The sequence below is a fragment of the Paenarthrobacter sp. CAP02 genome, assembly GCF_040137855.1.
Classification (GTDB): domain Bacteria; phylum Actinomycetota; class Actinomycetes; order Actinomycetales; family Micrococcaceae; genus Arthrobacter.
In genome coordinates this window covers 409217-591404 of the sequence record NZ_JBEEII010000002.1, presented here as the reverse complement: position 1 = coordinate 591404, position 182188 = coordinate 409217, and the positions used below count along the sequence as shown (strand labels likewise).

Below are 182188 nucleotides of genomic sequence, written 5' to 3'. Positions count from 1 at the left end.
AGGCAAACCCGGCGTGTCAGGCCAACCCCGGATCCACCGTTATTCCGACAGTCCCTCCTCACGTCCTAGGTGTGGGGCAGCGTCGGGCTGAAGGGGGTGGGTTGTGAGTGAGGGTTGGTGGGAAGGGGGTGGGGTGTGAGTGAGGGTTGGTGGGATGGGGGTGGGTTGTGAGTGAGGGTTGGGTTGTTGGGGGTGGGTTGTGAGTGAGGGTTGGGTTGATGGGGGTGGGTTGTGAGTGAGGGTTGGGTTGAAGGGGGTGGGATGTGATGGAGCGTCGGAAGGGAGGGACTAGCCCAGCTCCAGGAAATCGCGGAGCGACGTCAGGGTAGCCGAGTTCACTGCAGCCAAGGCCCGCTGTATGTTCGCATCACGGGCCAAGAGGTCAAGGTCCGCGTCCCCACCCGGTGCCTCATTGGTGCCCGATGCCAACGACGGTATCCCGGCCTCGTCCGGCGGGGCTTTCAACAGCTCGATATTCCGGGCAGCGGCAAGGTCAATTCCTGCCAACAATGCCGTCAATCCCCGGCAGTGATCGTCAAGGAGCTCGGGCCACAGTCCAGGGGGCGCCAGCGAAATAAGGGAGGGAAGGGTGGATTGATCCGGGGCTTTCCATTCGGCTGCCAGGGCCGAGGCCTCCACCCCGCGTGCGAGGGATTCGAAACGCAGATTTTCCAGGACTTTTTCGAGTTCGGCCGCAGTGAAGTTCAACCGGTGCCAGTTGCCTGCCCGGAGGTGCAGGAGCTGTGTTTCGAGGAGGAAAAGCAGGAAATCCAGCTGCCTCCGTTCGCGCCACAGCGTTGCCGATAGCTCGTCCGCCCCCACGGTTCCCCAATTCATTTTATGGCCCGCCAAAATCACAATTTGGCAGGGTTTATCTTTACTTCTGTCGAGCGTACACGCAGGGAGCTTTTGAGGTGGTATGTTCACTGAATACGTACCTGATTGAACGCTCAACAACGATGCTCTGATTGGTCTCTGGACATCGGCGAAACGGCAAAGAAGTCGGGTTTGCAACTCAATAATCCGGTCTCATGGGGGGACTCACTTTTGAATCGCGAACAGCGCAACGAGCTGGTGTTGCAGCACCTTCCGCTCGTTGGTTACCTGGTCTCTGACCTTTGCGCGCGCGCGTCGCATTTATCGCGCGATGATTTTGCTTCTGTCGGTGCCGTTGCCCTGATAACGTCTGCTGATTCCTTCGATCCGGACCTCGGTGTTCCGTTCGGTGCTTTCGCGCGCCGCCGGATCGTAGGTGCCTTCGCGGACGAGATGCGAGCCGGAGATTGGGCTACGCGGTCGGCCCGCAAGCGGATCAAGGAAACCTTGGGCGTCCAGGAGACCTTGACCAGCATGCTGGGACGGGGTCCCAGCGTCGCCGAGATGGCTTCGGCCCTGGGTGTCGAGCGCAGCCATGTTGAAGCTGCCCTGGTGGACGCATCCCGGACGCTGACGTCACTGGATGAGGTGGTGGCGGACACGGTTGCGTCCCCCACCGAATCCCCGGAACACTCTGTCCTGGCCGATGAGCGGATCAAGTACCTCCGTGCCGCCGTCGATGCCCTCCCGGAAAAAATGCGCTTCGTGGTCCAGGAAATCTATCTCGCGGGACGGTCCGTGAAGGAGCTTGCCGAGGAGCTGGGTTCCACGCACGCCGCCGTCTCGCAGCAGCGTGCCGAGGGGATCCGTCTCATGCGCGACGGCTTGGCTGCCCATTACGCCGATTCGCCCGACCAGGTTTTCGAACCGGAATCGCGCATCACAGCCCGCCGCCGCAATGACTATCTTTCATCCCTTGCCGCGGCAACCACGGGTGGAATCACCCGCGGCTTTGGCCTGGGAACCTCACTCAACAGCGCCGTTTAGACACTGACGCGAAGGAGGCCGGGCCGCTCAGCGACCCGGCCTCCTTGCGTAGCCTCGGCTAGTGCGCCTTGGGGACACGCCGGAGTACGACGGCGGCAAGGGCTGCCGCTCCGGCCATGAGTACCAGCCCAATCGCCGCAGTGATGTGGACGCCGGAGTCGAAGGCGACGCGTGCCGAGGCCGTCAATGCTTCAGCCAAGGGCGCTGGGAGCGTGGAAGCAACGTCAACGGCACCGGCCAGGGTTTCCCCGGACTTTTCGGCGGCGTGGCCGGATACGCCGTCCGGTATGACCAGGTTGTGCTGGTAGGAGGCGGTGAGGATGGAACCAAGGACAGCCGTTCCCAACAGCGAACCCAACTCGTAACCGGTCTCCGAGATGGCTGATGCTGCCCCGGATTTGTCAGCCGGTACGGAGGCCAGGATGAGGTCGTTGGAGATGGTCTCCGCCGCACCCACCCCAACAGCAAGAACTGTGAGAGCCGACAGGAGGAACACGGGGCCGCTGCCGTGGTCGCCCACCACCGCCACGAAGTAGCCAACGGCACTGAGCGTCAACCCTCCGGCCACCACAAAACCGGGCCGGACCTTTTTGACCAGGGGCACCACCAGCAGTCCGGCGATGACTGTTGCCAGCAGGGCCGGGATCATTGCGATACCCGCCTCCATGGGGGACTGGCCTTCAACCAATTGCAGGTGCTGGGCGAAGAAGTAGATGAAGCCGGTCATGGAGAAGAGGGAAAGTACGTTGGCAACGATTGCCGTACTGAATACCTTGTTCTTGAACAGGCTGACATCCAGCATCGGGCTGTCGATCCTCTGCTGGCGTCGGACGAAGAGGACACCCATCACCAGGCCGAAAAGCATGAACGCCGCGGCTGATGCCCCAAAGCCGTGCACTGCGAATTCTTTGATGCCGTAGACAAACGGAGCCATGGTCAAGATGGACAAAGCGATGCTGGGGACATCCACCCGGCCCGGGTTCGCGTCTTTGGACTCAGGGATGAGCACCCTACCGAAGGCAAGCAGCGGCAGCAGCAGGAAGGCTGCCACCAGGAAGACGGCGCCCCACCAGAAGTGTTCCACCAGCCAACCGCCGAAGATCGGCCCGAGGGCAGCACCGCCTGAGAACCCGGCCGCCCACACGGCAATTGCGAGCCGGCGGCGGTTGGGGTCGGTAAAGATGTTGCGGATCAGGGAAAGCGTCGAGGGCATCAGCATGGCGCCGAAAACGCCAAGGGCGGCGCGTCCGGCAATCAGCCATTCCGCGGAAGGCGCGAACGCCGTAGCAGCCGAAACCGCAGCAAAGCCTGTGCTGCCGATCAGAAGCAGCCGCCGTCGTCCGATCCTGTCGCCGAGGTTGCCCATGGAGACCAGCAGCGCGGCCAGGACCAAGGGGTAGGCGTCGACGATCCAGAGCAGTTGCACACCACCGACATCGAGGGATCGGGCGATCTCGGGCAGGGCAAAGGTGAGCGCGGTGTTGTCGACGGCCACCAGCAGTACCGGGAACATCAGGAGTGCCAGGGCCGTCCAGTCGCGCCACGGTGCAGGGCCCATGACGGGACGAGCTGAACGGGGAGCTTGGGTGGAGGACGGCGAGAACATGTCCTTACTGTACCGTCCAGACGGTATAGTTTCAAATTAATCCTCAGCAAACCTTTAGGGAATGATGTACTCATGCCACGAAAACCAGTTGCCCGGGACGCCGTCCTGGATGCCTACGAAGCCCTCCTTATAGAGGTAGGGGAGCGGGCCGCCACGCTCGATGCAGTTGCCAAGCGTGCGGGCGTCTCGAAGGGCGGTTTGCTGTACCACTTTCCGAACAAGGAGTCGCTGATTAGTGCCCTCCTGGAACGCCTGGACCAACTGGCAGTACAGGACATTGAGCAGATGAGGGCCGCGCCGGACGGCGCCGCTGCCTACTTCATCCGGACGTCGTTGTGGGCCGGGACGCCGATGGACCGCGCTTTCGTCGCTGCTACGCGGCTGGCTGAGGTTGCCCACGAAGAAACGCGCCGCAGGTTTGCCGGAATCCAAAAGCAGTGGCTCGATGTGCTGGCCAAGGATGTGGGACCCGAGGTAGCGAAGGCCGTTAGCTACATGGGCGACGGACTGTATTTCAACGCAATGTTCGAGGGCGGACAGGAGGCCGGCGACGACGGCCGGGAAGCCGACATCAAGATCCTGCTCGGAGTGCTGGAGCGGCTGCGGAAATAGCGCATCATCCCATTTGCGGCGACGCGCCGCACGTAGGACAATTAACCCTTGTGGCCTGCCTTGATCCGGGGTCGCGCTACAACTGAACATGCCTATGATCTGCGGCGGGAGAGTCCTGCAAGCACGTGATGCAGGCGCCGTAGGAGCAAACCCTCCCCAGGAATCTCTCAGGCCCACGCACCGCCGCGGCAAGGCAACTCTGGAAAGCAGCAGGCGCTCTGACCACCGAAGGGTGAATAGAGTGCTGTGCTCACCGACGGTGCAAGCGATGTTGTTCCAACAACGCGGAAACTCTCAGGTCCAATACAGAGCGGGGAGGAACCCAACCGCTGTGGCGTACCCAAACGCCGCCCAAGTAATGGAGTTCCTTCGTGACGGTTAGTTCTGCCTCCACCACCTTCGTTGATCGGCATATTGGCGCCCGCCGCCAGGCCGACATAGAGACCATGCTCAAGTCCGTGGGCTACGACACCGTTGACGCGTTGGTCGACACCGCCGTCCCCAACGACATCCGCCAGGACGTCGCCCTCACCCTGCAGAACGCCCTGAGCGAAGTCGAAGTCCTTGCTGAGCTGCGCAAGCTTGCCTCGAAGAACAAGACCGCCGTGCAGATGATCGGCCAGGGCTACTACGACACCGTCACGCCGCCGGTGATCCGCCGCAACATCCTCGAATCCCCGGCCTGGTACACCGCCTACACCCCGTACCAGCCGGAAATCTCGCAAGGCCGCCTCGAGGCACTCCTGAACTTCCAGACCATGGTCCAGGACCTGGTGGGCCTGCCCATCGCCAACGCTTCCCTTCTGGATGAAGCAACGGCTGTGGCCGAAGCCGTGCTGATGATGCGCCGCGCCAACAAGAACAAGTCCGCCCAGGACGGCAAGACCGTCCTCGACGCCGACTGCCTGCCGCAGACCATTGCGATCGTAAAGGGCCGCGCGGAAGCGCTCGGCTTCGAAGTTGAGGTCGCTGACCTGAGCGCCGGTCTTCCGGAAGGTGCCATCAACGGCGTCGTCCTCCAGCAGCCCGGCGTTTCCGGCCGTGTGTTCGATCATTCCGCCGTCATTGCAGAAGCCAAAGAGCGCGGCGCGCTGGTCACGGTCGCCGCCGACCTCCTGTCCCTCACGCTCATCACCCCTCCGGGTGAGCAGGGTGCCGACATCGCCGTCGGCTCCGCCCAGCGCCTGGGCGTTCCGCTGTTCTTCGGCGGCCCGCACGCCGCGTACATGGCCGTCCAGAAGGGCTTGGAGCGCTCCATGCCCGGCCGTCTGGTAGGCGTTTCCAAGGACGACGCCGGTGTCCCCGCCTACCGCTTGGCGCTGCAGACCCGCGAGCAGCACATCCGCCGCGAGAAGGCTACGTCCAACATCTGTACCGCCCAGGCATTGCTGGCCATCGTGGCCTCGATGTACGCCGTCTACCACGGCCCGGAAGGCCTGAAGGCGATCGCGGAGACCGCCCACAACCACGCCCGGACCCTGGCCGCATCCCTGAAGGCTGCCGGCGTCGAGGTCCTCCACGGCTCGTTCTTCGATACCATCACGGTCCGCGTTCCGGGTAAGGCTGCCGAGCTGGTGGCCGCAGCTGAGGCCAAGGGCATCAACCTGCGCGGCGTCGACGCCGACACGGTTGGCATCTCGGTGGATGAAACAACGACGACGGCGATTGTCGCCGACGTCGCAAGCGTCTTCGGCGCTTCGGTCACTGAAGCCGTTGAAGGCTTCGCGCTGGAGTCCTCCGTTGAGCGCACCAGCGGCTTCATGCAGCACCCGGTGTTCAACACCCACCGCTCGGAAACCCAGCTCCTGCGTTACATCCGCAAGCTCTCTGACCGCGACCTCGCGCTGGACCGCACCATGATCCCGCTGGGTTCGTGCACCATGAAGCTCAACGCCACGGCTGAAATGGAAGCTATCTCCTGGCCGGAGTTCGCTTCCATCCACCCGTTCGCGCCGGACTCCCAGACAGAGGGTTGGCGTGAGCTCATCACCGACCTCGAGGCGCAGCTGACCGAGATCACCGGTTACGACCAGGTCTCCATCCAGCCGAACGCCGGTTCCCAGGGTGAACTCGCCGGGCTCCTCGCGATCCGCGGCTACCACCTCTCCAACGGTGACGAGCAGCGCAACGTCTGCCTCATCCCGGCTTCCGCCCACGGCACCAACGCTGCCTCTGCAGTCCTTGCGGGCATGAAGGTAGTGGTCGTTGCCACCGCGCCGGATGGCACCATCGACCATGTTGACCTCAAGGCCAAGATCGAGGCCAACCGCGACGCCCTCTCGGCAATCATGATCACCTACCCGTCCACGCACGGTGTCTACGATGCCGACGTCCGCGAAGTGTGCGACGCCATCCACGAAGCCGGCGGCCAGGTCTACATCGACGGTGCCAACCTCAACGCCCTTGTTGGCCTTGCCCAGCCGGGCAAGTTCGGTGGCGACGTCTCGCACCTGAACCTGCACAAGACCTTCTGCATCCCGCACGGCGGTGGCGGACCGGGCGTTGGTCCGGTTGCTGCCAAGGCACACCTGGCACCCTTCATGCCGGGCGATGCGGCTTCCTGGACCGAAGGCAACGACGTTCCGATTTCCGCATCCCGCTTTGGTTCCGCCGGTGTCCTGCCGATCTCCTGGGCATATGTGAAGCTCATGGGTGGCCAGGGCCTCACCGAAGCAACCAAGTCCGCACTGCTCGCTGCGAACTACATCGCGTCCCGCCTCAACGACCACTTCCCGGTGCTCTACACCGGCGAAGGCGGACTCGTGGCACACGAGTGCATCCTGGACCTGCGGGAACTGACGGCCAAGACCGGCGTCACCGCTGAAGATGTGGCCAAGCGCCTCATTGACTTCGGCTTCCACGCCCCCACGCTCGCCTTCCCGGTTGCAGGGACCTTGATGGTGGAGCCCACCGAGTCCGAAGACCTCGTGGAGATCGATCGCTTCATCGAAGCCATGATCACCATCCGCAAGGAAATCGACCAGGTCGCTGCCGGTGACTTCTCCGTGCAGGACTCCCCGCTTCGCCGCGCGCCCCACACGGCAGCCGCCGTCGTAAGTTCCGACTGGGACCGCGCCTACCCGCGTGAGCAGGCTGCCTTCCCGGTCCACCACCTCAAGCAGGACAAGTACTTCCCGCCCGTTGGCCGCATCGACGGCGCAGCCGGAGACCGCAACCTGGTCTGCTCCTGCCCGCCGATCGAAGACTTCGAGAACTAGGGGGTTCCGGAAAATGACTGAGAACTACACGGCCCTCTACGAAGAGCACAAGAAACTCGGCGCCTCCTTCACCGACTTCGGTGGCTGGCAAATGCCGCTCAAGTACTCCTCGGAGCTGGCTGAGCACCACGCCGTCCGCAAATCCGCAGGCCTGTTCGACCTCTCCCACATGGGGGAGGTGTGGGTCAGCGGCCCTCAGGCTGCCGAGTTTCTCGACTACGCCTTGGTAGGCAAAATCTCGGCCATGGCCGACGGCAAGGCCAAGTACTCGCTGATCTGCCAGGAAGACGGCGGCATCATCGATGACCTCATCACCTACCGTCGCGGTGAGGACAAGTTCCTTGTAGTCCCCAACGCGGGCAACGCGAAGGTAGTGGCTGACGCCCTTGCCGAACGGGCCGCCGGATTCGACGTCGTGGTTCAGGACGCCTCCGCCGAAACCTCACTCATCGCCGTCCAGGGTCCCCTTGCGGAATCGATCCTGCTGCGGCTCGTGCCTGCCGAGCAGCACTCCCTGGTCACGGAACTGAAGTATTACGCCGCCGTCGAGGTCACGTTCCTGGTGGCCGGCAGCGGCCAGGACCTGCTTCTGGCACGCACCGGCTACACGGGCGAGGACGGCTTCGAGATCTTCGTGCCCAACGAATCCGCGGCAGCCCTGTGGCAGGCCATTGCCGCAGTCGCGGATGACGGCGAGCTCATCCCCGCCGGCCTCGCATCCCGCGACTCCCTCCGGCTCGAAGCGGGCATGCCCCTCTACGGCAACGAACTTTCCCGTGAGGGCAACCCCTTCGCCGCAGGACTTGGGCCCGTGGTTGCGCTGTCCAAGGAAGGCGACTTCGTGGGCAAGGAAGCCCTGGCTGCCCTGAAGGCGGACGGGGCCGGGTCCACCACCGGCCGCAAGCTCGTTGGCCTCAAGGGCCTGGGGCGCCGTGCCGGACGCAGCCACTACCCGGTCCTGAAGGACGGAGCGGTTGTTGGCGAAGTGACCTCCGGCCAGCCCAGCCCGACGCTCGGCTACCCGGTAGCGTTGGCGTATGTCGACGTCGAGTTCGCCGAAGTTGGAACTGCGCTGGACGTCGACCTGCGCGGCAAGGCCGAGCCTTTCGAGGTCGTTGCCCTGCCGTTCTACAAGCGCCAAAAGTAGCCAGTTTTTCATTCACCACACGTTAGGAAACAGAATGCCCAAAGTAGCGCCCGAACTTCAGTACTCCGACGAACACGAGTGGGTTTCCCGCGGCGAAGGGAACTCGGTGTCTGTTGGTATCTCCGAGGTTGCCACCGACGCCCTGGGCGACATTGTCTACGTTGACCTCCCCGAGGTCGGTTCAACCGTGACCGCAGGCGAGACCTGTGGCGAAGTCGAGTCCACCAAGTCGGTCTCCGACCTGTACTCGCCCGTCACCGGCGAGGTCACCGAAATCAACGACGCAGTTGTTTCCGACCCCGCACTGATCAACAACGATCCCTACGGTGCAGGCTGGCTGTTCAAGGTGGCCGCCGAGTCCGACGGTCCGCTGCTTTCCGCCGAGGAATACGCCTCCAAGAATGGCGGAGACCTGTCCTAGGTATCCCGCCACGCGAGCTCCATGGGCGTAGCGTGGTAATTAGTAACTGAAAAATTGCGACGCCGGGTTGCCGCCTTTGGGGGCCATCCGGCGTCGTGCTTCGGTTGACTTCCGCCACAAGCGGTAGCGGCCATCCGGCAGGACCATCTGCCGGGACATCTCAAGTTTTTATGAAGGAATCACGGCTATGGCTGTTGGTGTTTTCGATTTGTTCTCCGTGGGCATTGGCCCGTCGAGTTCGCATACGGTGGGCCCGATGCGTGCCGGGGCGGTGTTTGCGCAGGAGTTGAAGGACGCTGGTGTCCTTGATTCGGTGGCGTCCTTGCGGGTGGACCTGTACGGTTCGTTGGCGGCGACGGGTCGTGGGCATGGGACGTTCACTGCGACCCTGTTGGGCTTGGAGGGCTACGAGCCGGAGTTGATCCTTCCCGATGAGGTGGAGGAGCGGTTGGCGTCGATTGCGGAGACGGGGAAGCTGAACCTGGCCGGCGAAGTGCTGCTGGATTATGCGGTGGAGGACATGGTTTTGCATCCGTTGACGGTGTTGCCGCGGCATACGAACGGGATGAAGTTCGCTGTCTCCGATGCCGAGGGGAATGTTCTCAAAGAGGCGACGTTCTTCTCGGTCGGTGGCGGGTTCATTGTCCGGGAGGGTGAGGAGTCCGCGGCGCAGGCGGAGTTGGAGGAGTCGAAGAAGGAGTTGCCGTTGCCGTTCCGGACGGCGGCGGAGTTGTTGGGCCGGTGCGCGTCCAAGGGTTTGGGGATCAGCGACATCATGTTCATCAATGAGCGGGCGTCCCGGTCCGAGGAGGAGATCCGGGAGGGTCTGCTGCATATTTGGGCTGTGATGGAGGCTTGTGTTGAAACCAGTTTGCAGCGTGAGGGTGTGTTGCCGGGTGGGTTGAAGGTCCGTCGTCGTGCGCCGGATTGGTTGGAGCGGCTCCTGAAGGAGGACAAGGACCGGAACGATCCGAAGTACTGGCAGGAGTGGGTGAACCTGATCGCGTTGGCGGTGAATGAGGAGAACGCCTCTGGTGGGCGGGTGGTGACGGCTCCGACCAATGGTGCTGCGGGGATCATTCCGGCGGTGTTGTATTACGCGTTGAATTACGCCCCGGGCATGGATAAAGCGACCCAGGCTGATAAGGACGATGTGGTGGTGAAGTTCCTGCTCGCTGCCGGTGCGGTGGGTGTGTTGTACAAGGAGCAGGCGTCCATTTCGGGTGCTGAGGTGGGTTGTCAGGGTGAGGTCGGGTCGGCGTCGTCGATGGCGGCTGCGGGGTTGGCTGAGGTGATGGGTGGTTCCCCGGGTCAGGTGGAGAATGCTGCGGAGATCGCGATGGAACATAACCTGGGGTTGACGTGTGATCCGATTGGCGGGTTGGTGCAGATTCCGTGTATCGAGCGGAATGCGATTGCTGCGGCGAAGGCGATCAACGCGGCGAAGATGGCGTTGTGGGGTGACGGGACGCACCGGGTCTCGTTGGACGAGGTGATCGTGACCATGCGTGAAACGGGTAAGGACATGTCCCACAAATACAAAGAAACAGCGATGGGCGGCCTCGCCGTCAACGTCGTCGAATGCTGAGTCTGTTTACTGTCGGTGCCTAGTGCCATGCTGTATCCATGAGCGGGGGATACGACAGGGATTTTTTGCGGGCACGCCTTGAGCTGCCCAGTCCGTCGGCGACGACGACACTTTTGGACTACATCCACTTCTCCGTGCGTTTCCGGGTTTCCCGGAAGCTCGCGGCGATCGTGGGGGTCAACATTAACGGCAAGGAACTGAACCCGCTGGCCCGGGAAGGTACCTGGCACTTCGATGACCGGATTCCCCGGGAGCAACAGGCCGGTCCGGACGTCTACAAGAACAACGCGTTTGACCGCGGGCATCTGGTGCGGCGTCTGGACCCGGTGTGGGGAGATCCTGCCACCGCCAAAAAGGCCAACCAGGACACCTTCGTGTTCACCAATGCTGCGCCGCAGGTTGATGACTTCAACCAAGGCAAGGAACTGTGGGTGGGGCTGGAGGACCATGTCCTGGAACACGCTGACGCCTACGATGCCAAGCTCAGCGTCTTCACGGGGCCGGTTCTACTCGACGACGACCCCCCGTACAGGGGCGTGCAGGTTCCACGGAAATTCTGGAAGATCGCTGCGTGGACCAGTGATGCCAAACTGGCGGCCGCGGGATTCGTCCTGGACCAGTCGCCGCTCCTGGGCAAAGTAGAGCTGAAACGGGCCATCGACCAGCGGCTCCTGGAAGGCGAACCGCCGCCATTGGGGCCGTTCCGGACGTTCCAGGTGCCTATCGGGGAGATTGCGGATCTGACAGGGCTCAGCCTGAGCCGGTTGGTCAGCGCGGACCGTCTGTCCAGCAGCCAGCGGGAGCTCGGAAAAGCGCCGAAGGCCATTAGGTTGGAAAGCACGGATCAGATCAGGCTTTAGGACGAACCAGAGGATTTTTCCCGGCCCGATAGACTTGGGGCTGCATGTCCGCATGCCTTTGAACACTGCACCAAAACCCTGAGATTGGACACGGCCACCTTGCGAGAATTTACTGCCCGCTTTGCCACCGCCGAGGAAACCGATAACTGGGACAAGCACGTCACGGCCAATCCGAACGGCGGCAACATGCTGCAGTCGGACGCCTACGCCGCAGTCAAGGACGGCAACGGCTGGCTGGTCCGCCGCGTAGTGGTGGAAACCGCCGAGTACGCCAGCTACAACTTGCTGCTGGAGAAGAAGTTCCCCGTTCTCGGCCGGCTCTGGTACCTGATCAAGGGACCGGATGCTGCCTCGGCGGATGACATCGAGCCCATGCTCAGGGCGGTAGCTGCGTTGGCACGGGAACAGAAGCTGAACGTCTTCAGCATCAAGATCGAGCCCGACGTCGTGGAGTCACCTGAGGTGGTCGCGAAGCTGAAGGCGTCTGGCCTGGTCAAGGCTCCGAATATCCAGTCCAACGATTCCACGGCGTTGTTGGACATCTCCGCCCCGGCGAACGAAGTCCTGCGGAGTATTTCGTCCCGGGCCCGCAATGCGGTCCGAAGGGCGGAGCGCGAAGGCTGCGAAGTTGTGGAAGCAGAGCCGGGCCAGGACAGCTACAAGAAGCTCTACGCCCTGATGCAGAACACCATGAACGCCAAGGGCGCCATGCCGCTGCGAAGCTACGAGTACTACGCCACCTTCTGGGAGCAGTTTTGCAGTCGGGGCCAGGGACACTTCTTCTTCGTCTACGAGGACGGTGCCCCGAGCGTTGGCGCTTTCGTCATCAACTACGGTTCCAAGGCAACCTACAAGGACGGCGGTTCCACGCAGAACCGTAAACAGTATGGCGACTCGCACTTGGTCCAATGGGCAGCCATCCAGCGCATGCAGGAGCTCGGCTGCGTGGAATACGACTTCTGCGGCACACCCCCCGCTGCCAGGATCAAGGACAAGAGCCACCCGCTCTACGGCCTGGGATCGTTCAAGACGAGCTTCACCAAGACCGTTACGGACTTTGTGGGCTGCTACGACCTCGTGCTGGGCCCTGTCCGGTACAAGCTGTGGCTCAAGGGCGCAGAGAAGGTGTTCAGAAGGCTCGAAACCATGCGCACCGGCGGTCAGTTCTACTGACGGACACCCAAGCCAGCAAGCCAACCCACAGGCCCGCCCCGGCCACCAACGGGCGCAAATCTAATCTAGGTGAGGTAATTTCTTTGACTCCGATCGAGGCTGGAACCGACATGGAATTCGTGATTCTCAGTGACGCTGATTTCGAGACGTTCGCCAAGGGACACCCACAGGGGAGCTTCATCCAGTCCATGGACCTGACGCGCTTCCAACGCGCCCGTGGCCAGGAGGTGGAGCTCTTTGGCGTAACCCGCGCCGGCAGCCTCATTGCCGCGGGAAAGCTCGTCTACACGTCCAACCGTTTTGGCTACAAAACCGCGGACTGTGCCAAGGGACCACTGATGGACTACAGCGACCCCGCAGTGGTTCGCTTCGTCGTCGAGCAGTTGAAGAAGCATGCCGCCTCCAAGAAGGCGGCGGAACTGCGCATTTCGCCGAACGTCCGTTACATCGCCCGTGACGAGGACGGCGCCGAGCACCCGGAGATCGAAGACAACCGGCCGCTGTTGAAGGAACTCGAGGGCCTCGGTTTCAAGCACCAGGGCTTCGACATGAACTTCGCCAATATCAACTGGATGTTCATCAAGCAGCTCGACGGGTTTGCGGACTCCGAAGAGCTCATCATGGGCATGAACTACCGCACCCGCAAGGCGATCCGGAAGGCCGAGAAGAACGGCGTCTACCTGGAACAGGCCACGCTGGAGACCCTCGATGACTTCTACAACGCGCTGAGCACCGCAGGCGACGAGAAGGGCTTCACGTACCGCGAGCGGGAGTACTACGAGCAGCTGCTCCGGAACACCTCCGATGAGTTCACCAAGCTCATGATGGCCAAGATCAACATCCCCGAGTACCGCGCGTCCATCACGGAGCGGCTCGAAGCCGAGTCCAAGACGCTGGCCGAACTGAAACGTGAAGTCGAGGAGACCGGCAGCAAGAAGAAGGCCAACCGCGTCAAGGTGGTCCAGGACCTCGTGGACAGCTACGAGCGCAGCCTCAAGGACATCGAGCGCTTCCCCGATTCCGTGGGAGTGGCCACGGTGGCGGCCATCCACTTCGCGTGCTCCGGCGACGAACTGACCTGCGTTATCGGTGGCACCGTGCAGGACTACATCTACTTCAACGGCGCCACGTCCCTGTACTGGGGCATGATGCTCCACGCCCTGAACAACGGATACTCGCGGTACAACTTCTACGGCACATTCGGCATCCAAGGCCAGGACGACACCGGCCACGGCGGTTATGAATTCAAGAAGGGGTTTGGCGGCGAGGTGGTCCAGCTGATAGGCGACTTCGTGGCTCCGGTGAACCCGCTCACGTTCAACGCCTACCGCGTGGCCAGAAAGCTTGCAGGCGCCGCCCAGACAGTATTGGGACGATTGCCACTTGAGAAATTGCCGGTTGTAGGAAAGCTCCGGAGGAACCACTAATCACACAAGCGCACGGGAGGATCACCGCGTGACTGAACGCCCCGAGGGGTCAGCGAGCAGGCCGCACACGGACGGCTTGCCCAAGACCCAGCCGCTTCGGCCCTCGCAGGTCCGGCAGAACGTCAACGCCAAACGCATGCTGATGCGCCTGGTGCAAGGCGACAGCCCACCTACGGCTCCCATGAACATCGTGGACCGGCTGGCGGGCAGCCCCTACGCCAACCCCACCATCCAGGTAGTGGGCGTGGATGCATCCGCCCGCAAGACCATCGACTTTGCCTTGCACCTGGCTGAGGTCATGTTCCGATACGGTGCCGGCGCGTTGGAGGTCGAGACGAGCATGATCGCCGTCACGGCTGCCTTGGGCCTGAAGAACGTTGAAGTGGATATCACCAACCAGTCGGTGGCCATCAACTACGCGCCCAAGGACCAGACGCCCATCACGCTCCTCCGCGTGGTGCGCTCCTGGACCAACAACTACGCCGGCCTTGCGCAGGTGCACCAACTGGTCACCGACATTGTGGCCGGGGGAGTGGGCCGCGACGAAGCCGTGCGCCGGTTGAACGAGGTCATCCGCAGCGCCAAGCCCTTCCCGCGCTGGATGGTGACCATAGCGTTCGGTATCTTCGCGGCGGTCTTCGTGGGCGTTCTGGGGGGCGGGCTCGGCGCATCAGCGGTGGCCTTCGGCTCCAACATCCTGATCAGCCTGCTTTCCCGCCAACTGGCCAGATGGAGGACTGCGGACTTCTTCAACACCATGGCTTGCGCGTTCCTGGTCACCTTCATCGCTTTGATGCTCCGCTGGGCAGGTGTGGACATCGCTCCCTCCATAGTGGTGGCGGGCGGAATCCTGCTGCTGCTCCCAACGGGCAGGCTCGTGTCGTCGGTACAGGATGCGATCAACGGCTTCCCGGTCACTGCCGCGGGCCGGTTCCTCTCCACGCTGCTCACCTTCGGGGCGATCGTGGCAGGGATTGGTGTGGCTGTCGTGGTGGGCACCCTCATGGGCAGCGCTGTCCTGGATGTCACGCAAACATTCCCCGACGCGTATCCGTTGTGGGGCCGCGCCATCCTCATCGCCGTCGCTGTGGTTGCCATCGGCGTCACGGAACAAACCCAGATGCGGTTGCTGATTCCGACGGCGGCAGTCGGCATAGTGGGCTTCTTCGTTTTGTGGGGGGTCGGCCAAGCCGGTCTCGGCGATCGTTTGTCGCCCGCTGTCGCGGCGGTGGTCATCGGTTTGCTGGCCCGTGTGGTTGCCCTGAAGCTGGGTGCTCCCCAGCTGGTTGTCGCTGTGCCCGCGGCTTTGATCCTGCTGCCCGGCCTGACGATCTTCCGTTCGATGTATGCCCTCACCGTTGAAGGGGGCGACTTCCTGGCCGGTGCCGGCGGGATGCTTAACGCCGGAGCGATTGTCCTGGGAGTGGCCGCGGGTATCGTGCTCGGCGACAACCTGGCCAGGCCGCTGACGAAGGGCCTGTCCAGCAACGAACGCCGCAGGGTGCGTCGGCGCTAGCCTCTGAGGGGCGCTGGAGCTTGCTAGATCTTCCCTACGGGGAGCTTCTTCTCGGCTTGGAAGACCTCTTCGACGCGCCCTTGTGCCCAGTATCCGGACAGGGAAACCTGCGAACGTTCCAAGCCCCGCTGGACGAAGAAGATCTCCCGAAGACCCTTCATGTAGCCCCGCTCGCCGTGGGCGAAGACGTCCACTTTGCCGGGCAGCCACTCGGTGGTCCTTAAGGCTTCGAGCAGGAGGTCACTGGAGCCGGCAGGCACGCCGCCGCGCAGCAGCCAGCGCAGTTCCAGGCCGGCAGGTGCCGCGATAGGCAAGATGTCCGCCTCACTGTCCACCTCCAGGTAAGCAACGCCGCGTGCGTCAGGAGCCAGTGCCTCCACGCAAGCGGCAACCGCTGGGATGGCGGCGTCGTCGCCGGCGAAAAGGTACCAGTCGGCGTCGGGGTCGGGATTGTAGCCACCGCCGGGGCCCGTAAAGACCAGCGTTTCACCTGGTTCGGCTGCTGCAGCCCACGGCCCGGCAAGTCCCTCGTCACCATGGACAACAAAGTCGATCGCCAGCTCCTGCGCAGCCACGTCCACCCAGCGGATGGTGTAGGTCCGGGTGTGCGGCCATTGCTCGCGCGGCATGGTCTCGCGGATGGTCCAGAGGTCCAGCGGGAAGTCGTAGTCGACGCCCGGCTGGGGAAAAACGATTTTGACGTAGCGGTCCACGTAGTCGTTGTTTGCGTAATCGCTGAACCCCGGCCCACCGGCCACAATCCGCACCATGTGCGGGGAAAGGAGTTCTTTCCTGAGCACGGTCAGGGAGACCTGTGGGCGGGTATTGCGGGTAGCGGACGAGGTGACGGGGAGAGCAGCCATATAGGCAAGCCTAAGCTAGTGCGCTGGACGTCTGCTGGATAGGGCCGAACGTTACACACCCTCGCTCACGTTCCGTCCGCTTCGCGCGGACGCTCGCTCACGTTCCGTCCGCTTCGCGCGGACGCTCGCTCACGTTCCGTCCGCTTCGCGCGGACCCTCGCTCACGTTCCGTCCGCTTCGCGGCCTTCGGTGGAGGAGCGCTAGAGGACCGGCAACTCCCAGTCGATCGGCCCGGCGCCCTGCTGGACCAGAAGCTCGTTAGCCCGGCTGAACGGCTTGGAGCCAAAGAAGCCCCGTGACGCCGACAACGGACTGGGATGGGCCGACACGAGCGACGGCGCTCCCTTGAGCAGCGGCACGACACCCTCAGCGTCCTTCCCCCACAGGATGGCGACGAGTGGCTGTTGCTGCCCGGTACTGGTTCGGTCGGCGACGGCGGTGACAGCCGCCGTCGTAATGTCCTCCCAGCCTTTGCCGCGGTGCGATCCGGCTTTTCCCGCCTCGACGCTGAGGACACGATTCAGCAGGAGCACGCCCTGGCGGGTCCATTCGCTCAAGTCGCCATGGACCCGAGGTGGCAGGCCGAGGTCGTCCTGAAGTTCGCGGTAGATATTGGCGAGGCTCCGCGGGATGGGTCGCGTACTCCCTGAAACAGCGAAGGAAAGGCCGACGGCGTGTCCCGGGGTTGGGTAGGGGTCCTGGCCGAGGATGAGTACTTTGACGTCAGCCAGCGGCTGTTTGAACGCGCGCAGGAGATTGTCGGCTGCCGGCAGGACCTGGCGCCCCTTGGCGGCCTGGCCGGCAACGAACGCGAGGGCGGCGCGGAGTTGGTCTTCCACGGGCAACAAGGCGTCCGCCCAGTCGGGCGCCATCAGCTCTTCCAGCGGACGATCGATCAGTTCCGCGAAGTCGCTATCCGCCACGCCTGCCGGTTCAAGTTCAAACAGTGCATCCTCGCCAGTCATCACGCCATTGTCCCCCGCGCCTGCCAGGCGGGGCGAATGACAGCGTTGTTATTCACCCGTAACATAGGGGTAGGACAATTTCCCATCAAGCGTCGAAGGAGTATGCCGTGGCGGAACCAGCACCGGAACCGATGGCGCAGCAGTCGACAGGTTTTACCCTCGAGGACCTCGCGGCTGAAACCCGCAGCGAATCGCCCCTGAGTGAACGCGACCAGCAAATGCTGGCACTTGAACGGCAGTGGTGGAAGTACGCAGGCGCCAAGGAACAGGCTATCCGTGAGCTGTTCGATCTCTCCGCGACGCATTACTACCAGATCCTGAACGCGCTGATCGATACCGAGGACGCGTTGGCCCACGATCCCATGCTCGTCAAGAGATTGCGTAGACTACGTACGTCCCGCCAACGTGCGCGGACGGCACGTCGCTTGGGGTCCGACGCGTAAATCGCCAGGCTGATCTGTCAGCAGCAACCAGCAAGGACAACGCTTCACCATGACCAAATTTGCCAGGGATGAATTCGACCAGGTTCCGCAAAACACCAATCGCCAGGGCGTCCACCGCGACGCCCAGGAGACTGCCCGACCTGCCTTGTGGCCGGTTCTCACAGTCGGAGCTGTCGCTCTGGTGCTTGGCCTGGTGGCCTTCCTGATCCTTCCGAACCTCGGCGTGGTGGGTCCCAGCGCCTCCTCGAACGTCTCGACGCCGGCACCCCAGCAGACTGATGCCTCGCCTTCCGCGGCGCCCAGCGAACCGGCCCCCACGGCTTCGGGTGAACCGAGCTCCGAGGCGTCACCGTCCAACGTTCCGTCCGCTACTCCGTCCTCGGCTCCGGTAGACAAGTCCATCCCCGTGGCTGTCTACAACGGTGCTGGCACGGCTGGCCTGGCAGGCCGGGTGGCCGGCCTGGTACAGGGCGATGGCTGGACGCTGAGCACAGTTGGGAACTGGGGCGGCCTGCCGCAGCAGACCTCCGTGATCTTCTACAACAGTCCTGCGCAGAAGGCCAACGCTGAGGCGTTGGGAACCCTGCTGCGCATTCAGTCGATCGTTGAGTCCCCGGAAATCCAGCAGCCCCTGGTGGTTGTTGCCGGTCCCGGATACCAGTAGCGGACCGCTGTAGGAGCACCTGTGAGCCCCAACTCGGTTAAGCATCAATAACAAAACCGAAGCACTGCCGCTCACCGGCAGCGCCGCAGGAGTGACTGTGGTTACAGTGGATTGATTCCGGTACGGAGATCCCGGCAACCGGTCTTGGCTACTGCGAAAGTGTGGGCATCATGGCATTGGGAACCGTCAAATGGTTCAACGCCGAAAAGGGCTACGGATTCATCACTGTGGATGAGTCCGGCGACGACGTTTTTGTGCACTGGTCCGCCATCCAGATGGATGGCTTCCGGGCCCTCGAGGAGGGTCAGCGGGTGGAGTTCGAATTGGGGGAAGGCCAGAAGGGGCCGCAGGCAGAAGGCGTGCGCGTCGCCTAGCCCTGGAGCAGGCCAACGCCTGACCGGCTCAGCTCATGGCTGAAACCCTTGGTTTTCTGTCGCATTGACGCTTTCCTGCTTGCACTCTCCCCGGTCGAGTGCTAATTATTGATTTAGCACTCCTACGGTTCGACTGCTAAGTGCGGATCGGTTGACGCCGGTCCCGGATGGCTGGCGTGCCGCTGGAGGATCAAGAACAACCTTGGTGTGGTGAGGTTTGGAGCGCGGGGCGTACATAGGCCGCAAGCAAAGAACCGTCCGTCGCGGGCACCGCATCTGACAGGTACCTTCTTATCGACTGTCCCGAAAGGACTACCGCCGTTATGGCCAAGATCATTGCATTTGATGAAGAGGCACGCCGCGGCCTCGAGCGGGGCCTGAACACCCTCGCTGACGCCGTCAAGGTCACCCTCGGCCCGCGTGGACGCAACGTCGTCCTCGAAAAGAAGTGGGGCGCCCCCACGATCACCAACGATGGTGTTTCCATCGCCAAGGAGATCGAGCTGGACGACCCTTACGAGAAGATCGGTGCAGAACTGGTCAAGGAAGTTGCCAAGAAGACGGATGACGTCGCTGGCGACGGTACCACCACTGCAACCGTCCTCGCCCAGGCGCTGGTGAAGGAAGGCCTGCGCAACGTTGCCGCCGGCGCCGACCCGCTGTCCCTCAAGCGCGGCATCGAGAAGGCTGTTGAAGCAGTCATCAACGAACTGCTGGCTTCCGCCAAGGAAATCGAAACCAAGGAAGAGATCGCAGCCACGGCTTCCATCTCCGCCGGTGACCAGGAAATCGGCGGCCTGATCGCCGAAGCCCTAGACAAGGTGGGCAAGGAAGGCGTCATCACGGTCGAGGAATCCAACACCTTCGGCCTGGAGCTCGAGCTCACCGAGGGCATGCGCTTCGACAAGGGCTACATCTCCGCTTACTTCGTCACCGACGCAGAGCGCCAGGAAACGGTCCTCGAAGACCCGTACATCCTGATCGTCAACTCCAAGATCTCCAACGTGAAGGAACTCGTCACGGTTCTGGAGAAGGTCATGCAGTCCAACAAGCCGCTGCTGATCATCGCCGAAGACATCGAGGGCGAGGCCCTGGCCACCCTGATCGTCAACAAGATCCGTGGCACCTTCAAGTCCGTCGCCGTCAAGGCCCCGGGCTTCGGTGACCGCCGCAAGGCCCAGCTGGCCGACATCGCCATCCTCACCGGCGGCCAGGTCATCTCCGAAGAAGTTGGCCTCAAGCTCGAAAACGCTGGCCTGGAACTCCTCGGCACCGCCCGCAAGGTTGTTGTCACCAAGGACGAGACCACCATCGTTGAAGGTGCCGGCGACGCCGAGCAGATCGCAGGCCGCGTGGCCCAGATCCGTGCCGAGATCGAAAACTCCGACTCCGACTACGACCGCGAGAAGCTGCAGGAGCGCCTGGCCAAGCTGGCCGGTGGCGTTGCAGTCATCAAGGCCGGTGCCGCAACCGAAGTTGAGCTCAAGGAACGCAAGCACCGCATTGAGGACGCAGTCCGCAACGCCAAGGCTGCTGTTGAAGAAGGCATCGTTGCCGGTGGTGGCGTAGCCCTCATCCAGGCAGGCGCCAAGGCATTCGCCAACCTCACCCTGCAGGGTGACGAGGCAACCGGTGCCAACATCGTCAAGGTTGCCATCGACGCTCCGCTGAAGCAGATCGCGTTCAACGCTGGCCTCGAGCCGGGCGTTGTCGTCGACAAGGTTCGCGGCCTGCCTTCCGGCCACGGCCTGAACGCTGCCACGGGCGTCTACGAAGACCTCCTGGCTGCCGGCGTCAACGACCCCGTAAAGGTCACCCGCTCGGCTCTCCAGAACGCTGCTTCCATCGCTGGTCTGTTCCTGACCACTGAGGCTGTAGTGGCTGACAAGCCCGAGAAGAACGCTCCGGCTCCGGGCGGCGACGACATGGGCGGCATGGGCGGCTTCTAAGCCCCCTCGCTGAACATTTCGTTTCAGAGCTAACGACGGCGGTCCCCACCAACTGGAGGGGGCCGCCGTTTTGCTGCCTACCACGGTTTTAGTGTCCGTGGGTTCTGGCAGGATTAACGGTATGACGATTATTGCTGCCGCCGACGGGTCCGCCCTCGGTAATCCTGGGCCGGCCGGTTGGGCCTGGTACGTTGACGACTCCTGTTGGCATGCAGGAGGTTGGCCACATGGCACCAACAACCAGGGCGAACTGATGGCAGTCCTGGATCTTTTCCGCTCCACGGCCCATGTTGCCCACGAGGAACTGCTGATCCTGTGCGATAGCCAGTACGTCATCAACTGCATCACCAAATGGATGCCGGGCTGGAAGCGCAAAGGATGGCGTAAGGCGGACGGCAAGGCGGTGCTCAACGTCGATCTCCTCAAGGACATCGATCAGGCGATCGTTGGCCGGAAATACACTTTCGAATGGGTCAAGGGCCACGCAGGACACGATCTGAACGAAGCCGCGGATGAGCGTGCCCGGGCTGTCGCCGTGGCGTATCAACAGGGCGTCGCACCGCGGGTTGGACCAGGTTTCCCGGGCGCCAAGCATGACTCCGTAGCCGAGGGTTCCGGGATCTCCGAAGCCTCCTCGATGGGGACAGCTGCGAGCTCTGCGACGGTCACCGCCGGCAGGGCCGCCACCGCGACGGTTTCCGCGGCAACCACTGCTGCCGCGCCGCCCAGGAGTTCCCGGCCGCACTTTGAGCCGACGCTCTTCGGCGAGTCAGGCATCTTCGGCCAAGCGGACCTTTTCAGTGAACTGGAAGGTGATGCAGCGGCCCCGGAGCTCTCGCCGGAAGACACGGTCCTTGCCTTGGAACGGGAACTGCTGAGGCCCGATGTGAGGGCGGACATTGGCAGGATTGGAGTGCTGCTCCACCCGGACTTCGCGGAGATTGGCAGTTCCGGCCGGTTTTGGACGCGAGACGCCATGATGATGGCGCTGGAAGAGGACCCGGGCGAACCGGGAGAGCTGGAGCTCCTGAGCGCCGACCGCCTCAATGAAACCACCATTTTGCTGAACTACCGCAGTTACGCCCACGCGGGCTCTGCCCTTCGCAGCTCGATCTGGATGTTGGACCGCGGCCAATGGCGGCTGAGGTTCCACCAGGGCACCTTGGAGCCATAGAGACAGCGACGCCAACCCAGGACAAACAGGTGCGGCGTGACCTGCGGGGCCGGATAGTTCAGGGGAAGACATCCGGCCCCGCAGGAGTGCGCGGGACTGTGCAGGCGGGCTGGCGGTTCCTAGTAGGTGAACCGCTGGGTGTTGCCCTGCTCGACTTCGGCGTAGTTTGAGGCCGCAGTGGACAACGCCACGGTGATGGAAGCCAACGATGCCTCCACCTTGCTTTGCGTCAGGGACCATTCCAGGACCAGGGAATGAAAGTTCGCGGCCGCAGTTCCTTTCCATGTTGCCTGAAGTTCCTCAAGCCCGCGCTTCATGGTGTGAACGTCCGAACTGATGCGGTCAATAGTTCCCCGGACATTGTCGGACTTGAGCTGGAGCATCTCGGTATCGACGGAGATGACGGACATGGTTGTGCCTTTCGACGAAGGTGTTCCGCATGGTGCGGCGGTAAGTGTGGGCCACACCATCGAGCCTAGGCAGCAGGCCTCAACCGCGGAACGAACGTCTGCCGCTATGTGGAAAACGGCGTCAAAAGTGCGGTACTACGTAGAGAGAAGCTCGGCGGGTTCCTCGTGGAAAGGGAGGCTGACCACCAGAGTGGCGCCGCCGCCGTCGGTCTCTGAAACACGGACGCTTCCGCCGTGCGAGCCCACGATGGCAGCCACAATCGCCAGGCCAAGGCCGCTGCCACCCGTCTCGCGGGTGCGCGAGGTGTCAGCGCGGTAGAAGCGTTCGAAGATCTTGTTGGTCTCGTCTTCCGGAATTCCCGGTCCATGATCACGGATCTCGATGACCGACTCGGCGCCAGCGGGCGTGTTCCGGACACCAACGGCAAGCTCGATCGGGCTGCCTTCCGGCGTATATCGCAGGGCATTGCCCACCAGGTTCCCAATGACCTGCCGGAGCTTGGCCTCGTCACCTTGCACGGGGGCAGGGGCGGGGGAGCCGCCGTCGAGTCCTGTCAGGGTGATGGTCCGGTCGCCCGAGGAAGCTTTGGTGTCCACCATGGCGTCGTGGGCCAGGAGGTGCAGGTCCACGGGCTTGAGCTGCAGCGGCCGCTGCTCGTCCAGCCTGGCCAGCAGCAACAGGTCTTCGACCATGGAGCCCATCCGTTTGGCTTCGCTTTCGATCCGGCCCATGGCCATGGCCACATCTTCTTCCGTGGTCAGGGCGCCATGCCTGTAGAGCTCCGAGAAGCCCCGGATGGTGACCAAGGGCGTGCGGAGTTCGTGGGAGGCGTCGGCCGCAAAGCGCCGCATCCGCCCCTCAGAAGCAGCCCGGGCTGCGAACGACGCCTCAATGTGCGCCAGCATGGCGTTCAGTGATCCGCCGAGGCGGCCCACTTCTGTATGTGGATTATCGATTTCAACACGGCGGGACAGGTCGCCGGCCGCGATGGCCGCAGCCGTCTTTTCCACTTTGGCCAGGGGCCTGAAGGACCGGGCCACGGTCCACGTGGCAATGAAGAAGGCCAGTACCAGCGTCAAAAGGCCGACGCCGACCACCACAAGGACGGCGTGCTCCATCACTTTGTCCACCGGGGTCAGCGGCAGGCCGATGATCATGACGCCGTTGCGGCCATCGGAGGTGTTGACTGCTATCGCCACCACCCGCCAGTTGCTGCCTGCAGTGCCCTTGACCTGATAGGGCGTGTTGCCGCGAAGCTTGGCTTCAGCGGGGGTGATGTTAGCGATCGCGGGGCGGTCGCTTTGGCTGCCGCCGAAGGGATACGGTTCCAGGCCAGGTATGTACAACGTCAGCGAGTAGTCCGTGGGAACGGCGGCGTCAGTAGGGGTCGCCGTGTTGGGCTGTGCCAGCTTGTTGAAGCCCTCCTGCTCCTGCGCCAAGGCAACTGCAGCCTTGAGCTTGTCGTCCACCTGGCCCTGCAGGTAGCTCTTGACCAGGGTCAGGGTTCCCGCGCCCGTCGCTGCCAGGGCCAGCAGGAGCAGACCCATGATGATGGCGACGAGCTGCGACCTCAGTGAGGCCGACTTCCAGCGTTGCAGCAAGGTCAGCGCTTCTCAGCCGTCCGCAGCACGTAGCCCACGCCGCGCTTGGTCTGGATGAGGGCGGCGGCGTCGGGATCGATGTCCACCTTGCGGCGCAGGTACGAAATGTACGACTCAACAATTGAGGCATCGCCGTTGAAGTCGTACTCCCACACGTGGTCCAGGATCTGCGCCTTGGAAAGGACCCGGTTGGGATTGAGCATGAGGTAGCGCAGGAGCTTGAACTCCGTGGGGGACAGCTCGATGACGGTTCCGCCGCGACGGACCTCGTGGGCGTCGTCGTCGAGTTCGAGGTCGTCGACGCGGATGACGGCGTCGTCGTCTTCGAGCGGCTGGGTACGGCGGAGGACGGCCCGGATACGGGCCACTACCTCGTCGAGGCTGAAAGGCTTGGTGACATAGTCATCGCCGCCCACAGTGAGGCCCGTGACTTTGTCCTCGGTGTCGTCCTTCGCTGTGAGGAACAGGACGGGGAAATGCTTGCCGGCGGCGCGGAGGCGCCGGGTCACGGTAAATCCGTCCATATCCGGCAGCATGACGTCCAGGACGGCGAGGTCCGGCGCGTGGAGATCGGCCGCAGCAAGGGCTTCGCGACCGTTGGAAGCAGCCACTACCTCAAACCCTGCGAAACGCAGCGACGTGGACAGCAGCTCACGAATGTTGGGTTCGTCATCAACCACAAGAAGCTTGGCTTCGGGACCGTTCTTTTTCATGCCATCCATGATCCTCCCAGTAACTGGGAGTTTTCTGAATGCTGCATGTGAGCAAACTGCGCGGGAAGTCCACGGACGGCATCATGCACCGAGGACCAGGCCCGCTCCCAATGCCACCATGGTCACGGCGATGCCGCCGTCCAGGATCCGCCAGGAGCGGGGCCTCGAAAAGAAGCCACGAAGGTACCGCGCACCGAATCCCAGCGAGCAGAACCAAAGAATGCTGCCCAGCATTGCCCCGGCGCCGAACCACCATTGCAGGGGAGTTCCTTGCGCGCTGGCCAGGGAGCCGATCAAGGCAATATCCAGATAGACGTGCGGGTTGAGCCAGGTCAGGGCCAGGACGGTGGCGACGGCGCCCGCCAGGCCGCGCCTCGCGCCGCCGTCGTCCGGGCCATCGCTGGTCAGCGACTGGGGGCGGAAGGCCCGCCGTGCGGCCATCAGGCCATAGGTCACCAGGAACGCTGCGCCCACATAGCGGAGGACGACGACGGCGGCCGGTGCGGCAGTGACCAGGGCGCCGATGCCCAGAACGCCGGCAGCGATAAGGACGGCGTCGGAGAGGGCGCATACCGCGACGATCGGACCTATGTGTTCGCCACGGATCCCCTGACGAAGCACGAACGCATTCTGTGCCCCGATCGCGACGATGAGGGCCAGGCCTGTGGCGAGCCCAAGGCCCGCGGAGTGGGAGATGTCAGTAATAGTCACGCTTCGAAATTACGGATGCGCCAAGCATTAGACCAGCTAAGTATTTTGATGCGGCGTAAGCTGTTCTAATGTTCCAGTTTCCATCCGAACAGCTGCTCACATTCGCCACCGTCCTCTCGGAGGGAACGCTGGACGCGGCCGCGCGCCAACTACATGTCACGCCGTCGGCAGTGTCCCAGCGGCTCAAGGCGCTCGAGCAGGCGGCGGGCCGGGTGCTGCTAAGGAGAAGCAACCCCGTGCAGGCAACGGAAGCTGGAGAGGTGGTCTTGCGGCTGGCACGCCAGGTGGCGCAGCTCGAGGCCGACGCGGGCAGGGAACTTGGCTTGGGCTCGGAGGGAGCGGAACTCGCCGTGCCGATCGTCGTCAACGCGGATTCGCTGGCCGTGTGGTTTCTGCAGGCGCTGGTGAAGGTTCCGCAGGAGCTGAACGTGACGTTCGACCTCCATCGGGATGACGAACAGCATTCAACGGCGCTGTTGCGGTCCGGGACAGTCATGGCGGCAGTCACGGCCACCCCTGAACCAGTGCAAGGATGCCGCGTCGAGAGCCTTGGGGTCATGCGATACCTTCCCGTTGCTGCGCCGCAGTATCTGGCGCGATGGTTCCCTGATTTCCCGAAGGGCATCAACGGGGTGTCGCTGAACGCTGCCCCCACGGTCGACTTTGATCGCAAGGACACCTATCAGTGGGCTTTCGTCCAGTCGTGGGCTGAGGCCGGGAGCGTGCCGGAGCGCCGGGGTCCCCGCCATTTCGTTCCGGCCTCGCACGATTTTGGGGACGCCATCCGCCTGGGCCTTGGCTGGGGGCTGATCCCCGAAGTGCAATGCGGGCCGGACATAGCGGACGGCCGGCTGGTTGAGCTGGCACCGGACAGGCCGTTCGATGTTCCGCTTTACTGGCAGCGGTGGCGCACGGCATCCAGGGTCCTGGACGTCCTCAGCGAGACGGTGCGGGACGTTTCGGCACAGTATTTGAGGAGGCCGTAAATGTCCCTGAAACCGGACACGCCAGCCGATGCTTCCAATAATGTCAGTGCCCCGTTCCACACTTAAAACATGGCAAACACAGCAGCTCCCACCACAGCAGCTTCCAACACTGTCCACCAGCTCCGCGACAGGGACGACGTCGAGTTCCATGTGACATACCTGGACACCGACACCGGCCATGTCCGCCGCGAGGATTTCCAGGACCTCGCCGCAGCCGAACGCTTCGCCAGTGCGCAGCTCCGCGATGAAGAGTGCTGGGCCGTGGTGGACCACGTCAGCATCTCGGCCACCAGCCGCATGGTCGCCTGACCCACTTCACTCCGGCCTGTTGTGGGCGTGGCCCCCGTGCATGAAAGGCGATGACACCCCCTGATACTTCAGGAGCATCATCATCCCTTCCGCCGCGTGATCCAGGTTGTGGCAGTGGTCCATCCAGATGCCCGGGTTGTCGGCGTGCAGCAGCAGTTCCCAGACTTCGCCAGGCTGAACGTCCACGGTGTCCAGCAGCAGCGGCGAGCCCGTGGGGGCCACGCCGTTCCGGCTCAGGACCTGCACATGGTGCCCGTGCGGATGCATGGGATGTGGTTCGGCGGTGCGGTTCACCACCGTCACCTTCACGGTGTCGCCGAGAGACACGTCAATGGAGGGGACCAAGGGGTAGGCTGCGCCGTTGACGGTGAAGGCAAAACGCGGAATTCCATCGACAAAACGGAATTGCCGGTCCAGGACCATTACTTCTTCCCGGGTAATCGTCGGCTGCGCCGAACCGGAACCGGCTACGGGTTTGCCATAGGCCAGGAGATCCAGCGCAGGAACGGTGGCGAAGATGCCCGTCGGCGCTTTGTCCGGGGCCGCACTCAAAGCAGCGGCCGAAGCTTCAGCCAGGGCTGCGGAACCGGGTGGGGCAATGATGACGGCGGCTCCTGCTGCGGAGTCCGAACGCACGGTTACCGGTGACGCCGGCATGGTGAAAGCGACGTCCATCCTGCCTCCGGCACCAAGCCTGAGGAGTTTGCCGGTCACTTCCCCCGGCTGGTTCACCTCCGTTCCGTCCACGGCGACTACCCGGAACGGGGCGCCGTCCACCCAGTAACGCTGCGGCAGGGAATCAGTGTTGACCAGCCTCACCCGCACCGCGAAGCCGGGTGTGGCGGGGTGGGCACTGATGCGGTCTGAGGAGCCCAGCAACCCCAGACCGCCGAGGTCGTGCGCAGCCACCACAAGGTCCGTCCCGGCACGGGGCGTTGCGGGGTTGTGCACGACGAATGTGCCGTAGAGGCCCTTACGGACTCCCTCGGCTGAATCCTGGTGCGTGTGGTACCAGTACGTGCCGACCTGTTTGGCCTGGAAGCGGTATGTCGTGGAATGTCCCGGCATGACGGCGTCCTGGGTGGCCCCGGCTACTCCGTCCATGGCATTGGGAACGTCGTAGCCGTGCCAATGCAGGGTCACGCCCGCGGCGATGTCACGGTTCTTGAGTTCCACCTCCATGACCTCGCCCAGCTGGGCTTCCAGCGATGGCCCCGGGACGCTCCCGAAGGTCCAGGCTTCCACCTTCTGGCCCGAGGGCAGCGTCACCTGTTCCACGCGTGCTGTCAGCTCATAATGCCGGACCACGGCGTCCGCCGGCACGGTGCCCAGCAGATCCGTCACTTGGGTGGGTTTTGCCTCCACGTACCTGTCCGGTGTGCCGTGATGTCCGACGGCGGCAACGATCGCTGCGCCGTCGGCGGACCGGCTCCCCAGCCAGGCAAAAGCTCCCGAGCCCAAAGCGGTACAGGCCATGAGGGCGGCAACTGCTGCAGCCGCCGTCGGACGCTTGCGGGCGCGCCGGACCGTTCCTGGGAAACTGCGCCCGGGACGGCCAGCTTCCCGGAGCGCAAGCCTGGCGAGAACCACCGTGCCGCCCACCATGAACAGGAGGACAATCACAGTCCATGGGGCCGGGAACGGACCCACTACGAGCGACAAGGCCAGCGATGCCACGGACGCCGCGGCCGCAGCCACCACGGCCAGGACAACTCCTTCACGGGACCGCGAACAGCCGGGCCTCCGGGAAGTGGTGGAGCCGGTGTTCCGCTTCCTCAGCAAATACGGAACACCGGCCATCGCGGCCCAAGCCGCGGGGATGGCGGTCAGGGGCAAGCTGATGGTTATGCGCTCACTGGCAAACCACCAACTGCCGGCCACCAAAGCGGGTAGCAAGGCATAGCGGGCCACCGTCGCAGCGGCGGCCACGCCCAGGAGCAAGAGGGCCAGATCGGTCGCGTGGGGTGGTGCTTGCTTCCGATCAGTGGTCGCGGCACCTGTCATCCACGCGGCGGCGACCCAGGCGCCGGCCGCGAGGATGGACAACACCAGGTCCACGGCCAGCAGCTGCGAAGTGTTCACAGCTGCCGCTGGTCAGGCAGTGCTGGGAGAGGCTGAAGCATCCGGGGCTGCAGCCTTGGGCGGAAGCGGCTGGGGGTTCAAGGCCACCGCGCGGGCACGCCTGAAGAGCCAGTACGACATGAAAATTATCAGGACGCCGGTCAATGGGTGGATGGCGGCCACCCACGAGCCGGCCGGGGTGATGAAATCTTCGGACGAACCAGTCAGCATGCCGCCGATGATGAAGATGAACAACTGTACCCAGCTGAGCAGGAAGATCCCTGCGGCCAGCCAGATGGTCCGGGATCCGGCCCGGGCGATGGCGGCGACGATGGCGGCCAGGAGCGCGCCGTAACGCAGCACGTATTGGCCGTTCATCACGTGGTAGACGCCCGCTTCATGCTGGGCTTCGATGGTGTTTTGAAAATGGAAGTAACCGGCGAACAGTAACTGTGCGAGTGCTGACAGCAGGACGATCGCGGAAAGGACCAAGAGGGCTTTACGCATGGGGAATCCTCTGGATGAAAATGCTCAGATTTTTCTAGGCCTTCGAACCGCCGGCTCCCTGGCTGCGGGATTACCCCCACTGCCGACGGCTGGCCGCCGGATTGCCTGGACCAGGGGCAAACCTTAAGGGCGGAGAGCTTCACTAGGAATCGTAAAGTTGCTGGACATTAACCGCAAGGGCCCTGACCTTAAAAAGTACCTGCGGCCGCCCTACTGTTCCTGGCCGACGTCCTTGCCGATGTCCTTGGCGTCCATGATGCGGTAGGCGTAGCCCTGCTCGGCCAGGAACCGTTGGCGCTTGGCTGCGAAGTCCTGGTCCAGGGTGTCGCGGGCCACCAGGGAGTAGAACCTGGCGGCGCGGCCGTCCTGCTTGGGGCGCAGGAGGCGTCCCAGCCGTTGAGCTTCTTCCTGGCGCGAGCCGAACGAGCCCGACACCTGGATGGCTACCGAAGCTTCGGGAAGGTCGATCGAGAAGTTCGCCACTTTGGACACCACCAGGGTGTGGATTTCGCCCTTGCGGAAGGCGTCGAAGAGCTTTTGCCTCGCCTTGACGCTGGTTTCGCCCTTGATCAAAGGGGCATCCAACCGTTCGGAAATCTCATCCAGCTGGTCGATGTACTGGCCGATCACCAGCAACTGCTCACCCTTGTGGACCTCCACCAGTTGCTCCACCAGCTGGGTCTTGGTTTCCGACGTCGCGCATAGCCGGTACTTATCGGCGTCGTCAGCCATGGCATAAGCCACGCGCTCGTCGCGGGGGAGGTCCACCCGGACTTCCACACAGTCCGCAGGAGCGATGTAGCCTTGGGCTTCAATGTCCTTCCATGGAGCGTCGTAGCGCTTGGGACCGATCAGGCTGAAGACCTCGCCTTCCCGTCCGTCCTCCCGTACCAGGGTTGCCGTCAGGCCCAGCCGGCGCCGGGCCTGCAGGTCCGCGGTCATCCGGAAGATCGGAGCGGGAAGCAGGTGGACTTCGTCGTAGATGATGAGTCCCCAGTCGTGTCCGTCCACCAATTCCAGGTGGGGATACAGCCCCCCACGTTTGGTGGTCAGGACCTGGTACGTGGCAATGGTGACCGGCCGGACTTCCTTCACCGCGCCCGAGTACTCGCCAATCTCGTCTTCGGTCAGGGACGTCCGTTTGAGGAGCTCGTCCTTCCACTGCCGGGCGGAAACCGTGTTGGTGACAAGGATGAGGGTGGTGGTGGAAGACGTCGCCATGGCTGCCGCTCCCACCAGCGTCTTACCGGCACCACAGGGAAGCACGACGACGCCGCTGCCGCCGGCCCAGAAGTTCTCCGTGGCCAGCTTCTGGTACGGCCGGAGCTGCCAGCCGCTCTCGTCCAGCATGATCAGGTGCGGCTGCCCGTCCACGTAGCCGGCAAGATCCTCTGCGGGCCAACCCAACTTGAGGAGCAGCTGCTTCAACTGGCCGCGCTGGGATGAATGGACTACCACCGTTTCGCCATCAATCCGCGGCCCCAGCAGGGGAGCGATCTTCTTGGCCCGAATGACTTCTTCCAGCACGGGGTAGTCATCGGTCCGCATCACCAGGCCGTGCTGGGCGTCCTTTTCCAACCGCAGCCTGCCATAGCGCGACATGGTCTCTTCGATGTCGATCAGCAAAGCGTGCGGCACGGGAAAGCGCGAGTACTTCAGCAAGGTATCGAGCACCTGCTCCGCGTCCAACCCCGCAGCACGGGCATTCCAAAGACCCAAGGGCGTCAGCCGGTAGCTGTGCATATGTTCCGGGGCGCGTTCCAGTTCAGCGAACGCGGCGATGGCATGCCGGGCCTCGGTGGCGAGTTCGTGGTCGACTTCCAGCAGGATGGTTTTGTCGCTTTGAACGATCAGCGGACCGTCGGTCACTGTTGAATCCTCACTTGCGCAGCTTCACGGCGCGGTTTTCACAAACTGTGCGTTTCACGAACGCAATTCCTTGGCGGGTTCCACGTCGATGATCCGGTGGATGGACAACACCCGCTCGGTTTCCTTGGCGGGATCGAACACCCTGACGCGTCCGCCGGAGACGGATACAGGAACAACCGTTTCGGTGTTGGCATTCCCCAGGCTGTCCACCACATTCATGATGACTGCCTGCTTCAGCCGGATAGCCGTCTGCAGGGTCTCCAGACCGAGTTGCGTAGACGCCTCGCCGGCCGTCTCTGCCGGAACTCCGCGGTGCTGGCGCAGCACCGAAAGCTGGGCCTCGACATCCTCGTCCGGCGGAGCCGTTCGGGGCGCCGTGTAGACGGGGCGCGCGCTCCCGGGTACCGCTGTTGTCCGTTTGAAACGCACGACGGCGGGTTCGGCCTCCTGCACTGCAGGCGACAGTCCCAGTTCGCGCAGCACACGTGCCGTTTCCCGCGGACTCGCGGACGACGTCAGAACGGTCGGTGCGATGCGTACCAGGCTCAACACGGACGTTCTTGCCTCTTGGAGGAGATCGGTGATGGCGGTTTCGTCGTCGCTCTGGATAAAGCTGGCGCTGGAACCAATCCGCAACCGGCCATGCCGGGACGCGGTGTCCTGGACCAAATAGGCCAAGGGCTGGGGCACGTCGGTTGCAGAATGCTCACGAAGGAACGCCAACAGCGATTCCGCATCTTGTCCGGCGTCGAGCGCCCTGCGGATGGTGGCGGCAGAAAACCGGTAGATCGACGCCGGACCCTGGCCCTCGGCGTCGGCCATCAACAGCAGGGTTTCGCTGAGTTCCGGCGCGAGGTAACCGGGCGCGACAGCCGTCAGGTCGGCCTGCAGCAGGATGTGGTTCACGGCGGCGGGCAAATGCTCGCCAAGGATGGTCATGGCTTGTTCCGGTTGCCCTTCCGCGATAGCCGATCCCAGCTGGGTCAGGGCGCCCGAACCCATCAGGCCCAGGAGCGTTGCCTCCTCCAGGATGCCGCGGACCAGTGAACTGAAACGCCTCGACATCCGCGGCTGTGCCCACTCGGCCCGCTGCAGGACGGCCCGGGCATCGAGGACAGGCGCTTTGCCGTCCGGCGCCGCTGCTTCCACTGTCAGTTCATTCAGGATTTCCAGGACCCGCCGCCGGACAACAGGAGCATCGGGCCGTTGAGCCTCCGCGGACAAGGCGTTGATGGTGGTGCCTGCAGCGCCCTGGTGCGTGGGAGAGGATGCCGAACCCGTGAGCGGCTGTCCCACCAGTGATGGCGCGCGCTCGCTGGCCAACCAGGCATTGACCAGCCAGAGCCATTGCTCCTGGCGGGGCAGGTTCAGCCACTCCAACGACGGCGGCTGCACCCAGGTGGAGCTGTCCACGTCCAGGCGCAGAAGTCCCGCCAACGCAGCCAGTTCCAGGAGGATCGCAGTCTCGTGCACCCCGTTCCGGACGGACTCGGCCAGGCGCCGGAGTTCGCGTACGCCCACGCCGCCGCTCCGGAGTGTGGCCAGCGGTTGCTCGCGGACGGCAAACAACAGCTCACCGGTCAGCCGCAGGGTCTCGGCGATGGCACCCATGGCGGCATTACGGCGGAGGGCGGCACTCGTGTGGCCAAGCTCGGGAACCGGCGGGGCCAGCGTGAAGTCATCCACGATCGCGCCGCCCCGCAGTGCAAGCCCCACGCTGTGGGGGAGCTCCACGTGGCCGGCGTCCAGGGGGACCAGCAATCCGCGCGCCAGCAGCCAGTCGATGGGCCCGACGTCGCGGCTTTCATGGGTGACCGACGCCCGCCGCTGGGCCTGAGGTACAGCACCCATGGCCCAGCTCCCGAATTTCTCCAGGAGGGCCACCGTGCGTTCCGGAGCTGTGGCCAGGATGGCCCGCAGTTCCGCGGGACTGGAGGTCCAACGCTGAAGAGCAAGGGCCGCGTCCATGGGCGTGCTCGCTGGATGGATGCCGAGCCCGCTTTGGTGCAGTTCGGCCACCAACTGGACTGCCCGTTGGGCAAAGGCGGGTTGGAGCCGGACCAGCTCGGTGTAGCTTCGTCCCAGTCCTGCCGGGTAGATGCCGATGACGTCCTTGAGGCTGCCCACCGGGAGGTAGAAGCGCTGCCGTGAAGTGGTCGCAGGGGAACCGGCGGGTGGATCCGCCCGATGGATCAAGGCCAGTTCCTGCAGGTTGGCGAGGATGGGATCCAGGGCAGAGAGAGTGGAACCGGCAATGACTTTTTTCAATCCGGCCGCCGAAACACTGTGCCCGGTATCGGTATTGGTACAGAGATGGAGGGTTTCGAGCACCTGCATCTCCGGCTTGTTCAAGCGTTCCAAGGCCCGCTGGACACTCACGCGGGCACTCGCCCTGGCTGCCAAGGCGGCGAAGTCCGGTGCCATGGGGGAGATAAGGTCCGGCCGCGCGGCAAACAAAGCCCGCAGCGAATCGTCGCTGCGCGCTTCCAGTTCCTTGCTGAGCGCGCGAATAAGGGACATCAATCCAACGGTACCGCCCTTGGGCCGCTCATGCCCGCCGGAGCGAGGGACCGGTTACTGGCGGCGACGAAGACGGATGGCGTCCACCACCAGGACAGCCGCCAGCATGAACGCCGCGGGCAGCCCGTAAAGGGCCGTGGAAGTGATCCACACGGGGGCTGCGCTGCCCGTGGAAGCGATGGCGATGACGGCGGCGACGGCCGCCAGTGACACCACGGCAATGACGGCGGCAGCAATCACGAGGGGGCGGCGGTAACCCGGGGAATTCATGCCATCAACGCTAGCAGGAGCAGTCCGCCGTGACCGTTGCTGCACGTCATGGGCCCCGCGGGCATGCACGCGGGCGTCCCAAAGCGGGATTAGGGGGTCCGGCAGGATAACCTTGAAGGAACAGACCAACACGGACCGGGCTGTCACCCTCGATCCCGCAGGACCCTGCGGATGCGGTAACGGCCCGACGTGTCTCCCAGAGCAAGAAAACGAAGAAGGTTGATTACGTGCCTACCGGCAAGGTCAAATGGTATGACAAGGAAAAAGGCTTCGGATTCCTCGCGGCAGAAGACGGCCAGGAAGTATTCCTGCCCAAGACGTCCCTGCCCGCGGGCGTAACGGAACTCAAAGCCGGCACGCGCGTGGAATTCGGTGTGGCCGACGGTCGCCGCGGCGCACAGGCACTGGGACTTCGTGTCCTGGAGAAGACGCCTTCCATTGCCAAGGCCAAGCGCATGAACGCCAAGGACCTTGCACCGATGGTGCAGGACCTCGTGACGGTGCTGGACAACCTCTCCGGCTCCCTCTCGTCCGGCAAGTACCCGGACGGCAACAAGGCCAAGGCCATCAGCATGGCGCTCCGCAAGGTTGCCGACGAGCTGGAAGCCTAGGCCCATGGCATCGGAATCCGCACAGGACACGAAGGGCGGAAAGGGCGCGCAGGGAAGCCCTGATTCAGCCCCCGACGATGCCCAGGCTCCTGGAAACGGGGAAGCCCCCGCGCGGAAGCCTGCGGCGGAGAAGCCGCGGGCCGGTTTGCCTGTGTGGCGAACCGGCAAGCCTGACGCCTTCCTGGCTGCCGCCGTCGATACTGCACGTGAGGCAGTTCAGGGCATAGCCAACCCGGGCGAAGTGGGTGCGCACCTCGGTGCAAAGTCGGAGGGCGACCGCGTGGTCACCCACTTGTTCGAATCCAAGCTCGCGGGTTACGGCGGCTGGCAGTGGTACGCCGTGGTGACGCGTAACTCGCGTTCCAAGATCGTGACCGTCAGCGAGCTCGGCCTGCTGCCCTCCGAGGATTCCATCCTAGCCCCGGAATGGGTTCCGTGGGCCAAACGGGTCCGCCCCGAGGACGAGACTCCGCTGGTGGAGGAGACGGTCGGCGATGTCACGGAGGAATCCGTCCAGGCCGACGAGGACGACGCTACAGGACCCGCCGATGCGGATGACACCGAAGCGGACGACGACGAGGCTGACGACGCCGAAGACGACGAAGCCGGGGCTGAATAAGCATTGCGGAAACCCGGGGTGAACCAAGCGATGGTGGACACTGATGTCCACCTTTAAGTCGCTGGGGATTCCCAACTACCGCATCTGGTTCTTCGGTGCCCTGATCTCCAATATCGGCACCTGGATGCAGCGCACTGCGCAGGACTGGCTGGTGTTCGACCACCTGACCGCGCACGATGCCGGCGCCATGGGCATCACCCTGGCCCTCCAACTGGGTCCGCAACTTTTCCTTGCCCCGTGGGCCGGCCTGCTTGCCGACCGCTACAGCAGGCGGAAGCTGCTCCTCCTCACCCTGGTGGCAATGGCCCTGCTCAGCACGGGACTGGGCATCCTGGTGTTGTTGGGAGTCGCGGAGCTGTGGCACGTGTACATCTTTGCCCTGCTGCTGGGCATCGTGACGGCGTTGGACGCTCCGGTCCGCCAAACGTTCGTCTCGGAACTCGTCACCGATGATTACCTCCCCAACGCGGTGGCACTGAACAGCGCATCCTTCAACGTAGCCCGGATGATCGGTCCGGCAGTATCCGGTGTCCTGACTGTGGTGGTGGGGCCGGGATGGGTCTTCCTCATCAACACGGTGTCCTTCGCCGCGATGCTCTGGGCGCTCAAACTGATTCCGGCGTCGTCACTGCGGGCACAACCACGTGCGGCTCCAGGTAAAGGGCGCATCCGCGAAGGCCTGCGGTACGTCCGGGGAAGGCCTGATATCCAAGTGGTCCTGGTGGCCATCTTCATCGTGGGCACCTTCGGACTCAACTTTCCGCTGTTCATCGCCGCGATGGTAGGCACCCAGTTCGGCATGGACGCCGGCGCCTTTGGGGCCCTGAGTTCCATCATGGCCATCGGCTCAGTAACGGGGGCATTGCTCGCCGCCCGACGCGGCCGGCCCCGCCTCAGGCTGATCTTCCTGGCGGCCGGAGGCTTCGGGGTCTCCAGCACGCTCGCTGCCCTGGCGCCCAACGCAACCCTTTTCGGTCTCGCGCTGGTTCCCTGTGGCCTGTTCGCGCTGACCCTCATCACCAGTGCCAACGGATACGTGCAATCGACCACGGAGGCCGTTATGCGGGGCAGGGTCATGTCGTTGTACATGGCGATCTTCATGGGCGGGACACCCATTGGTGCCCCGCTGGTGGGTTGGGTGGCCAACATCGGCGGTCCGCGCTGGGCGGTGGGCGTAGCCGCGATAGCCGGCATCAGCACCGCCGTCGTGGGTTTGGTCTGGATCATCCGGGCCAAACAGCTGAGGCTCCGCTTTGACCGGCGGGCGCGTGGCCTGAAACATTTCCGGGTGGAGTCGCTGCTTGCCCCTCCGGGTACGGAAGAGGGCGACGGCGGCACCGCCCGTTAAGCGGCGACGGCGCCGTCCGGGCTGACCGAACGACGCCGACCCTCGGGTCCGGCTGGCTACCCGCCGAGGGTTACTTCTTCAGTTCACCCACGACGTAGTCGATGCTGGCAAGGAGCGCTGAGACATCGTCCGGCTCAATGGCGACGAACGTGGCAATACGCAACTGGTTGCGGCCCAGCTTGCGGTACGGCTCCGTGTCCACCACACCGTTGGCGCGGAGGACCTTGGCGATCGCGGGCGCGTCGATCGAGTCGTCGAAGTCGATGGTGGCAATGACGTTGGAGCGGTCCTCAGCCTTGGCCACAAACGGGGTGGCGTACTCGGAGGCTTCGGCCCAGGAGTAGATCCGGTTGGCGGAGTCCGCCGTGCGCTTGCTGGCAAAGTCCAGGCCGCCGTTGCTGTTCAACCACTGAACCTGGGCGTCCAGGGTCACCAGGGTGGACAACGACGGCGTGTTGTACGTCTGGTTGAGCTTGGAGTTGTCGATGGCAGTCTGCAGGTCCAGGAAATCCGGGATCCAGCGGCCGGATGCCTTGATACGGGCAGCGCGTTCCAAGGCTGCGGGGGAGAAGAGGCCGAGCCACAGCCCGCCATCTGATGCGAAGTTCTTCTGCGGGGCGAAGTAGTAAACGTCGGACTCCGAGACGTCGACGTCCAGGCCGCCGGCAGCGGAGGTGGCGTCCACCAGGATCAGTGATCCTTCGTCGGCGCGCTGGACCCGCTTGACGGGAGCTGCAACACCCGTGGACGTCTCGTTCTGGGGCCACGCGTAGACATCGACGCCGGCTTCGGCTTGTGCCACGGGGCGGGTGCCGGGCTCGGACTTGATGATGGAGGAAGCATCAAGGAACGGGGCTTTGTTGGTGGCGGCGGCGAACTTCGAACCGAACTCGCCAAAGGACAGGTGCTGGGCCTTCTTCTCCACCAGGCCGAATGCGGCGACGTCCCAGAAGGCGGTTGATCCGCCGACGCCAAGGACAACCTCGTATCCCTCGGGTGCGCGGAAGAACTGGCTGAGTCCTTCCCGTACCGATCCAACGAGGTTCTTGACCGGGGCCTGCCGGTGGGAGGTACCCAGGATGGTGGCCGATGCGGCAGACAACGCCTCGATCTGTTCCGGGCGGACCTTGGACGGTCCTGCGCCGAAGCGTCCGTCCTTGGGCAGCAGATCGGCGGGAATGGTGATGCTGTTGTCGCTCACGTGTGGCTCCAATGGGTATCGGCTAGAGATGGGTCGTGGCAGGTGGCATCCGCTGCCCCTTCGACTCCCCAATTCTGCCTGACTCGGCCCGGGGGCTGTAACCTGCATCCGTCATAGTCCGCCACGTGGAATGCGAAGCAACAGGATGCGACCGGAATTATCCAGAGTAATTCCAAATAAGCTAGGCTGGGTGTCGGCGTTCAAGGGCCAGCGGTAAACACCGGCTGCCCTGGCCAAGGACGCGGTACGGTGGAGATTACGCAAGGAAACTGCGTTCGAGGAGAGCTGAGCTGGATGACGGATCTGATCGATACCACTGAGATGTATCTTCGGACCATTTTGGAGCTGGAAGAAGAAAACATTGTGGCGCTCAGGGCCCGCATCGCCGAGCGCCTGCGGCACTCCGGCCCCACGGTTTCACAAACCATCGGCCGCATGGAGCGCGATGGCCTGGTGATCGTATCCAACGACCGTCACCTTGAACTGACCCAGATGGGCCGCAAGCGCGCCACCGAGGTCATGCGAAAGCACCGTCTCGCGGAGCGGCTCCTTGCCGATGTCATTGGCCTCGACTGGGCGTACGTCCATGACGAAGCGTGCCGTTGGGAACACGTGATGAGTGAGCGGGTTGAACGCCGGCTCTACGAACTCCTTGAACACCCCACCGAGTCGCCCTACGGCAATCCGATTCCAGGACTCGAAGCCCTGGGCGGTCTGCCGACGCAGACCATTCCGCGGCTCGACATCAACCTGCTGCAGGCCATGGATGGCTACGCCGCCGATTCCCGCGTGGTGGTCAGCCGGCTTGCCGAGCCCATCCAGGTGGAGCCCGAACTCCTCACCCAGCTGGACGAGGGCGGAATCCGTCCCGGGGCAGCGGTGTCATTGGAACGCGTCGGCGAGTACATTTCTGTCCGGGTTCCCGGCATCGAGGGAGCGCTTGAGCTTCCGCCTGAAGTTGCGGCCCACGTGTTCGTCTCCCTGGGCTGACCTCCCTTCGGGGCGCCGCCTCCTCGGGGATGCCGTGTCAAACCTCACTTTTGTGCCCTGCGGGACAATGTGACCTGCGGTTTTTCGGGATTGATGATATGGGAGTGCGTCGTCCTGTTGATAACGAATTTATTACTGCAGGCTTTAATCGCCTATAGTTATCTACTAGCGCCGATACCAAAGCGTTACCTGATCCGGAGCCGAGCTCTGCCAGCGGATCAGGTGTGCCATCCACCACTGGCAGAGGCGGGGGAACCACAAGCGGCTGTCTAAAGAAGCAGCCTTGGGGTGAAGTCCGCAGCAGAAGTGCCCATTTACGCAAGTCCCTCCTTGGATACCTGTGTGCCATGAGCGCTTCGTGCGGACCGGGTCTTTGAACTCTCTGACCCGAATCCGACAGCTAACTTCGCAGGCTTTCCAGAGAGGAACAGAGTTTGACATCGCAGAACGTCAGGGGTCGTCGCCGCGCGACCGGCCCCGCTGTTGAGCTGCGGCCAGCCCGCGCAACAATGGAGGTCCGGCCCCGTGACACTGAGCGCCAAGTCCGCCGCCGTAAGAGCCCATTGCGCCAGGTTGCCGATTTCGCCGCAGCCAGTGGTGTCGGCCAGAAAGCCGGAGTAGCCCTCGCTGCCACCGGTTTGGCGCTGACTGTCGGACTGCCGGCCACAAGCCCAGTGATGGCAACGTCGGAGTCGGGCCAGACCGAGTCCGCCCTCGCCGTTTCCGGCGGCAGCCAGCCAGAGGTTTCCGCAGCCGCATCGGCAAAAATCGACTTCAGCCGCGCCGCCGTCGCAACCGCAGCTGACCCCGACGGCAAGCTGAAGCAATTGCTCAGCGCCCAGTCGGTCGGCAGCATCCAGCGCGCCTCGTCCGTAGGCACGCTTGCCAGCCCCTTGGACAGCCTGGTCACGGCCTCGCCGTTCGGCTACCGGGTCAGCCCCCTCACGGGCGGCACGGGCGACTTCCACCGCGGCCAGGACTTCGTTGCCCAGTGCGGCACCGCAGTGCATGCGGCTGCCACGGGCAAAGTCACTTTCGCCGGATGGCACGAGTATGGCGGAGGCAACCGCGTGGTAGTGGACCACGGCAACGGCCTCGAGACCACCTATAACCACCTGTCGTCTTTCAACGTCAAGGTCGGCCAGACCGTCACCCGTGGCGATACTGTCGCGTTGAGCGGCACCACGGGCGCTTCCACGGGCTGCCACCTCCACTTCGAGGTCCAGGTCAACGGAGAAGTTGTCGACCCCATGGGCTGGCTCTAAGCCAGTTGATGGTCGCCTCTCGCATTTTGCGACACCCCGTGACCTGAATGTGACATTCGCGTTCAACTGTTGTACCGTACAAAGCGCATCGGCTTTTTAGGGGGCCGGTGCACTTGAGTGGATTGCCTAGCTCTGCCACCACTCAAGGTCCGTTCGCATAAATCGTCTGGCAGGGGCGGGGGAACCACTTTTGGTCTTCGATAGAAGGCCTTGGGGTTAAGTCGCAAAAGCTTCCTTGAAGCAACGCGGCCGGATGACTCCCATCCGAATCCGACAGCTCACCTCGCAGGCATTGGGAGAGGCTACCTACGTGTCATCACGCACTACCCCTGCGCGCCACCGCGCTGAAACGGTTCGTACGAACCCCTTGAACACTCTTTCCAAGGCTGTTTCGTCCAACGCCGGTTCGGTTGGCCGTCAGGCCGTCGTCCTGGCAGCAGCTTCGGGCCTTGTCCTTACCGCCGGTCTTCCGGCTACGGCAGCTGATACGGACATCTCCAAGTCGGAAGCCTCCAGCACCCAGCAGATGGTGGCAACCGCCGTCGTCACTGCAGAGCCAACCGCCACCGTGGCCTTCGAGAGCCCGGTCGTGGCCACCAAGGAAGCCCCCAAGGTTGTCCAGCGTGCATCGCAGGTCACCCAGCGCGCCGCTGGTAGCCAGGACGCCGCAGCTGCGGTCACCGCAAAGTCCTCCGAGGTTACGGACGGTGCTGCAAGCGCTGCTGCTTCGGGCCTCGCCGCCATTGCCTACACCGGTATCGGTCACCCCTACGTATGGGGCGGCACCACCCCCAACGGCTGGGACTGCTCCGGCTTCACCCAGTGGGTCTACGCGCAGGCCGGCATCAGCATCCCCCGCGTCAACGCCTGGACGGCCATGAAGCCCACCAGCAACCCCCAGCCCGGTGACCTCGTCATGCAGAACGGCGGAGCCCACGTCGGCATCTACGTCGGCAACGGCATGATGATCAGCGCACTGAACCCGAGCCAGGGCACCCTCCTGCACTCGGCAGCCTCCACGGGCACCTCTTCCTTCTTCACCCTTCGCTAGAAAACATCCGGTTCGTGGCCGGCCAGCATGCCCCCAAGTGCTGGCCGCCCATTACCCGCGTGTAACCCCACTGCACGCGGATACGAAAAGAGAAAATCATGACCAGTGCAAACAAGGTTGCACGGCATCGCGCTGAGGCCCCCAAGACCAGCTCGCTTGCCATCATCGCCAAGGCTGTCGGCGGCAACGCCGGTACTGTGGGCCGCCAGGCCGCCGTCATCGCAGCGGCTTCCGGTCTGGTCCTGACCAGCGGTGTCGCGGCCAACGCCGCCGAAACCAACGTTGACCGTGAATCCACCGCGACGTCCACCCTCGATGTCCAGGCAGTGGTCCAGTCGACCATCGCTGCGGACTCCACGGTAGCCATCTCCTACGAACGGCCCGTCGTCACCACGGTTGAAGCTCCGGCTCCCGTGGAGAAGAAGGCTCCCGCCAAGGCAGAAGCCAAGGCCACGGAGAGCGCCAACACGGCTGCTTCCACCGGCAACGCGACGCTTGCCGTCAACAGCTCGGCTACGGCTGCCAAGGCTCCGGCAGCTTCCAGCGGCCTCGGTGCAGCTATCGCCGCCGCAGCGTACGCCCAGCTCGGCGTGACCCAGGACTGCACCATGCTGGTGACCAACTCCCTGGCAGCCGTGGGCATCCACTTCCATGACTGGCCGGCCGGGTACCTCTCCTTGGGCCGTACGGTCAGTGCTGCAGAAGCCCAGCCGGGCGACCTCGCCTACTACGCCAACGGCGGTTTGGCCGGACAGGCCCACATCGCTGTCTACGTCGGCAACGGCATGGCAGTGCACGGTGGATGGAACGGATCCACCACAGCATTGTTCAGCGTAAACGTTGGCTCCGGCCCGGTTTTCATCCGCGTCAACGGCTAATAACGTACCTTTTGGAACACCCCGCAGGCTCCGGCCGGCGGGGTGTTCCGCTTTAACCACGCATGAACATTTGCCGACACCGCACGGGAAACGACAGAAAGATTCGTTGATACGGCATATAAGTGCTTACCCTTATCTTGTCGATCCACAGCCCGTACATGCAGAGGGCAGCCGGCCCTCGTGCCCCTGACGGGTGCGGCCGTGAAGAGGTACGTGCATGCGCACACTCGTTCTGAATGCTGGATATGAACCGCTGGCGGTAATAACATTCCGCCGGGCGCTGGTCCTTGTGCTGACTGGGAAAGCGAGCGTAGTGGCCGAAGGCGACGAGCCTGTCGTCGGGCCACAGGAGATTCTCGGACGACCATCCGTGATCCTCCTCAACCGCTACATCCGTCCCAAGTACAACAGGATCACCGCCGTGAGCCGCCGGGGCGTCCTTCGCCGCGACGGCCACCGCTGCGCCTACTGCGGGAAGACAGCGCACACCATAGACCACGTCCACCCCAAATCCAGGGGCGGCGCGGATTCCTGGGAAAACCTGGTTGCGGCGTGCTTGAAATGCAACAACGCCAAGAGTGACCACACGCTGGCTGAGATGGGTTGGAAACTTCGTTTCAAACCCGGCGTGCCCCAGGGAACCATGTGGCAGATCAAGGAACTCGAGAAACCTGCGCCGGACTGGGACCCGTTCCTGTTGCCGGAATCCGCTGCCTGATCGATTTCTGACGACTCCGCCCGCCCCGGGTAATCTGGGCGGATGGAGTTCAACGCCGTCGTCCTGGCGGGTGGCAGGGCCACCCGCCTTGGTGGCGTGCCCAAGCCGTCCTTAACGTACGACGGCGCCACCCTCCTTTCGCATGCCCTGCAGGCATCGGGCGGTGCAGCCGCCGTCGTTGTTGTAGGCCCTGAGGTCCGGGGCGACGACGCGGCCCTGCACGAAGGCATCCTGAAGGCGCGGGAAGAGCCGCCGTTTGCGGGCCCTGCTGCTGCCATCGCTGCCGGGCTGGCGGCGCTGAGGACCCGGGCCCTGCCGTGTCCGTGGACGCTGGTTTTGGCGTGCGACATGCCCCACGCTGCCCGCGGAGTCGATGCCCTCTGGAACGCGCTCAGGAGTCATCCGGACGTGGACGGTGCCATGGCAGTGTCTGCTGACGGTCGTAAGCAGCCGCTGCTGGGTGTTTACAGCACGGCGGCCCTGGAACGGAAAGTGGCGGAATCCGGGGACGGTTCCGGCTTAACGGACTCTTCGGTGTTCCGGCTGCTTGCTAGGCTGAACCTGCTGGATGTCGCCGTCCCCGCCGGTGCCACGGATGATGTGGATACCTGGGATGACGCCACGGCGTTGGGCATTGACTACGACTTGGAGGCCGACGTGAAGAGCCAGGAAGAGACGCTCGAGGAATGGTGCCGCACACTGCTGCAGGCCTTCGAGCTGGAAGGCGTCGAAGTGGACGTCAATGAGGTCCTTGCCGTCGCCGGAGTAGCTGCGCATTCGGTGGTGCGTCCCGCGGCTCCCTTGACCACGTTCATCGCCGGGTACGCCGCCGGCATGGCCCGCGGAATCGGCCAGGCCAGCGACGATGCCGCCATGAATGCGGCTTTGGACCTGGCACGCAAGGTGGCCAAGGAGTACGCGGAGACCGGGACAGACGCCGAATGACCGAGGCCCCCAGGGAGGGCCATCACGCGGCACACACGTGGCAGGAGGCCCGCAGCCGGGCATTCGAGGTTGCTGCGCCCATCCCGCCCGGTCCGGTCCCGATCAGTTCCGCCATTGGCCGCACATTGGCCTCGGATGTCCTGGCCGTACAGGACATGCCCCACTACGCGTCGTCGGCCATGGACGGATGGGCCGTCAATGGCAGTGGTCCGTGGATCCTCAGCGAGCCCGGGCAGCGGCTGGCACCACACCAGGCGAGCCCCATTGTCACTGGTGGCCTGATTCCGCCCGGCGCCAAAGCTGTGTTGCGCAGCGAGAGCGGCGAGATCACGACGGACGACGACGGTCTGCCGATCCTTGCGCTTGGCGGCACAGCGAAACCGGGGGAGCCACGCAACGGCCAACATATCCGTAAAGCCGCCGAAGAAGCCGTGGAGGGGGAGGTCCTGCTCAAAGCGGGGACGGTACTGAACCCGGCGCACATAGCTTTGGCGGCGCTGGCCGGACTGGACCATCTGAACGTTCAGGGCAAGCCTTTGGTCCGCTTCCTCCTGACAGGCTCGGAGGTAGTAGTGCAGGGGGTTCCAGGTCCGGGGCAGGTCCGGGACACGTTCGGTCCGCAGTTGGGTTCTGTCGTGGAACTTTTGGGCGGCATCGCCGGTGAGCAGCTCAGGGTTGGTGACAGCTATGAAGAGTGGCTGGCCGCCCTCCAGGATACTGAGCCGCTGCTTGGCGGACCTGACGTGGACGCCGAACCGCCGGCCGACGTCGTTATTACCACCGGGGGCACCGGGCTCTCGGGGACGGACCACTTCCGGAAGGCGGTGGCCGAGCTCGGAGGCGAGTTGCTGATTGATGGCATCGCCATGCGTCCGGGCCATCCCGCGGTGCTGGCCGAGCTTCCCGACGGCCGGTTCGTGCTGGGCCTGCCCGGGAATCCGCTCGCGGCGATGATGGCCCTGTTTACGGTGGGTGGGCCCCTGTTGGCGGCCTTGGGACACGGCAAACTTGAAGACGTCGCCGAGGTGCCCTGCGGCGCGATGATTGACGCGGATCCCGGCCGTACCCGCCTGATGCCCTTCAGGCTGATGTATGGCCTGGCGTCGCCGGCCCAGCATGCGGCTCCCGGGATGATGCGCGGCCTCGCAGCTGCGGATGGGGTCATGGTGGTCCCGCCGCATGGAGTGCAGATGGGGGAATTGGTCCCTGCGTTCGCCCTGCCTTGGGGCAAGCCGCTGCCCGCACCCAAGCCGGCAGATGACAAGCCCCACAAGGCGCCGGGCAGGCAGGCGAAGAAGGCTCCGGCCGGCCCGGTGGACTGGAGTGCCCTGGACGCTTGAGCGGTGCGCTCGCCTTGGACGGACAGTCCGGCCAAGATGCAATGATGGACTCATGAACAGGCATGCTCCCGAACAGGACATCAACGAAGATGACCTGCAGATCCACCCGCCCAAACGAGCCGCAGCAGGCGTCAAAGCCGTCACGGTGGCGCTTGAACGCGGCTATTCGCAAGCGGGGGTCACCCGTACGGTCCGCTCCATGCTGCGGGTCAACCAACACGGCGGGTTCGACTGCCCGGGATGTGCGTGGCCCGAATCGATCACCGGCCGGCGAAGCCCGGCAGAGTTTTGCGAGAACGGCGCCAAGGCAATCGCCGAAGAAAGCACCACCAGGACGGTGGGCGCGCCTTTCTGGGCCGAGCACTCCATCAAGGACCTCGAAGGCAAGACCGAGTACTGGCTGGGGAGCCAGGGCCGGATTTCCGAGCCTGTGGTCATCAGGCCCGGTGACACCCACTATTCGCCCATCAGCTGGACGGACGCTTTCGCTCTCATCGGGGAGCACATCAACGCCACCACGCCGGACAAATGCGTGTTCTACACCTCCGGCCGCACGGCCAACGAGACCGCCTTCATGTACCAGTTGTTCGCTCGAAGCCTCGGCACCAACAACCTCCCGGACTGTTCGAACATGTGCCATGAATCCTCCGGCAGCGCACTGAACCCCACCATCGGAATCGGAAAGGGCACGGTGTCCCTGGAGGACATCCACCATGCGGAGCTGGTGCTGGTGGTCGGCCAGAACCCCGGAACCAACCATCCCCGGATGCTCTCAGCACTGCGGGACTGCAAGAACAACGGTGGAAAAGTCGTTGCCGTGAACCCGCTTCCCGAGGCGGGCCTGTTGAACTTCAAGGACCCGCAGTCCCTTAACGGAGTGATCGGTGGCGGCACCACCATCGCCGATGAGTTCCTGCAGATCAAGGTCGGCGGAGACCTTGCCTTGTTCCAGGCCCTCGGCCACCTGCTCCTGGAGGAGGAGAAGCTCAACCCGGGGACCGTCGTCGACCATTCCTTTATTTCGCAGCAGACCGACGGCTTCGCCGCCTACGCGGAGGCCCGGTCTACGGTGGACTGGGATGAAACAGAGCGCGCCACCGGCCTGGGCCGTGCGGAGATCACCAAGGTGGCGAAAATGATGGCTGCCTCCAAGGCCACCATCATTTGCTGGGCGCTGGGATTGACCCAGCAGCCCCACTCGGTGGATACCTTGCGCGAAATCATCAACCTCCTGCTGCTCCAAGGGAACTTCGGCAAGCGGGGAGCGGGAGCCTGCCCGGTCCGCGGCCACTCCAACGTGCAGGGTGACCGCACCATGGGTATTTGGGAGAAGCCCAAGGAGTCGTTCCTGGCAGCCTTGGACAAGGAGTTCGGCTTCCGGATGCCGCGCGACCATGGCTACGACTCCGTGGAAACCCAGCACGCCCTCGAGAAGGGTGAGGTGGATGTCTTCGTGTCCATGGGCGGCAACTTCGCCGCGGCGGGTTCGGACACGTCAGCACTGGAAGAAGGCCTGAAACGTGCAGGGCTGACGGTCCACATTTCCACCAAGCCCAACCGGGCCCATGTGGTCCATGGCAAGACATCCCTGATCCTGCCCACGCTGGGCCGGACAGACACCGATGACAAACACCCCAAGGGCAAGCAGTTCCTTTCCGTGGAGGACTCCATGTCGGTCATCCACAAAACGCAGGGACGGCTGGAACCGGTCTCCGAACACCTGCTCAGCGAACCGGTGATCGTAGCCCGTATGGCGCAGGCGACCCTTGGCGATGACCACGGCGTGGACTGGCGGGCCATGGCTGAGGACTACGACGTGATCCGCGACCATATCTCCCGTGTCATCCCCGGATTCGAAGACTTCAACGCCCGGGTCCGTACCAAGAATGGTTTCGTGCTGCCCAACCCGCCCCGCGATACCCGTACCTTTGCCACGGATATCGGGAAGGGTCGCTTCAGCGTGCGCCCCTTGGAGTACCTCGAAGCCCCCGCAGGCCACCTGATCCTGCAGACCGTGCGAAGCCACGATCAGTACAACACCACCTTCTATGGGCTGGATGACCGTTACCGTGGAGTCTCGGAGGGCCGCCGCGTGATTCTCGTCCACTCCGCCGACCTGGAGGAACTTGGCTTCCAGGACCGTGATTTGGTGGACGTCATCTCGACATTTGCCGGATCGGAGAGGCGGGCCAACAAGTTCCGCCTGGTGGATTACCCCACGGCGAAGGGCTGCGCTGCCGCCTACTTCCCGGAAGCCAATGCACTGGTACATCGCGAGTTGGTGGCCAGGGAGTCCAACACGCCCGGTTACAAGGCCATGACGGTGCGCTTCGTCCGGCATGAAAGTGAGGTGGCTTAGCGTGGGACGCGTAACCCAGCGCCGCAAGGTGCATAAGTTCGTCCTGGATGGCTCTCCCCAGGCACTGGAGCACCCAGTCCGGTTCAAGGAGGATGTCCTTGCCGTGGAGGAGCCCCTGGAGATCAGGCTTGGCGAGATGTCTTTCTCGGTGACCATGCGTACCCCGGGTGACGACTTCGACCTCGTTGCCGGCTTCCTGGTGTCCGAGGGCATCATCTGGGAGCCTTCGCAGTTGATCTCCGAGCGGTTCTGCTCGGGGGAGGACGAGAACGGCGTGCAGACCTTCAACGTTGTGGACGCCCAGTTGCGCCCCGACGTGGAACGCCCGGACACCGGACGCAATGTGTACACCTCAAGCTCGTGCGGCATCTGTGGCACGGACTCCATTGAGGCAGTCCGCAAATCCTCGCACCACACGCCGCACGAGGACGACGTCACCGTCCCCGTGAGCGTCCTTGCGGCCCTCCCGGACCGTCTCCGCGAGGCACAGGCGGTTTTCGATAAGACAGGCGGCGTCCATGCCGCCGGGCTGTTCAGGATTCACGACGACGGCACTTCCGAGCTGCTCTGCCTCCGGGAGGATGTGGGGCGCCACAACGCGGTGGACAAGGTGGTGGGCTGGGCTTTGCGCGCCGGAATGCTCCCGTTGCGGGGGACGGTGCTGCAGGTTTCCGGCAGGGCGTCTTTCGAGCTCGTCCAGAAGGCTGCAATGGCGGGCATACCCGTTCTTGCCGCAGTCAGTGCTCCGTCCAGCCTTGCCGTGGAGCTGGCCGTGGAATCGGGCATCACACTGGCGGGCTTCAGCCGGGGTTCCAGCCTCAATGTGTACGCTGGTCGGGACAGGATCACGGGAGAGCAGGGCTCATAGGGACACCCCGGTGGTGGCCCCGTCACTTGGCTATTGGGCTGGAACAACGTAGATTTTATCCATCGAATGGAACCGCGGGTATCAGGAACAGGCGTTGAAAAACAGCCTGTGGGGAACCTGCCATCACGCTGTCCTTAACCCGACGCCCAAAGGGGAATTAATTGCACGACGACCGCCGGATCACTGAACAGCGTCTCGATCGATTTGTTCGGGAACGCATTCTTCCGGCCATTTATGGCAGGGCCTTACCGCTGGAGCTCAGCAGCTGGGATGCTCCCGGTGAGCCGGTGCCCGCCGCCGAGGCCATGCGCCAGCTCTTCACCCCACAGGAGCCGGGCGCTGCATGGGGCAAGGCCTGGAGCACAAAATGGTTGCGCCTGCAGGGCGAGGTGCCCCAGGACTGGGGCATGGCGGATTCCACTGGGGTGGAGATCATCGTGGACCTTGGGTTCAACAGTGACGTCCCCGGTTTCCAGTGCGAAGGCACCGCCTGGCGTGCGGACGGCAGCATCATCAAGGCAATCTCGCCCAGGAACTACCACGTACCTCTGAAACTTCTTGGCGGCGGACACTCCGTGGACTTCTACGTGGAGGCCGCGGCCAACCCTGACGTTGCACAAGGCTGGTCCTTTGCGCCCACTCCGCTGGGGGACAAGGCGACCTCCGGTGATGAACCCCGGTACCGCTTTGGCCGGATTGTCATGGCAGAGCTGAATGAAACTGTGTGGGAACTCAACCAGGACATCTGGACCCTCAGTGGCCTGATGTATGAGCTGCCCATCGAATTGCCCCGGCGCAACGAGATCCTGCGGGCGCTGGAACGCATGCTGGACATCATGGACCCCGACGACGTCGCCGGCACGGCAGCCGCCGGCCGTGAAGCGCTCAGGGAGGTCCTGAGCAGGCCGGCGTATGCGTCCGCGCACGAACTCCTGGCCACGGGCCACGCACATATCGACTCGGCGTGGCTGTGGCCGGTCCGGGAGACCATCCGCAAATGTGCACGGACTTTCTCCAACGTGGTGGCCCTGATGGACGAGGACCCGGACTTCGTCTTCTCCTGTTCCTCCGCCCAGCAGATGGCATGGATGAAGGAGTACTTCCCTGAGCTGTTCGTCCGGATCAGGGAAAAGGTCAAAGCCGGACAGTTCGTTCCCGTGGGCGGCATGTGGGTGGAGTCCGACACGAACATGCCCGGCGGGGAGGCCATGGCCCGCCAGTTCGTGGAGGGCAAGAGCTTCTTCCTGAAAGAGTTTGACGTCGAATGCCAGGAAGCATGGCTGCCCGACTCCTTTGGGTACTCCGGGGCCATCCCCCAGATCGTCAAGGCTGCGGGATCGCGTTGGTTCCTCACCCAGAAGATTTCCTGGAACAAGGTCAACAGGATGCCGCACCACACGTTTTCCTGGGAAGGGATTGACGGGACCCGGCTGTTTACGCACTTCCCTCCCGTTGACACCTACAACGCGGAGCTGCACGGCCGGGAGTTGGCGCATGCCGAGCGCAACTACCGCGACCACGGCCGTGGCACCATGTCGCTGGTGCCGTTCGGCTATGGCGACGGCGGTGGCGGACCAACGCGCGAAATGGTTGCTGCCGCGCACCGCACCGCAGACCTTGAGGGATCGCCAAAGGTCCGAATGGGAACCGCCCGGGACTTCTTCACCAAGGCTGAGGCCGAGTACGGGAATCTTCCGGTGTGGGTGGGGGAGATGTACCTGGAGATGCACCGCGGAACGTACACGAGCCAGGCCAAGACCAAGCGCGGAAACCGCCGCAGCGAGCACCTCCTCCGCGAAGCAGAGCTCTGGTGCTCCACGGCTGCGGTGCGACTCGGCGCGGATTACGAGTACCCCTACGAGGAACTTAAGCGCCTCTGGCAGCTGGTCCTGCTGCAGCAGTTCCACGACATCCTGCCCGGCAGCTCCATCGCGTGGGTCCACCAGGATGCCGAACGCAATTACGAGGCCATCGCACGCGACCTCGAAGCAATCATCAGTGCCGCCGCGACGGCCCTGGTGGGACCAGGCGGCAACGAGTACCTGCTCAACGCCGCCCCGCACATGCGTGCCGGAGTGCCCGCCCTAGGCGCCGGCGCAACCAACACCCCCGGTTCTGCCGTTGATGTCCAGGAGGACGCCGGCGGCTACGTCCTGGACAACGGGGTCATCCGTGCGGTCCTGAACGCTGATGGTCTCCTGAGCTCGCTTGTGGACCACGCCAGCGGCCGTGAGGCGATCGCTCCGGGCCAGGCAGGAAATCTGCTGGAGCTCTTCAGGGACACCCCGAACGAGTGGGATGCCTGGGACATTGAGGAGTTCTATCGTCGGAACGTCACTCCGCTGACCCGTGCGGACAGCTGCGACCTCGAGCGCACCGCAGCGGGCGCGGTCGTGGTGGTCAAACGCAAGGTGAACGCCTCCACCATTACGCAACGCATCACGCTCGACGCCGGCGCGAAGTCCCTGGGCATCGCCACCACCGTGGACTGGCAGGAACGCGAAAAGATGCTGAAGATTGCGTTCCCGCTGGACGTCCGAGCTGACCGCTCGGCCTCCGAAACACAGTTTGGCCACGTCTTCCGGGCCACCCATACCAACACGTCCTGGGAAACCGCTAAGTTCGAAATCTGCGCGCACCGCTGGATCCACGTGGCCGAACCCGGATACGGGGTGGCGGTCAGCAACTCCTCCAGCTACGGCCATGACGTCACCAGGGCGGTCCGCGGGGACGGCGGAACCACGACGACGGTGCGCACCTCGCTGCTGCGCTCCGCCCGTTTCCCGGACCCGGAGGCGGACCGGGGCGAACACACCCTGGGACTGTCCATCAGGCCTGGCGCGGCGATAGCCGACGCCGTGGAAGAGGGCTACCGCACCAACCTCGCACCGCGGTACGTTACCGGCGGGCACGCCGTGGAGCCGCTGGTTTCAGTGACCAATCCTGCGATCGTAGTGGAGGCCGTCAAGCTGGCCGAGGACGGATCGGGCGATGTTGTGGTCCGGCTTTACGAATCCTTGGGGGAGCGCTCAACCGGCAAGGTAGTACCCGGATTCCAGGCCCAGGGTGTCGCGGCCACGGACCTGTTGGAACGGCCCGTCGATGCCCCCGGTGTTGCTGTGGGGGAGGACTCCGTGGTGGACCTGGTGCTCCGTCCGTTCCAGTTGGTGACGTTGCGCTTCAGCCGGGGCTAGAGATCGTGCTGTAGCCGTTTCACGAAGAGCTTGGTCCGTTCCTGCCGGGGTGCGCGCAGCACCTCGGCAGCAGGGCCCCGCTCCACCACGACGCCGCCATCCATGAAGATGACTTCGTCCGCCACGTGCTGCGCGAAGGCCAGCTCATGGGTGACGATCACCATGGTCCAGCCCTCTTCGGCGAGTTCCTTGATGACGCCCAGAACGTCGCCTACGAGCTCGGGATCGAGGGCGGAGGTGGGTTCGTCGAACAGGAGTAGCTGGGGTTTCAGGGCCAGGGCGCGCACGATGCCGACGCGCTGTTGCTGGCCGCCGGAAAGCTCAAAGGGATAGGCGTCGCGCTTGTCGGCCAAGCCCACGCGTTCCAGGAGCCGTTCGGCTTCGGCAATGGCCTCGGCCTTGGGACGCTTCTGGACCTGCACCGGCCCCTCAATGATGTTCTTCAGCACGGTCATGTGCGGGAACAGGTTGTAGTGCTGGAAGACCATGGCGCTGCGGTCGCGGAGGGCGGCTACTTCCTTCTTGCCCACCTTGGCCCCAAAATCGATGGCCAGCTCACCTGAGGCATCACCGCGGCCGAAGGTAACGGTGCCGCCGTCGGGAATTTCCAGTCCGTTGAGCGAGCGCAGGACCGTGGTCTTACCGGAGCCCGAGGGCCCGATCAGGGCCACTACCTGGCCACGGCGGATATCGATGTCGATGTCGCGCAGCACCTTGTTGCTGCCAAAGGCCTTGGCGAGGTTCCTGGCCTCCAGTACCGGGGCGACCCGCGGTTCCGGGGTATCAGTGGGCGACATAGCGGTCCAATCTCCTCTCCACGGCGGACTGCGCGGTGGAAAGGACCAGGCAAATGACCCAGTAGACCAGGGCAGCCTGCAGGTACAGGGCCATGAACTCCTGGCTGAAGGCAGCAATCTGCTGGGCATTGCGGAACAGTTCGGTGACCAGGATCAAGGATGCGAGGGACGTGTCCTTGACCAGGGAGATGAAGGTGTTGGACAACGGTGGGACGGATACCCGGGCCGCTTGCGGCAGGATGATGCGCAGCAGGGTCTGCGGCCGGGACATGCCGATGGTGTGGCCGGCTTCCCACTGGCCCTTCGGCACGGACAGGATGGCGGCACGGATGATCTCAGCCGCGTAGCCGCCAACGTTAAGGGAGAAGGCGATGATCGCGCTCGGCCAGGGGTCCAGCTTCACACCGATGCTGGGCAGCCCGTAGAAGATCACGAAGAGCTGCACCAGCAACGGAGTGCCGCGAATGACTGAAACGTAGAAACGGCCGATCCCCGAAAGGACCACGTTGGGGCTCAGCCGCAGCAGGGCAACCAGCAGCGCCAGCACCAGGCCAAATGCGAAGGACGCAAGCGTCAGGGGAATGGTCCCCGTCACGGCCCCCGTAATCAGGGGGCCGAAGGAGCTCCAGATGAGGTCCCAGTTCATCTATTTGGTGACGTCCGCGCCGAAGTACTTGGTGGAGATCTTCGCCAGCGTTCCGTCGGACTGGAGATCGGCGAGGGCTTTACTGACGGCCTTGCTGAGTTCCGTGGATCCCTTGCGGAAAACGAACGCACTCTCGGTCTTGTCCGGCGCCTCAGCTGCAACCTTCAAACCCGAGTCGGGGGTGGTCTTCGCGTAGTCGAGGTAGGTGAGCTTGTCGTTGACGGTGGCATCGACGCGTCCTTGCTGGACCAGGGTGGCGGACTGGGCCCACCCCTCCACAGCCTGGACGTTTGCGCCGGCTTCGACAGCCATCTTGTAGAAGTTGCTGGTCAGCGACTGGGCAGTGGTTTTGCCCTTGAGGTCGGCGAAGCTGTTGATGCTGTTGTTATCGGTCTTGGTGACCACAACGCCCGTGGAGACGGTGTAGGGCGTGGAGAACTCGTACTTGGCTTTGCGTTCGTCATTGATGGAGATCTGGTTCGCGATGGTGTCGAAACGCTTGGCTTCCAGGCCCGCGAAGATGCCATCGAACTGGGTCTCCTGGAAAGTTGCCTTCACGCCAAGCTTGTCTGCCACTGCCCGTGCAATCTCGACGTCGTACCCTGTCAGGTCGCCGGCGCCCTCAGCATGGAAGGTGAAGGGGCGGTAGGTTCCTTCGGTGGCAATGACCAGTTCGCCTTTGGACTTCACATCGGAAAGGGACGTATCCGCGCCGGACTGGGCAGGAGCGGAGCCGCCGCCGCAGGCAGCAAGCGCAAGGGCGGCCGAGGCCAGGGTGGCAGCGAGGATTGAGCGTCGGGTGCGAAGGCTGTTCATGGAGCCATCTTAGTCACGGTGTGTGCGCCGCATTTGCTCCTGCCCGGCGAGGAAACAATTTTGCAGTTAAAAAGGCTGAGTGGGGGCGGTCCCCAACAGCCCGCCACCACTCATCCCCCCAATTGTGATCCGGTGGGCGCCACATCCACCGGAAACCCGTTCTCTGATTCCGGTGTCAGGCTGCAGCCGCTTTCACACATTCATGATTGTGCCATGATCTAATGCTTTTGTGAAAGTCTTACGCCAAGAGTCGTCGCTTTCGACGGGCGTAGGTCTTGGAAAACCAGATTCCGGCCAATCCGATGCACGTGGACATGGCAGCTGAGTAGTTGATGAGCACCCGCAGCCAGGCCTCTGAAAAAGGGATCAACGGGAAGAACTGGGAGAGCAGCAACAAGCAAAGGCCCAGGAGCAGGAACCCCGAAGCCACGCGCAGCAGCACGGGAGCCGTGCTGGCCACGGTCCGCCAGATCGCAGGAACCAGGCAGGCGGCAACAAACCCGGGATACAGCCGGCCCATGGCCGCATAGCCGTCCAGGGAGGGCCCCCAGGTGAGGCCGCTCATTCCGGCCGAGGAACCCCGCGTGTCCGTGATGGCGAAGAAGTAGATGGTCAAGGCGCCCACCAGTACAGCCGCGGTGATACCGATGGGTCCGCGGATTGCACGTACGGCCGATTCTGATCCGAACGCCATGGCGATCTTGACGCCCATGAAGTAGAACGTGGCATACAGGAGGAACCGCAGCACCAGGTTGCCGATGTTCATCCCGCCAAGCCAGCCGTCAATGACCAGATACGGCGCTTCGATGCTGATGAAAATGCTCAGGGTGATCAGCGAGAAGATGTAGAAGACATCCCGGTTCTCGCCGCGCAGGGCGCTGGGGATTCGTGCGAGGGTAATCGCGAGGCAAACAACCAGCGTGACCCAGGGCAGGACAGCCGTCATCCGAGGTTCTCCCAAATTCTTTCAGTACGTTCGTGGTCTTGTTCTTGTCGGCGCAGTGTCTTACCGAGTGCCAGCAGCCGGTCGCCGGCCAGGGTCACCAGTGAACTCTGGGTCATGGCGTCCAAGGCTTTCCGCCGGGCATCCGGTGGCCACCCGGCCTCCGCTTCGGTGATGAGTCCGCCGGCCACCAGTCCTCCCGCGGGCCCCACCCCGGCAGCGCGGGAGGTTGCGACAGCGAGTTCGGGCGGAAGCCTGTTGGCTGTCAGGTGCGCCGAAAAGTTCTGGGGAGCTATCCCGGTGGCGACACTGACGCGGTGCCGCAACTCGCCGTCGTCGATCGCGTCCACCCAGTTCCGCACGGACGTGGGGTGCGGTGGCTCCGAAAGGTGCGGGGCGGGGGCGGAACCTGGCTCGCTTCGCTCCACCACGGCCCGCAACAAGTCGATGGTGGCCACCTGGCTCACCAGTTCGCAGGGCGTCGGTGGGACGGGGTCGCCACGAAGATCGGAGTAGAGGTCGAAAGTCGAGAGCGCCTGTACCGGGTTGATATGGAAACCGCGACTGATGCTGACCAAGGTGGATTCGGCCACCTTGCCGCGAACCAGCTGCTGGGCAAGGGTGGTCCTCTTGATGCCGGCGATCCTGCAGACGTCAGCCGTGCTGGCATCGGGCGCAACGCCGTGAAGCCAGCGCTGGAACGCCTTGGACTGTAATGGCATGTGGAACTTTCAGGAATGTGTCGCAGGGGCGGCCCGGTTTCGCTCAGCGGGAAACCGGAAGTGGGAGTACGAAACGATTTTACGCTGACGCCACATTGAATTATGCTTGATGATTGAACCCGTTGGTCCGTACACCCCCCCAAGTCCGGACCAACGGGTTTTTCCATGCCTGCGGGAATCGCAGCCTGATTCCCTGCGTTCCCTTGCTGGAGGATAGACACAATGACTGCAACCTTGGTAGCCAAGGATCTTGCCGGTGGTCACGGCCACCGCACACTTTTTTCGAAGCTTTCCCTCACCGTGGCGCCAGGCGACGTCGTTGGTGTGGTGGGCGCGAACGGCGCAGGTAAATCGACGCTGCTGCGTATCCTGGCCGGGGTCGACCAGCCGCAGGAGGGGACCGTCAGCCTCGCGCCGTCGGACGCTTTCGTGGGCTGGCTGCCGCAGGAACATGAACGTACGGAAGGCGAAACCGTCGCCGCGTACATTGCCCGCAGGACAGGCTGCGCCAAGGCCACAACCGAGATGGAATCCACCGCCGAAGCGCTCGGATCCGGTGCTCCCGGGGCCGACGACGCCTACTCCCTTGCGTTCGACCGGTGGATGGCATCCGGTGCCGCTGACCTTGAAGACCGCATCCCGGCAGTCCTGGCCGACCTCGGCCTGGAACTGGGCACCGACGCGCTCATGACGGGGCTCTCCGGCGGGCAGGCGGCCCGCGTGGCATTGGCCGCGCTGCTGCTCAGCCGTTTCGATGTGGTCTTGCTGGACGAACCCACCAACGACCTTGACCTGGACGGCCTGGCCCGGCTTGAGTCATTTGTCCAAGGCCTGCGCGGCGGCGTGGTGCTGGTCTCGCACGACCGCGAGTTCCTGGCCCGGTGCGTCACCGCCGTCGTGGAACTGGACCTCGCCCAGAACTCAGTTGCCGTATACGACGGCGGTTACGAGTCTTTTCTTGAAGAACGTGCCATCGCCAAACGCCACGCCCGCGAACGCTACGAGGATTACGCCAACACCAAGGCGGACCTCGTCTCCCGTGCCCGCACACAGCGTGAATGGAGCTCCCAGGGCGTACGGAACGCCATGAAGAAGAACCCGGACAACGACAAGATCCGTCGTGCCGCCAGCACCGAATCCTCCGAGAAGCAGGCCCAAAAAGTCCGCCAGATGGAGTCCCGGATCGCCCGCCTCACCGAGGTGGAAGAGCCCCGCAAGGAATGGCAGCTGCAGTTCAGCATCGGCCAGGCGCCCCACTCAAGTGCCGTCGTCGCCACCCTGCGCAACGTCGTCGCGCGCCAAGGCGACTTCACGCTCGGGCCGGTGAGCCTCCAGCTCAACGGCGGTGAGCGGATCGGCATCACCGGCCCCAACGGTGCCGGTAAGTCCACTCTGCTCCGGCTGCTGCTGGGGACACAGGAACCGGACGACGGCGACGCTTCCATGGGGGCGTCGGTGGCCGTTGGCGAGATTGACCAGGCCCGCGGACTGCTCGACGGCGGCAGCAACCTTGGCGACGCGGTTGAAGCCGTGCTGGTGGATTGGACTGCCGCGGACGTCCGGACGCTGTTGGCCAAGTTCGGCCTGAAGGCGGATCACACGTCCCGGACTGTGGATTCCTTGTCACCGGGGGAGCGGACCCGTGCCGCGCTCGCATTGCTGCAGGCCCGCGGAGTAAACCTGCTGGTCCTGGACGAGCCCACCAACCATTTGGACCTTCCTGCGATCGAACAGCTTGAAGAGGCACTGGAAAACTACGAAGGTGCCCTCCTGCTGGTCACCCACGACCGCCGCTTGCTCGAAAACGTACGGCTCGATTCGCGTTGGCACGTGCACAATGGCCACGTCCAGGAGCTCCATCACACCCCAAGCCAGGAGAAATAACCATGAGCATGGACCGCGTGGCCTGGAGCTCGCTGTACAACATCACCACTGCCAAGTCCGGCTCCAAGCCGTTCTCGAAGGAAACACTGAAGCGGGTGATGGCTTTTGCCGCCCCGCATAAGGGCAAGCTCATTGCCTTCGTCATCGCTTCTATCGCCGGAGCGTTCCTGGCTGTCGCTACCCCGGTCCTTGCCGGCCAGGTGGTTGACGCGATCATCGCCAACGCCGGTGTGGGAACCGTCATCTGGTTGGCTGTCCTGATTGCGATCGTGGCCGTTGGCGAAGCAGGCGTAGGTCTTTTGACGCGCTGGTTGTCGTCGATCATTGGCGAGGGCGTCATCGTGGACCTGCGCACCCGGGTCTTTGACCACGTACAGCGGATGCCCATCGCATTCTTCACCCGGACCCGGACGGGTGCGCTGGTGAGCCGCCTGAACAACGACGTCATCGGGGCCCAGTCTGCCTTTGCGGGCACCTTGTCCGGCGTGGTCAGCAACGTGGTGGCGTTGGCCCTGACATTGGCGGTCATGCTCAACACCTCCTGGCTGGTCACTGTGCTGGCCATGGTGCTGCTGCCGATCTTCCTGATTCCCGCACGCCGGATGGGCTCCAGGCTGGCGGATCTCCGCCGTGAAGCTGCCGCCCACAACGCCGCCATGGGAACCCAGATGACGGAGAGGTTCTCCGCGCCCGGAGCCACTTTGGTGAAGCTCTTTGGCCGCCCGGATGAAGAGTCCCGTGAGTTCGCCGCACGTGCCGGACGCGTCCGGGACATCGGTATCCGCACCGCGATGCTGCAGTTCACGTTCGTCACAGCTCTGACGTTGGTCTCGGCGTTGGCCCTGGCCTTGGTCTATGGCCTGGGCGGCTGGCTGGCGTTGGGAGGCCAGTTGGCTCCAGGCGATGTTGTGGTCCTGGCGCTCCTGCTGACCCGGCTGTACGCTCCGCTGACGGCCTTGTCCAATGCTCGCGTGGAAATCATGAGTGCTTTGGTTAGCTTTGAACGCGTCTTCGAAATCCTGGACCTGAAGCCCCTTATCACCGAGAAGCCGGACGCGGTTTCCGTGCCGGCCGGTCCGGTTGCGGTGGAGTTCGACAACGTCCGCTTCTCCTACCCGTCCGCAGACAAAGTCTCCCTGGCCTCGCTCGAAGAGGTTTCCACGTTGGACACCCGCGGTGGCGAGGAAGTCCTGCACGGTGTCAGTTTCCGTGTCGAGCCCGGCCAGACGGTGGCGTTGGTGGGTTCCTCAGGCGCAGGCAAGTCCACGGTGGCACAGTTGTTGTCCCGGTTGTACGACGTCGATTCCGGTGCTGTTCGGCTTGGCGGCCAGGCTCCCGGGACAGGCGTGGACGTCCGTGACATCCGCTTCGATTCACTGCGTGACACGCTGGGCATGGTCACCCAGGACGGTCACCTGTTCCACGAAACCATTGCATCCAACCTTCGCCTTGCCCGTCCCGACGCCACCGAAGAGGACATGTGGGATGTGCTCAGGCGGGCCCGCCTGGAACCGATGATCCGATCACTGCCCGACGGCTTGGAAACAGTGGTAGGGGAGCGGGGCTACCGGCTCTCCGGCGGCGAACGGCAGCGGCTCACGATTGCCCGGCTGCTCATCAAGCAGCCGCGCGTCGTCATCCTCGATGAGGCAACGGCTGCGCTGGACTCCACCAACGAAGCCGCCGTTCAGGCGGCCTTGGGGGAGGCGCTCGAGGGGCGTACCGCCGTCGTTATTGCGCACCGTCTGTCCACCATCCGGGCAGCCGACGCCATCTTGGTGGTGGAGGACGGCAGGATCGTGGAGCGTGGCACGCATGCCGAGTTGCTGGCCGCCGATGGCCGCTACGCCGAGCTCTACCAGACCCAGTTCGCCGAAGCCACGGCCGTGGCGCAGGAAGCCGTCCCGGAGTTGTAACGCCTCCCGCGCCTTGCTTAGCTGCGACCTGCTTAGCTGCGACCTGCTTGGGCTGCGGCAAGGGCGGGGAGCACATGGTCGGTCAGGAGCGGGGCAAGGTCCCCGGGCAGTGGGGCGTGGAGGTCCAGCCAGCGGACCTCGGCGATCTCCGCTGAGGGGTGGGCATGCCAGGTTCCGGGTGCCGTGAAGACGGTGGCTTGGATGTTGGTCGCTGCCTCGTTGGCGGCCGCAGCGAGCCAGGCGCCCATGGGTTGGAGCTCTTCGGCCGGCACGTCGATGCCGACTTCCTCCATCAGCTCGCGGGAAGCGGCCTGGGCCGCGGTTTCGCCGGGCTCGGGCTTGCCGCCGGGGTGCATGAACTTGTCCGTTCCGCGCTTCCGGACGGTAAGGAGGTGCCCGTCTTCGTTGTAGACGCAGACGGCGCTGACAATGATCAGGTTCATTTTTGCCTCGTTACATGTGATTCAAGCAGCAGGTCCTTTGCGGGGCCGTGGACATCCCAGGCGAAACTGAACGAATCCGGCCCCTCGTAGCTGTAACTGACGCGGTAGTCGTCGGGATCGCACCAGTGCTCGTCCTCATGGCCCTGCTCGGAGAAGCTCATGGTGTGGAAGGGCCTGCCGTCCGGGAAAAAGACATCCATCCGCTCGGGCGAGGTGCCAGGCTTCAGGAGGTATTCGCGGAATGCCGCGCCCGAATGGGTGGGCCAATGCATGGTTCCGTCTTCACGGTAGTCCAGGCCGCCGTCGGGGTTCTCCGTGTAACGCACGACGCCGGTAAAGGTACCGCGGGTGCCGGAGGCCCGGTCCAGGAGGGTCCGCTCCACGTGCCAGCTGCCGGCCAGGTAGGCCCGCAGGTCCGGGGTGGGCTGCTGGTGGTTCAAGTGCCCTCGATTGGAATCGAACCAACGACACCGGCTTTAGGAGAGCCGTGCTCTATCCACTGAGCTACGAGGGCCTGCGTCCATGGCATGAAACCCATTGCTGGAGCTCAGGGCCCGGACACGACTACAAGCATACAAGCTGCCGGGGCAGTGCCTGAACACGGCTAGGCTGGCGACCATGAAAGGGCACCTGACCACGGCGGCTCCAGCCGGATCGTTCCTACCCGATGTGCGAAGCGTCCGCGCGACCATTGGAGGCTGGGCGCAGCTGAGCGTCGTGCAGTACTTCGTGGCGGAGGCCGCGGTGATCCAGGCCTGGGCTGGTCCGGAGCCCTACAGCAGGGCAACCGGGTACATCAGCGACCTCGGGGCGGTGTCCTGCGGTGTCTACGCGGACAGGGCGGTGTGCTCGCCGTTGCATCTGCTGATGAACGCATCCTTTGTGGTTCAAGGCCTGGGGCTGATCCTTGGTGCACTGTTCCTGACTGCCGGGCTCCTGTACGTCGCTGCGCGTCCGGGCATGCCTGCCCGGCGATTCCGGGACGCACCGAACACCCCGGCTCCCGTCCGCGTGCTGACTGTCCCGTGGCTGTTATCGGTCGCGGTCCGGGTCCTGGACAGGGGTGGCCGGAGTGGGAACGGTGGTTGTCGGCCTGGTACCCGAGGACCTGGGTTCTCCGTGGCATTTCGCGGGGGCACTGATGTTCTTCATCGGTGGCGGGTTCACCCTGCTCCTGCTTGCCGTCCTGTGGTTCCGGCAGACCCCGGTGAGTTGGTTCCTCGGCGCCTGCGGGCTGGTCTGCCTGGGGGCGCTCATTGTTGGCGGGATCACCGGTATGCACGTGCCCCAGCCCGGAACCCTGGAGCGGCTGATGGGCTATCCCGTCACCATTGGGTTGGCGGCGGCGGGCCTGGTAATCGCCCAGCGCGTGCGGCGGCACCGAAGGGAGCTCAAGACGCGAGGTGTGCTGGGCTCCGGGCCTCGCATCCTTTCCCGCTGATCGCACCCGTTGCTTCTGGTGCGCGTGGCGGGTAGTGGTGCGCCGCTGGCGAACAGGTGGTGCGCTGGGCGGGCAGTGGTGCGCCGCAGGGTGGGGTGTCCTGGGCTCGAGGCTTCGCACCCTTTTCCGCCGATCGCACCCGTCATCCGTGGCGCGCGTGGCGGGTAGTGGTGCGCCTCTGGTGAACACCTGGTGCGCTGGGCGGGTAGAGGTGCGCCGCTGGCGAACACGTGGTGCGCTGGGCAGGTAGTGCTGCGCCGCCGGCGAACAGGTGGTGCGCTGGGCGGGCTGGAGTGCGGAGAGTCAGGCGGGCTTGGCGTTCTTTCGGCCGAGGAACACCGCAGCCACGCCGCAGACGAGGCTCACCAGGAAAAGCACCCACGACGCGACCGTCACTGCGGAAGCCAAAGCCACCGCACCGGCGTCGGGCGTTTCGGTGGCAAGCACGGAATCGATGGCCACGTTCGACCACAGGTGGGCCACCGCGAACAGCAGCGGAGCGGCCCACATGGCCCAGCGCCAGGACTTGCGGGCCACGTTGGTACCGATCAGCAACAGCCAGCTGAAGCCGAAAATCAGCGGAAACAGCGTGCCGGCGGTCTTGTGGACATAGTTCAACTGGCCCCGCGCGGAGTCGTCCATCGCGGCGCGAAGCTGCGACACGTAGTCCTGCGAGAACCCGCCGATCAGCGAATCCGGCATCGCCAGGCCGCCGGAGAGCTGCGTCATCTGGTTCAGGGTCAGCAGGTGCAGGTACCAGAACAGGAACAGGCTGGCCACGACGCCTGCGATCACAATGAGCTTGGAGTTGCTCTGGGCCTTCTGCGGGGTGCGCTGGGTGGTGGTGTTGATCACTGGCGGCAAGGAGTGGTCCGGGACCGCCGCCTTTGCTCCGTGCTTCCTGATGCGCTGCGCTGGTGTCTTGGCCATGTCATTCATTATCCCGCCACATAAGCTGGACCCATGACCACCGGCAGGCACACCGCAACTGAACTCGATCCCGCACTCGACGATTACCAACTGGCCAGCGCCCTGGTCCGCGAAGCAGGCCAACTGGCGCTGCTCATGCGGATGGGCGGCCTGCAGGGCGAACGGAAGACGTCGGTGTCCGACGTCGTCACGGCAGCAGACCACGCGGCCGAGGCCTACGTCCTGGAACAGTTGCGGCGCTGCCGCCCGGATGACGGCATCCTCGGCGAGGAAGGCGCGTCAGTGGCCGGCACCAGCGGCCGCACCTGGGTGATCGACCCCGTGGACGGAACGTACAACTTCCTGCACGGCTCCACCTACTGGTGCTCGGCGATTGCGTTGAAGCGCGACTCGGACGAAACCTCCGTGGATCCCGAGGTCCTGTTGGGCGCCATCTTCCAGCCGGAACTGGACAAGCTCTGGGTGGGTGGCCAGGAACACCCGGCAACCCTGAACGGGGAGCCGATTTCCGGTTCCGGGGACCGCCTTGTCGGCGAGATCTGCGCGGCAACCTACATCCACCCCACCTGGCTGGCAGACCCCCGCACGGCCATGCCCTGGCACGCCGCCGCCATCACCGCCGCGTCCCTGCGCATGTTCGGTTCCGGTTCGTGCGATCTCGGCCGTGTCGCGGATGGCGAACTCGGATGCTGGTTCCAGCACAGCTGCCCGGAATGGGACTGGCTCCCCGGCAAGGCGATCGTCCGTGCGGCCGGCGGGGACACCGCCGTCGTGAAGGTTAACGGAATGAACTGGTTCGTCGCGGGAGGCCCGACGGCGGTCCGCGACTTAAGCGCGGCCCTCACCTCAGTTCCCCAGTTTGCCTAGGAGCCCTATAGGGCGTTAACCCCTTCGGGTACCCCTGCGAACCGCCACCGTTTGCCCTTGTTACTTTGCACCCGGGGGGCGACTGCCCCCACGGTCTCAGCTGCAGAACAGCCCTGTCCTGCAGCGTTCGCAAGGGGGAAGTACTTGAACAGCAAGAGCAAGCTGTGGCCCACAGCCGTCGGCGTTACTGCCGTCTCGGCTTTGGCCATCGGCCTCGTCGCCGCACCCGCGGCAAATGCAGCACCCACTGACGTGATTTCGCTCGGCAGTGGACAGATCATCGATGGTTCCGTCCTGGCCATCCCGAACTTCGCCAACCTTGCCGCCAACGGCGCCGCAACCGCCCAGCAGGTAGGCACTCCGCCTACCGGTCCTGCGGTCATCGAAGCCACCGACCCGCTGGACCTCAGCGCCGTCTTCGGCGTCGTCAACGTCGGTGCGGGCAACATTCCGCTGCTGCAGAACAACGGCATCATCCAGGTTGGTGCGGTCAGCCAGTACGGCAAGGCCGTCAACGATGGCTCCTCGGAAGCTTTCTCCGGCACCGTCAGTGGTGCTCCGGGACTGGTCACGCTTCCTGCGGGCCTTCCGACCTCCGGTGACCCGGCCATCCCGGCAGCCCGCATCACAGCCGGAACTGCCGCCATCCTCGGTGGCACCAACCTGGTGGACCTCACTTTGGACATCTCCACCCTTGCCGCAGCAGCCAAGAAGGACCAGGGCGCTGCACCGCAGGGCGCCTACGCCGTCGCGGGCGTTTCGGCCAACGTTGGCGGCACGCTGGTGGGGGGCGTCTCCACAGCACTCACTCCGTTGCTGAACACCGCCAACGTGGCTTTGTCCGCTGTTGGCCTGCCCATCACCAACCCGCTCGCCAGCGGCGTCATCCAGATCACCGAGGCTGACCTGTTGGCCGCGGCGGGTGTCGCAGACCTGAACTCGCTGCCGGCCGGTACCGATCTGGTCTCCTTCCTGCCCGCGGCAGTGTCCACCAAGATCCAGAGCATCCTGGCAACTACCTTGTCCAGCACCCGCGCGGCTGTTCAGGCACTGCCCGACACTCTTCCGCCGCTTGGATTGCCGAACGTCGCCAAGACCACTGCCTTGCTGGCAGTCACCACCCTGGAAACGGCAGTCAACGGGTTGGTAGGTGGCCTGAGCACCAGTCTGGTTACTCCGTTGGGCGACGCGTTGACGGCCTTGGTTTCGGCCAAGGTCAACATCCAGGAAACAGCACCCTCGGGCGCCTTCACCCAGCGCGCCTTGCAGGTCGGTGTTGCCGGTGGCTCCATCGCCACTGTAAACCTCGCCAGCGCCACAGTTGGTCCGAACCTGGACGCGGCGGCCATCCCGCTGGTCAACACCGACACCATGGCCATCAGCGGTGGCGTGGCACTCCTGGCACTGCTCACCTGGCTGTTCGTTCGCTCGCGCCGCCAGACTGCGGTAGCTGCTGCCTGATCGCCGTGAGCGCATCAAGCACCAGCGAAAGGAGAACGCCTTATGTACGGCCATAACTGGACTGCAGGCGGCACGGCAGCCGGGGGCACCGCCCTCGCTGCTACCGGTGCCCCAACCCTCGGCTGGGTCATCCTGGTGGGTGTCGCACTGCTGATTACCGGCTTCGTGGTCCTGCGTAACAGCAGGCTCAAGGCTGCGAAGCGGGATACGGGCCCCAACCCGTAGCACTACCGGCGGGACGGCTCCTGCAAGGGCCGTCCCGCCACCCTTACCTCCCATCCCGGCCGATCGGCCAAGCCCTAAGCATCGGAAATACATGTCGGTACTCGAATCCGCCCAAGCATTGGCTTTTGTGCTGCTGGTGGTTTTTCTGTCGTACATCCTGGTGATCCTGGTCCCGTTCCTGCGGCGAAAGCCTGATCCCGAAGGCGATCCCGGCACCTTCTCCTGGCACGTCTTCATTCCTTGCCGTGACGAGGAAGTGGTGATCGGCAAGACCCTTGAACTGCTCAGGGCGCAATTCCCGCAAGCCCACGTCTGGGTTGTCGACGACGACAGCGACGACGCGACCGCGGAACTCGTCAGCGCGGCGTCCCGCCACGACGACATGATCCACCTGGTCCGCCGCCGGCGTCCGCTCGCCCGCACCGGCAAGGGCGACGCCCTCAACGCCGCATACCGCACCCTGGATTCCTGGCTGCCCGCCGGCGTCGACCGTTCTTCGGTGATCGTCCTGGTGGTCGACGCCGATGGCCACCTTGCTGACAACGCCTTCCGGCAGGCGGCCGGTCCGCTTGCGTTCGGCGACCCCGAAGTAGGTGCCGCACAGACAGCGGTCTGGATGTCCAACCTGGACGATCCCGATCGTCAGGGCGGCGCAGGCCGGGAACGGATCAAGCGCTCGTTCGGCCGCTACCTGGTCCTGATGCAGGACATGGAATTCAGGACCACCATCGCGGCCATGCAGTCCCTGAGGCGGCACACGCTGACGGTCGGCCTGGGTGGCAACGGCCAATTCACCCGGCTGTCTGCTCTCGACGCGATCGCCAGGACCTCGGGCCAACCGTGGCATGGGGCATTGCTGGAGGACTACGAACTGGCCATCCACATCATGCTGGGCGGCTACAAGACGGTCTACATGCACGACACGCATGTTGCCCAGGAAGCTTTGCCGGACCTGCGCCGGCTCCTGACGCAACGGACGCGCTGGTGCCACGGCGGCATGCAGTGCAGCACCTACCTGAAACGGATCTTCGAGTCGCCGTACTTCAGTAACGTTGGCGCCATCGAATCCAGCTACTTCCTCATTCAGCCCTTCATCCAGATCATCGGGCTGGTGCTCTGGCCCACGCTGTTCGTCACCATGGTGGCGCAGGGCGCCCTGACCATGGGCAGCTTCGTTGCGTGGATCTCGGCCGCGTGGTTCATCATTCCCTTGATCATCGCGACGGGCGTCCTGCCTTTCGCCCTCTGGGGGCTCGTGTACAGGCGGCACGTCGCTCCGGAGAAGAACTTCATGACGGGTATCGCGTGGGGCCTTGGCTATTGGCTTTACATGTACCAGAACTACGTCACCGTGCTGAGGGCCACGTACCGCCTCATCACCGGCCGCCAAGGGTGGGCGAAAACACGCCGCAACCATGAAGCCGACGTCAAACTACTAGCGAAGGAAGCCTAGTGGCTGCGAGCGCCAACCTCAGCGACATCAACGTTCCCCGGGGGCCGCGGGCCATCCCCGTGCAGAAGGCCCGCGGCGGAGGCGTGCTCGGGTTGCTGTTCCTGGCCGCCGCCACGGTGGCCATGCTGCAGCAGGACCACATCAGGGCAGCGGAAGCATGGCTGATGGCTGCGGTTTTCGATGGGATCCTGGGCGGGGCGTCCTACAGCGTGGACGACATCATCTTCCACAACGTGGGGGCAGGCCAGCCCTACGCCCTCATGGTCACCGGACTGTGCTCCAGCGCGGTCCTCCTCACACCTATCGCCGCGTTGGCGGGGGTCCTGTTCCTGATGGGGCGGATTCCTGTGTCGCGGCTCATGCCTGCCGCCCTGATCGCCCTGGCTATCGTCTGCCTGAGCAACGCAACCCGGTATTTCATGATTGCCGCAGCCCAACAGAGCTGGGGACAGCAGGGCTTTGACCTCATGCACCACTTCCTGGGTTCGTTCGTGGTGATTTTCGGCTTCGTGGCCGCCATCATCGTCCTGGTGCGCGCCGCCGTCGTCCGCAAGGACCGCTCCGTTGCCAAGAGGAGGGGCCGGCGTGCGTCATGAACTGCCGCCCGTGCTCCCGGCGCTCGCCATCGCTGTGGCTTTGATCGTGACCGGCTGCGGTGCTGGTCCCGCTACCGATGCGGAGGTTGGTGCGGTCTCCGGGGACAACGCAGTCCGCGTGGGCCAGTGCTACCTCATTTCCACACCGGAAGAGTATGGTGCCAGCAGCCATACGGGTCCGGCGGTTGCCTGTTCCGAGCCGCACACCACCCAGACATTCCTGGTGGCTACGGTGCCTCAGCCGCTGTCCGGACAAGCGGAGCGTCCGCTCCACGAGCAACTCCAGAACCTCACTGCCCGTTTATGCCCGGCCACGGAACTGCGCCGGTACCTTGGCGGCGCCGAGCGCGACGCCACCACCGGGATGGCCATCACCGGGTACTATCCCACCCGCGCTGCCTGGTCGGCCGGGAGCCGGACCGTCCGCTGCGACGTCCTGACCACCACCGCTGACCTGGCGCCCAGGGAGACCAAGGCCGATCTCAAGGACGCCCTGGCTGGGCCGGAATCCGCCCCGATCCGGCTTTGCTACACCCAGGAAATCACAGACGGCGTGCTGGGTTCCGAAGGTACTGACACCCCCTGTTCCGAGCCGCACACTACCGAGGATGTCAGTGCTTGGTTCGGGCAGGACGCTTCGCTGGTGCCTTTGGCGGCGCAGCAGGAACGCTGCCTTCCCTTTGTGCTCGATTTCCTGAACGTGGATGTTCTCCCCGCAGATGTGGAAGTTCGGCCGATAGTGCGCGTCGACGGCGGTGCGCGGGCTGTCCGTTGCGGCGTGGCACCGCGGCAGTCAGCGGGTCCGGAACGCTGGACCGGGACCCTTGCACCCGTTGCCGGCTCTGTGAGTGCGGAGGCAGCGAATGGTTGAGACGACGGTTGGGAAATCAGCCACGACCGAGGACGCTGGGGAGTTCGCTCCTGTTCCCGTGCGGTCCGGCGGGGGACCACGGCAGGGTGCCCTGCGTCTGGCAGGTAGGTTCCTCGCGCGGACGTTCGGTCCTGGAGAATTGACCCTGGGGGGAGTCCGTACCCCTGCCCTCGTTGCTGGGCTGGTGTCCGCCATTGCGATGCTGGTGCGGCTGTTTGTGCCGGGTCCGGTGGGGGTGGCCGACCAAGGAGATGGCAATGGCCTGGTCTGTTCCCTGGGCGTAAGCAACGTCCGGCCCTGGGACTACGCAGATTTCACGCGGTTCATCTACCCCAGCTGGACACCCCACCCGCTGGTGGGTGAGGCGTGCGGTGCCGCCGGATCCGGTGAGCCGGTGTACTCGTCCCAGCTTGCCTTCCTGTGGTTGGGGAAGCTGCTTACCCCGCTCTTTGGTTGGGGTGGCGGTCTGGATATGCGCGCAGCGGGCATCGTCTGCTGCCTGGTTTTCGGCCTGTTGATCGCCGCGCTGGTTGCTGTGCTCCCGGGCCGTGCCAGCTTCCGGGTCCTCATCGCCGCCTTGGTGACCGTGGTGATGGCCGACGGCGTTTTTGCTGATTTTTTCATCTCTCCCTACCCCGAACCCGCGGCTTTCCTGGGAACGCTGGGGTTGTTGGTGGCCCTGTTGAACTACTGGAACGGTGCCCGGAGCCGGTGGGTGACCATCCTGCCGGTGGTCGGTGCCGGCGTATTCACCATCGCGGCCAAACCCGAGATGGTGTCGTGGCTGCCTGTGCTGGCGTTGGCATTGTTGTGGTTGCCGCAGGGGAGCACGCGGCGTTCAGGCCGCCGCGCGCCGGAAGGAAGCCGATGGCGTCGGTTCGCGATGCCGCTGTTGGCGATCATGGCCATTGCAGCCTTCACCGTGGCCTTCATGGCGGTGCAACCGAAGCGCACCGCAGACCTGAACATCTACAACGCGGTCTTCGCTGAACTGCTGCCCCACAGCCCCACCCCGGAGGAGGACCTGAAGTGGTTGGGCCTTGATCCGGGATTTGTTGCCGCGAGTGGCACTACCGTGGCGTCGTCGAGGTCGGCTGCCTTGAACCCGAAATTCCACGAGTTCCAGGAAGAGATGGGCGCCGGCAAACTTGCAGCTTTCTACCTCACCCACCCTGAACGGCTGATTGGGATGGGCGAACGCGGGATTACCGCCATGCTGACGCCTGAACTGGGCTACGTCGGTTCGTTCATGGAGGGACAGGGCCACGAGCCGTTCGCGAAGGACCACCGCTTCCCGGTTGTCTTGGGCCTGTTGACGGCACTGAAGGCGGCGCCCGTTGCTTTGGTGGCAATGCAGCTGCTGACGCTGCTCCTTGGACTCGCCGTGGCCTTCCGCAAGAAGGCCGCCGTAGGACGCCTGGCGGTGGTGGTGGTCGTGGCAGGGTGGCTGCAGTTCTGGGTGGTGGTGCTGTGGTCCGGGCAGCCCGAGATCTATCGGCAGCTACTGCTCTCAGGTTTCCACGCGGCTTTGTGTGTCCCGTTGCTGGTTGCACTGATCAGCATCCTCGCATCCGGGCCGGAGCGGGGACAGCAGCAAACGGCTTCCCAGGCCACGCCCGGATTACGTGATCCAGCCGTCAGCGCTTAGCTGATTCCGCAGGCTGATCACGTTGCTGAGCCTGATCCCGGCGGCCGCATACCGCTGCCTGATCCGATGCAGGTGGGCCTTGACGGTTTGTTCGCTGATGCCCATGGCATCAGCCACCCCACGCACAGGCAAGGCGTCGCTGCCCAGGTAAAGTTCGGCGAGGCGTTGTTCACGAAGCGACAGCTTGATCCGTTCCGGTGCCGTGTCCACCATGACCGCCGCGACTTCCGGGGGCACATAAAGCTTCCCGGCGGCCACGGCACGGATGGCGTGCTCTATATGCTGGGGCCCCGCGGCCTTTGGGACATACCCAAGGGCCCCAGCGGTACAGGCCGCCCCCGCGTCCCATCCGTCCAGCACAGTGGCAAGGACGACGACGCGAAGGCCCGCCCGTACCAAATGGCGCACGGCCGGTAGCAGGTCCTCCTGGCTGTCCAAGGTGCCCAGCACAGCAACCTCGATCTCTTCCGCGGCCCAGCCACTGCCCTGCTCGCTGGGCAGAAGGGCGGTGGAACTTGCCTTGATCATCAAGTCCGGCGCGTTGCAACGAAGCCAGGCATCCAGTGTGTCGATCATCATTTGGTGGCGGTCCACCACCAGTACCCGCGTCACCACAGCCGGGGCGCTTTCATGTGGACAAGGATGCTGGCACCGCCAGGATCCCTTTGGACTCGGGTGTCTCCCAGGGTTTCCAATTCGCTCCACAGAGCCGGGGTGCAGCGGCTGGGATTGAGGTTGCGCACCCTCCACGTGATGAGGATGCGGTCTTCCATGTCGGGTTCAAGAAAGACCTGGAGCTTGCCAGCGCCGTCCGCGCCCGCTGCCGGGGTGCCACCGCCATCCGCGCCCCCGACCGGGGTAGCCAGGAGCATGGTCACTGCCAGGACCGCCGAACGCTGCGCGTGGGGGATGCGCTCCGCAAGGTCCGGCTGGGCCGCCACAGCCACCGTGGATTCCATCCGGGCCAGGCGCAACGCGGCGACGAGCCACGTGCCCGATTGCAGCAGCATCAACTGCCCCCTGAGTTGTGAGGCCAAAGCCTGCGCTTCTTCGGCCACTGTTGGATCCAGGGCAAGCTGTTGGTTCCTGGCCACCTTGGCGAACAGCTCCTGGATTTGGTGGTGCGTCTGTGCCAGCAGATCGGACGGCGAGAACAGATCGGACGGCGAGTCGCCGATCGGATCAGCGCGTGGTTCCTGCGGAGCTGGTAATGCGTCGCCTTGCCGGGACACGGCCAGTTCCATCCGGCTTTGGATACCGATGACCGCCAAGGCTCCCAGAAGGCCCGGAATGAGGGTGATAAAGAAGATGAGGAGCCCTTCACCGGACCCAAAACGGGGCGTCGTAGCGTAATAGACGGCGCTGAGGACCGCGTTGACTCCCACCAGGAACAGGAAACCCATCAGGTCCCATCGCATGCTCAACAGAAAAACCAGGGCCGCCCCCATGAGGACGTTGAACGCCAACGCGGCGTAGCCGGAGTCCGCGGTGACCGTACTCGCCGTGGCAAGACCGGAGGCGATGGACGTGCCGAGCCAGCCTAAGCGCAGCCAGGGCAAACGCGATGCCCTGGTCTTTGGATCCGAAGCGAACATCGCAAGAGTGAATCCCAGCAGGTCGAAGGCTTGTGCGCCTAGTCTCATGATGTCCCGGTTGCTTCCGTCCAGGGAGTTGGCGGAGGTGATAAAGGAGATCGACCAAACGGTCAGAGTCCCGGCCAAGAGGATGCTGCGGGACAGGAACAAAGGACCGGCTTTGCCCGAAATGTACGGATGTTCCGCCTTCATGCCGGGTCCGCGTTTCATGGTGCGTCCACGTCCAGGACCACGGTGGTGCCGCGGCCGGCGGCGGACAACACCCTGGCATGTCCGCCGACGTCGTTCATGCGCTGCAGCACCGACTGCCGTAGGCCGAAACGCTCCGCCGGCACGGCTTCTGCGTTGAAGCCGGAGCCCGCGTCGCTGATCAGTACCGACACCGATGAACCGGACCGGGAGACGAGGACATCGACGTGGTCGGTGCCGGCATGCCGGGCAGCGTTGACCATGCACTCTTCTGCCGCGTCAACGAGAGCGCTCTGCAGGTTCTCCGGCAACGCGCCAGCCTCGCCATAGACCTCGACCGTGAAAAGCTTGCCGCTTTGGCGGGCGGCCCGGTCCCTCAGCACCTCGGCCAGTTCGGGAACCCCGGAAGGTTCGACGACGGCCATCCCCGCCTGGGTGCGCGGCCCGCCGTCGCCCCGCACTGCTGGGGCGACTGCGGCGTTAGGTGGGGTTGGCCCGGCAACCGGCCCGCCGGCGTCGTGCGTGGCGGAGGCCAGCAGGGCACGTAACTCGTCAGGATCGGCCCCGGCCCCGCCGCGGGCGAGCACTGTCAGCGTCCTCAGGGTCGTGTCGTGGAGGAGCCTGGCCTGGGCCATGGCGGCGTCGGCCGCATCCCGTGCCTGGGCCTGGGCCGTGGCGGATTCCTGCCGGATCGCCTGGTCATCGCAGTGGATGGCCACTGCCTTTGGTGCTGAATGGCGGATGACGAGCATGACGAACCAGGCGCCCAGGACCGTCAACGCGGTGGTGGGGCCCAAGCGGTGGATCACGGACACAGCGTAGCTGTGCCCGAATACCAACAGACCGAGGAACGCGGTAAACAGAACGGAGCGCCACGTGTTCCGTAACGCCAGGACCAGGACAGAGCTTGTAGCCAGAAGAACCGAATGTGCCAGGAGCAGGGAGTCGGAGTCCTGCCGGAACGTGACCCCGGTCAGAAGCTCGGACAAAGTGATCAGGGCCAGGACGGTGACAAGCCGGACGGGCCACGCATCGGTGCGGAGCATCGCAGCAAGGCAGGCGACGAGGACAACCACAACAGCGGTGGTGGCGGGGCTTCGCCAAGCGGGCCCGTCGCTGACCGGCCCGGCGTAGATCCATGCGGCCGCGACGAAAACGAAGCTGACCACGGCCCCGCCGCGGGCCAATAAATCCGAACTACCCAGAGCCTCCCGGCTGGCCACCGGTCGGTCGATCCATGCCCCCATGAATGTCTCCCCCGAAACGTGTCACCTAATATGGTGACGACTTAGGCAGAATCATATGTGGGGAGGTCTGAAATGCTGCGCTACCCACTATCCCGACCCACCATCGAAGTGGACATCGTCGAAGACCACGCGGTCCTGCGGGAGGGCCTCGCCCAGTGGATCCAAGCCAATGCCCCAGGGATCCGGGTTGTGGGAAAGTTCGCTTCCTGGGCCGAAGCTGCCGCCCACATCGGAGCCCTCTCGGATGTCGTGGTCCTGGACGTCCTGCTGGGCGACCATGTGCCGCTGCGCGCAAAAATCCAGGCAATCCTGTCCGCCGGACCCCAAGTGGTGGTCTGCAGCTCAGTCCTGGATCCAGCTGTCATGAGGCAGGCCATAGCGGCGGGCGCCCTGGCGTACATTCCCAAGACCGTGGCGGCCGGGGTGGTGGAAAGTGCGATCCGCAACGCAGCGCTGGGAGAGCCTTACATTACGGCGGAAGTCGCGGCGGCACTGGATTCCGAACGGTCCGGGCCGGTGTTGTCGGCCCGGGAACACCAGGTGGTGTCCCTCTATCTGGGCGGAACCGCGGGAACCCTTGCCGAGACGGCCAACGTCCTGGGGATCTCCGTCGATGGGGTGAAGAAGCACCTGGCTTCGGTGCGACGCAAGTTCCAGGACGGTCCCGAACCACTGACCAGGCTCGCACTCAGGGACAGGCTGGTTGCAGGAGGCTGGCTGGTGGAGGACCCGGACCACTAGTGTTCGAAGGCCTGGAACCAGGGTGTGTGGACAACGCGCGGCTGACTGTCAGGGGCACCGCCTAGACTGGTAGGCACCATGGATATGTTGTTCGACCCCTACGCAGATGGCCCCTTCAAAGCAGGCACCAAAGCCGCAGCCAAGGCTGCCCCGGAGCTTTCCGGCTCCGGTGGAGGCCTGGGTGGCGCCCGACTGCAGGAGGGCAACGGCGGCTCATCGGGCTCTTCCGACGGGCCTGCCTCGGGAGGGTGGAGCAACAGCGGTGCGTCCGGCCTGCCGTCCGCGAATGCGCTCCTTCAAGGGTTGAACCCGCAGCAGGAAGAAGCGGTCAAGCACGCCGGGAGCCCCTTGCTGATCGTCGCCGGCGCCGGTTCGGGCAAGACCCGCGTCCTGAGTAACCGCATCGCCTACCTCATCGCCACTAAGCGCGCCCACCACGGCGAGATCCTGGCCATCACGTTCACCAACAAAGCCGCAGCAGAAATGCGGGAACGCATCGAGGCATTGGTAGGTGCCCGTGCCAAGGCCATGTGGATCTCCACGTTCCACTCCTCCTGCGTGCGCATCCTGCGCAGGGAAGCCGCGAACGTCGGCCTCAACTCGAACTTCTCCATCTACGACTCCGCGGATTCGCTGCGCCTGATCACACTGGTGTCCAAGAACCTGGACCTGGATCCCAAGAAGTTCCCGCCAAAAGCCATCCAACACAAGATCTCGGCCCTGAAAAATGAGCTGATCGACGCCGACTCCTTCATTTCCTCGGCCAACCACAACGACCCCTTTGAGCAGGCCGTGGCAGAGGTCTTCAAGGGCTACGCCCAAAGGCTGCGCCAGGCCAACGCCATGGACTTCGACGACCTCATTGCCGAGACCGTCTACATGTTCCGGGCCTTCCCGGCGCTCGCAGAGTCCTACCGGCGGCGTTTCCGGCACGTACTGGTGGACGAGTACCAGGACACCAACCACGCCCAGTACGCGCTGGTCCGGGAGATTGTGGGCCTGGGAAGCGATAGCGGGGTTGAACCGAGCGAACTGACTGTAGTGGGCGATTCCGATCAGTCCATCTACGCCTTCCGTGGCGCGGACATCCGCAACATCGTGGAATTCGAAGCGGACTACCCCAATGCCCGGACCATCAAGCTTGAACAGAACTACCGCTCCACCCAGAACATCCTCAGCGCCGCCAACTCGGTGATCTCACGCAACCCCAACCGCCAGGAGAAGCGCTTGTGGACTGCGGAGGGCGACGGCGAAAAGATCGTTGGCTACGTGGGCGAGAACGAGCACGACGAAGCCCAGTTCATAGCCAAGGAAATCGACCGCCTGCAGGACGAGGACGGGCTGCGCCCGGGCGACGTCGCCATCTTCTACCGGACCAACGCACAGTCACGGTCCATCGAAGACGTCCTGGTCAGAGTGGGCCTGCCGTACAAGGTTGTGGGCGGCACGCGCTTCTATGAGCGCAAGGAAATCAAGGACGCCCTGGCTTACCTGCGCGTCCTGGTGAACCCGGACGACGACGTCAACCTCCGCCGCGTACTGAACGAACCCAAGCGGGGGATCGGTGACCGTGCGGAGGGCGCTGTTGCGGCTTTGGCGGAGCGGGAACGGACGTCCTTCATGGCGGCCGCACGCCGGGCGGACCAAGCTCCGGGAATGGCCACGCGCTCGGTGAACGCGGTGCTCGGATTCGTGAAACTGCTGGATGACCTCGCCGAAGTTGCCTCGGGCTCGGGTGCTGCGGCAGCCCTGGAAGCGGTGCTGGAACAGACCGGTTACCTCGCCGGCCTGCGAGCAAGCAACGACCCCCAGGATGAGTCCCGGGTGGAAAACCTTGCTGAGCTGGTGGCCGTGGTCCGTGAATACGAACGCGACAACCCCGAAGGCACACTCGGCGAGTTCCTCGAACAGGTCTCCCTGGTGGCCGATGCCGACCAGATCCCGGATGCCCCGGGCGCAGACATCGACGCCGCAGTGGCAGAGGCCAAGCGCATGGGCGTGGTGACGCTGATGACGTTGCATACGGCCAAGGGACTGGAATTCCCGGTGGTGTTCCTGACAGGCATGGAACACGGGATCTTCCCGCACCAGCGCTCGGCCACCGATCCCAAGGAACTGGCCGAAGAACGCCGCCTGGCATACGTCGGACTGACGCGTGCCCGCAAGCGGCTCTACGTCACGCGCTCCGAGGTCCGGAGCATGTGGGGCCAGAGCCAGTACAACCCTGCCAGCCAGTTCCTCGAGGAGATTCCCTCCGAGCTGGTGGAGTGGAAGCGTGAAGGGATGAGCCGCCAGGCCGGTGGCTGGGGAAGCGCCCCTATCGGCTCCAACCGTTACGGTGGTTCGTTCTGGGGCGCGGGCACTTCCCGGGGAGCCGCAGCCAGCCCCACCGCAGGTTTCGACGCCGACGTCCCTGCCGCCGTCGCCCGCAACCGGGTGCAGCCACAGAAGGAAGTCATTTCCGTGGTGGTGGGGGACAAGGTCAACCACACAAGCTTCGGCAACGGCGTGGTTCTCGGTGTTGAGGGCGCGGGGGACAAGACCGTTGCCAAGGTGAAGTTCGACGTCGGCGAGAAGCGCCTGCTGTTGCGTTACGCGCCCCTGACCAAAATCGACGCCTAGGGCCTGCACGGCATAATAGGTGGCATGCGACGGACTGTATGGGGGATTCTTGCCGCTTTGATGGTGGTTCTGGCCTCGGGCTGTTCCTTTGCCACCAAGGACCCGGACTACGTTCCGCCGGCTCCGTTGCCGCCGCTGGAGCAGCTCCAGCAGGTCCCGGTCACGGAGCAGACCACCTTGTCCGCGGGCGAGGACGTGACCGCCTTCGTCACCGCTGACCGGAACATCGTCTGTGCCATGACATCCTCCCGCGGCGGGCACCTCAACCTGCCCTATGAGCCCAATACCTACTCGGACGCGGCGAACAACAAGTTCGCCGTAGTCCCGGTGGTGCATTGTGAGTTGGCCAAATACGGCAAGCCTGATGTTGCGGACATCGCCGACGACTGCGCCGGGACCGGCCTGGGCTACCTTGGCGGGACAGTGCTGCTGTCCCCGGACAAGGCGGTCTATGGCGCGTGCCGTTCCGGCGTAACACAAATGGAGTCCGAGTTCGGTCCCAAAGGAAGCCGCAACGGACCCATTTCCAAGCTGCGCGAACTGGCTGACGGGCAAAATATCGAGCGCAACGGTCTTCGGTGCTCGGCCTACAACAGCGGGGTCGCCTGCGGAAACGTCTCCGGGGGCGTGGCGTTCTTCGTAACCAGGGATGGGTACCAGCTGATTTCCGACGGCGGCAAAACGGTCCGCGGGACCCTGAAACACACGCCGTAGCTGGCCCCAGCCAGCCCAAAAACCGCTACTTTATGCGGTTTTTCTACATCCGATAGAAGTGTAAGGTTACTCACTTAACGGGTAGTGTGTAGCTGGCGGGACTCCCTAAAGGGCTAAAGTTCCGAGAGGACCTTACGCAATGTGACCGGCTTCAATCCGGTTGTTGACCGCGTACTCTCCGCAGCTGGCTATCGCGGTCATCGCGGTTCCCGGCTGAACAGAAAACTACTTCGACGTAGAAGGACACTAAACCGTGGACCTGTTTGAATATCAGGCGCGCGATATGTTCGAAGCGCACGGTGTACCCGTGCTCGCCGGCATCGTGGCGCACACTCCTGAAGAAGCAAAGGCAGCTGCCGAGAAGATCGGCGGCGTAACTGTCGTCAAGGCACAGGTTAAGGTTGGTGGCCGCGGCAAGGCTGGCGGCGTCAAGGTTGCCAAGACTGCCGAAGAGGCGCTTGAGCACGCCACCAACATCCTGGGCATGGACATCAAGGGCCACACCGTCAACAAGGTGATGATCGCGCAGGGTGCTGACATCGCCGAGGAATTCTACTTCTCGGTCCTCCTGGACCGGGCCAACCGCAACTACCTGGCCATGTGCTCGGTTGAGGGCGGCATGGAAATCGAGCAGCTTGCTGTCGAGCGTCCCGAGGCACTTGCCAAGATCGCGATCGACCCTGCTGTAGGCATCGACCAGGCAAAGGCCGACGAAATCGTCGCCGAAGCAGGTTTCGCTGAAGAACTGCGCGGCAAAGTGGCCGATGTCATTCTGAAGCTCTGGGACGTCTTCAAGAAGGAAGACGCAACCCTGGTTGAGGTCAACCCGTTGGTCCGTACCGGCGCTGGCGACATCGTTGCCCTTGACGGCAAGGTCTCCTTGGACGAGAACGCTGGCTTCCGCCACGTGCACCACGCCACGCTGGAAGACAAGGACGCAGCTGACCCGCTGGAGGCCAAGGCAAAGGCGCAGGACCTCAACTACGTCAAGCTCGACGGCGAAGTAGGCATCATCGGCAACGGCGCCGGTCTTGTGATGTCCACCCTGGACGTCGTTGCTTACGCAGGCGAAAACCACGGCAACGTGAAGCCGGCAAACTTCCTGGACATCGGCGGTGGAGCTTCTGCCGAGGTCATGGCCAATGGCCTGGACGTCATCCTGGGCGACTCCCAGGTCAAGAGCGTGTTCGTGAACGTCTTCGGCGGCATCACCGCTTGTGACGCTGTTGCCAAGGGCATCGTTGGTGCACTGGCCGAGCTCGGTACCTCCGCGAACAAGCCGCTGGTAGTTCGCCTCGACGGCAACAACGTCGAGGAAGGCCGCCGCATCCTGACCGAGGCCAACCACCCGCTGGTTACCCTGGCCGCCACCATGGACGAGGGCGCCGACAAGGCCGCCGAGCTCGCCAACGCAGCTAAGTAAGGGACCCGAGAATGTCTATCTACCTCAACAAAGACTCCAAGGTCATCGTTCAGGGCATCACCGGCGGCGAGGGCACCAAGCACACCGCACTGATGCTCAAAGCCGGCACCAACATTGTTGGTGGCGTCAACGCCCGCAAGGCCGGCACCACGGTCCTGCACGGCGACAAGGAAATCAACGTCTTCGGCACCGTCAAGGAAGCCATGGCTGAAACCGGCGCGGACGTTTCCATCGTCTTCGTACCGCCGGCATTCACCAAGGACGCAGTGGTTGAAGCCATCGAAGCCGGCATCGGCCTCGTTGTTGTCATCACCGAAGGTGTTCCGGTCCAGGACTCCGCCGAATTCTGGGCCCTGGCCCAGTCCAAGGTGGACGCTGACGGCAAGCAGGTTACCCGCATCATCGGACCGAACTGCCCCGGCATCATCACCCCCGGTGAAGCACTGGTTGGCATCACCCCGGCGAACATCACGGGCAAGGGCCCTATCGGCCTGGTCTCCAAGTCCGGTACCTTGACCTACCAGATGATGTACGAACTCCGCGACCTCGGCTTCTCCACCGCTATCGGCATCGGTGGCGACCCCATCATCGGCACCACGCACATCGACGCCCTGGCTGCGTTCGAGGCTGACCCCGAGACCAAGGCAATCGTCATGATCGGTGAAATCGGCGGCGACGCTGAAGAGCGCGCAGCCGACTTCATCAAGGCCAACGTCACCAAGCCGGTTGTCGGCTACGTGGCTGGCTTCACGGCTCCTGAGGGCAAGACCATGGGCCACGCAGGCGCCATCGTTTCCGGCTCTGCAGGCACCGCCCAGGCAAAGAAGGAAGCCCTCGAAGCTGCTGGCGTGAAGGTCGGCAAGACGCCGTCCGAGACCGCCAAGCTGCTGCGCGAAGTTTTCGCCACGCTCTAGCCTTCACGACTGACTGACGACGGCGGCCCGTCACCTTCCGGATGGAAAGGTGACGGGCCGCCGTCGTACTTTAAGCGCCCGTTGTGGGGCCTGTTGAGCGCGCTTTTCGGGTGTTCTGAGGCGCAGAGTGGGCCTCGCAAAGTGGGTGCGCCCGTTGTGGGGCCCGTTGAGCATCCCCACCGCCCCCTAACCTCGCAAGCTCGGCCAGGGAACCCTGGCGTTGTGGGCCCTGCTGAGGATTTCTGGCGCAGAGTGGGCCTCGCAATGTGGATTGGCCTGTTGTGGGGCCTGTTGAGCGCGCAATTCGGTTGTTTTGAGGCGCAGAGTGGGCCTCGCAATGTGGGTGCGCCCGTTGTGGGGCCCGTTGAGCGCGCTTTTCGGGTGTTTTGAGGCGCAGAGTGGGCCTCGCAGAGTGGGGCAGGGGTCCGTCCGAATGTACCCGGGCGGGCCTTTGCTGTATCCAGGCTCGAAGTAGTTTGTTAGTATGTTAGGACAAACTATTCGAAGGGAATGCAATGCCACTTGTGCGAATCGACGTGAACCAGGGCCGCTCCGCGGAGGAGTTGACAGCTCTCAGCCGAGCCATCCACGACGCAATTCTGGGTGAGTACGGAATTCCGGAGCGCGACTACTTCCACATCCTCACTGAGCATCCGCAGGGGCAGATCGTGGCGCAGGATGCAGGGCTTGGCTTTGAGCGGACTGCTGGTGTGGTGATGATCCAGATCTTTACCCAGGAAGGTCGGAGCCAGATGGCCAAGAGCTCCCTCTTTGAAGCCATTGCGGGCCGCTTGGCGGCAGTGGGGGTCCGTGGCGAGGACGTCTTTGTGGGCTACGTCGAAAACACTGCGGGGGACTGGTCCTTCGGCTTCGGGCGCAGCCAGTATGTCACCGGAGAACTGGCCGTTCCGCGCAAGTAAAAGCAGTCTGTGTCATGTTGTAAATATGTCAGTACAAACCTTTGACAGGACATGAAATCTGGTGCAAAGTAGTCATGTGGCCCCGCTCACTGAGGGGTGGCAAGGCATCGGGGCCCAGCGCTCAGAGGTTCAGAGTTCACAAGAGAAAGGTCAACGATCATCGTGACCCACGAACTGCTCACAATCGGGCGCATCAGCGTTGATATCTACCCGAACGACATCGGAGTGGACCTGGAGGACGTGACGTCCTTCGGCAAGTACCTCGGAGGTTCGCCCTCCAACGTGGCTGTGGCGGCTGCCCGGCACGGACGTCGCACTGGCGTGATCACGCGGACCGGCGACGACGCATTCGGCACATACCTCCACCGGGAACTGCGCAAATTCAACGTGGATGACTCGTTCGTTTCACCCGTGACCCAATACCCCACGGCGGTGACGTTCTGCGCCATCAAGCCCGCAACAGACGAATTCCCGCTCTACTTCTACGGCCGCTTTCCCACGGCCCCGGACCTGCAGATCCAGGCCGAAGAGCTCGACCTGGACGCGATCCGCGAAGCCAGGATTTTCTGGTCCACGGTGACCGGCCTGTGCCAGGAGCCCAGCCGCAGTGCACACCTCGCAGCACACCAGGCCCGCCCCCGGACCAGCCTGAAGGAAGGCCAGTTCACCATCCTGGACCTGGACTACCGGCCGATGTTCTGGAACTCCGAGGAAGAGGCGCGTGGAGAGGTCGCGAAGATCCTCCCGTACGCCACGGTGGCAATCGGCAACGACAAGGAATGTGCCGTAGCCGTTGGCGAGGGGACGCCCGACGAGCAGGCGGACCGTCTGTTGGCAGCCGGTGTCGAGATCGCCGTCGTGAAGCTTGGCGCTGAAGGCGTGATGGCCAAGACCCGCAGCGAGCGTGTGGTCTCAGCGCCGGTCCCGGTGGAAACCGTCAACGGCCTGGGTGCCGGCGACTCCTTCGGGGGCGCGTTCTGCCACGGCCTGCTGTCCGGCTGGCCCTTGTCCGAAGTCCTGGACTACGCAAACGCCTCGGGCGCGATCGTCGCCTCCCGCGTTTCGTGCGCGGATGCGATGCCGACGCCGGACGAGGTCACCTCGCTGCTCGCCGAACGCGGCCGCCCCATTCCGGGTGCCACCCTTACCGAAGGAGCCGTGCGTTGAGCCCCAACGATGATCCCCGCCGCTATGAGCACCTGAGCCGGATCCGGCTCGAAGATCCGGACGCCGTCGCCCGCGCAGCTGCCACCCGCCGTCGGCATCCGGGCTTGAAGTACGGCCAGCAGAGCTTCATCGTCGCAGCGGACCACCCTGCCCGGGGAGCCCTGTCAGTAGGTTCCGAGCCGATGGCCATGGCTGACCGGCGCGACCTGCTTGACCGCTTGCAGATCGCCCTGGCCAACCCGGCCGTGGACGGGATCCTCGCGTCACCGGACATCATGGATGACCTCCTTCTCCTGGGTGCCCTGGAAGGCAAGCTGGTGTTCGGTTCCATGAATCGCGGCGGCCTGGCCGGCCTGGTCAACGAGTTCGACGACCGCTTCACCGGCCACACGGCAGCTGCCTTGGAGGCGCTGGGCGCTGACGGCGGCAAGATGCTCACCCGCATCTGCCTGGGCGACCCGGATACGGTTGCCACCCTTGAGGCCACCGCCAAAGCCATTGATTCGCTGGCCGAGCGCAAACTCATCGCCATGGTGGAGCCGTTCCTTTCCATCCGCGACGCCAACGGCAAGGTCCGCAACGACCTCCGCGCGGACGCCGTGATCAAGTCGGTAGGCATCGCCGAAGGTCTCGGATCCACCAGCGCCTACACCTGGATGAAGCTTCCGGTGGTGAAGGACATGGAGCGCGTCATGGCCTCCACCACCTTGCCCACCGTTCTTTTGGGCGGGGACCCGGACGGCAGCCAGGATGAAGTTTTCGCTTCCTGGCAGGCGGCCCTTGCACTGCCCGGAGTCCAGGGCCTCACTGTGGGGCGCACGCTGTTGTACCCGCACGACGGCGACGTGGCAGGTGCCGTAGCCACGGCCGCCTCGCTGCTGAACGCCCCGGCGCCCGCTGCCGCCGCCAACGCAAACGGCCATGCCTCCTCAGACCGCATTCCAGTGAAAGTATCGGAGTAAGACCAGTGGGAACAGCAACCCGTCGGATGACCGTGGCGCAAGCCGTGGTGGAGTTCCTGTCCAAGCAGTACACCGTTGACTCTGTTGATGGTGTTCAGTTCCGTGAGCGCTTGATTCCGGGGACGTTCGGGATCTTCGGCCACGGCAATGTCGCCGGCGTGGGCCAGGCCCTGAAGCAGTACCAGGCCGCGGATCCCGCGATCATGCCCTACTACCAGGGCCGCAACGAGCAGGCCCAGGTCCACCAGGCCGTGGGCTACGCCCGTCACGCCCGTCGTCGCCAGACGTTCGCGATCAGCACCTCCATTGGTCCTGGCTCATCGAACCTGCTGACCGGCGCGGCGCTGGCCACCACCAACCGTTTGCCTGTGCTGTTGCTGCCCAGCGACACCTTTGCAACACGGGCTGCGGACCCCGTCCTGCAGCAGTTGGAGTTGCCGTACGCCTACGACATCACGGTGAACGACGCGTTCCGGCCGTTGTCGAAGTTCTTTGACCGGGTCTCCCGGCCGGAGCAGCTGTTCTCCGCGTTCCACCACGGCCTCCGGGTCCTGACTGATCCGGCCGAAACGGGCGCGGTGACGATTTCCCTGCCGCAGGACGTCCAGGCCGAAGCTTTCGATGTTCCCGAAGAGTTCCTGTCCGAACGTGAGTGGCGGATCCGCCGTCCCGAGGCGGAGGACGATCACATCCGCCGTGCCGTGGAGGCCATCCGCGCCGCGAAACGCCCACTGATCATTGCCGGCGGCGGTGTCCTGTACGCCTACGCAAATGACGAACTTTCCAAGTTCGCTGAGCTGACGGGAATCCCGGTGGGCAACACCCAGGCCGGCGTCGGCGTCCTGCCCTGGGACCACAAGTTCTCCCTCGGTGCCATCGGCTCAACCGGTACGACGGCGGCCAACGCCATCGCTGCCGAAGCGGACCTGATCATCGGGATCGGCACGCGCTACGAGGACTTCACCACCGCATCCCGTACGGCGTTCCAGAACCCGGACGTAAAGTTCGTGAACATCAACGTCGCGCCGATCGATGCCTACAAGCACGGCACGACGCTGCCGATCGTCGCCGATGCCCGCAAGGCGCTGGTGAAGCTCAACCAGGCCTTGGGCGGTTACCGCGTGGGTGCGGACTTGGAAGAGAAGGTTGCGGCGGAGAAGAAACGCTGGAACGCGATCGTGGACGAAGCCTTCGAAACCCGCTACACGCCGTTGCCTGCCCAGAACGAAATCATCGGCGCCACCAACAAGGCCATGGACGACCACGACGTTGTCATCTGTGCCGCGGGGTCGCTGCCCGGTGACCTGCATAAGATGTGGCGCGTCCGGGACCCGTTCGGCTACCACGTGGAATACGCGTACTCCTGCATGGGCTACGAAATCCCCGGCGGCCTCGGCGTCAAACGAGCAGCGCTGGCCGAAGCGGCAGCCGGTGGCCCCGACAGGGATGTGGTGGTCATGGTGGGGGACGGCTCCTACCTGATGATGCACACCGAACTGGTTACCGCCGTCGCCGAACGCATCAAACTGATCGTGGTCCTCATCCAGAACCACGGCTACGCGTCCATCGGTTCGCTGTCCGAGTCCCTCGGTTCCCAGCGCTTTGGTACCCAGTACCGGGTTCTGGACAAGGAGCAGCACAGCTTCGACGCCGGGGAGCACCTGCCCATCGACCTCGCCACGAACGCCGAGTCACTGGGCGCGAAAGTCATCCGCATCGAACCGGGCGACAACGTCATCGAAGCCCTCGGTGCGGCGATCAAGGAAGCCAAGGCAGCTCCGGAGACCGGTCCGATCGTGATCCACGTCGAGTCCGATCCCTTGTTGGACGCCCCGAGCTCCGAGTCCTGGTGGGACGTCCCCGTCTCGGCAGTCTCCGAGCTGGAATCCACCCAGCAGGCCTACAAGACGTACACAGACCACAAGAGCCGCCAGCGCAAGCTGCTCGGCTGAATCCCAGACACACAGATCCCACAGACCACAAGGAAGTCCGCACATGTCGACGACGACCACACTGACCACCATCCACCACTTCATCAACGGCGCTGAAACCACGGGCGAGGGCGACCGTACCCAGCCGGTGTACAACCCGGCCACCGGCCAGGTCACCGCTGAATTGCGCCTGGCCAACGAGGCGGACCTGAACACCACGGTCGCAGCGGCCCGCAAGGCAGCCGATACCTGGGGTGACATTTCCCTGGCCAAGCGCACCGCCGTCTTGTTCAAGTTCCGTGAACTCGTCGCAGCCCACGTGGACGAGCTGGCAGAGCTCATCACTGCCGAGCACGGCAAGGTGCTTTCCGATGCCAAGGGCGAAATCGGCCGCGGGCTCGAAGTCATCGAGTTCGCCTGCGGTATCCCCACCCTGCTCAAGGGTGACTACTCGGACCAGGTGTCCACCGGGATCGACGTCTTCTCTTTCCGCGAACCCCTGGGCGTAGTTGCCGGCATCACGCCGTTCAACTTCCCGGTCATGGTTCCGTTGTGGATGGCGCCGATGGCCATCGCCACCGGCAACGCCTTTATCCTCAAGCCGTCCGAGCGCGACCCGTCCGCTTCGATGCTCCTGGCCAAGCTCTGGAAGCAGGCCGGCCTGCCCGATGGCGTGTTCCAGGTCCTGCACGGTGGCAAGGAGACCGTCGACGGCCTGTTGACGCACCCGGACGTGGATGGCATCAGCTTCGTTGGTTCCACCCCGATCGCCCAGTACGTCCACGAAACCGCCACCAAGCACGGCAAACGCGTCCAGGCATTGGGTGGGGCAAAGAACCACGCAATCGTGCTCCCGGACGCTGACCTGGACAACGCCGCCGACCACCTCGCCGCCGCCGCGTTCGGCTCCGCAGGGGAACGTTGCATGGCCATCTCGGTGGCCGTCGCCGTTGGGGACGCCGCGGACCTGATCGTGAAAAAGGTCGAAGAACGGGCTCTGGCCGTGAAGGTCAACAACGGCACCGAGCCCGACGCTGAAATGGGTCCGGTCATCACCCCGGCCTCCAAGGAACGCATCGTCAAGATCGTCACCGAAGCCGAGCAGGCCGGTGCAGCGATGGTAGTGGACGGCCGCGACCTCGTGGTCCCGGGCCACGAAGACGGCTTCTGGGTAGGTCCCACCGTGATCGACCACGTCAAAACCGAGATGACCGCCTATACCGAGGAAATCTTCGGACCCGTCCTGGTGGTAGTACGCGTCGATACCCTCGAGGACGGCATCAACCTGATCAACTCCAACCCGTACGGCAACGGCACCGCCATCTTCACCTCCAACGGCGCAGCAGCGCGGAAGTTCCAGCGCTCCGTCACCGTGGGCATGGTTGGTATCAACGTCCCGTTGCCCGTGCCGGTGGCCTACCACTCCTTCGGCGGCTGGAAGAATTCCCTCTTCGGCGACAAGCACATCTACGGCCCCGAAGGCGTCTCCTTCTACACCCGCGGCAAGGTCATCACGTCCCGCTGGCCCGAACCCACCCACGCCTCCGGCGCTTCCTACAACTTCCCCTCCAACTAAGTCCCCACCGCCGCAAAGGAAGACAACGCTGTCATGACCGACGTCGAGAACAAGCTCATCATTGGCACCGCACCGGACTCCTGGGGAGTCTGGTTTGCGGATGACCCCCAGCAGACCCCCTGGGAACGATTCCTGGATGAGGTTGCCGAATCCGGCTACAAGTGGATCGAACTTGGCCCGTACGGCTACCTGCCGAACGACCCCACACGCTTGGCTGAAGAACTCAAGCAGCGCGACCTCCAGGTCACCGCAGGAACCGTCTTCACGGCCTTCCACCGCGGTGCCGGCCAGTACGATGAAGCGTGGGAGCCGGCCCGCAAGGTCGCGGAACTGACCGCAGCCATGGGTGGAGAACACATCGTGGTCATCCCCGCCATGTGGCGCGACGACGTCACCGGCGAAGCTGTGGAGAACGGCGAACTCACGGACGAGCAGTGGGCGGACCTCTTCGCCGGCCACAACCGGATGGGCAAAGTCCTCCTGGAGGACTTCGGCCTGCACCAGCAGTTCCACTCCCACGCGGATTCACATGTGGGCGCGCAAAAGGACATCGAAACCCTGCTGGCCGCCACGGATCCGCAGTACTTGAACCTCTGCCTGGACACAGGACACGCGGAATACTGCGGAGCTTCCAGCCTGGAACTAATCAAGAACTACCCGGACCGCATCGGCTACCTGCACCTCAAGCAGATCAACCCTCAGGTCCTGGCCGAAGTCAACGAGAAGAACATGACCTGGGCGGCTGCCAACCTGGCCGGCGTCATGACCGAGCCGCCGAACGGCCTCCCGGACCTGCGCGCAGTCATCGAAGCAGTCGAAGCGCTCAACCGGCCCATCTTCGGCATCGTGGAGCAGGACATGTACCCGGTAGCGTTCGATGTGCCGATGCCCATCGCCAAGCGCACCCGCAACTACCTGCTTTCCTGCGGTTCCCGTACCCGCGTCCAGTAGCACCCCAGAAGAACTTCACGAAGGACAGATACAGTGACAAAGACTCTCCGCGTTGCCGTCATCGGCGCAGGCCGCATGGGTGCGGACCACATCAAGCGCCTCAGCACCCGCATCCACGGCGCTGAAGTGGCCGCCGTCGTCGACGTCGACCTCGCCAGGGCCCAGGCCGCCATCGAGGGTATCGACGGCGCCGTGGCACTCGCCAGCGCAGACGAAGCGCTCAACAATGGCGACGTGAATGCCGTGCTGATCGCCACTCCGGGCTTCCTCCACGAGGAAATCCTGTACAAGGCATTGGAGAAGGATTTCCCGATCCTATGCGAGAAGCCGCTGACCCCCGACGCCGAAAGCGCCTGGAAAGTTGTCCAGGCTGAGCAGGCTCTGGGCCACAAGCGCATCCAAGTGGGCTTCATGCGCCGCTTCGACGCCGAGTACTCGGCACTGGGCGCCATCATCCGCAACAGCGAATTGGGGGAGTTGTTGATGCTGCACCACCAGCACCGCAACCCCACCACGCCTGAGGGCTTCACCAACGAGATGCTGATCAACGACTCCGTCGTGCATGAGTTCGACGCCATCCGCTACTTCACCGGTGAGGAAATCACCTCCGTCCAGGTCCGTCTGGGCAAACCGACCCGCAGCGCACCCAACGGCCAGCACGACCCCCAGCATGTTCTGCTCGAAACCGAATCCGGTGTGCTGGCCGACGTCGAAATCTACGTCAACGCCAAGTTCGGCTACCAGGTGGCCACGCAGGCGTCCTTCGAGGATGGCATCGTGAGCATCGGCGGGGACAACGGCCCCTACGTCCAGGCAGCCGGTAAGTGGGGCGGCAATGTCACCCCAGGCTTTGAGGAACGATTCGGAGCAGCGTACGACGTCGAGGTGCAGGCTTGGGCGGACGCCGCCCTCCGCGGCGAAATCGGCGGACCTACCGCTTGGGACGGCTATGCCACGGCAGCATGCTGCGAGGCTGGTGTCGAAGCGCAGAAGTCGGGCGAAAAGGTCAAGGTCCAGTTGAACACCAAGCCGGACCTGTACAAGTAGGGGACTGAGCATGAAAATCGCCCTTGACCCCACACCGTTCCACCACAGCCACGGCCTGCTCGAATTCCCCCGGGTAGCGGCAGACCTTGGTTACAAATACCTGCAGATGACCCCGCATGCGGACCTCATCCCGTTCTACAACCATCCCAAGGCCGACGACGAGCTGGTAGGCAAGCTGAAAGCTGCGTGCAAGGATGCCGGCGTAGAGATCGCCTCTGTCCTGCCTGTCCTCCGCTGGTCCGGCCCGGATGAAGACGCACGCGAGGCAGCCGTCCGGTACTGGAAGCGGGCTATCCAGATCGCAGTGGACCTCGGCGTTCAGACCATGAACACAGAGTTCAGCGGCCGCCCGGAGAAGGCAGAAGAGTCCGAGCGTGCGTTCTACCGTTCCATGGAGGAACTGCTGCCGATCATCGAGCGCGAGGGCATGGACGTCCTGATAGATCCGCACCCGGACGACTTCGTGGAGGACGGCCTCGCCGCCCTGCGCGTCATCCGCGGCATCAACTCGCCCAACATCGGCATGGTGTACGTGGCATCGCACACCTTCCACATGGGCAACAAGCCGCTGGAAATCATGCGGGCCGCAGGCGACAAGCTGCGGCTGGTCCACGTCTCCGACACCATGAACCATCACGCGTCCCACGGCTTGCGGTACATCACCAATCCGCCGGGCAACGCGGTTCGCGTCCACCAGCACCTGAAGATTGGCGACGGGGACGTGAACTGGGATGAGTTCTTTGGCGGGCTGAAGGAAATCGGGTTCCTGGACAAGGAAAACACCGTCATGGTCTCTTCCGTGTTCGCGGAGGACGAGAATGCCGAGGACGTCTCCCGGTACCAGCTCAAGACAATGATCGACTACGTCGCCAGGACAAAATGACGGTTGGTACGCTCCCCGTAACCCCAAAGAAAACCGGCAAGCCGGCCAACCCCAAAAAGTTCCTTCGCAAGGTGGCGCTGTTCTCCACGTTCGGCGGACTGCTGTTCGGCTATGACACCGGTGTGATCAATGGTGCCTTGCCGTTCATGCAGAAAGACCTTGGCTTGACGCCGTTGACCGAGGGCCTCGTCACTTCGATGTTGCTCTTCGGTGCGGCGTTCGGTGCCATCAGCGCCGGACGTTTGTCCGACCGCTTTGGCCGCCGCAGGACCATCATGGGCCTGGCCGTCATCTTCGCCGTGGCCACCGTCGCCTGCTCCCTTGCGCCAACCACGGAGCTGCTGGTGCTGGCCAGGACTGTCCTGGGTCTCGCCGTCGGCGGTGCCTCGGTGATCGTGCCGGTCTACCTGGCCGAAATGTCACCTGCGGCTCAAAGAGGCAGGATCGTCACCCAAAACGAACTCATGATTGTGACGGGCCAGTTCCTGGCTTTCACGTTCAACGCGGTGCTCGGGAACCTGTTCCCTGAAGAGATGCACGTGTGGCGCTGGATGCTGGTCATCGCTACCTTGCCCGCCGTCATCCTGTGGATGGGGATGCTCGTACTGCCTGAGAGTCCCCGCTGGCTGGCGTCGTCGGGCCGGTTCAGCGAGGTGATGGACGTCCTGCGGCGGACCCGCGCCGCCGGTGACGTATCGGCTGAGTTCGACGACGTCCAGCGCGCCGCGCGCGAGGACTACCAGTCCCGGATGGGCACCTTCAAGGACCTGACCGTGCCGTGGATCCGCAGGATCTTCGTGGTGGGACTGGGCCTTGCCATCATCAACCAGATCAGCGGCGTCAACGCCATCATGTACTACGGCACGTCCATCCTGTCGTCCTCCGGTTTCGGCGACCAGGGCGCGCTCCTGGCAAATGTGGTCAACGGTGTGACTTCCGTGGTTGCCGTGATCGTGGGTATGTCGTTGATGACCAGGCTTCCCCGGAAGGCGATGCTCATTGCCGGGCTATCCGGTACCGCGGTGTCGCTCACAGCCATTTCGATCATCTCCGTCGCGGTTCCGGAGGGAACCCTGCGCGGGTACCTTGTCCTGCTGTTCATGGTGACCTTCCTGGCCTCCATGCAGTCGTGCATTGGTACGGTCACCTGGTTGACCCTGGCAGAGATCTTCCCGCTGCACGTGCGTGGGGTGGGAATGGGTATCTGCGTCTTCGTGCTCTGGATGTTCAACTTCCTGGTGGGCTTCTTTTTCCCGCAAATGGTTGCCTGGATGGGCGTCTCGGCGACGTTCCTGGTGTTCGTTGCGCTCCAACTGGTGGCCATCGGCTGGGTGAAACGCGCCATGCCCGAAACCAAGGGGAAGAGCCTTGAGGAACTGGAAGAGTTCTTCAAGGCCGGTTCGCGACCCTAGCGCAAGGCTTCAGAAGCATACAGCGAAGGCCGCCTGGAACATCCAGGCGGCCTTCTTTGTGTGGGTTACGCGCCGAACGGGAGCCGCGGATCGGTGTCCTGGCCTTCCCACGTTTGGCGGATCCAGCCGTGGTGGGGGTCGTCGCTGATGAGCCAGTCACGTACGCGGCCGGGGCCCGCCATGACGTTCAGGTAATACAGGTCGTAGCCTGGGGCGGCCATGGCCGGTCCGTGCCAACCATACGGGACCAGCACGACGTCGCCGGTGCGCACCTCGGCAGAGACGTCGATGGGACGCTCGTCGGAGGCGTAGACGCGCGCGTAGCCGATCGGATCCGTGTCCTCTGGTACAGGGGACCCCGGGGCAACGCGGGTCTCAAAGTAGTAGATCTCCTCAAGGCTGGTCTCGCCGTCCTTCTCCTCATCGTGCTTGTGGGGAGGGTAGGAGGACCAGTTACCGGCGGGGGTGATGACCTCGCACACGATGAACCGATCGGCTTCCAGCGCAGCCGGCGTGCCAAAGTTGTGGACCTGGCGTGAGCAGTTTCCTGCTCCGCGGAGCTCCACCGGGGTTTCCTTGGCCGTGATCAGGCGGGTGGGATAGCCGGCTTTGGCGGGCGCCGTCGCAATGGCCACCCTGCCGCCGTCGTTCGAGCTGATGCTGACGGCCTTGTCGATCCCCGTGTACAGGACGTCACTTGGCCCGTGGAAAACCGACTGCCGTCCCGCGAGGCTGTACTCGCCGTCGTCGACCGTTACGGTGAAGGATCCGCTCAGCGGCACCACGATGCGCTCCTCCGGAGCCGCGGGAAGCTCGACGGCGGCACCTGCGGCGAGCGTCGCGACCTTCAGTCCCGTGTGGGCCCAGCCGTCTACGGCCAGGGTGGAGTCAGAGGTTCCCAGGGAGATGTCCCATTTACCGTCAGTGGCTGTTCCCAGCGGGTATACCCAGTTGGTCATGTGTGTGTCCTTGTTTAGCGCTGTACGAGTGTCATTTCAAAGCTGTAGGAGTCTGCGCGGTAGACGTGATGGCCGGTTTCCACCATGCGTCCGGTGTCATCCACCGCGGTGCGTTCCATGGTGACCAGCGCCGATCCCACCTCGGCTTCGAGGAGGGGAGCCTGGTAGTCGTTGGCGATCATCGCGCCGATCCGTTGCGAGGCCAGCCGGAAGTTGACCCCGCCGCGGCGCAGGATCGCGTAGAGGCCTTCCTTGGCAAGCTGTGCCTCGTCCATGCTGGTGATGTCGTCGCGGACCCAGTTCTCCATGAGCGCCAGGGGCTTGCCACCTACTTTGCGCAGGCGGGTGAAGTGGTAGACCTTGGAACCGGCCGGCAGTTGCAGGGCGGTCAGCGTTGCCGCGTCGGCTTCGATGTGCGAGAAGCTCAGGACGTCCGTGGTGGGCTTTTTGCCGTTGTTGCTGAGGTCGTCATAGAGGCTGGAGAGTTCCAGGGGCCGGCGGACCTGGCTTGAAACCACCTGCGTTCCTACGCCACGCTTCCGGACCAGGAGCCCGGCCCGGACCAGTTCATCCATGGCTTTGCGCATGGTGGGGCGGGATAGGTTCAGCTGTGCCGCGAGGTCGATTTCGTTGTCCAAGCGGCTTCCGGGTTCCAGGATGCCGCTGTGGATGGCGGCCTCGATTCCTTGGACCACCTGATGGTAAAGCGGTACGGGGGACGAACGATCGATGCTGAGACTGAGTTGGTTCGCCACTGGATTCTCCTAGACGCCTGCTGAAGGCCGGCCGGGGGAGCGGGTCTGCGGCTCCTCTGCCGGATGGTAGCGTATGTCCGCTCATGTTCTCTTGATAGGACATACTGCCTTTTTCTGATGATAGCAGCCGCGGTAGGGCCGTCAAGGAAGGGGCCGGGTCGGCCTTCACGACAGCCATATTACGTTAAAACATCCTAATGTCAGGACAAACTATTGACAAAGTGTGAGGTCAGTCACCATGATCTGAGTAGCAGGTGTTCCGGATACGAGTCCTGCAAACCTGAAGCTGACATCAAAGGAGATAACGGTGGCAAAATTCTCATGGCGCAAAGCGGCGGTCGTCGCAGCAGTGGTTCCCCTGGTGGCACTGAGCGCCTGTTCAAGCCAGGGCGGCAAGCCGGCCGATAACGGCGGCGCCGCAGCCGCTGGCCAGGTGGCATCCACTGACCGGATCAAGGTAGCGCTGATTACGCACGCCGCTGCCGGCGACACGTTCTGGGACATCGTCCGCAAGGGTGCCGAGGAAGCATCGGCGAAAGACAACGTTGAACTCCTCTACACCAGCGACCCTGAGGCCGGTCGCCAGGCGCAGCTGGTCCAGCAGGCCATTGACCAGAAGGTGGATGGCATCGCCGTCACCCTGGCAACCCCGGACGCGCTGAAGGATGTCCTCAAGAAGGCCACCGACGCGGGCATCCCGGTGGTCAGCCTCAACGCCGGCGAATCAGTCTCCAAGCAGTTGGGTGCCTTCACCCACTTCGGTTCCAACGAGCAACTTGCCGGCGAAGCAGTCGGCACCAGGCTCGCCTCCGAGGGGTACAAGCACCCCGTCTGCGTGATCCAGCAGCAGGGCCACGTCGGCCTTGAAGCCCGTTGCGCCGGTGTGAAGGCCAAGGTGCCCGCAACCGAAATCCTGTACGTGGACGGCAAGGACATGACTGCGGTCCAGTCCACCGCCACGGCAAAGCTCCAGGCCGCCAAGGACGCCGACGTCATCATCGGCCTCGGCGCTCCGATCACCCTGACCCTGCTGAAGTCCGTCACTGACGCCGGCAGCTCGTCGAAGGTTGCCAGCTTTGACCTCAACGCCGACCTTGCCCAGAAGATCGTGGACGGCGCCGTGATCTTCACGGTCGATCAGCAGCCGTGGCTCCAGGGCTACATGTCCGTTGACTCCCTGTGGCAGGCCAAGCGCGGTGGCTTCAAGATCGGTGGCGGCCAGCCCGTCCTCACCGGCCCAACCATCGTGGACAAGACCAACGCATCCGATGTCCTCAAGTTCGCCCAGCAGGGCGTCCGCTAGATCCAGGAACCAGGCTGCGCGGCGGCTCCCTGCCGCGCAGCCTGACCAACAAGGAGTCCTCCCCTATGGCAAACACAGCAACCCTGCCGCCGGCGCCGGCTACGGCCCCCGGCGATGAACGGATCGGGCGGCGCAGCCCCCTCCAGAAGTTCCTCGCAAGGCCCGAAGTTGGAGCGTTGGTGGGCGCGGTGGTCCTCTTCATTTTCTTCGCGTCCGTTTCGCAGACGTTCACCCAACCCAACGCACTTGCTACCGTGCTCTACGGCTCATCGACCATCGGAATCATGGCGGTAGGCGTGTCCCTGCTGATGATCGGTGGGGAGTTCGACCTCTCCACAGGTGTTGCCGTGATCTCCTCCGCACTCACTGCGTCGCTGTTCAGCTGGAACTTCTCCCTGAACGCCTGGGTCGGCGTGGGGCTGGCCTTGGTGGTCTCCCTGGGCATCGGTTTCATCAACGGCTGGATCCTCGTCAAAACCAAACTGCCCAGCTTCATCGTCACCCTGGCCACATTCCTGATGCTTACCGGCCTCAACCTGGCACTCACCCGCCTCATCGGCGGCAGCGTATCCTCGCCGTCGATCTCCAAGCTGGACGGCTTCGAATCAGCACGTGCGGTCTTCGCGTCCTCCGTCAGCATCGGCGGGGTGGAGGTCAAGATCACGGTCTTCTTCTGGATCGTCCTGGTTGCCGTGGCCTCGTGGATCCTGCTGCGCACCCGGATCGGGAACTGGATCTTCGCCGTAGGCGGCGATGCAAACGCCGCCCGCGCCGTGGGTGTTCCGGTAACAAAGACCAAGATCGGCCTCTTCATGGCCGTGGGCTTCTGCGGCTGGATTCTGGGTATGCACAACCTGTTCGCCTTCGACGCCGTACAGTCCGGCGAAGGAGTGGGCAACGAATTCCTTTACATCATCGCGGCCGTCATCGGTGGCTGCCTCCTGACCGGCGGCTACGGCTCGGCAGTGGGTGGTGCTATCGGCGCCTTTATCTTTGGCATGGCCAACAAGGGCATCGTGTACGCACAATGGAATCCGGACTGGTTCAAGTTCTTCCTGGGCTTGATGCTGCTGCTGGCCACCATCGTCAACCTCATCGTCAAGCGCCGGGCAGAGCTCAAGTAAGGGGCCGGAACAATGAACGCACAACAGATCGATCAGCAAACCCTGCTGAAAGGCGAGAAGGATCCCTTGACACACACACCGGTCCACCTGCTGTCCCTCGATGGAGTGGGCAAGCACTACGGCAACATCATCGCGCTGCGGGATGTCACCATGGCCGTGGACAACGGCCGTGTCACCTGTGTCCTGGGTGACAACGGTGCAGGCAAGTCAACCCTGATCAAGATCATCGCCGGCCTGCACCAGCACGACGAAGGCACCCTGCACGTGATGGGCGATGCCAGAAAGTTCAACTCACCAAGGGACGCGCTCGACGCCGGTATTGCCACGGTGTACCAGGACCTGGCAGTTGTTCCGCTGATGCCCATCTGGCGCAACTTCTTCCTCGGCTCTGAACTGACCAAGGGATTTGGACCGTTCAAGAGCATGGATGTCCAGAAAATGAAGGAGATCACGCTCAGCGAACTGGCCCATATGGGCATCGACTTGCGCGATGTGGAGCAGCCCATTGGTCAACTGTCCGGCGGTGAGCGCCAGTGCGTGGCGATCGCCCGGGCCGTGTACTTCGGGGCCAAGGTCCTGATCCTTGACGAGCCCACTGCGGCACTTGGCGTGAAGCAGTCCGGCGTGGTGCTCCGCTACATCCTGCAGGCCCGCGACCGTGGCCTGGGCGTCATCTTCATCACCCACAACCCGCACCACGCTTTCCCCGTGGGCGACCGGTTCCTGTTGCTCAAGCGGGGCAAGTCGATTGGGTATTACGACAAGAAGGACATCACCCTGGATGAGCTGACGGCCCAGATGGCCGGCGGTGCAGAACTCGCAGAGCTGGCCCACGAGTTGGAGCAGCTCGGTGGCCACTCCGACGCCCTTGAGGAAGTCAAAGCCGAGGTGGCCGGTGTGGAGGAATCCGTTCCGGAAAACGCCACTAAGCGGCACTGACGCGATAGCTGCTGAAAGTCCTGCCCGGAGCGCATGTTGGCTCCGGGCAGGACTGTTTCCGGCAAGGAGCCAACCCTAGCGAGGTGGCGCTGTGGTGCCGCGCCGCGCCAGTTTCGGCTCAATGAGCTTGCGCTCCGGTGCCAGTGTCGGATCCGCTATGCGGGCCAGTAGCCTGCGGGCGGAGTCCGCCCCAACAATGTCGCTGCGGTTGTCGATGGACGTCAGGTCCAGGAAACGCGACTTGGCCAAGGGGGAGTTGTCGTAGCCGATCACCGAAACGTCGGCAGGTACTGACAGGCCGCGTGCTTTGATGGCTGCGAAGGCGCCCAGGGCCATGGAGTCGTTCGCTGCGAAGATCGCAGTGGTGTCCGGATGGCGCTCCAGGAGCCGGCTTGCTGTCTCGTAGCCGTCTTCCTCCGACGTTCCGGTGGACTCGCTGATGACAGGCTCGACGCCGGCAGCTTCCACGGCGCGACGGTAACCGGCGCGCCGGTGTGCGGAGGCGCCGTCGGACCCTGAGACGTGGCCGATGCGGACGTGGCCCAAACCCAACAGGTGGTTGGCTGCCATGCTTCCGCCGCCGTCGTCATCGTTGGTGATGAGGTCGGCGCCGTTCGGCACGCCTTTGCGCCAGCCGGCCACCACGGTGGGTACCCAGGTTTTGGCGAGCATGGCCTCGCTCGGTTCAGCGGCCAGCACCAATGCATCGACATGCATGGCAAGCAGACCGTCTGTGGCTTCCTTGATCCGGTTTTCTCCCGGTCGGGAATCGGCAAGCATCACCTGGTATCCGAGGTTCGAAAGGACGGATTCCATTCCACGGAGCAGGTCAACGAACCAGGGGTTCCGGTAGTCATCGATGACCAGGCCGATGCTTTTGGTGCGGCTGCTCGCCAAGGTGGTGGCGGCACGGCTGGGCCGGTATCCCAGTTCCGTGATGGCGTCCCGCACGGCATTGCGGCGCTTTTCGCTGATTCTTTCGGGGGCTTTGAGGAACAGCGAAACCAACGACGGCGAAACGCCGGCTTGGGTGGCGACGTCGTAGAGCGTGGGGCGTCGGTTGTTGTTCAACGTATTTGGCTGCCTTTCGTGTCCTCCCCCGAGGATAGTCCGTTAAGGATTGACAGGACATATAGACATGGTTACGCTCAAGTCCAGCGTAAAAATTGTAGCGCTACAAAATGCCGGACGATCCTCATGCGACGGCAGAATTTCGAAGGAGAAATCAATGGCTGAAAGCCTCGGCGTAGCCGTCATCGGAGCAGGCATGGCAGGCAAGGCCCACGCCGCCGCGTACCGCACGGCATCTGCCCTTTATAGCCCCGTGCTTCCCCAGATCCGCCTCGTCTCCATTGGCGACGTCAATGCTGAGTTCGGTTCGCTGGCTGCACGCCGATTCGGCTACGAACGCAACGACACGTCATGGCAGGCCATTGCCGAAGCCGATGACATCGACGTCGTCAGCGTGGTGATCGCCAACTCCCTGCACCGCGAGGTGGTAGAAGGCCTGCTCGCCGCCGGGAAGAACGTCCTCTGCGAAAAGCCGCTCAGTGACACCCTGGACGACGCCCGTGCCATGGCGGAAGCGGCACGCACCGCCGAGGCCCGCGGAAACCTGGCACGCATCGGCTTCACCTTCCGCCGGACACCTGGCATCGCCTACATCCGCGACCTGATCCGGAACGGCGTGCTGGGGAACGTCCTGCACTTCAGTGGCCGATACTGGACGGACTATGGTTTCAGCCCTTCGGCTCCGATGAGCTGGCGTTACAAGGGCGGACCCGGCTCCGGTGCGCTGGCCGACGTCGGAAGCCACCTGACCTATGTGTCGGAATTCCTGTGCGGCGACATCAAGTCGATCAGCGGTGGAAGGCTGTCCACCGCAATTGCCAAGCGCCCGTTGCCACTGACCGCCGTGATGGGCCACGACCACGTTGCCGTCAGCGACACGTTCGAAGCCGTGGAGAACGATGACTACGCCGCCTTCAACGCCGAGTTCACCAACGGTGCCGGCAGCTTCGAAGTGTCCCGCGTTGCAGCAGGACACGCCAACAGCCTCCAATTCGAGGTCTTCTGCGAGAACGGCGGAGCCAAGTTCGACCAGCGCCGCCCCAACGAAATCCAGCTCTTCCTCAACGATGGCTCCGGCCTGCAAGGCGGGTACCGCCAAGTGATCCTGGGCCCAGGACACCCCTACATTGCTGGCGGCCTGGCCATGGACGCCCCGGAAGTCGGCTTCGGCCAGAACGATGCCTTCGGATACCAGGCACGGGCCTTCCTCGAAGAGGTCGCGGGCTTGGCCGAAGCGGACTCCCTTCCCCGTTGCGCGACGTTCGACGAAGGTGTCCGCAACATGGAACTCCTCGGCGCGGTCACTGAGTCCGCCCTGGACAACGGAAAGAAGATCACGCTATGAAGCTCGGGGTCTACAACGCGATCCTCCACGACCGTCCGCTTCCTGAAGCGCTCAAAGTCATCGCCGACCTTGGCCTGACTGGCATCGAGATCAACACCGGCGGATTCCTTCCCGCCGTGCATGTCCCCACGTTCGACCAGATCCTGGAAAGCGACGCCGCCCGCGACGACTACCTCGGGATCTTTGAGGGCACCGGGGTTTCAATCGCTGGCCTGAATTGCAATGGAAACCCCCTGCATCCCAAGCGGGAAATTGGCGAAAAGCACGCCGAGGACATCCGTCGTTCCATCCGCTTGGCCAACCGGCTGGGTCAGGACCGCGTGGTGACCATGTCCGGGCTGCCCGGGGGAGAGCCGGGCGCCACAACGGTGAACTGGGTGGTCAACGCCTGGAACTCCGCGGCGCTGGACGTCCTGGACTACCAGTGGGGAGTGGCAACAGCCTTCTGGAAGGAAACCGACCGGCTCGCCGCAGACCACGGCGTTAAGGTGGCCTTGGAACTGCACCCGCAGAACATTGTTTTCAATACTGCCGATGTCTACAAGCTTGTTGAGCTTACGGGAGCAACCCATGTGGGCGTTGAACTGGACGCATCCCACTTGTTCTGGCAGCAGATGGATCCCGTGGCGGTGGTCCGCGAACTTGGGCCGCTGGTCCTCCAGGCTGCGGCCAAGGACGTCCGGGTGAACAAGGACAACGCTGCGCTCTATGGCGTGCTGGACAACAGCTTCCGGCGCCTTTCCGCAGACGAGGACCGGACCAACCTTGGCGGCGATGAATGGGCCAACGAATGGCCCAAGAACTCTGCCTGGGACTTCGTGGCCCTGGGCCGTGGTCACGACACCGCGTTCTGGACCGAGTTCCTCCGGGCCCTGCACGAGGTCGATCCGAACATGCTGGTCAATATCGAGCACGAGGACGTCTCGCTGGGTCGGATCGAGGGGCTCGAGGTCGCGGCACAGGTGCTTCGCGATGCCGACGCAGCCCTTGAGGCATCGTTCAACGTCCCTGCCTAAGAGTCCCGTGCTGCGTCCGGGGCGGCGGCTACGGCCCCCGCCCCGGACGCGCCGTTCACCGTTCCGTGTGCTGCACGCTGATGCTAGGCCTGGACCTTGACGGGGACGCCGGTCTCCAGGGATAGCTGTGCTGCGTCGGCTACCTTTGATGCAGCCACGGCGTCTTCAGGAGTGCAAGGATTCTTACGTTTGCCGAGCACAACCTCTACGAAGGCCGCCATCTCGGCCCGGTAGGCCTGGTCAAACCGCTCGGCGAACGTGGTGTGCGCAGTGCCATTCGGGAAGGTCACTGCGGGCTCGGCCGACCTCATCGCCATCTGCTGGTCCATTCCCACCAGCACTGATTGCTCGGAGCCTTGAAGTTCCAAGCGGACGTCATGCCCGGCTCCGTTGTAGCGGCTGGCCGAGACGGTACCTACCGTGCCGTCGTCGAACGTCACCAAAGCCAGGGCAGTGTCGACGTCGCCCACCTCACCGATGGCCGGGTCGCCGTTGTTGGAACCCTTGGCGTAAACTTCCACGATTTCCTTGCCGGTGAGCCAGCGAAGGATGTCGAAGTCGTGGACTGAACAGTCGCGGAACAAACCGCCCGACGTTTCCAGGAACTCAACCGGTGGCGGGGTCATGTCGCAGGTGACAGCCCGAAGTGAGTGAATCCACCCGAGTTCCCCGGCATCGTAGGCCCGCTTGGCCTCCAGGTACCCGGCGTCGAAGCGGCGCTGGTGCCCGATCTGGACGATGCCCGACTTCTCGCTGATGTAGTCGAGGACGGGTTGTGACTCCGGAACATTTACGGCCACGGGCTTTTCGCAGAAGACCGGGATGCCTGCGTCCACCCCTGCGCGGATGAGTCCAGGGTGAGTGGCTGTGCCTGTCGCAATGACCAGGCCGTCCACGCCGGACGTGATGAGCTCCTCCACCGATCCCAGGAATTCGGCGCCCACGCTGGTCGCCACTGCGCGGGCATGGTCCTCTGCCACATCCGTCAGTTTCAGGCTCACGTGGATGCCGTCCGGGTTGAGGGTCTCGTTGAGGGCGCTGATGTTCTTGGCATGCATCACGCCGATCCGGCCTACGCCCACGAGGCCGAGGGTTACGTTCTTCATCATTTTCTGTCTCCGTCGGTGCAGCAGAGGGTCATCTCCAGAGAGAGATTCCTGAAGCGAGACTAGAGGTTGTCAGATTGTCCTGTCAAACATATGTGGGGATGTGAGTGAGCGTCTGGCTGAAGGGGTGGGGATGTGAGTGAGGGTTCGGTTGAAGGGGTTGGGATGCGGGAGAGGGTGTGGACATGGCTGACGCGGGCCGAAGAGTCTGGGGGAAAACTCCGACCCGCGCCAGGTTCATGGGGCCGGTCAGGCGATGATCTTCATCGCCTGCCAACCGGTACCGAGGCTGGTGGGCGGAACGTTGATGAACGTTCCACTGCCCGAGCCCGGATACAGCCACAGGGTGTCTCCGATGCGGCCGAGAACGTCATTCTTGGCGTCGCCGTCCAGGTCCCGGGGCCCTGCCATCGATGTTCTGTTGTCCCAGCCCGTGGAGATCTGCTTCCACGGCAACCAATCGCTGGCTCCATCGCCGGGATAGAGCCAGAGTGCGCCGGTATCCGTGCGCCGGGCCAGCACGTCTGCTTTACCATCGCCATTAAAGTCCCCTGTGCTGAAGATTGCATTCATGACATTCCAGCCCGTTCCCACCGTGGTGGGCGCCCTGAGCCCGCCGCTGCCGTTCCCTGCGTAGAGGCGCAGGTCGCCGGTGCTGCGCCGGGCCATGATGTCGGGAATGCCGTCGCCGCTGAAGTCCCCGGGGGAGAACAGCTGGGTCATGGCACTCCAGCCGGTACTGATCTGCGAGCGCGCACCGAAGCCCCCGGCCCCGTCACCCGGATACAGCCACAGGACATCGCCTGCGCGGGCTACGACGTCGGCCTTGCCGTCCCCGTTGAAGTCACCGGGGGTGATGGCATCAGTAACGGTGGACCAGTCCGAGGCTGGTATGGCAAGCTTCCTGGCCTGCAGGCCGCCAGCGCCGTCACCCGGGTACAGGTACAGGTTTCCGGTCGCATCGGAGGCCAGGACGTCGGCTTTGCCGTCACCGTCGAAATCATGGGCCGACGGCGGCCCGGCCGCTGGAACGCTGTACGTCTGGGTACCGACGGCGGAGGTGTTGCCGGCGGTGTCCACTCCGATGTATTTGAGCACCAGTGGCGAGTTGCCCATCACGATTGGAGTCGCGTACTTGAAGTTCGTGGCGCTCTCCGTTGCCGTCGGCGTGCTGCCATCGGTGGTGTAGTAGATGGTTGTCCCAGCCTCATTGGCAGACAGCGAAATGGTGGCTCCACTGGCCAACGGACGGCTGGTGGGATTGGCCGTCACTGTGGGAGCCGTGGTGTCTGCCGGGACCGTGTAGGTCTGCGAGGCCACATCGGAGGCATTGCCGGCAGGGTCGGTAGCGAAGTACTTCAGCGTCATCGGGCCGGTACCCGGGAACGTGATCGGAGCGGAGTACACCAGCCCGGCCGTCACCGGATCCGTGCCGTCCGTGGTGTATTTGATCACCGAATTCGTTTCATTGGCCGTCAAAGTGATCGACGTACCGGCAGCGTACGCACCTCCCGCCGGGTTGGCGGTCACGACTGGTTTGGTGGTGTCCGGTCCCGTGGAGTAGGTCTGCGTGGCCACTGCGGACGCGTTGTTGGAGCTGTCCACTGCGAAGTACTTCAGGGTCAGCGGGCCGTCAATGGTGATGCTTGCCGTGTTCGGGTAGCTCACCTTCGTTGGAGTCGACGTCGTGGGCGTGGACCCATCGGTGGTGTAGTAGATGGTCCCGGGCTCATTGGTTGAGAGGGTGACCTTCTGCCCAATGTCATAGGTTCCGCCTCCAGGTGTGGCTGTGACTATGGGGGCGACGGTGTCAGCGGTGATGTACGCCTCGAATTCGGCCAGGCCCACGTTGGTGGTGGAACTGCTGACGGCGGTGATGTTGAACCGCAGGGAGCTTACCGTCCGGGCCGGAAAGTTGACGGTCAGGCCCGAGCCGTTGTTGGGCAGTGCCGGAACCGGGACGGTGCTGCCGTCAGAGAACTGCAGGTTGCCGCCCGTCACCTGGTCGCTGGCTACCGGCCTGTCGAAGAGCGTCACGGCGTTGATGGTGCGTGCCGGGGAGAAGTTGTATTGGATCCAGCTTCCGGCCTTCCCACCGTTGGTTACCCATTCCCGGCTTGCGTCCATCGGGGATCCCCAGGCGTAGCCGTCGCGCGCCTTCTCCGGGCTCTGTGCCGAGGCTTTCTGCGAGGACGCAGACACGGTGGTGCCGGGGGACTTGGCTGCGTTGCCGGTCCACTCGATGGCGGTGATGTACTGCCGTTTGAGCCAATCGCTGTAAGGCGGGGCAGGGCATGGCGTATCGCAGAGGTATTTGTCGAAGTCGGCGAAACGGACAAACGCGTTCACCTTCGCCGTGAGCTCGGCACCGGTCACGTTCTGCGCGTACTCGTCGATGACGTAGGCGTCGTAGGCGGAGGAAGTATGCGGCCCCGTGTACGAGCGGGTTGCCAGCTGGGCGAACTTCGCTGTTGCCCAGTGGTCGCTGTGGTCATAGGGATCGTTGAAGTTCCCGGTCCAATCCTGGGTACGGAAGGTGGTGGGCCGGAAATTCTTGACCAGCGTGTTCAGCGTGGTTTGAAACTGCTCTTTGGTGTAAGTGGCAGAGCCATCCACGGGACGGATGGAGGACAACCGGCCGTCCCACAGTTTAAGGATGCTTTGGCCCCCGTACCGTGAGCTTCCTTTACCGTTGGGAAAGCCGTCAGGGAGCCGCAGGTACACCACGGAAATGGTGGGGGCATCCCTGAGGGTATAGACGCTGATGGCGCGGCCGGGAACGCCGGCGTCGGAGGTCGTCCACGAATTGGCCACCCCCGCCATCATTGCGTACGTTGCCCGGATGCCGTCTTCCAGGCTGTTCCAGTAAGCAGGCCCCTCGCCCGCTTCCCCGGCGGTTGTGTAGACGGTCTGGACGCAACGCTTGGCTTGGATATCGCGCATGAAGTCCGGGCTGATGAAGATCAGGTCGTCGTCAGTATGGGCCACGATCTGCATGGCGCCACCGGTACCCGGGCAGGGCGGAACGGCCGCAGAAGCCGGCGCGGTGACGCCAAGCATCAGGCCTGAAACGGCAACGGAAAAAGCGGCAAGCCATGTCAGTAATCGATGGCTTGCGGAAAAGAGTGGGGCCATGACGCGGAAACGGGGACGGCGAAAGTGTTTTGGACGGTCCACAACCATGCTCCTTCGAGCAGATGTTGGGCCCCCCAGCCGGCGAACTTTACGACGCCCCCAGAGCGTCATCTGAATGAAGTTATGTACTCGGCCCGCTGGCCAGAGAGCCGTGGGCGTCGTAATGCGAGTTACTGTACTCCTTCGGTCCGGGCATGGGTAGGGTTCAGGCCACTACGCTGAAACCATGAATCGCACCGGAGCTTTGAACCCGAGTCCGCGGACACTCGACGTCGAAAGTGTGGTCCACTTCGACCGGCTGGTGGCCGCAGGGGCCGGGTCGATGCACGGTTGGCACGCGCAGTCTTTGGACCTCCGTGGACATTCGCGTGAGCTTAAGGCCCTGGACCCCCAGGGCGCGATCTTCCTTGGCTGCACTTTCGACGACGGCGTGGAAGAGAGCCTCCGACGCCGCGGGGCGCTCATCTTTCCCAAGATGCAGGGAATCCCGTTCGACCCCTACCGGGGGAGCCTCTACTCGGCCGACGAGCTCTACCATGACATTCCCGCCACAGAGTACGAGGCCACCCTGGATGCCAGGATTTACCAGTGGAGCATCCTGCCCGGGCAGCGGAAGAGCCTGGATGCCACCCTTGCTGCCGCCCTGCACGACCATGCGATCGGTGATGCCCTGGACGAACTGTTGGATCAAGGCGCCCTGTCAGACCGCAAACTGGTGGGAGTCATGGGTGGGCATGCCGCCCAGCGCGGGACCCGCGAATTCGCCGACGCTGCCCGGTTGGGACGGCTCCTGGCCAAAGCGGGCTTCGCCGTCGCCACCGGCGGTGGTCCCGGTGCCATGGAAGCGGCCAACATGGGCGCCTACTTGAGCGGACTGCCCGACGCCGATACCGCAGCCGCGCTTGACACGCTCGCCCAGGTACCCGGGTTCAGGCCGTCCGTGACAGCGTGGGCGCGCCAGGCGGCAGCCGTCGTTCAACAGCATCCGCGAGGCACTCCGACGCTTGGCATCCCCACGTGGTTCTACGGACACGAACCTCCCAACCTGTTCGCCACCCACATCGCCAAATACTTCGCCAACGCCGTCCGCGAAGCCATCCTGCTGGAACTGTGCAATGGCGGGATCGTCTTCCTGCCGGGGGCGGCCGGAACTGTGCAGGAGATCTTCCAGGATGCGTGCGAAAACTACTATGGCGCGCCCGAAACCATCACGCCCATGGTGCTGGTGGGACGCGACCACTGGGAGCGGACCTTCCCGGCCTGGCCAATGCTTCAAAGCCTGGCCGCCGGAAAGCCCATGGAAGGCCGGATCTTCCTGGTGGACAGCGTGGAGGAAGCGCTCGCGGTTGTGACCGGGCACTGAGGAAGCTGCTCAGAAGTCCTTGCTGCAGGCGCCTGAGCCAAGTTGGGCCAGCCCGGTAAGGTCGCCGGCTGCGTACTCCCGAACCCAGGATGCTTCGTCGAACATGAGTTGGCGCGGGTCGCTGACGTGGTCCAGTCCCACAAGATGCCCCAGTTCGTGCATGATGACAGCCACGCCTATTTCCTGGCCGTGGGGAGTGTCGATGATCCCGGCGAACTGGGGAGCGTCCAGGGAGAGCGTGCCGGTGACGTACGCCTTGTAGCCGTTGCTCAGGCCAATGGAGGAGCTTCCGCCAAGGCCCACGGTCTGTCCGGCCAGGCGGGGGACCTGCTCCGGTGTGCTCCACGCGATCAGCACCGGCGCCCAACGGTCTCCGTACCTCGCGGGCTGGTACCCGGACCTGTTGGTGGAAGGAACCTCGGAGCTGGGACCGTCGTAGATAAATTTCAGTCCGGTAGCGAGGCTCACCTGCCGGATGGCTTCCTCCACCATGGCCTGCCAGGAAGCCGGCGCAAGATCGGAGTTGACCACGTAGTGGATGGGCCGGCAGGGCGAATAGGCCAGCGGGGTCCCGTCCTCCTTGACGGCCAGGAACTTGTACGAGGAGCTGGTCTTCTTCAACGGCGCAGGTTTGCCAAGGGGTGCGTCGGCTTCCTCGAGTCCGGGTGGAGGATCCTGGCGCTGCCCAAAGGGGACCACCCCGGGCCGTGGTGGTTGGCCTTGGACAAGGGGCGAGCCGGTGACGAGTTGTTGGAGTTCGCCGCTGAAGTAGGCGCCTGCGCAGACGAGTCCGAGGATGCCGAAGAAGAACAGGATGGCGGCGATGCTGCTGTGCTTGATGGGCGGCCTGACAGGCGGATCTTCGGGCGGACGCGCAACCACTGGGAGGAAATTGGGCCGGGGAGGATCGTGGTCTGGCCACTTGGACGACCCAAAAGGTTCCATGGAACCCCCTGACGTGGCGGCTGCGACGGGTGGTGGGGCGCCGCCGTCGGCCGTAACCGTCAGCATAAGTCCGGCGACGCCGCGAGTCCATGGCGCGACTGCTGGAAAGCGAAGCTTGTCAGATGTCCTTGCGGCAGGGTGCCGATGCCAGCAGGTGCAAGCCGTTCAGGTCGCCGGCGGCAAGCCCGTCCGGTGCCCCGATTTCCGGGTACATGAGTTGGATGGGATCGTCCACGTGGTCCAAGCCCATGACATGCCCCAGCTCGTGTTGCATGACCGCCAGCACGTAGTCCGCGCCTCCGCTGGACATCAGCTCTGTCACCTGTGGGGTGTCCAGCTCCAAGCTGCCGGTGATGTAGCTTTTGGGGCCGTTGTTGAGGGAGTACATGGTGCTGCCGCCAGTACCGATCACTTTGTCGGCCAGGGCCGGTGCGACCTCCGGCGTCGTCCAGGAAATCAGGAGCGGAGCCCACCGGTCTCCGTATTTGGCGGGTTGGTAGGGTTCGCGGCGCTCAACCGGCAGCTCGTCGGTGGTGCCGTCGTTGACGAACTGGATGCCGGACGCAGCAGAAATGTTCGCGATGGCGGTGGTCAGCAGCGCGTCGGATCCTTCCGGTGCGGTTGCGTTGTTGACGACGTAATGCAGCGGCCGGCAGGGCGAGTACCCTACGGGAGTGCCGTCGTCGTTGGTCGCCAGGAACTTGTAGGAATCGTTGGTGGTTCCGGGCGCCGGCGGTGAGGCCAGCGGGGCGTCTGCTTCCTCAAGCCCCGGCGGCGGTGCGTCAACGGGGCGGGCGGCTTTCCCTTGCCCCTGGCTCCCTTGCTGCGGCGTGCCGGGCACACCCGCCCCGGGAAAGAGCGCTGTAATGCGGGGGTCGCCGTGCAGGTAACCGCTGACCAGGACGGCAATGACGGCCGCGACGACGGCCAGGAGGACACCGCGGAGAACACGCAAAGCAGTTCCCGTGCGCCGGTGCCTGGGCACACGCATTTCTTCCCGCTCCGGGTCCACGGCTCTCCATTCCTCACGCCCTGGTCACGCGGGGCAGCGCGGAGGACGAACCAACAGTACGGGCTGCGGCCGGAGCCGTCCAACTCAGACGATCGCTGCGCCGAAGAGCAATCCCAGTCCGTACGTGGCGGCTGCCGCTCCCAGGCCGATCGCAAGCTGCCGCAGGCCGCGGCTGAGGGGCGATGTACCGGACAGAAGGCCGACGACGGCGCCGGTCGCCAACAGCGCGATGCCCACCAGGACACCGGCCACCATGAGGGCCGCGACACCGGTCATGCCGAACAGGAACGGCAGGATGGGGATGATGGCGCCCGAGGCGAAGAAGCAGAAGCTGGACAACGCTGCGCCCCAGGCTGAGCCCACGGATTCGTGCTCGTCCTCGGCCGGCTTCTCGGGCTGCAGGGAAAGGCTGGGATCGCAATCGCAGCTGAACAATCCCATGCGTTCGGCGGCCCGGTGCTCGGCCGCTTCCTGGGTCATGCCGCGGGCCAGATACACCAGAACCAGTTCGTTGTGCTCAATGTCCAGGGACGGCGCAGCGGTAAGCGTGGCCTGCGTGGGGAGGGTGGCGTTGAGCAGTTCCCGTTGCGAGCGCACGGAGACGTATTCTCCTGCGCCCATGGAAAGGGCTCCGGCCAGCAAACCCGCCACGCCGCTCATCAACACCACCGGGCTGGGCACTCCGGTGGCGGCCATACCCATGACCAGGGAAAGGTTGCTGACCAGGCCGTCGTTCGCGCCAAAGACTGCGGCGCGGAAGGTGCCGGACAACCTGTTCCGGCCACGGGTTGCGAGCCCGCGGACCACTTCTTCATGGATCTGCTCATCGGCTACCATGGCTGGCGTTGCGGCCGGCTCGGTGCCGTAGGGGGAGCGGCCTTCGGCCCGCTGCGCCAAAGCGAGCACGAACACCGATCCGAAGTTGCGGGCCAGGAAGCCCAGGAACTGGCTGCGGCCGGACGCCGCCTTGGGCATTCCTGCGTGCTCCCCGAGGAGCTTGAGCCAGTGGGCTTCGTGCCTGCCTTCGGCCTCGGCCAAGGCCAGGAGGATCTGGCGTTCTTCGCCGTCCCGGCGTTGGGCGAGTTCCCGGTATACGGCGGCTTCGGCCCGCTCGTCCGCCAGGTACTGACGCCAACGCCTGATGTCCGAGGACGTCGGCGCGGTTTGTGGTGCTTCGGCCTCTTGCGGGGCTTCGGTTTCGTTGATGGGGTCCGGAACGGGGCTCGACGGACCGTGGGATTCCTGGTGCTGTTGCACTTTTTCTCCTGTGCTGGGTGGGGTAGTTGCGGCCCCATTGCACGCCCCACACTACCGGTTATTCTCGGGGATTTTTGGCTGGTATTCCTCAACCGGAATGTTCGGTGCACCGTAATTTCGGCCCCTTGACCGGTCCGTGGGCCGGTGCTCAGATGGAATGACAGGGGCGGGGTCTCCCGCGCAAGGTCATCGGGTCGTTCGCGGCCCAAGGGACGGAGGTTGCATCATGAACACCACCGAATCACACGCCAATTACCCGGAGCGGGCAACTGTGGAGTCCGACCCGGCCTACGACTACGCGGAGGACCAGGAAGTGGACGAGCCCTGGGTGGAGGAAGTGGACGCACCGGAGGATGACGAACGGGTGGTCCCGATCGATGAAACAGACGACTTCCGGGAGGAAGACGAAGAGGATTAGGCAGCTTGCTCCGGGAAGGTAAAGTGCCTCGGCAGCCCCATGGGCTTCCCGACGGCGGCAACGGTCACCGTCAGCGTCCCTGACGCAGCGCACCATTGGGTGGGGCGGACGGCCTGCGCAAGCGCCCGGGCGATTAACCGCGGATCGGGGTGCCGGAGCGTCACGCTCTTGGCCCCGGTCACTATGGTGACGGTCCCCAGGAAGAGGTCGACGGCGGGGATCACCGAAACCTTGCTGGCTGCGGGTTCGGCGGGGGTGCCGGTTTTTTGCGAGTCGGGTTTCTTCGCGCCGGTAGTTTGGGCGCCGGGTGCCGGCGACGTGGGGGCTTGGCTGCTGTCGGCGTGGTACGGCAAGGTACTTCTCCTTGGGGGAGTGCTCTTGCCCGCTCGGTTGTCTTGGGTCCGGGGCGGGCCGCTTCCTCATCCGAACCACCCGTGAACATGGGGTTGGTGTGTGGCCAGTCGGAGCTTGGCACCACATCTCTTGAAGCTGGCACAACACTACCGCACGCGGCGCTCTCGTTGTGGGGCCCGCTCTCTTTCTGGGGCGCTCTCTCGTTGTGGGGCCCGCTCTGCAGCGTTGGATGGAGTTAGAGCCCGCAGAGCAGGCCCCACAACGAGTACTTTCTGGGGGTACAGCAAAACGGCGACGCTGCCCCGTGAGGGGAGCGCCGCCGTCGGGCGTTGCTTTGTATCGTGTGTCCTGCGTGTTCGGGTCAGTAGGCCTTATTGGAGCTGACCGGGTGTGCTTCGACCGGCAGTTCCTCGGAGATCGCACCTGCCACGCGCTTGTCCCAGGCGGCCCGGACTGCGGGGTCGGTGGGCGGCGTCAGGAGCGAGATGACGACGTAAACGAGGAATGAGGCCGCCAGGCCGTAGTAGATGGGTTCGTTCGCGTAGACGCCGTCTTCGCTGGGGATGACTCCCACGGCGAACATGATCAGCAAGGCCAGGGTCAGCACCGAGCCGACTGCCATGGACCATGCAGCCGCGATGCCTGTACCGCGCTTCCACACCAGGCCGCCGAGGATCGCTACCAGGAGTCCGCCTACCAGGATGTCGTAGGCGATGGTGAGGGCCACCACCACGTCCTGCGCGGCCATGGAGATCAGGACCGCCACGATGCCCAGGCCAAGGACCCAGTAACGGTTGGCCTTGACGTCGTGCTCGGGGTTTTCGGTGTCGTCAGTGTTGATGGTCTTGCCGAACCAGCTGGCCACGAACGGGACGACGTCGGCGCGCGCAACCGTTGCGGCGGCGATCAGGGCGCCGGAGGCGGTGGACATCATGGCGGCGACAGCCGCTGCCATGACCAAGCCACCGATGCCCACGGGGAGGATGTGGGTTGCTACCTCTGCGTACACCACGTCCTTGCCGAGGTTTGCGACGTCGATATCCGGCAAGGCCACGCGGGCTGCCAGGCCGATCAACGCACCTGCGATGCCGTAGAGGATGCAGTAGACACCGGCCGTGGCGCCGCCCCAGCGGGCAACGGAGGGGGTCTTGGCGGTGAAGACGCGCTGCCAGATGTCCTGGCCGATCAGGAGGCCCAGCGTGTAAACGACGAAGTACGTGATGATCGTCTGGGTACCGATGCCGTCAATCTGGAAGAAGCTGTCCTTGAGGCGCCCACGGATGCCGTCCATGCCGCCGGCAGCGTTCATGACGAACGGGAGCATCAGGAAGAAGATGCCCACGGTCTTGATGATGAACTGCACCTGGTCAGCCAGGGTGATGGACCACATGCCGCCAATGGTTGAGTAGACCAGCACGATTGCCCCGCCAACGGCGATTGCCAGCCAGCGTTCCCAATCGAAGAGCACCACGAAGATGGTGGCGTAGGCGCCAGTGGACGTGGCGCACAGCATCAGGGTGTACGCGAGCATCACGATTCCGGATGTCTGCGTGGCCTTGCTGCCGTAGCGGAGGCTGAGCATCTGGGAGACGGTGTAGATCTTCAGGCGCTGGATGGTGCCGGCGAAGAGCAGGCTCAGCAGCAGCACACCGGCGCCGATGGCCACCACGAGCCACATACCGGAAATGCCGAACTTGTAGCCCAGGCCGACGCCGCCGACGGTGGATGCGCCACCGAGGACCACCGCGGCCATGGTGCCTGTGTAGAGGAAGGGGCCAAGGCGGCGGCCGGCCACCAGGAAGTCGCTGTTGTTCTTGGTGCGGGACTTGCCCCACCAGCCGAACGCCAGCATGGCGAGCAGGTACACCACCACGATTGCGATGTTTATAGCCGAAGATTCCATGAACGGTCCTTGGAGCTGATGCACGGAGGTTGGGGATTTCGACGATACTCCTGCGAAGGGTCGAAGTCTCCGTGCTGACGATTGGAGATTGGGGAGGGTGTTGTATGCCTCACAGACAACACTTGTTGCCTCAGAGGATATGTTGTGATGGGAGTAACAGTCAAGATGCTTAAGTCATGCTTCGGCCGTTTCTGGTCCTCCTTTTGCGCGCTCCGGCTACTATTGCTCCAATGACAGGGCCACATGACAGGCCTGAAAGGTTCGTGAATGAAGGCTCTCCCCGTTGAACCAAGCAACGTTCCAGTTGCCATCGGTTCCAGAATCCGCGCAGCCCGGCAGGCGCAACGACTCACCATCGAGCAGGTGGCAGACGCTACCGGTCTGACCAAAGGGTTCCTCAGCCGCGTGGAACGGGACCTGACATCGCCGTCGGTCGCGTCGCTTGTCACCCTGTGCCAGGTTCTGTCCGTTTCCGTGGGGGACTTGTTCGCCGCGCCGGAAACCCACCTGACCAAGCGCGACGACGGCCCCCGCATCTCCCTGGGTGGCCAAGGGATCGTGGAACGCCTGCTGACCGCGCGCTCCGAGCGTCGCCTGCAGATCCTGCAGGCCACCATCGAACCCCGCGGCCGCGGAGAGAACGAACTGTACGCGGTGGATTGCGACGTGGATGTCCTGCATGTGGTCAAGGGCCGGATCAAGCTCATCCTGACCAACGAGGAATACGACCTCGCAGAAGGCGATACCCTTTCCTTCCCTGGCCGGGAGCCTCACACCTGGATCAACCCCACGGACGAAACCGTCGAAGTGCTCTGGGTCCTGGTGCCCGCTGCGAGCCGGTAGTTCTTTCCTCTTCGCGCGGAGCCTCTGTGCTCCTTCCCGGTTGCCTCGCTTCCGGGAGCTTCTCGGTGATCCTTAGCCCTGTAATTCCGGGGTTTGCTTGGACTTACTTGCTGACCAACCGGGGAGGAGCGTTGCGCCGCCGTTCCAGCACTGCCCGGATTTCCGCTATGACCCGGCCCGGTTCGTGCCAGATGGCCTCCGGCGGGTAGCGGAGGACGGAGAATCCCTTAAGTGTGGACGCGTTGTTGCGGAACAGATCCCGACGCAGAGCTGACCGGTCCGCATGGAAAGCGAAGCCATCGACCTCGACAATGAGCACTCCTTCGATCAGGAAATCCACGCGCCCGATGCCCGGGAGTTGCACTTGGGCATCGTAGGCAATGCCATGGCTTTTCAGGAGGTGTTGGGTATCGACTTCAACAATGGACTCGGCCCGTAGGTCGAGTTCTTGAAGTATCAGCAGTGATGGGCGGGATTTGTGGGCGCTGAGTTCGCCCCTCAGCAAGGCCAAAGGGACTCCGCGGAGCCGGACAGCTGAAACTGCCATCGCTGCTGCCGCATTGGGTTGGAGGCACCCCAGTGAGTGAATCACCGCATCCTCGACGCTTGCGAGCGGAAGTGATGGATCGGCGTCGAACCTTATGGTCCGGTGCCGCACGAAACCTGAGCCGTGGCCGTGATCGCAAGCCAAATGGTGTTGTTCGGGCGGGTTCCTGAGCCACAGGCCGTAATAGCTGGCTGCGCTGGCGCACGTAACTTTGGCGTTGTTCCGGATTGCCGTGGCAAATTCCGGTTTGCAACCCTTGAGCATGAAGACGCCGCGCCGAGGTTGCTTGGCTCCCTGTTCTGGCAGCCGGGAAATTTCCGTGCGTGAGTAGCCTGCGGCCAGAAGTTGCTTGGTGCGGGCAACCCCTCCGATTGTCTTCAAGTACTGGATGGCGTCCATCCAGCCAGTCCAATGGGCTCGAGGGGCATTGGGAATGCGGGAATCGCCGCATGTGGGAAACGTTGGCGGCTGTCCGGATGGTTGTGCCGGCGTTCCTCCCCGTTTGGACCAATCCGCAGCGGCGTTCCTCCCCGTTTGCTTTGACCCAGGAGGCCCAAGGCCCCAGGGCGGGCGCGGAAACCCGGGATCCATGCGTGCCCTTCCCGCCGGCAACTGGGGAGGAGCGAGGCGGAGGCGGCGGCCAACTGGGGAGGAGCGCGGCGGTTGAGGAGCTAGCCCACGTGGACCCAGGGTCGGCGGGTGATGTCCGGCTCCGCTTCCCGCAACACTTCGCGCGTTACGGGCGCGATTTCGCCCTCGCCGAAGAACAGGAACTTGCTGAGGTTGGAGATCGGGTTGCCCTCGGTCCAGCGGAAGTAGATGTGCGGCATCAGGCCGGTGACATCGCGAATGTGCAGCAAGACGGCGGCCAGGGTATTGGGCACGTTGTTGCTGTGCACTTCCAGGATCTTGAAGCCGTGCCTCTCCTTGCCCACCACCTGCAGTTCCTGCTCAAAGTCGGAGCTGTCGTCCACGATGATCTCGATGAACACTGCGTCGCAGTCGACGGGAAGGTGGTTTGCCTGTTGGGCGTGCTGGAGCTTTTCCCGGTAACGGTCCGCGCTCACGTGCTTGGGTTCGTGGGCGATGATCCGGACCGGCCCCTCGGCATGGTTGGCCGTGAACTCCAGCGCTTTCTCGTCCAGCTTGATATGCGTAGCCCGCAGTTCGAACGCCCGGCGCATGCGGGAGATGAAACTGACCACCATGATGCCGACGATGAAGAGGGCCGCGATCTTCAGGCCATCCGGGCGTTCGATGGAGTTGACCACCGTGGTGTAGACGAAAACCAGGGAGATGATGCCGAAGCCGATGAACTGTGCCCGCTGCTTCTTGCGCCGCGCGGACAGGGTCACCGCGATGGAAGCGGAGGTGATCAGGACAAGTACGCCGGTGGCATAGGCGCCGCCCTGAGCGTTGACGTCGGCCTGGAAAATGATGGTCACGATGAAGGCGATGACCGTGAAGACCAGGACCAGTGGGCGCAGGGCGCGGGCCCAGGCGGGAGCCATCCCGTAGCGGGGAAGATAGCGCGGCACGAGGTTGAGCAAACCTGCCATGGCTGATGCGCCGGCGAACCAGAGAATCGCGATGGTGCTGACGTCGTAGACCGTTCCGAAGCCGTCACCCAGGAACCTGTGGGCGAGGTAGGCAAGCGCGCGGCCTTCGGCTTTGCCCCCGGATTCGAATTCGGCCGCCGGAATAAGCATCACCGTGGTGAAACTGGAGGTGATGAGGAACGAGCTCATGATGATGGCTGCAGTTGTTAGGAGCCGATGGGCGCCCTTGATGCGTCCCACCGGGTTGGCTTCAGTGTCGGACGGGTAGCCCTTGATCTGCGGCATGACGGCCACGCCGGTCTCGAATCCGGACAGGCCCAGGGCAAGCCGGGGGAAGACCAGGAGCGCCAGGGCGACCATCATGATGGGGTCGCCGTGCGAGGTTGTCAGTGCTGTCCACCAGTTGGTGACGACGTGTGCTTCGGTGAAGAGATGCCCAATGGAAACCGAAATCACCACCAGGTTCAAGGCCAGGAACGCAGCCACCAGGACGACGGCCACATTGATGGCCTCCTTAAAACCGCGAAGGAAGACCACGCCCAGACCAGCAATCAGCGCCAGGGTGATGACGACGTGCTGCCCTTCAAGGAAGTCTGGTGCGAAGGGGTTCTCGATGAGGTGGGCGGTGGCGTCTGCGGCCGACAGGGTGATGGTGATCATGAAGTCGGTGGCAGCGAAGCCCAGGAGCGCCAGGACGAAAAGCTTGCCGCTCCAGCGGGGGAGGAGGCGCTCCAGCATGGCAATGGAGCCTTCGCCTCGGGGGCTTTCCCTGGCCACCCTGCGGTATACCGGCAACGCGCCGGCCAGGGTTGCCACCACCAGGAGCAATGTTGCCAGGGGGGAGAGCAGGCCCGCTGCCAACGCCGCGATGGCGGGCTGGTAGCCGAGCGTGGAGAAGTAGTCCAGGCCGGTGAGGCACATGACCTTCCACCACGCCTGCGGCTTGTGCGACTCCGAGGGCTGGCCGTGGGGGCCTTGCCGTTTGCCTGATGTGTCCGGCATTCCTTCCAGCAGCCAGGGCTTGAGCTTGAAGGAGTCTTTTTGCCGGTTGGCCGGATCGGCCGGAGGCCTCGACAGGGTGGTCACGGTGTCCTTTCGCGCAGCACGATGCTGCTCCCGGTCGAGCGTAGGACCGCCTTCGACGCCGAAGCCCCGGTTTTTATGGAATCTTTACGCCTGCTGTGATGGGCGTCTCAAGCTGAGGCAAAGTTGTAAACAGATGATGCTTATTAGGCAACTTCGAGTGTATGATGGGTGTCACAGTCACAGATTCACCCCCGATCCACTAAGGAGTGGCGCATTTTGGAAGAGCTCCGTATTGAGGCCAACGGCAACCTTGGTCCCATCGATTCGTCCCGCATCCCGCGCTATGCCGGTGCCGCCACCTACGCCCGCCTGCCCCGCCTTGACCAGGTAGCAAAGGCTGACGTCACAGTTGTTGGCGTTCCGTTCGACTCAGGCGTCTCGTACCGCCCGGGCGCGCGCTTCGGCGCCAACCATGTGCGTGAGGCCAGCCGCCTGCTGCGCCCGTACAACCCCGCCTGGGATGTCAGCCCCTTTGAAAACATCCAGGTTGCCGACGCAGGCGACATGGCTGTGAACCCCTTTAACATCAACGAGGCCATCGAGACCATCCAGCAGAACGCCCTGGACCTCACCGCCAACGGCAGCAAGCTGGTCACCCTCGGTGGCGACCACACCATCGCCCTGCCTTTGCTCCGTGCCGCGGCCGAGCGCGCCGGCGAACCCATCGCCATGCTCCACTTCGACGCGCACCTGGACACCTGGGACACCTACTTCGGTGCCGAGTACACCCACGGCACCCCGTTCCGCCGTGCCGTGGAAGAAGGCATCCTGGACACCGAAGCCATTAGCCACGTTGGAACCCGCGGTCCGCTGTACGGCAAGAAGGACCTCGACGACGACCACCGCTTCGGGTTCGGAATCGTCACCTCCGCGGACGTCTACTACCAGGGCGTCCTGGAGACGGTTGCCAAGATCCGGGACCGAATCGGTAACCGCCCGCTGTACATCTCCGTGGACATCGACGTCCTGGACCCGGCGCACGCACCCGGCACCGGCACCCCCGAGGCCGGCGGCATCAGCAGCCGTGAACTCCTTGAAATCATTCGCGGTTTCCGTGGGATGAACCTCGTTGGCGCGGATATCGTCGAGGTTGCTCCCGCCTACGACCACGCGGAAATCACGGGCGTGGCCGGCAGCCACGTTGCGTACGAACTGGTGACCCTGATGGCAGATAACGCCGTCGAGGGCGATCGGCTGGGTGCCCCCAACGGCTACGCCCAGCAGGCCCTGGGTGCCCGCATCGAGGAGCTCGCGAAGGCCTCGGGAGAGCAGCGATGATCGATTTCGATCCGGGTACAGCAGCCCCCACCAAGGGCACCAACCAGCGCAATGGCGGGGACCTCGTCGTCGAGACCCTGGAAGCGTTGGGTGCGAAGACCGTTTTCGGTATCCCGGGCCAGCACGCCCTGGGCCTCTTTGACGCCATGGGCCGCGGCAACCTGCATTTCGTATCCTCCCGGGTGGAGAACAACTCGGCGTTCGCCGCTGACGGCTATTCCCGGGCCACGGGCGAGGTTGGCGTGCTGTTCCTGTCGACGGGTCCCGGCGCGCTGACTTCCCTCGCCGGCCTGCAGGAGGCCTACGCTACGGGTGTCCCCATGGTTGTTGTCGCCAGCCAGATCCCGCTCGACGGCCTGGGCGCCCGCCGTAAAGGCATGCTGCACCAGCTTGATGACCAGAAGGCCTCCGCGGCCAATGTCACCAAGAGCCAGCGCCTGATCCAGCACGCTTCAGGCATTCCGTCGGCCATCCAGGACGCGTGGACCGAGGCGATTTCCTCGCCGCAGGGTCCTGTGTGGATCGAGATCCCGCAGAACGTCCTGCTGGACCCGATCATGGTCCCGCCGGTGGAAGACGCATTGGCCGAGGCCTTCGACAATCCGCCCCGCGTTGAGCTCGTGCGGGAGGCCGTGAAATGGCTTTCGACGGCGGAACGTCCGGCGATTATCGCCGGCGGCGGTACCCGCCGTGGCCGGGCCGAGAAGTCTCTGCTCTCCATCGCCGAGCAGCTCCGTGCGCCCGTGATCTGCACACCCGGCGGCAATGGTGCATTCCCGTGGAACCACGAACTGTCCTTGCAGTCCTGGATTGAGGACCGGTACATGACCGACGTCCTCGAAGACGCTGATGTGCTGATCGTGATCGGCTCATCCCTGGGCGAAGTGACGTCCAACTACTTCACCTTCGAACCGCGAGGCCGGATCATCCAGATCGACGCCGAACCACGCGTCCTCGAGTCCAACCGTCCCGGCCTGGGCATCCGCGCCGACGCCGGACAGGCACTCGCGGCCCTGGACGAAGCGCTCTCAGAGGCAGGCGCCGGAACAGCGAACAAGAGGGACTGGCACGGAAGCAGCCCAGAGGACGTGGTCAAGGAGTCCTTGGCCAAGGTCAAGGCACGGCTGGAATCCCAGGACCTGGCCAAGGAACTGAAGTTCATGTCGGACATCCGCGAGGCTGTTCCGGCGGACATGCAGACGTTTTGGGACATGACCATCTCCGCGTACTGGGGCTGGAGCTGCTGGGACGCCCGGCAGGGCCAGTTCCACTCAGCCCAGGGCGCAGGCGGCCTCGGTTACGGGTTCCCTGCCGCCATCGGCGGGGCAGTGGGCCTGGAAACCACCGGCAAACCCAGCCGCGTGCTCGCTGTCTCAGGTGACGGTTCTTCCATGTACTCCATCTCCGAGCTCGCCACCGCGAAGCAGCACAACGTACCGGTCACCTGGTTGATCGTGGACGACGGCGGCTACGGCATCCTCCGCGAATACATGGTGGGTGCCTTTGGGCAGGCCACGGCCACCGAACTTGCCCGTCCGGACTTCGTGAAGCTGGCCGAGTCCTTCGGCGTCCCGGCCCATCGGGTAGCCCCCGAGGAAGTGGGGGACGCGCTTAGGGCGTCCTTCGAAGCGGACGGACCCAACGTCGTCGTGGTTGAAACGCTGCTGAAGATGTTCGGCCCCACCCACCTGGACGATTAAAAACGCCAAACAGTCAGCCCCCGCACGGTCATCCGTGCGGGGGCTGCCTTCGTCATAACACTTAGTCGAGGTCGCGCTCGGTGCCTTCCGGAGTGAGTTTCACCGCAACAACCGCCGCAAGCATCGCTGCGATCCAGAACACCGCGATGAGCCATAGTCCACCGCCGGCCGCCAGGCTCAGCCCGGCGACGATCATGGGCGTAAAACCGGCACCAATCATCGAAGCACCTTGGTATGCCAGCGAGGCGCCAGTGTAGCGGTTGCGGGTGGGGAACTGTTCTGCAACGTACGCGGCGATGGGCCCGTAGAGGAAACCTTGCACCAGGCCATTGCCCAGCACGATGGCGAGGGCAAAAGCCCACAGTTCGCCGTTGTTGATGAGCACCAGGATGGGGTAGGCCAGGACAGCGCCCAGCAGCGACGCGCCGATTAGGACCCGGCGTCGTCCGATCCTGTCGCTGAGGCGAGCCGAGTAGAAGCAGATGATCAGCGTGAGCAGTGCCGCGAAGGCCTTGATGTTCAGGACACCGTTCTTATCGGCACCATTCTCAACGGCAACCGATACGCCCCAGACGGTGGTCATCGACTGGCACACATAGAACGCCGTGGTTGCGAGCAAACCGAGCACCACGGCCCGGCGGTTGTTCTTGAGGACGTCGAGCAGGGGAACCCGCCGTTTGGCACCTTCTGCCTCAAGTTTTTGGAAGGCGGGGGTTTCGGAAACCTTGAGGCGGATGACCATGCCCACGGCGATCAGCGCGGCACTGAGCAGGAAAGGAATGCGCCAGCCCCAGGCCAGGAAGTCGTTGCCGGAGAGTGCAGCGAACAATGACAATGCCAGCGTGCCCAGGATGGCCCCGGCTGGACCGCCGGCATTGGCGAAAGCTGCCGCGAATCCACGGTGCTTCTTTGGTGCGTGTTCTATAGCCATCAGTGCAGCGCCACCCCACTCGCCGCCCACGGCGATGCCCTGAACCAGGCGGAGTACAACCAGTGCAATGGGTGCAGCAATGCCGATCTGGGCCGTGGTGGGCAACAATCCGATCATGGTGGTTCCGAAGCCCATGATGAGCATGGACAGGACCAGCATCTTCTTCCGGCCCACCCTGTCGCCGAAGTGGCCGAAAATGAGGCCGCCCAGAGGACGGGCAACATAGCCGACCGCGAGCGTGGCAAAGGATGCGAAGAGCGCGAATCCCGGGCCCAGGTTCGCGAAGAAGACTTTGTTGAATACCAAGCTGGCCGCGGTGGCGTAGAGCATGAAGTCGTAATACTCGATGGCACTGCCGATGAAGCTGGAGGCAAGGATGCGGCGCATGTCCTTGGACTTCATGGAGTTTTCCGGCGAGCCCGCTAATGTTCCGGGCAGGACGTCCTGCGATGATGCAGAGCTCATGTGATTCCTCACGTTTAGGGTTCGCGTGTCAGCGCTGACGGGCGAACGGGATGACGTCGAGATCGTTGGGGACGGTGAAGGTTCCCCCGAAGTGTTCTTCGGCTTCGCGCCAAACGGAGGTGGAGGCCGAGCCGGGGACCAGGTGATGCAGGGCGAGGTGCCTGGCTCCGGCGGCTTCGGCCAGTTTCGCTGCCTCGCGGACGCTGGTGTGGGATTTGTAGTGGTGGTCCCGGGCGGCCCGGCTGCCGTCGTCGGTCTTGTCCGCGTACAGCGATTCCACCCAGGCGAAGTCGATGGCTTCATGCAGCAACAGGTCCGTGTCCCGGGCCAGCGTGATCATGTTTTGTGTGTAGGCAGTATCACCGGAAATGGTCACGGAGCCTTCTGCGGTTTCAAATCGGAAGGCGAACGCCGGAGCTACCGGTGGATGTTCCACCAGGATGGCGGTCACAGTGACGAGCTCATCGCGGTAGACCTCGAACGGTTCCATATCCGGCGTCGGATTGTCGTTGGGGTGCCACCCGGACCCGGCCGGTACCTGGATGTCTTCGGCTCGGAAGATGTCGAGCGGGCTGGGCTTGAGGCTGTCCAGGATGCGGTCATTGAGGTCCGTAGCGTGGGCGGCCATCAATTGTTCAAACATCTGCCTGGTACCTGGCGTCGGATTCTCCGGCGCCAGCGGGAGAGGTTCGACGACGGCGCGTGGCGACACCGGGGGAAGCTCACCGCGGTTGCCTGGTCCAATGATTCTGACGGGGTTGTCGGTGCGATCGGCGAGGGCATACAGCCCAAAAATGCCCAAGCCGACGAGATCGTACACATGGTCCGAGTGCAGATGAGTGATGAAGATGGCCCGTAGTTCCTTGAGCTCGAGCCCGGACTGGCTGAGGCGGCGCCCCGCGCCTTGGCCGAAATCGACCAGATAGAAGGCATCTCCCACCACCACGGCCGTGGCAATTCCGGTGCGCTCGCCGGAGTCCGCCGCAGCCCACCAGCGGGGGCCGCCGGCCGTGCCCAGCGTGATCACGTGTGGTTTCAGGGATGACGTCGGCGTCATTATTTCTCCTTGCGGTTCGTGGCTTTCTTCAAGTGTGGTGGGGCTCACGTGGCTTGTATAATCAATCAATTCTAAGAAGTTCATAAGGAGAACTGATGGGTGAAGTGACGCTGCGCCAGCTCGAATACTTTGTGGCGGTGCTTGATCACGGTTCCCTGACCAAAGCGGCCAGCGAAAGCAACATCTCGCAGGCGGCTGCCTCCATGGCGATAGCCCAGCTGGAGAAGAGCCTCGGCCTGGACCTCTTGATCCGGACCCGCGCCAAGCGGGTGGAGCCAACCCCGGCAGGCGTCGAGCTTGGCGTGAGGGCGCGGCGGATCCTGCGGGAAGCCACCGATCTTCAAGGCGCTTTACTGGGGTCCCATGAAGAGATGCGTGGCCGCGTGGCCATCGGGTGCATGATCGCCATCTCGCCCCGGCTGATGCCGGCACTCATTGGCCATTTTGCGGAGAAGTGGCCGGAAGTGGAGTTGGATTTCGTGGAAGGTACCGCCGAGGAACTCCAGCGGGCAGTGGGGGAGGGCGAGCTTGATCTCGCGTTCGTCTATTCACTCCAGGTTGTGCCCGGCGTCGATGTGGTGAGGGTGGTTGAATCCCGACCGCAGTTCATGTTGGCGGCCAGCCACCCCCTGGCCGCCAGGAAAGCGCTGCGGTTTGCTGATGTGGCGGCCGAGGATGTGGTCCTCTTCAACGTCCCTCCCAGCGCCGACCGCGTGACGGCCATGTTCCATTCGGCCGGTATTGAGCCGAGGGTGCGTTGGAAGAGCGTTGTTGCCCAGACGATACGTGGGATAGTGGCGAGCGGCCTGGCCATCTCCGTAACCCACGCCTGGCCCGGTGTCGCTTCCGTTTACGCCGATGCCAAGGTTGCCCTGGTGCCGATCGAGGATGAGCTTCCGGAGAGCTGGCTTGTTGCGGCCGTGCCTCCAGGCGTCGAGCGTCCCCGGCGGGTGGAGGAGGTCATCGCCGCGGCCCGGGTCTTGGCGCTCTAGCACCCATGAACCCCATCATTAGTTTCCCAAAGCAATCAATATGAGTTATAGTTGCTTTAGGCAAACAAAAAAGGGGTGTGTCTCCATGTCCGTCGGTTCTGCCACCGCAACCGATCTTGTTCATCAAATCTTCGATCTCCAACGAACTCTGCGTTGCGTGGTGACTGCCCACATGGCCCGCGTTCCCGACGTCGGAATGGCGCTCCAAGGTGTCATGCGGTTCATCGGCGAGGGGGACGCCCGCGCGACGCAGCTCGCTTCGCGCCTGGGTGTCAGCGCCCCGGTCCTGAGCCGGCACATTGCGGAGCTCGAAGAGCTCGGCTTCGTAGTCCGGCGGCCCGATCCGGCAGACGGCAGGGCGCAATTGCTCGCCCTCACTGAAAAAGGTGCGGCGAAACTGCACGAATTCGAAGAACAACGCAGCGTGAGACTGCGGGATTACCTGGCGGATTGGAGCGAGGCTGACGCCCTCGAGGCCTCCCAGGTGCTCAACAAACTCACAGAGTCCCTCAAGGACTCAATCCGGGCAACGGCGGCCGGCTCCATCACAACAAACCAGACAGCTTAGGAGCCCGGAATGGCTAAACCAACACAAACCCCGACGGCGGTGGGCGCACCAGCAACTGCTGCCGCGCCCATGACGCACCGGCAGATCATGGAAGCCTTGACCGGCCTCCTCGCGGCATTCTTCACGGCGATCCTCTCCAGCACCATCGTCGCCAACGCACTGCCCACCATCATGTCCGAGCTCAAGGGCACCCAAACGGACTTCGCATGGGTCATTACGGCCGCGCTCCTGGCGAACGCCGCCACCACGCCCATCTGGGGCAAACTTGCTGACCTCTTCGACAAGAAGCTCCTGGTCCAGCTGAGCATCATCATCTTCGTGGCGGGCTCGGTCATGGCCGGCCTGTCCGAGACCATCCCGCTGCTGCTGACCGCACGCGTTATCCAGGGCATCGCCATGGGTGGCCTGACCGCCCTGGCGCAGGCGATCATCGGCTCCATGATCCCGCCGCGCGACCGCGGAAAATACTCCGGTTACATGGGCGCCGTCATGGCGGTCGGCACCGCCGGCGGCCCGCTGCTGGGTGGCTTCATTGTTGACAGCCCGCTCGGCTGGCGCTGGACGTTCTTCGTTTGTGTTCCGTTGGCTGTTGTGGCGCTGATCCTTCTCCAGATAACCCTCAAGATTGAGCACATCAAGCGCCCCGCCAAGATCGACTGGCTTGGTTCCATCCTCCTGACCTCGGGCGTCAGCCTGCTGCTGATCTGGGTTTCGTTCGCAGGCAACCCTGACTACTATGACTGGTTCTCCTGGCAGTCCGCGCTCATGGTCGGAGGCGGCGTCGCGTTGCTTGCCCTCCTGGTGTTCGTGGAAACCAAGGTTGCCCAGCCGATCATCCCCTTGAAGATCATCTCCGAGCGCACCACTGCACTGGCCATCGTTGCTTCGATCGCCGTCGGTATCGCCATGTTCGGTTCCTCCACCTTCCTGGGCCAGTACTTCCAGGTGGCCCGTGGCGCTACGCCTACCGAGGCCGGCCTGCTGACGCTGCCCATGATTGCCGGCAACCTCATTGGTTCCGTGGCATCGGGTGTGCTGATCAGCCGCTTTGGTAAGTGGAAGAGGTTCCTGATCGCAGGTTCGGTGCTGCTCATCGGTGGCCTGGCCTTCGCCGGCACCATGGACCACACCACGGAACTCTGGATCGTTGCCATCTACACCGGTGTGTTCGGCCTCGGCCTGGGCATGCTGATGCAGAACCTGGTGCTGGCCGTACAGAACACCGTCCAGGCCAAGGACATCGGAACGGCAAGTGCCTCGGTGGCATTCTTCCGGTCGGTGGGCGGCGCGATCGGTGTCTCCGTCCTCGGTGCCATCATGTCCAACCACGTGAAGGACCTGGCCGTGGAAGGAATGGCCGCTGCGGGCATTCCGGTCCAGGGTGGCGGCTCCGGGGCCAGCATGGACCTGGCCGACATGCCTGCGCCCATCGCCGAGATCATGCGGGCTGCATACGGTGACGCAACTGCACAGATCTTCCTTATTTCCGCCATCATCAGCGTGGTTGCCCTCCTGGCCGTTCTGTTCATCAAGGAACGTCCACTGCGCCGCACGGTTGATGCCGCTCCCGAAAAGGAACTGATTGCCACGGCCTCCGGCGATGCCGGAATGTCCCTGGACACGTCGTCCCTGGACGCCGTAAAGGCCGACGACGGCGACAACGGCCTGGGTGCCGAACGCCCGGCAGGGGGAACGGACCGCCGGGTTCCCAAGCAGGATTCCGGATCCGACCTGGACCTGGAATTTGCCCGGATCCTCACCCAGGAACGTCCCCACGCCACGGGTGACGTCAAGGAAGTCCAGGAGCAGCTGTCCCGGACGCAGTACGTCCTGGCCGAACAGCAACTGCAGCTCAGCCGAGCCAATGTTGAACTGCAGGCACGCCTGCGGGAGCAGCAGGCCATCGCAGAGCAGCAGGCCGCCACTGCCGAAGAGTTGGCAGCCATCCGCAAGGAGCTCAAGCGCGAACGCAGGCAACAGGAGCGTATGGCACTTCTGCTTCTTCAGGGCGCCGAAGCCCGTGCCGACCACGGTAAGCACGCCGGCTAATCCGACCACGGATCCCGTCCTAGTGTGAAACACCCGGCGTAGTACGTGGGCCGTGACGAACAAGGGCGGGACAGCAAGCGCCGGCTGGGTGACCAGCTGGCGCTTTGCTGCGTTCCAACCTGCCTGTCGCTGGGCCAGATGCACCGGCGGGAGCACCCGGGACACGGGAGATACTCCGCTGGGATGATCTTTTCCCTGGGTCGTTTCGCCACAGCAAAGTATTTCGTACAGTGGGGAGGCTAATACTGTCAGCCCCTGCTGCCAAACTTCTTCCTGTCTCATTCACGCACTCTTTCTAAGGACCCGTGGGCATGCTTGTCACCCTTATACGGCGCTATTCCAAGCCGTATTTGCCGCAGATAGCGGCCGTGCTGTTCTTTCAGCTGGCCTCTACCATTGCCACGCTCTACCTCCCCAGCCTCAACGCCAAGATCATCGATGAGGGTGTCTCCCGCGGGGACACCGACTTCATCTGGCAGACCGGTGCCCTCATGCTCGCGGTGGCCCTGGGACAAGTGCTCTCCGCCATCATCGCCGTCTACTTCGGGGCCCGGGTGGCCATGGCCATCGGCCGCGATCTTCGGCGCAGCGTTTACCGCCAGGTCAGCGGTTTCTCGGCGCAGGATGTCAACCGGTTCGGTGCCCCCACGTTGATCACCCGCGGCACCAACGACGTCCAGCAGGTCCAGATGCTGGTGCTGATGGGCCTGAACTTCATGGTTTCGACACCCATCATGTGTGTCGGTGGCATCATCATGGCACTCCGCGAGGACCTCAGCCTCTCCTGGCTTGTCTGGGTCTCGGTCCCGGTCCTCGTCGCAGTGGTGGGTTACCTCGTGGTCCGCTTGATGCCCTTGTTCCGCTCCATGCAGACCAAGATCGACGCCATCAACGGCGTCCTCCGCGAACAGATCATCGGCATCCGCGTGGTTCGTGCGTTCGTGCGTGAGCCCCACGAAGCCAAACGCTTCGGTGATGCCAATGACGAGCTGACCGCGGTGTCCGTGAAGATCGGTAACCTGTTCGTCCTGATGTTCCCGGCCATCGGGATGATCCTGCACCTCTCCACCGCGGCTGTGCTGTGGTTCGGCGGCCAGCGCGTGGACTCCGGCGACATGCAGGTTGGCGCGCTCACGGCGTTCCTGCAGTACCTGCTCCAGATCCTTATGGCCGTCATGATGGGTACGTTCATGGCCATGATGATTCCGCGTGCCTCCGTCTGCGCCGACCGTATTGGCGAGGTGCTCGACGTCGAGCCTTCCATCCATAACCCAACCTCGCCGGTGGTGCCCGCTGAGAAGAAGGGACGTGTCGAATTCCGCGACGTCACGTTCAAGTACCCCGGTGCCGAGGCACCCGTACTGAGCAACATCTCCTTCACGGCAGAGCCGGGCAAGACCCTGGCCATCATCGGTTCAACGGGTGCCGGCAAGACCACCTTGGTTTCGCTGCTGCCGCGACTCTACGACGTCGCTTCTGGTGATGTACTGCTCGACGGCGTACCCGTCACCAAGATGGACGCCTCGGAGATCACCAGCCGCGTCTCGGCTGTTCCGCAGAAACCGTATCTGTTCTCCGGCACGATCGAGCACAACCTTCGTTTCGGGAAGCCGGATGCAACTGACGAGGAACTGTGGGATGCGCTGGAAACGGCGCAGGCCAAGGGCTTTGTGGAGGAGAAGTCGTCCGGCTTGAACCGACGCATCGCCCAGGGCGGAACCAACGTCTCCGGCGGGCAGCGCCAGCGTCTGTCCATTGCCAGGGCCCTGGTCACCAAACCCAACGTCTACCTGTTCGACGATTCCTTCTCGGCCTTGGACGTTGCCACCGATGCCAGACTCCGGAAGGCCCTGAAGGCCAAGACGAAGGACGCCACGGTCATCATCGTGGCCCAGCGTGTCTCCACCATCGCCGATGCCGACGAAATCCTGGTCCTGGACAACGGCCGGATCGTGGACCGTGGCACGCACGACGAACTGCTGGAAACGTCGCCCACGTACCAGGAAATTGTTGAATCACAGCTGAGCGTGGAGGAAGTGGCATGAGCGGCCAGAACCAGCAGAAGAAGCGCGGCTGGGCTGCCAAGGCAGAAGCCGCCAGGAATGCCAAGGCGACAGCCGAGGCCCAGGTCGCAACCGACGTGCTTGAGGACGAAGACTTCGTAGAGGAGGAATACGTCCCCACAGAGGCTGATGGCGGCATGTTCGGCGATGTTCCGGCCAAGAAGGCCAAAGCGTTCTGGCCGTCGGCGAAGCGGCTCATGGGCCTGCTGAAACCCGAAAGCGTCGGCGTGTACATCGTGATCGGCCTGGTGGTCGTCTCGGTGGTCCTGAACGTCATTGCCCCCAAGGTCCTCGGTAGTGCCATGGACGTCATCTTCGGCGGCGTCGTGGGGAAGCAAATCCCGCAGGGCGTCTCCCAGGAACAGTTCGTCGAGCTTATGCGCCAGCAGGGCCAAGGCAACTTTGCGGACATGGTCTCCAAGATGGAACTCACCAACGGGATCAACTTCCCCAAGCTGACGTTCCTGATTTCGATCGTGCTGCTGATGTACTTTGTGGCCAACATCTTCCTTTGGGCACAAGGGTGGCTGCTCAACAGAATCGTCATGCGGGTCATCAAGAAGCTCCGCAACGACGTCCAGGCGAAGCTCAACAGGCTCCCGCTGAACTACTTCGACACCCGCCAGCGCGGCGACATCCTGTCCCGCGTGACCAACGACGTCGACAACGTCCAGCAAGGCCTGCAGCAGGCATTCTCCCAGTTGGTCAGCTCCGTGCTGACGGTGCTGGGCATTACGGTCATGATGTTCATCGTCTCCTGGGAATTGGCGCTGATCGCGTTGATCGCCCTGCCGCTCTCCGGCATCCTGGCAGGCGTCATCGGTGCCCGCAGCCAGAAACTGTTCGCGGCACAGTGGAAGAACACCGGCGCTTTGAATGGCCAGATCGAGGAAGCGTTCTCCGGCCACGATCTTGTGAAGGTCTTCGGCCGCGACGCCGACATGCTGGAGCGCTTCGATGAGAAGAACAACGAACTCTACAAAGCATCGTTCGGTGCCCAGTTCGTCTCGGGCGTGATCTTCCCGGCGATGAACTTCGTGTCCTACCTGTCCTACGTTGGCATTGCCGTCGTGGGCGGCCTGCGGGTCGCGTCGGGCTCAATGAGCCTGGGTGACGCCACGGCCTTCATCCAGTACTCGCGTGAATTCACCCAGCCCCTGGGGCAGATCGCCGGCATGGCCAACATGCTGCAGTCCGGCGTTGCCTCTGCTGAGCGGGTTTTCGAGTTCCTCGATGCCGATGAAGAGATCGAAGAGACCGGCACGCGCCACCTGCCGGCCAAGACCGACGGCCACGTTGAATTCGAGCACGTTTCCTTCAGCTACGTGGAGGACAAGCCGTTGATCGAGGACCTCTCCTTCAGCGCTGAGCCCGGGCACACGGTAGCCATCGTCGGACCAACCGGGGCGGGTAAAACCACACTGGTCAACCTGGTCATGCGTTTCTACGAGCTCAACGCCGGCCGCATCACACTGGACGGCGTGGACATCAAGGACCTCAGCCGTGCCGAGCTTCGCTCCAAGGTGGGCATGGTGCTGCAGGATGCCTGGCTGTTCGGTGGAACCATTTACGACAACATCAAGTACGGCAAGTTGGACGCCACGGAAGAGCAGATCATGGAGGCGGCCAAGGCTACCTACGTGGACCGATTCGTACGTGCCCTGCCGGACGGTTACCAAACCATCATCGACGAAGAAGGCAGCAACGTCAGCGCCGGTGAAAAGCAGCTCATCACCATCGCGCGCGCGTTCGTGTCCGACCCGTCCCTGTTGATCCTGGACGAGGCGACAAGCTCTGTGGATACCCGGACCGAGCTGTTGCTGCAGAAAGCCATGGCGGCACTGCGCACTGACCGGACCAGCTTCGTTATTGCCCACCGGCTCTCCACTATCCGCGACGCCGATACCATCCTGGTCATGGAGAACGGCAAGATCGTGGAGCAAGGCAACCACGCACACCTGCTCACCCTGCAGGGCGCGTACTACCGGTTGTACATGTCGCAGTTCGCAGGTGAGCAAGAGACCGCGGTGGACGATTCGACGGCGGTGCACAGCTGAGCACGGAATCGCCGGCTACCGGAGCATCCGCCACGCCCCAGCGCATTGAGGTCCTCGTGCCCATGCGTTGGGGCGACATGGACGCCTACGGCCACATCAACAACGTCCAGATCGTGCGCATGCTCGAGGAAGCCCGTATCGCAGCCTTCGGGCCACCCCGTGGTGCGGGACTCCCCGGGGTTGAGCCACCGGCAGCTCTTTTCAACGATGTTGACGAGGGCACCATGACCCTGGTTGTTGAACACAAGGTCCGCTACGTCCGGACGTTGGAATACCGCAATGTTCCGGCCGTCGTGGAGATTTGGGTGGGCGCCATCAAAGGGGCCAGCTTCGATCTGCATTACGTCATCAAGGACCCGGTCACCGGGGAGGAGTGCGTCAAAGCCAGCACGCACCTGGCCTTCGTCGCTGAGGCCAGCGGCCGCGTCCTCCGGCTCACTCCTGAACAAAAGGAGCAGCTGGGACGCTACCAGGCTCCCTGACGTCGAGCACGCGTGCGGCCCCCGGGATACGTTCCCGGGGGCCGTTCGCGTAGGCGAACCCACGGGCACGTAGAGTTTCAGCATGAAACTTGAAATAGCCGTAGTAAGTGCTGCCGGAGCAGGGATCGCCGCCTCGGAAGGCGCGGACCGCATCGAACTGTGCAGCAGCCTGGAACTTGGTGGCATCACGCCCAGCCAGGGCCTCATGGAAGCCAGCCTGGAACACGTCGACGGCCGTTTGGAAATCCACCCGCTGATTCGTTGCAGGCCCGGCGATTTCCGGTATTCCGCCTCGGACGTGGACACCATGGTGCATGAGATCCGGCACTTGCTGGCCCAAGGTGCGCACGGGGTTGTTGTGGGGGCGCTCACGGGGGCCGGCGGGCTGGATGTGCACACCCTGCGTCGCCTTGCAGAGTCTGCCCGGGACGCCAACCAGGACGCCCAATTGACGTTCCACCGTGCCATCGATCAGTCCAAGGACCCGCTGGCCGCCTTGGAGCAGCTCCTCGAACTGGGATTCACGCGGGTCCTCACCTCCGGGCACGAAGCCACGGCAGGAGCGGGCCTGCCTACTTTGGCCGCCATGGCAGAACGGGCCGGAGCTGACCTGCAGATCATGGCCGGTGGGGGATTGGCGCTTCAGGATATCCCCGCTATGCACAAGGCCGGCCTTTCGGCTGTGCACTTGTCAGCCAAGAGGACGGTCTCCACTCTCGGTGAGGGAACGATTTCCCTCGGCGCCCAGGACGGCGAGGATCCCACGGCCTACACCGTCACCGATCGCGAAACCGTTCGAGCCGCTAAAGCGATGGTCAACGCACTGAACGGGGACGAAGCCTAAGTAAGCCCCCAGCGTCCAGCCCTGCGGTGCGCGAATTCCAGTGAGTACGCATCGTAATGACCCTTTACAGAGGGTGCCGCACCGCCAATGATTGAAGGATTCACCAACTCGGTGAACAGCCCCGGAAGCTACCTTCAGGAGTCCCCAGCGATGCCGCTGCCCTCGCCGATTTCATCGGCCCCCGCCTACCCCCTTCCATCTACCAGCAGCAGCCCCGGACATCCGGAGGTGGAGTGCGGCATCGGGGAGTGGGACAAGCTGCTGTACGGAAACCATCGCTTCGTCATCGAGGTCGGTGCAACGCACACCCACACCGAAGGAGCCGAAGCAGCAGGCAGGGCACACCGCGTGGTTCTGCCGTGGCGCCGGCAGGACCCCGAGCCGGCAACGGTGGAGGTCGTTGTTGTCTCGGCGCGCTCCGGAGGCAGGGTCAGGAACCTCACGGTGGAGCAGGCTACGAGGGAGTCGGGAACCCTGGTGTTCGAAGCCATCGACGGTGCCGGCATCTACTTCGTCTACTACCTGCCCTACGCAATGCTCGGGAAACCCCATTATCCGCAGGCGCAGTACCTCCCGCGTCGGCCGACCGCGGACCCGGCGTGGGCGGCCGCCGTCGGGGGTTCTGCGTGGGCGCCGGAACGCCGTCTGCCGCACGCTGAGGTTCTGCGCTACGAGGCGGCCAGTGAGCGGGACTCGTTCGCGCCGATGAACTTCACGGCCAGCGCCATCGAACTGGAATCACTCCACGCCCGGCACCCCGGAGAGGCCTTCCTGGTGTTCCCCGAGGACCGCCTGAACCCTGTTTCCATGCGGGCGGACCTGCCCGCGCACTGGGTGATCAACGGCCCATCGGACACTTTCCGGGCCGCAGCACAACCAGGCGAGGACTACGTGGTCCAGCTCGGGTTGTATGCGCAGCGGGACCTGGAAGGGGTCTCAGTCGAGGTCGCGTCAGCATCGGGCGGACACTGCATCAACACTGACGGTGTGGACCGACTGGGTCGGCCGTGGCGGAGGAGCCTGGACGTTCCAGCCGGGACGGTACGTGCCTTGTTCGTTGTCCTCCCCATCCCGCGGCACGCTGCCGGGACCACGCACTACGCGTCGATAACCGTCAGCGCGACGGGACACCCAGCGCGGACCGTCGAGGTCGCGCTTGATGTCCTTGCCGAGGAAGAGGCGGACCCGGTGGTCAGTGCGGGCGGTTTCGGCGACCCCCGCTACCTCCGACGCCTCGCTTGGCTGGATTCGGCCGTGGCACAGGACTCGGAGCTCGTGGCGCCGTTCACCGCCGTAACGCTCGACGAATCCGCCAGGACCCTCGGAATCCTGGGCAGGACGCTGCAGCTGACGGAATCGGGGCTTCCTGCCCAGGTAACCTCCACGTTCACGGCCGCTGTGACGTCAACTGAAGGTCCCGCCGTCGAACTTCTCAGTGCGCCCATCCAGTTGGACGTAGACGGCGTGGAGTGGGCGCATTCGCCGCTGACGTTCACAAGGGAGGGCCCGGCCCGAATCTCGTGGCGTTCCCGGTGGACCGGCCGGGCAGGTCAAAGTACTGCCATGTCGCTCGAGTTGAAGGGCGTTCTCGACGCCGACGGAACAGTGACGTACGGCCTGCGCCTCACACCCGGGTCGACGTTCGCAGCGGACGACGTCGGCCTGCAGTTGGGGCTCCATCGGGCTGCGGTTCCGTTCGCAATGGGTTTGGGCGTGCCGGGCGGACGGCGGCCTGAAACCCTCGATTGGACGTGGGACGTCGCAACGAGGAACCAGGATTCGTTGTGGTTGGGTGGGGTGAACGCCGGACTCCAACTGGCTTTGCGGGACGGCAGCTACGAGCGTCCGCTCAACACCAATTTCTACCGCGAAAAACCGTTGGTGGAGCCGGCGTCGTGGGCTAACCGGCAGGGCAACTCGGTCAGGGGCGGGGTGAGCCTTCGGACTTCCGGAGACGACGTAACGGTCCGAGCAGCCAGTGGTGCCCGAACCATGGAAGCGGGCCAGCCACTGGACTTTGACTTCCGGCTCCTGCTGACGCCGTTCAAACCCATCGAGCCCGGAAAGCACCTCGGCAAACGCTACTTCCACGAGCCAGCAGAACCTTCCGACATCAAAGCTGCCGGAGCTACGGTGGTCAACATCCACCACGCAACAGCACCGGCACCGTACATCAACGACCCCCTGCTCAGCGTCGAACGGCTGCGGAAGTACGTGGCTGCTTGCCACCAGAACGGGCTCAAGGCCAAGATCTACAACACTGTCCGGGAGCTCACCTTCCACAGCCCGGAGCTGCTGCCGTTGCTGCAACTAAACCATGAGATCTTCGGCGACGGCCCCGGGGCCGGGCACATCTGGCTTCAGGAACACGCAGGGAGCGGCTACGTTTCCGCCTGGTTCGCCCCCAACGTCGAGGACATCGCCGTGGTGACCACAGGGGAGTCGCGGTGGGAGAACTTCTACGTGCGCAGCCTGCAGGAACTCGCCCAGGGAGATGACGGGATCGACGGTATCTACCTGGACGACATCGCCTACGACCGGCATGCCATGGTGCGCGTGCGAAAGGTCCTTGAGAGGGCCTGCGTGGCACGTGGTGTAGCCGGACCAGAGATCGATCTCCACTCGGCCAATCAGTTCACGGCCCATGACGGCTATGCGTCCTCGGCCAACCTGTACATGGAGCAGCTGCCCTATGTGGACAGGCTATGGCTGGGGGAGTACTTCGACTACGACAACACCGACCCCGACTACTGGTTGGTCGAACTGTCCGGCATCCCCTTCGGCCTCATGGGCGAAATGCTGGAAGGCGGCGGCAACCCCTGGCGTGGCATGGTGTTCGGCATGACCGGCCGGGCCCCGGCCGTGGATAACCGTCCGCTCTGGGAGTTCTGGGCAGCCACCGGCCTGGAAGGCGCGCAGATGCGGGGCTTCTGGGACCCGCAATCACCCGTCCGCACAAGCCATCCGGATGTCCTGGCCACCACTTGGCTCACGGAGCGCGGAATGGTTGTGGCGCTCGCATCATGGGCCGGGCAAACTGAGGACGTGACGTTGATATTCGACGACGACGCCCTCACCGCCGGAGCCTCCGGCGCCGCTACCACCGGCCGCCGCATCGAAGCGCCGCCAATCCTCGGATACCAACCCGCCGCGGAGTACGCCCCCGGCGAATCCATAACCATCGAGCCGCAGCGCGGCCTCCTCCTCTGGATCGGATACTGACGTGGCACACACCGCAACCTCCAACCTGACCGTCACCACCATCGCGTTGACCATGGCTGAGCTCGGTCCGCTGAATCCCTTGCCTGTGGTCGCCGCCGAGCTGGACCAGCCCTACACCGTGGGCGAGGGCATCCCTGAGGAACTCCAGGCCTCGGCCCGGTACGGTCTGGTGCCCAACGTCTACCCGTACCTGATGCAGGACGGCTACAGCCGCGACGCGGCACCCAAGGAGGTGCCCGCCGTCGTGCTTGAAAACAGCAAACTGAGGGTGACGGTCCTTCCATCGCTGGGCGGCCGCATCTGGGAACTGTTCGATAAAGCAACCGGCAAGCAGCTGCTCCACACCCACGATGCCCCGCAATTGGCCAACATCGCCCTGCGCAAGGCGTGGTTCGCGGGCGGACTGGAATGGAACATCGGCACCCGTGGTCACTCGCCCACCAGCTGCGATCCGCTGCATACAGCGATCGTCCACACGCCTGACGGCAAGCACATCCTTCGGATGTGGGAGTACGAACGCCTGCGCGAAGTGGTGTTCCAAGTGGACATCTGGCTTCCCGAGGATTCGGCCGTGGTGTTCGCGGCCGTCCGGCTGCGAAACCCCAACGACCACGACGTCCCCATGTACTGGTGGAGCAACGCAGCCATCCCGGAGACGGAGCGAACCCGCGTCATTGCCCCGGCCGACGAGGCCTTTGGCAGCGACTACACCACGGACATCACCCGCGTCCGGCCCACCAGCCACGAAGGCTACGACGGCACATGGCCGGTCAACAGCCCGCACGCAGCCGACTTCTTCTTCGATATCGACCCCGCCGAGCGGCGCTGGGTGGTAGCGGCAGACGACGACGGCGACGGGCTGTCGATGCTGTCCACGGGCCTCCTGCGCGGGAAGAAGCTGTTCGTCTGGGGCCAGGGCCAAGGTGGCAAACGGTGGCAGGAGTGGCTCAGCCCCGGAGCAGGGCCCTACGCGGAGATCCAAGCGGGCCTGGCGCAGACCCAGTTCGAACACCTGGTGATGCCGGCCGGCGCGGAGTGGGCTTGGGTGGAGGCCTACGGTAACGGGCATCTGGATCCGGAGGCCTCGCACGGTGCGGACTGGGGTGCTGCAGTGGCCGACGCAAGCGCGCGCCTGGAAGAACTGCTGCCCCACGATGACCTTGAGGCCATGCTTCCGGCTGCCATCACGAATGCCGACGTCCCGCCGTCGAAAATGCTCCTGCACGGCAGCGGCTGGGGCGTGGTGGAACGGGCCCGGCGGCTCAAGGCAGGCAGGCGCTGGATCGACGAAAGCGGGACGCCCTTCGTGGACGAGAGCGTGACGGAGGAGCAGGAACCTTGGCTTGGGCTTCTTCACGGAAAAGCGTTCGACGGCGCACCCAGTTACGTTGCCGGGGCGGATTGGGAGGAGTTGCTGGCCGGGCAGCACAGCCCCGAGGCGGAGTTCCACCTGGCCACGATGAAGCACGCACGGCAGGACCTTGAAGGCGCAAAGGAAGGCTACCGGACAGTCCTTGGGGCCAAGGGTGTCCGGAGGCGAATTAAGGCGCTGGCACACCGCGGACTTGGCCTTGCCCTGCTCGCGGCCGGCCGCGATGAGGAGGGGCTCTCTGAGCTGCGGGACGGGGTGGAAACCGACTCCTCCAGCGTTGCTTTCCTGTCGGAGGCCGTCACCCTGGCCATCAGGCACGGCGACCCCACCATGGCCCTGGACCTGGCGGAGTCGGCACCCAAGGAGGGGGCCGCCGTCGGGCGCTTGACGTTCCTCAAGGCGCTCGCGCTCGCAAGGGGTGGCCACGCAGCCGAGGCCGCCGCGATACTGCGCAACGGCGTCGAAATTCCGGACCTCCGGGAGGGCGAAGACGCGATTGCGGCGCTGTGGGAGGAAGTGTGCCCAGGTGAACCCGTACCGGCGGCGTACCAGTTCGGCATGCACTAACGGGAGCGCCGGCCCGGGCCGCGAACCTGTGGATATCCAGATGCTTGCTTAAGCCAAACAGGGTAAGTTGGCATGGTGATTCCCTCCGTAGAACCTGCCCTTGACCGCGCCCCCGGAGTCTCCAAGGAGATCGAGGACGCGGCCTGGTATGTGCTCGGTCCGGCGCTGAAAGGGAGACCGTCGGCGCTGGACGGACGGACGCTGACATGGACATCGGACGCTGCCGCGGAGCTGCTTGAACGGCTCGAGCGCGGGGTGGAAGACTCCAAGGCGCCCATGATGACCAACCTGCGCCACAACCTTGACGGTGCCTCGCGGGAGGCCAAACTCCTGGCCGTTGAACTGCTGTTCCTGCAGTCCCTCCCGCTCGCCCACGAGGTCAAGTCCCTGAGGGTGAAGCGTGCCCGGGTTGCCGAGGCAGCATCGTGGGTTGAGCCGCCTATCGAGCTCCCGGAGGAACTCTACGAGGGCATGACGGACCACGGCGTCATCCGTGACCGGACCGCGGAATTCAACTGGACCATCTGGGACCACCTGAAGTGGCTGTGCCGTTTTGTGGCGCACGTGGACAGCCAAAGCACGGCCACCATCAGCAAGGCGCTCGCGGACCCGCTGGCCTTCCACGAACTTGCGGCCGGCACCCCTGGGGACCAGCCCGCCTTGCGCCGAAGCATCGAGTACCTGGTGTGGCCAAGCTACTTCGAGCCTGTGGTGGCGGACGTCGAACGGCAAGAAATCAGGGACGCTTTCGCGTCGCTGGTGGGCGGGGCCAAGGGCGACACGGACGAGGACATTACCGCGGACATCCACCGCATCCGCTTGCACCTGGACGAGCAGGCCGGGCAGCGCATCGACTGGTACGCGCGCCAATTGGTGAGCCAGTGGCGGAAGGTGGGGGACCCGGGTCGTCGTTCCTGGCTCCTGCGCACGCACCACGACAATGCGGATCTCCTGGCTTCATGGGTTGCCGAAGAAAAGGCCACCCTGGATGTTGAGCACCTGCGCACCCTCACCGCGGGAGTTACCGCCGGCGTGGTCCAGCATGCCGTGGATGAGGACTACAAGCATCTTGGCTACGTTGAACGGGAAGACACCAAGACGGCCGTCTTTGCGTTCCTGACCGTCATGAAACCGGGCGACCTCACCCTGTACCAGCACGCCGGCCGGGTGCGGGTCGGGGTGGTTCTCGGCGAACCGGAGCACCACGAGGACAACCGGCGCATCCGCCGCAAGGTCCGCTGGTTTGATGACAGCTACGCCATCCCCGAACTGCCGCGCCACGCCCAGCGGCAGCTCTCCACCCCCGGCATCCTGGTGGACGTCACCCGGGTCATCCAGGCGCTGCAGGAACTGCTCCCGGTGGAAGCCGAGACCGACGGCGAGGACGAAGCGCCTCCAACCGCCGTCGTCGAGGTCGTCCAGCAGGGTTTCCGTCCCCTGACTGAAGAGTTCGCGGCGTCCCTGCACATGGACCTGGAACCCCTCCAGGAGATCGCTGAACTGCTGGAGGAAAACCGCCAACTTGTGCTCTACGGCCCGCCGGGAACAGGCAAGACGTACCTGGCCAAGCACCTCGCTGCCGAGCTCGCAGGCGACCACACAGACGAGCGCGTGAAGCTGGTCCAGTTCCACCCGTCCTACGCCTACGAGGACTTCTTCGAGGGGTACAGGCCGGACAAGACCGACGACGGCCAGGTTTCCTTCAAGCTTGTTGCCGGACCCCTGCGGCGCCTCGCTGAGGAAGCAGCCAAGCCCGAAAACGCGCACAAGCCGTACTTCCTGATCATCGACGAGATGAACCGTGCCAACCTGGCCAAGGTGTTCGGCGAGCTCTACTTCCTGCTGGAGTACAGGGACGACCGCATCTACCTGCAGTACAGTCCCAACGAGCCCTTCAGCTTGCCCGACAACCTCTACATCATCGGCACCATGAACACCGCGGACCGTTCAATCGCCATGATGGATGCTGCCATCCGCCGTCGTTTTGCGTTCATCGAACTGCACCCCAAGGTGGAGCCAGTCCGTGGCTCGCTGCGGCGCTTCCTGGAAGCACGCGGCCTGGATACGCTCAACGCCGACCTCCTCGATGCGCTGAATGACGCGATTGACGACTGGGACCGGGACCTCATGATCGGGCCGTCGTATTTCATGAAGAACGCTGCCCAGAATCCCACCGGCCTGCGGCGTATCTGGAAGTACGAGCTCATGCCGTTGCTGGAGGAGCACTACCACGGGCAGCTGAACCGGGCACAGTTGGAAGAACGCTTCGGCCTGGACCAGTTGCTGGGACGTCTTGCAGCCCGCTAACGCCATCCCGCCGAAGCCCGGCCGGGCTCCTGCGAGTGCCCGCCGTGGACCAACGGGTCCGCGGCACATTGTCATGGATGAGCTCTCCGGCGGAGTAGTGGACAAGCTGGACCCTGAGTCGGCGGCGTTCATCAACGCCAGCGGACTGGCGAAGGCATCACCCATGGGCATGGGCCTCTACCGGATAGAACCGGTGGGCAAGGTGGGCTCCGTGCGCACGGCCACCGTGCAGTTGGAAGTCCGTCCCAAGGACCGCCTTGGCCTGAACCGGCTGCTTTTCCTGCTCAGCTACGCCGGGGAACAAGGCTTCCGCGACCAGTCAGTGGAGGCCGTGGAGCACCCGGACCTGTGGAGCGCGCTGGCCGAGTCGCTGGCCCAGCTCGCGGACAAGGCACTGAGCAGGGGCGTCCTGCAGGGCTACTTGACCGTGGACGAATCACTCCGGACCGTCAAGGGCCGCATCCGTATCTCTGACCAGATCTCGCGCCGCCCCGGCATGATGGTTCCGTTGGAAGTGTCCTATGACGAGTTCACGGAGGACATTGCCGAGAACCGGATACTTCGGTCCGCCCTGGAGCGGATGGGACAAGTCCCCGGTGTCCGGCCCGACGTCCTGAGCCGCTTGCGCCAGCTTAAGGGAAAGCTCGACGCCGTCACCCGTCTTCAGCCCGGGGCTCCGCTTCCGCCGTGGCGGGCCAGCCGGATGAACCTCAGGTACCATCCGGTGCTGCGCCTCTCCGAGGTGATCCTGCGCAACGCCTCCGCCGAAGCCGGTGTGGGCAAACAGCAGAGCGCCTCCTTTGTGGTGGACATGGGCAAGGTTTTCGAAGAGTTCGTTGGCGCAGCCCTGCGAAGTGCCATGAGTGCGCATCCGGGAGAGACGCGGCTCCAGTACGGAGCCCTGCTCAACGAGGCCGTCCGTGACTCCGACCGCATCACCGTCCGGCCCGACGCCGTCCACTTCCTGGGCGGGCGTCCCGTGGTGGTGTACGACACCAAGTACAAGGCAGCCTCCGACGTCGGTGCCTCCTTGAGCGCCGACCACTACCAGTTGCTGGCGTACTGCACGGCGCTCAGGGTCCCCACCGCCTGGTTGGTGTATGCCGGTTCGGGGGAAATGAAACTGCGCAGGATCCTGAACACGGACATAGACATTGTGGAGTATCCGCTGGACCTTTCCCGGCCTCCTGCGGAAATCCTGGCATCGGTGGCTGACCTCGCCCAACAGTCGTGGGGAGAAGTGGTGCGCCAGGCTGTGGCGGGCGGACCGCCGTCGGACTAGCCTGAAAAGGAACCTATCCGGAGTGGAGGAAAAACCATGGCTCGCAAGAAATCGTGGCGGGATATGAGCAAAGGCCAGCGGATCTCGGTGGTGGCCAGCGGCGTGGTGAACATGGCATTGCTGGTAGCCGCCCAGCGGAGTATTGCCAAGACCCCGGACGCCAACATCCGGGGCAGGAAGGGCTTGTGGCGGGCCGCATCCTTCATCAATTTCTTCGGTCCGGTCAGCTACTTCCTGTTCGGCCGGCGTCGGGATTCTGCCTTGGTGGGAGGGACGCCCGCCAAGCGCTGAGCCCCAGACGCTTAGCGTCAGAGCTGAGTCTCAGGCGGGCACCTTCACCGTGAAGGTCGTGCCGCGGCCCGGTTCGCTTTCCAAGGTAATGGTGCCTCCGTGCGCTTCGACGATGGCCTTGCTGATGGGCAGTCCCAGCCCCACCCCAGGGATGGCGCTGTTGCGGACGCCGCCGGCACGGAAGAACTTGGTGAAGGCCTCGGCCTGCTCTTCTTCGTTCATGCCCATGCCGGTGTCGGTGACACGGCAGAAAACGAAGTCCTGGTCTTCCCATGCAGCTACCTCGACGTCTCCACCGTCCGGGGAGTACTTGATGGCATTGGACACCAGGTTGTCCAGCACCTGCGCAATCCGTGACGAGTCGACGTGCGCTTCCAAGGCGTCCGGCAGGTTCATGGATAGCCTGATCCCGGCCTTAGCTGCCCGGGGTTCGGCGGAGGAAACACTGCCCCGCACCAGTTCCGCGACGTCCACGGTATGTGGCTGGATGGCGATTTGTCCCGAGCGGACAGCCAGGAGGTCCGAGACGAGGGTGAGCAGCCGTTCGGCGTTGCGCCGGACAATATCCAGCTGTTTGCGGGACCTCGCATCCAACACATCAGGATCGTCGAGGATCAGTTCCACGTAGCCCAGGATGGACGTCAGGGGAGTGCGGAACTCATGGGATACGTTGGCCACAAAGTCGTCCTTGGCAGCCAACGCGTTCACCAACTCGGTTACATCGCTGAACACCACCACTGAGCCGGCAAATTTCCCAGCGTCGTCCACCATGGGGCGGGCGCTTGCGGTGAAGGCGCGCTGGTCCTTGCCGTCGCCGAGCCACACCAGCTGGTCGGTGAACCGTTCGCCCAGCACAGCACGACGCACCGGGCGCCGGTCGGCCGGCAAGGGGGTCGTCCGGTCGGTGTCGAAGACGAGCAGCTGGGACTCGTTGGGGTCCTCGATGTCCGGGGGAGTCGCCAGGGTGTGGGTCTGCCGTTGGCGTCGGTTCATGAGGATGTCGTGCCCGTCCCCGTCTACCGCCACCACACCCAGCGGGAGGGCCTCCATGACGGTGTTCAGCAGGCGTTCCTGCTTGGTGCTCACATCAAGTGCTTCCTTGAGTGCCTCGTCCTGTTGCTCCAATGCACGCTGCTGGCGAACCATGCTCAAGGTCAGCACGCTGACCGACACGCCGATGCCGAGAATCAGAATTGGGAACAGGAGCGGCTTGGTCAGGGACTGTTCCGAGAGGTCACCCCGGGCGAACAATGGGGACCACACGATGACCAAGGGGCCAATGAAGGACAGGGCTATGGCCAGCTTCGGGTAAAGCCCCGACGCGCACAGCCAAATGACCGGCAGTACCACCAGGACGCTGAGGCCAGTGAGTGCTTCCTGCCCGCCCTCCCGGCCGAACGCGATAGAGACCATGTCCAGGACGGGAATCACCAGGAAGCTGGCAAAGGGAAGCCTGTGCCAGGGCACCACGATGCACAGCGCCAATAAAAGAGCCTGGCTGAGCAGGAAGACCAGGAACAACGGATTTTGCAGTGTTGCCGGGAAAAACAGCCAGACCAAAACAGCCGACAAACAGACACACACCGATAACGGCAATTGGCTGAGGACTACACGCATCCGCAAGGTATGTTCGTGGAAGGAGCGCTGAAAGATCAACAATTTCTTCTTTTCGCCGATATCCCAAAAAGAAGGGCCGGTCATGGCACATCCACCACGGATGCAGAAGAAAGTCGGTTCATGAGATCAGCCTAACCATAACGGATATACTTCTGAGGTTATCGAAGGGGCTGAGGGGCAGCGATGAGTGAAGTACGTGTGGGATTGGTCATTGAAGATGACCAGGATATCCGCGAATTGGTACGTGTGGTTCTATCCCAGGCGGGGTTTGATGTCCACACTGCGTCCACCGGATCTGCCGGCGTCTTGTCCGCCCGCGAGCTGAATCCTGACGTCATCACTTTGGACCTCGGCCTTCCCGATATTGACGGTTTTGAGGTCGCGCGCCAAATCCGCAAGTCCTCGGACGCCTACATCATCATGCTTACCGCCCGTGCCGAAGAACTCGACACCCTCATGGGCCTCGAAGCCGGCGGCGACGACTACCTGACCAAGCCGTTCCGTCCCCGTGAGCTGCGCGCCCGTGTGGAGGCCATGATGCGAAGGCCCCGCGCGTCGTCGGACACCAGGAGCGCGCCGGACGAAGCCGATCCCGAGATGGCCCATAACGGCCTGTCCGTTTCCGCCGGCTCACGCACCGCCGTGCTGAAAGGCAAAGAGCTGAAACTGACCCGCACGGAGTTCGACCTCTTGCTGGCCTTGTTGGAGACAGGCCGGATTGTGCGGACCAAAGCCGATCTGGCGCGCCGCCTCAGGAACGAACCATACGACGTCGGAAGTTACGTCAGCGACGCCGACGAGCGTGCCGTTGAGGTACACATGGGAAACCTGCGGAAGAAGCTTGGGGACAGCATCCAGGCACCGCGTTGGCTGGAGACGGTCCGCGGCGTGGGATACCGGCTCGCACCACCGGTGCAGAGCAACTAAGGCGCTTCGTCACAGAACCGCGCTTGGTTACAGAACCGAAGATTCCAACTCCGCGATGGTGCCAAACACGTATTGCTCGATCTGAGTCACCAGGGGCCTCAGCTCCTTGAGGTGATTCTCGTTGGGCAAGAGGCGGAGGTTGATCTCCAGATCCTGTGCCAACCACTCCAGGCAGATCGCGCCTACCATGTGGCTGGAGGTCTTGAGGCTCAACACTGCGTCCATGGCATCTTCCATGTCCAGGTTGTCCAGGGCGGCATGTAGCCGCGAAACCCGCCACGGCAGCAGGGATACGTAGTTCCTGACGAACGCGCTGATGATGCCCGGGTCGCCGCCAAGCTCGGCCTGGAGAGCGATGAGGACCGCGCGATCCACCAGGACTTCGGTGCATTCGCCATAGTCAGACACCAAACTCCTCCCGCCTCCAAACAATCGATTCACGATTCAACAGTAGGACCCGCCGAACTACCGAAGTGCCAGAAATCCAAAGCTTGATCCAATCTTGAGCGGACTCAGAGGCAGTCTTGATCGCCGGGCCGGAAAGTGATGAGGAGCAGGTTGGGGGTCACTGATCCGGGGATGTCAGCCTTGAACCAAGGAGCGGAAACAGCATGGACAGTGGGGCTCGAATATCACCGGCACTCATGGTTGTGATTGTCTTTTGCATGACCATCCTCCTGGGCATCGGCGGTACCGCCGCGTTCGCCCTCTGGGAGCAGAGCTCTCATGGCGCCGGTGTTGAGCACGTTGGTGAATCAGCCCCGACAACCACCTCCTCCCGCTAGCGACTGCTCGCCTCGAGGTAACCGGTCAGCCGTTCTTCGAGCATCGAGCGGTTTCCGAGCTCGCATTCCCACACGGTCAGTACGTCCCAGCCCGCAGCCAGCAACAGCTCCCGTTGCCTTGCGTCGCGCTCCCGGGTCCGGGAACGTTTGGCTTCCCAGAACTCCGCGTTGGCCGCCGGGGCATGCAAGCCAACCTTGCAGTCGTGAAAATGCCAGAAGCAGCCGTTGACGAAAATGACTTTTCGCCTGCCCGCGAATACCAGGTCCGGACGGCCGGGCAGCTTGGTTGACCCGGCCTGTCCATGCAGCCGATACCTGTAGCCTTTGGCATGCAGCAGCCTGCGGACCAGCAGTTCGGGCTTGGTGTTCTTCCCCCGGATTTTGGACATATTGCGGCTGCGCTGCTCCTGCGTCAGACGGTCCCGGCTTTCGCCCATGGATCCAGCCTACCCAGGGAGTTTTGAACAGATGCCGTTTTAGGAAGCGCTTTGAGGGGCCGGATCTGCACCAAACCGCGTGAGGCCATGCCGCGAACACTCCGCCGTCCAGTCCGTCGGAGTCACCTGGACCTTCATCCTCCTTCGACACTCCCCGCAGTAGCGTGGCGGCTCCATCGCCAACTGCTGCCGGCAACTGTGGTGAGGGTCCGACGTCGGACTGTCGCCTGGCGCTGCCGGGGCACCTTCGATGCCGCCGCAATGACCGCAGTATGCGGGTGTCACAGGGACTTCTGGAATTCCTTGATGGGCATGTTCAGCTCCACCAGGAGGTTGAGGTCGGCGTTGGCGGGGCGGCCCAAGGTGGTCAGGTAGTTGCCCACGATCACCGCGTTGATGCCCCCGAGCAGTCCATCGCGGGTGCCCAGGTCTCCGAGCGTCAGCTCGCGGCCGCCGGCATAGCGGAGCACAGTGCGGGGCATGGCGAGACGGAACGCCGCGATGGCACGGAGGGCATCCTTGCCGTCCATGATTCCTTGGTTTTCCAAGGGTGTTCCGGGCCGGGGATTGAGGAAGTTAAGGGGGACTTCGTGCGGTTCCAGGGCGGCCAGCTGGACGGCCAACTCTGCGCGCTGGGCCACCGATTCACCCATCCCGATCAGGGCGCCGCAGCACAGTTCCATGCCGGCTGCCTTGACCATGGCGCAGGTTTCCAGCCGTTCCTCGTAGCTGTGTGTGGTGACCACCTCCGGGAAGAAACTGCGGGCCGTTTCGAGGTTGTGGTTGTAGCGGTGCACGCCCCACTCCGCCAGCTGGTCCACTTGGCGCTGCGTGAGCATGCCCAGGGAACAGGCGATGTTGATGTCCACTTCTTCGTTGATGCGGTCGATCGCGAACTTGATCTGGTTCATGAGCTTGATGTCCGGGCCACGGACGGCTGCCACGATGCAGAACTCGGTGGCTCCGGTGGCGGCGGTTTCCTTGGCTGCCTTGACGAGCTCGGGGATGTCCAGCCAGACGCCACGGACAGGGGAGTCGAACAGGCCGGACTGGCTGCAGAAGTGGCAGTCCTCAGGGCACCCGCCCGTCTTGATGGAGATGATGCCTTCCACCTCGACGTCCTCCCCACAGTGTTTGAGCCGCACCTCGTGGGCCAGTTGCAGGGCTGCCGGGATGGCGTCGTCGGGGAGTTCGAGGATCTTGATGAGCTGCGCCTCGTCCAGGCCGTCACCGCGTTCCAGAACCTGTTGTCGGGCGGTGTCCAGGATGGCGTAACTGATGGCTTCGGTGGTCATGCCTTGACGGTATCCGTGCAGGTCACCGCCGATTTTGTGGGTTGCGCACAAAGCTTGATCGGGGATTTTGGTGGTGGCACGCGGGGCCGCTGATACAGAAGTTACAGATGCGAAACACGCACGTGACGGAATTGACGCGCTGCATTACTAGCGTCGTGGGCGAGGCACCCTCCCCGGATGAAAGCGACCACGCATGAGTGACGACAAGACCAGTACCGCCATATTGGAGCCGACGACGGCGGCAAGCACCGCCGTCGGAATCGGCACCGCCGGCACACCGACGCAAGGCAACGCCGACGCATTGAGTGCCGCGAAGGAGAGCCTGGAGGATTACACGCTCCGGTTCGCCCCGCGATCCTACAGGAAGTGGAGCGCCGGAGTGGTGGCCACCAGTGCTTTGGGTGGCATTGCCTACCTGGCCGACTTCTCGATCGGCGCGAACATCGGCATCGCCTACGGAACAGTGAATGCGATCTTCGGCATCATCGTGGCGGCCGTCATCATCTTCGCCACGGGATTCCCACTGGCCTACTACGCCGCGCGGTACAACATCGACCTTGACCTCATTACCCGCGGCTCAGGATTCGGATACTACGGCTCGGTGGTCACCAACATCATCTTTGCCACGTTCACCTTCATCTTCTTTGCCCTCGAGGGCTCCATCATGGCCCAGGGCCTGCAGTTGGGCCTGGGTATCCCGCAGTGGATCGGCTACGCGGTGTCCACCATCATCATCATTCCGCTGGTGATCTACGGGATGAAGACGCTGGCCACCCTGCAGGTGTGGACCACGCCCTTGTGGCTGCTGCTCATGGTTGTTCCCGTGGGGTATCTGCTCCTTTCGCACCCGGAAAGCATCGACGCGTTCTTCGCCTTCACCGGCGCGTCAGGCGAAGGCGGCCCCAATCTGGCCTCCGTCATGCTGGCGGCCGGTGTTTGCCTGTCCCTGATGGCGCAGATTGCCGAGCAGATCGACTACCTGCGCTTTATGCCGCCCAAGACCGCCGAGAACAAGGGCGCGTGGTGGCGTGCAGTGATCCTGGCCGGACCGGGTTGGGTGATCTTCGGAGCCATCAAGCAAATCATCGGCCTGTTCATCGCGATCTACCTCATCGCCAAGCTCGACCCCGCGGCAGCAGTCCACGCCAATGAACCCGTCCACCAGTTCCTGGGCGTCTACGAAGAAATGATGCCGGCCTGGTTGGCGATGACCCTGGCCGTCGTGCTTGTGGTGATTTCGCAGATCAAGATCAACGTCACCAACGCGTACTCCGGCTCCCTGGCCTGGACTAACTCCTTCACCCGCATCACCAAGACATACCCGGGCCGGATGGTCTTTGTTGTGGTGAACCTGGTGATCGCGCTGATCCTCATGGAGTCCAACATGTTCGAGTTCCTGAACACCATCCTGGGCTTCTACGCCAACTGCGCCATGGCCTGGGTGGTCACGGTGGCCTCGGATATCGCCATCAACAAGTACCTGCTGAAGATTTCGCCCAAGGTTCCCGAGTTCCGCCGCGGGATGCTTTATGCGGTGAACCCGGTGGGCTTCGTGTCCATGCTGGTTTCCGCGGGAGTTTCGATCGCCGTCTTCTTCGGGGCGTTCGGTTCTGCAGTGCAGCCGTTCTCACCGATTTTCGCGGTTGGCTTGGCCCTGGTGTTGCCGCCGGTGTTGGCTTTGGCGACGCGCGGTCGGTATTACCTGCGGCGCACAGATGACGGAATCGACCTTCCCATGTTTGACGCCGATGGCAACCCGAGCGACGCCAAGCTTATGTGCCACGTCACCGGCATCGAGTTCGAACGCCCGGACATGCTCCGCTCCGGTCAGGACGGGCCCGACGGCGAACCCCGGTTTATCTCGTCTCTCGCCTTGTCCACGGACAAGTCGGGCGAGTTGGTCCTGCCAGCCCAGAAGTAAGTCCTCCCGGCAAACACGAACGCCCGGCCTCCCCATCGGGGAAGCCGGGCGTTGCGCTGTGTGGTTATGCTGGTGGATTACTTGTCGAAGACGTCCTTGGCGGCGTCCTTGACGTTCTCTCCGGCCTGCTTGGTCTTGGCTGCCGCCTGGTCAGCGGCTCCTTCGGCCTGCAGTTTCTCGTTATTGGTGGCGTCACCCAAGGCTTCCTTTGCCTTGCCGGTGACTTCCTGTGCCTTGTTGCTGATCTTGTCTCCGAGTCCCATGGGCCCTCCTTCGATGTAATCCAACTCTGACAATCGCTAGGCTATCTAGCGATTCTGGATGTTTCCTGAAAGTCCGTGAAGTGCCGGCTGCCTACGGCTTGAGGACTACCTTGATGCACCCGTCCTGTTTCTTCTGGAACTTTTGGTACAGCTCCGGTGCCTCATCCAGGGAGCCGGTATGGGTGACCAGCCGCATGACGCCCAGCGGATCGGCGTCGTCCTCTACCAGGGGGAGCAGCTGGTCAGTCCAGCTGCGAACGTTGCATTGGCCCATCCGCAGCTGGATCTGCTTGTCGAACATGGTCATGAGCGGCATGGGGTCCGCCTGTCCGCCGTAAACGCCGCTGAGCGAGATGGTCCCTCCGCGGCGGACTACGTCGATGGCGGTGTGCAGTGCGGCAAGACGGTCCACGCTCATGGTCTCCATGGCGACCTGTGCCGGTTTGTCCGGGAGCAAGGACACGGCCTTGTGCAGGAAAGACGCCACGGGTGAGCCGTGGGCTTCCATTCCTACGGCATCCACCACCGAGTCCGGCCCGCGTCCCACGGTCTCCTCGCGGATCATGCCGGCGACGTCCGGGCTGTAGTCCACGGTTTCCACCCCATGCTGCTCCGCCATGGCCCGGCGCTCGGGCACCGGGTCTACGCCGATGACCCGGAACCCTTTATGGACGCCGATCCTGGCAGCAAACTGGCCCACCGGACCCAGTCCGAGCACCGCGAGTGTGCCGCCCTCGGGAACGTTCGCGTAGTCCACAGCCTGCCAGGCGGTGGGAAGGATGTCGGAAAGGAAAAGGTAGCGCTCGTCGGGGGCGTCGGATTCGACTTTGACCGGGCCGTAATCGGCGAACGGGACCCGCAAGTACTGCGCCTGTCCACCAGGAACGGAGCCATAGAGTTCCGAATATCCGAACAGGGCAGCTCCCGAATTTTTGGCGGTGACCTGAGTGGTTTCGCACTGTGACTGCAGGCCTTGGTTGCACATGAAGCAGCGCCCACAGGAAATGTTGAAAGGCACCACCACGCGATCGCCCTTCTTCAGGCGGTGGACTTCCGAGCCCACCTCTTCCACGATTCCCATGGGTTCGTGGCCGATGACGTCGCCCTGATGCATATAGGGGCCCAGGACCTCGTAAAGGTGCAGGTCTGAGCCGCAGATGGCCGTCGACGTGATCCGCACGATCGCATCCGTGGGGTCTTGAATGGTGGGGTCCGGTACGTCAATGACGCTTACAGAGCGTCGGCCTTGCCATGTCACTGCTTTCACAACTGGTTCTCCCTGCTGTTTGGCTGGAGCTGTCCCTCGCTGCAGGAGACCTTCCCAGCGAATCAGAGTTGATACCAGGGCACAAGGCCACTGGACCTCGGACAATGTGCTTGCATCCAGAAACTAGTAAGTAAGCTGACCATTAGTTACGATAGTGGCAGGGAGAGTTCTCGGACAGGGTTGACCAAGGAGAGATGAGATTGTCGATGATGAGAAATCCGTTGATTCCTGGCTCCACGCCGCGTCCTAAGGCACGGGCGCTGTTGTGCGGCAAATGCAATTCCACGGACCACCTGGACCTTGAGACGATCGAGTCCATAGAGCCGCATTCCGGTGAACTGCTGGTCTCCGTGTCCTACACCTGCCTGGCCTGCGAGTCCTCATATGCGCATACCGCCGCGTTCCATGACGTTGCTGCCGTGCTGAACCGCAACGGAACCGTCTCCGGACTGTTGCAATTCGGCGGACAGTACTTCCACTGCGGTGAACCGATGCAATTCTCAACGAACTCCGCACGCAGCGTGTACGCACCGCTTTCCACCGAAGATACCGATGACGGCCTCATGGACGTTTACCTGAAAACCCGGGTTCTCCAGTGCCGCTGTGGTTTCCGAATGGAACTCCCGGCCTAGGCAGGCACATCGTTTGGAAGGATCCCACAGGGGTACATCCTCGGTAGCAACTACAGCGTGGGCAACGGGCGGCGCCCCCAAAAGCCGCACACCAGGGAGGTAATCCAGATGGACACAGGACAACTGGTGCTGATCATCGTCATCGCCGTCGTCGTTATCGCCGCAGTCGTGATCGCGGTCGTCGTCGGGCGCCGGAAGAAGGCTGAAGTCAACCGTCACCGCGCCGAAGAGCTGCGGGAGAAAGCCGCCGAGGAGGCCATTGGCGCGCACCAGGCCAAAGCCGAATCCGCGCAGGCCGAAGCCAACGCACTACAGGCCGAAGTGGAGGCCAACCATCTCCGCAAGGAAGCTGAACGGCATGCGGAGAAAGCCGAAGAGGCCCGCGGGCGCGTCGACGAGCATCTTCGCCACGCAGACAAGCTCGACCCGAATGCCAACGACCGTTCCAACGGATCGGACCGATTGGACGAATCGACCACCGATCGCACCAATGCGGCAGAAGGGGAGCGTTTGACCCGCGACAGGTCCGACCGCAACGGTTCAGTACGGGAGGGTTCAACGCGCGACGGCGATCGGAACCAATAGTTTCAACGGGGAAACGGAGGCAGGAAAGTGAGCATCGTGGTGAGGCGAACAGGTCAGGAGGCGCGTGCGGCCGGGTCCAAGGCGAGCCGGCACGCCGTCGATGTAGTTCTCGGGCACCTGGGCGAAATCGGCCCAGCCGTAGCGTCATTGCGCCGGGAGTCCTCCAGGCTCGCCGAATGGGGCGAAGAGCTGGCGAGGGTGCGGCGTCGAGGCGGCACCGTGTTTGCTGCAGGCAGCGACGGTTCATCCCATGAAGCCCAAAGGTTCACTTCGGAACTCGCAGCCCATGACCCCGGCGGCGGCACCGGCTTCAAAGCCATCTACATTCCCAAAGGAGCCGACGGGGCCGCTGCCAGCATCAGCGCCCAACTCTCTGACCAGGTCCGCCGAGGCGACATCGTTGTCCTTCTGGCTGCCAAGGGCATCACCGAGGACCTGCGGGACGCTGCTGCCGCCGCCAAAGCAGGCGGTGCCCGCGTTTGGGCGCTCACCGGCCACGAGTCCAAGGATCTCGCCGACTCGGTGAACGAGGCCATCTGCATCAACACCGACCCACCTCACGCTGAAGAAGCGCACCTGGTGGCAGTGCTGGCCCTCTGTGAATGCTTCGACGATGCCCTGAAGAACATCAAGCCGGAGTAGCTCGGGCGCGCTTCACGACGATTGGGCTGCGGCTCTGTCACCCTTGAGCTCGTGAAGACTGCCGTTCTGACCTACGTTTCCATCCTGGCGCTGTCCGGACTCGTGGCCCTAAGCGTTCTTGGGGCCGTCCTGCTTCAGAAGGAAGACCCTCGAGGTATCGCGGTCCTGGCACTCGTCGTCGGCGGTCTCCTGATGACGTTCATCCTTGCAGTGATTCAGGGCGTCAAGGCAAAGCCAGGCAAGGTTACAGCGCACGAAGCTGCGTTCAAGACCGTCACTACTTCTGCGACAGCTGAATATCCGCATTCTGCCTCGGCTGTGTGGTCGTTGATAAAGCCTGCGGAGTCAGCGACACTGCTGAGCGAGAACGTGATCCAGGCGGTCTCCGTACCTGGGTTACCAGATGGCCCAGGGGAGCGGCAGTGCTTTTTCCTCAGGAACGGTCAGATCGAGGTCATCGAAGTTGTCGAGGAAATTCCCGGGCGAATGGCGGTAACCCAAGCCCTCTTTCCACCAAGTCCTGTGTCGCAAAGAACCACCTATCGTTTGGATGCCACCGCCGCAGGCTGTCGGTTGACTGTGGAAGACTGCGTTGAAGTTCCGGTTGATATTTCCATCGACCAGGAAGCCGCCCAGGATCATCGTAAAACTTTCCTGGCTCGCGTAGGTGAGCTTCTGGACGCGTGCTCCGCCCGGGATGCCGGCCCCTCTGTGTGATCTCCGCCTCACACGGAATAGTTGCAGACGCCATGCAGTTGCCCAGAGTGAACCTGATTCATTCTGAAAGGATCCGCGCATGCTGTTTTCCCCCCTGGCCCTCGGCGAGCTTGAACTGTCCAACCGATTGGTAATGGCCCCCCTGACGCGCCTTCGCGCAGGTGAGCAAGGCATTCCCGGTTCTTTGATCGCAGAGCATTACCGCCAGCGGTCGTCCCTCGGCTTGATCGTCAGCGAGGGAACCTACCCGACCCCCGCAGGCCGGTCCTATCCGGGCCAGCCGGGACTCGTCACTGAAGAGCAGATCGCCGGTTGGAAGCAGGTCACTGAAGCCGTTCACGCAGAGGGCGGTCGCATGTTTGCCCAGATCATGCACGGTGGACGTGTTTCGCACGCCGACATAACCGGCGGTGTTGAGATCGTAGGCCCCAGCGCCGTCGCCATCGAAGGCGAAGTCCGCACGCCCAACGGCAAGCAGGCCTACCCGGTGCCCCGCGAACTGCGCACCGATGAACTCCCGGGCGTCATCCAGGAAATCGTCACCGCTTCCAGGAATGCCATCGAGGCAGGTTTCGACGGCGTCGAACTCCACTCGGCCAACGGCTACCTGCTGCATGAGTTCCTCGCCCCGAACTCGAACGTGCGCACGGACAGCTACGGTGGCTCCCCGGAGAACCGTGCCCGCTTCGTGATCGAGACCGTCAATGCGGTTGTCGAAGCCCTCGGTGCCAACCGCGTCGGCATCCGGATTTCTCCGGAGCACAACGTCCAGGGCATCGCCGAGGTAGATGCCGCGGACGTACGCGCTACGTACGAGGTCCTGGTGGACTCCATCGCACCGCTCAACCTGGCCTACCTGAGCATCCTGCACCACGACCCCAAGGGCGCCCTGGTCCAGGACCTTCGTGAGCGTTTCAACGGAACGTTCCTGGTGAACACCGGCTTCAGCGAGATCACCACCCGCGAGGAAGCCGTGGCCATTATCGAGGACGGACTGGCCGACGCCGTAGTGGTGGGTCGTCCCGCCATCGCCAACCCGGACCTCGCCCGCCGCTGGCGCGAGAGCCTTCCGCTCAACGAGCCGGATGCGTCCACCTTCTACGCTGAGGGCGCCGAGGGGTACACGGACTACCCGTTCTACGCTAACTAAGCTGTACGAAACCCACGACGTCGGCACCCAACCCGGGTGCCGACGTCGTGGTTTAACGCGCCATCCCGGCGCAATGTGACGGAGGCGCCTACCCTGCCAGACGCCCGCGTTCCTATAGGATTTGTGGCATGCCTGATCCTTCCGTCGCCCGCGCCGGCTTTCCCGTTAGCCGCCAAGTGCTGGCCGACCACGTCTACGAAGCCCTCCTTGAATGGCTCATGGACGGCAGGCTGGAGCCGGGTGCGGCCGTCAGCATCGACGGGATGGCGCGGGAACTCGACGTTTCGCCCACCCCGGTCCGCGAGGCATTGGCGCGGCTGGAGCACACCGGCATGGTCCGGCGCGTCGCTTTGAAGGGTTATCGGGTGGCGCCGGTCTTCACCCGCGAGGATTTCGCGGAGCTGATGGAGGCGCGGCTCTCGATCGAACCGGTCAATGCCCGCCTGGCTTGCTCGCGCATGACCCCAGACGGTTTGGAAGCCCTCAAGAAAGCCGTCGAGGACCTGAAGACGGCACCCCGCGGCGGAACCTTCGCTGAGTACCGCAGCTACCTCGAGGCCGACGAACGCTTCCATCAGCTCATCGCCGCGCAGGCCAACAACCAGTTCCTCCTGGCGGCCTACAACACCCTGGGTGGGCAGATTCAACGCTTCCGGCTGTTCGGGGGAGTGGGCATCACCGATGCCGAGCAGGCTATTGCCGAGCACCAAGCCGTGCTGGAAGCCATGCTGAGCGGTGACCCGGAGAGGGCTGCGGAAATGATGGTCGATCACGTGGAGAAGGTGCGTGGCCGGGCCATGGCTGACGCGCCCGAGGACTGAGCCGCACCCGTTTTGATTGGCGGCGCACCTTTTTGCGCCTGCGCACCCGTTCGTGGTCTGCGGCGCACCCTTTGACGCCGTGTGCACCCGTGGCTAGGGGAGCGCTGGGCGGGAAGGGGTGCGCCAGTACGAACCCCCACCGCCAGTGACCCCCTTCACATACATATGTATGACATATAGGATCTAGGAAGTTTCCAAAAAGGGTTGACAGCATTGCTCGTATCGTAAATCCTATAGGAAACAGGATTCCACGAAGGAGTGATCATCATGGCGTACACCGCCGAGAATTGGCCCATCACCGCGGCCCTCCTGCAATTCCCCGGCACCGACGCCGAGGGAACACAGGTCAACGATGCCGACGCTTCAGTGTGGGCCTCCGTCCTCCAGGAAGTGAAGGACGCAGGTTTCGCGAACGCAGACCTCACCGACAGTTGGGTACGTCCCGGAGACCTCAGCAAAGAGCGCCTGGCGGAGTTCAAGCAGACCGCTGCCGAAGTGGGCATCGGCGTGCCCGTCATCTCCGCGATCCGCCGCAGCGTCATCCACCACACGGACTGGGCAGACAACCTCTCCTACAGCCACCGCACCATCGACGCCGCCGCGGAGCTCGGGTGCGAAGTAGTCTCCTTCGGCCTGCACCAGGCCATCACGCCGGAGCAGCAGAAACAGCTCTGGTTCTGGACCGTCGAGGGCTACAAAGACCCGGTGGGGGACAAGGAAGCCTGGGGCAACGCCGTGTCCCGCCTCCGTGAACTTGGCAAGCACGCCGCAGAGGCAGGCATCCTCCTCTCGCTGGAAATGTACGAGGACACGTACCTCGGCACTGCAGACTCCTCGGTCCAACTGGTCCAGGACATCGGCCTGGACAACGTGGGCCTCAACCCGGACCTGGGCAACCTCATCCGCCTGCACCGCCCCATTGAGGATTGGCGCGAAATGGTGGCCAAGACCCTGCCCTACTCAAACTACTGGCACATGAAGAACTACATCCGGGACGAAGACGTGACCCGGGACAGCTACATCACCATGCCGGCTCCGATGGAGAGCGGGCTCATCAACTACCGCGAGGCTTTCAAATTCGCGCTGTCGGTTGGTTTCCAGGGCATCCTCTGCACCGAGCACTACGGCGGCGACGGTCTGAGCGTCACGGCCAGCAACCAGGACTACCTGCGCAGGCACGTCCTGCCCAAGTCCGACGGCTATGCACTGGGCACCAGCCAGGTAGCGCAGGGACGCCAGGAACCAGCGACCCAGCTGGCAGGAGTCTAGGAAATGACGCAGATTTTCGACAACCCGGCGGACTTCGCCGACGAAGCGCTGGACGGCTTTGTTGCCGCCAACCGTGGCTACGTCGCCCGGGTGGACGGCGGCGTAGTCCGTTCCACCGAAGTCCCGTCCGGCCTGGTAGCACTGGTGGTCGGCGGCGGTTCGGGTCACTACCCGGCCTTCGCCGGTCTGGTCGGCCCCGGCCTGGCAACTGGCTCCGCATGCGGCAACATGTTCGCTTCACCGGCAGCGGGACAGGTGTACCGGGTGGCCAAGGCAGCCAACGCCGGAGGCGGTGTCCTCCTGAGCTACGGCAACTACGCCGGCGACGTCCTCCACTTCGGCCAAGCCCAGCTGCGGCTCAACGCAGAGGGCATCGAAACCCGCACCGTTACCGTCACCGACGACATCGCCAGCGCTCCCATCGACCAGCTTGAGAGGCGCCGCGGTATCGCCGGAGACCTCACGGTCTTCAAGATCGCAGGAGCTGCGGCCGAAGCGGGACTGGACCTTGACGACGTCGAGCGTTTGGCCATCAAGACCAACTACCGCACGCGTTCGCTCGGCGTGGCCTTCGACGGCTGCACGTTGCCCGGTGCCAGGGATCCGCTGTTCCATGTGCCATCCGGGCAGATGTCCTTGGGGCTCGGTATCCACGGCGAACCAGGAATCTCCGAGCACCCCATGCCCACGGCTTCCGAGCTTGCCGAACTCCTGGTGTCAAAGCTGCTCGCCGACAAGCCCGAGGACGCCGGTGACCGAGTGGTTGCCATTGTCAACGGACTGGGCACCGTGAAATACGACGAACTTTTCCTGCTCTTTGGCAAGGTCGAGAAGCTCCTCACCGCTGCCGGACTCACGGTGGTGGAACCCGAATGCGGTGAGCTGGTGACCAGCCTGGACATGTCCGGCCTCTCGCTGACGCTCCTGTGGTTGGACGAGGAACTGGAACAGTATTGGGCAGCGCCCGCCGACACCCCCGCGTTCCGTAAGGGAAGCATGGCCCCGCGCGCACCCCGCGTCGAGGCCGTGGTCGACGACGCCGGGACAGCCGACGTCGAACAGCCCACCGCGGCGGCCGCGGAACTCGGGCGGCAGGCCGTAGCCATCCTCGCCCAGGTGCGGGATGTGGTGGTGGAGCACGAGGAGGAACTCGGAAAGCTGGACGCCATCGCCGGAGACGGCGACCATGGCATCGGCATGCGCCGCGGTGTCGACGCAGCCGCTTCGGCCGGGGAGGCCGCAACTGGTTCGTCCGTGGCCCGCGTTCTGACCTCGGCCGGCGAAGCCTGGAGCGAGCGGGCCGGTGGGACGTCGGGCGCGCTGTGGGGGTCTGCAGTGATCGCAGCCGGGCAGTCGCTGGGCAACCGTGACAGCTACGCGTCGGAGGACGCAGCCGCAGCAGTGAAGGCCTTCGTGCGTGCCATTACCGAACTCGGCAAAGCCGACCCCGGTGACAAGACCATGGTGGACGCGCTCCTGCCGTTCCGGGCCACTTTCCTGGCAGAGCTCGACGGCGGTGCCCCCGTTGACCGGGCGCTGGCAGTCGCCGCCGCGGCGGCCGAGTCCGCTGCCGCGAGGACCGCTGAACTGAGGCCGCTGAAGGGCCGTGCCCGTCCGCTCGCCGAAAAGAGCCTCGGACATCCCGATCCCGGCGCGGTCTCCTTCGGACTGATCGTCACAAGAATCTCCAGCCACATCGATTCACTACTGGCCGCCGCCACTTCCGCGGTCCCGGCCGGAAACGGAGCCTGAACATGAGCAACAACCAAGGCTGGCGCATCGTCGTCGGCAATGATGAAGCCGGCGTTGAGTACAAGCAGGCACTCCTGGCCCTCCTGGAAGCGGATCCGCGTGTTGCGTCCGTGACAGACGTGGGAGTGGGCTTTAACGATTCCACGGCTTACCCGCATGTTGCCGTCGATGCCGCCCGCAAGGTGGCAGCGGGCGAAGCCGACCGGGCGCTGCTGATCTGCGGCACCGGACTCGGCGTGGCCATCGCAGCCAACAAAGTGCCCGGCATCCGTGCGGTAACCGCCCACGACAGCTACTCCGTGGAGCGGTCCGTCCTCAGCAACAATGCGCAGGTCCTGACGCTCGGCCAGCGGGTGATTGGCTTGGAACTGGCCAAAAAGCTCGTAGGGGAGTGGTTGGACCACCGCTTCGACCAAACCTCATCCTCCGCCGCCAAGGTGGATGCCATCTGCTCCTATGAGCCCGACTACACGAAGGCAGTCTGACCATGACCATTTCTGAAGCAAACGCAGGCCCGGCCAGTAACGCAGCCCGGAAGATCGCCGTCGTCGGTTCCGGCTACATGGGCGGCGGCATCGCCCAGGTCCTGGCCCTCGGCGGAGCGCGCGTGGCGCTGGCCGATGTTTCCGCCGAAGTGGCGCAGAAGAACTACGACCGGTTGTTGGAGGAATCGGAGCAGTTCATCGCCGACGGACTTTTCCCGGCCGGGTCCACGGAAATCCTCAAGCAGAACCTGTGGGCTGCCAAGGACATTGAGGAAGCCGTGGCCGATGCCGACTTCATCGAAGAAGCCGTCCCTGAGGTCCTGGAGATCAAGCACCAGACCCTTTCGCGGATCAGCGCTGCGGCCCGGCCGGATGCCCTGATCGGCTCGAACACGTCCACGATCTCCATTGCGGACCTGGCCGAAGCCGTGACCAACCCGGAACGTTTCCTGGGCGTCCACTTCTCCAACCCGTCGCCGTTCATTCCCGGCGTCGAGATCATCCCTCACGCTGAAACCTCTGCCGCAACAGTGTCCGCCTCCCGCGACCTCGTCCACGCAGCCGGCAAGCAGACCGCCGTCGTGAAGGACGTCACCGGGTTTGTCCTGAACCGCCTGCAGTACGCGCTGTTCCACGAGGCCGCCCAGCTGGTTGAGCAAGGGATCGCAACAGCGGACGACGTCGACACCCTGGTGCGTACGACGTTCGGCTTCCGCTTGCCGTTCTTCGGTCCGTTCGCCATTGCCGACATGGCCGGTTTGGATGTGTACAACTTCTGCTACAAGTCGCTGCAAACAGGCTTCCCGGAGCGCTTCGCGACGCCGAAGATCCTCTCGGACCTGGTCGAGGCCGGCAAGCTGGGCACCAAGACCGGCTCGGGCTTCCTCAACGTTCCCGCCGAGCGGACCCCGGAGCTCATCGCCTATCGCAACAAGGCCTACGTCGCCATGCAGAAGCTCATTGAAGAGCTCGGCCCGGCCCCCATCAACTAACACTTCACAGGAGAAGACCCATGACTTTCCCCGCATCACGCACCGCAATTGTCACCGGCGCAGTGTCCGAGCGCGGCATCGGCCGGGCCACCGTCAACTACCTGGCGGACCAGGGCTGGAACATCGGCATCATCGACCTTGACGACGCTGCCTGCAAGCTCGCTGCCAAGGAAATCGCCGCAGAATTCGGCGTGCAGGCCCATGGCGTGGGCGCGAACGTGGCCAGCGAAGCCGAAGTCCGCGCGGCCATTGACGAACTCGAAGCTGAACTGCCCCAGATCGTCGCTCTGGCCAATGTTGCAGGCGTCAGCTCGCCCATCGGCTACCTTGAACTTGAACCGGCTGAGTGGGACCGGGTCCTCAACATCAACCTCAACGGTGTCCACTACGCAACCCGTCGCGTGGCTGAATCCATGGTCAAGAACCGGATTGGCCGGATCGTGAACATCTCTTCCGTTTCCGCGCAACGCGGCGGCGGCACCTTCTCCAAAACCCCGTACTCGGTAGCCAAGGCCGGCGTCATCGGCCTGACCCGGGCAACAGCCCGCGAACTGGGCGAGTACGACATCACCGTCAACGCCATCTCTCCCGGCCCCATCGACACCGACATCATGGGCGGCACGCTGAGCCAGGAGCGCAAGGATGAACTCACCAAGGACCTCGTGGTGAACCGGGTGGGCTCCACCCGGGACATCGCCGCCGCCATCGCCTTCCTCATCAGCGAGGACTCCGGATACATCTCCGGCCAGACGCTGAATGTGGATGGCGGACTGTACATGCACTAGGACAGCCATGCGGACCTGGACCAGAGAACGCAAGATCTACCTTGCCGTGGGCATTCTCGCCTGCGCCGTGGGCATGGTGCTCATTTTCTTCCCGCGCTGATAGCGCCGCACCCATCAATTTGCTGTCACTCAAAGAGGAGTTTCAATGTCAGTAACCGCCAATTCCACCAAGGAGTTGCTGGATACGCCGGTCCTCAAATCGGCAATCTCCAAAGCATCCCGTCGGCTCATGCCGATGCTTGTCATCCTGTACGTGGTGGCTTTCCTGGACCGTACCAATGTTGGCTTCGCCGAAGCTGCGCTGGAAGTGGACAAGGGCATCACGGCAGGGGCTTACGCCCTGGGTGCCGGTATCTTCTTCATCGGATACGCCCTGTTTGAAATCCCCAGCAACCTGCTGCTCACCAAGTTCGGTGCCAAAGTGTGGCTGGCACGTATTGCGATCACGTGGGGCATCGTGTCGGCCTGCTTCGCGTTCGTGCAGGGCGAGACGTCCTTCATCATCCTTCGATTCCTGCTGGGTGTTACCGAAGCAGGGTTGTTCCCCGGCGTCATCATGTTCCTCGCGGCCTGGTTCCCGAACAAGGTCCGCGTGAAGATGTTCGCCATCTTCTACCTGGCCCAGCCGTTCTCGCAGATGATGGGCGCGCCGCTGTCCGGTTGGCTCATCAACATCGGCGACCAGGTTCCCGGCGTCGCAGGCTGGCAGGTCATGTTCTTCGTCGAAGGCATGCTCGCCGTCCTGGCCGGTGTGGCAGCCTACTTCTTCCTCATCAACAGCCCGCAGGACGCCAAGTTCCTCTCGAAAGAGGAAAAGAAGGCCTTGTCAGACGTCATGGCACTGGAAGACACGGTGAAGGAAGAAACAGGTCCCAAGGGCGTGCTGGCTTCCATGCGCAACGGCAAGGTCTGGTACTTCACCGTCATCTACTTCTGCCTTCAGATCGCCGTATACGGTGTCACCTTCTACCTCCCGCAGCAGGTGGCTCAGCTCACCGGCCAGAAGGTGGGCCTGGCCGTTGGCCTGATGGCTGCCATTCCGTGGTTCTTCGGCATCTTCGCCTGCTACTTCATTGGCAAAGCAGCCAACACTGTTGCCCGCCGACGCCGCTGGGGCACCGCGCTGTTTGTCTCCACTGGCCTGTGCATCTTCGGCTCCGCCTGGGCTGGTGCCAATCACTTGCCGGCCATCGGCATCATCTTCATCACCCTGGCGGTGTGCAGCTTCCTGGCGACGGGCCCCATCTGCTGGTCATACCCGACGGCGTTCCTCACCGGGACCGCGGCCGCTGCCGGTATCGGGCTGATCAACTCGCTCGGAAACCTGGGCGGATTCGTGGCACCAATCCTGCGGACTACCGTCAACGAGGTCACGGCTTCGGACACAGGCACCATGGGTGTCTACGCCTTGGGTGTTCTGCCGTTCGTGGCGGCACTGATGATGTTTGGCACCCGCGCCTTCACCAACAAAGCCGACGAACTGCTGGGCAAGTAGAAAATGCGCCCAGCTGCCTCCTCACCTTCGCCTGACGTCCTTTACATCGGGGTCAGCACCAAGATGTACATGGGCTACGCGCATTCCCTGGCGTGGTTGGAGCAGTTGGTTGCTGAAGTCGACGCCCGCCCGGCCCTTGCGGCCGGGCGGGTGGTCCCGTTTGTGATCCCGTCGTTTCCTGTATTGCCCGCCGCGGCCGCGATGACGGCAGGTTCTCCTCTGCTGCTCGGCGCGCAGAATTGCGGATGGGCCGACGGGCCGTGGACGGGGGAAGTCTCTCCCTCCATGCTGGCTGAGCTCGGTGTGGGCCTCGTTGAGATCGGCCACGCGGAACGGCGGCGGCACTTCGCCGAAGACGACCGTGTGGTGGCGCTCAAGGTGAGTGCCGCCGTCGATGTTGGCCTCACTCCGCTGCTGTGCGTGGGGGAGCCTGACATGGTGGAACCGGAGACGGCCGCAGAAACAGTGTTTCGGCAGATCACGTCAGCGGTGTCCGCCGACTGGTCGGTGGCCGCCAAGCTGGTTATTGCGTATGAACCTGTCTGGGCTATTGGTGCTCCCGAGCCGGCATCGGCCATGTATGTCTCCCGCGTGGTGGCTGCCTTGCGGGACTCGCTTGGCCAGCACGGACAGGACGGGCTGCCCATCATCTATGGGGGATCGGCCAAGCCGGGGCTGCTGCCTCAACTTACCGGGGTTTCCGGGCTCTTCCTGGGCCGCTTTGCGCACGACGCCACGAACTTCGGCCTGGTGCTGGACGAAGCATTGAGTTTCAGTACGACAGAGGTCCTTAACGGGCCTCTGTAGGGTCGTCAGCTGTGCTCACACTCCGCTGGCAGAGGGCCACGAAGCCGCCCAGGTTCTCCAGTCCCTCCGGATGGGTGGGGAGGTAGTTGGTCAGTTCAGGTGAACGCACGACGACGGCCCGCCACTTGCCGCGGGACACCGCCACATTGATCCGGTTGCGCAAGAGCAGGAACTCCATGCCCCGGGGAACCTCGGCGGCTGCCGAGGCGGCCATGGACACGATGACCACCGGTGCTTCCTGCCCTTGGAACTTGTCCACTGTTCCTACCCGAACGTGGAGAAGGCCCGCGGCCCGGAGCTCATGCTTGATGAGTTGGACCTGGGTGTTGTAAGCCGCGACTACCAGGATGTCGGATTCCTGCAGTGGCTTCGGCTCCGGGGCTTGCGAGGGGTCCAGCCATTCCAGTCCCAAATGGTCTTGGACTTGCCTGACCACTTCGGCGGCTTCTTCGGGCGAATTGCTCGAGTTCCCGGCGTGCGGGACATAGACGCAGGAGATCCCGGGACTCGCCCCTTCCAAGTGGCGTTCCTTGGCGGCAGGCGCTGCCTCGAGCCGGTTGTCGTACGAGAGCTCTGAGACTGCGCTGCACAGTTCGGGATGCATGCGCCAGGACAGGGCCAGGAAATAGCCCAGTTCCCGCGGCAAGGTATTGTAGCCATCGGACAGCCAGCCAAGCGCCGACTCGTCGACGGGTTCGGGATGTTTGCCCTGCGTGACCTGCGGCAGCTGCTGCGGATCGCCCAGGAGCAGGAGCCGTTTGGCTGCACTACTTACTGCCATGGTGTTAGCCAGGGAGAACTGGCCTGCTTCGTCGATGACCAATAAATCCAAGGAACCGGCCGGGACCTCCTTGCCAACCATGGTCCAGGCCGTCCCGCCGATCAATGCTCCGCCCGGCTTGGCGAGCAAGTCCTCAACGTTGCCTTTGCCGCAGTGCATCCATGGCACGGGGTTATCGTGCTTGACTTCCTTGGCAACCTGCCGGGGGTCCAACCCTGCTTTCTCCACTGCGGCGCACAGCATGTTTTCCACCACGGCGTGCGACTGCGCCACGACGCCCACCTTCCAGCCTTTGGCTACGAGCCGTGCCAGGACGTGGGCACCCACGTGGGTCTTCCCACTCCCCGGAGGTCCCTGCACGGCAAGGTAGGAATCGTCCAGGTCGGTTACGGCCGCAGTGATGGCGTCAACGTATCCGTCAGGCCCGGATTCCACGCGAGGCAGAGCGTCCAGGCTCCGTAGCTTGGGCGGCCTTCTCCGCACCAGGTCCAAGGCCGGGTCCTGTGGCCAGTCCGGCAGGGCGTCCTTGAGCTGTGTTGCCAGCGCGGCGAGGGCTGCCCGCTGGCCTTTCGTAGCGATGGGCGGATCCGGAGTCAGGGCAATGGGCAGTTGGCTGAACGCACTGGAGTCCTTGCGAAGGCCTTCGGTGATGGTGACCGTTTCGAAGTCCTGGTCCTCGCCAACTTCGGTGACCAGGGTCCCGTTCCAGCCGGCACGGCCCAGCACGGCCGATTCCTTCCCCTGCAAGCCGTCCGGAAGGGGCGAGCCATACATTCTGAAGTACTTCTTGCCGGCCTCGAGTCCTGCTCCGTCCCCCGAGCGGCCATAGAGCTTCACCGTCCGCGCCGGGTTGCTCCGGGGTGTCGGCTTGGCCCAGTCCTGGAGCAGCTCAGCGTGATCCACCACAAAGAGATCACGCTCATCCGGCCACTGCGAGGTGGGCTTTTCCAATCGGTCGAAGTGCCCCCACCAATGCTGCTTGTCCTCGCGGCGGTGGTAGCCCACTCCAGCTGCGACGATGCCAATGGCACGCGCATCCGCGGTGGATTTCTTATCCTCCGGTAGGCCGGCCAGGTAATCGAACAGGGATTTTTCTTCCGGGGCTGCTTCGTACTTCTCGGGTTCCGTATCCGGGGGAGCTGCTACGTCCGATCCGCCTGCCGGCTGGATGGAGCGTTCAGCCGCCCGGGCGAGAAGCCAGTTGCGCAGCTCCAGGGTTGAGAGGCAGTCGTATTCGTTGTAGTCCCGGATGCCCTCGAGGATTGCCGCCGCAGCGTCTGCTTCGCCAGTGTCCCGCGCCGTGCAGAAGTCCGCGTAGGCAACCACGGAGGCACCGGCGTCGGTGACGTCCCCGGATCGCAGATGCTGGCCCATGTACAGCGGTTCCAGTTTCTTGATGCTGTACGAGTTCTCGGAGACCCGGATGCTGTGCCGGACGGTGTCGAAAAGGTCCACCAGGACGCCCTCGCGCAGGAGGTCGTCGACGGCGGACTCGCCCACCACGTGCGTCAGGGAAAGGTTCCTGAGGGCCGTCTTTTCGTAGGCCGCGTAGTGGTAGATGTGCATCCCCGGATACTGTGCGCGACGTTTGGCCACGTAGTCCAGGAAAGCCACGAACGCGTGGCCTTCCTCGGCACGCGAGTGCGCCCAGAACGGCTTGAAGACCGGGGTGCCTCCAGGTTCCGCTGGGTTCTCGATGACGCCGAAGAGGTACTCAAACCCCCACTTCCCGGTGACAGGGTCCTGCCAGAGGGGGTCGCCTTCGAAGTCGAAGAAGATATCGCCCGGGTCCGGCACGGGGAGCCTGCCCAGAGTGTTGTCGGGAAGCACTGTGTAACTCACTGACTTGGCTTCGCCGGACTTGTCCGTGTAATTGACCGTTCCATCCGGTGTGCCTGTGCCGGTCTGCAGCTGGGCTTGCTCCCGGAGCCTGAGGAACATCGGGTCGCCGTCGGCAGGAGATGCTGCCAGTTGGTCGATAGTGGCGATCCCGGCCTCGATCAGTTTCTTCCGCCGGCTGATGCGCATTCCTGCCACCATCAGGAGGTCCCGGTGGAGCTGGACCTGCTCTGCACAGTAGTCGCAGCGGCCGCATGCGGAGTAGCGGGCGTCACCCCATTCGATGGGCCCGGGCTCCGCCATGTGCGCAGCGGTCATGCTAAGGAATCGTTCGCGGCGCTCGCGGAATACCGGGAGGACCTGCGACAAAAGGTGGTCGCTGTGGACGCGATTGCCCAGGACCAGGGTGATCGTGGGGTCAGGGGTGATGCCGGCTTGCAGCATTTGATCCCCGTACGCGGCCAATTGCAGCAAGGCCGTGACTTTCGCATGCCGTGCCAGCTTGGTGTCAAAGACTGCGTACATGCCACCGGAACGCTTCACCAGGAAGTCCGAACGGCCGTGGAACCGGCCATCGAAGAAGGCTGCCTGGAATACGATGTCCGCGCCGGATTTGAGGGCGTCGATGGATTCCGCATGCTTGGCCGAAAGGGTGGTGCGGTCCATCGCGTCGGCGGGGACGACGTCGTAAACGCCTTTTCCTGTCGCCGGGTCCCAGTGGCCGAACTCCGCCACGAAGTCATCCAGCACCTTGTGCTCGTGGACGTCACCCAGCGTTGCGGTGCGCTCCAGCATGGCGTCGGGCGGAAAGTCCGGCTTGGGGGTCCGGCCCAGCTTTTCATCGAGCTTCCGGAGCAACTGGTACTCGCAGGTTGCAGCGATGACGAGGTCACTGGCGGAAAAGACCAGGTCCTGCGGGGCGCCTGCGGTCTCGGAATCGAGAAAGAACACTGCGACCCACCTTCCTTCCATGCCATGGTTAAACCCTTGCAGCCAAGCTATCAGCGGGCCCCGACAATTTAGCGTGGAAGCAATTTAGACTTCACGCATGACTGAAACAGCCCACACCGCTGACCCGGCTTTTGAAGCCGCGTTCCAGGCCGCGCAAAAGAGCCTCAGCGAAGGTGGGATCCCCATCGGCGCTGCCTTGGCCCGCGATGGCGAGGTTATTGCCACCGGACACAACGAACGCGTGCAGCACGGCGATCCGATTGCGCACGGCGAGATGACCGCACTGCGCGCCGCGGGACGGCAGAAAAGCTACCGCGACACCACCCTTTACACCACCTTGGCGCCATGCGCGATGTGCACGGGAACCATCATCCAGTTCAAGATTCCGCGGGTGGTAGTCGGCGAAGCGGAGACCTTTCCCGGCGAGTTCGACCTCCTCCGGTCACGCGGCGTTGAGGTGGTGGTTCTGGACGATCCCCGGTGCGTGGACATGATGCGGACGTTCCAGGAAAAGCACCCGGAACTGTGGGCCGAGGACATCGCTGAAGAGGCCGATCGAGCGTAGGCTTGGCTTCATCGGCGCTGAGCCGAAAGACTCATCCTCAAGGCCCCGCGTCGGTAATCCAATCGATGAAGGAGGATCCATGAGTGTCGTACGTGAATTCATGTCAACGGATTGCCAGTGCATCGAAGAGGATAAAACTCTTCAGGATGCCGCCATGCTGATGAGGGACCTGGACTGCGGCTCACTTCCCATCTGCGGCCGGGACGGCAAGCTCACTGGCTTCATCACCGACCGCGACATTGTGGTCAAGTGCCTCGCTGAGGGTAAGGACGCCCGGGAAGTCCGTGCCGGGGACCTCGCCACAGGCAAGCCCCATTGGGTTGACGCCGATGCCAACGTCGATGACGCCATTGCCATGATGGAAGAACATCAGGTGCGGCGCCTGCCGGTCATCAGCGACCACAAGCTGGTGGGCATCATCAGCCAGGGCGACATCGCCCGCCACCACTACGCAGAAGATCGCCTCGGTGAAATGGTGGAGCACATCTCCGCCAAGGAGCACATGGCCCACTAGGCCCCGCCTATCGCGGGCAGCCTGTCACCATCCCCAGCCGCCGCGAGGCACCCCTTCCGGGGGAACGCCTCGCGGCCCGTCTTTTGCTCCAACTACACCACTAACCGGGCCGCAGGGATAGGCCCGCAGGATGCCGGACCTGAAACTGTCGGGCGGGTGAGGCAAACTGTCATGGTGACTTCAAATCTCCAACACCAGTCAGCCGACTCCGCCATCCACACCCAGATCGCCGAGGAACTCGGCGTCAAAGCCTGGCAGGTCAAAGCCGCGGTGGAACTGCTCGACGCCGGATCCACCGTTCCCTTCATCGCCCGCTACCGCAAGGAAGCCACCGGGACGCTCGATGACACCCAGCTCCGCGACCTTGAGGAGCGCCTCAGGTACCTCCGTGAGCTGGAAGAACGGCGCAAGTCCGTCCTCGAGGCGATTGCCGCCCAAGGCAAGCTGACCCCGGAACTGGAAGCCGCCGTCGTCAGTGCTGACACCAAAGCGCGGCTGGAAGACATCTACCTTCCCTTCAAATCGAAGCGACGCACCAAAGCCCAGATCGCCCGCGAAGCCGGGTTGGAACCACTCGCTGACGCCCTGCTTGCCAACCCGCAGCTGGATCCCACCACCGAGGCCGCCAAATACCTGAACGCCGAGCACTCCATCGAGGACGCCACCACAGCGCTTGCGGGTGCGCGGGCCATCCTGGTGGAGCGCGTCGGGCAGGATGCGGACCTGGCTGAGGACCTCCGCGAACGGCTCTGGAAGCAGGGCCGGATGGTGTCACGCGTGAAGAAAGGCATGGAGGCCGAGGGCCAGAAGTTCAAGGACTACTTCGAATTCACCCAGGTGCCGTCGGGGATGCCGTCGCACCGTGTGCTGGCTCTCCTGCGTGGTGAGAAGGACGGCGTCCTTGAACTGGACCTCGCCGAAGCGGACCCCGCCGACGACGACGCCCTGGCCGCCGCCCGCGGTAAGTATGAGAACGCTGTGGCCAAGTGCCTGGGTGTTTCCAACCAGGGCCGGCCCGCCGATACCTGGCTGACACAGACCGCTCAGCTTGCCTGGCGCGGACGTATCCTGGACCGTCTCACAACGGACCTTCGTGGTCGCATGTTCGCGGACGCAGAAGATGAAGCCGTCCGCGTTTTCGCTGCCAACCTGCGCGATGTCCTGCTCGCCGCACCGGCCGGAAACCGCGCAACGCTGGGCCTGGACCCAGGCTTGCGGACCGGCGTGAAGGTCGCGGTAGTAGACGGGACCGGCAAGGTGGTCACCACCGACACCATCTACCCGCACGCACCCGCGAAGAAGTGGGACGAAGCACTGGCCACCCTCGGTCGGCTCGCCAAACAGTACAACGTGGAACTGGTGGCGATCGGCAACGGAACGGCTTCCCGCGAGACGGACAAGCTGGCTACCGAGCTCATCAAATCCCTTGAGGCAGCCGGGTCCAAGGGAATCCAGAAGCTGGTGGTCTCCGAAGCTGGAGCATCCGTGTACTCCGCGTCGGCGCTCGCAGCCTCTGAGCTCCCGGGGATGGATGTGTCGCTCCGAGGTGCCGTGTCCATTGCTCGGCGCCTGCAGGATCCGCTGGCGGAACTGGTCAAGATTGAGCCGAAGTCCATCGGCGTGGGGCAGTACCAGCACGACGTCACCGCCGCCAAGCTTGATCGCTCCCTGGATGCCGTGGTGGAGGACTGTGTGAACGCCGTGGGTGTGGACGTCAACACTGCCTCCCCGGCGCTGCTCAGCCGGGTGGCCGGCGTCGGGCCGCTGCTCAGCGAGAACATTGTGGCTTACCGGAACGAGAATGGTCCGTTTGCCAAGCGAAGCGACCTCAAGAAGGTGCCGCGCTTGGGCGCGAAGGCTTTCGAACAGTGCGCAGGATTCCTTCGGATTACCGGGGGAGCGGAGCCACTGGATGCCTCCAGCGTCCACCCCGAGGCGTACTCGGTGGCCCGAAAGATCCTGGTCGCCGCCGGCGGAGGACCCGCCACGGCCTTGGACCCGCAGGCCTTCGTTGATGGCACTTTTGGCCTTCCCACGGTCAAGGACATCATGTCGGAGCTCGAGAAGCCGGGCCGTGATCCCCGGCCGGCGTTCAAAGCGGCGTCGTTCTCCGAAGGCATCGAGAAGATCTCCGACCTCAAGCCAGGCATGATCCTGGAGGGCACTGTTACCAACGTTGCCGCGTTCGGCGCGTTCGTGGACGTTGGAGTGCACCAGGACGGTCTGGTCCACGTCTCGGCCCTGTCCAACAAGTTCGTGTCGGATCCGCGCGAGATCGTGAAGTCCGGCCAAGTGGTCAGGGTCAAAGTCCTTGAGGCGGATCCCGAGCGCAAGCGCATTTCACTGACACTGAGGCTCGACGACGAACCCGGCACCGGGGGCGGCCGCACCTCGGGCGGGCGTGCTTCAGGTGATGGCCAGCGTCCTGGGGGACAGCAGGGGCAGCGCGGCGGCCAGCCCGGTCAGCGAGGTCAGGGCGATCGCCGGGGTAACCAAGGTCACCCACAGCAGGGCGGTCAGCGCCAGGGAAAGCCGCAGCAAGCCCAACCCGCTCCCGCCAACACGGCAATGGCCGAGGCGCTGCGACGGGCGGGACTGGGGAAGTAGGCCTCGCCCACCCACAATGGATTGGCCGACAGTGAGAATATGGCGCGCGAGTAGCCACTGTGATTGTCGGCCCGCGCCTATATGCTGCGGACATGGCAAAGCAGAGGGGTGACTGTGACTACGTTGCGGATTAGTGATGAGAGGCTGCCCGGAAATGGGGCAGTGGATCGCCATGAGCTGTCAGGGCTGCCAAATGTCATGACGGTTGAGGCGCTGATCAGGTGGCGCGTGCGCGAGGAGGTCGCGCGCTACAACGCGCATGGTGATGCCAAAGTTGCGGGGCTGGTTGAACCATCAGCCCAGGAACGTGAATTAAATGTCCCGGGGCGAGGCAACAAGATTCGTATGCCTTTGAACTGGGAACAGCAGGCTGACCTTGCTGTCAAGGGTTTTCAACGGAATGCCTTTTTCGTGATGGTGGATAACCGACAGGTATGCGAATTGACCGATGAGATCGACGTTCTGAAAGCAACCGAAGCCACCTTCATCAAGCTCGTGCCACTGGTCGGAGGATAAGTACTATGGACCAAACCACCGGGTCTGTTGAAATGCCCGAAAGCCTGCGACGGATCACCGATAAGCAACGCCGTCCGCTCATGAAGTTCTTTAAAACGAAGCTTTCATCGCATGATGTTGACGTTGACGAGTACCGGCAGAGGTTCGCCACCTACCTTGATCGCCTTGATACGGGTGGACGTAAGGGTGCTTTCGCGTTCACCTTCCGTCACATCGAAGACCATAAGTACGGGATCGCCGACGAACATTACGAACCGTACGGTATCCCGGCCGGTCGCATCTACATGTTGCCGGCGATTGAACACGCACTCCACGTTTTATCCGAGCTGGCTCCACTGGACTGGAGTGCCGAGGAACTCGATTGGATGCTCGCTCATGTGCCTTATTCCAGGTACATCTACCCCTCTTGGCGCCGCGCCTTCCATGGCCCTCTACTGGCGCTTCAACCCGCTGAGCGCTGCAAAGTTCCCGCGGCTACGCGCCGGATGGAATCAGTGCTGCTTGTTGACTTCCGGGATGGGCCGGGATTGCCCCCTGAGGTTCGCGAATTTGATGAACTTCTGCTCGCTGACAACGGTGACGAGGGCCGCATCCCACTGCAGTACGTGACGGATGCGGATGACATCGGGCCTGCGGTAAGCGAGCTGGTCCACCCACTGCTGCCCGAGCGCCGTTGCGCCCGACTGTTTCTTTTCATGAGTGAGCTGACCGGCCCAAAGCCCACAGCGAAGTGGAAACGCGAAGCGGCCCTCCGAATTGCGGAGGATCCTGCCACGCTGTTGGTCGCCCGGGCTTTGCTGGGTCTTGCTGCGGATCGGACAGCGACGACGGACCGTGGCGAAATTTCGTGCCTGACGCCGCACACAGGGAGTCTCCTTCGCGCCTCGTTTTGGATGCTCGCGCTTCAACCTGATGTTCCCGGACATATCACTCTCCTTCGTGATGCGGCCACCTATCTGGGCGCGGGCCACAACGGCCGAAACGGAGTCTGCCGGTCCTCCACTGCAGCCAACGCTGCTGTGGAGGTTTTACTGGATATCGCTAAAAAGCATCCGGAGGCCACCACAGAAGTCGTCGGTGCCCTGACCCGGATCCGGGACGTGGTCAAAAACAAGCACTTGCACAAGCGCTTGGTCAACGTGGTCGATCAACTTTCCGTTGAGCGGGGGATTTCCCCTTCGGAGCTGCTGGAAACTGCCATTCCTGATTTGGGGTTCGCTCGGGATGGCACTCAGACTTTCGCGGTCGATGGGTACACAGCACGGCTGGTTCTCACCCAGGGACCAACTGGGTCTGCCGTTGACGTCCTGTGGTTCACAGCTGAGGGAACCGCAGTTGATATTCCGGCCGAGCTGAAGAAAACGCCGCAACTGGCAGCCGTTCAGCGGGCAGTAAGCGAAACACGAAGGGCTCTGGCAAGCCAACGCGGCCGTATTGAGAGGCTCATGGCGTCCGACAGGGCTTGGTCCGGAGCCGATTTCCGTACCCGATATCTGGAACACCCCATTGTGGAAGCCACCGCGCGCGCTTTGCTGTGGACCATCAAGTCCCACGAACCTGAATTTTCCGGATATCCGCGGCAGACCGATGAGGGCGCCGGATGGGAGCTTATTGGTACAGGAGGAGAGAGCCGCGCAATCGGCGACGACGACGTCGTCGTACTTTGGAAACCATGGGAACGGGACGCGGAAGAAGTGCGTTTGTGGCGGTCGCAGGTCGTCAGGGATCGGGCGAGACAGCCGTTCAAGCAGATCTACAGGGAGCTGTACCTTCTGACTCCAGCCGAGCGGCAGACCAAGCATTATTCCAACCGGTTCGCGGCGCATGTCCTGGATTATCCGCGGGCGCAGGCGCTCGCTAAGGAACGCGGTTGGCACGGCGCGCAACTGGGTTCCTGGGACGGCGGCCAGGACACCCACCTATACCTCGACTTCCATGACGAAAGGCTCAGGGCGGCATTCAGCATCGAAGCTCTCGATCTGGAGGAAGAGCGCACATCCTTGTGCTCCACCAACAGGGTGTGGTTCGAGCGGCGCGTCGCGAGGGACACCTGGGAATCCGTTGACTTGGCCGAAGTACCGCAGGGTGTGGTCAGTGAGGCTATGCGGGACGTTGACCTGTTTACCGCAGTGGCAGCAATCGGGCCCGACCTGGACTGGGCGGACCATCCTAACGGCCAGATCAGGGACTACTGGACTACCTCACATACTGCGCCGCTCTCGGAATCAGCGCAGTCGCGACACGAGTACCTTAGCGAAATCCTTCCCCGAACAGCCCTGTCTGAGTGCACGCAGTTGACTGATCGTCACCTCATCGTGCGCGGCACCCACCGCTCCTACAAAATCCATCTCGGATCGGGAAATATCCTGATGGACCCGGATGACGCCTACCTTTGTATTGTTCAGGCATCCGGCGCACGCTCCGCACGAATTTTCCTGCCCTTCGAAGAAAAGGCCGGGAGGCTAGCCTCAATCCTGTCCAAAGCCTTCATGCTCATGAACGACCATAAGATCACGGATCCCTCGATACTCAGCCAAATTCATGGATCCCGCCACAGCCTCTCCCAGTCGGAGCTCAGTCCTTAAGACCGATCCGTTCCAGTGCCAGTTCGCAGGGCTGCGGGAAGCCAGCAACCGATCCGAGCAAACGCCTCCCGCCGGATGGGTTCGGGGGACAGGAAGATATCGTGCAGCGCGTTCGGCAGTCGGCTGATGGTGACTGTATCTGCCAGGGACAGCGAGCGGTGGGCCACGGCGTCGACGTTGAGGGCCACGTCCGCGGTGAGGGCGTCAGCGGACCATTTCGGCTGCAGGTAGCTCTTGTCCGAGAGCATCACCAGCACCGGAACGTCGATGCCCAGACCGGCCGCGACCGTTGCCTGTCCGCGGAACACCGCGTCCAGGAACGCAGGCGTGAGGGGGAATCCGCGGTCCGGCCGCCACTCAAGGTTGTAATCCCACTCGCCGTCCAGCGCAGCCGAAACGGCCCGGGTGTAGATGCCCGGGTCCACCGGTGGCAGCGGCGCCAACGGATGAAGCCGGGCGTGGAGTCCCACCAAGGGCGCGATCGCGCGTCTGCCGAGTTCGGTAGCTTGGAACTCCAGCCAGGGACTGTTGAGGATCAGTGCCGAAGCCATGCCAGGGTGGCGGGCAGCCCAGAGACTGAGGGTGAGTCCTCCGGTGGAGTGGCCCAACAGAATGAGTGGCCGCTCCGAAGCGCCTGAACGGCCCATGGCCTCCAGCGCTGCGTCAATGTCGGCGTCGTAGTCGTCCAGGCTGGTAACGAACCCTGGAACCAGCCCGGGCCGGAGGCTGCGGCCGTAGTTATGCAGATCCAAGGCGAAGAAACGCGCGCCGGCGTTGTGCCAGAACTCGGCCACGTGGCGTTGGAAGAAGTAGTCGGACCAGCCGTGAACGTACAGGACATCCGCATCAAGCCCGCCGACTTCAGAGGGCGCCCCGACGTACCTCACCAAAGTGGCGACAGCGCCGCCGTCGAGCTCCAAGGTCTGCTGCTCAAAACCGTCACCAAGTATGTCCGGAACCCAAGGCCCAGTCACGACGTCTTTTCCTTCTGCCACGGCCAGCGGCCGGTGATTTCGAGTTCCAGTGAGAAGCTCAGGAACGTCCGGATCAGCACGATGATGGCCAGGACCCCGACGCTCTCGAAGGTGGGGGTGACGGCGACGGTTCGGATGATGTCGGCCGCCACCAGCAGTTCCAAGCCGAGCAAGATGGACCTGCCCAACAACTGCCGGTAGGCGCGGTACGGGGAGAACGGTTCCAGGCCGCTGGCGCGCTTGGGCTGGTATCCACGGAGGGCCATGGGGATGGACACCAAGGCGCCGATCACCATCACCGCCACCCCGGCAAAGTCCATGTACCGGCCGACTGCTTCGATGATGTGTTGGAAATCCATGGCCCTCCCCGGTTAGGTGCGTGCCTCCACCGTCTCATAAACCAACGACGGCGGCAGTCAGGTTCCGTAGCTACGGAACCTGGCTGCCGCCGTCGAACCCTTGCTTGTCCGCCTGCCACGCCGTACAACGGTGTGACAGCCGAACCAGGGCAAGTTTTGGCTACAGAGCGGGCGCCGGGACCCGGAAGAACACGCGGGGATCCTGGAGGAGCGCCGGGTAGTCGAAATCGGAGCGCTTGATCACGTTGGTGACTTCGAAGTTGCGGGCGAAGCGTCCGTCAACGGTGATGGGGCGTCCCTGGATGAGGCCGACGGCGAAGACCTGGCCGCCGTCGAACGGGACAGCAACCTCGGTTTTGCCGGGAAGCGTGTTGAACGCCTGATCCTGGGCCTGGCGCTTGCGGGTGGGCTTCTTCTCCTTCGGCGCGGCGGGACGCTTCTTGGGCCCACCAACCTGCCTGCGGGACTTCTCCTCGGCGTACACGAACTCGTAATCGTCGGTGTCCGAAACGGGCTTCGACTTCCCGTGCGGGGGCATGCTGACCGTGGTGAGCTGCTCGGGACGGATTTCCTCCACCGGGGCGCGAAGGATCCAGAGGCTGTCCTCTTCGGGTTCCTCGGGGTGGAACTCGTGCTTGGGCTCCGGCCACACGTATTCCAGCTTTTCGTCGGTGCCGGGGAACAGCTGCGTGTAGAACTTGGGGTCCTTGCCGATCAGCTTGGAGCGGTGGCTGAGGTGCAGGTCCTCGTGTCCGAGCCATGGCGGCATGATGATCCTGGAGGCGTAGTCCGGGTGGGCGGCCTGGGGTGCGAACTCCGCGATATTGGTGCGCGTGTTGTCCGGGTGGCCCCGCTCCATCCACTCGTCGGCCATCGCCAGCCCGTACAAGGTGAGCGCCGGGACGTGGCCCATCCACATGCGCACGGCCGGGTGTGACTGCCAACCGTACTCCGGGATCACCAACGCGCGGAGGACTTGGAGTGCTTCGACGCGCTGTTTGCCGAGCCTTGAAGTGTCGAGCGCCGCGGCACTCTCACGGAAATCGGCGAAGGGGAGGAAAGTCTGCATCCTTTCAGTTTGAGGGTGCCGGGCGTGAGAACCAAGTTGAGTGCTCCGGGACACGTGCGCCGATGGGGCCTAGAGTTGTCGGGTGGAAACTTTTGGCGAGAAAACGACGACCACGGCGCCCCCGGTTGCCGAACTGCACCTGCACATCGAAGGGACCCTCCAGCCAGAGCTCATCTTTGCTTTGGCCGAACGCAACGGCATCGAACTGCCGTACGAAGACATCGAGGAACTCCGCGAAAAGTACGAGTTCACCGATCTCCAGTCCTTCCTGGACCTCTACTACGCCAACATGGCCGTCCTGCAGACCGAGCAGGACTTCACCGACATGACCCGCGCCTACCTGGAGCGGGCCGCCGCCGGGGGAGTTCGCCATGCGGAAATCATGATGGACCCCCAAGCCCACGTCTCCCGCGGCGTTGCCCTGGAAACCTGCGTGAACGGCGTGGCCAACGCCCTGGCAACCTCAGAAGAGGACTTCGGCGTTTCGACCCTCCTCATTGCAGCTTTCCTGCGGGACATGTCCGAGGATTCGGCCCTTGAAGTGCTGGACCAGCTCCTGGCCATGCACGCACCGATCGCCGGCATCGGGTTGGACTCTGCCGAGGTGGGCAATCCGCCGTCGAAATTTGAACGCCTGTACCAGCGCGCCGGTGACGCCGGACTGCGCAGGATCGCGCACGCGGGCGAGGAAGGACCGGCGTCGTACATCACCGAGGCACTGGACGTCCTGCACGTCGAGCGGATCGACCACGGCATCCGCTGCATGGAAGATACTGACGTCGTGCAGCGGCTCGTCGCCGAGCAGGTGCCGCTGACCGTTTGCCCGCTGTCCAACGTGCGCCTGCGCGCGGTGGACAAGCTGAAAGACCATCCGCTCCCGGAAATGCTCGCCATCGGCTTGAACGTTTGCGTGAATTCAGATGACCCCGCCTACTTCGGTGGGTACGTGGATGACAACTTTGAGCAGTTGGTCAAGGTTTTGGGATTCTCGGTCCCCGAGCAGGCAACCCTGGCCGCGAATTCCATCCGGTCCTCGTTCGCCAGCGACGCCCGCAAAGCGGCGCTGTTGGACGAGGTCACGGAGTGGGTCAAGGCCTCCGTGCCGCACCCCTGAGGCCCGGCAGCCGAGACCCGTAGATCAGTTGCGGCGAATGTGATGTCACACTCGGTCACGACACACGGTGTTTACCTTCAGCAGTCGTGGGAATTAACAAATCATTGGCAAACTGCTGTGGAGTAACCACCGTTGAAGGAGAAGCATGGGCGCGAACACCGCCGAGAACACCAACCTTCGTCTGAAGGCCGTACTGGACATCCTCGCCGAGAGCGTGTGGGCCGGAACTTCGCTGAACGCCGGGGAGGTGTTGGCCGAGGCGATCGCCCGCGTTCCGTTCAACGATCACGAAGCCGAGCTCCTGAGCGGCGGTATTCCCCGCGGCCACAAGACCCTGACGTCGGCTTCGGCGAAACTGGTCAAGGCCGGGTGGCTGGTCAAGGGCCGGTCCGGGTGGACCATCCCCGAGGACGGCCTGCGCGCCACTGTCGCCTTCCCTGATGTGGCGGCTTTCGCGGCAGCGCTCGACGCCGGAACTCCGGTACCAGCCGACGTTCCGGTTCCGACCGCCCCGCCTGTGAAGCCTGCGGCGAAGAAGGCAGCTACCAAACGCGCTGCAGCCAAGAAGGCGGCTCCTGATGAAGTGGCTGAGCCGAAGGTTGCCGCTGCAAAAGTCTCGGCCCCCAAAGCGAGGGCGGCTGCTGCCAAGGCGGAGCCGGCCGCGAAGAAGTCACCGCGCAAGGCGCCGTCGAAAGCTGCGGCGGCTCCCGCCGTCGAGACCGTCCCGCAGCCCGATGCCGTCGCGGTTGCGGGCGACTTCAACACCATTCTGGGCGCACCCGAGGACTGGGCGCCGCAGTACGACGAAGCCCAGATGGAGTTCAACCCGTTGGTGCAGGTGTGGACGCTGACAGCTGATCTTCCGGCCGGGCACTACACCTACAAGATCGCCTTGAACCGTTCGTGGGATGAGAACTACGGTGCGTTCGGTGCCCGCGACGGTGCCAACCACGAGTTGAACCACGACGGCGGTCCCGTCACCATCACGTACAACCACGTGACCCGGGACATCGTGGTCGGCTAGCTCTTCCGTTTGCTGGATCCCGCCCTTGTTCGTGACGCCACCCGTTGTACGGGGTGCGTGACCAACAAGGGCGGGACTCGTTAAGGTGGGTCCATGGCAGCAGACACGGTCCGGGTTACCGCACGCATTTCCGGCGTGGTGCAAGGCGTGGGTTTCCGCTACTGGACTGCTCGGAAAGCCGATGAATTGACGCTCACAGGGACCGTGCGGAACGCTTCGGATGGTTCGGTGGAACTCGTGGCCGAGGGGTCCGTGGAACGTGTTGAGCGTTTCACGAGCTGGCTCCATTCCTCGAACGCCCCGGGTCGGGTGGAGAACGTCGACTTCCAGGTTTCCGAGGCCACCGGGGAGTTCGACGACTTCCGGATCGTTGGGTAGCAGCGCTAATTTCCCGGTGACGCAGTCATGAGCCCGGACTCCTTCGCAGCCATGAGGAGTTCTTGGTCATAGGCCACCACCGCGTCCGCCTGCAATCTGATGGCGGTTGCAAGGTGGATTGCGTCTGCGCTCCGAAGTTGCCCGGGCAGGGCTGAGGCGTACATCAGGTCCGAGCGGGTGACATCAACCAGATTGATGCCCGTCAGGACGTCGTTGACTTGGTCATAGGGCAGGTTGCGGCGGCGTGCTGCGCAATGAAGCTCGGTATAGAGGAGCATCGACGTCACTAAATGGCCTCCGGCCTCGCGGACGTCGTAGAGGTAGGCGGCCAGTGCCACGGATTCGCGTTCCTCCACCACAAGCTTCAGAATCGCGGATGTATCGGCGTAGGCGATCACCGATCGCCACGCAGATCGGCCAGAATCTCGGCCGTGGACATTTCACTCTGAACCCGCGGCAGGATCCGGTAGTCGACCGGCGAGGCGGAGGCGGGCCGTACGCTGCCAGCTCGAAGGAGACGCTCGAACGGAGATGCAGACGGCGGAATGAGGGTAGCGGCGATCTCGCCGTTGTTGGTGACGTCGATGACCTCACCGTTCTTGACGCGTTCGAGTATCTTGCTGCTTTGATTGCGCAGTTCGCGGTGCGGAATAGTTGTCATGGTTAGCCTCCGTAGCAATCGTAGCAGCCGAGAGCGATGAGCCTCGATAACATCGGCCAAAACGCAATCGGCAGACTATCTGGCTGCGGAACCTGACGCGGGCTGGCGCGTCGCCGCGATGTAGTGCTCCAGTGACTTCAGCGCAGGCTGGGACGAAGCATCACGCACTGCGTCCGCGCCAACAGCATTCGCCACGGCCAGTGCGTGAGCGTAGTCGAGCCCGGTTTGCAGGGCCAGGACCAGTGCGGCGCAGAAGGCATCCCCAGCTCCGATGGTGTTGGCTATGTCCGTGACACGCACGGCAGGAGCTTCGGCCACCCTTTCGCCGTCGACGAAGATCGCCGAGCCGTCGCCGCCGTACGTGACGGCGACCAACGGAGCGTTCTTCAGCGCGGGGATCAGCTCATATTCGGTTTCATTCACGATCACCAGGTCGCAGCGCTCCAGCAACTCCGGAAGAAGGGGTGCGGCGGGGGCTGCGTTTAGTGCGAAGAATCCCTTGGTGGCCCGTGCTGCCTCGAGGACTACGTCCTGGTCCACTTCCAGCTGGCACAACACGGCCTCGCCATCGCCGAAACGAACGTTTCCCAGGCTCACGGATGCGTTGGCGCCGGGGCACACGACGATCTGGTTTTCGCCGTCGCTGTCCACCAGCACCAGGGCGGTGCCGGTGGCTTCGTCTACGGCAGCGATGTCCCGAACGTCGACGCCGGCACCGGCCATTGCGTCCAGAAGTGTCCGCCCGGCGTCGTCCCGCCCTACTGCCCCCACCATGCGGGAGCTGCCTGCGAGCCGGGCTGCGGCGACTGCCTGGTTGGCGCCCTTGCCCCCTGGTTGCTGCCGCAGGACAGCTCCGCCCACCGTCTCGCCCGGCGAGGGGAGCCGGCTGGCGGTGGCCGTGATGTCGAGGTTGATGCTGCCCACCACGGTGAGTGTGGGCGCGGAGGACTGAACGGGCGTGCTCATGGGAGGTCCTTTTCGGTGAGGTTTCAGGAGGACTGGATGACGGAAAGGTGCCCGGCCTTAGCGGCTACGAGGCATTTGGCGAGGTAGAAGGGGGAGCCGTTCCGGCGCACGTATTGGGTGAGGACCAGTACAGGATCGGAGGGGCGGAGTCCCAGGAGTTTGGCTCGGCTTGGACCCGCGGTGCTGAGGCTGATTTCGCATTCGCCGGGGCCAAGGGTCACGCCGGGTAGCCCGCCCAGTACTTCCAGCAGCGTGGAGGCAGAAAGTGTTGGTGCTTCCGCGGCCTCTGTCAGGGGAGCGGCTTCGGGTATTTCCTGCGACACGTTTTCCTGCAGGTGGGCCACGGGTTCGCCGTCACGGATGAGCACGCTTTCCCAGAACCAGACGTCCTGGGCCGGCTCCACGCCCACACCCGGTGCCACGAATTCCGAGGCGGGCTGTTTGGTGGCCGCCACCCTTTTGACTTGGATGTCCTGGTCCGGGCCGCCAAGAAGCTGATCGAAGGGCCGGATGTGTTCGATCCCGATCCGTGGCAGTGAATCTGCCACGAAGCGGCCCACCCCTCGGCGGGCCCGGGTGAGGCCGTCTTCTTCCAGCAGCATCAGTGCTTCCCGGATCACGGTACGGCTGACGTCCATCATGGTGCCCAACTCCGTCTCCGTGGGAAGCAACGAGCCAGGCGGCAGGACCTTGGTCCTGATGGCCTCGGCGATGCGGGAGTAGGCCGCGACGCGCAACGGCTGCCCTGGTTGGGTGGCGATGGGTCGGGACAGGAATTTGACGGCGTTGTCTGTCAAGGGTGCCTCACTTGGGATGGGTTACCGATACTGTACCGGATCGATGTGACAGGTTGCACAAGCTCGTAATACATGCTTGTATAACAACTCACATCTCGTGGCGCCGCCCCGCGCCCTCGGACAAAGGAGTTTGATGTGAATATCCCCAACACCACAGGCACGAAGACGGTGGACCCGCATTCCCCGACCTCAGCCGACGCCGCAGCAGCCGGCACGACGCCCGACGCGGGTCGCGTCCAGGGCAAGGCCGCTGCGCTCCTGATCACCACGTTGGTGCTCGCCGTCCTGGCCTTCCAGCTCAACGCCAGCATGATCACCCCGGCCCTGCCCCACATCGGCTCCTTCTTCGGCGAATCCCCGGAAGCTGTGGCCCAAGTGCAGTCCATGTTCTTCCTGGCCGGAGCCATCTCCGGTCCTGTCATTGGACGCTGGAGTGACTTCATCGGTCGCCGCAACGCGCTCCTCCTGGTCCTGGCGATCATGGGAGCGGGGACGGTGCTCTGCATCTTCGCGCCGAGCCTGCCGTTGCTGGTTGCCGGCCGTTTCATGCAGGGTGTTTCGAGCGCCATCTTCGCGCTTTCCTACATCGTCCTGAACGAGTACCTGCCCGCACGGCTCTTCGGCACATCCATTGGCATCATCGCGGCCATTAACGGTGGCGTAGGTGGTGTGGATGGCTACTTCGGCGGGCTCATGGCGGAGACTTTGGGCTTCCAGTCGATTTTCGTCGCCGTGCTGGTACTGGCCGCGATCGCCGTCGTCTGCGTCGTCAAAGTGGTCCCCGGCGGTAAGTCCGCGGTCGCTCCGGGCCGGATGGACTGGTGGGGAGCAGGTTCCCTGTCCGTGTTCCTGGTGTTCATTACGTACTTCGTGTCCACGGGTTCCTCTGCAGGCTGGACTTCGCCAGCAGCCCTTGGCCTGCTGGCGGGCAGCATCGCGTCTTTCGCGGCTTTCTGGCTCATCGAAAAGAGGCGCGAAACCCCGTTGGTAGCAGTCCACCACCTCCGTTCGCGCCAGGTGTGGCCGGTCATCGCCACCACTGTGCTGACGCTTGCCGGTATCTTCGCCATCATCAACTTCACCGTGGTGCTGCTGAGCCAGGACAAGGTCAACGGCTTCGGGCTCACCGCATCGCTTGCAGCACTCCTGTTCCTCACCCCGGCCGCCCTGATCGGTGTGTTCGCCGCGCCGCTCGCCGGTTGGATCGCCGACCGCCGCGGCTGGATCAAAACGGTCCGCGTCGGCACCGCCACCAGCCTCGCCTGCGCCATCATCGCTGCGGTGTTTGCGCAGAACCAGATCGCAGTCCTGATTGCGATCGCGGCGCTGGGCATCTTCTACAACGGCTTCTTCCTCACGGCCATCAACGGGCTGTCCGTCCTGCTCTCACCCAAAGAAGCACCCGCCGCGCTGCCGGGTATCAACGGAGCGTCCTTCGGGATCGGGGCGAGCCTCGGCGTCGTCATCGTTGCACCGTTCGCAGGCCAAGGCACCGCAGCCGGCTACTCCGCGGCGCTCTGGATTTCGGTGTCGATCACCGCTCTGGCGTTCATTGTTAGCCTGTTCATCGCAGCGCCGAAAGGCGAAAAGATCTAACGCACGACGCCGGGTCCCGCCTTATGCGGGCCGCCCACTGCCGCTTCACCACAGTCCACTTCACCCGAATCGAGAGACCTCAATGACCCAGCCCGCACCGTTCTTCCTTGATTGCGACACCGGCATCGACGATGCCCTGGCACTCGCCTACCTCCTGGCCACCCCACGGGCCAACCTGGTGGGGATCGGCACCGTCAGTGGGAACGTCTCCGCCGCCGGTGGCGCACGGAACACCCTGGATCTGCTGAACCTGGCAGGCCACCCGGACATCCCCGTGGCCGTCGGTGCGCACGATCCCCAAGTGGGCACGTTCCATGGGGGCGCTCCGCACGTCCACGGCGACAATGGGATTGGCGGGGTGGACCTGGCGCCCTCAGACCGGGAGCCTGTCACGGCCTCGGCAGCGGAGCTGTTGGTCCAACTGGCACACCAGTACGCAGGGGAGTTGCGGGTGGTCGCCATCGGTCCGCTGACCAACATCGCCGAGGCCCTGCGGCTGGAACCTAGGTTGCCGGAACTGGTCGCCGAGCTCACCATCATGGGCGGCGCCGCGCTGGCTCCGGGCAACATCACGCCCGTGGCCGAAGCGAACATCGCCAACGATCCCGAAGCTGCGGCAGAAGTCCTGGCCGCCGACTGGACCGTCACCATGGTGCCCCTGGACGTCACCATGACCAACGTCCTGGAGGAAAACCACCGGCAGGAACTGCTCGCAACCGATCACCCGGTTTCGCAGGCCCTCGGTGAAATGCTGGGGTACTACTTCGGCTTCTACATCGACATCTTCGGCCGCGCATGCTCGGCCATGCACGACCCCCTGGCCGCAGCCATCGCCGTCAGGGGAGTGGAGCTGGCCTCAGCTCCCACCGTTCGCGTCCAGGTGGACACCACGGACGGACCCGGCCGCGGCCAGACGGTGTGCGATCTTCGTGGACAGTACGCCGGTTTCCCGGAACAACGCGGTGCCCGTTGCCGGGTGGTGCTCTCCATCGGCGAGGACTTTGCTCCGCATCTGCTGGGCACGCTGCAGGCGGCGTGGCTTACTGAAGTTCAGGTCGCTTAGGTCGCCTACGCGTACATGAGTGAGCCGGGTGTGGTGAGGGTTTCGCCGGTCTCCAGCCAGGTCTTCAAGCCCGATAGGATCATGGGCCAGCCGCCGTACAGTTGGTCGTTGGCGCCTTCGCGGAGTTGATCGTGCGTGACGGTGAGGTGGCACGAATCGCCGACCGGTTCGATCTCCCAAGTGATGCGGGACGTGCCCTCGGCCTTCACGTCCTCGCCCCACAGTGCGGTCATGGTCTGGACGAGCCGGCGCGGAGGATCAACCTCGATGTTCTCGCCCTCGCCCAGCGGCGCATCGGCTTTGGGGTTCCGCATTTCGAAGCGGCCGCCCTGGGTCCAGTCCGAGGTCAGGGTGTTCCCGAACTGGTACTTGCTGCGGATCTCGCTGTTGGTGATGGCCTCCCACAACCGTTCCGGTGTGGTCTTGATGTAAATCTCGAAGATCTTTTCCATGGGACTTTCCAATCTGGATTTGAGGTCGCTGAGTGCAGCGGCCCATGGTTCTGCGAATTTACTCACCCAGCGGTCGTGGATGAGGCGGATGGGAACCGGGTTCAGGAAGTGCAGCTTTTCGCGACCACGACGGCGGGTAACCACCAGTCCTGCGTCTTCGAGCAGCTTGAGGTGCTTAGCGATGCCGAACCGGGTCATCTCGAAACGAGCTCCCAAGGTGGAGGCAGACTGGCCATCCTCGCGGAACAGTTCGTCCAGGAGTTCCCTGCGGGTGGGGTCTGCCAGCGCTTTGAACACGGTGTCCATGGCCTCAGAATAGGTGACTGTTTGGTCACGTGTCAACGGATTTTCGGCGGCTTTTCGCGCGGGTTTCGGCGAGTTCGCGGGAAGCGTGCGAGTTCGCAGGGTCCCTTCCAGCGCATTCGAAGCATTCCCGCGAACTCGACCCGTCCTACGCGTCTGCGCTGGTGATTTGTTCGCGCAGGATGTCGGCGTGACCGCAGTGCTGGGCCAGCTCCCGGAGCATGTGGAGGTACACCCAACGCAGTGGGAGGGGGCCGCGGCGGTTTCCGAGGACAAGATCGTCCAGGCCCAGCTGCGCCGCCGCACTCCTGGAGGCCTCGCACGCCTCCGCGTGGGCCGCACGAATGTTGGCTACGGTGTCCTGATCATTCAAAATAAACGACTCATCCGGAGACGCCGGAATGCCGATCTCGGCGCGGGACCGGCCCGTGATGGCTTCGTCGAACCACACCTTTTCCACGAAGGTGGCGTGCTTCACCAAACCCAGCAGCGTAGTCCGAGAGGGGACCAGTCGCCGTCGTGCCTGTTCTTCAGTGAGCCCATCGAGACTGGCGTTCAGAGCCCGACGGTGCTCGTCCAGGAAGGTATCGAACTGCACCCGTTCGCTGTTGTTGATGACGTCCTCCGTTGAAGTGTGCGTGCTCATCCGAAAACCACCGTTCCGTCCTCCTTGATTTTCCAGCCGGGGTTGTGCGCGATTTCCCAGACGATGCCGTTGGGGTCCTTGATATGGCCATGAAAGATGCCGCCGAATGCGCCGGCCTGGGCGGGCTTCAGAACGGTGGCGCCGGCCGCGACCAGGGCATCGATGGTGGTGGTGACGTCCTCCGCGCTGCCGACATTGTGGGAGAGGGTGACTCCGCTGACCCCGGAGGTCGCGGTGGTGTTGTTGAGGTCCTGGTCGAACTTTTCGGCGTCGAACAGGCCGAGTACCAGGCCCGGCGCAACCTGGAAGAAGAGGATCTCGCCAGGGACATCCATGAGCGGGTCCCACCCGAGGCCGGCCTTGTAGAACGCGCGGGCGGCGTCGAGGTCCCGCGTGGCAAACGTGATGAAGTGCAGTTGCTGGTCCATAGGGGAATAGTAGCGAGCGGTCCTGTCCTGTTGAGTGCCCGTCCTGTTGAGTGCCCGTCCGTGCCGGTGGGAGGATGGAGCGGTGGAACCCCTCTTCGATTTCCTTGGTCATTATTGGTGGCTCATCTTTCCCATTGGCGGCATGGCTGGTGGCTGGGCGAGGTCGTGGTCCAAGGCCAGCGAAGAGCGGCACCGCCGCAAGGTGGAGTTGCTCAAGCTGAGGAACCAGCTCGCCGTGCACGAGGAAGCCAACCAGGCAGAAGTCGTCTCGCTCATAGCCGCCCACGATTCCGTGAACCACCGATGGCTGGACTACGAGCTCGACGTCGGCAACCTCATCGACTTCCCCCTCATGACCGATGTGCGCGAGCCGCTCACGGTCGCCTTCCTCAAAGCCAAGAAAGAGGCCGACGGCTTGCGGCCCGCAGCGCCGGAGGACATCACGACGCCGGCCCGGCTCGCCGAGTACCGGGCAGCGGTCCACAACTTTGAACTGGCTTTCGATGTTGCCGAGCGCGAAGCCCGACGCATCAAGGACGGCAACTTCAGCGGACCCGAACGGCAACGGCTGGCGACGGCCCGGAAGCTGCTGCGCATTGCCGAAGACACCGCCGCGACCCCTGCCGAACGTCAGACCGCCTACAAGCGTGCACGCAAGGAACTCGACGGGTTGATCGTACTTCCCGAGGCCACGGTCGCGGCGCTGGAAGGGAAGATCGCGGGGATGCTGGACTCCCGGAAGGACCCGGACACAGACGTTCGGTTCGCTTGATGGGGGAGCAGCGGCTAGTGGTTGTGGCTTCCTGACCCCCTTTCAACCCGGATAGGCCGTTATGCAACTCCAATCGACTGACTTTGGACCTTTCTGCAGCGAAAGCGGGTCGGGAAGCCACGCTAACTAAGCCAGCTGCATGCCCATCACGGTCCGGGTTACCGGCCCGTCCGTGTCATCCTCGATGTGGCGCATGCCGATCCGTTCAGCGACCCGGCGGGAGGCGGCATTTTCGGGATGAATGATGGCGACAAGTGAGCTCGCGCCGACCACGTCCCGCGCATATTCAAGGCAGACCGTAGCTGCTTCCGTGGCGTAACCCCGGCCTTGGAGGTCCAGACGGACGTGGTAGCCAACCTCAAGCTCGGACCTACCGTTGACCTTCTGCCATGTCAGCCCGCAGTCGCCCACGAAGTCGCCGGCGTGCGTTTCCACGATCCAGAGTCCGTAGCCGTGCTGCGCATAGTTCGCCTGGTTCCAGTCGATCCAGGCCGCTGCTTCGTCCCGGGATTTCGGTGCCGGGTAATACGTCATGACGTCGCGGTCGCCCAGCATGGCGCTCATGGCGTCGAGATCATCCGGTGTCATCTCGCGGAAGCGCAGCCGGTTGGTGGGGTGGGGGAGCATGCCCACAGCTGACGGACTGCGATCAGACAGGGCCGGAATCAGACGGGGCCGGAATACGCTTAGCCCCGGCCCAGGCTGGTCGAGGGGTCGTCGCTGCCCTCGGAGGGGTCTGCGCGGAGGTCGTCGGGGTCGCCGCTGGGCAAGCCGGCCGGGCCTGCGACATCCCCCGAGGAGGCTTCGGACGTGGCGTCAGAGGTGGCTTCGTCGCCCCGGTGAGTGCCGCCGTCGGAATCCGTGGATCCAGACTTGGTCCCGCCGTCGGGTTCTCCCGGCGCGCGACGGCGACCCGTGGGCTTGGGGGAAAGGTCCTCGTCCATGGCATTGGAGCCTTCGCTGATGGAGGAGTGGACCTGGATATCGTCGTCCTTCTCGCCCGGCTCGGGAACCTGCTGATCGTTCACTGGCTTGGAGGTGTTCGCCAGATCTTCCATCGCGTTTTCGGTGGCCTTGCGGATGCTGTCTTCGACGCCCATGAGATGACTCCTTTGCAGAAATGGTCCGGGATCGAACCCGGCTCACATAGTAAGCCTACTTAGTTGTTGCGCAAAGCGACACCCTGCACTGACTTGACAGGAAGGCGGTAAGTGGGTCGTGTCTGTGCAGGTCAAGCCGTCACGGGCTGAACTTTGTACCGTCGTTCGTTGGGCGATAAGGTATTTCCAGACCGTTTTGCAGAGGGCGGCAATTTTCGCTCCTTTGCTGTCTGCTGGGGACGCATTTCAGTCAGTAGGAACGTCTCATATGTCTAACCCACGCCCCGAGCAGGAAGCTCTCCGCAATGGATACTTCCTCGATCTGGTCCTCGGCAGCGAAGATGTCGAGGCATTCCTCACAGACCTTGCGGCTTTCTCCGCCGAAACTCTCTCCCACGGAACCAACCCCGTTTTCTGCGGCATTACGGTGTTGCGTCGAAAGAAGTCGGCCACAGCCGCCAGCAGTGATGAGCGCGCCCGCGTGATGGATGAATTGCAGAGCGAGTATGACGGACCCTGTTTGACGGCCATGGATAAGCTCACGTCCGTCCTGGTTCCGGATCTCGCAAGCGAGCATCGCTGGCCGGATTATGTCGAAGCCGCTTCACAACAGGGCCTCGCATCCATCCTGAGTGTGCCGCTCCTGGTTGAAGGCGACACCCGTGCCGCGCTGAACCTCTACTCGGAACGCACCCACGCTTTCGACCCGGATGACGTGGAGAGGGCCGAAGTTTTCGCGTTGCACGCTGCGAAGTC

General features: G+C 63.7%; 162 protein-coding genes, 1 tRNA gene, 1 pseudogene and 5 riboswitches (1 of these 169 only partly in view). Of the genes and pseudogenes, 104 read left to right on the top strand and 60 right to left on the bottom strand.

Annotated elements, in window-relative coordinates; all coding sequences use genetic code 11:
* Window positions 1–288 precede the first annotated feature (288 nt).
* Window positions 289–837, bottom strand: coding sequence for a flagellar protein FlgN (locus ABHM97_RS05560; RefSeq protein ID WP_349469899.1), 549 nt, complete (start codon window positions 835–837; stop codon window positions 289–291).
* 210 nt (window positions 838–1047) lie between these two features.
* Here ABHM97_RS05560 and ABHM97_RS05555 point away from each other — a divergent pair, with 210 nt between their 5' ends.
* Window positions 1048–1863 (top strand): sigma-70 family RNA polymerase sigma factor, encoded by an 816-nt coding sequence (locus ABHM97_RS05555; protein WP_235518898.1) that lies wholly within the window; start codon window positions 1048–1050, stop codon window positions 1861–1863.
* A 58-nt stretch (window positions 1864–1921) separates the two neighbouring features.
* Here the strand turns inward: ABHM97_RS05555 and ABHM97_RS05550 are convergent, their stop codons facing one another.
* Window positions 1922–3469 carry an MFS transporter gene (locus tag ABHM97_RS05550; protein WP_235518901.1) on the bottom strand — a complete coding sequence of 516 codons (1548 nt, stop codon included), beginning with the start codon at window positions 3467–3469 and terminating at the stop codon, window positions 1922–1924.
* A 72-nt stretch (window positions 3470–3541) separates the two neighbouring features.
* On the opposite strand from ABHM97_RS05550, the gene ABHM97_RS05545 reads away from it, so the two are divergent.
* From ABHM97_RS05545 to ABHM97_RS05505, 9 genes are all read left to right on the top strand, one after another.
* Complete coding sequence (locus ABHM97_RS05545) at window positions 3542–4081, top strand: TetR/AcrR family transcriptional regulator (RefSeq protein ID WP_235518906.1); 540 nt, start codon at window positions 3542–3544, stop codon at window positions 4079–4081.
* A gap of 95 nt (window positions 4082–4176) precedes the next feature.
* Window positions 4177–4274, top strand: a riboswitch (glycine riboswitch).
* Window position 4275: 1 nt separating this feature from the next.
* A riboswitch (glycine riboswitch) is annotated at window positions 4276–4400 on the top strand.
* A 52-nt stretch (window positions 4401–4452) separates the two neighbouring features.
* Window positions 4453–7299, top strand: a complete 2847-nt coding sequence (gcvP, locus tag ABHM97_RS05540) for an aminomethyl-transferring glycine dehydrogenase (protein ID WP_349469898.1) — start codon at window positions 4453–4455, stop codon at window positions 7297–7299.
* Between the two features lie 13 nt (window positions 7300–7312).
* Window positions 7313–8446, top strand: coding sequence for a glycine cleavage system aminomethyltransferase GcvT (gcvT, locus tag ABHM97_RS05535; RefSeq protein WP_349469897.1), 1134 nt, complete (start codon window positions 7313–7315; stop codon window positions 8444–8446).
* Window positions 8447–8480: 34 nt separating this feature from the next.
* On the top strand, window positions 8481–8867 hold the full coding sequence (gene gcvH / locus ABHM97_RS05530; protein WP_026542540.1) for a glycine cleavage system protein GcvH: 387 nt from the start codon (window positions 8481–8483) through the stop codon (window positions 8865–8867).
* Between the two features lie 187 nt (window positions 8868–9054).
* Window positions 9055–10455 (top strand): L-serine ammonia-lyase, encoded by a 1401-nt coding sequence (locus tag ABHM97_RS05525; protein WP_349469896.1) that lies wholly within the window; start codon window positions 9055–9057, stop codon window positions 10453–10455.
* A gap of 38 nt (window positions 10456–10493) precedes the next feature.
* Complete coding sequence (locus tag ABHM97_RS05520) at window positions 10494–11315, top strand: DNA/RNA non-specific endonuclease (protein WP_349469895.1); 822 nt, start codon at window positions 10494–10496, stop codon at window positions 11313–11315.
* An 84-nt stretch (window positions 11316–11399) separates the two neighbouring features.
* Window positions 11400–12488 (top strand): lipid II:glycine glycyltransferase FemX, encoded by a 1089-nt coding sequence (locus ABHM97_RS05515; protein ID WP_349469894.1) that lies wholly within the window; start codon window positions 11400–11402, stop codon window positions 12486–12488.
* A gap of 110 nt (window positions 12489–12598) precedes the next feature.
* Window positions 12599–13915, top strand: a complete 1317-nt coding sequence (locus tag ABHM97_RS05510) for a peptidoglycan bridge formation glycyltransferase FemA/FemB family protein (RefSeq protein ID WP_349469893.1) — start codon at window positions 12599–12601, stop codon at window positions 13913–13915.
* A gap of 28 nt (window positions 13916–13943) precedes the next feature.
* A complete protein-coding gene (locus ABHM97_RS05505; RefSeq protein ID WP_349469892.1) occupies window positions 13944–15431 on the top strand; it encodes a threonine/serine exporter family protein in 1488 nt (495 codons plus the stop codon).
* 23 nt (window positions 15432–15454) lie between these two features.
* Here ABHM97_RS05505 and ABHM97_RS05500 read toward each other — a convergent pair whose 3' ends face one another.
* Both ABHM97_RS05500 and ABHM97_RS05495 read right to left on the bottom strand, forming a co-directional pair.
* Window positions 15455–16294, bottom strand: coding sequence for a siderophore-interacting protein (locus ABHM97_RS05500; RefSeq protein WP_349469890.1), 840 nt, complete (start codon window positions 16292–16294; stop codon window positions 15455–15457).
* A gap of 200 nt (window positions 16295–16494) precedes the next feature.
* Window positions 16495–17259, bottom strand: coding sequence for a uracil-DNA glycosylase (locus tag ABHM97_RS05495; RefSeq protein WP_349469889.1), 765 nt, complete (start codon window positions 17257–17259; stop codon window positions 16495–16497).
* Window positions 17260–17366: 107 nt separating this feature from the next.
* On the opposite strand from ABHM97_RS05495, the gene ABHM97_RS05490 reads away from it, so the two are divergent.
* From ABHM97_RS05490 to ABHM97_RS05470, 5 genes are all read left to right on the top strand, one after another.
* On the top strand, window positions 17367–17702 hold the full coding sequence (locus tag ABHM97_RS05490; protein ID WP_502921257.1) for a DUF3263 domain-containing protein: 336 nt from the start codon (window positions 17367–17369) through the stop codon (window positions 17700–17702).
* A gap of 49 nt (window positions 17703–17751) precedes the next feature.
* Window positions 17752–18366, top strand: a complete 615-nt coding sequence (locus tag ABHM97_RS05485; protein WP_349469888.1) for a LytR C-terminal domain-containing protein — start codon at window positions 17752–17754, stop codon at window positions 18364–18366.
* A gap of 170 nt (window positions 18367–18536) precedes the next feature.
* Window positions 18537–18740 carry a cold-shock protein gene (locus ABHM97_RS05480; protein WP_011773737.1) on the top strand — a complete coding sequence of 68 codons (204 nt, stop codon included), beginning with the start codon at window positions 18537–18539 and terminating at the stop codon, window positions 18738–18740.
* Window positions 18741–19063: 323 nt separating this feature from the next.
* Entirely contained in the window at window positions 19064–20689 is a 1626-nt protein-coding gene (groL, locus tag ABHM97_RS05475) for a chaperonin GroEL (protein WP_235518923.1), read from the top strand.
* 121 nt (window positions 20690–20810) lie between these two features.
* Window positions 20811–21863, top strand: a complete 1053-nt coding sequence (locus ABHM97_RS05470) for an RNase H family protein (protein WP_349469887.1) — start codon at window positions 20811–20813, stop codon at window positions 21861–21863.
* 119 nt (window positions 21864–21982) lie between these two features.
* On the opposite strand, the gene ABHM97_RS05465 is transcribed toward ABHM97_RS05470, so the two are convergent.
* The 4 genes from ABHM97_RS05465 to ABHM97_RS05450 all read right to left on the bottom strand — a co-directional run bounded on the left by ABHM97_RS05465 (window position 21983) and on the right by ABHM97_RS05450 (window position 25299).
* On the bottom strand, window positions 21983–22273 hold the full coding sequence (locus ABHM97_RS05465) for a WXG100 family type VII secretion target (RefSeq protein WP_349469886.1): 291 nt from the start codon (window positions 22271–22273) through the stop codon (window positions 21983–21985).
* Window positions 22274–22408: 135 nt separating this feature from the next.
* Complete coding sequence (locus ABHM97_RS05460) at window positions 22409–23875, bottom strand: sensor histidine kinase (RefSeq protein WP_349469885.1); 1467 nt, start codon at window positions 23873–23875, stop codon at window positions 22409–22411.
* A gap of 2 nt (window positions 23876–23877) precedes the next feature.
* Window positions 23878–24588, bottom strand: a complete 711-nt coding sequence (locus ABHM97_RS05455; protein WP_026543233.1) for a response regulator transcription factor — start codon at window positions 24586–24588, stop codon at window positions 23878–23880.
* Window positions 24589–24669: 81 nt separating this feature from the next.
* Window positions 24670–25299, bottom strand: coding sequence for a LysE/ArgO family amino acid transporter (locus tag ABHM97_RS05450; protein WP_235518930.1), 630 nt, complete (start codon window positions 25297–25299; stop codon window positions 24670–24672).
* A 68-nt stretch (window positions 25300–25367) separates the two neighbouring features.
* Between ABHM97_RS05450 and ABHM97_RS05445 the strand changes: the two genes are divergently transcribed.
* Window positions 25368–26285 (top strand): LysR family transcriptional regulator ArgP, encoded by a 918-nt coding sequence (locus ABHM97_RS05445; RefSeq protein ID WP_349469884.1) that lies wholly within the window; start codon window positions 25368–25370, stop codon window positions 26283–26285.
* Window positions 26286–26354: 69 nt separating this feature from the next.
* Window positions 26355–26594, top strand: a complete 240-nt coding sequence (locus ABHM97_RS05440) for a hypothetical protein (RefSeq protein WP_235518934.1) — start codon at window positions 26355–26357, stop codon at window positions 26592–26594.
* Window positions 26595–26600: 6 nt separating this feature from the next.
* Here the strand turns inward: ABHM97_RS05440 and ABHM97_RS05435 are convergent, their stop codons facing one another.
* The 5 genes from ABHM97_RS05435 to ABHM97_RS05415 all read right to left on the bottom strand — a co-directional run bounded on the left by ABHM97_RS05435 (window position 26601) and on the right by ABHM97_RS05415 (window position 33821).
* Window positions 26601–28676 carry a multicopper oxidase family protein gene (locus tag ABHM97_RS05435; RefSeq protein ID WP_349469883.1) on the bottom strand — a complete coding sequence of 692 codons (2076 nt, stop codon included), beginning with the start codon at window positions 28674–28676 and terminating at the stop codon, window positions 26601–26603.
* 12 nt (window positions 28677–28688) lie between these two features.
* Window positions 28689–29162: a hypothetical protein gene (locus tag ABHM97_RS05430; RefSeq protein ID WP_235518938.1), complete on the bottom strand. Its 474-nt coding sequence runs from the start codon at window positions 29160–29162 to the stop codon at window positions 28689–28691.
* A 210-nt stretch (window positions 29163–29372) separates the two neighbouring features.
* A complete protein-coding gene (locus tag ABHM97_RS05425) occupies window positions 29373–31031 on the bottom strand; it encodes a DNA repair helicase XPB (RefSeq protein ID WP_235518939.1) in 1659 nt (552 codons plus the stop codon).
* A gap of 54 nt (window positions 31032–31085) precedes the next feature.
* Entirely contained in the window at window positions 31086–33551 is a 2466-nt protein-coding gene (locus ABHM97_RS05420) for a helicase-associated domain-containing protein (protein ID WP_349469882.1), read from the bottom strand.
* 54 nt (window positions 33552–33605) lie between these two features.
* Entirely contained in the window at window positions 33606–33821 is a 216-nt protein-coding gene (locus ABHM97_RS05415) for a hypothetical protein (RefSeq protein ID WP_235518941.1), read from the bottom strand.
* A gap of 227 nt (window positions 33822–34048) precedes the next feature.
* Here ABHM97_RS05415 and ABHM97_RS05410 point away from each other — a divergent pair, with 227 nt between their 5' ends.
* The 3 genes from ABHM97_RS05410 to ABHM97_RS05400 are packed head-to-tail and all read left to right on the top strand — an operon-like array spanning window position 34049 to window position 36399.
* Window positions 34049–34432 (top strand): cold-shock protein, encoded by a 384-nt coding sequence (locus ABHM97_RS05410; RefSeq protein ID WP_090820714.1) that lies wholly within the window; start codon window positions 34049–34051, stop codon window positions 34430–34432.
* A 4-nt stretch (window positions 34433–34436) separates the two neighbouring features.
* On the top strand, window positions 34437–35051 hold the full coding sequence (locus ABHM97_RS05405) for a DUF3027 domain-containing protein (RefSeq protein WP_349469881.1): 615 nt from the start codon (window positions 34437–34439) through the stop codon (window positions 35049–35051).
* A gap of 43 nt (window positions 35052–35094) precedes the next feature.
* On the top strand, window positions 35095–36399 hold the full coding sequence (locus tag ABHM97_RS05400) for an MFS transporter (RefSeq protein ID WP_349469880.1): 1305 nt from the start codon (window positions 35095–35097) through the stop codon (window positions 36397–36399).
* A gap of 70 nt (window positions 36400–36469) precedes the next feature.
* Here the strand turns inward: ABHM97_RS05400 and serC are convergent, their stop codons facing one another.
* On the bottom strand, window positions 36470–37600 hold the full coding sequence (gene serC, locus ABHM97_RS05395) for a phosphoserine transaminase (protein WP_349469879.1): 1131 nt from the start codon (window positions 37598–37600) through the stop codon (window positions 36470–36472).
* Between the two features lie 294 nt (window positions 37601–37894).
* Between serC and ABHM97_RS05390 the strand changes: the two genes are divergently transcribed.
* The 10 genes from ABHM97_RS05390 (at window position 37895) to ABHM97_RS05345 (ending at window position 51208) form a co-directional block, all read left to right on the top strand.
* A complete protein-coding gene (locus tag ABHM97_RS05390; RefSeq protein ID WP_235518947.1) occupies window positions 37895–38590 on the top strand; it encodes an iron-dependent transcriptional repressor DtxR in 696 nt (231 codons plus the stop codon).
* A gap of 215 nt (window positions 38591–38805) precedes the next feature.
* Window positions 38806–39020, top strand: a riboswitch (cyclic di-AMP (ydaO/yuaA leader).
* Window positions 39021–39024: 4 nt separating this feature from the next.
* Window positions 39025–39855 carry a M23 family metallopeptidase gene (locus tag ABHM97_RS05385; protein WP_235518948.1) on the top strand — a complete coding sequence of 277 codons (831 nt, stop codon included), beginning with the start codon at window positions 39025–39027 and terminating at the stop codon, window positions 39853–39855.
* A 144-nt stretch (window positions 39856–39999) separates the two neighbouring features.
* Window positions 40000–40161, top strand: a riboswitch (cyclic di-AMP (ydaO/yuaA leader).
* 4 nt (window positions 40162–40165) lie between these two features.
* Complete coding sequence (locus tag ABHM97_RS05380; protein WP_308194890.1) at window positions 40166–40906, top strand: C40 family peptidase; 741 nt, start codon at window positions 40166–40168, stop codon at window positions 40904–40906.
* Window positions 40907–41004: 98 nt separating this feature from the next.
* Entirely contained in the window at window positions 41005–41784 is a 780-nt protein-coding gene (locus ABHM97_RS05375) for an NlpC/P60 family protein (RefSeq protein WP_235518951.1), read from the top strand.
* A 217-nt stretch (window positions 41785–42001) separates the two neighbouring features.
* Window positions 42002–42502: an HNH endonuclease gene (locus ABHM97_RS05370; RefSeq protein WP_144662688.1), complete on the top strand. Its 501-nt coding sequence runs from the start codon at window positions 42002–42004 to the stop codon at window positions 42500–42502.
* Window positions 42503–42544: 42 nt separating this feature from the next.
* Window positions 42545–43447: an NTP transferase domain-containing protein gene (locus ABHM97_RS05365; RefSeq protein ID WP_349469878.1), complete on the top strand. Its 903-nt coding sequence runs from the start codon at window positions 42545–42547 to the stop codon at window positions 43445–43447.
* Window positions 43444–44787 carry a molybdopterin molybdotransferase MoeA gene (locus ABHM97_RS05360; protein WP_349469877.1) on the top strand — a complete coding sequence of 448 codons (1344 nt, stop codon included), beginning with the start codon at window positions 43444–43446 and terminating at the stop codon, window positions 44785–44787. Before ABHM97_RS05365 ends, ABHM97_RS05360 begins: the two co-directional genes overlap by 4 nt.
* Before the next feature lie 52 nt (window positions 44788–44839).
* A complete protein-coding gene (locus ABHM97_RS05355; RefSeq protein ID WP_349469876.1) occupies window positions 44840–47146 on the top strand; it encodes an FdhF/YdeP family oxidoreductase in 2307 nt (768 codons plus the stop codon).
* Between the two features lies 1 nt (window position 47147).
* Complete coding sequence (gene fdhD, locus ABHM97_RS05350; protein ID WP_349469875.1) at window positions 47148–48014, top strand: formate dehydrogenase accessory sulfurtransferase FdhD; 867 nt, start codon at window positions 47148–47150, stop codon at window positions 48012–48014.
* A 161-nt stretch (window positions 48015–48175) separates the two neighbouring features.
* On the top strand, window positions 48176–51208 hold the full coding sequence (locus ABHM97_RS05345; protein ID WP_349469874.1) for an alpha-mannosidase: 3033 nt from the start codon (window positions 48176–48178) through the stop codon (window positions 51206–51208).
* Here ABHM97_RS05345 and ABHM97_RS05340 read toward each other — a convergent pair.
* From ABHM97_RS05340 to ABHM97_RS05320, 5 genes are all read right to left on the bottom strand, one after another.
* Entirely contained in the window at window positions 51205–52005 is an 801-nt protein-coding gene (locus ABHM97_RS05340) for an amino acid ABC transporter ATP-binding protein (RefSeq protein WP_349469873.1), read from the bottom strand. The genes ABHM97_RS05345 and ABHM97_RS05340 overlap by 4 nt on opposite strands.
* Window positions 51992–52651 carry an amino acid ABC transporter permease gene (locus ABHM97_RS05335; RefSeq protein ID WP_257368903.1) on the bottom strand — a complete coding sequence of 220 codons (660 nt, stop codon included), beginning with the start codon at window positions 52649–52651 and terminating at the stop codon, window positions 51992–51994. The genes ABHM97_RS05340 and ABHM97_RS05335 overlap by 14 nt, the downstream gene beginning before the upstream one ends.
* The gene (locus ABHM97_RS05330) at window positions 52652–53467 is read right to left on the bottom strand and encodes an amino acid ABC transporter substrate-binding protein (protein ID WP_349469872.1); all 816 of its coding nucleotides are present in this window, start codon (window positions 53465–53467) and stop codon (window positions 52652–52654) included.
* A gap of 238 nt (window positions 53468–53705) precedes the next feature.
* Window positions 53706–54413: a hypothetical protein gene (locus ABHM97_RS05325; RefSeq protein WP_235518967.1), complete on the bottom strand. Its 708-nt coding sequence runs from the start codon at window positions 54411–54413 to the stop codon at window positions 53706–53708.
* Window positions 54410–55132: a hypothetical protein gene (locus tag ABHM97_RS05320; RefSeq protein ID WP_235518969.1), complete on the bottom strand. Its 723-nt coding sequence runs from the start codon at window positions 55130–55132 to the stop codon at window positions 54410–54412. The genes ABHM97_RS05325 and ABHM97_RS05320 overlap by 4 nt, the downstream gene beginning before the upstream one ends.
* A 222-nt stretch (window positions 55133–55354) precedes the next feature.
* Here ABHM97_RS05320 and ABHM97_RS05315 point away from each other — a divergent pair, with 222 nt between their 5' ends.
* Together ABHM97_RS05315 and ABHM97_RS05310 are read left to right on the top strand one after the other, a co-directional pair.
* Window positions 55355–57016, top strand: a complete 1662-nt coding sequence (locus tag ABHM97_RS05315) for an ABC-F family ATP-binding cassette domain-containing protein (RefSeq protein ID WP_349469871.1) — start codon at window positions 55355–55357, stop codon at window positions 57014–57016.
* A 2-nt stretch (window positions 57017–57018) separates the two neighbouring features.
* On the top strand, window positions 57019–58932 hold the full coding sequence (locus tag ABHM97_RS05310) for an ABC transporter ATP-binding protein (RefSeq protein ID WP_284985939.1): 1914 nt from the start codon (window positions 57019–57021) through the stop codon (window positions 58930–58932).
* Between the two features lie 32 nt (window positions 58933–58964).
* On the opposite strand, the gene ABHM97_RS05305 is transcribed toward ABHM97_RS05310, so the two are convergent.
* The 3 genes from ABHM97_RS05305 to ABHM97_RS05295 form a co-directional block, all read right to left on the bottom strand.
* The gene (locus ABHM97_RS05305; RefSeq protein WP_349469870.1) at window positions 58965–59375 is read right to left on the bottom strand and encodes an NUDIX hydrolase; all 411 of its coding nucleotides are present in this window, start codon (window positions 59373–59375) and stop codon (window positions 58965–58967) included.
* Window positions 59372–59815: a DUF6314 family protein gene (locus tag ABHM97_RS05300; RefSeq protein WP_349469869.1), complete on the bottom strand. Its 444-nt coding sequence runs from the start codon at window positions 59813–59815 to the stop codon at window positions 59372–59374. The genes ABHM97_RS05305 and ABHM97_RS05300 overlap by 4 nt, the downstream gene beginning before the upstream one ends.
* A 1-nt stretch (window position 59816) precedes the next feature.
* A tRNA-Arg gene (locus ABHM97_RS05295) sits at window positions 59817–59889 on the bottom strand.
* Between the two features lie 104 nt (window positions 59890–59993).
* On the opposite strand from ABHM97_RS05295, the pseudogene ABHM97_RS05290 reads away from it, so the two are divergent.
* A pseudogene (locus tag ABHM97_RS05290) lies at window positions 59994–60816 on the top strand (DUF998 domain-containing protein).
* A 303-nt stretch (window positions 60817–61119) separates the two neighbouring features.
* Here the strand turns inward: ABHM97_RS05290 and ABHM97_RS05285 are convergent.
* Window positions 61120–61746: a hypothetical protein gene (locus tag ABHM97_RS05285; RefSeq protein WP_349469868.1), complete on the bottom strand. Its 627-nt coding sequence runs from the start codon at window positions 61744–61746 to the stop codon at window positions 61120–61122.
* A 33-nt stretch (window positions 61747–61779) separates the two neighbouring features.
* On the opposite strand from ABHM97_RS05285, the gene ABHM97_RS05280 reads away from it, so the two are divergent.
* The 7 genes from ABHM97_RS05280 (at window position 61780) to wsfD (ending at window position 68867) form a co-directional block, all read left to right on the top strand.
* Window positions 61780–62613 carry an inositol monophosphatase family protein gene (locus ABHM97_RS05280; RefSeq protein WP_349469867.1) on the top strand — a complete coding sequence of 278 codons (834 nt, stop codon included), beginning with the start codon at window positions 61780–61782 and terminating at the stop codon, window positions 62611–62613.
* A gap of 144 nt (window positions 62614–62757) precedes the next feature.
* Entirely contained in the window at window positions 62758–64074 is a 1317-nt protein-coding gene (locus ABHM97_RS05275) for a PVV-CTERM domain-containing choice-of-anchor G protein (protein ID WP_349469866.1), read from the top strand.
* Window positions 64075–64116: 42 nt separating this feature from the next.
* Window positions 64117–64299: a hypothetical protein gene (locus ABHM97_RS05270; protein ID WP_235518994.1), complete on the top strand. Its 183-nt coding sequence runs from the start codon at window positions 64117–64119 to the stop codon at window positions 64297–64299.
* A gap of 91 nt (window positions 64300–64390) precedes the next feature.
* Entirely contained in the window at window positions 64391–65752 is a 1362-nt protein-coding gene (locus ABHM97_RS05265; protein WP_349469865.1) for an XrtP-associated glycosyltransferase, read from the top strand.
* Window positions 65752–66348 carry an exosortase S gene (xrtS, locus tag ABHM97_RS05260; RefSeq protein WP_349469864.1) on the top strand — a complete coding sequence of 199 codons (597 nt, stop codon included), beginning with the start codon at window positions 65752–65754 and terminating at the stop codon, window positions 66346–66348. Before ABHM97_RS05265 ends, xrtS begins: the two co-directional genes overlap by 1 nt.
* Window positions 66338–67219 (top strand): septum formation family protein, encoded by an 882-nt coding sequence (locus tag ABHM97_RS05255; RefSeq protein WP_349469863.1) that lies wholly within the window; start codon window positions 66338–66340, stop codon window positions 67217–67219. The genes xrtS and ABHM97_RS05255 overlap by 11 nt, the downstream gene beginning before the upstream one ends.
* Complete coding sequence (gene wsfD, locus ABHM97_RS05250; RefSeq protein ID WP_349469862.1) at window positions 67212–68867, top strand: glycan biosynthesis hexose transferase WsfD; 1656 nt, start codon at window positions 67212–67214, stop codon at window positions 68865–68867. Before ABHM97_RS05255 ends, wsfD begins: the two co-directional genes overlap by 8 nt.
* On the opposite strand, the gene ABHM97_RS05245 is transcribed toward wsfD, so the two are convergent.
* Genes ABHM97_RS05245 through ABHM97_RS05235 form a run of 3 tightly spaced genes read right to left on the bottom strand, consistent with a single transcriptional unit; the run spans window position 68841 to window position 71898 of the window.
* The gene (locus ABHM97_RS05245) at window positions 68841–69482 is read right to left on the bottom strand and encodes a response regulator transcription factor (protein ID WP_349469861.1); all 642 of its coding nucleotides are present in this window, start codon (window positions 69480–69482) and stop codon (window positions 68841–68843) included. The genes wsfD and ABHM97_RS05245 overlap by 27 nt on opposite strands.
* Entirely contained in the window at window positions 69476–70672 is a 1197-nt protein-coding gene (locus tag ABHM97_RS05240; RefSeq protein WP_349469860.1) for a hypothetical protein, read from the bottom strand. The genes ABHM97_RS05245 and ABHM97_RS05240 overlap by 7 nt, the downstream gene beginning before the upstream one ends.
* Entirely contained in the window at window positions 70669–71898 is a 1230-nt protein-coding gene (locus ABHM97_RS05235; RefSeq protein ID WP_349469859.1) for a sensor histidine kinase, read from the bottom strand. Before ABHM97_RS05235 ends, ABHM97_RS05240 begins: the two co-directional genes overlap by 4 nt.
* Before the next feature lie 72 nt (window positions 71899–71970).
* Between ABHM97_RS05235 and ABHM97_RS05230 the strand changes: the two genes are divergently transcribed.
* The 14 genes from ABHM97_RS05230 to ABHM97_RS05165 all read left to right on the top strand — a co-directional run bounded on the left by ABHM97_RS05230 (window position 71971) and on the right by ABHM97_RS05165 (window position 89161).
* The gene (locus tag ABHM97_RS05230) at window positions 71971–72639 is read left to right on the top strand and encodes a response regulator (RefSeq protein ID WP_349469858.1); all 669 of its coding nucleotides are present in this window, start codon (window positions 71971–71973) and stop codon (window positions 72637–72639) included.
* A 78-nt stretch (window positions 72640–72717) separates the two neighbouring features.
* Window positions 72718–75261 carry a DNA helicase PcrA gene (gene pcrA / locus ABHM97_RS05225; RefSeq protein WP_349469857.1) on the top strand — a complete coding sequence of 848 codons (2544 nt, stop codon included), beginning with the start codon at window positions 72718–72720 and terminating at the stop codon, window positions 75259–75261.
* Between the two features lie 24 nt (window positions 75262–75285).
* Window positions 75286–75975, top strand: coding sequence for a hypothetical protein (locus ABHM97_RS05220; RefSeq protein ID WP_257368883.1), 690 nt, complete (start codon window positions 75286–75288; stop codon window positions 75973–75975).
* Between the two features lie 253 nt (window positions 75976–76228).
* Window positions 76229–77398, top strand: coding sequence for an ADP-forming succinate--CoA ligase subunit beta (gene sucC / locus ABHM97_RS05215; protein WP_257368882.1), 1170 nt, complete (start codon window positions 76229–76231; stop codon window positions 77396–77398).
* Between the two features lie 11 nt (window positions 77399–77409).
* On the top strand, window positions 77410–78312 hold the full coding sequence (sucD, locus tag ABHM97_RS05210) for a succinate--CoA ligase subunit alpha (RefSeq protein WP_235519026.1): 903 nt from the start codon (window positions 77410–77412) through the stop codon (window positions 78310–78312).
* Window positions 78313–78827: 515 nt separating this feature from the next.
* Window positions 78828–79232: a tautomerase family protein gene (locus tag ABHM97_RS05205; protein WP_235519028.1), complete on the top strand. Its 405-nt coding sequence runs from the start codon at window positions 78828–78830 to the stop codon at window positions 79230–79232.
* A 162-nt stretch (window positions 79233–79394) separates the two neighbouring features.
* Window positions 79395–80399 carry a 5-dehydro-2-deoxygluconokinase gene (gene iolC / locus ABHM97_RS05200; protein WP_349469856.1) on the top strand — a complete coding sequence of 335 codons (1005 nt, stop codon included), beginning with the start codon at window positions 79395–79397 and terminating at the stop codon, window positions 80397–80399.
* Window positions 80396–81361 (top strand): Cgl0159 family (beta/alpha)8-fold protein, encoded by a 966-nt coding sequence (locus ABHM97_RS05195; RefSeq protein ID WP_235519031.1) that lies wholly within the window; start codon window positions 80396–80398, stop codon window positions 81359–81361. Before iolC ends, ABHM97_RS05195 begins: the two co-directional genes overlap by 4 nt.
* Before the next feature lie 26 nt (window positions 81362–81387).
* Window positions 81388–83313, top strand: a complete 1926-nt coding sequence (iolD, locus tag ABHM97_RS05190; protein WP_349469906.1) for a 3D-(3,5/4)-trihydroxycyclohexane-1,2-dione acylhydrolase (decyclizing) — start codon at window positions 81388–81390, stop codon at window positions 83311–83313.
* 43 nt (window positions 83314–83356) lie between these two features.
* Entirely contained in the window at window positions 83357–84868 is a 1512-nt protein-coding gene (locus ABHM97_RS05185) for a CoA-acylating methylmalonate-semialdehyde dehydrogenase (RefSeq protein ID WP_257368879.1), read from the top strand.
* 33 nt (window positions 84869–84901) lie between these two features.
* The gene (locus ABHM97_RS05180) at window positions 84902–85819 is read left to right on the top strand and encodes a sugar phosphate isomerase/epimerase family protein (RefSeq protein ID WP_235519036.1); all 918 of its coding nucleotides are present in this window, start codon (window positions 84902–84904) and stop codon (window positions 85817–85819) included.
* 33 nt (window positions 85820–85852) lie between these two features.
* The gene (locus ABHM97_RS05175) at window positions 85853–86866 is read left to right on the top strand and encodes a Gfo/Idh/MocA family protein (RefSeq protein ID WP_235519037.1); all 1014 of its coding nucleotides are present in this window, start codon (window positions 85853–85855) and stop codon (window positions 86864–86866) included.
* A gap of 10 nt (window positions 86867–86876) precedes the next feature.
* On the top strand, window positions 86877–87749 hold the full coding sequence (locus ABHM97_RS05170; protein WP_235519038.1) for a sugar phosphate isomerase/epimerase family protein: 873 nt from the start codon (window positions 86877–86879) through the stop codon (window positions 87747–87749).
* Window positions 87746–89161, top strand: coding sequence for a sugar porter family MFS transporter (locus tag ABHM97_RS05165; RefSeq protein WP_235519039.1), 1416 nt, complete (start codon window positions 87746–87748; stop codon window positions 89159–89161). Before ABHM97_RS05170 ends, ABHM97_RS05165 begins: the two co-directional genes overlap by 4 nt.
* 65 nt (window positions 89162–89226) lie before the next feature.
* Here the strand turns inward: ABHM97_RS05165 and iolB are convergent, their stop codons facing one another.
* Both iolB and ABHM97_RS05155 read right to left on the bottom strand, forming a co-directional pair.
* Window positions 89227–90120, bottom strand: coding sequence for a 5-deoxy-glucuronate isomerase (gene iolB, locus ABHM97_RS05160; RefSeq protein ID WP_349469855.1), 894 nt, complete (start codon window positions 90118–90120; stop codon window positions 89227–89229).
* Between the two features lie 14 nt (window positions 90121–90134).
* Window positions 90135–90875, bottom strand: coding sequence for a GntR family transcriptional regulator (locus ABHM97_RS05155; protein WP_235519041.1), 741 nt, complete (start codon window positions 90873–90875; stop codon window positions 90135–90137).
* A gap of 307 nt (window positions 90876–91182) precedes the next feature.
* On the opposite strand from ABHM97_RS05155, the gene ABHM97_RS05150 reads away from it, so the two are divergent.
* From ABHM97_RS05150 to ABHM97_RS05140, 3 genes are all read left to right on the top strand, one after another.
* Complete coding sequence (locus ABHM97_RS05150; protein WP_211712909.1) at window positions 91183–92178, top strand: substrate-binding domain-containing protein; 996 nt, start codon at window positions 91183–91185, stop codon at window positions 92176–92178.
* A gap of 65 nt (window positions 92179–92243) precedes the next feature.
* Window positions 92244–93302, top strand: a complete 1059-nt coding sequence (locus ABHM97_RS05145) for an ABC transporter permease (RefSeq protein WP_211712910.1) — start codon at window positions 92244–92246, stop codon at window positions 93300–93302.
* Window positions 93303–93314: 12 nt separating this feature from the next.
* Entirely contained in the window at window positions 93315–94241 is a 927-nt protein-coding gene (locus ABHM97_RS05140; protein ID WP_349469853.1) for an ATP-binding cassette domain-containing protein, read from the top strand.
* Window positions 94242–94316: 75 nt separating this feature from the next.
* Here the strand turns inward: ABHM97_RS05140 and ABHM97_RS05135 are convergent, their stop codons facing one another.
* The gene (locus tag ABHM97_RS05135; protein WP_349469851.1) at window positions 94317–95312 is read right to left on the bottom strand and encodes a LacI family DNA-binding transcriptional regulator; all 996 of its coding nucleotides are present in this window, start codon (window positions 95310–95312) and stop codon (window positions 94317–94319) included.
* Window positions 95313–95469: 157 nt separating this feature from the next.
* Here ABHM97_RS05135 and ABHM97_RS05130 point away from each other — a divergent pair, with 157 nt between their 5' ends.
* Window positions 95470–96657, top strand: a complete 1188-nt coding sequence (locus ABHM97_RS05130; protein ID WP_349469850.1) for a Gfo/Idh/MocA family protein — start codon at window positions 95470–95472, stop codon at window positions 96655–96657.
* Window positions 96654–97673, top strand: a complete 1020-nt coding sequence (locus ABHM97_RS05125; protein WP_349469849.1) for a sugar phosphate isomerase/epimerase family protein — start codon at window positions 96654–96656, stop codon at window positions 97671–97673. Before ABHM97_RS05130 ends, ABHM97_RS05125 begins: the two co-directional genes overlap by 4 nt.
* Before the next feature lie 83 nt (window positions 97674–97756).
* Here the strand turns inward: ABHM97_RS05125 and ABHM97_RS05120 are convergent, their stop codons facing one another.
* Together ABHM97_RS05120 and ABHM97_RS05115 are read right to left on the bottom strand one after the other, a co-directional pair.
* Window positions 97757–98779: a Gfo/Idh/MocA family oxidoreductase gene (locus tag ABHM97_RS05120; RefSeq protein WP_349469905.1), complete on the bottom strand. Its 1023-nt coding sequence runs from the start codon at window positions 98777–98779 to the stop codon at window positions 97757–97759.
* Between the two features lie 249 nt (window positions 98780–99028).
* Window positions 99029–101839 carry a DUF7402 domain-containing protein gene (locus ABHM97_RS05115; RefSeq protein ID WP_349469848.1) on the bottom strand — a complete coding sequence of 937 codons (2811 nt, stop codon included), beginning with the start codon at window positions 101837–101839 and terminating at the stop codon, window positions 99029–99031.
* A 301-nt stretch (window positions 101840–102140) separates the two neighbouring features.
* On the opposite strand from ABHM97_RS05115, the gene ABHM97_RS05110 reads away from it, so the two are divergent.
* Window positions 102141–103277 (top strand): LOG family protein, encoded by a 1137-nt coding sequence (locus ABHM97_RS05110; RefSeq protein WP_349469847.1) that lies wholly within the window; start codon window positions 102141–102143, stop codon window positions 103275–103277.
* Window positions 103278–103286: 9 nt separating this feature from the next.
* Here ABHM97_RS05110 and ABHM97_RS05105 read toward each other — a convergent pair whose 3' ends face one another.
* From ABHM97_RS05105 to ABHM97_RS05095, 3 genes are all read right to left on the bottom strand, one after another.
* Window positions 103287–104222, bottom strand: a complete 936-nt coding sequence (locus ABHM97_RS05105; RefSeq protein ID WP_235519047.1) for a matrixin family metalloprotease — start codon at window positions 104220–104222, stop codon at window positions 103287–103289.
* A 118-nt stretch (window positions 104223–104340) separates the two neighbouring features.
* Window positions 104341–105234, bottom strand: coding sequence for a matrixin family metalloprotease (locus tag ABHM97_RS05100; RefSeq protein WP_502921256.1), 894 nt, complete (start codon window positions 105232–105234; stop codon window positions 104341–104343).
* A gap of 84 nt (window positions 105235–105318) precedes the next feature.
* Window positions 105319–106491 (bottom strand): VIT1/CCC1 transporter family protein, encoded by a 1173-nt coding sequence (locus ABHM97_RS05095; RefSeq protein ID WP_374111510.1) that lies wholly within the window; start codon window positions 106489–106491, stop codon window positions 105319–105321.
* 226 nt (window positions 106492–106717) lie between these two features.
* Here ABHM97_RS05095 and ABHM97_RS05090 point away from each other — a divergent pair, with 226 nt between their 5' ends.
* A complete protein-coding gene (locus ABHM97_RS05090; protein ID WP_235519049.1) occupies window positions 106718–106909 on the top strand; it encodes a hypothetical protein in 192 nt (63 codons plus the stop codon).
* Here ABHM97_RS05090 and ABHM97_RS05085 read toward each other — a convergent pair.
* Together ABHM97_RS05085 and ABHM97_RS05080 are read right to left on the bottom strand one after the other, a co-directional pair.
* Window positions 106906–107262 carry a hypothetical protein gene (locus ABHM97_RS05085; protein WP_349469846.1) on the bottom strand — a complete coding sequence of 119 codons (357 nt, stop codon included), beginning with the start codon at window positions 107260–107262 and terminating at the stop codon, window positions 106906–106908. The genes ABHM97_RS05090 and ABHM97_RS05085 overlap by 4 nt on opposite strands.
* 16 nt (window positions 107263–107278) lie before the next feature.
* Window positions 107279–107398: riboswitch (SAM riboswitch) on the bottom strand.
* 226 nt (window positions 107399–107624) lie between these two features.
* Window positions 107625–109166 carry a sodium:solute symporter family protein gene (locus tag ABHM97_RS05080; RefSeq protein WP_349469845.1) on the bottom strand — a complete coding sequence of 514 codons (1542 nt, stop codon included), beginning with the start codon at window positions 109164–109166 and terminating at the stop codon, window positions 107625–107627.
* 267 nt (window positions 109167–109433) lie between these two features.
* On the opposite strand from ABHM97_RS05080, the gene ABHM97_RS05075 reads away from it, so the two are divergent.
* Window positions 109434–110009: a helix-turn-helix domain-containing protein gene (locus tag ABHM97_RS05075; RefSeq protein WP_235519052.1), complete on the top strand. Its 576-nt coding sequence runs from the start codon at window positions 109434–109436 to the stop codon at window positions 110007–110009.
* A gap of 103 nt (window positions 110010–110112) precedes the next feature.
* Here the strand turns inward: ABHM97_RS05075 and ABHM97_RS05070 are convergent, their stop codons facing one another.
* Both ABHM97_RS05070 and ABHM97_RS05065 read right to left on the bottom strand, forming a co-directional pair.
* A complete protein-coding gene (locus ABHM97_RS05070) occupies window positions 110113–110955 on the bottom strand; it encodes a DUF559 domain-containing protein (RefSeq protein WP_349469844.1) in 843 nt (280 codons plus the stop codon).
* 272 nt (window positions 110956–111227) lie between these two features.
* Complete coding sequence (locus ABHM97_RS05065) at window positions 111228–113201, bottom strand: APC family permease (RefSeq protein ID WP_349469843.1); 1974 nt, start codon at window positions 113199–113201, stop codon at window positions 111228–111230.
* A gap of 216 nt (window positions 113202–113417) precedes the next feature.
* On the opposite strand from ABHM97_RS05065, the gene speB reads away from it, so the two are divergent.
* Window positions 113418–114479, top strand: a complete 1062-nt coding sequence (gene speB, locus ABHM97_RS05060; protein WP_257368863.1) for an agmatinase — start codon at window positions 113418–113420, stop codon at window positions 114477–114479.
* Window positions 114476–116179 (top strand): thiamine pyrophosphate-binding protein, encoded by a 1704-nt coding sequence (locus ABHM97_RS05055; protein ID WP_349469842.1) that lies wholly within the window; start codon window positions 114476–114478, stop codon window positions 116177–116179. Before speB ends, ABHM97_RS05055 begins: the two co-directional genes overlap by 4 nt.
* Before the next feature lie 61 nt (window positions 116180–116240).
* Here ABHM97_RS05055 and ABHM97_RS05050 read toward each other — a convergent pair whose 3' ends face one another.
* Together ABHM97_RS05050 and ABHM97_RS05045 are read right to left on the bottom strand one after the other, a co-directional pair.
* A complete protein-coding gene (locus ABHM97_RS05050; RefSeq protein ID WP_349469840.1) occupies window positions 116241–117575 on the bottom strand; it encodes an MFS transporter in 1335 nt (444 codons plus the stop codon).
* Window positions 117576–117603: 28 nt separating this feature from the next.
* On the bottom strand, window positions 117604–118632 hold the full coding sequence (locus tag ABHM97_RS05045) for an MBL fold metallo-hydrolase (protein ID WP_349469839.1): 1029 nt from the start codon (window positions 118630–118632) through the stop codon (window positions 117604–117606).
* 95 nt (window positions 118633–118727) lie between these two features.
* Here ABHM97_RS05045 and ABHM97_RS05040 point away from each other — a divergent pair, with 95 nt between their 5' ends.
* From ABHM97_RS05040 to ABHM97_RS04985, 12 genes are all read left to right on the top strand, one after another.
* Entirely contained in the window at window positions 118728–119624 is an 897-nt protein-coding gene (locus tag ABHM97_RS05040; RefSeq protein WP_349469838.1) for a LysR family transcriptional regulator, read from the top strand.
* An 85-nt stretch (window positions 119625–119709) separates the two neighbouring features.
* Complete coding sequence (locus tag ABHM97_RS05035; RefSeq protein ID WP_257368861.1) at window positions 119710–120192, top strand: MarR family winged helix-turn-helix transcriptional regulator; 483 nt, start codon at window positions 119710–119712, stop codon at window positions 120190–120192.
* A 9-nt stretch (window positions 120193–120201) separates the two neighbouring features.
* The gene (locus ABHM97_RS05030) at window positions 120202–122241 is read left to right on the top strand and encodes an MFS transporter (RefSeq protein ID WP_349469837.1); all 2040 of its coding nucleotides are present in this window, start codon (window positions 120202–120204) and stop codon (window positions 122239–122241) included.
* A gap of 311 nt (window positions 122242–122552) precedes the next feature.
* Window positions 122553–124286: an ABC transporter ATP-binding protein gene (locus ABHM97_RS05025; RefSeq protein ID WP_235519059.1), complete on the top strand. Its 1734-nt coding sequence runs from the start codon at window positions 122553–122555 to the stop codon at window positions 124284–124286.
* Window positions 124283–126361 carry an ABC transporter ATP-binding protein gene (locus tag ABHM97_RS05020; RefSeq protein ID WP_305082602.1) on the top strand — a complete coding sequence of 693 codons (2079 nt, stop codon included), beginning with the start codon at window positions 124283–124285 and terminating at the stop codon, window positions 126359–126361. Before ABHM97_RS05025 ends, ABHM97_RS05020 begins: the two co-directional genes overlap by 4 nt.
* A 62-nt stretch (window positions 126362–126423) precedes the next feature.
* Window positions 126424–126843 (top strand): acyl-CoA thioesterase, encoded by a 420-nt coding sequence (locus ABHM97_RS05015; protein ID WP_235519731.1) that lies wholly within the window; start codon window positions 126424–126426, stop codon window positions 126841–126843.
* An 82-nt stretch (window positions 126844–126925) separates the two neighbouring features.
* The gene (locus tag ABHM97_RS05010; RefSeq protein ID WP_349469836.1) at window positions 126926–127687 is read left to right on the top strand and encodes a copper homeostasis protein CutC; all 762 of its coding nucleotides are present in this window, start codon (window positions 126926–126928) and stop codon (window positions 127685–127687) included.
* Window positions 127688–127774: 87 nt separating this feature from the next.
* The gene (locus ABHM97_RS05005; RefSeq protein WP_349469835.1) at window positions 127775–130909 is read left to right on the top strand and encodes a glycoside hydrolase domain-containing protein; all 3135 of its coding nucleotides are present in this window, start codon (window positions 127775–127777) and stop codon (window positions 130907–130909) included.
* A gap of 1 nt (window position 130910) precedes the next feature.
* A complete protein-coding gene (locus ABHM97_RS05000) occupies window positions 130911–132848 on the top strand; it encodes a DUF5107 domain-containing protein (protein WP_349469834.1) in 1938 nt (645 codons plus the stop codon).
* 72 nt (window positions 132849–132920) lie between these two features.
* Window positions 132921–135155: an McrB family protein gene (locus ABHM97_RS04995; protein WP_349469833.1), complete on the top strand. Its 2235-nt coding sequence runs from the start codon at window positions 132921–132923 to the stop codon at window positions 135153–135155.
* 73 nt (window positions 135156–135228) lie between these two features.
* Window positions 135229–136437 (top strand): 5-methylcytosine restriction system specificity protein McrC, encoded by a 1209-nt coding sequence (locus ABHM97_RS04990; protein ID WP_349469832.1) that lies wholly within the window; start codon window positions 135229–135231, stop codon window positions 136435–136437.
* 36 nt (window positions 136438–136473) lie between these two features.
* The gene (locus ABHM97_RS04985; RefSeq protein ID WP_349469831.1) at window positions 136474–136728 is read left to right on the top strand and encodes a PLDc N-terminal domain-containing protein; all 255 of its coding nucleotides are present in this window, start codon (window positions 136474–136476) and stop codon (window positions 136726–136728) included.
* A 30-nt stretch (window positions 136729–136758) separates the two neighbouring features.
* Here the strand turns inward: ABHM97_RS04985 and ABHM97_RS04980 are convergent, their stop codons facing one another.
* A complete protein-coding gene (locus ABHM97_RS04980; protein WP_349469830.1) occupies window positions 136759–138429 on the bottom strand; it encodes a sensor histidine kinase in 1671 nt (556 codons plus the stop codon).
* Window positions 138430–138528: 99 nt separating this feature from the next.
* Here ABHM97_RS04980 and ABHM97_RS04975 point away from each other — a divergent pair, with 99 nt between their 5' ends.
* On the top strand, window positions 138529–139272 hold the full coding sequence (locus ABHM97_RS04975; RefSeq protein WP_235519067.1) for a response regulator transcription factor: 744 nt from the start codon (window positions 138529–138531) through the stop codon (window positions 139270–139272).
* A gap of 27 nt (window positions 139273–139299) precedes the next feature.
* Here ABHM97_RS04975 and ABHM97_RS04970 read toward each other — a convergent pair whose 3' ends face one another.
* Entirely contained in the window at window positions 139300–139680 is a 381-nt protein-coding gene (locus ABHM97_RS04970; RefSeq protein WP_235519068.1) for an Hpt domain-containing protein, read from the bottom strand.
* Window positions 139681–139883: 203 nt separating this feature from the next.
* On the opposite strand from ABHM97_RS04970, the gene ABHM97_RS04965 reads away from it, so the two are divergent.
* Window positions 139884–140057 (top strand): hypothetical protein, encoded by a 174-nt coding sequence (locus ABHM97_RS04965; RefSeq protein WP_349469829.1) that lies wholly within the window; start codon window positions 139884–139886, stop codon window positions 140055–140057.
* Here ABHM97_RS04965 and ABHM97_RS04960 read toward each other — a convergent pair.
* From ABHM97_RS04960 to bioB, 3 genes are read right to left on the bottom strand one after another with little or no spacing between them, the layout of a single operon-like run.
* Window positions 140054–140494 (bottom strand): very short patch repair endonuclease, encoded by a 441-nt coding sequence (locus ABHM97_RS04960; protein WP_349469828.1) that lies wholly within the window; start codon window positions 140492–140494, stop codon window positions 140054–140056. The two genes, ABHM97_RS04965 and ABHM97_RS04960, sit on opposite strands and share 4 nt — an antisense overlap.
* Before the next feature lie 39 nt (window positions 140495–140533).
* Complete coding sequence (gene bsaP, locus ABHM97_RS21465; protein WP_502921254.1) at window positions 140534–140779, bottom strand: biotin synthase auxiliary protein BsaP; 246 nt, start codon at window positions 140777–140779, stop codon at window positions 140534–140536.
* Window positions 140776–141789, bottom strand: coding sequence for a biotin synthase BioB (gene bioB, locus ABHM97_RS04955; RefSeq protein ID WP_349469827.1), 1014 nt, complete (start codon window positions 141787–141789; stop codon window positions 140776–140778). The genes bsaP and bioB overlap by 4 nt, the downstream gene beginning before the upstream one ends.
* 193 nt (window positions 141790–141982) lie before the next feature.
* Between bioB and ABHM97_RS04950 the strand changes: the two genes are divergently transcribed.
* Window positions 141983–143710 carry a purine-cytosine permease family protein gene (locus ABHM97_RS04950; RefSeq protein WP_349469826.1) on the top strand — a complete coding sequence of 576 codons (1728 nt, stop codon included), beginning with the start codon at window positions 141983–141985 and terminating at the stop codon, window positions 143708–143710.
* Window positions 143711–143787: 77 nt separating this feature from the next.
* On the opposite strand, the gene ABHM97_RS04945 is transcribed toward ABHM97_RS04950, so the two are convergent.
* A complete protein-coding gene (locus ABHM97_RS04945) occupies window positions 143788–143973 on the bottom strand; it encodes a CsbD family protein (RefSeq protein WP_211712941.1) in 186 nt (61 codons plus the stop codon).
* 91 nt (window positions 143974–144064) lie between these two features.
* Entirely contained in the window at window positions 144065–145240 is a 1176-nt protein-coding gene (locus tag ABHM97_RS04940; protein ID WP_349469825.1) for a zinc-dependent alcohol dehydrogenase, read from the bottom strand.
* 206 nt (window positions 145241–145446) lie between these two features.
* Here ABHM97_RS04940 and ABHM97_RS04935 point away from each other — a divergent pair, with 206 nt between their 5' ends.
* The 13 genes from ABHM97_RS04935 to ABHM97_RS04875 all read left to right on the top strand — a co-directional run bounded on the left by ABHM97_RS04935 (window position 145447) and on the right by ABHM97_RS04875 (window position 157372).
* Complete coding sequence (locus ABHM97_RS04935) at window positions 145447–145872, top strand: hypothetical protein (protein ID WP_502921259.1); 426 nt, start codon at window positions 145447–145449, stop codon at window positions 145870–145872.
* Between the two features lie 108 nt (window positions 145873–145980).
* Window positions 145981–146457: a hypothetical protein gene (locus tag ABHM97_RS04930; RefSeq protein WP_349469823.1), complete on the top strand. Its 477-nt coding sequence runs from the start codon at window positions 145981–145983 to the stop codon at window positions 146455–146457.
* 27 nt (window positions 146458–146484) lie between these two features.
* Complete coding sequence (locus ABHM97_RS04925) at window positions 146485–147099, top strand: SIS domain-containing protein (protein ID WP_349469822.1); 615 nt, start codon at window positions 146485–146487, stop codon at window positions 147097–147099.
* A gap of 51 nt (window positions 147100–147150) precedes the next feature.
* Entirely contained in the window at window positions 147151–147816 is a 666-nt protein-coding gene (locus ABHM97_RS04920; protein WP_349469821.1) for a hypothetical protein, read from the top strand.
* 79 nt (window positions 147817–147895) lie between these two features.
* The gene (locus ABHM97_RS04915; protein WP_349469820.1) at window positions 147896–148966 is read left to right on the top strand and encodes an alkene reductase; all 1071 of its coding nucleotides are present in this window, start codon (window positions 147896–147898) and stop codon (window positions 148964–148966) included.
* 128 nt (window positions 148967–149094) lie between these two features.
* Entirely contained in the window at window positions 149095–149787 is a 693-nt protein-coding gene (locus ABHM97_RS04910) for a GntR family transcriptional regulator (protein WP_235519077.1), read from the top strand.
* Between the two features lie 267 nt (window positions 149788–150054).
* Window positions 150055–151056: a sugar phosphate isomerase/epimerase family protein gene (locus tag ABHM97_RS04905; RefSeq protein ID WP_349469819.1), complete on the top strand. Its 1002-nt coding sequence runs from the start codon at window positions 150055–150057 to the stop codon at window positions 151054–151056.
* 3 nt (window positions 151057–151059) lie between these two features.
* A complete protein-coding gene (gene dhaL / locus ABHM97_RS04900) occupies window positions 151060–152808 on the top strand; it encodes a dihydroxyacetone kinase subunit DhaL (RefSeq protein WP_349469818.1) in 1749 nt (582 codons plus the stop codon).
* Window positions 152809–152810: 2 nt separating this feature from the next.
* A complete protein-coding gene (locus ABHM97_RS04895) occupies window positions 152811–153293 on the top strand; it encodes a ribose-5-phosphate isomerase (RefSeq protein WP_257368839.1) in 483 nt (160 codons plus the stop codon).
* Between the two features lie 2 nt (window positions 153294–153295).
* Window positions 153296–154285 carry a 3-hydroxyacyl-CoA dehydrogenase family protein gene (locus ABHM97_RS04890; protein WP_349469817.1) on the top strand — a complete coding sequence of 330 codons (990 nt, stop codon included), beginning with the start codon at window positions 153296–153298 and terminating at the stop codon, window positions 154283–154285.
* 20 nt (window positions 154286–154305) lie between these two features.
* Window positions 154306–155070, top strand: a complete 765-nt coding sequence (locus tag ABHM97_RS04885) for an SDR family NAD(P)-dependent oxidoreductase (protein WP_349469816.1) — start codon at window positions 154306–154308, stop codon at window positions 155068–155070.
* A 145-nt stretch (window positions 155071–155215) separates the two neighbouring features.
* The gene (locus tag ABHM97_RS04880; RefSeq protein WP_235519083.1) at window positions 155216–156565 is read left to right on the top strand and encodes an MFS transporter; all 1350 of its coding nucleotides are present in this window, start codon (window positions 155216–155218) and stop codon (window positions 156563–156565) included.
* A gap of 3 nt (window positions 156566–156568) precedes the next feature.
* Window positions 156569–157372, top strand: coding sequence for a triose-phosphate isomerase family protein (locus tag ABHM97_RS04875; protein WP_349469815.1), 804 nt, complete (start codon window positions 156569–156571; stop codon window positions 157370–157372).
* Here the strand turns inward: ABHM97_RS04875 and ABHM97_RS04870 are convergent.
* A complete protein-coding gene (locus tag ABHM97_RS04870; RefSeq protein WP_349469814.1) occupies window positions 157356–160943 on the bottom strand; it encodes a TM0106 family RecB-like putative nuclease in 3588 nt (1195 codons plus the stop codon). The two genes, ABHM97_RS04875 and ABHM97_RS04870, sit on opposite strands and share 17 nt — an antisense overlap.
* 97 nt (window positions 160944–161040) lie before the next feature.
* Between ABHM97_RS04870 and ABHM97_RS04865 the strand changes: the two genes are divergently transcribed.
* From ABHM97_RS04865 to ABHM97_RS04845, 5 genes are all read left to right on the top strand, one after another.
* Complete coding sequence (locus ABHM97_RS04865; protein ID WP_235519086.1) at window positions 161041–161508, top strand: nucleoside deaminase; 468 nt, start codon at window positions 161041–161043, stop codon at window positions 161506–161508.
* Between the two features lie 79 nt (window positions 161509–161587).
* A complete protein-coding gene (locus ABHM97_RS04860; RefSeq protein WP_235519087.1) occupies window positions 161588–162022 on the top strand; it encodes a CBS domain-containing protein in 435 nt (144 codons plus the stop codon).
* 171 nt (window positions 162023–162193) lie between these two features.
* Complete coding sequence (locus ABHM97_RS04855; protein WP_349469813.1) at window positions 162194–164629, top strand: Tex family protein; 2436 nt, start codon at window positions 162194–162196, stop codon at window positions 164627–164629.
* A 114-nt stretch (window positions 164630–164743) separates the two neighbouring features.
* Window positions 164744–165145 carry a hypothetical protein gene (locus ABHM97_RS04850; protein ID WP_349469812.1) on the top strand — a complete coding sequence of 134 codons (402 nt, stop codon included), beginning with the start codon at window positions 164744–164746 and terminating at the stop codon, window positions 165143–165145.
* 5 nt (window positions 165146–165150) lie between these two features.
* On the top strand, window positions 165151–167730 hold the full coding sequence (locus ABHM97_RS04845) for a DUF4132 domain-containing protein (RefSeq protein ID WP_349469811.1): 2580 nt from the start codon (window positions 165151–165153) through the stop codon (window positions 167728–167730).
* Here ABHM97_RS04845 and ABHM97_RS04840 read toward each other — a convergent pair.
* The 3 genes from ABHM97_RS04840 to ABHM97_RS04830 all read right to left on the bottom strand — a co-directional run bounded on the left by ABHM97_RS04840 (window position 167727) and on the right by ABHM97_RS04830 (window position 170132).
* Window positions 167727–168704 (bottom strand): alpha/beta hydrolase, encoded by a 978-nt coding sequence (locus tag ABHM97_RS04840; RefSeq protein ID WP_349469810.1) that lies wholly within the window; start codon window positions 168702–168704, stop codon window positions 167727–167729. The two genes, ABHM97_RS04845 and ABHM97_RS04840, sit on opposite strands and share 4 nt — an antisense overlap.
* Window positions 168701–169063 carry a DUF1622 domain-containing protein gene (locus ABHM97_RS04835; RefSeq protein ID WP_235519090.1) on the bottom strand — a complete coding sequence of 121 codons (363 nt, stop codon included), beginning with the start codon at window positions 169061–169063 and terminating at the stop codon, window positions 168701–168703. The genes ABHM97_RS04840 and ABHM97_RS04835 overlap by 4 nt, the downstream gene beginning before the upstream one ends.
* Before the next feature lie 160 nt (window positions 169064–169223).
* Window positions 169224–170132 (bottom strand): MSMEG_6728 family protein, encoded by a 909-nt coding sequence (locus tag ABHM97_RS04830; protein ID WP_284986013.1) that lies wholly within the window; start codon window positions 170130–170132, stop codon window positions 169224–169226.
* An 82-nt stretch (window positions 170133–170214) separates the two neighbouring features.
* On the opposite strand from ABHM97_RS04830, the gene ABHM97_RS04825 reads away from it, so the two are divergent.
* The 3 genes from ABHM97_RS04825 (at window position 170215) to ABHM97_RS04815 (ending at window position 172648) form a co-directional block, all read left to right on the top strand.
* On the top strand, window positions 170215–171246 hold the full coding sequence (locus tag ABHM97_RS04825; protein ID WP_349469809.1) for an adenosine deaminase: 1032 nt from the start codon (window positions 170215–170217) through the stop codon (window positions 171244–171246).
* A 145-nt stretch (window positions 171247–171391) separates the two neighbouring features.
* Window positions 171392–172270, top strand: a complete 879-nt coding sequence (locus ABHM97_RS04820) for a pullulanase X25 domain-containing protein (RefSeq protein WP_235519093.1) — start codon at window positions 171392–171394, stop codon at window positions 172268–172270.
* 93 nt (window positions 172271–172363) lie between these two features.
* A complete protein-coding gene (locus ABHM97_RS04815; protein WP_349469808.1) occupies window positions 172364–172648 on the top strand; it encodes an acylphosphatase in 285 nt (94 codons plus the stop codon).
* Window positions 172649–172653: 5 nt separating this feature from the next.
* Here ABHM97_RS04815 and ABHM97_RS04810 read toward each other — a convergent pair whose 3' ends face one another.
* The 4 genes from ABHM97_RS04810 to ABHM97_RS04795 form a co-directional block, all read right to left on the bottom strand.
* Entirely contained in the window at window positions 172654–173046 is a 393-nt protein-coding gene (locus tag ABHM97_RS04810) for a type II toxin-antitoxin system VapC family toxin (RefSeq protein ID WP_349469807.1), read from the bottom strand.
* Entirely contained in the window at window positions 173043–173309 is a 267-nt protein-coding gene (locus ABHM97_RS04805; RefSeq protein WP_284986017.1) for a type II toxin-antitoxin system Phd/YefM family antitoxin, read from the bottom strand. The genes ABHM97_RS04810 and ABHM97_RS04805 overlap by 4 nt, the downstream gene beginning before the upstream one ends.
* A 75-nt stretch (window positions 173310–173384) precedes the next feature.
* On the bottom strand, window positions 173385–174275 hold the full coding sequence (locus tag ABHM97_RS04800; RefSeq protein WP_349469806.1) for a PfkB family carbohydrate kinase: 891 nt from the start codon (window positions 174273–174275) through the stop codon (window positions 173385–173387).
* A gap of 23 nt (window positions 174276–174298) precedes the next feature.
* Complete coding sequence (locus tag ABHM97_RS04795; RefSeq protein WP_349469805.1) at window positions 174299–175072, bottom strand: GntR family transcriptional regulator; 774 nt, start codon at window positions 175070–175072, stop codon at window positions 174299–174301.
* Between the two features lie 135 nt (window positions 175073–175207).
* On the opposite strand from ABHM97_RS04795, the gene ABHM97_RS04790 reads away from it, so the two are divergent.
* The gene (locus ABHM97_RS04790) at window positions 175208–176668 is read left to right on the top strand and encodes an MFS transporter (RefSeq protein ID WP_349469804.1); all 1461 of its coding nucleotides are present in this window, start codon (window positions 175208–175210) and stop codon (window positions 176666–176668) included.
* Between the two features lie 82 nt (window positions 176669–176750).
* Window positions 176751–177731 (top strand): nucleoside hydrolase, encoded by a 981-nt coding sequence (locus ABHM97_RS04785; RefSeq protein WP_349469803.1) that lies wholly within the window; start codon window positions 176751–176753, stop codon window positions 177729–177731.
* A gap of 5 nt (window positions 177732–177736) precedes the next feature.
* On the opposite strand, the gene ABHM97_RS04780 is transcribed toward ABHM97_RS04785, so the two are convergent.
* From ABHM97_RS04780 to ABHM97_RS04770, 3 genes are all read right to left on the bottom strand, one after another.
* On the bottom strand, window positions 177737–178489 hold the full coding sequence (locus ABHM97_RS04780; RefSeq protein ID WP_349469802.1) for an ArsR/SmtB family transcription factor: 753 nt from the start codon (window positions 178487–178489) through the stop codon (window positions 177737–177739).
* A gap of 145 nt (window positions 178490–178634) precedes the next feature.
* Window positions 178635–179132 carry a DinB family protein gene (locus ABHM97_RS04775; RefSeq protein WP_349469801.1) on the bottom strand — a complete coding sequence of 166 codons (498 nt, stop codon included), beginning with the start codon at window positions 179130–179132 and terminating at the stop codon, window positions 178635–178637.
* Entirely contained in the window at window positions 179129–179560 is a 432-nt protein-coding gene (locus ABHM97_RS04770) for a VOC family protein (protein ID WP_349469800.1), read from the bottom strand. Before ABHM97_RS04770 ends, ABHM97_RS04775 begins: the two co-directional genes overlap by 4 nt.
* Window positions 179561–179642: 82 nt before the next feature.
* Here ABHM97_RS04770 and ABHM97_RS04765 point away from each other — a divergent pair, with 82 nt between their 5' ends.
* Window positions 179643–180332, top strand: coding sequence for a P-loop NTPase family protein (locus tag ABHM97_RS04765; RefSeq protein ID WP_349469799.1), 690 nt, complete (start codon window positions 179643–179645; stop codon window positions 180330–180332).
* Window positions 180333–180458: 126 nt separating this feature from the next.
* Here the strand turns inward: ABHM97_RS04765 and ABHM97_RS04760 are convergent, their stop codons facing one another.
* Both ABHM97_RS04760 and ABHM97_RS04755 read right to left on the bottom strand, forming a co-directional pair.
* The gene (locus ABHM97_RS04760; RefSeq protein ID WP_349469798.1) at window positions 180459–180959 is read right to left on the bottom strand and encodes a GNAT family N-acetyltransferase; all 501 of its coding nucleotides are present in this window, start codon (window positions 180957–180959) and stop codon (window positions 180459–180461) included.
* 59 nt (window positions 180960–181018) lie between these two features.
* A complete protein-coding gene (locus ABHM97_RS04755) occupies window positions 181019–181432 on the bottom strand; it encodes a hypothetical protein (protein ID WP_349469797.1) in 414 nt (137 codons plus the stop codon).
* Between the two features lie 268 nt (window positions 181433–181700).
* Between ABHM97_RS04755 and ABHM97_RS04750 the strand changes: the two genes are divergently transcribed.
* Window positions 181701–182188, top strand: partial view of a GAF and ANTAR domain-containing protein gene (locus ABHM97_RS04750; protein ID WP_235519107.1) — the 5' portion only. The gene runs 250 nt beyond the window's last position; the window shows 488 of its 738 coding nt (coding positions 1–488); it begins with the start codon at window positions 181701–181703; its stop codon lies beyond the right edge, outside the window.

Bases quoted from the DNA above. Each gene is read 5' to 3' on its own strand.
- gcvH (WP_026542540.1), top strand. From the start codon at position 8,481: ATGCCCAAAGTAGCGCCCGAACTTCAGTACTCCGACGAACACGAGTGG.
- ABHM97_RS04985 (WP_349469831.1), top strand. From the start codon at position 136,474: ATGGCTCGCAAGAAATCGTGGCGGGATATGAGCAAAGGCCAGCGGATC.
- ABHM97_RS05015 (WP_235519731.1), top strand. From the start codon at position 126,424: ATGCGTTGGGGCGACATGGACGCCTACGGCCACATCAACAACGTCCAG.
- ABHM97_RS04965 (WP_349469829.1), top strand. From the start codon at position 139,884: ATGGACAGTGGGGCTCGAATATCACCGGCACTCATGGTTGTGATTGTC.
- ABHM97_RS05040 (WP_349469838.1), top strand. From the start codon at position 118,728: ATGGGTGAAGTGACGCTGCGCCAGCTCGAATACTTTGTGGCGGTGCTT.
- ABHM97_RS04890 (WP_349469817.1), top strand. From the start codon at position 153,296: ATGACCATTTCTGAAGCAAACGCAGGCCCGGCCAGTAACGCAGCCCGG.
- ABHM97_RS04905 (WP_349469819.1), top strand. From the start codon at position 150,055: ATGGCGTACACCGCCGAGAATTGGCCCATCACCGCGGCCCTCCTGCAA.
- ABHM97_RS05130 (WP_349469850.1), top strand. From the start codon at position 95,470: ATGGCTGAAAGCCTCGGCGTAGCCGTCATCGGAGCAGGCATGGCAGGC.
- ABHM97_RS04895 (WP_257368839.1), top strand. From the start codon at position 152,811: ATGAGCAACAACCAAGGCTGGCGCATCGTCGTCGGCAATGATGAAGCC.
- ABHM97_RS05120 (WP_349469905.1), bottom strand. From the start codon at position 98,779: ATGAAGAACGTAACCCTCGGCCTCGTGGGCGTAGGCCGGATCGGCGTG.
- ABHM97_RS05185 (WP_257368879.1), top strand. From the start codon at position 83,357: ATGTCGACGACGACCACACTGACCACCATCCACCACTTCATCAACGGC.
- ABHM97_RS05205 (WP_235519028.1), top strand. From the start codon at position 78,828: ATGCCACTTGTGCGAATCGACGTGAACCAGGGCCGCTCCGCGGAGGAG.
- ABHM97_RS05510 (WP_349469893.1), top strand. From the start codon at position 12,599: ATGGAATTCGTGATTCTCAGTGACGCTGATTTCGAGACGTTCGCCAAG.
- ABHM97_RS04860 (WP_235519087.1), top strand. From the start codon at position 161,588: ATGAGTGTCGTACGTGAATTCATGTCAACGGATTGCCAGTGCATCGAA.
- ABHM97_RS05125 (WP_349469849.1), top strand. From the start codon at position 96,654: ATGAAGCTCGGGGTCTACAACGCGATCCTCCACGACCGTCCGCTTCCT.
- sucD (WP_235519026.1), top strand. From the start codon at position 77,410: ATGTCTATCTACCTCAACAAAGACTCCAAGGTCATCGTTCAGGGCATC.
- ABHM97_RS05390 (WP_235518947.1), top strand. From the start codon at position 37,895: ATGACGGATCTGATCGATACCACTGAGATGTATCTTCGGACCATTTTG.
- ABHM97_RS05230 (WP_349469858.1), top strand. From the start codon at position 71,971: ATGCTGCGCTACCCACTATCCCGACCCACCATCGAAGTGGACATCGTC.
- ABHM97_RS05010 (WP_349469836.1), top strand. From the start codon at position 126,926: ATGAAACTTGAAATAGCCGTAGTAAGTGCTGCCGGAGCAGGGATCGCC.
- ABHM97_RS05240 (WP_349469860.1), bottom strand. From the start codon at position 70,672: ATGAAACGCGGACCCGGCATGAAGGCGGAACATCCGTACATTTCGGGC.
- ABHM97_RS05415 (WP_235518941.1), bottom strand. From the start codon at position 33,821: ATGAATTCCCCGGGTTACCGCCGCCCCCTCGTGATTGCTGCCGCCGTC.
- ABHM97_RS05030 (WP_349469837.1), top strand. From the start codon at position 120,202: ATGGCTAAACCAACACAAACCCCGACGGCGGTGGGCGCACCAGCAACT.
- ABHM97_RS04865 (WP_235519086.1), top strand. From the start codon at position 161,041: ATGACTGAAACAGCCCACACCGCTGACCCGGCTTTTGAAGCCGCGTTC.
- gcvT (WP_349469897.1), top strand. From the start codon at position 7,313: ATGACTGAGAACTACACGGCCCTCTACGAAGAGCACAAGAAACTCGGC.
- ABHM97_RS04875 (WP_349469815.1), top strand. From the start codon at position 156,569: ATGCGCCCAGCTGCCTCCTCACCTTCGCCTGACGTCCTTTACATCGGG.
- ABHM97_RS05480 (WP_011773737.1), top strand. From the start codon at position 18,537: ATGGCATTGGGAACCGTCAAATGGTTCAACGCCGAAAAGGGCTACGGA.
- ABHM97_RS05355 (WP_349469876.1), top strand. From the start codon at position 44,840: ATGAACAGGCATGCTCCCGAACAGGACATCAACGAAGATGACCTGCAG.
- ABHM97_RS05105 (WP_235519047.1), bottom strand. From the start codon at position 104,222: ATGGAACCTTTTGGGTCGTCCAAGTGGCCAGACCACGATCCTCCCCGG.
- ABHM97_RS04835 (WP_235519090.1), bottom strand. From the start codon at position 169,063: ATGGATTTCCAACACATCATCGAAGCAGTCGGCCGGTACATGGACTTT.
- ABHM97_RS04800 (WP_349469806.1), bottom strand. From the start codon at position 174,275: ATGAGCACGCCCGTTCAGTCCTCCGCGCCCACACTCACCGTGGTGGGC.
- ABHM97_RS05055 (WP_349469842.1), top strand. From the start codon at position 114,476: ATGATCGATTTCGATCCGGGTACAGCAGCCCCCACCAAGGGCACCAAC.
- ABHM97_RS05280 (WP_349469867.1), top strand. From the start codon at position 61,780: ATGACCACCGGCAGGCACACCGCAACTGAACTCGATCCCGCACTCGAC.
- ABHM97_RS05545 (WP_235518906.1), top strand. From the start codon at position 3,542: ATGCCACGAAAACCAGTTGCCCGGGACGCCGTCCTGGATGCCTACGAA.
- ABHM97_RS04845 (WP_349469811.1), top strand. From the start codon at position 165,151: ATGGACCAAACCACCGGGTCTGTTGAAATGCCCGAAAGCCTGCGACGG.
- ABHM97_RS04880 (WP_235519083.1), top strand. From the start codon at position 155,216: ATGTCAGTAACCGCCAATTCCACCAAGGAGTTGCTGGATACGCCGGTC.
- ABHM97_RS05375 (WP_235518951.1), top strand. From the start codon at position 41,005: ATGACCAGTGCAAACAAGGTTGCACGGCATCGCGCTGAGGCCCCCAAG.
- ABHM97_RS05525 (WP_349469896.1), top strand. From the start codon at position 9,055: ATGGCTGTTGGTGTTTTCGATTTGTTCTCCGTGGGCATTGGCCCGTCG.
- ABHM97_RS05180 (WP_235519036.1), top strand. From the start codon at position 84,902: ATGACCGACGTCGAGAACAAGCTCATCATTGGCACCGCACCGGACTCC.
- ABHM97_RS04780 (WP_349469802.1), bottom strand. From the start codon at position 178,489: ATGGACACCGTGTTCAAAGCGCTGGCAGACCCCACCCGCAGGGAACTC.
- ABHM97_RS05285 (WP_349469868.1), bottom strand. From the start codon at position 61,746: ATGGCCAAGACACCAGCGCAGCGCATCAGGAAGCACGGAGCAAAGGCG.
- ABHM97_RS05050 (WP_349469840.1), bottom strand. From the start codon at position 117,575: ATGAGCTCTGCATCATCGCAGGACGTCCTGCCCGGAACATTAGCGGGC.
- ABHM97_RS05170 (WP_235519038.1), top strand. From the start codon at position 86,877: ATGAAAATCGCCCTTGACCCCACACCGTTCCACCACAGCCACGGCCTG.
- ABHM97_RS05370 (WP_144662688.1), top strand. From the start codon at position 42,002: ATGCGCACACTCGTTCTGAATGCTGGATATGAACCGCTGGCGGTAATA.
- ABHM97_RS05045 (WP_349469839.1), bottom strand. From the start codon at position 118,632: ATGACGCCGACGTCATCCCTGAAACCACACGTGATCACGCTGGGCACG.
- ABHM97_RS04945 (WP_211712941.1), bottom strand. From the start codon at position 143,973: ATGGGACTCGGAGACAAGATCAGCAACAAGGCACAGGAAGTCACCGGC.
- ABHM97_RS05560 (WP_349469899.1), bottom strand. From the start codon at position 837: ATGAATTGGGGAACCGTGGGGGCGGACGAGCTATCGGCAACGCTGTGG.
- ABHM97_RS04930 (WP_349469823.1), top strand. From the start codon at position 145,981: ATGGACACAGGACAACTGGTGCTGATCATCGTCATCGCCGTCGTCGTT.
- groL (WP_235518923.1), top strand. From the start codon at position 19,064: ATGGCCAAGATCATTGCATTTGATGAAGAGGCACGCCGCGGCCTCGAG.
- ABHM97_RS04885 (WP_349469816.1), top strand. From the start codon at position 154,306: ATGACTTTCCCCGCATCACGCACCGCAATTGTCACCGGCGCAGTGTCC.
- ABHM97_RS05445 (WP_349469884.1), top strand. From the start codon at position 25,368: ATGTTCCAGTTTCCATCCGAACAGCTGCTCACATTCGCCACCGTCCTC.
- ABHM97_RS05405 (WP_349469881.1), top strand. From the start codon at position 34,437: ATGGCATCGGAATCCGCACAGGACACGAAGGGCGGAAAGGGCGCGCAG.
- ABHM97_RS05335 (WP_257368903.1), bottom strand. From the start codon at position 52,651: ATGAACTGGGACCTCATCTGGAGCTCCTTCGGCCCCCTGATTACGGGG.
- ABHM97_RS04935 (WP_502921259.1), top strand. From the start codon at position 145,447: ATGATGAGAAATCCGTTGATTCCTGGCTCCACGCCGCGTCCTAAGGCA.
- ABHM97_RS05430 (WP_235518938.1), bottom strand. From the start codon at position 29,162: ATGCGTAAAGCCCTCTTGGTCCTTTCCGCGATCGTCCTGCTGTCAGCA.
- ABHM97_RS05220 (WP_257368883.1), top strand. From the start codon at position 75,286: ATGCGACGGACTGTATGGGGGATTCTTGCCGCTTTGATGGTGGTTCTG.
- ABHM97_RS05235 (WP_349469859.1), bottom strand. From the start codon at position 71,898: ATGGGGGCATGGATCGACCGACCGGTGGCCAGCCGGGAGGCTCTGGGT.
- ABHM97_RS05440 (WP_235518934.1), top strand. From the start codon at position 26,355: ATGGCAAACACAGCAGCTCCCACCACAGCAGCTTCCAACACTGTCCAC.
- ABHM97_RS05140 (WP_349469853.1), top strand. From the start codon at position 93,315: ATGAACGCACAACAGATCGATCAGCAAACCCTGCTGAAAGGCGAGAAG.
- ABHM97_RS05080 (WP_349469845.1), bottom strand. From the start codon at position 109,166: ATGGAATCTTCGGCTATAAACATCGCAATCGTGGTGGTGTACCTGCTC.
- ABHM97_RS04975 (WP_235519067.1), top strand. From the start codon at position 138,529: ATGAGTGAAGTACGTGTGGGATTGGTCATTGAAGATGACCAGGATATC.
- iolD (WP_349469906.1), top strand. From the start codon at position 81,388: ATGACCGTGGCGCAAGCCGTGGTGGAGTTCCTGTCCAAGCAGTACACC.
- bioB (WP_349469827.1), bottom strand. From the start codon at position 141,789: ATGACCACCGAAGCCATCAGTTACGCCATCCTGGACACCGCCCGACAA.
- iolB (WP_349469855.1), bottom strand. From the start codon at position 90,120: ATGACCAACTGGGTATACCCGCTGGGAACAGCCACTGACGGTAAATGG.
- ABHM97_RS05360 (WP_349469877.1), top strand. From the start codon at position 43,444: ATGACCGAGGCCCCCAGGGAGGGCCATCACGCGGCACACACGTGGCAG.
- ABHM97_RS05075 (WP_235519052.1), top strand. From the start codon at position 109,434: ATGAAGGCTCTCCCCGTTGAACCAAGCAACGTTCCAGTTGCCATCGGT.
- ABHM97_RS05110 (WP_349469847.1), top strand. From the start codon at position 102,141: ATGAATCGCACCGGAGCTTTGAACCCGAGTCCGCGGACACTCGACGTC.
- ABHM97_RS05495 (WP_349469889.1), bottom strand. From the start codon at position 17,259: ATGACTGGCGAGGATGCACTGTTTGAACTTGAACCGGCAGGCGTGGCG.
- ABHM97_RS05320 (WP_235518969.1), bottom strand. From the start codon at position 55,132: ATGCCATTACAGTCCAAGGCGTTCCAGCGCTGGCTTCACGGCGTTGCG.
- ABHM97_RS05025 (WP_235519059.1), top strand. From the start codon at position 122,553: ATGCTTGTCACCCTTATACGGCGCTATTCCAAGCCGTATTTGCCGCAG.
- ABHM97_RS04960 (WP_349469828.1), bottom strand. From the start codon at position 140,494: ATGGGCGAAAGCCGGGACCGTCTGACGCAGGAGCAGCGCAGCCGCAAT.
- ABHM97_RS05470 (WP_349469887.1), top strand. From the start codon at position 20,811: ATGACGATTATTGCTGCCGCCGACGGGTCCGCCCTCGGTAATCCTGGG.
- ABHM97_RS05330 (WP_349469872.1), bottom strand. From the start codon at position 53,467: ATGAACAGCCTTCGCACCCGACGCTCAATCCTCGCTGCCACCCTGGCC.
- ABHM97_RS05305 (WP_349469870.1), bottom strand. From the start codon at position 59,375: ATGAACCTGATCATTGTCAGCGCCGTCTGCGTCTACAACGAAGACGGG.
- wsfD (WP_349469862.1), top strand. From the start codon at position 67,212: ATGGTTGAGACGACGGTTGGGAAATCAGCCACGACCGAGGACGCTGGG.
- ABHM97_RS05310 (WP_284985939.1), top strand. From the start codon at position 57,019: ATGAGCATGGACCGCGTGGCCTGGAGCTCGCTGTACAACATCACCACT.
- ABHM97_RS04760 (WP_349469798.1), bottom strand. From the start codon at position 180,959: ATGCTCCCCCACCCCACCAACCGGCTGCGCTTCCGCGAGATGACACCG.
- ABHM97_RS04910 (WP_235519077.1), top strand. From the start codon at position 149,095: ATGCCTGATCCTTCCGTCGCCCGCGCCGGCTTTCCCGTTAGCCGCCAA.
- ABHM97_RS05270 (WP_235518994.1), top strand. From the start codon at position 64,117: ATGTACGGCCATAACTGGACTGCAGGCGGCACGGCAGCCGGGGGCACC.
- ABHM97_RS04855 (WP_349469813.1), top strand. From the start codon at position 162,194: ATGGTGACTTCAAATCTCCAACACCAGTCAGCCGACTCCGCCATCCAC.
- ABHM97_RS04775 (WP_349469801.1), bottom strand. From the start codon at position 179,132: ATGAGCACGCACACTTCAACGGAGGACGTCATCAACAACAGCGAACGG.
- ABHM97_RS05165 (WP_235519039.1), top strand. From the start codon at position 87,746: ATGACGGTTGGTACGCTCCCCGTAACCCCAAAGAAAACCGGCAAGCCG.
- ABHM97_RS04915 (WP_349469820.1), top strand. From the start codon at position 147,896: ATGCTGTTTTCCCCCCTGGCCCTCGGCGAGCTTGAACTGTCCAACCGA.
- ABHM97_RS05520 (WP_349469895.1), top strand. From the start codon at position 10,494: ATGAGCGGGGGATACGACAGGGATTTTTTGCGGGCACGCCTTGAGCTG.
- ABHM97_RS05455 (WP_026543233.1), bottom strand. From the start codon at position 24,588: ATGAAAAAGAACGGTCCCGAAGCCAAGCTTCTTGTGGTTGATGACGAA.
- ABHM97_RS05020 (WP_305082602.1), top strand. From the start codon at position 124,283: ATGAGCGGCCAGAACCAGCAGAAGAAGCGCGGCTGGGCTGCCAAGGCA.
- ABHM97_RS05315 (WP_349469871.1), top strand. From the start codon at position 55,355: ATGACTGCAACCTTGGTAGCCAAGGATCTTGCCGGTGGTCACGGCCAC.
- ABHM97_RS05145 (WP_211712910.1), top strand. From the start codon at position 92,244: ATGGCAAACACAGCAACCCTGCCGCCGGCGCCGGCTACGGCCCCCGGC.
- ABHM97_RS04815 (WP_349469808.1), top strand. From the start codon at position 172,364: ATGGCAGCAGACACGGTCCGGGTTACCGCACGCATTTCCGGCGTGGTG.
- ABHM97_RS05035 (WP_257368861.1), top strand. From the start codon at position 119,710: ATGTCCGTCGGTTCTGCCACCGCAACCGATCTTGTTCATCAAATCTTC.
- ABHM97_RS04950 (WP_349469826.1), top strand. From the start codon at position 141,983: ATGAGTGACGACAAGACCAGTACCGCCATATTGGAGCCGACGACGGCG.
- ABHM97_RS04990 (WP_349469832.1), top strand. From the start codon at position 135,229: ATGGATGAGCTCTCCGGCGGAGTAGTGGACAAGCTGGACCCTGAGTCG.
- ABHM97_RS05420 (WP_349469882.1), bottom strand. From the start codon at position 33,551: ATGTCCCTTATTCGCGCGCTCAGCAAGGAACTGGAAGCGCGCAGCGAC.
- dhaL (WP_349469818.1), top strand. From the start codon at position 151,060: ATGACGCAGATTTTCGACAACCCGGCGGACTTCGCCGACGAAGCGCTG.
- ABHM97_RS04805 (WP_284986017.1), bottom strand. From the start codon at position 173,309: ATGACAACTATTCCGCACCGCGAACTGCGCAATCAAAGCAGCAAGATA.
- ABHM97_RS04980 (WP_349469830.1), bottom strand. From the start codon at position 138,429: ATGACCGGCCCTTCTTTTTGGGATATCGGCGAAAAGAAGAAATTGTTG.
- ABHM97_RS04830 (WP_284986013.1), bottom strand. From the start codon at position 170,132: ATGCAGACTTTCCTCCCCTTCGCCGATTTCCGTGAGAGTGCCGCGGCG.
- ABHM97_RS04820 (WP_235519093.1), top strand. From the start codon at position 171,392: ATGGGCGCGAACACCGCCGAGAACACCAACCTTCGTCTGAAGGCCGTA.
- ABHM97_RS05340 (WP_349469873.1), bottom strand. From the start codon at position 52,005: ATGTCGCCCACTGATACCCCGGAACCGCGGGTCGCCCCGGTACTGGAG.
- pcrA (WP_349469857.1), top strand. From the start codon at position 72,718: ATGGATATGTTGTTCGACCCCTACGCAGATGGCCCCTTCAAAGCAGGC.
- ABHM97_RS05485 (WP_349469888.1), top strand. From the start codon at position 17,752: ATGACCAAATTTGCCAGGGATGAATTCGACCAGGTTCCGCAAAACACC.
- ABHM97_RS04785 (WP_349469803.1), top strand. From the start codon at position 176,751: ATGACCCAGCCCGCACCGTTCTTCCTTGATTGCGACACCGGCATCGAC.
- ABHM97_RS04770 (WP_349469800.1), bottom strand. From the start codon at position 179,560: ATGGACCAGCAACTGCACTTCATCACGTTTGCCACGCGGGACCTCGAC.
- ABHM97_RS05400 (WP_349469880.1), top strand. From the start codon at position 35,095: ATGTCCACCTTTAAGTCGCTGGGGATTCCCAACTACCGCATCTGGTTC.
- ABHM97_RS05070 (WP_349469844.1), bottom strand. From the start codon at position 110,955: ATGGACGCCATCCAGTACTTGAAGACAATCGGAGGGGTTGCCCGCACC.
- ABHM97_RS05500 (WP_349469890.1), bottom strand. From the start codon at position 16,294: ATGGCTGCTCTCCCCGTCACCTCGTCCGCTACCCGCAATACCCGCCCA.
- ABHM97_RS05090 (WP_235519049.1), top strand. From the start codon at position 106,718: ATGAACACCACCGAATCACACGCCAATTACCCGGAGCGGGCAACTGTG.
- ABHM97_RS04995 (WP_349469833.1), top strand. From the start codon at position 132,921: ATGGTGATTCCCTCCGTAGAACCTGCCCTTGACCGCGCCCCCGGAGTC.
- ABHM97_RS05265 (WP_349469865.1), top strand. From the start codon at position 64,391: ATGTCGGTACTCGAATCCGCCCAAGCATTGGCTTTTGTGCTGCTGGTG.
- ABHM97_RS05365 (WP_349469878.1), top strand. From the start codon at position 42,545: ATGGAGTTCAACGCCGTCGTCCTGGCGGGTGGCAGGGCCACCCGCCTT.
- ABHM97_RS05465 (WP_349469886.1), bottom strand. From the start codon at position 22,273: ATGTCCGTCATCTCCGTCGATACCGAGATGCTCCAGCTCAAGTCCGAC.
- ABHM97_RS05325 (WP_235518967.1), bottom strand. From the start codon at position 54,413: ATGACGGCTGTCCTGCCCTGGGTCACGCTGGTTGTTTGCCTCGCGATT.
- ABHM97_RS04755 (WP_349469797.1), bottom strand. From the start codon at position 181,432: ATGGGCGTCGAAGACAGCATCCGCAAGGCCACCGAAAACGCGATGGAA.
- ABHM97_RS05115 (WP_349469848.1), bottom strand. From the start codon at position 101,839: ATGCTTGGCGTCACCGCGCCGGCTTCTGCGGCCGTTCCGCCCTGCCCG.
- ABHM97_RS05005 (WP_349469835.1), top strand. From the start codon at position 127,775: ATGATTGAAGGATTCACCAACTCGGTGAACAGCCCCGGAAGCTACCTT.
- ABHM97_RS05550 (WP_235518901.1), bottom strand. From the start codon at position 3,469: ATGTTCTCGCCGTCCTCCACCCAAGCTCCCCGTTCAGCTCGTCCCGTC.